At 36.2% G+C, this 230,686-nt stretch carries 197 protein-coding genes, 3 rRNA genes, 1 other RNA gene, 2 pseudogenes, 1 CRISPR repeat array, 4 riboswitches and 1 other annotated feature (1 of these 209 only partly in view); of the genes and pseudogenes, 156 read left to right on the top strand and 47 right to left on the bottom strand.

Annotation, left to right across the window (positions count from 1 at the left end; genetic code table 11):
• The 7 genes from lpdA to NST00_RS12070 form a co-directional block, all read left to right on the top strand.
• On the top strand, positions 1-225 hold the 3' end of the coding sequence (gene lpdA / locus NST00_RS12100; RefSeq protein WP_340710023.1) for a dihydrolipoyl dehydrogenase. The gene continues 1,116 nt to the left of window position 1, outside the view; only the last 225 of its 1,341 coding nucleotides appear in the window; its start codon lies off the left edge, out of view; the stop codon is at positions 223-225.
• 249 nt (positions 226-474) lie between these two features.
• Complete coding sequence (dinG, locus tag NST00_RS12095) at positions 475-3,273, top strand: ATP-dependent DNA helicase DinG (RefSeq protein ID WP_340710022.1); 2,799 nt, start codon at positions 475-477, stop codon at positions 3,271-3,273.
• Positions 3,274-3,313: 40 nt separating this feature from the next.
• Positions 3,314-3,793 (top strand): cell wall elongation regulator TseB-like domain-containing protein, encoded by a 480-nt coding sequence (locus NST00_RS12090; protein WP_016836989.1) that lies wholly within the window; start codon positions 3,314-3,316, stop codon positions 3,791-3,793.
• 15 nt (positions 3,794-3,808) lie between these two features.
• A complete protein-coding gene (locus NST00_RS12085; RefSeq protein ID WP_016836990.1) occupies positions 3,809-5,002 on the top strand; it encodes a pyridoxal phosphate-dependent aminotransferase in 1,194 nt (397 codons plus the stop codon).
• A gap of 67 nt (positions 5,003-5,069) precedes the next feature.
• Positions 5,070-5,789: a DnaD domain-containing protein gene (locus tag NST00_RS12080; protein WP_340710021.1), complete on the top strand. Its 720-nt coding sequence runs from the start codon at positions 5,070-5,072 to the stop codon at positions 5,787-5,789.
• 10 nt (positions 5,790-5,799) lie between these two features.
• Positions 5,800-6,459 (top strand): endonuclease III, encoded by a 660-nt coding sequence (gene nth, locus NST00_RS12075; RefSeq protein WP_016836992.1) that lies wholly within the window; start codon positions 5,800-5,802, stop codon positions 6,457-6,459.
• Entirely contained in the window at positions 6,456-6,809 is a 354-nt protein-coding gene (locus tag NST00_RS12070) for a YpoC family protein (RefSeq protein ID WP_016836993.1), read from the top strand. The genes nth and NST00_RS12070 overlap by 4 nt, the downstream gene beginning before the upstream one ends.
• Before the next feature lie 310 nt (positions 6,810-7,119).
• Here the strand turns inward: NST00_RS12070 and NST00_RS12065 are convergent, their stop codons facing one another.
• The gene (locus NST00_RS12065; RefSeq protein WP_340710020.1) at positions 7,120-9,762 is read right to left on the bottom strand and encodes a PBP1A family penicillin-binding protein; all 2,643 of its coding nucleotides are present in this window, start codon (positions 9,760-9,762) and stop codon (positions 7,120-7,122) included.
• A gap of 24 nt (positions 9,763-9,786) precedes the next feature.
• Positions 9,787-10,404 (bottom strand): Holliday junction resolvase RecU, encoded by a 618-nt coding sequence (recU, locus tag NST00_RS12060; protein ID WP_016836996.1) that lies wholly within the window; start codon positions 10,402-10,404, stop codon positions 9,787-9,789.
• A 161-nt stretch (positions 10,405-10,565) separates the two neighbouring features.
• Here recU and NST00_RS12055 point away from each other — a divergent pair, with 161 nt between their 5' ends.
• The 11 genes from NST00_RS12055 to fabG all read left to right on the top strand — a co-directional run bounded on the left by NST00_RS12055 (position 10,566) and on the right by fabG (position 23,490).
• A complete protein-coding gene (locus tag NST00_RS12055) occupies positions 10,566-10,763 on the top strand; it encodes an endonuclease (RefSeq protein WP_096550842.1) in 198 nt (65 codons plus the stop codon).
• Between the two features lie 34 nt (positions 10,764-10,797).
• On the top strand, positions 10,798-11,175 hold the full coding sequence (locus NST00_RS12050) for a YppE family protein (protein WP_340710019.1): 378 nt from the start codon (positions 10,798-10,800) through the stop codon (positions 11,173-11,175).
• Positions 11,153-13,426 (top strand): DEAD/DEAH box helicase, encoded by a 2,274-nt coding sequence (locus NST00_RS12045; protein WP_168411779.1) that lies wholly within the window; start codon positions 11,153-11,155, stop codon positions 13,424-13,426. Before NST00_RS12050 ends, NST00_RS12045 begins: the two co-directional genes overlap by 23 nt.
• 4 nt (positions 13,427-13,430) lie before the next feature.
• Entirely contained in the window at positions 13,431-14,696 is a 1,266-nt protein-coding gene (locus tag NST00_RS12040) for a ribonuclease H-like domain-containing protein (RefSeq protein WP_016837000.1), read from the top strand.
• 161 nt (positions 14,697-14,857) lie between these two features.
• Positions 14,858-15,154 (top strand): cell division regulator GpsB, encoded by a 297-nt coding sequence (gene gpsB / locus NST00_RS12035; RefSeq protein WP_016837001.1) that lies wholly within the window; start codon positions 14,858-14,860, stop codon positions 15,152-15,154.
• Positions 15,155-15,213: 59 nt separating this feature from the next.
• An RNA gene (gene rnpB / locus NST00_RS12030) (RNase P RNA component class B) lies at positions 15,214-15,606 on the top strand.
• Positions 15,607-15,734: 128 nt separating this feature from the next.
• Positions 15,735-17,486: an EAL domain-containing protein gene (locus NST00_RS12025; RefSeq protein ID WP_340710018.1), complete on the top strand. Its 1,752-nt coding sequence runs from the start codon at positions 15,735-15,737 to the stop codon at positions 17,484-17,486.
• Positions 17,487-18,620 (top strand): THUMP domain-containing class I SAM-dependent RNA methyltransferase, encoded by a 1,134-nt coding sequence (locus NST00_RS12020; RefSeq protein WP_016837003.1) that lies wholly within the window; start codon positions 17,487-17,489, stop codon positions 18,618-18,620. It abuts the gene before it with no gap.
• Between the two features lie 166 nt (positions 18,621-18,786).
• On the top strand, positions 18,787-20,688 hold the full coding sequence (locus NST00_RS12015; RefSeq protein ID WP_340710017.1) for an ATP-dependent DNA helicase: 1,902 nt from the start codon (positions 18,787-18,789) through the stop codon (positions 20,686-20,688).
• A gap of 599 nt (positions 20,689-21,287) precedes the next feature.
• On the top strand, positions 21,288-22,550 hold the full coding sequence (gene ltrA, locus NST00_RS12010; protein WP_340710146.1) for a group II intron reverse transcriptase/maturase: 1,263 nt from the start codon (positions 21,288-21,290) through the stop codon (positions 22,548-22,550).
• A 199-nt stretch (positions 22,551-22,749) separates the two neighbouring features.
• Positions 22,750-23,490 (top strand): 3-oxoacyl-ACP reductase FabG, encoded by a 741-nt coding sequence (gene fabG / locus NST00_RS12005; protein ID WP_096550850.1) that lies wholly within the window; start codon positions 22,750-22,752, stop codon positions 23,488-23,490.
• Between the two features lie 109 nt (positions 23,491-23,599).
• Here fabG and NST00_RS12000 read toward each other — a convergent pair whose 3' ends face one another.
• The 4 genes from NST00_RS12000 to NST00_RS11985 form a co-directional block, all read right to left on the bottom strand.
• Positions 23,600-25,231: a b(o/a)3-type cytochrome-c oxidase subunit 1 gene (locus NST00_RS12000; protein ID WP_026018956.1), complete on the bottom strand. Its 1,632-nt coding sequence runs from the start codon at positions 25,229-25,231 to the stop codon at positions 23,600-23,602.
• A 49-nt stretch (positions 25,232-25,280) separates the two neighbouring features.
• Complete coding sequence (locus NST00_RS11995; RefSeq protein WP_340710016.1) at positions 25,281-25,778, bottom strand: cytochrome c oxidase subunit II; 498 nt, start codon at positions 25,776-25,778, stop codon at positions 25,281-25,283.
• A 22-nt stretch (positions 25,779-25,800) separates the two neighbouring features.
• Positions 25,801-25,929 (bottom strand): hypothetical protein, encoded by a 129-nt coding sequence (locus tag NST00_RS11990; protein ID WP_016837008.1) that lies wholly within the window; start codon positions 25,927-25,929, stop codon positions 25,801-25,803.
• A 233-nt stretch (positions 25,930-26,162) separates the two neighbouring features.
• The gene (locus tag NST00_RS11985) at positions 26,163-26,621 is read right to left on the bottom strand and encodes a chemotaxis protein CheX (protein WP_340710188.1); all 459 of its coding nucleotides are present in this window, start codon (positions 26,619-26,621) and stop codon (positions 26,163-26,165) included.
• 402 nt (positions 26,622-27,023) lie between these two features.
• On the opposite strand from NST00_RS11985, the gene NST00_RS11980 reads away from it, so the two are divergent.
• From NST00_RS11980 to NST00_RS11970, 3 genes are all read left to right on the top strand, one after another.
• Positions 27,024-30,644 (top strand): dynamin family protein, encoded by a 3,621-nt coding sequence (locus NST00_RS11980; RefSeq protein WP_340710015.1) that lies wholly within the window; start codon positions 27,024-27,026, stop codon positions 30,642-30,644.
• Between the two features lie 276 nt (positions 30,645-30,920).
• The gene (locus NST00_RS11975; protein WP_340710014.1) at positions 30,921-31,841 is read left to right on the top strand and encodes a copper amine oxidase N-terminal domain-containing protein; all 921 of its coding nucleotides are present in this window, start codon (positions 30,921-30,923) and stop codon (positions 31,839-31,841) included.
• A 608-nt stretch (positions 31,842-32,449) separates the two neighbouring features.
• Entirely contained in the window at positions 32,450-33,649 is a 1,200-nt protein-coding gene (locus tag NST00_RS11970; protein ID WP_340710013.1) for an NAD(P)-dependent malic enzyme, read from the top strand.
• Positions 33,650-33,799: 150 nt separating this feature from the next.
• Here NST00_RS11970 and NST00_RS11965 read toward each other — a convergent pair whose 3' ends face one another.
• Positions 33,800-34,447 carry a Yip1 family protein gene (locus tag NST00_RS11965; RefSeq protein ID WP_016837012.1) on the bottom strand — a complete coding sequence of 216 codons (648 nt, stop codon included), beginning with the start codon at positions 34,445-34,447 and terminating at the stop codon, positions 33,800-33,802.
• A gap of 164 nt (positions 34,448-34,611) precedes the next feature.
• Positions 34,612-35,985 carry an NADP-specific glutamate dehydrogenase gene (gdhA, locus tag NST00_RS11960; protein ID WP_168411786.1) on the bottom strand — a complete coding sequence of 458 codons (1,374 nt, stop codon included), beginning with the start codon at positions 35,983-35,985 and terminating at the stop codon, positions 34,612-34,614.
• Positions 35,986-36,152: 167 nt separating this feature from the next.
• Between gdhA and NST00_RS11955 the strand changes: the two genes are divergently transcribed.
• The 3 genes from NST00_RS11955 to NST00_RS11945 all read left to right on the top strand — a co-directional run bounded on the left by NST00_RS11955 (position 36,153) and on the right by NST00_RS11945 (position 38,308).
• On the top strand, positions 36,153-36,617 hold the full coding sequence (locus NST00_RS11955; protein ID WP_168411791.1) for a YaiI/YqxD family protein: 465 nt from the start codon (positions 36,153-36,155) through the stop codon (positions 36,615-36,617).
• Complete coding sequence (locus NST00_RS11950; protein WP_445329563.1) at positions 36,610-37,926, top strand: D-serine ammonia-lyase; 1,317 nt, start codon at positions 36,610-36,612, stop codon at positions 37,924-37,926. Before NST00_RS11955 ends, NST00_RS11950 begins: the two co-directional genes overlap by 8 nt.
• A 169-nt stretch (positions 37,927-38,095) precedes the next feature.
• Positions 38,096-38,308 (top strand): hypothetical protein, encoded by a 213-nt coding sequence (locus NST00_RS11945; protein ID WP_016837016.1) that lies wholly within the window; start codon positions 38,096-38,098, stop codon positions 38,306-38,308.
• 110 nt (positions 38,309-38,418) lie between these two features.
• Here NST00_RS11945 and NST00_RS11940 read toward each other — a convergent pair whose 3' ends face one another.
• Positions 38,419-39,246, bottom strand: coding sequence for a squalene/phytoene synthase family protein (locus tag NST00_RS11940; protein WP_016837017.1), 828 nt, complete (start codon positions 39,244-39,246; stop codon positions 38,419-38,421).
• A gap of 225 nt (positions 39,247-39,471) precedes the next feature.
• Here NST00_RS11940 and NST00_RS11935 point away from each other — a divergent pair, with 225 nt between their 5' ends.
• Positions 39,472-40,527: a 3'-5' exonuclease gene (locus NST00_RS11935; protein ID WP_016837018.1), complete on the top strand. Its 1,056-nt coding sequence runs from the start codon at positions 39,472-39,474 to the stop codon at positions 40,525-40,527.
• Between the two features lie 131 nt (positions 40,528-40,658).
• Positions 40,659-41,504, top strand: coding sequence for a type II pantothenate kinase (gene coaW / locus NST00_RS11930; RefSeq protein WP_016837019.1), 846 nt, complete (start codon positions 40,659-40,661; stop codon positions 41,502-41,504).
• A 199-nt stretch (positions 41,505-41,703) separates the two neighbouring features.
• Here coaW and NST00_RS11925 read toward each other — a convergent pair whose 3' ends face one another.
• Positions 41,704-42,093 carry a ribonuclease HI family protein gene (locus tag NST00_RS11925; protein ID WP_016837020.1) on the bottom strand — a complete coding sequence of 130 codons (390 nt, stop codon included), beginning with the start codon at positions 42,091-42,093 and terminating at the stop codon, positions 41,704-41,706.
• Between the two features lie 189 nt (positions 42,094-42,282).
• Here NST00_RS11925 and NST00_RS11920 point away from each other — a divergent pair, with 189 nt between their 5' ends.
• The 15 genes from NST00_RS11920 (at position 42,283) to rbsB (ending at position 57,514) form a co-directional block, all read left to right on the top strand.
• On the top strand, positions 42,283-42,837 hold the full coding sequence (locus NST00_RS11920) for an RNA polymerase sigma factor (RefSeq protein WP_096550856.1): 555 nt from the start codon (positions 42,283-42,285) through the stop codon (positions 42,835-42,837).
• The gene (locus NST00_RS11915) at positions 42,818-44,422 is read left to right on the top strand and encodes a DUF4179 domain-containing protein (protein WP_016837022.1); all 1,605 of its coding nucleotides are present in this window, start codon (positions 42,818-42,820) and stop codon (positions 44,420-44,422) included. The genes NST00_RS11920 and NST00_RS11915 overlap by 20 nt, the downstream gene beginning before the upstream one ends.
• Positions 44,423-44,917: 495 nt before the next feature.
• Positions 44,918-45,061: a hypothetical protein gene (locus tag NST00_RS11910; RefSeq protein ID WP_172597779.1), complete on the top strand. Its 144-nt coding sequence runs from the start codon at positions 44,918-44,920 to the stop codon at positions 45,059-45,061.
• A gap of 333 nt (positions 45,062-45,394) precedes the next feature.
• Positions 45,395-45,586, top strand: a complete 192-nt coding sequence (locus NST00_RS11905) for a zinc-finger domain-containing protein (protein WP_016837023.1) — start codon at positions 45,395-45,397, stop codon at positions 45,584-45,586.
• 326 nt (positions 45,587-45,912) lie between these two features.
• The gene (locus NST00_RS11900; protein ID WP_016837024.1) at positions 45,913-46,587 is read left to right on the top strand and encodes a phosphopantothenoylcysteine decarboxylase domain-containing protein; all 675 of its coding nucleotides are present in this window, start codon (positions 45,913-45,915) and stop codon (positions 46,585-46,587) included.
• A 97-nt stretch (positions 46,588-46,684) separates the two neighbouring features.
• Positions 46,685-47,203 carry a YbaK/EbsC family protein gene (locus NST00_RS11895; protein ID WP_016837025.1) on the top strand — a complete coding sequence of 173 codons (519 nt, stop codon included), beginning with the start codon at positions 46,685-46,687 and terminating at the stop codon, positions 47,201-47,203.
• Positions 47,204-47,215: 12 nt separating this feature from the next.
• Positions 47,216-47,968 carry a VOC family protein gene (locus tag NST00_RS11890; protein ID WP_168412510.1) on the top strand — a complete coding sequence of 251 codons (753 nt, stop codon included), beginning with the start codon at positions 47,216-47,218 and terminating at the stop codon, positions 47,966-47,968.
• Positions 47,969-48,024: 56 nt separating this feature from the next.
• Positions 48,025-49,179 carry a PstS family phosphate ABC transporter substrate-binding protein gene (locus NST00_RS11885; protein ID WP_340710012.1) on the top strand — a complete coding sequence of 385 codons (1,155 nt, stop codon included), beginning with the start codon at positions 48,025-48,027 and terminating at the stop codon, positions 49,177-49,179.
• Positions 49,180-49,837: 658 nt separating this feature from the next.
• Positions 49,838-51,511, top strand: a complete 1,674-nt coding sequence (locus NST00_RS11880) for a formate--tetrahydrofolate ligase (RefSeq protein WP_168412508.1) — start codon at positions 49,838-49,840, stop codon at positions 51,509-51,511.
• A gap of 368 nt (positions 51,512-51,879) precedes the next feature.
• Positions 51,880-52,860 carry a LacI family DNA-binding transcriptional regulator gene (locus tag NST00_RS11875; protein ID WP_026019150.1) on the top strand — a complete coding sequence of 327 codons (981 nt, stop codon included), beginning with the start codon at positions 51,880-51,882 and terminating at the stop codon, positions 52,858-52,860.
• The gene (rbsK, locus tag NST00_RS11870) at positions 52,857-53,738 is read left to right on the top strand and encodes a ribokinase (protein ID WP_016839422.1); all 882 of its coding nucleotides are present in this window, start codon (positions 52,857-52,859) and stop codon (positions 53,736-53,738) included. Before NST00_RS11875 ends, rbsK begins: the two co-directional genes overlap by 4 nt.
• Positions 53,735-54,124: a D-ribose pyranase gene (gene rbsD / locus NST00_RS11865; RefSeq protein ID WP_016839423.1), complete on the top strand. Its 390-nt coding sequence runs from the start codon at positions 53,735-53,737 to the stop codon at positions 54,122-54,124. Before rbsK ends, rbsD begins: the two co-directional genes overlap by 4 nt.
• A gap of 28 nt (positions 54,125-54,152) precedes the next feature.
• Positions 54,153-55,643 carry a sugar ABC transporter ATP-binding protein gene (locus NST00_RS11860; protein WP_168412506.1) on the top strand — a complete coding sequence of 497 codons (1,491 nt, stop codon included), beginning with the start codon at positions 54,153-54,155 and terminating at the stop codon, positions 55,641-55,643.
• Positions 55,636-56,574, top strand: coding sequence for a ribose ABC transporter permease (gene rbsC / locus NST00_RS11855; protein WP_016839425.1), 939 nt, complete (start codon positions 55,636-55,638; stop codon positions 56,572-56,574). The genes NST00_RS11860 and rbsC overlap by 8 nt, the downstream gene beginning before the upstream one ends.
• Before the next feature lie 13 nt (positions 56,575-56,587).
• Positions 56,588-57,514 (top strand): ribose ABC transporter substrate-binding protein RbsB, encoded by a 927-nt coding sequence (gene rbsB / locus NST00_RS11850; protein ID WP_096550864.1) that lies wholly within the window; start codon positions 56,588-56,590, stop codon positions 57,512-57,514.
• Positions 57,515-57,571: 57 nt separating this feature from the next.
• On the opposite strand, the gene NST00_RS11845 is transcribed toward rbsB, so the two are convergent.
• Entirely contained in the window at positions 57,572-57,982 is a 411-nt protein-coding gene (locus tag NST00_RS11845; protein WP_168412505.1) for a DoxX family protein, read from the bottom strand.
• Between the two features lie 406 nt (positions 57,983-58,388).
• Here NST00_RS11845 and NST00_RS11840 point away from each other — a divergent pair, with 406 nt between their 5' ends.
• The 16 genes from NST00_RS11840 (at position 58,389) to NST00_RS11765 (ending at position 75,346) form a co-directional block, all read left to right on the top strand.
• Complete coding sequence (locus tag NST00_RS11840; protein WP_340710011.1) at positions 58,389-59,432, top strand: DmpA family aminopeptidase; 1,044 nt, start codon at positions 58,389-58,391, stop codon at positions 59,430-59,432.
• Between the two features lie 280 nt (positions 59,433-59,712).
• The gene (locus tag NST00_RS11835) at positions 59,713-60,459 is read left to right on the top strand and encodes a M15 family metallopeptidase (protein WP_016839429.1); all 747 of its coding nucleotides are present in this window, start codon (positions 59,713-59,715) and stop codon (positions 60,457-60,459) included.
• On the top strand, positions 60,456-61,250 hold the full coding sequence (locus NST00_RS11830; protein ID WP_016839430.1) for a M55 family metallopeptidase: 795 nt from the start codon (positions 60,456-60,458) through the stop codon (positions 61,248-61,250). The genes NST00_RS11835 and NST00_RS11830 overlap by 4 nt, the downstream gene beginning before the upstream one ends.
• A gap of 20 nt (positions 61,251-61,270) precedes the next feature.
• A complete protein-coding gene (locus NST00_RS11825) occupies positions 61,271-62,344 on the top strand; it encodes a mandelate racemase/muconate lactonizing enzyme family protein (protein WP_340710010.1) in 1,074 nt (357 codons plus the stop codon).
• 19 nt (positions 62,345-62,363) lie between these two features.
• A complete protein-coding gene (locus NST00_RS11820) occupies positions 62,364-64,187 on the top strand; it encodes a peptide ABC transporter substrate-binding protein (protein WP_340710009.1) in 1,824 nt (607 codons plus the stop codon).
• 113 nt (positions 64,188-64,300) lie between these two features.
• The gene (locus NST00_RS11815) at positions 64,301-65,245 is read left to right on the top strand and encodes an ABC transporter permease (protein WP_016839433.1); all 945 of its coding nucleotides are present in this window, start codon (positions 64,301-64,303) and stop codon (positions 65,243-65,245) included.
• Positions 65,245-66,219 carry an ABC transporter permease gene (locus NST00_RS11810; RefSeq protein ID WP_340710008.1) on the top strand — a complete coding sequence of 325 codons (975 nt, stop codon included), beginning with the start codon at positions 65,245-65,247 and terminating at the stop codon, positions 66,217-66,219. Before NST00_RS11815 ends, NST00_RS11810 begins: the two co-directional genes overlap by 1 nt.
• A gap of 11 nt (positions 66,220-66,230) precedes the next feature.
• Positions 66,231-67,283, top strand: coding sequence for an ABC transporter ATP-binding protein (locus NST00_RS11805; protein WP_340710007.1), 1,053 nt, complete (start codon positions 66,231-66,233; stop codon positions 67,281-67,283).
• Positions 67,276-68,223 carry an ATP-binding cassette domain-containing protein gene (locus NST00_RS11800; RefSeq protein WP_340710006.1) on the top strand — a complete coding sequence of 316 codons (948 nt, stop codon included), beginning with the start codon at positions 67,276-67,278 and terminating at the stop codon, positions 68,221-68,223. Before NST00_RS11805 ends, NST00_RS11800 begins: the two co-directional genes overlap by 8 nt.
• Positions 68,220-69,152 carry a S66 peptidase family protein gene (locus NST00_RS11795; RefSeq protein ID WP_096550871.1) on the top strand — a complete coding sequence of 311 codons (933 nt, stop codon included), beginning with the start codon at positions 68,220-68,222 and terminating at the stop codon, positions 69,150-69,152. The genes NST00_RS11800 and NST00_RS11795 overlap by 4 nt, the downstream gene beginning before the upstream one ends.
• 12 nt (positions 69,153-69,164) lie before the next feature.
• Positions 69,165-69,923, top strand: a complete 759-nt coding sequence (locus NST00_RS11790) for a serine hydrolase (RefSeq protein ID WP_340710005.1) — start codon at positions 69,165-69,167, stop codon at positions 69,921-69,923.
• A 12-nt stretch (positions 69,924-69,935) separates the two neighbouring features.
• On the top strand, positions 69,936-70,745 hold the full coding sequence (locus NST00_RS11785; protein WP_016839439.1) for a C40 family peptidase: 810 nt from the start codon (positions 69,936-69,938) through the stop codon (positions 70,743-70,745).
• A gap of 498 nt (positions 70,746-71,243) precedes the next feature.
• Complete coding sequence (locus tag NST00_RS11780) at positions 71,244-72,830, top strand: FMN-binding glutamate synthase family protein (protein ID WP_016839440.1); 1,587 nt, start codon at positions 71,244-71,246, stop codon at positions 72,828-72,830.
• A gap of 230 nt (positions 72,831-73,060) precedes the next feature.
• Positions 73,061-73,654 carry a TetR/AcrR family transcriptional regulator gene (locus tag NST00_RS11775; RefSeq protein ID WP_016839441.1) on the top strand — a complete coding sequence of 198 codons (594 nt, stop codon included), beginning with the start codon at positions 73,061-73,063 and terminating at the stop codon, positions 73,652-73,654.
• A gap of 80 nt (positions 73,655-73,734) precedes the next feature.
• On the top strand, positions 73,735-74,454 hold the full coding sequence (locus NST00_RS11770) for an enoyl-CoA hydratase/isomerase family protein (RefSeq protein WP_016839442.1): 720 nt from the start codon (positions 73,735-73,737) through the stop codon (positions 74,452-74,454).
• A gap of 211 nt (positions 74,455-74,665) precedes the next feature.
• Complete coding sequence (locus tag NST00_RS11765) at positions 74,666-75,346, top strand: Dph6-related ATP pyrophosphatase (protein ID WP_016839443.1); 681 nt, start codon at positions 74,666-74,668, stop codon at positions 75,344-75,346.
• A gap of 310 nt (positions 75,347-75,656) precedes the next feature.
• On the opposite strand, the gene NST00_RS11760 is transcribed toward NST00_RS11765, so the two are convergent.
• Positions 75,657-76,952, bottom strand: a complete 1,296-nt coding sequence (locus tag NST00_RS11760) for an NCS2 family permease (protein ID WP_168412498.1) — start codon at positions 76,950-76,952, stop codon at positions 75,657-75,659.
• Between the two features lie 130 nt (positions 76,953-77,082).
• Positions 77,083-77,183: riboswitch (purine riboswitch) on the bottom strand.
• Between the two features lie 845 nt (positions 77,184-78,028).
• Between NST00_RS11760 and NST00_RS11755 the strand changes: the two genes are divergently transcribed.
• The gene (locus NST00_RS11755; protein ID WP_016839668.1) at positions 78,029-79,600 is read left to right on the top strand and encodes an IS1182 family transposase; all 1,572 of its coding nucleotides are present in this window, start codon (positions 78,029-78,031) and stop codon (positions 79,598-79,600) included.
• 110 nt (positions 79,601-79,710) lie between these two features.
• Here the strand turns inward: NST00_RS11755 and qoxD are convergent, their stop codons facing one another.
• From qoxD to qoxA, 4 genes are read right to left on the bottom strand one after another with little or no spacing between them, the layout of a single operon-like run.
• Positions 79,711-79,992 (bottom strand): cytochrome aa3 quinol oxidase subunit IV, encoded by a 282-nt coding sequence (qoxD, locus tag NST00_RS11750; protein WP_016839144.1) that lies wholly within the window; start codon positions 79,990-79,992, stop codon positions 79,711-79,713.
• 1 nt (position 79,993) lies between these two features.
• The gene (qoxC, locus tag NST00_RS11745; RefSeq protein ID WP_096550877.1) at positions 79,994-80,590 is read right to left on the bottom strand and encodes a cytochrome aa3 quinol oxidase subunit III; all 597 of its coding nucleotides are present in this window, start codon (positions 80,588-80,590) and stop codon (positions 79,994-79,996) included.
• Positions 80,587-82,536 carry a cytochrome aa3 quinol oxidase subunit I gene (gene qoxB / locus NST00_RS11740; protein ID WP_096550878.1) on the bottom strand — a complete coding sequence of 650 codons (1,950 nt, stop codon included), beginning with the start codon at positions 82,534-82,536 and terminating at the stop codon, positions 80,587-80,589. The genes qoxC and qoxB overlap by 4 nt, the downstream gene beginning before the upstream one ends.
• Before the next feature lie 48 nt (positions 82,537-82,584).
• On the bottom strand, positions 82,585-83,475 hold the full coding sequence (qoxA, locus tag NST00_RS11735; RefSeq protein ID WP_168412497.1) for a cytochrome aa3 quinol oxidase subunit II: 891 nt from the start codon (positions 83,473-83,475) through the stop codon (positions 82,585-82,587).
• Positions 83,476-83,884: 409 nt separating this feature from the next.
• On the opposite strand from qoxA, the pseudogene NST00_RS11730 reads away from it, so the two are divergent.
• Positions 83,885-85,773 (top strand): annotated as a pseudogene (locus tag NST00_RS11730) (ABC-F family ATP-binding cassette domain-containing protein).
• A gap of 15 nt (positions 85,774-85,788) precedes the next feature.
• On the top strand, positions 85,789-86,907 hold the full coding sequence (locus NST00_RS11725) for a conserved virulence factor C family protein (protein WP_340710004.1): 1,119 nt from the start codon (positions 85,789-85,791) through the stop codon (positions 86,905-86,907).
• A gap of 208 nt (positions 86,908-87,115) precedes the next feature.
• Here the strand turns inward: NST00_RS11725 and NST00_RS11720 are convergent, their stop codons facing one another.
• A complete protein-coding gene (locus NST00_RS11720; RefSeq protein ID WP_340710003.1) occupies positions 87,116-87,997 on the bottom strand; it encodes a DMT family transporter in 882 nt (293 codons plus the stop codon).
• Positions 87,998-88,250: 253 nt separating this feature from the next.
• On the opposite strand from NST00_RS11720, the gene aspA reads away from it, so the two are divergent.
• Both aspA and NST00_RS11710 read left to right on the top strand, forming a co-directional pair.
• Positions 88,251-89,657, top strand: a complete 1,407-nt coding sequence (aspA, locus tag NST00_RS11715) for an aspartate ammonia-lyase (protein WP_096550882.1) — start codon at positions 88,251-88,253, stop codon at positions 89,655-89,657.
• Positions 89,658-89,854: 197 nt separating this feature from the next.
• A complete protein-coding gene (locus NST00_RS11710; protein ID WP_340710002.1) occupies positions 89,855-91,021 on the top strand; it encodes an IS256 family transposase in 1,167 nt (388 codons plus the stop codon).
• Positions 91,022-91,292: 271 nt separating this feature from the next.
• Here NST00_RS11710 and NST00_RS11705 read toward each other — a convergent pair whose 3' ends face one another.
• The 4 genes from NST00_RS11705 to NST00_RS11690 all read right to left on the bottom strand — a co-directional run bounded on the left by NST00_RS11705 (position 91,293) and on the right by NST00_RS11690 (position 92,858).
• On the bottom strand, positions 91,293-91,511 hold the full coding sequence (locus tag NST00_RS11705) for a hypothetical protein (RefSeq protein WP_340710001.1): 219 nt from the start codon (positions 91,509-91,511) through the stop codon (positions 91,293-91,295).
• A gap of 90 nt (positions 91,512-91,601) precedes the next feature.
• Entirely contained in the window at positions 91,602-91,820 is a 219-nt protein-coding gene (locus tag NST00_RS11700) for a hypothetical protein (RefSeq protein ID WP_340710000.1), read from the bottom strand.
• A 283-nt stretch (positions 91,821-92,103) separates the two neighbouring features.
• Entirely contained in the window at positions 92,104-92,328 is a 225-nt protein-coding gene (locus tag NST00_RS11695; RefSeq protein WP_340709999.1) for a hypothetical protein, read from the bottom strand.
• A gap of 131 nt (positions 92,329-92,459) precedes the next feature.
• On the bottom strand, positions 92,460-92,858 hold the full coding sequence (locus NST00_RS11690; protein ID WP_096550884.1) for a glucosamine 6-phosphate synthetase: 399 nt from the start codon (positions 92,856-92,858) through the stop codon (positions 92,460-92,462).
• A gap of 166 nt (positions 92,859-93,024) precedes the next feature.
• On the opposite strand from NST00_RS11690, the gene NST00_RS11685 reads away from it, so the two are divergent.
• The 24 genes and pseudogenes from NST00_RS11685 (at position 93,025) to NST00_RS11570 (ending at position 127,439) form a co-directional block, all read left to right on the top strand.
• Positions 93,025-95,199 carry a type IA DNA topoisomerase gene (locus tag NST00_RS11685; RefSeq protein WP_340709998.1) on the top strand — a complete coding sequence of 725 codons (2,175 nt, stop codon included), beginning with the start codon at positions 93,025-93,027 and terminating at the stop codon, positions 95,197-95,199.
• A 97-nt stretch (positions 95,200-95,296) separates the two neighbouring features.
• Positions 95,297-96,355 (top strand): hypothetical protein, encoded by a 1,059-nt coding sequence (locus NST00_RS11680; RefSeq protein ID WP_340709997.1) that lies wholly within the window; start codon positions 95,297-95,299, stop codon positions 96,353-96,355.
• Positions 96,356-96,746: 391 nt separating this feature from the next.
• Positions 96,747-98,102 (top strand): aspartate kinase, encoded by a 1,356-nt coding sequence (locus NST00_RS11675; RefSeq protein ID WP_340710185.1) that lies wholly within the window; start codon positions 96,747-96,749, stop codon positions 98,100-98,102.
• A gap of 158 nt (positions 98,103-98,260) precedes the next feature.
• On the top strand, positions 98,261-98,833 hold the full coding sequence (locus tag NST00_RS11670; RefSeq protein ID WP_016839131.1) for a DoxX family protein: 573 nt from the start codon (positions 98,261-98,263) through the stop codon (positions 98,831-98,833).
• A gap of 85 nt (positions 98,834-98,918) precedes the next feature.
• Positions 98,919-99,167: a thymidylate synthase gene (locus tag NST00_RS11665; RefSeq protein ID WP_340709996.1), complete on the top strand. Its 249-nt coding sequence runs from the start codon at positions 98,919-98,921 to the stop codon at positions 99,165-99,167.
• A 179-nt stretch (positions 99,168-99,346) separates the two neighbouring features.
• Positions 99,347-100,927 carry a Na/Pi cotransporter family protein gene (locus NST00_RS11660; RefSeq protein ID WP_340709995.1) on the top strand — a complete coding sequence of 527 codons (1,581 nt, stop codon included), beginning with the start codon at positions 99,347-99,349 and terminating at the stop codon, positions 100,925-100,927.
• A gap of 486 nt (positions 100,928-101,413) precedes the next feature.
• Complete coding sequence (locus NST00_RS11655; RefSeq protein WP_340709994.1) at positions 101,414-102,022, top strand: hypothetical protein; 609 nt, start codon at positions 101,414-101,416, stop codon at positions 102,020-102,022.
• Positions 102,023-102,041: 19 nt separating this feature from the next.
• The gene (locus NST00_RS11650) at positions 102,042-102,560 is read left to right on the top strand and encodes a hypothetical protein (protein WP_340436264.1); all 519 of its coding nucleotides are present in this window, start codon (positions 102,042-102,044) and stop codon (positions 102,558-102,560) included.
• 241 nt (positions 102,561-102,801) lie between these two features.
• Positions 102,802-103,773, top strand: coding sequence for a helix-turn-helix transcriptional regulator (locus NST00_RS11645; RefSeq protein WP_340709993.1), 972 nt, complete (start codon positions 102,802-102,804; stop codon positions 103,771-103,773).
• Positions 103,774-104,162: 389 nt separating this feature from the next.
• Positions 104,163-105,101: a ring-cleaving dioxygenase gene (locus NST00_RS11640; RefSeq protein ID WP_340709992.1), complete on the top strand. Its 939-nt coding sequence runs from the start codon at positions 104,163-104,165 to the stop codon at positions 105,099-105,101.
• Between the two features lie 287 nt (positions 105,102-105,388).
• The gene (locus tag NST00_RS11635) at positions 105,389-105,997 is read left to right on the top strand and encodes an alpha/beta hydrolase (protein ID WP_340709991.1); all 609 of its coding nucleotides are present in this window, start codon (positions 105,389-105,391) and stop codon (positions 105,995-105,997) included.
• 744 nt (positions 105,998-106,741) lie between these two features.
• Entirely contained in the window at positions 106,742-108,256 is a 1,515-nt protein-coding gene (locus NST00_RS11630; RefSeq protein ID WP_340709990.1) for a hypothetical protein, read from the top strand.
• Positions 108,257-108,273: 17 nt separating this feature from the next.
• Positions 108,274-110,247 carry a hypothetical protein gene (locus tag NST00_RS11625; protein WP_340709989.1) on the top strand — a complete coding sequence of 658 codons (1,974 nt, stop codon included), beginning with the start codon at positions 108,274-108,276 and terminating at the stop codon, positions 110,245-110,247.
• Between the two features lie 21 nt (positions 110,248-110,268).
• Entirely contained in the window at positions 110,269-111,204 is a 936-nt protein-coding gene (locus tag NST00_RS11620) for a hypothetical protein (protein WP_340709988.1), read from the top strand.
• A gap of 26 nt (positions 111,205-111,230) precedes the next feature.
• Entirely contained in the window at positions 111,231-116,591 is a 5,361-nt protein-coding gene (locus NST00_RS11615; protein ID WP_340709987.1) for a DEAD/DEAH box helicase, read from the top strand.
• Between the two features lie 606 nt (positions 116,592-117,197).
• Positions 117,198-117,494 (top strand): annotated as a pseudogene (locus tag NST00_RS11610) (hypothetical protein); the annotation flags it as partial.
• A 719-nt stretch (positions 117,495-118,213) separates the two neighbouring features.
• Positions 118,214-120,619, top strand: coding sequence for a CRISPR-associated helicase Cas3' (cas3, locus tag NST00_RS11605; protein ID WP_340709986.1), 2,406 nt, complete (start codon positions 118,214-118,216; stop codon positions 120,617-120,619).
• Between the two features lie 77 nt (positions 120,620-120,696).
• On the top strand, positions 120,697-121,425 hold the full coding sequence (gene cas5c / locus NST00_RS11600) for a type I-C CRISPR-associated protein Cas5c (RefSeq protein ID WP_340710184.1): 729 nt from the start codon (positions 120,697-120,699) through the stop codon (positions 121,423-121,425).
• Positions 121,426-123,330, top strand: coding sequence for a type I-C CRISPR-associated protein Cas8c/Csd1 (gene cas8c / locus NST00_RS11595; RefSeq protein ID WP_340709985.1), 1,905 nt, complete (start codon positions 121,426-121,428; stop codon positions 123,328-123,330).
• Positions 123,327-124,190: a type I-C CRISPR-associated protein Cas7/Csd2 gene (gene cas7c / locus NST00_RS11590; protein ID WP_340709984.1), complete on the top strand. Its 864-nt coding sequence runs from the start codon at positions 123,327-123,329 to the stop codon at positions 124,188-124,190. The genes cas8c and cas7c overlap by 4 nt, the downstream gene beginning before the upstream one ends.
• Positions 124,177-124,833, top strand: coding sequence for a CRISPR-associated protein Cas4 (gene cas4, locus NST00_RS11585; protein ID WP_340709983.1), 657 nt, complete (start codon positions 124,177-124,179; stop codon positions 124,831-124,833). Before cas7c ends, cas4 begins: the two co-directional genes overlap by 14 nt.
• Positions 124,830-125,861, top strand: coding sequence for a type I-C CRISPR-associated endonuclease Cas1c (gene cas1c, locus NST00_RS11580; protein ID WP_340709982.1), 1,032 nt, complete (start codon positions 124,830-124,832; stop codon positions 125,859-125,861). Before cas4 ends, cas1c begins: the two co-directional genes overlap by 4 nt.
• A 10-nt stretch (positions 125,862-125,871) precedes the next feature.
• Complete coding sequence (gene cas2 / locus NST00_RS11575; protein WP_340710183.1) at positions 125,872-126,162, top strand: CRISPR-associated endonuclease Cas2; 291 nt, start codon at positions 125,872-125,874, stop codon at positions 126,160-126,162.
• A 161-nt stretch (positions 126,163-126,323) separates the two neighbouring features.
• Positions 126,324-127,439 (top strand): IS4 family transposase, encoded by a 1,116-nt coding sequence (locus tag NST00_RS11570; RefSeq protein WP_340710181.1) that lies wholly within the window; start codon positions 126,324-126,326, stop codon positions 127,437-127,439.
• 363 nt (positions 127,440-127,802) lie between these two features.
• Positions 127,803-131,076: a CRISPR direct-repeat array (repeat unit 33 nt; unit sequence GTCGCACCTTACATGAGGTGCGTGGATTGAAAT).
• A gap of 795 nt (positions 131,077-131,871) precedes the next feature.
• Here the strand turns inward: NST00_RS11570 and NST00_RS11565 are convergent.
• Complete coding sequence (locus NST00_RS11565) at positions 131,872-133,038, bottom strand: glycosyltransferase (protein ID WP_340709981.1); 1,167 nt, start codon at positions 133,036-133,038, stop codon at positions 131,872-131,874.
• Between the two features lie 164 nt (positions 133,039-133,202).
• Between NST00_RS11565 and wecB the strand changes: the two genes are divergently transcribed.
• Positions 133,203-134,300, top strand: coding sequence for a non-hydrolyzing UDP-N-acetylglucosamine 2-epimerase (gene wecB, locus NST00_RS11560; RefSeq protein ID WP_016839125.1), 1,098 nt, complete (start codon positions 133,203-133,205; stop codon positions 134,298-134,300).
• 166 nt (positions 134,301-134,466) lie between these two features.
• Here the strand turns inward: wecB and NST00_RS11555 are convergent, their stop codons facing one another.
• The gene (locus NST00_RS11555; protein WP_083839549.1) at positions 134,467-134,739 is read right to left on the bottom strand and encodes a Parvovirus coat protein VP1-like protein; all 273 of its coding nucleotides are present in this window, start codon (positions 134,737-134,739) and stop codon (positions 134,467-134,469) included.
• A gap of 326 nt (positions 134,740-135,065) precedes the next feature.
• Between NST00_RS11555 and NST00_RS11550 the strand changes: the two genes are divergently transcribed.
• The 3 genes from NST00_RS11550 (at position 135,066) to NST00_RS11540 (ending at position 137,239) form a co-directional block, all read left to right on the top strand.
• The gene (locus NST00_RS11550; RefSeq protein ID WP_340709980.1) at positions 135,066-135,731 is read left to right on the top strand and encodes a M15 family metallopeptidase; all 666 of its coding nucleotides are present in this window, start codon (positions 135,066-135,068) and stop codon (positions 135,729-135,731) included.
• A gap of 303 nt (positions 135,732-136,034) precedes the next feature.
• Positions 136,035-136,466 (top strand): BrxA/BrxB family bacilliredoxin, encoded by a 432-nt coding sequence (locus NST00_RS11545; protein WP_016839121.1) that lies wholly within the window; start codon positions 136,035-136,037, stop codon positions 136,464-136,466.
• Entirely contained in the window at positions 136,454-137,239 is a 786-nt protein-coding gene (locus NST00_RS11540) for a class I SAM-dependent methyltransferase (RefSeq protein ID WP_340709979.1), read from the top strand. Before NST00_RS11545 ends, NST00_RS11540 begins: the two co-directional genes overlap by 13 nt.
• A gap of 771 nt (positions 137,240-138,010) precedes the next feature.
• Here NST00_RS11540 and NST00_RS11535 read toward each other — a convergent pair.
• Entirely contained in the window at positions 138,011-138,154 is a 144-nt protein-coding gene (locus tag NST00_RS11535; protein ID WP_340709978.1) for a hypothetical protein, read from the bottom strand.
• A 28-nt stretch (positions 138,155-138,182) separates the two neighbouring features.
• Positions 138,183-139,004, bottom strand: coding sequence for an EcsC family protein (locus tag NST00_RS11530; protein WP_016839117.1), 822 nt, complete (start codon positions 139,002-139,004; stop codon positions 138,183-138,185).
• Positions 139,005-139,147: 143 nt separating this feature from the next.
• Here NST00_RS11530 and NST00_RS11525 point away from each other — a divergent pair, with 143 nt between their 5' ends.
• From NST00_RS11525 to NST00_RS11430, 20 genes are all read left to right on the top strand, one after another.
• Positions 139,148-140,119: a 2-hydroxyacid dehydrogenase gene (locus NST00_RS11525; protein ID WP_340709977.1), complete on the top strand. Its 972-nt coding sequence runs from the start codon at positions 139,148-139,150 to the stop codon at positions 140,117-140,119.
• Positions 140,116-141,243 carry a glycerate kinase gene (locus NST00_RS11520; RefSeq protein WP_340709976.1) on the top strand — a complete coding sequence of 376 codons (1,128 nt, stop codon included), beginning with the start codon at positions 140,116-140,118 and terminating at the stop codon, positions 141,241-141,243. The genes NST00_RS11525 and NST00_RS11520 overlap by 4 nt, the downstream gene beginning before the upstream one ends.
• 298 nt (positions 141,244-141,541) lie before the next feature.
• Complete coding sequence (locus tag NST00_RS11515) at positions 141,542-142,150, top strand: YpjP family protein (RefSeq protein ID WP_339288627.1); 609 nt, start codon at positions 141,542-141,544, stop codon at positions 142,148-142,150.
• A 164-nt stretch (positions 142,151-142,314) separates the two neighbouring features.
• Positions 142,315-142,677, top strand: a complete 363-nt coding sequence (locus NST00_RS11510; protein ID WP_016839113.1) for a hypothetical protein — start codon at positions 142,315-142,317, stop codon at positions 142,675-142,677.
• A gap of 372 nt (positions 142,678-143,049) precedes the next feature.
• Positions 143,050-144,006, top strand: coding sequence for a thymidylate synthase (locus NST00_RS11505; RefSeq protein ID WP_016839112.1), 957 nt, complete (start codon positions 143,050-143,052; stop codon positions 144,004-144,006).
• 657 nt (positions 144,007-144,663) lie between these two features.
• Positions 144,664-146,216 (top strand): 16S ribosomal RNA (locus NST00_RS11500).
• 304 nt (positions 146,217-146,520) lie between these two features.
• Positions 146,521-149,447: ribosomal RNA gene (locus NST00_RS11495) — 23S ribosomal RNA — on the top strand.
• A 48-nt stretch (positions 149,448-149,495) separates the two neighbouring features.
• A 5S ribosomal RNA gene (rrf, locus tag NST00_RS11490) occupies positions 149,496-149,611 on the top strand.
• Together the 16S, 23S and 5S rRNA genes form the textbook arrangement of a ribosomal RNA operon.
• Positions 149,612-150,385: 774 nt before the next feature.
• Positions 150,386-150,577, top strand: a complete 192-nt coding sequence (locus NST00_RS11485; protein WP_168412700.1) for a hypothetical protein — start codon at positions 150,386-150,388, stop codon at positions 150,575-150,577.
• 133 nt (positions 150,578-150,710) lie between these two features.
• Positions 150,711-151,187, top strand: a complete 477-nt coding sequence (gene folA / locus NST00_RS11480) for a type 3 dihydrofolate reductase (RefSeq protein WP_016839334.1) — start codon at positions 150,711-150,713, stop codon at positions 151,185-151,187.
• Between the two features lie 683 nt (positions 151,188-151,870).
• Positions 151,871-152,578, top strand: coding sequence for a CoA transferase subunit A (locus NST00_RS11475; protein ID WP_016839336.1), 708 nt, complete (start codon positions 151,871-151,873; stop codon positions 152,576-152,578).
• 1 nt (position 152,579) lies between these two features.
• The gene (locus tag NST00_RS11470) at positions 152,580-153,233 is read left to right on the top strand and encodes a CoA transferase subunit B (RefSeq protein WP_016839337.1); all 654 of its coding nucleotides are present in this window, start codon (positions 152,580-152,582) and stop codon (positions 153,231-153,233) included.
• A 106-nt stretch (positions 153,234-153,339) separates the two neighbouring features.
• On the top strand, positions 153,340-153,957 hold the full coding sequence (locus NST00_RS11465; RefSeq protein ID WP_096550922.1) for a TetR/AcrR family transcriptional regulator: 618 nt from the start codon (positions 153,340-153,342) through the stop codon (positions 153,955-153,957).
• A 54-nt stretch (positions 153,958-154,011) separates the two neighbouring features.
• Complete coding sequence (locus NST00_RS11460) at positions 154,012-155,154, top strand: acyl-CoA dehydrogenase (protein WP_016839339.1); 1,143 nt, start codon at positions 154,012-154,014, stop codon at positions 155,152-155,154.
• Between the two features lie 22 nt (positions 155,155-155,176).
• On the top strand, positions 155,177-156,814 hold the full coding sequence (locus NST00_RS11455) for an AMP-binding protein (protein ID WP_340709975.1): 1,638 nt from the start codon (positions 155,177-155,179) through the stop codon (positions 156,812-156,814).
• Between the two features lie 20 nt (positions 156,815-156,834).
• On the top strand, positions 156,835-158,190 hold the full coding sequence (locus NST00_RS11450; RefSeq protein WP_026019146.1) for an acetyl-CoA carboxylase biotin carboxylase subunit: 1,356 nt from the start codon (positions 156,835-156,837) through the stop codon (positions 158,188-158,190).
• A gap of 100 nt (positions 158,191-158,290) precedes the next feature.
• Complete coding sequence (locus NST00_RS11445; protein ID WP_016839342.1) at positions 158,291-158,503, top strand: acetyl-CoA carboxylase biotin carboxyl carrier protein subunit; 213 nt, start codon at positions 158,291-158,293, stop codon at positions 158,501-158,503.
• Positions 158,504-158,513: 10 nt separating this feature from the next.
• Positions 158,514-159,446, top strand: coding sequence for a hydroxymethylglutaryl-CoA lyase (locus NST00_RS11440; RefSeq protein ID WP_340709974.1), 933 nt, complete (start codon positions 158,514-158,516; stop codon positions 159,444-159,446).
• The gene (locus NST00_RS11435) at positions 159,424-160,206 is read left to right on the top strand and encodes an enoyl-CoA hydratase (protein WP_016839344.1); all 783 of its coding nucleotides are present in this window, start codon (positions 159,424-159,426) and stop codon (positions 160,204-160,206) included. Before NST00_RS11440 ends, NST00_RS11435 begins: the two co-directional genes overlap by 23 nt.
• Before the next feature lie 38 nt (positions 160,207-160,244).
• Positions 160,245-161,783, top strand: a complete 1,539-nt coding sequence (locus tag NST00_RS11430) for an acyl-CoA carboxylase subunit beta (protein WP_016839345.1) — start codon at positions 160,245-160,247, stop codon at positions 161,781-161,783.
• Positions 161,784-162,330: 547 nt separating this feature from the next.
• On the opposite strand, the gene trhA is transcribed toward NST00_RS11430, so the two are convergent.
• Positions 162,331-162,972, bottom strand: coding sequence for a PAQR family membrane homeostasis protein TrhA (gene trhA / locus NST00_RS11425; RefSeq protein ID WP_016839346.1), 642 nt, complete (start codon positions 162,970-162,972; stop codon positions 162,331-162,333).
• A 165-nt stretch (positions 162,973-163,137) separates the two neighbouring features.
• Here trhA and NST00_RS11420 point away from each other — a divergent pair, with 165 nt between their 5' ends.
• From NST00_RS11420 to msrB, 4 genes are all read left to right on the top strand, one after another.
• The gene (locus NST00_RS11420) at positions 163,138-163,980 is read left to right on the top strand and encodes a DegV family protein (protein WP_016839347.1); all 843 of its coding nucleotides are present in this window, start codon (positions 163,138-163,140) and stop codon (positions 163,978-163,980) included.
• A 204-nt stretch (positions 163,981-164,184) separates the two neighbouring features.
• Positions 164,185-164,763, top strand: a complete 579-nt coding sequence (locus tag NST00_RS11415; protein WP_016839348.1) for a YpmS family protein — start codon at positions 164,185-164,187, stop codon at positions 164,761-164,763.
• Positions 164,764-164,774: 11 nt separating this feature from the next.
• The gene (msrA, locus tag NST00_RS11410; protein ID WP_016839349.1) at positions 164,775-165,308 is read left to right on the top strand and encodes a peptide-methionine (S)-S-oxide reductase MsrA; all 534 of its coding nucleotides are present in this window, start codon (positions 164,775-164,777) and stop codon (positions 165,306-165,308) included.
• Positions 165,301-165,732: a peptide-methionine (R)-S-oxide reductase MsrB gene (msrB, locus tag NST00_RS11405; protein WP_016839350.1), complete on the top strand. Its 432-nt coding sequence runs from the start codon at positions 165,301-165,303 to the stop codon at positions 165,730-165,732. Before msrA ends, msrB begins: the two co-directional genes overlap by 8 nt.
• A 74-nt stretch (positions 165,733-165,806) precedes the next feature.
• On the opposite strand, the gene NST00_RS11400 is transcribed toward msrB, so the two are convergent.
• From NST00_RS11400 to NST00_RS11385, 4 genes are all read right to left on the bottom strand, one after another.
• Entirely contained in the window at positions 165,807-166,964 is a 1,158-nt protein-coding gene (locus NST00_RS11400; protein ID WP_016839351.1) for a Ger(x)C family spore germination protein, read from the bottom strand.
• Positions 166,961-168,412, bottom strand: coding sequence for a spore germination protein (locus tag NST00_RS11395; protein ID WP_016839352.1), 1,452 nt, complete (start codon positions 168,410-168,412; stop codon positions 166,961-166,963). The genes NST00_RS11400 and NST00_RS11395 overlap by 4 nt, the downstream gene beginning before the upstream one ends.
• Before the next feature lie 15 nt (positions 168,413-168,427).
• Positions 168,428-169,540 carry an endospore germination permease gene (locus tag NST00_RS11390; RefSeq protein ID WP_016839353.1) on the bottom strand — a complete coding sequence of 371 codons (1,113 nt, stop codon included), beginning with the start codon at positions 169,538-169,540 and terminating at the stop codon, positions 168,428-168,430.
• Between the two features lie 111 nt (positions 169,541-169,651).
• The gene (locus NST00_RS11385; protein WP_016839354.1) at positions 169,652-171,448 is read right to left on the bottom strand and encodes a methyl-accepting chemotaxis protein; all 1,797 of its coding nucleotides are present in this window, start codon (positions 171,446-171,448) and stop codon (positions 169,652-169,654) included.
• Positions 171,449-171,567: 119 nt separating this feature from the next.
• Here NST00_RS11385 and NST00_RS11380 point away from each other — a divergent pair, with 119 nt between their 5' ends.
• The 5 genes from NST00_RS11380 (at position 171,568) to NST00_RS11360 (ending at position 176,426) form a co-directional block, all read left to right on the top strand.
• The gene (locus NST00_RS11380) at positions 171,568-171,795 is read left to right on the top strand and encodes a YozE family protein (RefSeq protein WP_016839355.1); all 228 of its coding nucleotides are present in this window, start codon (positions 171,568-171,570) and stop codon (positions 171,793-171,795) included.
• A 77-nt stretch (positions 171,796-171,872) separates the two neighbouring features.
• Positions 171,873-172,589 (top strand): purine-nucleoside phosphorylase, encoded by a 717-nt coding sequence (deoD, locus tag NST00_RS11375; RefSeq protein ID WP_168412706.1) that lies wholly within the window; start codon positions 171,873-171,875, stop codon positions 172,587-172,589.
• Positions 172,590-172,774: 185 nt separating this feature from the next.
• Positions 172,775-174,250 (top strand): lmo1851 family serine protease, encoded by a 1,476-nt coding sequence (locus NST00_RS11370; protein ID WP_016839357.1) that lies wholly within the window; start codon positions 172,775-172,777, stop codon positions 174,248-174,250.
• A gap of 72 nt (positions 174,251-174,322) precedes the next feature.
• Positions 174,323-175,225, top strand: a complete 903-nt coding sequence (locus tag NST00_RS11365; protein WP_016839358.1) for a CobW family GTP-binding protein — start codon at positions 174,323-174,325, stop codon at positions 175,223-175,225.
• A 229-nt stretch (positions 175,226-175,454) separates the two neighbouring features.
• A complete protein-coding gene (locus NST00_RS11360) occupies positions 175,455-176,426 on the top strand; it encodes a CAP domain-containing protein (RefSeq protein ID WP_445329562.1) in 972 nt (323 codons plus the stop codon).
• A gap of 111 nt (positions 176,427-176,537) precedes the next feature.
• On the opposite strand, the gene NST00_RS11355 is transcribed toward NST00_RS11360, so the two are convergent.
• Positions 176,538-178,109: an IS1182 family transposase gene (locus NST00_RS11355; RefSeq protein WP_016839668.1), complete on the bottom strand. Its 1,572-nt coding sequence runs from the start codon at positions 178,107-178,109 to the stop codon at positions 176,538-176,540.
• 679 nt (positions 178,110-178,788) lie between these two features.
• Here NST00_RS11355 and NST00_RS11350 point away from each other — a divergent pair.
• On the top strand, positions 178,789-179,865 hold the full coding sequence (locus NST00_RS11350; RefSeq protein WP_016839360.1) for an undecaprenyldiphospho-muramoylpentapeptide beta-N-acetylglucosaminyltransferase: 1,077 nt from the start codon (positions 178,789-178,791) through the stop codon (positions 179,863-179,865).
• A gap of 589 nt (positions 179,866-180,454) precedes the next feature.
• Positions 180,455-181,717, top strand: coding sequence for a group II intron reverse transcriptase/maturase (ltrA, locus tag NST00_RS11345; protein ID WP_340710146.1), 1,263 nt, complete (start codon positions 180,455-180,457; stop codon positions 181,715-181,717).
• Between the two features lie 81 nt (positions 181,718-181,798).
• On the opposite strand, the gene NST00_RS11340 is transcribed toward ltrA (NST00_RS11345), so the two are convergent.
• Positions 181,799-182,347, bottom strand: a complete 549-nt coding sequence (locus tag NST00_RS11340) for a GNAT family N-acetyltransferase (RefSeq protein WP_016839204.1) — start codon at positions 182,345-182,347, stop codon at positions 181,799-181,801.
• A gap of 667 nt (positions 182,348-183,014) precedes the next feature.
• Between NST00_RS11340 and NST00_RS11335 the strand changes: the two genes are divergently transcribed.
• The 7 genes from NST00_RS11335 (at position 183,015) to NST00_RS11305 (ending at position 192,282) form a co-directional block, all read left to right on the top strand.
• Complete coding sequence (locus tag NST00_RS11335) at positions 183,015-183,686, top strand: response regulator transcription factor (RefSeq protein WP_016839205.1); 672 nt, start codon at positions 183,015-183,017, stop codon at positions 183,684-183,686.
• Positions 183,683-185,074, top strand: coding sequence for a HAMP domain-containing sensor histidine kinase (locus NST00_RS11330; protein WP_016839206.1), 1,392 nt, complete (start codon positions 183,683-183,685; stop codon positions 185,072-185,074). The genes NST00_RS11335 and NST00_RS11330 overlap by 4 nt, the downstream gene beginning before the upstream one ends.
• A gap of 198 nt (positions 185,075-185,272) precedes the next feature.
• Positions 185,273-188,077 (top strand): 2-oxoglutarate dehydrogenase E1 component, encoded by a 2,805-nt coding sequence (locus NST00_RS11325; protein WP_340709973.1) that lies wholly within the window; start codon positions 185,273-185,275, stop codon positions 188,075-188,077.
• Positions 188,078-188,135: 58 nt separating this feature from the next.
• Positions 188,136-189,383, top strand: coding sequence for a 2-oxoglutarate dehydrogenase complex dihydrolipoyllysine-residue succinyltransferase (gene odhB, locus NST00_RS11320; protein WP_016839208.1), 1,248 nt, complete (start codon positions 188,136-188,138; stop codon positions 189,381-189,383).
• Between the two features lie 134 nt (positions 189,384-189,517).
• Positions 189,518-189,695, top strand: a riboswitch (Lysine riboswitch).
• A 103-nt stretch (positions 189,696-189,798) separates the two neighbouring features.
• Complete coding sequence (locus NST00_RS11315) at positions 189,799-190,662, top strand: transporter substrate-binding domain-containing protein (RefSeq protein ID WP_016839209.1); 864 nt, start codon at positions 189,799-189,801, stop codon at positions 190,660-190,662.
• A 131-nt stretch (positions 190,663-190,793) separates the two neighbouring features.
• Positions 190,794-191,540, top strand: a complete 747-nt coding sequence (locus NST00_RS11310; protein ID WP_016839210.1) for an amino acid ABC transporter permease — start codon at positions 190,794-190,796, stop codon at positions 191,538-191,540.
• 4 nt (positions 191,541-191,544) lie between these two features.
• Positions 191,545-192,282, top strand: coding sequence for an amino acid ABC transporter ATP-binding protein (locus tag NST00_RS11305; RefSeq protein WP_016839211.1), 738 nt, complete (start codon positions 191,545-191,547; stop codon positions 192,280-192,282).
• 159 nt (positions 192,283-192,441) lie between these two features.
• On the opposite strand, the gene NST00_RS11300 is transcribed toward NST00_RS11305, so the two are convergent.
• Positions 192,442-193,200 carry an alpha/beta fold hydrolase gene (locus NST00_RS11300; RefSeq protein ID WP_016839212.1) on the bottom strand — a complete coding sequence of 253 codons (759 nt, stop codon included), beginning with the start codon at positions 193,198-193,200 and terminating at the stop codon, positions 192,442-192,444.
• Between the two features lie 505 nt (positions 193,201-193,705).
• On the opposite strand from NST00_RS11300, the gene NST00_RS11295 reads away from it, so the two are divergent.
• A complete protein-coding gene (locus tag NST00_RS11295) occupies positions 193,706-193,903 on the top strand; it encodes a DUF6501 family protein (protein WP_016839213.1) in 198 nt (65 codons plus the stop codon).
• Between the two features lie 37 nt (positions 193,904-193,940).
• Here the strand turns inward: NST00_RS11295 and NST00_RS11290 are convergent, their stop codons facing one another.
• The 4 genes from NST00_RS11290 to NST00_RS11275 all read right to left on the bottom strand — a co-directional run bounded on the left by NST00_RS11290 (position 193,941) and on the right by NST00_RS11275 (position 197,843).
• Complete coding sequence (locus NST00_RS11290) at positions 193,941-194,993, bottom strand: toxic anion resistance protein (protein WP_016839214.1); 1,053 nt, start codon at positions 194,991-194,993, stop codon at positions 193,941-193,943.
• Positions 194,990-195,649, bottom strand: coding sequence for a 5-bromo-4-chloroindolyl phosphate hydrolysis family protein (locus NST00_RS11285; protein ID WP_340709972.1), 660 nt, complete (start codon positions 195,647-195,649; stop codon positions 194,990-194,992). Before NST00_RS11285 ends, NST00_RS11290 begins: the two co-directional genes overlap by 4 nt.
• A gap of 172 nt (positions 195,650-195,821) precedes the next feature.
• A complete protein-coding gene (locus NST00_RS11280) occupies positions 195,822-196,094 on the bottom strand; it encodes an acylphosphatase (protein WP_340709971.1) in 273 nt (90 codons plus the stop codon).
• 30 nt (positions 196,095-196,124) lie between these two features.
• Positions 196,125-197,843 carry a globin-coupled sensor protein gene (locus tag NST00_RS11275; RefSeq protein WP_168412241.1) on the bottom strand — a complete coding sequence of 573 codons (1,719 nt, stop codon included), beginning with the start codon at positions 197,841-197,843 and terminating at the stop codon, positions 196,125-196,127.
• A gap of 88 nt (positions 197,844-197,931) precedes the next feature.
• Between NST00_RS11275 and NST00_RS11270 the strand changes: the two genes are divergently transcribed.
• The 9 genes from NST00_RS11270 to NST00_RS11230 all read left to right on the top strand — a co-directional run bounded on the left by NST00_RS11270 (position 197,932) and on the right by NST00_RS11230 (position 205,646).
• The gene (locus tag NST00_RS11270; protein WP_016839224.1) at positions 197,932-198,219 is read left to right on the top strand and encodes a DUF1033 family protein; all 288 of its coding nucleotides are present in this window, start codon (positions 197,932-197,934) and stop codon (positions 198,217-198,219) included.
• 253 nt (positions 198,220-198,472) lie between these two features.
• Positions 198,473-198,673, top strand: coding sequence for a cold-shock protein (locus tag NST00_RS11265; RefSeq protein WP_016839225.1), 201 nt, complete (start codon positions 198,473-198,475; stop codon positions 198,671-198,673).
• Positions 198,674-198,952: 279 nt separating this feature from the next.
• Positions 198,953-199,918: a PstS family phosphate ABC transporter substrate-binding protein gene (locus NST00_RS11260; protein WP_016839226.1), complete on the top strand. Its 966-nt coding sequence runs from the start codon at positions 198,953-198,955 to the stop codon at positions 199,916-199,918.
• Positions 199,919-199,988: 70 nt separating this feature from the next.
• Positions 199,989-200,933 (top strand): phosphate ABC transporter permease subunit PstC, encoded by a 945-nt coding sequence (pstC, locus tag NST00_RS11255; protein ID WP_016839227.1) that lies wholly within the window; start codon positions 199,989-199,991, stop codon positions 200,931-200,933.
• A 1-nt stretch (position 200,934) separates the two neighbouring features.
• On the top strand, positions 200,935-201,816 hold the full coding sequence (pstA, locus tag NST00_RS11250; RefSeq protein ID WP_016839228.1) for a phosphate ABC transporter permease PstA: 882 nt from the start codon (positions 200,935-200,937) through the stop codon (positions 201,814-201,816).
• A gap of 12 nt (positions 201,817-201,828) precedes the next feature.
• Positions 201,829-202,674, top strand: a complete 846-nt coding sequence (pstB, locus tag NST00_RS11245) for a phosphate ABC transporter ATP-binding protein PstB (RefSeq protein WP_445329561.1) — start codon at positions 201,829-201,831, stop codon at positions 202,672-202,674.
• Between the two features lie 16 nt (positions 202,675-202,690).
• Complete coding sequence (gene phoU / locus NST00_RS11240; RefSeq protein WP_168412240.1) at positions 202,691-203,353, top strand: phosphate signaling complex protein PhoU; 663 nt, start codon at positions 202,691-202,693, stop codon at positions 203,351-203,353.
• 76 nt (positions 203,354-203,429) lie between these two features.
• Positions 203,430-203,641, top strand: a binding site (T-box leader).
• Positions 203,642-203,703: 62 nt separating this feature from the next.
• Positions 203,704-205,080: an anthranilate synthase component I gene (gene trpE / locus NST00_RS11235; RefSeq protein WP_340709970.1), complete on the top strand. Its 1,377-nt coding sequence runs from the start codon at positions 203,704-203,706 to the stop codon at positions 205,078-205,080.
• The gene (locus NST00_RS11230; RefSeq protein WP_016839233.1) at positions 205,077-205,646 is read left to right on the top strand and encodes an anthranilate synthase component II; all 570 of its coding nucleotides are present in this window, start codon (positions 205,077-205,079) and stop codon (positions 205,644-205,646) included. Before trpE ends, NST00_RS11230 begins: the two co-directional genes overlap by 4 nt.
• 358 nt (positions 205,647-206,004) lie before the next feature.
• Here the strand turns inward: NST00_RS11230 and NST00_RS11225 are convergent, their stop codons facing one another.
• Positions 206,005-206,475: a glutathione peroxidase gene (locus NST00_RS11225; RefSeq protein ID WP_016839234.1), complete on the bottom strand. Its 471-nt coding sequence runs from the start codon at positions 206,473-206,475 to the stop codon at positions 206,005-206,007.
• Positions 206,476-206,496: 21 nt separating this feature from the next.
• Complete coding sequence (locus tag NST00_RS11220) at positions 206,497-207,687, bottom strand: MFS transporter (protein ID WP_340709969.1); 1,191 nt, start codon at positions 207,685-207,687, stop codon at positions 206,497-206,499.
• Between the two features lie 180 nt (positions 207,688-207,867).
• Here NST00_RS11220 and NST00_RS11215 point away from each other — a divergent pair, with 180 nt between their 5' ends.
• Entirely contained in the window at positions 207,868-208,818 is a 951-nt protein-coding gene (locus NST00_RS11215) for a LysR family transcriptional regulator (protein WP_016839236.1), read from the top strand.
• A 4-nt stretch (positions 208,819-208,822) separates the two neighbouring features.
• On the opposite strand, the gene NST00_RS11210 is transcribed toward NST00_RS11215, so the two are convergent.
• Both NST00_RS11210 and NST00_RS11205 read right to left on the bottom strand, forming a co-directional pair.
• The gene (locus NST00_RS11210; RefSeq protein WP_016839237.1) at positions 208,823-209,317 is read right to left on the bottom strand and encodes a hypothetical protein; all 495 of its coding nucleotides are present in this window, start codon (positions 209,315-209,317) and stop codon (positions 208,823-208,825) included.
• Positions 209,314-209,703, bottom strand: coding sequence for a hypothetical protein (locus tag NST00_RS11205; RefSeq protein ID WP_016839238.1), 390 nt, complete (start codon positions 209,701-209,703; stop codon positions 209,314-209,316). The genes NST00_RS11210 and NST00_RS11205 overlap by 4 nt, the downstream gene beginning before the upstream one ends.
• Positions 209,704-209,859: 156 nt before the next feature.
• Between NST00_RS11205 and rpmG the strand changes: the two genes are divergently transcribed.
• From rpmG to NST00_RS11185, 4 genes are all read left to right on the top strand, one after another.
• A complete protein-coding gene (gene rpmG / locus NST00_RS11200; RefSeq protein ID WP_016839239.1) occupies positions 209,860-210,009 on the top strand; it encodes a 50S ribosomal protein L33 in 150 nt (49 codons plus the stop codon).
• A 61-nt stretch (positions 210,010-210,070) separates the two neighbouring features.
• Positions 210,071-210,658 carry a 5-formyltetrahydrofolate cyclo-ligase gene (locus tag NST00_RS11195; protein WP_026019135.1) on the top strand — a complete coding sequence of 196 codons (588 nt, stop codon included), beginning with the start codon at positions 210,071-210,073 and terminating at the stop codon, positions 210,656-210,658.
• Positions 210,655-210,870, top strand: coding sequence for a YqgQ family protein (locus NST00_RS11190; RefSeq protein WP_016839241.1), 216 nt, complete (start codon positions 210,655-210,657; stop codon positions 210,868-210,870). Before NST00_RS11195 ends, NST00_RS11190 begins: the two co-directional genes overlap by 4 nt.
• Positions 210,871-211,194: 324 nt before the next feature.
• Positions 211,195-213,090: an LTA synthase family protein gene (locus NST00_RS11185; protein WP_339288590.1), complete on the top strand. Its 1,896-nt coding sequence runs from the start codon at positions 211,195-211,197 to the stop codon at positions 213,088-213,090.
• 251 nt (positions 213,091-213,341) lie between these two features.
• Here the strand turns inward: NST00_RS11185 and NST00_RS11180 are convergent, their stop codons facing one another.
• Entirely contained in the window at positions 213,342-213,521 is a 180-nt protein-coding gene (locus NST00_RS11180; RefSeq protein WP_016837707.1) for a DUF2759 domain-containing protein, read from the bottom strand.
• A gap of 207 nt (positions 213,522-213,728) precedes the next feature.
• On the opposite strand from NST00_RS11180, the gene NST00_RS11175 reads away from it, so the two are divergent.
• Positions 213,729-214,367 (top strand): MBL fold metallo-hydrolase, encoded by a 639-nt coding sequence (locus tag NST00_RS11175; protein WP_340709968.1) that lies wholly within the window; start codon positions 213,729-213,731, stop codon positions 214,365-214,367.
• 151 nt (positions 214,368-214,518) lie between these two features.
• Here the strand turns inward: NST00_RS11175 and NST00_RS11170 are convergent, their stop codons facing one another.
• Positions 214,519-214,764, bottom strand: a complete 246-nt coding sequence (locus NST00_RS11170; RefSeq protein WP_016837709.1) for a DUF2626 family protein — start codon at positions 214,762-214,764, stop codon at positions 214,519-214,521.
• A gap of 111 nt (positions 214,765-214,875) precedes the next feature.
• Positions 214,876-215,577 (bottom strand): helix-turn-helix transcriptional regulator, encoded by a 702-nt coding sequence (locus NST00_RS11165; RefSeq protein WP_016837711.1) that lies wholly within the window; start codon positions 215,575-215,577, stop codon positions 214,876-214,878.
• Between the two features lie 264 nt (positions 215,578-215,841).
• Here NST00_RS11165 and comGA point away from each other — a divergent pair, with 264 nt between their 5' ends.
• The 10 genes from comGA (at position 215,842) to gcvPB (ending at position 224,408) form a co-directional block, all read left to right on the top strand.
• The gene (comGA, locus tag NST00_RS11160) at positions 215,842-216,873 is read left to right on the top strand and encodes a competence type IV pilus ATPase ComGA (protein WP_016837713.1); all 1,032 of its coding nucleotides are present in this window, start codon (positions 215,842-215,844) and stop codon (positions 216,871-216,873) included.
• The gene (gene comGB, locus NST00_RS11155) at positions 216,846-217,913 is read left to right on the top strand and encodes a competence type IV pilus assembly protein ComGB (RefSeq protein WP_016837715.1); all 1,068 of its coding nucleotides are present in this window, start codon (positions 216,846-216,848) and stop codon (positions 217,911-217,913) included. The genes comGA and comGB overlap by 28 nt, the downstream gene beginning before the upstream one ends.
• A gap of 13 nt (positions 217,914-217,926) precedes the next feature.
• Positions 217,927-218,232: a competence type IV pilus major pilin ComGC gene (gene comGC / locus NST00_RS11150; RefSeq protein ID WP_016837717.1), complete on the top strand. Its 306-nt coding sequence runs from the start codon at positions 217,927-217,929 to the stop codon at positions 218,230-218,232.
• A 15-nt stretch (positions 218,233-218,247) separates the two neighbouring features.
• A complete protein-coding gene (gene comGD / locus NST00_RS11145) occupies positions 218,248-218,673 on the top strand; it encodes a competence type IV pilus minor pilin ComGD (protein ID WP_016837719.1) in 426 nt (141 codons plus the stop codon).
• Positions 218,663-218,974, top strand: coding sequence for a hypothetical protein (locus tag NST00_RS11140; RefSeq protein WP_016837721.1), 312 nt, complete (start codon positions 218,663-218,665; stop codon positions 218,972-218,974). The genes comGD and NST00_RS11140 overlap by 11 nt, the downstream gene beginning before the upstream one ends.
• Positions 218,947-219,396, top strand: a complete 450-nt coding sequence (gene comGF / locus NST00_RS11135; RefSeq protein WP_016837722.1) for a competence type IV pilus minor pilin ComGF — start codon at positions 218,947-218,949, stop codon at positions 219,394-219,396. The genes NST00_RS11140 and comGF overlap by 28 nt, the downstream gene beginning before the upstream one ends.
• A gap of 186 nt (positions 219,397-219,582) precedes the next feature.
• Positions 219,583-220,098, top strand: coding sequence for a shikimate kinase (locus NST00_RS11130; protein WP_016837724.1), 516 nt, complete (start codon positions 219,583-219,585; stop codon positions 220,096-220,098).
• Positions 220,099-220,221: 123 nt separating this feature from the next.
• Positions 220,222-220,312, top strand: a riboswitch (glycine riboswitch).
• Between the two features lie 3 nt (positions 220,313-220,315).
• A riboswitch (glycine riboswitch) is annotated at positions 220,316-220,396 on the top strand.
• 88 nt (positions 220,397-220,484) lie between these two features.
• Positions 220,485-221,585 carry a glycine cleavage system aminomethyltransferase GcvT gene (gene gcvT / locus NST00_RS11125; RefSeq protein ID WP_016837725.1) on the top strand — a complete coding sequence of 367 codons (1,101 nt, stop codon included), beginning with the start codon at positions 220,485-220,487 and terminating at the stop codon, positions 221,583-221,585.
• 20 nt (positions 221,586-221,605) lie between these two features.
• Positions 221,606-222,952, top strand: a complete 1,347-nt coding sequence (gene gcvPA, locus NST00_RS11120; RefSeq protein WP_016837726.1) for an aminomethyl-transferring glycine dehydrogenase subunit GcvPA — start codon at positions 221,606-221,608, stop codon at positions 222,950-222,952.
• Positions 222,945-224,408 (top strand): aminomethyl-transferring glycine dehydrogenase subunit GcvPB, encoded by a 1,464-nt coding sequence (gcvPB, locus tag NST00_RS11115; RefSeq protein ID WP_340709967.1) that lies wholly within the window; start codon positions 222,945-222,947, stop codon positions 224,406-224,408. Before gcvPA ends, gcvPB begins: the two co-directional genes overlap by 8 nt.
• Before the next feature lie 158 nt (positions 224,409-224,566).
• On the opposite strand, the gene NST00_RS11110 is transcribed toward gcvPB, so the two are convergent.
• Positions 224,567-224,953: a rhodanese-like domain-containing protein gene (locus NST00_RS11110; protein WP_016837728.1), complete on the bottom strand. Its 387-nt coding sequence runs from the start codon at positions 224,951-224,953 to the stop codon at positions 224,567-224,569.
• A 157-nt stretch (positions 224,954-225,110) separates the two neighbouring features.
• Here NST00_RS11110 and NST00_RS11105 point away from each other — a divergent pair, with 157 nt between their 5' ends.
• Positions 225,111-225,890 (top strand): lipoate--protein ligase family protein, encoded by a 780-nt coding sequence (locus tag NST00_RS11105; protein WP_340710176.1) that lies wholly within the window; start codon positions 225,111-225,113, stop codon positions 225,888-225,890.
• Between the two features lie 253 nt (positions 225,891-226,143).
• The gene (locus tag NST00_RS11100) at positions 226,144-228,708 is read left to right on the top strand and encodes a vitamin B12-dependent ribonucleotide reductase (RefSeq protein ID WP_016837730.1); all 2,565 of its coding nucleotides are present in this window, start codon (positions 226,144-226,146) and stop codon (positions 228,706-228,708) included.
• A gap of 116 nt (positions 228,709-228,824) precedes the next feature.
• Here NST00_RS11100 and NST00_RS11095 read toward each other — a convergent pair whose 3' ends face one another.
• Both NST00_RS11095 and NST00_RS11090 read right to left on the bottom strand, forming a co-directional pair.
• A complete protein-coding gene (locus NST00_RS11095; protein WP_016837731.1) occupies positions 228,825-229,586 on the bottom strand; it encodes a TSUP family transporter in 762 nt (253 codons plus the stop codon).
• 128 nt (positions 229,587-229,714) lie between these two features.
• Positions 229,715-230,647, bottom strand: coding sequence for a DUF1385 domain-containing protein (locus NST00_RS11090; RefSeq protein ID WP_016837732.1), 933 nt, complete (start codon positions 230,645-230,647; stop codon positions 229,715-229,717).
• Positions 230,648-230,686: the final 39 nt, after the last annotated feature.

The raw sequence follows: 230,686 nt of genomic DNA, 5'->3' as shown, positions 1-230,686 counted from the left end.
GCAGATGGATTCATTAAATTTATTTCAAGCAAAAAGGACAATAGCATTTTAGGAGCATGCGTTGTAGGAGATGGTGCGACGGAAATTCTTAATTCTATGCTTGCAGTAAAAGTGGCTGGTGGAACAGCAGAAGATTTAGCTAAAATCATTTTCCCGCATCCTACAAAAAGCGAGCTTATTGGAGATGCAGCAAGAACAGTATTTTGGAAAGGAATCCATATTTAAAAACATTAACTTAGTGAAAAGGTTTCATATCCTTTTCGCTTTTTTTATGTGGCAAATAAGTGCCATCAAAATTAAGATATATTTTTATTCGAAAATACTCAAAATCCGAAGCGAATTAGCCAAATTAACGATAAGCATTCGTAAAATATGAATTTCGATGAATGTTGTAAAACAAGACCATGCATTCTTATGTTATGATAAAATTCGCTTATAAATTATAAACATATGTAAATGTGAGTTGAGATTCAAATGGAAAATCAAAAATATGTCATTGTCGATTTAGAAACGACCGGTCATTCTCCTAAAGAAGGAGATCGAATGATTCAAATTGCGATGGTCATTATGAAAAATTGGGAAGTGGAAAAAACTTTCACTACCTTTATCCATCCAGGAAGAACGATTCCTTTATTTATACAAGATCTAACAAATATTTCAGACCAAGACGTCAAGGACGCATTACCATTCGAATCATATGCAGAAGAAATATATGAAATATTGCAGGATGCAGTTTTTGTAGCTCATAATGCCGACTTTGATTTATCTTTTTTGCAATCGGAATTTGAACGTGCGGGATTGCCGAGATGGAAAGGGAAGAAAATTGACACTGTTGAACTATCTAAAATACTGTTTCCTATGGCATTAGGCTATAAATTAGCGGATCTTGCCAGCGAATTAAATATTCCGCTCAATAATGCACATCGAGCGGATGATGATGCGATGGCAACGGCTTTATTATTCAAGAAATGTTGGGAAGAAATGTTATCACTTCCCATTCCAACTATTGAACAATTGCATAAACAGTCATTTAAATTAAAATCGAATATTTCCCATTTATTATTCCAAGCATTACAAGTAAAACGGAAAACGATCGAGAACGAATCGGATTATATCTATTATCAACAATTCGCATTAAAGAAAAAGGCGATAAAAAGTGCTGAAAAAGATTTGAAGGGAAGTTACCCAAATTCTACTGAAGAAAAAGTTGAGCTTCTTTCAAAACACTTTCCCAAATTTGAAAAACGCCAAGAGCAATTTCAAATGATGGATGCCATTTGGGAAACTTATCAAGCGAAAAAAGAAATTATGATTGAAGCATCCACAGGGATTGGGAAAACGCTTGGATATTTGTTACCTTCAATTATCTATGCAAAGCAACGAGGAAAGAAAATATGCATTAGTACTTATACGTCATATTTACTTGAACAAATCTTATATAAAGAGATTCCTAAAATTGAAAAGGTTTTAGGAATAAAGGTAAATGTATCTCTACTAAAAGGAATGCAAAATTACATCGATTTAGAGTTATTTGAACAGCTCATTCAACAAGATGGACATTCCTACGATGAAACGTTGACGATTTTGCAAATTATCGTATGGCTATCAAAAACGAATACTGGTGATTTAAGCGAATTGAATCTATCCGGCGGAGGGCAATTATTCGTTGAAAAAATTCGCAAAAAAAATCGCAATCACCAAAATTCTTTTGATTTTTTTGAAAAAGCCATTAAGGAAAGCTTAGAGTCAGATATTATTGTAACGAACCATGCAATGTTGCTAGCTGATTTAGTGCGTATTGAGCCGATTTTCCAATCGATTGACGGATGGATAATTGACGAAGCGCACCAATTTGTACAAGCAGCAATTCAACGTGATCAAATTATGTTTTCTTATGCTCAATGGAAATATCTTTTTGGTCAGATTGGAATTTCTTCTGATTCAGGTCTATTCCAAGCTTTTCGAAAAGCAGCAATACAAACAGGAAGAGTCTCTGAACAACTATTTTTCCAATTAGAAAAGTCTTTTGCAACTACTTTGGAACGTATTGAAAGCGCAATGCAAACACTCGCAATTTCAATACAAAATCAAAAACCACCTTTATTAGATTATAAACAGACGGCATTTTTAAATGATTTATCATTAAATATGCCATTGTTGAAAGATGTTTCGAGAACTTTGCAAAAATGGATTGATTTAGCGGAATATGTTTCAAACCAAGTTCGTCAAGATGTTGAAGAACTCCCAAAGAAAAATAAGCTGCTGTTAGAACGTTGGGATTATTGGATTCGAGAATTAAAAATCAAATTAGCTGAATGGGATGAACTATTTTTTGTAAAAAGCAATCAATTTGCCGTTTGGGTTGAAATAGATAAACGGCATATCCCAGGCAGCCTTCGCATATACAAGAAGCCGATTGAAATAACAGAAACAGTCGATGTATTGTTTAATAATTTAAGGAAAAACGCAGGTGTTATATGGACGTCGGGCACTTTGACCATTCCGAATAATGAGCGATTTATAGCAAAACAATTAGGAATAGCCGACAATGTCCCGATTCTTAAATTGGAAGCTCCCCAAAACTATTACGGTGGAGCGAAAGGTTATATCGTATCCGATATGCCAGATATTCAAGGAGTATCGCAGTCGGATTATATTGAATCGGTTGCAGCGGCTGTAACTCAAATTATTCAAACGATTGAAGGTCGATGTTTTGTTTTATTTACTTCGCAAGATATGCTAAAGAGAACGGTTGAGCTTATTCAAGAAGCAGAATTATTAAATGACTATTTGTTATTTGCACAAGGTGTTACGAGCGGTAGCCGAATGCGGTTATTAAAATCATTCCAAAAATTCCATCGATCTGTATTGTTTGGTACGAACAGTTTTTGGGAAGGGGTCGATGTACCTGGAGAAGATTTGAGTGCTGTCATCATAGTAAGGCTACCTTTTTCTTCCCCTGATGAGCCAACGTTTAAAGCAAAAGCAACGATGTTAACAGAAAAAGGGCAAAACGCTTTTACAGATTTATCTTTACCTGAGGCAATATTACGATTCAAGCAAGGATTCGGGAGACTCATTCGCTCGTCAAAAGATAAAGGAGTGTTCATTGTACTGGATCGACGAATTGAAACGAAATCGTATGGTAAAGAATTTATAAAAGCACTTCCTAACATTAAAATTGAAAAACTCCCTCTACAACATATGGTGAAAGACTTACAACATTGGTATAATAACAAAGGTGAGGAAGGAAAGCAGGTAGACAACAATTGAAAAAAAGAAAAAATTATTCCATAAAATATAAGGTGTTTAAATGAAAAATTGGATTATTTTTATCACAAGTTTTATGTTAATATTAACTATTGGAATATCTGTTTTAGTCTTCTGGAAAGCGTCAAGTCCATTTGTAAAAATAGAGAAGCAGGCTGTGGAGTTAGCAATTTCATCTAATTCCATCAAAGCGGCCACTGATGCTTATGTTTACAATGGAAATAAACCGTATGTCACCGTTTTCGGAGTAGATGAAAAGGGTGAGGAAAAGGCTGTTTTTGTACCGATTACATTAGATGATAAATCGATACAAATCGTTAGCTTAAAAGACGGTATAACAGAAGATGAGGCTAAATCATTTTTAGATGAACAAAATGTTAAACAAGTGCTTCATACAAAATTAGGCTATGAGGAACCAGGCGCTGTTTGGGAAATCGCTTATATCAACAAATCGGATAAACTCAATTACGTCTACATTTTGTTTGAAGATGGACAATGGTGGAAACGCATTTTGAACTTATAGGGGAGAAGATTACAAATGAAAGAATTATTAGCCAATCGTGTAAAAACTTTAACACCATCTACAACTTTAGCAATTACAGCAAAAGCAAAAGAAATGAAAGCGCAAGGCATTGACGTGATTGGTCTTGGAGCTGGTGAACCAGATTTTAACACTCCACAAAACATCATGGATGCAGCCATTGATTCAATGCAACAAGGGTATACAAAGTATACGCCTTCTGGAGGTCTTCCTGCTTTAAAACAAGCGATTATTGAGAAATTTAAACGAGATAATCAATTGGAATATAAACCTAATGAAATCATTGTTGGTGTTGGAGCGAAGCATGTTCTTTACACATTATTCCAAGTGATTTTAAATGAAGGCGATGAAGTTATTATTCCAATTCCATATTGGGTTTCATATCCAGAGCAAGTAAAACTGGCTGGTGGAGTACCAGTTTATATTGAAGCAACAAGTGAACAAAACTACAAAATTACTGCTGAACAGCTAAAAAATGCTATTACGGATAAAACAAAAGCGGTTATTATCAATTCACCAAGCAATCCTACGGGAATGGTTTATACTCGTGAAGAATTGGAAGACATTGCGAAAATAGCATTAGAAAATAATATTCTGATTGTATCAGATGAAATTTACGAAAAACTATTATACAATGGAGCGGAGCACTTCTCTATCGCACAAATTTCCGAAGAAGTGAAAGCTCAAACGATTGTTATTAATGGTGTTTCAAAATCCCATTCAATGACGGGATGGAGAATCGGTTATGCTGCAGGTAATGCAGATATTATTAATGCGATGACAGATTTGGCATCTCATTCAACTTCCAATCCAACAACTGCATCTCAATATGCAGCGATTGAAGCTTACAATGGACCACAAGACTCTGTAGAAGAAATGAGAAAAGCCTTTGAGTCTCGATTAGAAACTATTTATCCAAAATTAAGTGCAATTCCTGGTTTCAAAGTAGTGAAACCTCAAGGTGCCTTTTATTTATTGCCAGATGTCAGCGAGGCAGCTCAAAAAACTGGATTTGCTTCAGTAGATGAATTTGCAAGTGCGTTGTTAACGGAAGCAAACGTAGCGGTAATCCCAGGTTCTGGTTTTGGAGCGCCATCGACAATTCGAATCAGTTACGCAACATCTTTAAACTTAATTGAAGAAGCCATTGAACGAATCGATCGATTTGTAAAAGATAAATGGCAAGAATAAGCAGTTTCGCGATACGTAGCGTCCGTATATTACGGACGCTTACTTCATAATGAAAGGAGTCAAGCATATGAAGGAACAAAATTATCGACTCCGTAACTGGATAGAGCAAAAAAATGTAAGCATCCCAGAACTATTTTTCCGATATTACAAAAGATTGGGGATTTCTGATGATGAAGCATTGCTATTACTGCAACTTATTGCATTCCATTCCGACAACATTGATTTTCCTCCCCCAAGTGCATTAGCGGACAGAATGCATTTTACGGAAAATGAGATTACTGCGAAGTTACAACGATTGCTTCAAAAAGGCTTTATCGAAATCACTCAAGGAATCGACTCAAGCGGCAAAATTTATGAGAAATATTCTATGTTCCCTCTATGGGATAGAATAATAGATTTAATGGAAGCACAATCCATGAAGCAAGAAGAATTCCAAAAGAAAAATGAGGAAGGGGAATTATTCTCCCTTTTTGAACAGGAATTTGGTCGTTTACTATCACCGATTGAGCTTGAAACGATTTCTTTATGGTTAGATCAGGATCATCACCCTCCAAAAATTATACGAGAAGCTTTGAAGGAAGCAGTGCTAGCTGGAAAATTGTCTTTCCGTTACATTGACCGTATTTTATTTGAATGGAAAAAGAAAAATATTCGAACAATCCAGCAAATTGAAAAGCAGCGGGAGCAATTTGCAAAACATAATTCACCTTCCGCCCCTCCGAATCAAAGTACAACAGAAAATCGAAAAAAAGTACCATTTTACAATTGGTTAGATGAAAGAGAATAGGGGAGATAGAATGTTGACAAAAAAACAGTGGGAGCATTGTTTAGAAGTAATCGACGAAATGTTCCCAGATGCCCACTGTGAGCTTGTACACAGCAATGCATTTGAACTAACAATCGCAACTCTTCTATCTGCCCAATGTACTGATCAACTTGTCAATAAAGTGACAAAAAATTTGTTTCAAAAATATAAAACACCAGACGATTATTTATCGGTACCATTGGAGGAGTTGCAGCAAGATATTCGTTCCATTGGGCTTTATCGCAATAAAGCAAAAAATATTCAAAAGTTGTGTGAAAAACTTATAAAAGAATTTAATGGAGAAATTCCAAAAACGAGAGAAGAGTTAACTTCATTACCTGGAGTTGGAAGAAAGACAGCGAATGTTGTGATGTCAGTGGCTTTTGGAATTCCGGCTTTCGCGGTAGATACCCATGTAGAAAGAGTAACAAAACGGCTTGGGCTTTGTCGATGGAAGGACAGCGTGTTAGAAGTAGAAGAAACGCTAATGAAAAAAACACCTAAAGAAAGATGGTCCAAAACCCATCATCAATTAATTTTCTTTGGCCGTTACCATTGCAAGGCACAAAACCCTCAGTGCCATCAATGTCCATTGCTTGACTTATGTCGCGAAGGGCAAAAACGGTTGAAAAAAGGGTTGGTTAAACAATGATACGGGTAAGGAAAGATGCTATACAAAAGGAACAAATCGAGCCTTATTTTGAAGCTTGGGAAAAGTTATCAAAAGAAATTTTTGATGCGCATGACGAACGCAATGGAAAAAAAGCTCAAAGTTTAATGGAGCAAGGCATTGATTTGTTTGAGGAGTTGATTGTCAAAACTTCAGAATCGCAAGTTCAACAGTTCTTGCTCTCTGAAGAATATGAGGCAATGCCATTGAATGGGATGGAGCGTTTTCAATTCATCAAAGGAAGACCCGGACAATACGCATGTTTTGTGCAGTTAGATGAGTTATTTAAAGAATTGAAGAAACGATATGCGCGGTTAAGGGTACAGAAATAATGAATGGAACAATAGTGGCATAGGCGAGTGTAATCGTTTGTGCCACTTTTTTGTGGCGAAATATTAACAAACCAATAGAAGTTGATTATATAGAAAGTGCAAAATTTTATGCTTTTTCTTTTAGCACTTATTCCATATGTAGTATTGTTTATAGTTGCATATCTTTTCTTTAATTTAATTGTTCAAATAAAGAAAAATGTTGACAAGATAGTAGAACAGAATCAACGAATCCTTTCTTTATTGGATGAAATAGAAAAGAAAAGTGACAGGATTAATCCTGTCACTTTGATAAATGAATGATTATTGAATTTTAGTCGTGTTTTGAAGCTTCCCCAGGTGGTGTTGGTCCATTAGGGGGATTTACGACATTGCCTTCTCCTCCTGGTGAGAACCAATCATCAAAATCGTTGTTGTTTCCATTGTTTGGATTGCCATTGTTATTTCCGTTGTTGTTTCCATTATTTCCGTTATTACCATTATTACCATTTGGATTTCCTTGGTTACCGTTGTTTCCGTTATGATTTGGTGGATGGTCAGTTGAAGGTTCCTCAGTATCATCAGGTAATTCAACATCCGGTTCTGTTATTCCACCATCAATAGTAATGGATACAGATGCTGGTGTGCTTCGGTTTTCTCCAATAATTGCAACAACGGTGAAAGTATATGTTTTGCCAGCTTCTATACCTGATATGGAAGCATGTTTATCTGCTGTAATTGTGACGACGGATGATTTGCCATCATCGGATTGCATGGATACTTCATATTGAACATCCGAACCTTCATAGTCTTCCGGAATTGTGTAGTCCCATGTTAAATCAACTACTCCAAATACTTGGTTAACTGCTTGTAAATTAAACGGTGCTCCTATATCCACTTCTTCATATGCATCAGAAACTTCTTTTGGTTCTGTTCCACGTACAAACAGCTCTGTTCTTCGAAGTTCACTAGGTGTATTTTTACTTGCGAGTTTTAACGGTTCTGTACCAACTTCAATTGTTACTTCAACGACTGAATTTGGTTTTGCAAATCGTTTCGTCTCTTTTCCTTGAGAAATTTCCCCCATGATTTTACTAAACAATACTTGTGGAAGGCGGCGTTCATCCCAAGTTGTTATAGGCTCAGAACGTTTTTCGTATCCACTCCAAATAGCAATGGAATAATTCGTTGAATATCCGACAAACCATGAATCTGGCACTGCTGTACTTGGCAGGTTATATTTTCTAAATTCATCGGCACCATAGTTTGTTGTACCAGTTTTCCCGGCGATATCTAATCCTGAAACTCTTGCTGCTGTACCTGTTGCGTTTCTTTTTGAACTTACTACATCACGAAGCATATCTGTAACCATATAAGCTGTATAGTCATTCATCGCCACTACCGGATCAGGTTTGTACGAGATTTTAGAGCCATCTCGGAAAACAATTTCTTTAATGGCATATGGTTTGTTATAAACACCGTTATTACCGAAAGCTGCATATGCCGCAGCGATTTCGATAGGCGATAATTCAATTTTACCGCCACCAATAGCATCTGCTTCTACAATTTCATCTCTTTCAATACCCAATTTTGAAATGAATTCTTTTGCTTGATTTAGCCCAACTTCTTGCAATATTTTTACTGCTGGGATATTTCGAGAAGCATATAACGCTTCCCTAATAGTAATTGGTCCAAAATATTTTCCGTCCCAGTTTCCGAATTGTTTACCATTGGAATACGTATGTGGTTCATCCACAATGGTTTTTCCGGTAGACCATTTGAAATATTCAATGGCAGGACCATATGCGATTAGCGGTTTCATTGTTGAACCAGGAGGTCTTTTTGCGTCGTCAGCGTAGTTATAGCCTCTACCTGCACCATAATTGCGTCCACCGCCAATTGCTCGTAGTGCACCAGATGTTGTATCAACAACTGCCACCCCGGATTGAATCGTTTCTGTCGGGAAATTGCTTGCGTTATTCATGATATTTTCAACGGTAGTTTGTGCTTTTGGATCCAACGTTGTATAAACTTTTATACCTTCAGATAATAGACTTGGATCCCGATCTTCAATTTCATTTAATACAATGTCTAAAAAGGCATCGTATTTTGTGCCGGCAACGCCTTTTCTTTGTTCTTCCGGTAATAAGCGTGAAGCCACATCGATTTTCTTTGCTTCCTCAGCCTCGGCTTCCGTAATTTTTCCGTGTTGAACCATTAAACTTAATACGATATTGCGGCGTTTCTCCGCTCTATCTGGATTTTTAAACGGATTGTAATTGTTTGGGCTTTGTGGCATACCGGCTAATAGGGCAATTTCATCTAGATCTAATTCATTTAATTCTTTGCCAAAGAAGTATTCAGCTCCTGTAGCAAATCCATAAATGTTCCCTGAAATCAAAACTTTATTGAAATACATTTCAAATATTTCTTCTTTGTCATACATGCGTTCTAATTGAATCGATAACCATGCTTCTTGCGCCTTACGTTTTAATGTTTTTTCATTGCTTAAAAAAGAGTTTTTCACTACTTGTTGAGTAATCGTACTTGCTCCTTGTGAACCAAATCCGCCGGTAAAGTTCGCGATTACCGCACCACCTAGACGGAATAAGTCAATTCCAAAATGATCAAAAAATCTTACGTCTTCTGTTGCAAGAATCGCATCAACCATTTCTTGTGGAATCTCGTCATATTCAACATATTTTCGGTTCTCAACACCGATTGTTGCAAAGAGTTCTCCATTCATGTCGTAAAACTCTGCAGAAATCGGATCTTTCAATAATTCTTCATTCAACTCAGGCGCTGAACTTGCGTAATAAAAGAACAATCCTGCTCCAAAAACTAAACCGGCGAAAAAGAGAGTAAAAATGGAGATGATTCCCCATTTCAACCATTTTTTTATAGGTTTTTTATGATTTTTTTGTTGAGATTCTCGTATTTTTCGTATTTCTGTTCGAGAGCGTCTATTTTCACTCAATTCTATCTCCTCGCTTCATGTCTATCATTCTCCATTGGAAATGAGTTTTTTTATAGCATTTATATAATCGATTCTAGGATTATAACCTGGAATGATTTCATAGCTTTTCTCCTCAAAAGTATCGATTGGTATCGATTTTCGTCCTCCGTTTTTCATGTTGCACCACGCATCATATAAAACGGAAAAAGGTAGTAAAAAGTATCGATCCAGTTTAGAAAAACGCACAATGGTAAATGCTATTCCTTGTTGACTAGTTACATTTTTCATGTGGGTGATTTGATGTTCGTGTACATTTTTTAAAGGGAAAGAAGTTTTACTTTCCGTTTCTTTTGCTTCAAAATCAATGTAGTAGCCGTTCCACACCCCATTATAATCTGTAGTAGATGGAGTACGAAAATATGCTTCTCGAATGACTGCCGCACTCCTTTTTGGATACTCTACTTTGACGATTTGGATGGGAACAGGTTTCTTATGAATGATTGCAATTTGTCTACTTAAATAGTACGCATTTGTCTCATTGATTTCATCTTCAAGAGTTTTTCCTCGATTTCCAAAAGAAAAATCTTTGTTCTTTTGAATAGGATTCGCATTTGATGTTGTACTTTTCGGCTTATATGGTTTTCCGTTCGGATATTTGAGCATCCTAAAATCACCCTCTTGAAAATGATATCCAAATCTAGAAATAAGTTTAACATAAAAATTTATCGAAAAAATTGTTCTTTTAGCTAACGATGTCTAGTTTTGGCTAGATGAAAGGTTTTCTCCTATATATATTGAATTAACAAATATAAGGAGGGATTCGTATGAATAAATTTCAATTGCTTATATCTCAATTGGATTGTTTAGATGAAATGATGACCGCCAAACTAGAAAATGAACGAGCTATGATTAATGACTACTTTTTCGGACAAATTGTTTCCACTCATCAAAAAGTAAGCTTAGCAGAAAAGAATGTTCATGTAAAGAATGCTTGTTCCCCTATTGCTAGTGAATTAGAATAGATTTTGATACACTAAGAATAAGAGGGTAATCTCTATGAAACTGCTAGAACTGACGAAATGGTTATTAGATGAGTGTGATGCGTCAAGAAAACGTTTTTTTAAAATGAGAGAACTTGACGCAACACCTCTATTTTTTGAAGAAGTTAAACCGCATTCGGATGATGTACACCAATACCTCATAGACTGGAAAGAACTGGCCATTCAATGGATTGAAGAAACTAAGCCAAAATATGTGCATATACAACAAATTTACAATGTCGTAGAATCGATGGATCAGTTCGTCGTACAATCCTTTTATAAAGAAACGAGCAAAAAAAGATTCCTTCAATCTGTGCATTCGGTACAATATACACTTTCAACATTGTTAAGGTATTTGGAGGAGAAGAACGGTGAAGAAAAAAAGAACGATTGATGAGTTAGTTAGGGAATGGCAAGAAGATGAGGAAATAAAACAAAATATTGCTCATATCGTGACAATGGAAGGTAGAGAAGGGCAGTACGCAGATTTTCCCGAACATCTTCATCCTTCTATAAAAAAAGCGCTACAAGAGCGAGGAATAAAAAAATTATATACGCATCAACGCCAAGCATTTGATTTAGCTCTTGCAGGAAAATCTTTTACTGCAATTACACCAACCGCTTCCGGAAAGTCTCTCTGTTATCATTTGCCCGTATTACAAAAGATTTTAGAAGACCCTTCATCAAGAGCGATTTATTTATTTCCGACAAAAGCGTTGGCACAAGATCAAAAGACAGATTTAAATCACTTGATTGACGCCATGGATGAGGAAATATACAGCTATACTTATGATGGTGATACAGCACCAAATATTCGGCAAAAAGTAAGAAAAGCTGGCCACATTGTAATGACGAATCCCGATATGTTACATTCAGGCATTTTGCCCCACCATACGAAATGGGTCTCGCTTTTTGAAAATTTAAAGTTTATAGTCATCGATGAACTCCATACATATAAAGGTGTTTTTGGCAGTCATGTAGCCCATGTCCTTCGGAGATTGCTTCGCATTTGCCATTTTTACGGCAGCAATCCTGTTTTTATTTGTACATCAGCAACGATCAAAAACCCAAAAGAGTTGGCTGAAAAATTAACAAATACGAAGCATGAATTAATTTCTCAATCAGGTGCACCGGTAGGAAAGAAAACTTTTATTTTCTATAATCCTCCAATTATACATACAACTTTTGGTGTTCGAAAAAGTTCTATATTAGAAGCAAGAGATTTAGCAGCGAAACTATATCAAGCTGGGATTCAAACGATTGTCTTTGCCAAATCCCGTGTCAGCGTCGAAAGGCTCGTTACGTATTTAAAACAGCTAACAAAAAATAAAATTGCAGATGAATCAATTCAAGGCTATCGGGGCGGATATTTACCTTCAGAGCGGCGTCAAATTGAAAAAGGTTTGCGAGATGGCACAATCCAAATTGTTGTAAGTACGAATGCCCTTGAATTAGGTGTCGATATCGGACAGTTACAAGCCTGTATTATGACAGGATATCCAGGAAATATCGCCAGTGCATGGCAACAAGCTGGACGAGCGGGGAGAAGACAAGATTCCGCATTGGTAATATATGTAGCAAATTCTACTGCTCTTGACCAATATGTCGTCAACCACCCGGACTATTTACTGGGCAACGCTCCGGAAGAAGCACTTATTAATCCAGATAATATTTTGATTTTGATGAGTCATTTAAAGTGTGCTTCATTTGAATTACCTTTTTCGACGAATGAAACTTATGGAGAATTTGAAGTTCAAGAGTTGTTAGAGTATTTGCAAGAAGAGGGCGTTCTAGTGAAAACAAATGCTCATTATTATTGGATGAGCGACCGTTTTCCAGCTCATGATGTAAACTTGCGTTCAGCTGCTGGCGAAAATGTCGTCATTATTGACCAAACCATTCCAGCGGGCACGAAAGTAATTGGTGAAATGGATACGTATTCTGCTATGACGTTATTGCATGAAGAAGCGATTTATCTTCATCAAGGAGTTCAATACCAAGTGGAAAAACTCGATTGGGAAGAGAAGAAGGCATATGTTCGTGAAGTCGATGTAAATTACTACACAGACGCCAATTTAGCTGTGGAACTAAAAGTGTTAAGTGAAGATAAATCAGCTATGTATCAGAATGTGACGGTTAGCTACGGAGATGTAAGTTTAGTCGCTATACCTACTATTTTCAAAAAGATTCATATGACAACATTAGATAATATTGGATCCGGAAAGATTCATATACCACCTATGGAGATGCATACAAATGCTACGTGGATTTCCTTTGATTTGCCGGAAAATTGGTCAGAGGAGATGCTGACAGATGCATTAACTGGGGCTGCGTATGCCATCGGATCATTCATCCCGTTGTATATCCAATGCGATCGAAATGATGTCACAGTTGTTCCACAAGTAAAGTCCGTACACAATGAAAAACCGACTTTGTTTATTTATGACAGCTATCCTGGGGGAATCGGTTTAAGTGAGAAAGTATATGATCTTCTCGTACCTATTTTAGAATTAACGATTGAACATGTCTTATCTTGCCCATGTGAATATGGTTGCCCGTCTTGCATCGGTGCACAAGATAATTTATCCGATGGAAAATCGAGAGTATTGAAAATATTAAAGATTTTATTTAATGAAATGATGTGATGGTATGAGTTACGAAAATAAAATAATGCAACTGAAAAAAATGCTTGGAAAGAAGAAAGAACAGCATTCTGAACAACCTTCATATCAAAAACCAGAAAAACCAGCCTATATTTCCAATTGGGAAAAGGCTGGGCTTTCTATCGTAGAAAATGACTTTGGAGTGGTGTTTCATCGACAAGTCCGATATCCATTTACTTATCAGCATGGATGGTATCAACTTCAACAATTTTTTCAGGCAGTAGAGAAGTGGGAACAGACTAATTTTCACCATCCATATGCTATATCCTCAGAGGAAACAGTGTTGTTTTTTGATACAGAAACAACGGGCTTAAAGGGAGTTGGAACTCAAATTTTTCTCATTGGTTTGCTTGGGATTGATGAAGAGGAATTTGTGTTGAATCAATACGTATTAGCTGATCCAGCAAATGAAGCAGCATTATTATTTGAATCAAAGCTATGGCAATGGGGGAATACAATTGTATCATACAACGGGAAAAGTTTTGATTGGCCGCAGCTTGAGATGCGTTGGACCTTTCATAAAAACTTTTTGCCGAAATTACAAACGCCTAGACAAATCGATTTATTACATAGTTCAAAGCGAATCTGGAAAAACCACTTAGAAAAAGTAAAGTTGACGAAAGTGGAAGAAGAAAAATTAGGTTTCAAAAGGGAACATGATATTCCGGGATTTCTTGCTCCGATTATTTATGCAGATGCGGTGAAGAGCGGAAATGCTATCGAACTAATGAAAGTTCTTCAACACAATGAATGGGATATATTATCATTATTGACGCTTTATATTCATTCAACAAATCTTCTTCTTGACCATGCGTTACAAGATGATGCAGTTACATATATAAATATTGGAAAATGGTACGATGATTTAAAGGAACGTCAACAAAGCGAGAAAGTATTATTATCTGTAACAAATCAATTTGATGTAAAAGAATCAGGACTCGCATATTTCTATTTAGCATTTCAACAAAAACGCAATAAACAATTTCTAGAATCAATTGAATCTTTTCAAAAGGCAATACATATAATTGACGAGAGAAAAAAATTGAAAGCTTTTGAACAATTGGCAATGCTCTATGAACATCAAATGAAAGACTATTCAAAAGCATTACAGTATACAATAAAAGGAATAGATTTGCTTCAACAGGCAACATTTTTCAATGAGAATCAAAAGAAAAAACAGCTAGAAACTTGGGATAAACGTTTGCAGCGTATAAAAAAGAAAAATGGGAAATTATTTCATACTTTTGAATAGAAACTTTCATTTCCCAGGTAAGCGCAAATATTGACAAAATCTTTTCGTTCAATGAGTCGAAAATTGCAAAAAATATAATTATAAGATGTTTATTTGTCCTTTTATAACGTTATATGTGATATAATATAGGATACGTATGTATCGATGGAAGGGCGATGTGCATGAAAATAAAATTAAATTCTAAAATGATATTGGAAAAAGAATTTAAAAGACAAATGAAGGGCTACAATGTCGATGAAGTAGACCAATTTTTAGATATTATCATGGAAGATTACGACAATTTCAATAAAATGATTGAAGAATTACAAGCTGAAAACGAACGTTTGAAAAAAGAACTAGAAAATGCGACTAAGAAACAACAGATACCTCAACAAACTTTAGGAAATACGAATTTTGATATTTTAAAACGGTTATCGAATTTAGAGAAACATGTGTTTGGAAGTAAATTGTATGATTGATAAAATCCTCAAGTTGTTTTTGAATTAATTGTCTAGTATAATGATTTTTAGATCATAGTGGTTTCGAGTAATCGCTGCAAACGATTTTCGTTTGTAGAGGAAAGTCCATGCTCACACGGATCTGAGATGACCGTAGTGTTCGTGCTTACCGAAAAAATAAGGTAAGGCAAAGCTTACGCAGCTTTGACGGCGGAAGGAAGACCTAAGTCCTTTTTGGATATGGTTGACACTTCCTGAAAAGTGCCACAGTGACGTAGCTTCATCGGAAACGGTGAAGGTGGAACGCGGTAAACCCCACGAGTGAGAAACCCAAATTATGGTAGGGGCGCTCTCCCGAAGGAAATGAACGGAGGGAGGGACGAGAGAAATACTCTCGTAGATAGATGATTACTACCTGACAGTACGAGGCAATCGCCGTTTGAGTACGCAGGAACAGAACATGGCTTACAGAAATCACTATGATAAGGAAAACAAATACATTTTTAAATGTTCATCGTATGCTTCAATTAAAATTATCGTCATAAGCTCTCCATTAAAGGAGAGCTTTTCTTTATATAATCGATGCGGGGGAGAATGGATAATGGTGGGGAAAAATGAAAATCAATCAATAGATAAACAGATAACCGAGTCAATATCAGCGAAGGTATTAAAAATCATTATGGATAATATTACTGAAGGCGTACTCGTAACGGATGAAACGAAGAGAATTATATTCGTTAACCCAGCCTTTGAATACGTAACTCGCTATCATTTTGATGAGGTTGTTGGAAAAAATCCTACAATCCTCCAATCTGGCATGCATGATCACAGATTTTATCAATCTATGTGGGAATCCATTCATCAACAAGGGATATGGCAAGGAGAAATATGGAATCGAAAAAAAGATGGCGAAATTTATCCTGAGTGGTTAAAAATTAAGGCCATTAAAAATGAACAAGGGGAAATTACAAACTATATCGGGATATTTTCTGATATATCAGAGAAAAAGATTATTGAAGATGAATTAAAAAATAAAATCTTAACCGATACACTTACCAATGTGAATAATCGATATTCTTACTTAGTGAAAATGAATTCTCTTTTGGATTCCAACACTTTGAATAATAAAAAAATGAAAGTACAACATGCTTTGATTTTCATAGACTTAAATCGTTTTAAGCAAGTAAATGATACGTTAGGTCATATAATTGGCGATGCTTTGCTTGTGGAAGTAGCAAACCGCTTAAAAAATTTAGTGAGTGAAAAAGATATAATTGCCCGCCATGGAGGAGATGAATTTATCATCACTTTAGTAAATATTTCTCACCCGAGAGACGCTGCGCACTTTGCAGAAAAAATTATTCGTAAAATAGAGGAACCTTTTTTTATTGATGGTCATGAAATCTATATGTCAACGAGCATTGGCATTAGCCTTTACCCCATTGACGGCCAAACGACAGACGAGCTCATCTATTGTGCAGATAAAGCAATGTATTATGCAAAGCAAAAAGGTGCGAATCATTTCTCCTTTTATTTTGATGAATTAAATGTGAATAAGGCCAAATTATTAATTCTCGATAATGAAATGCGGAAAGGGATAGACAATAAACAATTTACTTTAATGTATCAACCAAAAGTATGTTTAACTACAAATCAAGTAATGGGTTTAGAAGCGCTAATTCGTTGGGAAAATGAAAAATTAGGATATGTTTCGCCAAATGAATTTATTCCATATGCAGAAGAAAGCGGCTTAATTATCCCTTTATCAGAATTAATCATTGATTTAGTATGTAATGATATCAGTTATCTTCATCAATCAGGCTTTCCAAATCTCCAAATCTCAATTAATATTTCCGGGCTTCACTTTCAGCAATATAATTTTTTACAATCAATCCAAACGATATTAGAACGAAATAACATATCAGCAAAAAATTTAGAGTTGGAAGTAACAGAACGAACAATTATGAATAACGATGCGGATACGATTAGAAAATTAGTTCGATTAAAGCAACTTGGTTTTAAAATAGCCATCGATGATTTTGGCACGGGTTATTCATCTCTCAGCTACTTAGTAAGATTTCCGATTGACTTTTTAAAAATTGATAAAAGTTTTATTCAACATATTACCGCTTTTGCTGATAAACAAGCTGTTGTTGATGCAATTATTCAAATGGCTCATCGCTTGAATCTTCAAGTTGTTGCTGAAGGGGTAGAAAGCATTCAACAATGCAACTTATTAAAGAATATGGGTTGTGATTATATTCAAGGATATTATTTTTGTAAGCCTAAACGAATTGATGATATAATAGACTTCTTGAAAATATGGGAAATTGAACATCAAGGATGGATGTAAATGACAAAATTTCAACTAGTAGCAACATCTGCAATGGGATTAGAATCAATTGTTGCAGACGAAGTAAAAGCATTAGGATACGAAACGAAAACAGAAAACGGCAAAATCTATTTTGAAGGTGATGAAAGAGCGATTGCTCGAACAAATCTTTGGCTTCGAGTTGCCGATCGAGTAAAAATCGTTGTTGCACAATTCCCTGCAACGACTTTTGATGAATTATTTGAGAACACAAAAGCCATTGAATGGGAACAATATTTGCCTGTTGATGCAAACTTCCCTGTCAGCGGAAAATCAGTGAAATCAACTTTATATAGTGTACCGGATTGTCAAGCAATCGTAAAAAAAGCGATTGTGGAACGGTTAAAACATGCTTATAAACGTATTGGCTTTTTAGAAGAATCGGGAGCAACTTTTAAAATTGAAGTATCAATTTTGAAAGATTTGGTAACACTGACAATTGATACAAGTGGTGCGGGACTCCACAAAAGAGGATATCGGGTAGGCCAGGGTGATGCACCTTTAAAAGAAACATTGGCTGCCGCTTTGGTAAAAATCTCAAAATGGTCACCTCACAGACCTTTTGTAGATCTTTTTTGCGGATCAGGTACGATTCCAATAGAAGCAGCGATGATTGGCCAAAACATTGCTCCTGGATATAACCGAGAATTCATTTCGGAAGAATGGGATTGGATGAATAAGTCAATTTGGGACGATGCCCGAGTGGAAGTAGAAGACTTAGCAAACTATGATCAGCATCTTGAAATTTTAGGTACAGATATCGACCATCGAATGGTGAAAATTGCACAAGACAATGCAATGGAAGCAGGTTTTAGTGATCTTATTACTTTTAAACAAATGCAAGCAACTGATTTTACGACTACTTTAACAGACGGGGTAATCATCTCGAATCCTCCGTATGGTGAAAGAATTGGTGAGCGTGAGCAAATTGAAAAGGTTATTGTTGAACTAGGTAAAATAATGAAAAATTATCCAACCTGGTCGGTTTATTTGCTGTCTTCAATGGACAATATTGAAGAATTGTACGGCAAAAAAGCAACGAAAAAAAGAAAATTATTTAATGGATTTATTCGTACTGATTTTTATCAATTTTGGGGACAGAAATCCATCAAGTAACAACCTATGAATATCGAATGTTGTTAATTTATGTCGATTTTCTTATAATATAAATATTGTTAGTGATTAGCAAAGATTATGTAGACTTCAATAGGTGTCTTGAATAGTTTCGAGACACTTTTTCTTAATGTCTAAAAAGTAGGCATTCATAAAGGAGATTTGAACAATGAGACCATCATTACCTTTTGAATTATCAAGAGAGAAAAGTTTTTTTGATTCCTTAGGGGATTGGATTGGCGACATTTTTTATGATGTATTACCCGAAAAAGGATTTGAATGTCGGGATGAACAAATTTTTATGAGTTATCAAATAGAGAAAGCATTAAAAGAAAATAACGTTTTGTTTGCGGAAGCGGGTGTTGGAACAGGGAAAACCCTCGCTTATTTATTGCCCGCAATCGCTTACGCTCGTTACAAAGGGAAACCCGCTTTAATTGCATGTGCTGATGAAACATTGATTGATCAGCTTGTGAAAGATGAAGGGGACATCGCAAAAATTGAGAAATATTTAGGATTGAAAATTGATGTAAGGCTTGCGAAATCCCGTGATCAATATTTGTGTTTAAAACGTTTTGAGGAAGCGGAATTGTATGAAGATGATGAATGGATAGATGAGATTGCTTTCAACATTCCAGAAGAAGTGTTTGCTGAAAGTTCAGCTGTACAAATCCCCCTTTATGGTGCAAGAAGCGATTATCCACAAATTAGCGATGAAAATTGGAATAAGGTGAATTACAATTCCATTATGCAGTGTAGTACGTGCGAGAAACGTAATCGTTGTGGTCAGACGCTGCATCGTACGCATTATCGAAAAGCGACTGATTTGATTATTTGCTCGCAAGATTTTTTAATGGAACATTTAGCAACAAAAGAATCTCGTAAAAGAGAAGGGCAATTAACACTTTTACCTGATGTTTCGTTGATTGTATTAGATGAAGGGCATTTATTGGAATATGCAGCTCAAAAAGCGATGACATATAAAGTGCAAAATTATACCATTGTAAAATTGCTAGATCAATTAATGGTAGACGGTATTCGTGAAAGCACGTTATATGCGATGGAAAAATTGCAAGATGACCACGAATTATTTTTTGACCAACTTCGGGAAGATATCGTACCATCCGATGAAGACAGAAAAACAATTCAGAAATCCGAAAAATTATTGGCATTAGGAAAGCAACTAATCGATGATGTAGAAAAATTATTGGAAGAGTTTGTGTTTGAATCAGAAATGTACGTTATTCCGGAATATGAATTGAATATTGTTGAAGAATTTTTAGAAGAGTATGAGGCCGCTTTAAAAATATTTATTTCAAAAAGCGAAGCAGTTGATTGGCTGGAAGATACGGATGGCGAAGAAACGTTAGTCATCATGCCAAGATTAATTACAGAAGTATTAGAAGAGAAGTTATTTTCGAACAATATACCGATTATCTTTTCATCCGCAACATTATCCGTCAATAAAGATTTTTCTTACATTGCTTCCAGTTTGGGTGTGAAAAAGTATCAGCATTTTAGCGTACCTTCTCCTTTTGATTATGATGAAGTTATGAAAATATATTTACATGAATTGAATGAAGATGAGAAAGTGAAGAAAGTAGAAGAGCTGCTAAAACAAAATAAGAAAACATTGGTACTGTTTAAATCTAGACAATCGATGTTGAATTTTAAAAACAAATTACCAATAATGTCACGGTTAACAGTTGGTTTTGAAGGAGATCGAGAATTAACATCCATTATTCAAGATTTCCAAAACGGCACTATTAAAACCCTATGTTCCTATCATTTATGGGAAGGTGTGGACTTGCCAGAAGAGGCATTGACACAAGTTGTTATTTATGAATTACCATTTCCACCAAAAGATCCGCTTTTTGATGCAAAACGAAAATTTGTTGAGAAACCATTTGAAGAAGTAGATTTACCATTTATGTTACTGCGATTGCAACAAGGAATTGGTCGACTCATCCGCACTTCAAAAGATTACGGTGACGTTCACATTTTATTAAATCAAGAAGATAATGCAATACAATCACGTTTTGTTGAAGTATTGCCAGTGAAACCACAATAATGAACGAACAGATATATGCAAAAAGTCTATATAGATTTTTTGCATATTTTTGTGCGCCCGGCATGTACATGAACTATAGGGTGTAAGTCCCGAACCCCGAAGACAGAAGTAGAGGTTAGCCAAGAGCAAGGGTGTCCGTGGTGACGCGGAATCTGAAGGAAGCTGGAGGCAAAACACCGGTCCGAGGAACACGAACCTCATATAAGGCTAGGTATGATTGAGTGAGTTTGCAAAACAAAACAAAGCTCTTTCTGTCGAAGGTCATATCGAGTAGATGAGGCGGATAGATGGTGTGAAAGTGCATGTACTTACCCGGGGAGGTCTGGCGGATAGGTGAAGTACGCTTCATAACCTACTTAGTGATAAGTAGCTGAACCGTCAGAAGTCAGCAGAGGTCATAGTATTAGTTGGTCTAGAACAACTAAGAAGGACCGAACAATTAAGAGAGAATAGCCCTTGGCATTCAGTGAGTCATGATGAAAACAGAAAACGTAGTACCTCACTTGAGGAAGGAAGCGGTGAATCCCGTGGGGGACCTCTTGGAGGGTGGAGTGACCACTGGCATAAAGAGAACAGCTATTCACGGAAGGAGAATAACGATGCTTTTGAATCAAATCCTGTCACGGGAGAACATGCTTCAAGCACTAAAACGTGTAGAACAGAATAAAGGAAGCCACGGAGTAGATATGATGCCCGTACAAAACCTACGACAGCACATAGTCGAAAACTGGCTATCTATTAAGGAGGCAATTCTCAAGGGAACTTATGAACCAATGCCAGTCCGCAGAGTCGAAATCCCGAAACCTGACGGCGGTGTTCGTTTACTAGGAATCCCTACCGTAACAGACCGTTTGATTCAACAAGCAATCGCCCAAGTACTTTCAAAAGTGTATGACCCTACATTCTCTGAAAACAGCTACGGATTTAGACCAAACCGAAGTGCCCATGATGCGGTGAGGAAAGCGAAAGAATATATAAGAGATGGACATCGATGGGTTGTAGATATGGACTTGGAGAAATTCTTTGATAAGGTCAACCATGACAGATTAATGGGTACACTCGCGAAGAGAATCCAAGATAAACCATTACTGAAATTGATTCGTAAGTATTTACAATCGGGAGTCATGATTAATGGTGTGGTGTCAAGCACATTAGAAGGAACTCCACAAGGAGGACCATTAAGTCCGCTACTATCTAACATTGTACTAGATGAACTAGATAAAGAATTGGAAAGAAGAGGACACAAATTCGTTCGATATGCGGATGACTGTAACATTTACGTGAAAAGTAAACGAGCAGGACTTCGCACAATGGCAAGCATTCAACGATTCATTGAAGGAAAACTACGACTGAAAGTAAATGAAAAGAAATCAGCGGTCGACCGTCCATGGAAACGTAAGTTTCTAGGATTTAGCTTTACCTATCATAAAGAGCCAAAGGTTCGTATCGCAAAAGAAAGCCTTAAACGAATGAAGAATAAAGTTCGTGAAATCACATCACGCAAGATGCCCTACCCGATGGAATACCGCATTCAGAAACTGAATCAATATCTAGTGGGATGGAGTGGATATTTTGCGTTAGCAGACACCAAATCTATATTCCTTGAATTAGATAAATGGATTCGTAGAAGACTTCGAATGTGTCTATGGAAGAACTGGAAGAAACCGAAAACAAAGATACGCAACCTTATTCAGCTTGGCGTACCACAATGGCAAGCGTATGAATGGGGAAATACTCGGAAGAGTTATTGGCGTATTTCAAATAGTCCAATATTACACAGAACCCTTGGTAACTCCTATTGGAGAAACCAAGGGTTGGAAAGTCTTGAAGCTCGTTATGAAAACTTGCGTCAATTATCTTAATTGAACCGCCGTATACGGAACCGTACGTACGGTGGTGTGAGAGGACGGGAGTTAATCGCTCCCTCCTACTCGATTTATTTTTAAGAATATAATTTTTTAAAAATTGTTGAAAGTGGTCGTGTCAATGCTGTCTATGTCGATGAATGTCTGTTATTGTAAAAGATGTACGGATTAATCTATTCGAAAAAGGGAGAGAAATATGAGATTAAAAGGAAAAGTTGCCATTATAACAGGAAGTGCAAATGGAATAGGTAAGGCCGCTACCATTAGGTTTTTGGAAGAGGGAGCAAAAGTAGTCATCGCAGATATACAAGCAGAAGAAGGAAAACAATTTGAAAAAGAATTAACTGAGCGAGGTTATGACGTTTTATTTTACCAAGTAAATGTTGCAAAAAAAGAAGAAGTTGAAAAAATGGTTGAAAAAGTGAAGGAACATTATGGCAAGATTGATATTTTAATCAATAATGCAGGTATTACAAGGGACGCGATGCTTGTAAAAATGTCAGAAGAACAATTTGATGAAGTCATCAATGTAAATTTAAAGGGAGTTTTCAATTGTACGCAAGCGGTTTCAAAAGTGATGATTGAACAAGGACATGGAAAGATTATTAATACTTCATCTGTAAGCGGTGTTTATGGGAATGTGGGGCAAACAAATTATGCTGCTGCAAAAGCGGCAATAGTGGGCATGACAAAAACGTGGGCGAAGGAACTTGGAAGAAAGGGTATAAATGTGAACGCTGTCGCTCCAGGATTTACGAAAACAGCAATGGTTGATAAGATGCCAGAGAAAATATTAAATTATATGGAATCGATTACAAGTTTAAAAAGGTTAGGGGAGCCAATCGATATTGCAAACGCTTACTTGTTTTTAGCTTCGGATGAATCAAATTACATCACAGGTCATATTTTACATGTAGATGGTGGAATTATGATGTAAAATTCAAAATACTTATTGAAAAAAAGTTCATAATATTTTAATATTCATAATATGTGCATAAATAACCCTCCCCGTCAATGTGGGGAGGGAATTGTGTTGCATTTTTTTCTTACCATAATCTAAAGCCTTTAGCTCCAAGAGGCGAGTTAGATATAATATCGATGATTGGAATTGTATAAGCGAAGATAATTACTGCAATCATGATGACGCCCCAAAGTTTGAAGTTTTCGATAGCAGCTGGAGTTTTAGCAGCTCCTGGTGCAACTTCTGCAATTGGGAAATCCTCCTCACCTTTAGGAGCAAAGAAACCTACGTAAATTACTAATCCAGTGATTACTAATATTGCGATGAATAGGATTGATCCACCAACCGCTTGAGCAATTTGATAAGAGAGCCATTCAGCCGCTTGTTCTGAACCACCGTAAGTAGAGTAATCAGAACGACGTGGTGCGCCTAATAAACCTGCGATATGCATGGCACTCGACATAATCGTCATACCAATAGCCCATAAAATTCCTGCACAGTTTGCCATGCTATTAGCACGTTTTGTTAAAGTTCTACCATTTAGGTGCGGTATTAACCAGAATGCTGTACCAAAGAATGTTAATGCAACAGCACTAGCTACTGTTAAGTGGAAGTGACCTGTTACCCAAATTGTATTGTGAATCAGTTCGTTCATTTGGTAAGAGGCGTTAACGATACCACCGGCACCGCCAGGAATAAATGCAACCATACCAATGAATGGTAGTAAGAATCTTGAATCATTCCATGGTAATTTTTTGAACCATCCAAATACGCCTTTCGCACCAAGTTCACGTCCTCGCAATTCAAATGTTGCAAACATGGAAAAGGCAGTCATTAATGATGGAACTACGACGAAGAATGTTAATACTGCTTGAATGAACTTCCATAATGGATCAATACCAGGTTCAGTGTATTGGTGGTGAATACCAACTGGTACTGAAAGAATTAAGAACAACATGAATGTTAATTTTGCTAAAGCATCTGAGAAAACTTTACCGCCGATGATTTTAGGAATGATTGTGTACCAAATCATATATGCAGGTAATAACCAGAAATAAACTAATGCGTGACCGAAATACCAGAACAATGTTCTAGAAAGTAGTACGTCAACACGTTCTACTAATCCCATTGACCAAGGGATTAATTGGAATAATACTTCAATTGCTACACCTAATGTAGCGACATACCATAAGAAGTTGTTCACTACAACCATAAAGGATAATAGCGGTGTACTTTGGCCTTTATGTTCTTTCTTCCATTGAACAAAACGCATAATTTGTGCTAAACCTGTAAACCAAGAACCAACAATTACTAATGCTAAACCAAGGTAGAATACCCAGTGGGCTTGTAATGGTGCATAGAATGTGTAAAGAACAGAAGCTTCATTCGTTAGAATCATTGCGGCTGCTGCAACTAATCCAATTGTAGCAATCCAGAAACCAATCCAGCCAATTGTTCGTTGTTTATTTGTAAATGTACCAGAAGTTCGACTAACAGCAGCTGTTTGGAATCCCATAATGAAGAAAGTTGTTAATACAAGTCCGAGTAAAACACCGTGTACTGTTAACACTTGATAGTAATTAAGAAAACTAGGGAGCTGAAGTGTACCAGCACGAACTAATACTTGAAGTAATCCAGCTATACCACCTAATAATACGGCTATAAATGCGATATAGATATATGCTAATGCTAATTTACCATCTCTTCGATCAACCATTTCAAGTTGCTTTTTTAAACTTGTTGATACAGTGCTTTGTACGGTTTCCTTAGTTGTTGTTGTCATTAGGGTCCACCACCTTTAAAGTCGAGTACATTAATGTGTGACCAGTACCACAATACTCGTTACATACGATTGTATATTCTCCAACTTTATCGACAGTTGTAATTTTTTCTGATACATATCCAGGTTCAAGCATCATATTTATGTTTGTTCCTGCAACCTCAAAACCGTGAATAACGTCTTTTGTCGTTGCGATGAAACGAACTTTAGAACCAACAGGTATTTCAAGTTCCATTGGAGTGTAAGCAAACGCTTGTGCAACAAGTACCACTTCATAATCCCAGTCTTTACCTTCTACTTTGTGTATTCCGGGGTTATTGAAAGGAGCGATTTCATCTACTTTTTCGTAGTTGTTTATCGTCCATTTCGAGTTATTTGGATGCGTTCCTCCATGGAATGCGCTTACACCGAGAACAATTAAGAACACGATGAGTGTACCTGTGCCAAATATTAACCACCATTTCTCATACTTGTGTATGTGCATTGTTTTCCCTCCTGCTCAAGTGTTAGAAGCGACCGATGTATAAATCGAATGCAGCGATCCAAAAAATAATAATAATTAGACCTATACCAAAAGTCGCTAAAAGAGTACCTGTTAAATTTTCCTCCGAAGAATTCTTTTTGTGATTTGTCATGTCTCTCCCTCCTATGAAATGAACTCAAATATGATACTTCACGTTCATCATAATAAAAATCAAACTTCCAAGATGTGATAAAAATCACAGTTCAATACTGGAAATGTGAATTTCCTGTGAAAGTCGATGGAAGCAAAAAAATAAAATGTCTCAAAAAAAGAGACATTTTATGCAAAAAAACGTAATATCGTTCTATATTTTTTAATAAATTTTTATGAAAATCTATGTAAAAATTACTTATTATCGATTGTAAGCAAAACCGTCAACATACCTATATCTTCGATGATAGTTGGTAATTTAATGGCGTTATCGATACCGTGAAGAGTCGTCTTGCCGATGAGTATTGTCGGTGGAGTCACGTCAATAAATAGTTGTTTTTCACTTGCCTGAATACTTAAATTTCCAGCAAACATATTCCCGAATTCCCCTGTAAATGATTTCAACATTTCGCCTTCTAAATTCATGCCGAACATTTTCATTCCTATCGCAGAAAAAATAGCGGAATTGCTATCCAGTATTACTCTACCTTTAATATCACCAGTCAAACCGACTAGAACGCCAATTTCTTTATGGGTAAAAGGCTCGGTCAAAAAGGAGGGAGACTGAATGTTGATATTCATTGGGATGATTTGTTTTAATGTGTAGATTGCACCGTTTAAAATCGTTTGTACATGTTTAGAAGTCATAGACATCAATCTTATCGCATCCTTTTGTATTTATTTACCTATTTTAGCAGAAAAAAAACCGAAATTAAGAAGAATTTTGTATATTTATTATTATTTTATTTTTATTATAATAATTGATAAGAATTCTCATCGAAAAAAGGGGTAAAAACGAATGGTTTACGCATTCATTGCTGGGACGATTGCCATATATTATTGGATCGGTACATACATCTTTAAAAATGTAACGAAATAGTGCCAATCAACTTTTTTTAGCGATTGGCACAAATTTTTTGTATTTTCACACATTCTAAATATACTCAATAAAAACTTCATTTTTCTTGTAATCTTTTTGATTTACTAGCGATTTTACTTGAAAAGCATGTTAATATTATAATTGTGACAAAATGAAGGCAAAGGGGTATTTATTCCATGAGTAGTTTTGACGAAAAAATATCACAATTGTTAGAGCAATCCGCAATTCAATACATAATATTTAAGAATAATGAAGATACAGAGCGAATGGAAAAGCTCCACTTATTTGCTAAAAAACTATTACAAAAAGAATATGTCATTGGATTTGCCGGACATTTTTCAGCTGGAAAATCTAGTATGATTAATGCATTATCCGGTGAAGATATTTTAGCTTCTAGCCCGATTCCGACGAGTGCAAACATCGTAAAAGTCCATAAATCAGATGAAGATTTCGCTATTTGTTATATGAAAGACGACAAGCCTGTCAAATTTGAAGCTGGATATGATATAAAAACGGTAAAAGAATTAAGTAAAAATGGCGACCTCGTTACGCAAATCGAAATTGGGCATAAAGATTCAAAGTTGCCTGTCGGTGTCACTGTGATGGATACTCCAGGAGTCGATTCTACAGACGATGCTCACCGTATGAGTACGGAATCAGCATTACATATTGCGGATATTGTTTTTTACACAATGGATTACAACCATGTGCAGTCTGAATTAAACTTCCAATTTACAAAACAATTAATGAAATATAATCCAAATGTGTATTTGATTGTCAACCAGATTGACAAACATAATGAACAAGAACTTTCATTTGAAGAATATAAAGAATCGGTATATAAATCCTTTAAAGCTTGGGGAGTGGAGCCGAAGGGCATCTTTTTCACATCTCTTAAAGATTTCAACCATCCTCACAATGATTTTGAAAAAGTAAAAAACATTGTGATGGATTCAATGGAACACTGGCAAGATCGCCTAGTAGAAACGGCTGAAAACACATTGAAAAAGATGCAAAGTGAACATTTAGCGTTTTTAGAGGAAGAAAAGAATGCACGATTTGAAGAGAATAGTGAAGTTTTATCAACCGATGAATGGGATAACCGTGAAGATCTTTTAGAGCAATATGAAAAATTAAAATTGCAAACAGAACTATTCTCCATTGAAAATTGGGAGGAAAGCTTCAAGGAAAAACGAAATGACTTGCTAGAAAATGCAGCAGTCATACCAGCTGACTTCCGAGAAAAACTGCGTCTATATTTAGAGAGTCAACAAGAAGGATTTAAAGTAGGTGGCTTTTTCACTTCGAAAAAGAAAACTCAAGAGGAAATCCAACGACGCATTAAGGATGTCTATGACCAGTATCAAACCATCTTACAATCGCAAATCATCGGTCATATGAAATCGTTAATGAAACAGTCATTAAAAGATGTTGGAGCATTAACAGATGAAAGGGCTAGCCAAATCGATGCCATCGCTTTTGATGTGCCGTTTACTTTAATTGAAGAATGTGTTCAAAGAAACGCTATTGTTACAGGGGATGCGGTGTTAAACTTTGCTAATCGAGTAAGAGAGGCAACTCGTCGCTACTTTATTCGTGAAACGGATGCGTGGAAAGACAGTCAAATTCCATTATTAAAAGAACTCGGTGAAACATCACAAGCTCCAGTACAGCAAAAATTGAATAATCTAGAAAAGAAAGTAAAAGCAATTCAAAGCATCTCTGAAATGGACGAACGAAAAGAATTTTTAGAAAGACAGCTCGTTCATGCATCAAAAAATACGAGAGATGAAGCGAAAAAACAAAAAGAGCAGTGGGAAAACAAGTTCGAACAAGAGTTAAATGAAGTTCGATTATTTGACCCATCTATGCTGAAACAAGAGCAACAAGAAGAAGTGGTGGTAGAAGAGGTACCACAACAAATGGGTGTATCAATGCAAGGCGATGAAGTAATTGACAATGCTTTGCATACAGCAAATCTTGTAAGACAAGTGGAAGGCTTTGAAGAAGTAGCCGACTTCTTATTGAAAAAAGTTGAAAGGCTACAACATAAAGATTTTACGATTGCCTTATTCGGAGCATTTAGTGCAGGGAAATCAAGTTTCTCAAACGCATTAATGGGCGAAAAAGTATTACCGGTATCCCCAAACCCAACAACAGCGGCCATTAACAAAATACGCCCTGTAGATGAACAGCATCACCATGAAACAGCAGATGTTCAACTCAAAACGAAAGAACAACTACTAGAGGATATTCAATTTGCATATGAAGCGATTGGAATGACGGTCCAATCGTTAGATGAGGCATACAATCGTGCAGATGAAGCATTAAAAGTCGAACTGAAGGATGAGCGCTTAAATGTTCATAAATCCTTTATTCGCGCATATAAAGAAGGTTATCCTACTTACAGCAATCAACTCGGTGAGATTCTTCGTGTAAACCGAGAAGAATTTGAACGGTTTGTTGCGGAAGAAAACCGATCTTGCTTTGTGGATAATATTAATTTCTATTATGATTGTCCACTCACTCGTATGGGTGTGACATTGGTAGATACACCGGGAGCGGATTCAATCAACGCTCGTCATACAGGTGTCGCATTCGAATATATTCGCAATGCCGATGCAATTCTTTTCGTCACGTATTACAACCATGCTTTTGCTAAGGCAGACCGTGAATTTCTAATCCAGTTAGGTCGCGTGAAAGATGCCTTTGAATTGGACAAAATGTTCTTTATCGTTAATGCCATCGATTTAGCGAAAAACCAAGAAGAAGCTGAAGATGTGAAAGCTTATGTTCGCAATGAATTGCAGCGCTTCGGCATTCGTTTCCCTAAATTGTATGGCGTCTCCAGTTTACTTGCGTTGCGTGAGAAGCAAGAGAAGGCGGAATTGGCATCTGGAATGCAAGAGTTTGAACAAGCGTTTTATCGCTTCTTAAATGAAGACTTGGCATCAATTGCGATTCAAGCATTACATGAGGAAGTTGAAAAAACTCATCAACGTTTATCAGATTTAATTGTTCAAACTGAAGAAAACTTAAAACGAAAAGATGAACGATTAGAGGAATTGGCACAGTTAGAAGATTATGTAGAGAAACATTATCGTTCGTTAGGAACAAGCATGATTGAAAGCGATACGAAGCAAGAACTCGATGAACTATTATATTATGTATTGCAAAGAGTTTATTACCGTTATCCAGACTTCTTTAGAGAAAGTTACAATCCATCGACATTTGCAGCGTTGTCGCCACAAGAAGCTTTAAGTGAAGCGTTAAAAGAAACGTTAAGTTCTTTAAAATTTGACTTTGCTCAAGAACTTCGAGTTACGAATTTCCGCATCGCACAATTCATTCAAAAACAAATGAAAGAACGTTTCAAAGAAGAAAGTCGTTCTTTGAAGGAAATGAACCAAAGTTTCTCATTTATTGCTTATGAGTTTGAAGATGCGGAATTATTGGATTTCGATGGTCCGTTTGATGATTTCAATAAATACGCATCCGTAAAATCATATTTCAAAAATACGAAATCTTTCTTTGAAAAGAACGAAAAAGAACATTTGAAACTAGCGTTAGAAGAATTAACGAAACCAGATGCTGAGAAATATTTAGAAGAACAAAAACAACAAGTGATGGATTGGGCGCGGACGTATATTGCGAAGGAAGCTGAACGTTTACGCGAACATATTTATCACCAAGCGATGAATCAAATTCAAACAGAACGCTTATTACTACAAGAAGAAAGCCGATTGGCGACTTGGAAAAATATCTATCAAGAATTGCAAAAAGTGGAAGTCAAATAAAGCGACGGAGTGTCTATTTGAGACGGCTCCCCTTGAGGCTCGACACAAATAATTTGTGGCGAAGGGCTGTGGAAATTTGTTCGACTACAGCAGCGCGGAGAATTTTAACAAATCAATTAGGGAATAGAATGTAAGGGTGTCTAGAAAAGTTCCATTTTCTAGCACCTTTTTTATTTGCAAACTTATGTATGTAGAAATTTTTGTGGAAGTTTGTAACCTTTTCCGTCGTTATTCGACTAATTGAACGAAAACGGAATTATGAAAGGAGAGGTGCATGTGAAAAAGAAATTATCTGCTCTTTGTGCATTCGCTGTGCTAAGTAGCTTCACGCTGATTCCTGATGGAAATGTACAAGCACTTGAAGTAAATGACAATCCGGTTATTGAAGCTAAAGAAGAGTACCAATTAAAATATTTTCAAGTAAGTGGAACAATCAGTAGTATTACTGAAAAAGAAAATGGATCTTTCTTTGCAACTATAGACTCAAAGGAAAATCCATTCGGCTTTTATTTCGATGAAGACACGTTCATTTTCGATAATAGTGGAAACGCGTTAAAGTTGAAGGAAGGCATGCAAATCACAGCCTATGTTGATAGTCTTAAACCAATGATAATGATTTATCCACCTCAATATTCGCCTGATGTAGTCATTGCTCAAACGGATAATCCAGGTACAGTACAGTTGGATCAATTTGATCAAAACTACTTAAATGTCGCAAAAGATTTAATTATTCATTTGAATGAAAAGTCAAATATTATGAATTTATCAGGTGAAAAACTATCAAAAGAAGATGTTATTGATAAAGAAGTATTAATTTTCTATGAAGTTGTGTTAGAAAGCCACCCTGCTCAAACAGTACCTTCTAAAGTAATTGTATTAGAGAGAAATGAGCAATCGGAACAACCATCAGAAATCGAAAAAGCTTATCAAATCGCTGAAAATGATTTCTACATCGTCAACAATGTTAAAATGGTACCTTTACGATTGATTGCTGAGCAACTGGGCTACCGAGTAGACTCTACTGGCGTTGGAGCAATTGTATCAAAAGGCGAAGTTTCATTTACGATTACTAGAGGGACGAAATCTTACATTACAAATGGAACGACGAAACAGTTTGTAGAAGCACCTGCATTGTTAGAGCCTCGTAAAACATACGTGCCGTATGAATTCATTGAGGAACTTGTGGGGAATTTTTAAATAATTAAATTGGGATACCAACCGTTATAAAAAGGGCGCCTGAATAGTCATTTTAGGGCGCTCTTTTTGCTACTGTGACCGAAGTAAATTGGGGATGTCGCTTAGATAGATTACAGCTGACGTCAGCTATCGTATTAGAAAAATTGAGACGAGGCGGCGCAGTTGATGTGATTACAGCAGAAAAAGAATTATAATTTAGAGATTTGAGCCTTACCAAAAAGGGCAAACTTTTTGGTCAGGCTGTTTTTTTAATTATTAAGATGAAAAATTGTGAAAAATATGTGACAACGTCATTTTTTTCTAAATTGAAGTATGTGAAAAATATCATATTTAACTAAGCAAAATAGTCTGTTTTCATTTTCACAAATAAATGCTGATAGTATCAACGTTTGAATTGTGAAAAATGCATTATAAATTATATTAATATAATAAAAATTTAATCAAAAAATTAATAAAAGTTGGTCAAAAAAATCATGAAAGCGCTTTAAAAACTCGGTATTTTCAATGTGTTTTGAGGTTTCGACAAAATATGTTATTGACTTTAATTAAGTAAAGTAATATTATACAAAATACAATATTAAACAATAATGGTTAGGGGATGATAAAGTATGGATTTAATGAAAAAGTCTTTAGAAATGCATAAAGAATTTAAGGGGAAAATGGAAATTGTATCAAAAGTACCTCTTAAAGATAGCTATGATTTAAGTTTGGCTTATTCACCAGGTGTTGCGGCACCTTGCCAAGAAATAGAAAAAAGCCCGATGCGCGTCTATGACTATACAATGAAAGGGAATTTAGTAGCGGTTGTATCTGATGGAACTGCGGTGTTAGGCTTAGGGGATATTGGACCGGAAGCAGCTCTTCCTGTTATGGAAGGAAAGGCGTTGTTATTAAAACGATTTGCAAATGTTGATGCAGTGCCAATTACATTGAACACAAAAGATGTGGATGAAATAGTTAGAACAGTAAAGGCGATTTCACCTACATTTGGCGCTATTAATTTAGAAGATATTGCAGCGCCTCGTTGTTTTGAAATTGAAGAACGATTAAAAGCGGAATGCAATATTCCAATTTTCCATGATGATCAACACGGTACAGCCATCGTTGTTGCAGCGGGATTAGAAAATGCATTGAAGCTTGTTGGAAAACGAAAAGAAGAAGTGAAAATTGTAATTAATGGAGCGGGAGCGGCTGGTATTGCTACATTAAAGCTGTTAGCAAGCATTGGATATAAAAACATTGTTGTTTGTGATTCAAAGGGTATCCTTTATGAAGGGCGTTCAGGAATGAATGCTGTAAAAGAAGAAATTGCGAAAATTACTAACCCTGAAAAGTTGACAGGAACATTGGACGATGCAATGGTAGGGACGGATATCTTTATTGGCGTTTCCATCGCAAATATTTTAACGAAGGAACATATTGATTCCATGAATCAAGATCCAATTGTTTTTGCATTGGCTAATCCAAATCCTGAAATCACTTATGAAAACGCTGAGCGTTGGGGAGTAAGAATCATCGGTACTGGTCGCTCCGATTATCCAAATCAAGTAAATAACGTATTAGCGTTTCCAGGAATCTTTAGAGGGGCATTGGATGTATTTGCGACAGAAATTAACGAAGAAATGAAAATTGCCGCTGTAAATGCCATTGCGTCTCTTGTTGATGAAAATGAGTTAAGAGAAGATTATGTGATTCCAAAACCATTGGATGAAAGAGTTGTTCCTGCTGTTGCAAAAGCAGTGGCAAACGCGGCAATTGAAACGGGCGTATCAAGGCTATATAGTAATCAACAAGCAAAAGTAATTTAGTGTGAATGTTCGTTATCAATTCTTGTATGGTAAACTGAAAGATTGAAAAAATGAAAATCTCTTTTACAATTTGAAAAGAGAAAAAATATGGCTTGGTGGTAGAAAGTAGGGACTGACTGGTTTTTATCTAATACCAAGCCATATCATTGATTACATATAATAGCTAAGTCCCAGTAAGACAATGATGATGCCAATGATAACGCCGATTAGAATAAAAATAATTGCTATGATTATAGCAAATATCAATAGTGTGAAAAAGGCCTTCCAATTAGAAAACTGATGAGCTTCTGCAATTGCTGCAATCGTAATGACAATTGACCATATGGTTGCAATGAATGTGAACAATACTCCAATGATTGCAAATGCACCAAAATCTTCGCTCATATTCATTAAACTATTCGGATCAATCAACATCCAAAGCAAGTAAATGGGAATTAACACAATAAACGGCCATACACTTAGGGAAGAAGCTTTGAATAATTGTGCATAAGTTCCTTTTCCTGAAAACATTTTCCCAATGAGCCAAGTACAAAGAGCTGAAAAAGCGTTGCTAATTAGTCCCACAATAGGCGAAAGAATAATGGTAATTAGAATCATTGCCCAAAGAGGAAAGTTTGGATAAATACCTATATCCATATATCCTGTAAACAAACTTCCAATATAACCAATCGATAAGAGAATAATGACATAAAGCCAACTTTTCTCTTGTATTACATAGCGAGTTGTTTTTTTCGGATGCAACCATATCGTGAAAAAAGGATTAATCTTTTCTTGTTGCGGTGTTTCGAACTCGTTCATCTTAAAACCTCCCAATATTTTCTTTTTTTAGTAAAACATATTTGATTAACGAACTTCAATAGGAAAAAAGATAGCCAATTGAAATATGCAAAATAGCACATTTCAATTGGCTTTATTTTCTATATTGAACCCCATTTGAAATCATTTCTCCCAATAATAGACGATTAATAAACCCCTTCAGCAATCATTCCGTTCGCAACTTTGATAAATCCAGCAATGTTTGCACCAAGCATTAAATTTCCAGGATATCCATATTTTTCAGAGCACTCTTTACTTGTTCTATAGATGTTTTTCATAATGTCATGTAGTTTTTCATCGACTTCATTAAATGACCAGTAAGTGCGGCTTGAGTTTTGTGCCATTTCTAATGCAGAAGTTGCTACACCGCCGGCATTTGCTGCTTTACCAGGTCCGTATAAGACACCATTTTCTAAAAACTCATTGATGGCTTCAGGAGTTGAAGGCATATTTGCTCCCTCCGCAACAACTTTTACGCCGTTACTAATTAAAGTACGAGCAGATTCTCCGTCTATTTCGTTTTGTGTTGCACATGGAAGTGCGATATCACATGGAATTGTCCAAATACCTGTGCAACCTTCCGTATATGTTGCGTTTGGACGATATTCAACATACTTTTTAATTCGTTCACCTTGAACTTCTTTAATTTCTTTAACAATGTTTAAATCAATGCCCTCAGAATCGTAAATATAACCATTTGAATCGGAGCATGCAACAACTTTTGCACCGAAATGTTGGGCTTTTTCGATGGCATAAATAGCAACATTACCTGATCCGGAAACAACAACAGTTTTATCTAAGAATGATTCTTTTTTATCGCGTAGCATTTCTTCTACAAAGTATACTAAACCGTATCCTGTAGCTTCTTTACGAACAAGTGAACCTCCGTAACCTGGCTGTTTACCAGTAAGAACGCCTGCTTCATGCATCGCTTTAATGCGTTTATATTGACCCCATAGATAACCAACTTCGCGTGCACCAACACCGATATCTCCGGCAGGAACATCGACATCTGGACCGATATGACGGTATAATTCAGTCATAAATGCTTGGCAGAAACGCATAATTTCTGCATCTGATTTTCCTTTAGGGTCAAAATCAGAGCCGCCTTTTGCACCGCCAATTGGCAGTCCAGTTAGTGCGTTTTTAAAGATTTGTTCGAAAGCTAAAAATTTCATAATGGATTCGTTTACTGTTGGGTGGAAACGTAAACCACCTTTGTATGGTCCGATAACATTATTAAACTGTACACGGTAACCACGATTTACGTGAACTCGATTTTGATCATCCTGCCAAGTTACACGGAAAGTAATGATACGATCCGGTTCTACAATTCGAGAAAGAATATTATGTTCAATATATTCAGGATGTTGCTCAAAAACAGGTACTAATGTAGAAAATACTTCTTCTACAGCCTGCAAAAATTCCGTTTGATATCCATATTTATTTTTAAGTTGATTATATACAGAATCAATATATTCTTTTGCTTTGGATTGTTTTTTTACATCTGTTGTTGTCATGTTTGTTTCCCTCCTCAAAATCTTATGAGAAAATGTTATTATGATTTTTCAAACAATTCAATCATTAATTTTTGAGTTAGGGAAAATAAAATGTAAAAATAAGGGAAAATAAATTATGTTTATATAATAAAAAATACCAAAAATTAGGTAGGGAGTTGAAGGGTATAATATCCGTGTTTATAGATGCAGATGCCTGTCCAGTCGTTGATATTGCTGTATTTGTTTCATCTCAATACGAGATAAAACCATTCTTATTTTGCGATACTTCTCATCTCATAGAAAGGGAGGGTGCGATAACAATTCAAGTTGCCGAGGGGCGAGATTCTGTTGATTTTGCAATAGTGAATGCGGTTTCAAAATTTGATATTGTTGTTACACAAGACTATGGTTTAGCTGCCATGTGTTTGGCAAAAGGTGCCTTTGTTTTAAATCAAAATGGAAAAGAATTTACAGATGAAAATATTGATCAAATGTTATTTTTTAGGCATGAAAATGCAAAATTTCGCCGTGCTGGTGGAAAAACGAAAGGTCCAAAAAAACGAACAGAGAAAAATAATTTGGACTTTGAAATAAAATTTCGACAAATTTGTGAACGAGCAATGTTATTAAAAAAGGAGAATGATAATGCTTAATTTTCAACGCAAACTTTCGGAAATGGAACAAGTTATTCTAGAGAACATGAAGAAACAGAACACTGTACTATGGTTAAATCCGAATAAAACAGATGAATTACCAGAAAATCATTCCTTTTCATTTCAGGAAGTCATCAACGCAGAAAAACGATTGCAACGGTTTAGCCGATATATTCAAGCAGTGTTTCCGGAAACGAAAAAATTACAAGGAATCATTGAATCGGATTTAATTGAAATACCAAAAATGAAACCATTTATCGAGAAGAATGCTGAAAAGCCGCTGTTAGGTAAACTGTTATTAAAATGTGACCATGAGTTAGCAGTTTCCGGTTCCATTAAAGCGCGAGGCGGAATATATGAAGTGTTAAAATTCGCAGAACAATGCGCCATCGAGAAGGGTTTCATTAAAGAAACGGATGATTATGAAAAGTTTAAGAGTGAAGCGTTTCGCCAATGTTTCAGTCAATATAAAATTGCAGTGGGATCTACTGGAAATTTAGGTCTTAGTATTGGCATAATGGCAGCGAAACTAGGGTTTCAAGTGACAGTACACATGTCCATGGATGCGAAAAAGTGGAAAAAAGATTTACTTCGTGAAAAAGGTGTCAAAGTGATTGAATATGAGTCGGATTATAGCTTAGCGGTGGAGGAAGGAAGAAAACAAGCAGAACATGATCCAATGTGCCACTTTGTGGATGATGAAAATTCCATCGATTTATTTAGTGGTTATGCAGTGAGTGCCCTACGATTGAAGAATCAGCTGGAAGAATTAAATATTCAAGTGGATGAAGAACATCCATTGTTTGTATATTTACCATGTGGAGTTGGTGGTGGACCGGGAGGCGTTGCATATGGTTTAAAAGCCCTATATAAAGAACATGTCCACATTTTCTTTGGTGAGCCGACTCAGTCTCCTTGCATGCTTTTAGGAATGATGACAGGATTGCATGATAAAATTGCTGTCAATGATATTGGATTGACGAATCGAACAGAAGCGGACGGATTAGCAGTTGGTCGAGCTTCCAAGTTTGTTGGGAAGTTGATGGAGCCGATTCTGAGCGGATGTTACACGGTAGATGATGAATTTTTATTTGAGAGTTTAAAAGAAATGATGCAACATGAAGGGATATTTATGGAACCTTCCAGCCATGCAAGCGTATACGGGCCGATACAATTATTGAAGGTAGGAAATGCGTATATAGAAAAATATGAATTAACGAATCGATTACATCAAGCAACTCATATTTTATGGGCGACAGGTGGCAATATGGTGCCGCAAGAACAAAGGGAAGCCTATTTGAATCGATAATAAGTACACTAATTATAATGGTTGAATCAACTAATCTAGCGATTTAAATGTTGAATTGTTAACTGAGTCATTGGCAAAAGAATTGAAGATGATTTAAAAATAGATTCGAAGGTAATAATTGAAGCTACTAATGTAGGTGCTGCGAGTAATTGAAGAAAGGAGGGTGGAAGTGGATAATACAAGATCAAAAATTATTGAGCCAACGATTATTGTAATTTCAATTATTATGATTATCACAGCAATTTTACTTATAATAAACGTTAATTTAAAACATCGAATTGCTGTAGATACAATTAATCAATTTTATGAAAAAGGTGGATTACCAGTTTACTCCGAAAACGCTAATATGACTTTTTCATTTTATTGTGACATGGATAATTAAACAATATCGCTTTTTCCCCCGTTTAGAAACAATTGCATAAAAATATTGAAAGCTTGTCCGAAAAGAGAGAGGGTTTCAATACCTTACTTTTCGGACAAGCTTTATCTTTGTTAATCCACCATCAATTCTTTTACGGTTTCTTCCACTTCGCTGCGGCTCATTTTCTCCTTGCCTTCTTTTAAAGCATTTAATGTTTTATGAGCGAGAGCAAGGGGTAAGCGACAGAACATTAAAATAGAACGTTTTTGGATTGCATCCATATATTGATAAGCTTTTTCTAAATTTTCCTCTGTATAATGGAACAAATCTTCTTTTGTCCAACCTTCAGGGATAAAGCTGACGCCTCGTGTTTCAAAATCTTCCTGTTGGTTTCTTAAAATATTTACCGCTTGCAAACCTCTGCCGTATCCAATGGCTAATTCCCGATCCGTTTTTACTGCACTATCCCATTCCCATAAATCGGAAAGCATGACACCAACAAGTCCGGCTACATAGTATGTATACTCATCTAAATCTTCCTTCGTGCGAACTTGCCAATTTGCTTTTGCCCATTTCGCCATACCGAATGCCATTTCACTTGCAGCATCGCAGACAATTTTTTTCGTTCCTTCAGGTAACAGTAAAATCCAATCATTTAAACGCATCGTTACTTCAGGCATGTATTGTTTATAAGGTTCTAACAGTTGTAAATATTTGTCGTTATTAAAGTTTTCTTCTTTTAATAGTTCGCTTACTTCCATTAATAAGAAATATTTGATTTCATTCGTTACTTCTGGATGTTCATTATCTTCGATTTCATCCAATGCACGCATAATTAAATAGGCATTGGCAACAGCCTTTTTCAAATCTTTTTTTAAAAATGTAATCGGTATATAAAAAGTGCGACTCGTTTCTTTTAATACTCTCATAGCATCTTTTTCAAGCGCTTTCTGATTCATAAGACCAAATTTCCTCCGATCATTAACCTTTCTATTTATCCTACAATAATTTTTCTAAAATGAAAAATAAAACTTCTGAAATTATTATAGACAAAAGGAAAATATTAATTACAATTTATGTTTAACAAACTTTGGCAAGTTTTTTTTACTATTTTACGTGTCATTATTGACTATTTTCGTTACAATGAAATGTGATAGTTTGATAGAAAAAAGGTGAATTCATTCGTGCGAAAGGAAACATATATTTTTTTAGATATTGAGGCAGCCATTGTGCGCGGAAAACAGCACATCATTGAAATAGGGGCAGTGAAATGGTTGCCAAATGATGAAGTTGAATTTTTTTCTGAATTAATTCAACCATATAAATTTAAAAAGCTGAATAGCCGAATCCAAAAGTTAACGGGAATTCAAACGGAAGATTTATTATATGCTCCTTCCTTTAAACAAGTCATTAAACGCTTTATGGAATGGAGCCAAGGAGATACAATTTTCGTTACCTTTGGTGAGTTTGATCGAAAAGTTTTGGAAGAAGAGCTTTTTCGAAATCGAATCCAACGGCATTTTATATATCCCATCGTGGATTTTCAGCAAAAATATATGATTGAAAATCAATTAAAAGTTCAACCAAGTTTAAGTGAATTAATGGAAAAATTTGAAGTGGTTGCTGAACAACATCGTGCTTTGCAAGATGCAAATACCCTTTTTAAAATATTTAAAGCTTCAGGCGGCCATGAAATGATTGAAAAGCAAAAAACGAATCAATTCGCCCTCATGTTAAGTGAAAATCATCATGAAGAAAATGAAGTTGATGTATACTTAACCTATGTAACTGGAGAAGTTTTTCCTTCCCATATTCGTATTCACTCGATTAATTCCTTACATAAATCGTTATCATGCATAAAAACAGAAAAGGAAATTGTTCAAGAAGACGGTACGATTGTTAAATCGGAATATAATGAAATTCTTCCAAATGAGGAATTAGCTCAATTTTTACATACAGTGAGAGATGATTTAGAGAATAAAGTTTTGATAACTCGCTCTGGTTTAAAACAAATTTCTCGCATTTACCGTTTACACCATTGTGTTTTACCAAAAACTGAAGTGATGACGCTGCAACACTTGCTAATGGATGAGGGACTGCTAAGCCGTTTTACAATGAATGGCCAATCCATCGATACATATGAAAAAACAATTTCTAAATTATTATTTCGATATAAACACAAACTAATTGATGAATTTGAAAAAAGAAATTTATTCTCTAATGAGGTAGTAAAAGTTTAATTTTTTAACAAAAATTAATATAATTTTAATATAGTAACCGTTTTTTTGAATAGTGTTAAAATTAGAAAAAATTGCAATCATATGCTTATACAGTTAAAGTGTATAGAGGGAATCTATAAAGGAGAAAGCTTATGCGCAATACAATAGGAATCGATGCAGGAGGCACTTTAACAAAAGTTGCTTACTTGGATGATGAAAATGAATTCCAATTTAAGGTCTTTCCTTCCAAAGATTTAACACTAGTGAAGGAATGGATTGAAGCAAATCCAAACATTGAAGAAATTGGAATTACAGGTGGTCGAACAGAACAGCTATTGGCAAAATTAAAAACAAAAAAATCAATCGATTATGTTGTAGAATTTGATGCAACAATCAAAGGGGTAAAATACTTATTAAAAAAAGAAGGCCATGAAATTCAAAAAAGTATCATAACGAATGTTGGAACAGGCACAAGTATACATTATATGGAAAATGACAAACATGTGCGTGTTGGTGGAACTGGAATTGGCGGAGGTACTTTAACAGGGTTATCAACGATTATTACTGGGCTTTCGGATTTTAATGAAATCACGAAAATTGCAAAGCAAGGTAAAAGGGAATTCATTGATTTATTTGTAAAAGATATTTTTGAAGGGATGAATCCTCCGATAGAAGGCCATTTGACGGCGAGTAATTTTGGAAAAGTCAACATATTAAATCATAACGATTATCCTGTTCCTGATCTATTAGCAACCATTCAAGCGCTAGTTGGTGAAGTCATTACAACTTTAAGCATCCAATATGCAGATACAAAAAATTCTGAAACGATTATATATATTGGATCGACATTGACGAATAATGATCATTTGAAAGAAGTTATTGCAAATTATACGATTTTGAAAAAACACAAGCCAATCTTTTTAAAAGATTGTGGATTTTCAGGAGCGATAGGTGCTCTTTTAAATAAAGTAGAACAAAGAAATATTGCACAATTATAAAAAAGAGCCTGACCAAAAAATGTAAAACTTTTGGTCAGGCTCAAATACATAATGATTGTTTTTTCTTTACTCCTGTAGTGGTCACAATAAATGCCCCGTCTCGTCACATTTATCTCCGACGAAAGCGTTAGCGAGACGCAAAGGTGTAAAACAGAAAAGTGACTTTTCAGGCATCACACTTTTTTAATTATGACGAAAATTACATCCCTTTACGAATAGCTTGTCGCGCTAACAGATCAGCTGCTTTATTTTGTTGTTCTGGAATCCATTTTATAAAAAACAAATCAAACTCATCAGCAAGTTTTAAAGCTTCTTCTAAATAGGGTTTAAATTGTTCGTTTTTTACATATTTCTTTTCCATTGAACTCACGACAATTTTCGAATCGGAACGAACGGATACGAATGACGTTCCTAATTTTTTTGCTTCTTCTAGACCTCGAATTAAAGCGATAAATTCCGCAACATGATTGTTTGATTCGCCTATAAATTCTCCAATTTGTATGGAATGTCCTTCTCCCTTTATAAATAAACCGATTCCGCTTGGACCGGGATTTCCGCTACTAGCACCATCAATATAAACTTCTAACATATTGCCCCCAAGAACTTTTTTTACTATATTATACCGCAATATATCAAAAGCGTGTAAAAACATTCTAATCTGTTAATGGTTTTCAGTAATGAATCTAGGTGGCCACGAAAATAAAAATTTTTTAAATAAAGTGAGATTTTTTCATGATGAATCTCGTTTTACTAAGTGAAGAAAGAAAGGAGGAATAACATGGATGAGGAAATCCGATACGTTCGACAAATTTTAGCAGGAGATAAAAGAGCTTACATACACATTATTAATCGTTATAAAAATCCTTTGTATGCAACGATTTTACGGATGACAAAAAATCCTCAAACGGCAGAAGATTTGCTCCAAGAAGTATTTTTTAAAGTGTATGAACAATTACCAAAATACAATCCGAAAGGTCCATTTAAAAGTTGGCTCTATCGCATTGCCATTAATTACTGTATCGATCAGCTTCGGAAAAAAAGAATTCAAACGGAACAAATTGAAAATACGATTATACGAAGCAACGATACACCAGAAGTAGTCTTATTACAAAATGAAGAGAGTAGAGAACTGGAGAAAATGGTTTCATTATTGCCGGAAGATGAACGAAACATTTTACTTTTACGTTATGCCAACGAATTGAGTTACGCAGAAATTAGTGAAACATTAGGGGTTTCGATAATAGAGGTACGCAATAAATTGTACCGAGCTAAGAAAAAATTACGAAAAAATGCAAAAGAAGGTGGGTATTTATATGGTGTGTCCGAAAGATGATAAGTTATTCGATTATATTGAAGGCATTTTAGAAGACAATGAAAAAGATCTTATGGAACGTCATATACAGTCTTGCCCTTATTGTGAGCAGCAATTAGAACTGCTATTAAAAGAAAATGAACTATTAGAACAAACACTAAAATCTCCAATATTGCCAGATGATTTTGCCGAAAAGATTGTCGATCAGCTGGAACCGCATAAACGCAAAAAAAATCGACCGTTAAAATGGGTGCTGGGTACGGCAGCAAGCGCACTTCTTGCAGGGGGAGTGTTCATGTCGGTGAGTCCGAGTGTTGCAAAACTTGTAGGTGGAATCTTCTCCAGTGAAACGGTGGATGAAGGATTGCGAATGGCAATTGATACTGACATCGCAACACCTGTTAATCTTTCAGCAACAGATGCAGATATAACGCTGCACATTGAGGACTTGATAGCCGATACGTCGCGAATTGCTTTTTCCTATCGGGTAACCAATCAACAAGGTAAAGTATTAAATCCATTTATTGGAGATGCCGATTTATATTCAATCAAAGTATTAGATGAACATCAAAATGAAGTGGAACTTAATTCAATGAGTTGGGGACTTCATGATGACTATGGGATTTATGAAATATCGTTAGTAAATATCGATAACTTTACAAAAGGAACCGTTCGATTGGACATCCATCATCTTGCAGGGAAAGATGGACAATGGCAAATCGATATACCAATTGATTTGACTTCCGCTTATGAACAGCAAAAAGTTGTAGCGTTGAATGAATCTTACGAAGTTGAAGGAGTTAAAATTCATCTGGATAAAGTCAATTACGCTACTTCTACAACAGACATCTATTATCAATTAGAATATACCGAGGAAGTAAAAGAAAGATTAAAACAGCAATTAAAACAAAAAGAGCTACAATTTAATAATGAAATTGTCCAATTCCTATATTTCCCTTCTATTGGCTATCGAATTGAAAACGGAAAAGGGGTAGTGCTAGGTTATGAAAATATTTATTTCTCAAAAGAACGGGGCCATCCTGTTTCCGAAAATATGTTAAGCGGCATGGGACAATGGGATGGAGAGCCTAGTGAACTTGGTCCTTACAAACAAATTGATTCATTCGTTCCAAATAAAAATGCTGAAGAAGAATTATATTTCGTTGTAGATACAATTTATCGACCAAAAATTAGTGAATTCTCAATTACATTTAATCCAAAAGAATTACCTAAAACCTTTGAATATAACGGATATGAATTAACTATTGATTCTGTGCAAGAAAAAACAGATTATTCATTACAGAAATCATGGATGCCAATACAACGTCAAAAAAGTGTTGAAATACAATTATCAGGATTTGCTTTGCAAAAAGCTCCTAACATAGAAAAATGGGCACTAGAAGATGAAAAAGGAAATAAATATACGATTCACCATGGAGGATCAACTTTAGATGAAACGGATCAGCAAGGTCGATTCAAACGAACATTTGAATTGGTTTCTTCCGAGTTAGAAAAGATTCCTGAAGAAATGACGCTCCATATCATTGCTGAAACGGAAGTCATTCCGTTGAAAAACGAAATACGAATTCCATTATTTAAAAATTGAATGAATCATTTAACGTAGAGGAAATCAATGGTTCGTTAAGCAGTAGTTCACCTTTCGAACTGCTGCTTTTTTAGTGCGCCTGGCATGGGTGTAATCTATAGGGTGTAAGTCCCGAACTGTGAAGGCAGAAGTAACAGTTAGCTTAACGCAAGGGTGTCCGTGGTGACGCGGAATCTGAAGGAAGCGAGCGGCAAACTTCCGGTCTGAGGAACACGAACTTCATATAAGGCTAGGTATCATTGGATGAGTTTGCTAAACAAAACAAAGTCCTTTCTGCCAAAGGTGGTACAGAGTAAATGAAGCAGATAGATGGAAGGAAAGATTACATTCTTACCCGGGGAGGTCTGGCGGATATGTGAAGTACGCTTCATAACCTACTTAGTGATAAGTAGCTGAACCGTCAGAAGTCAGCAGAGGTCATAGTATTAGTTGGTTTAGAACTACTAAGAAGGACCGAACAATTAAGAGAGAATAGCCCTTGGCATTCAGTGAGTCATGATGAACACAGAAAACGTAGTACCTCACTTGAGGAAGGAAGCGGTGAATCCCGTGGGAGACCTCTTGGAGGGTGGAGTGACCACTGGCATAAAGAGAACAGCTATTCACGGAAGTTATAAAGACTTGCGTCAATCATCTTAATTGAACCGCCGTATACGGAACCGTACGTACGGTGGTGTGAGAGGACGGGAGTTAATCGCTCCCTCCTACTCGATTAAAGTTGAAGAATTACTGCACAAACGGTGTTTATCCCCTTTATCATAGACTATCGTAAAGACTTGATTATAAAAAATTGTTGAGCAAAAGGTATATCAACTATTGTTCCAAAAGGACAAGCTCAGAAAATGTCACAATAGACATATTCTCAACCGTTTTACAACATAATAAGCTTGTTTCAACTGGAAGAAATGCGCTTTGACAAATAAAAAATGACGATAGTAAAATATAAAAACTAATAAAGGGGGATTGTGATTTGTGGATAAAAGTGCAGTAATTAAAGATATAGATGAATTAATTGATACTTATTGCATAGATTGTCCCATCAAAAGGGATTTAAGACAAATAAGAGGAAAAGCAGGAGCACACCGGTTTTGCATTGAACAGTGCTCTGTTGGCGAACAATTGCAATTTTTGGGTAACGAATTGCTAAAGATGCAGGAAAAATGATGCAATAGAACTTTAGTACCTTTTTGTATTGAATTTTTGATAAAATAATGATAATATTATCAATGTAATATTAATGCTCACGATATATATATCAAATCAGATGTCTTTACACATGAATTGATATATCTTCTGAGGATTAATATATACACGGTTGGTTACCATAGGTTGAGCAGCTCCCTTAATAGGGGCTGCTTTTTTATATTTTCCGAAACTGAAGCTTTTTACATAACTGCTCGTTTTTAAAAATTAGAATTTATTAATGAAAATGGAGTTAAAGTTCAGTAAACTTAATCTATAACGAAAGATAAAAATGATAGGTGATAGCTGTGAAGACATTAGAAGGAAAAAAAGTGCTCATTACAAGCGGAGGAACCCTTGAAAAATGGGATCGGGTTCGCGGACATACGAATCTTTCAAAAGGCACGATGGGCTGTTTTTTAGCTGAAACAGCTTTTTCTATGGGGGCAGAAGTAGTTTATTTACACGGATACTTTGCGAAGCTTCCGAAACATAAAGAATCCATGCGATTAGTAGGTTTTGAAGGAATTGAAGATTTAGGAAATAAAATAAAACATATTTTGCAAAGTGAAAACATTGATATTGTGATTATGGCAGCGGCTGGTTCTGACTGGGTTGTAGACAAAGTTTACGACCAAAACGGTAATTTAATCACGGAAAATGGAAAAATGTCTTCGGATGAACCACCGATTATTCATTTTAAAAAAGCGCCAAAAATCTTAGGGAAAATTAAAGGTTGGGATCCAAAAACGCTTCTTGTCGGGTTTAAACTTGAAGCAACGGAAGATGTAGACTATTTAATTCAACGTGCAAAATTGCGAATGAAAGAATCGAATGCTGACTTTATGGTGGCAAATAGTTCTCAATCATTGTATGGCGATGTTCAGCATTATATTATTTCTCAAACTGGAGATGTCATTGAAGTTCAAGGCAAAGAACAAACGGCAAGAACTTTATTGGAAATACTGTGCGAAAAAGTATAAAATGGAATTTAAACTGAAAGGCTAGTTTCACTAGTCTTTTCTTATATATAATAGGTAATAATTCAAATTTGTTTTATCGGGATTGGAGGATGGGAAAATGTCTTTACAAAGTGTAAAAGAGCATTTACAAAAATTTAACCGTGACCAAGATATTTTAGAGTTTGAACAAAGCAGTGCAACAGTTGAGCAAGCGGCCATCGCTTTAAACGTCATTCCTGCACGGATCGCCAAAACATTATCATTTAAAGATAAAGATGGAAATGCTTTTCTCGTTGTAGCAGCTGGTGATGCAAAAATTGATAATAAAAAATTTAAATCTACATTTGGCGTTAAGGCGAAAATGTTAAGTGCAGAAGAAGTAGAACATTTTACGGGGCATGTCATTGGGGGAGTATGTCCTTTCGGATTAGCTCATGATTTAGATGTTTATTTAGATGTTTCGTTAAAACGTTTTACAACAGTGTTTCCAGCTTGCGGCAGCATCAATTCAGCAATCGAATTAACTTGCGATGAATTGTTTGAATATTCAAATGCGAAAGAGTGGGTGGATGTCGGAAAAGATTGGAACGAAACATTAACGGACATTAGTGAATTTGCAGCAACAAATGAAGTATAGTAGGTGAGAAACATGTATTTACTTGATCATATCGTACATTTTGTGAAAGAGCCGAAAACCATGGTTGAAAAAACGAAAGAAATTGGCCTTCATACAGTAGAAGGCGGAAAACATGAAATGTGGGGAACCTATAATTCGCTCAGTTATTTCGGCCTTTCTTATATTGAATTTATTGGCGTATTTGATGAAACGTTGCTCGAAAAATCTGCTGAAATTCCATATACATTACATGAATCTTATAAAAAACGAAACAAGAAAAATGGTTTTACACGAATTGCCATTCGGACAACGACAATTGAAGAAGATGCAAAAAAACTTCGTGATGCAGGCTATGAAGTGATTGGACCTGATTCATTTTCAAGAATACGCCCAGATGGAAGTGTATTAACTTGGAAATTACTGCATTTTGGCAAAAAAGAGTTGCCTTTTGAATTTCCATTTCTCATTCAATGGGAAGGGTCAGACGAAGAACGATACAATGATTTGGTAAACAATGGAACAATCCAAAAGCATCCTTTAGGAGATTTAACAATTGATGAAATCTCATTCTCCGTTACAGATTTACAGTGGGCAAAAGAATGGGCAAGTTTATTTGAACATGAAATAGTGGAGAGTACAGACTCATACATAAAATTAAAAGCGCCAAATTGTCATTTCAAATTTAATTTAGAGCAAAAGTATGAAATCGTTGAAGTGAAAATTAGCGGTTCGAAAGAAGAAAAGCATGTAACGCTTGAGGACGGGAATTATTTGTTCGTTCGATGAAAATAAAGGAAAACACCTCCTACATGACGAATTAGGTGGTAGGAGGTTTTTTTGTAATGACGAACATTTTTGTGTCAATCATTGTTTTCTTCGTTCTATGTTTTTTTACATTTGGTGTCGTTTTTATGGCATTGTTGATAGGAAACTTCGAATGGATTCCATTCATCATTATTTTTGCAATTTTTCTGTATTTGCTTTTTTTAGCATTTCTATTTCGATATTTCAAAACAAAGAAAAGAATCATTTGGTTTGTCGTTATTTCTTGTGTTGCGATTAGTGCTAGTTCCATTTGGCCGATTTACCAAAAATATGTGGAGAACATTCCAACCGTTTCAGCAGAAGTAAATATTTATGAATACATGCCTTTTGAAGAAAATTCGAAAGTAGTAACTTTAGAAGAAGAAGCAACTCTTCAATTATCCGATTCATTACCAATCATGGATGGTGCAACAGCATTGTATCCGATCTATTCCGCCATTGCACAAGCTACATATCCGAAAAAAGAATACGACCCATATAATAGTGAAGTGATGGTCAATACAACGCCAGAAGCCTACGAAAATTTAATTAATGGTAAAGTGGATATGATTTTTGTCAATGAGCCTTCTCAAAAACAATTGCAGCGAGCAAAAGAAAAGGGAGTCGAACTAAAATTAATACCAATTGGGAAGGAAGCGTTTGTATTTTTCGTCAATCAAAAAAATGAAGTTGATGGGTTAACTTTGCAACAAATTAAAGATATTTATTCCGGTAAAATTACTAACTGGAAAGAGCTTGGTGGTAAAAATGAACCTATTAGGGCATATCAACGCCCAGAAGATAGCGGTTCTCAAACGTCGTTGCAGTCATTAATGGGTGATACGCCTATTATGGATGCACCAAGAGAAAATGTGGCGAGCGGCATGGGAGAAATCATTAGCGAAGTGGCACAATATCGAAATTTCGAAAACGCAATTGGCTATACGTTTCGATATTATTCACAAGAAATGGTCGGCAATAATCAAATTAAACTATTGGCCATTGACGGAGTTTCTCCGACAAAAGAAACGATTCGAAGTGGCGAATATCCTATAACTGGGGAATTTTATATTGTTACTGCAGGTACGGAAAATCCAAATGTCAACAAATTAATTGATTGGGTACTATCTCCTCAAGGACAACAACTAATTGAAAAGGTCGGGTATGTGCCTATAAATAATGTGGATGAATGAATAAATAGTATGACATAAAAGTGGCTGTCATTTTGGACAGAAAAGATCTTGATTATGAGGAAATGAGGCTGTTTGGAAAGTTTCCGACTTTCTAGACAGCCTTTTCTTCAATTTTATGGTGAAATTTTTAGAATGAGAGTTCACAATTCTTTTGAAAGCTCAAGGGCGAATCTTGCTAGAAGAATTGTATAATGATGGATAGGATACGAAAAAAAATGAATGACTATTATTTGCTCGAGTGTGGCTATTATTTATCAAAGATTGACTATTATAATCTTGATTTTGGCTATTATCGTTATTTCAAGGAAATCGTTTATATGTAGTTGGCTATTATGTTAATCAATTTGGCAAATATCCTTGGCCAGTTGACTATTAAATGCTTGAAACTGACTAATATCTTCCATAATTGAAGCAAATTTTTATGGGGTGGCAATTATGTTCACAAATTTGACTATTATTCATCCCAGTATGACTATTATTGCCCGAGCTTTGACTATTATCAGCCCCATTTCTAAAAAGTGAATTTATGTAGTAATAATAAAATCCGTCATTAATTAACAAAGCAGACAAAACAAAAACATTATAAAACAAACACTTGTGTAAATAATAACGTTCATAACGAAGAGTAAACTCAATCTGACTAGAAAGAGGAATTAGTATGACAATTACAAAACCATTAACGGATTTAGACATTGCTTATGGTGCAGCATTAAAACCTATTGCAGAAATTGCAGAACAAGTAAACATTCCAGATGATGCACTTGAACAATATGGACGTTATAAAGGAAAAATCGACCCGAAAAAAATTCCGGGTGAGCCTTATGGTAAAGTTGTACTTGTGACAGCAACCAATCCAACACCTGCCGGAGAAGGAAAATCAACGGTTACTATTGGACTTGCTGATGCCTTAAAACAATTAAATCAAAAGGTCATGGTAGCTCTTCGCGAACCATCGTTAGGTCCCGTATTCGGCATCAAAGGTGGAGCAACAGGTGGCGGCTATGCACAAGTGCTTCCAATGGAAGAAATTAACTTGCATTTTAATGGAGATTTTCACGCGATTACAACAGCGAATAACTTAATTTCTGCAGTAATTGACAATCATATTCATCAAGGAAATCAACTAAACATCGACCCTAGAAGAATTATTTGGAAACGGGTATTGGACATGAACGACCGAGCACTTAGAAAAGTTGTTGTAGGACTAGGAGGTCCAACGCAAGGTGTTCCAAGGGAAGACGGATTTGATATAACAGTTGCCTCTGAAATTATGGCGGTATTTTGTTTAGCAACAAGTATTGAGGATTTGAAAGAACGATTATCCAAGATGTTAATTGGTTACACTTATGATCGTCAACCAGTCTTTGTGCGTGACCTAGGAATTGAGGGGGCATTAACATTAATTTTAAAAGAAGCGTTCAAACCGAACATTGTACAGTCTATTGAAGGAACTCCTGCTCTTGTTCACGGTGGACCTTTTGCGAATATTGCTCATGGATGTAATTCCTTGATTGCTACGCAAACCGCACGGAAATTAGCGGACATCGTCGTGACAGAAGCTGGTTTTGGTGCGGATTTAGGTGCTGAAAAATTTTTGAACATTAAAGCAAGAAAAGGTGAATTCCATCCGGATGCAGTCGTAATTGTGACAACGATTCGCGCATTAAAAATGCATGGCGGAGCAGAAAAAAGCGAGTTAGCGAAAGAAAATATTGAAGCTCTCAGCAACGGAATCCCAAATTTAGCTCGACATATTGAGACAGTAAGAAATTTCGGAATTGAACCGGTTGTTGCTTTGAATCGATTTATAACGGATACGGAGCAAGAAATTCAAACGCTTCTGAATTGGGCGAAATTAAACAATGTCCGCATCGCTAGAACAAATGTATGGGAAGAAGGCGGGAAAGGTGGAATGGATCTAGCCAAACAAGTATTGGAAGTTTTAGACGAACCGAAACAATTTGCTCCGCTTTACGAATTATCCGATTCCATAGAACAGAAAATTACGACGATTGTCCAAAAAGTATATGGCGGGATTGGAGTTGAATTTTCAAATCAAGCGAAAAAGCAATTGAAACAAATTAAGGAAAATGGTTGGGATCAATTACCAATCTGTATGGCAAAAACACAATATTCATTGTCAGACGATCCAACATTAATAGGTCGCCCAATTGGATTTACGATTACTGTAAGAGAAATCATTCCAAAATTAGGAGCAGGATTTTTGGTTTGCATAACGGGCGATATTATGACAATGCCAGGATTGCCCAAAGCACCCGCCGCATTACGTATGGATGTTGATGAAAAAGGGAATGCAATCGGGTTGTTTTAATTGGAAAACGCTTTGCTATTTAGAGATAGCGAAGCGTTTTTTTATAAAACAACAATTTAAGGACGGCAATCATTATATAGACAGGCTGAATGTAAAGTTGAAATCTAAAGAAATCAGTTGAAAACAAAAAGGTTATTCCATATAATTACAAAATGATGAACAATTTGTGAACAATCGATAATGGTATAGCCTATTTAAAAGAAAAATGACATACTATAAAAGATTATTTCAGGTAATATATACACGTAAATTTTTTGGGCGGTAGATTGTGTAACCGATTACACATTAGGAGGTCAAATGTGTAACCGATTACATATTTTTTCATGAAAATGTGTAACCGGTACCACAATGATTCGAAAGGTGATTGTATGGTAACGATTCATGACGTAGCAAAGCGGGCAAATGTATCTGCAGCCACAGTTTCTAGATACATTAATAAGAATGGTTATGTGGGAAAAAAATCTAGAGAAGCAATAGAGCACGCGATTAAAGAATTGAACTTTGTCCCAAACAATGTTGCAAGGACGCTATCCACTAAACAATCCAATATGATTGGACTCATTATTCCGGATATTAAAAACCCATTCTTTCCAGAGCTTGCCCGTGCTGTAGAAGATACCGCCTACAAATATGGATACACTGTTATATTATGTAATTCGGACGAGAATCCTAAAAAAGAACAACATTACTTTAAAGCTCTTACTCAAGAATACGTGGCTGGTGTTATTATCACATCTACTCACTCAGGAAATGGTCAAGAAGCAACTATTCCAATCGTTGCCTTAGACCGGGCTCCGATTATGGACATCCCATCTGTAACGACAAATAATATACTGGGAACAGAAATGGCCGGCCGCTACATGCTAGAGTGTGGTGCTAAAGAGCTGCTTTTTCTAAAAGGTCCTAAGCAACTTATTTCTTCCGAACAGCGTTTGAAAGGTTTCTTAAAGGCTGTTGAAGGAAAAAATATAAAAGTACACATTGTTGAAAGTCCCTATGATTTTAAAGTTGCTGAACATATTACATTCCAATTTTTACAAAAACATTCTACTATTGATGGAATATTTGGCAGTAGCGACGTTTCGGCAATTGGAGCGTTAAAAGCTTGTGAAAAATTGAATAGAAGCGTGCCGAATGATATTCAAATCATTGGTTTTGACGGTATACAGTTAGGAAATTATACAACTCCTAGTTTAACAACTGTTGCCCAAAACATATACAAGCTAGGTGAAACTGCAGCAGAATTATTAATTCAACAAATCGAAGGCAAAAGCATAACTGAGAAAAACATTGTCATTAATCCGGAATTAGTTGTGCGAGAGACGACTCGAAAGGGGTTCTTACAATGATCACGGTGATTGGAAGCATAAATATGGATCTTGTAGTGGAAACTGACACTTTCCCGAAACAGGGAGAAACGGTTCAAGGAAAGCTTTTTACGACGATTCCAGGCGGAAAAGGTGCAAATCAAGCTGTTGCAGCGGCTCGACTTGGAAGTCAAGTTCGCATGATTGGTGCAGTAGGAGACGATAGCTTTGGAATAGAGTTATATAAAAAATTAATGAGTGAAAATATTGATGTTTCAGGCATCGTGAAAACAAATAATTCCACTGGAATAGCAAATATCTTGCTACATAATCGTGATAATCGCATTCTTTTTGTTCCAGGAGCGAATTTTGATTTAAATAAAGAAATTATCGATGCCAATATCCAACTGATTCGAGAAAGCAAACTTGTGATGATGCAGTTGGAAATACCAGCAGAAACGATTGAGTACGTATTCACTATCTGTCAAGAGCATGCTATTCCAGTTTTATTAAATCCAGCACCTGCTGCGAATTTCAAAAAAGAATGGATGAATCAAATTACTTATTTAACGCCAAACGAAACGGAATGTGAATTAATCTTTGGTGCTGATTGGGAAACGGTATTAAAAGAGTATCCAAATAAAGTCATTGTTACTTTAGGTAGTGAAGGTGCGGCTTACTATGATGGATCAAAAATTGTAAGAATCCCTGGATTTAAAACAACTGCTGTTGATACAACAGGAGCTGGGGATACGTTTAATGGCGCATTTGCTCATGCGATTTGCAGTGGAAAATCAATTGATGATGCGGTTGAATTTGCAAACATCGCTGCATCCCTTTCAGTTGAAAAGTTTGGCGCACAAGGCGGCATGCCAACTATAGATGAAGTATTAGCTCGCTTGGGAGGACATGAAGTTTGAAAAAACACGGAATTTTAAATAGAGAATTAGCTGGTCGTTTCGCAAAATTAGGGCATACGGATCAAATCGTTATTGCCGACTGTGGTTTACCAATTCCAGATGATGTACCTTGTATAGATTTATCATATAAGTTGGGAGAGCCGAGTTTTCTTACTATGTTAGAAGTTGTACTTGACGATTTAGTCGTAGAAAGCGCCGTTTTAGCAGAAGAAATTAAAACAAAAAACGCAGAGCTTTCGAAAACATTAACAAACACATTACCGAACATTTCGTATGTTTCACATGAGGAATTTAAGCGATTAACGAAAAATGCGAAGTTCATTATTCGCACTGGTGAAACGACGCCTTATGCCAATGTCATTTTGCAATGCGGTGTGATTTTTTAATAGATTTCTTGAAAAAGTAGGTGATTTCATGATTGAAATGACAGGCATTTCGAAAGCCTTCAATGGCAATGTCGTGTTAAAAGATGTTCGGTTTAACCTTAAAGAAGGTGAAATCCATGCACTAATGGGGGAAAATGGTGCTGGAAAGTCGACATTAATGAAAATTTTAAGTGGCATTTATACGAAGGATGCTGGTGAAATTAAAGTAGATGGTCAACCTGTCAACTTTAAATCTCCTAAAGATGCTGAAAAATACGGAATCGTTGTCATACATCAAGAATTAAACATATTACCTGATTTAACTGTTGCTGAAAATTTATTTTTAGGAAAAGAAAAAACATACGGTCCTTTCGGTATTTTAAAAAACCGAGAAATGGATAGAGAAGCTGAGGAGCTATTATCTAAGTTAGGTTTACACGTGAATCCGAAAACTCGTGCTGGAGATTTGTCTGTCGGAAAACAGCAAATCATTGAAATAGCTAAAGCGATCGCCAGTGACGCGAAGTATATCGTGATGGATGAACCAACTGCTGCCTTAACGGATCGGGAAATAAAAACATTATTTGAAACAATTAATGAACTAAAAGCGAAAGGAATTTCGTTTGTATATATTTCTCACCGTATGGAGGAAATTTTCTCCATTTGTGATCGCATTACCATTTTAAGAGATGGACAATATGTGGGGGAACGAAATATCCCTGAAACGAATTTTGATGAAATTGTTGCCATGATGGTAGGAAGGGAATTGGGCGAACGATTCCCCGAAAGACAATGCGATATAGGAGACATCAAACTGGAAGTCCGAAATTTAACGGTGAAAGGTTTGTTTGAAAATATTTCGTTTAACGTACGAAAAGGTGAAGTGGTTGGTGTTGCCGGATTAATGGGAGCTGGAAGAACGGAAGTAGCTGAAACCATTTTCGGTTATCGAAAAGCACATAGTGGTGACATTTTGATTGATGGTAATAAAGTATCCATTAAATCACCGATTGATGCAATGAAACACAAAATTGGATACGTGACGGAAGACCGTAAAACGAAAGGGTTAGTACTGAATTTTTCCATTCAGGAAAATGTAGCGTTGGCGAACTTAAAGAAAGTTTCCACTTCAGGTGTAGTGAAGAAAGAGAAAGAATTATCCCTCGTCAACCAATACATTGAGCAGTTAAAAATTCGGACATCTAGTCCAAAACAAAGTGCCAAATCATTAAGTGGTGGTAATCAACAAAAAGTGGTTCTTGCTAAATGGCTAGGTACGGAACCTGAAGTATTAATATTAGATGAACCGACTCGCGGTGTCGATATCGGTGCAAAAAAAGAAATTTACCAAATCATTAACGATTTAGCACAAGCAGGTGTAGCGATTTTAATGATTTCATCAGAATTGCCAGAAATCATTGGAATGGCTGATCGCGTTCTTGTTATGCATGAAGGAAAATTAACGGGAGAAGTTTCGAAAGAAGAAATGACGCAAGAAAGAATTATGCATTTTGCAACTGGAGGTGAACAAGTTGTCTAAATCGTCGAAAGAAATAATATCAAAATTAGGGCCATTAATTGGTTTAATTCTTTTAATTATTGTCGTTAGTATATTGAATCCTAGTTTTTTAACCATTTCTAATATCTTCAACGTGTTAAGACAAGTATCAATCAGCGCTATTATTGCATTCGGAATGACCTTTGTTATTCTCACAGGTGGTATAGATTTATCTGTAGGATCAACACTAGCATTAACAGGGGCTGTTGCCGCAAGTTTATTAGCTGGTGGGTTTGACCCAATCCTTTCTATGGGAATTGCTTTAATTCTAGGTCTCATCTTAGGTGCAATAAATGGGGTAATTATTACAAAAGGTAAAGTAGCACCATTTATTGCGACATTAGCAACAATGACTGTTTATCGAGGTTTAACGCTTGTTTATACAAACGGTAAGCCAATTTCAGGTTTAGGTGACCATGCTTCATTCCAATTATTTGGTAAAGGATATTTCTTAGGAATTCCGATTCCAGTTATTACGACATTAATCACTTTTGGTATTCTTTATTTTATTTTGCATAAAACAACATTTGGCCGCCGTGTTTATGCGGTTGGTGGAAATGAAGAAGCTGCGAAATTATCAGGTATAAATGCAGACCGAGTGAAAATTGCAGTTTATGCGATTTCTGGTTTCCTTGCTGCATTATCTGCATTAATTTTAACTTCTCGCCTAAATTCTGCTCAACCAACTGCAGGGCAATCTTATGAGTTAGATGCGATTGCTGCGGTTGTGTTAGGCGGTACAAGCTTAAATGGCGGGAAAGGTTGGATTTTTGGTACGTTAATTGGGGCACTTATTATTGGTGTACTCAATAACGGTATGAACCTCATTGGCGTTTCCTCTTTCTGGCAACAAGTCGTGAAAGGGATCGTAATATTATTAGCAGTTTTACTAGATCGAAAAAAATCTGAATAAGGAGTGGTTAAGAATGAAAAAAATGAAACATCTATTCTTTGTTGTCATTGCAATGTTAGTTTTATCTGCATGTTCCATGAATTCATCTGTGGAACAAAATGATGCTGCAGATGAAGGAACAAAAGAAGGAGCAGTAAAAGTTGGTTTCTCCATTTCTACATTAAATAACCCATTCTTCGTTACACTTAGCGAAGGTGCAAAAGCTGTTAGTGAAGAAAATGGTGTAGAGCTTGTGATTGTAGATGCTCAAGATGATGCTTCTAAACAAGCTTCTGACGTAGAAGACTTAATTCAACAAGGAATTGACTTATTGTTAATCAATCCTGTTGACTCTTCAGCGGTAGGTTCTGCAGTAGAATCTGCAAACGCTGCTGGCATCCCGGTTATTACAGTTGACCGTTCTGCAGATAGCGGTGAAGTGATTTCACATATCGCTTCTGATAACGTAGCTGGTGGTAAACTTGCAGGAGAATATTTACTTGAGCTTGCTGGTGAAGGTGCAAAAGTAGCAATGCTTGAAGGTGTTCCAGGATCATCTGCTGCTCGTGACCGTGGTGCAGGTTTCCTTGAAGCTGTAGAAGGTAAAGTAGATCTTGTTTCTAGTCAAACTGCTAATTTCAACCGTAGTGAAGGTTTATCTGTAATGGAAAATATGCTTCAAGCACATCCTGACATTGAAGCAGTATTCGCACAAAACGATGAAATGGCTTTAGGTGCAATTGAAGCAATTTCAGCAGCTGGTAAAGATATTATTGTAATTGGATTTGACGCTACAGATGATGCTGTGAAGAAAGTTGAAGAAGGCGTAATGGCTGCAACTGTTGCGCAAAAACCAGAGGAAATTGGTAAAATTGCTGTAGAAACAGCTATTAAATATTTAAACGGTGAATCTGTAGAAGAATTCGTACCAGTTGACTTAGAATTAGTTACAAAACAATAATCAATAAAAAGGTAGAACTTAGTAGCATGAATTGCTGCAACGTTCTACCTTTGTTTTTTATCGTACTTTATTCCTTTTTTCTTTTCCTTCTACAATGAAGTTATCAAGAGCAAGAAAACGATTGCTTGCAAAAAGTAAATAAGTAGCCATTGCCATCAAAGCTAAATCCAATTCATAACCTTGGAGGAACCCAACAGCAAATTTCACTGTTGCAATGGCTCCTGCCATCAGAAGAATGAATAAAAAAGCAAATAGACGTATGGAAAAACCAATGACAATGAAAATTCCTCCAATGATTTCAAGACCTGTAACACCATATGCAAAAACTTCTGGGAACGGTAAATTGTAGCTGGCAAATCGGTCTGCTACTGCAGTAATTCCTTCCTGCAATTTTGCTAATCCGTGAACGATGAAAATAACTCCTAGAACAATCCGAAGAATAAAACCTCCAAATTCACTTTTTCTCAATCAAATCTCCTTCCAACTGCTTTTTTACTATCATATTATCGCTCGTCCAAACATAGCACCGTTTCATTCAAATTTTATATCGTTTTATTTTTGCCAATAAAACTACTTGGCAACCTGTTAGCTTTTCGCTTTCAGATTGAATCAACATCTTTTCTAGCAAAATATGTTTAATTTAATTATGAATATAGATTATGACGCTAAATAGATATGAAAATGTTTGCAAAAATGAGAGAAATAAAGAGAAGTTGGTTCTATTTCCTTCAAATTTTTCATATGTTGTAAAATATATTATTTCAACGATCTATTTGATTTTAAATCCAGCTCATGTGCTTTTTGTTTCTTCTAATCTTTTCCAAACCTATCAATTCTATTAAAATACATTATAAAAATCGATGGGGGTTGGAATATGAGGAAAAAGATTCGAGAATTTGGAATCACCATTGGAAGATTGCCAGTAGGAGAAAAAAACTGCATAACCGATGTGGAAGGGGTAAAGGTGGGTCATGTGACGCTGGATTATCCAATAGATGATCAAGGTACATATGCATGTACAGGTGTAACTGCCATATTACCGCATGGCGGTAATTTATTTAAAGAAAAGGTAACTGCAGCTAGCTATGTCCTGAATGGATTTGGAAAAACAACAGGCCTTGTACAAATCAATGAATTAGGTGTCATCGAATCACCGATTATGTTAACCAATACGTTTGGCGTTCCAGCTGTCACTCAAGGCACTTTAGAATATATGTTAGAACAAAATCCTGAGATTGGTATCTCAACAGGAACCATTAATATTGTTGTAGGAGAGTGTAATGATAGTTTTTTAAATTCTATCCGTGCATGTCCTGTCACACCTGAACATGCCATTGAAGCGATTCAAAATGCATCTGATAAAGTAGTGGAGGAAGGAGCTGTTGGAGCGGGAAAAGGAATGATCTGCTTTGGTTATAAAGGAGGAATTGGTTCCTCATCTCGAATTGTAACGGCTGAGAACCAATCCTATACACTTGGATGTTTAGTGTTGAGTAATTTTGGAGAAAGTGTTGAGTTTCGACGTGAGCAATATACAACAAACCAACGTCAAGAGGATTCCACTCTTAAACCGACAGATGGTTCAATCATCATAATACTAGCAACAGATGCACCGTTAAGCAGCCGGCAATTATTGCGCGTAATTAAACGTTGTGGAATTGGACTAGCTAGAACAGGAAGCCATTATTCTCACGGCAGTGGTGATATTGTAATTGGTTTTACGACTGCTCACAAAATTCCACATTTCACTGATTATATTACTGAATCTAGAATCCAACTACGAGAAGATCATCCAATCATGAATCAATTATTTATTGCTGCTGCAGAAACAACGGAAGAAGCAATTTTAAATTCCTTATCCCAAGCTGTTACAACAACTGGAAGAAATGGACATGTCGTTCATTCATTTAATTGGTAAATAAAATGAATTGGTCCTATTTTCCGTAGAGGGAGTAAAGAATACATGTGCTTGCAAAATGCATTTATTATTCAAACCCTAAGTTTTATAAAAATAGCGAACTAATAATAAAATGATATCAATTAATACCATATATATACTTATTTATAATAATTAACCAAATAGGAACTAGAAAAAACAAGGAAAGTATGATATATTTCGTTTGAATACAGAATTATCAAAATATTCTATCATATGGTAATTCATTATGAAAATTTAATAGTATTAACGATTATTTGAGGTGATTTTCATACACGATTTTCTACTTTCACCCATTAAAGATCTTAAAATTCCATCACAAAAATGGAATCCACAAATACTTGAAGTTCAGGAACCACTTATTAAAGTGCAACAAGTACCGAACCGATTATACATCAGACCTATTTATTATGAACTAAACATTCCATCTAGTATTCAATCAATCTATTTACGTAAGGGAGTTTATCTACGAATCAAGAAAGCTTTAGAAATATTGCCTCGTCAGTATAGTTTCATTCTATTTGATGGATTTCGTCCATTTCAGGTTCAGCAATCTCTATTCAATCTGTTTTTAGAAAAAACGAAAATGCAGCATCCTGAGCTGACGGAAGAGGAAATTTTTCAAATCACTTTAAAATATGTTGCGTATCCAAGCATTGAGCCAACACTTACTTCCCCCCATATTACAGGGGGAGCGATTGATTTAACTTTAGGCGATGCGAATGGAAACGAACTAGACTTAGGCACAAAGTTTGATGAAATGAACGAAAAATCAGCAACGAGATATTTTGAAGATCATCCAGAAGAAAATGTTACAGCACTTCAAAATAGAAGAATATTATATAACAGTTTAATCCATGTCGGCTTTACAAATTACGCTGATGAATGGTGGCATTATGATTTCGGAAATATCTCTTGGGCAAGGAGAGTAAATGAACAAGTCGTCCCTTATGGCCCAGTATTAGCAGAACTAGAAAACAATGATGTAAAGGAGTTTCAGTTTATATGAAAGTTTATATTAGTGCAGATTTAGAAGGAGTTGCTGGCTCAACAACTTGGATTGAGACGGAAAAAAATACACCGGATTATGCCCCTTTTCAAAAGCAAATGACAAAAGAAGTTGAAGCCGCAATCGAAGGAGCAATAGCGGGTGGAGCAACTGAAATCGTATTAAAAGATGCCCATGACTCTGCAAGGAATATTGATATTTCAAACTTACCAGTAAATGTGAAAATAATTCGTGGCTGGACAGGGGATCCAATGTGTATGGTTGCTGGATTAGATGAAAGTTTTGATCGCGCCATTTTCATCGGTTATCACAGTAAAGGTGGAAGCCATCGAAATCCATTGGCCCACACATTGGTCGTGAATGCCGATGTGAAAATCAACGGTGAATATGCAAGTGAATTTTTAATTAATGCTTATGCGGCAGCACTACATGGAGTTCCTGTTGCATTTGTCAGTGGAGATGTTGGACTGACAGAGGAAATCAAGGCTGTTAACGAAAATATTGTTACGCTTCCTATCAAAGAGGGAATTGGTGGGGCTACTGTAAGTATTAGCCCTAAATTAGCAATTAGCGAAACAAAGAGATTGGTAGAAGAAGCGATGAAGGTTGATAGAGATTCAATTAAAATAGAGCTTCCAAAGCAATTCAATGTCGAAATTATTTACAGAGATCATACACGTGCATATCGAAATTCTTTTTATCCTGGAGCAAAATTTAAGCCTCATAATACAGTGGAATATGAAACAGATAACTATTTTGACGTTTTACGAATATTGCAGTTTTTAACTTAAATGAATCAAGGTGAGCCAACATGAAAATTACAGACATCAAGTGTTTCGAAGTTGCAGCGCCCCTTATTACACCTTTTAAAACGGCACTTCGAACAGTCGAAAATATTCAAAATATTGGTGTTTACGTTTATACAGATGAGGGAGAAATTGGGATTGGGGAAGCAGCTCCAACGGCTGTCATTACTGGTGAAACGAGAAAATCAATTGTACACGCAATTGAGCGTTACATAAAACCTGCAATAATCGGATTGGAAATCGAAGAAATTGCGTTCATTATGGAACGCCTTGATCAATGCATATATAAAAATACAAGTGCAAAAGCCGCAGTAGATATGGCTATTTATGATTTGTTTGCAAAGCGTTATAATGCTCCTTTATACAAAGTGTTGGGTGGTTATCGTAAAGAGCTTGTAACGGATATCACCATTAGTGCTAATGATGCACAAACGATGGTCAATGACAGCTTGAAAGCAGTGAAACGTGGTTATCAAATTTTAAAAGTGAAAGTTGGGAAAGATCCTGAAAGTGATGCGGAAAGAGTTATCGCTATCCGAAAGGCTGTGGGACCTGACATTCAAATTCGTGTAGACGCCAACCAAGGCTGGTCTCCAAAACAAGCTGTCAGAATAATTCGTAAATTGGAGGATGCAAATGTCAACATCGAATTAGTCGAACAGCCTGTTCACTATGCTGATTTGGAAGGCATGCACTATGTAACAGCTCATACAGAAACAAATATTTTAGCAGATGAAAGCGTTTTTTCAGCAAAAGATGCACTTAAGATTATTCAAATGCGTGCTTGTGATTATATCAATATTAAACTGATGAAAACGGGTGGTATTTATCAGGCACAAAAAATTTCCCATATTGCAGAAGCGAATGGAATTGCATGCATGATTGGTTGCATGTTGGAAACAAAAATTAGCGTAAGCGCTGCGGCTCATTTTGCTGCGTCACAAAAGAACATTACGCTCGTTGATTTAGATGGGCCAAGCTTATGTTTGAAAGATCCTATTTCAGGTGGTCCAACATTCGAAAGCCAATGGATTAGAATGTCGGAGGATCCTGGGTTAGGATTTTCAATAGAAAGTTAGAGAAAAAATGGGGGGTTCTATGAAAAAGTATTTACTGTTTTTGCTCGCTTGTATCGTAATGATGCTAACAGCTTGTAGCGATGATGAAGAAACAAAAGATGAATCTGTATTTCGCACAGTATATTCCGGAGAAGTAAAAACGCTCAACTATTTAAAAACATCTGAAACTAATGAATTTGCAGTTGCTGCAAACTTAGTAGATGGATTAATTGAATATGACAAATACGGCATTGTTCAACCAGGTTTAGCTGAATCGTGGGAAACAAATGAAGATGCTTCAGTATGGACATTTAGACTTCGAAAAGGTGTGAAATGGGTAGACCATGAAGGTAATGAAGTAGCTGAAGTAACTGCAAAAGACTTTGTAGATGGATTACATTATGTGCTCGATGCAAAAAATGAATCATCAACTGCATGGATTGCAACTGTTGTGAAGAACGGCAATGCATTCTATGAAGGAGAAATTACAGATTTTTCTCAAGTTGGGGTAAAAGCTTTAGATGAATATACCCTTGAATATACATTGGAGGGACCAACGCCTTACTTTCTTTCCATGTTGAACTATGTATGTTTCTTCCCGGTATATGGCGAGTTTTTAGCTGAAAAGGGAGACAGCTTTGGTACATCAAAAGAAAACCTTTTATACAATGGTTCTTATATTTTAACTGAGTTTGAACCTCAAAATAAACGTGTATTAACGAAAAATCCGACTTATTGGGATCATGAAAATGTGTTAATTGACAAAATTGAATATAAGTATAACAAAGAAGCAGCTACTGTTGCACCAGAATTATTCTTACGTGGAGAAGTGGACGAAGCGGCAATTCCAACTGCCATTTTAGATGATTGGTTCAAAGATTCAGAGAAAAAAGAATTAATTCGTCAAAGTAGAAGCAACTTCTATTCATATTTCTATGCATTAAACTTTAATCCACAATTTGATGCAGAATATGAACCGGAAAACTGGAAGATTGCAGTAAACAACAAAAACTTCCGTAAATCATTATTCCATGCGCTTGACCGAGTTTCTGCTATGTTGACGGACGAACCATATAATCCTGAATCATTATTAAACAATACGATTACGCCTAAAAACTTTGTTGATATAGATGGTGTTGACTATACACAATTAGAACCATTAGCGAAGTTTACAAATAATGATTCATTTAACCCTGACTTAGCGCTTGAATATAAAGAAAAAGCGATGGCAGAACTTCAAGGTAAAGCGACTTTCCCTGTTAAAGTATTAATGCCATATAACTCTGGAATGCCTGACTGGGCAAACCGCTCTCAAGTTATTGAACAACAAATGGAAAATTTGTTAGGCAAAGATTATATTGACATTATTGTTTATGCTGGCCCTTCAACTGGATTCCTTGGAGAAGTTCGGCGTCCAGGAAAGTTTGCATTTATGGAAGTGAACTGGGGTCCAGACTATGCAGATCCATCCACTTATACAGATCCATTTACAATAGGTGGAACATATAACAAACCAGAATTAGCTGAAGGATATACTGATACGAATGATCAACCGATTTATGAAAATATGGTAAACAAAGCGAAAGCAGCAATTGATTTTGCAGAACGCTATGAATTGTTTGCCGAGGCAGAAGCTTTCTTAATCGAAGAAGCATTCGTTGTTCCTTACAAAGTAGGTGGCACTGGATACGTAGCATCTAAATTAAATCCATTTGATGCACAATATTCACCATTTGGGGTAACAATGGAGAAATTTAAAGGGCAAAAATTGCTAGACAAACCGATGAACAACGAAGAATTTAAAGAAGCGAAAGCGCAATGGGAGAAAGAGCGTGCTGAAGCGCTAGCTAAAGCAAGTCAATAATTCACTATGAATTTATTCAATAAATGAAAAGATTCATAGTCGATCTTTGAAGAAGGAGATGGCTAACTTACATCTCCTTTCTTCTCTTATTTAGGTAAACAAGGGGGGTTCTCATGCTAGGATATATCGTAAAACGGCTGTTACAGTCAGTGGTTACACTATTTGTCATTATTACAGTCGTGTTTTTTTTATTACGCTTATTGCCTGAAGAAGGTTATTTAGGTGCCGCTGCTGATAAAATGACACCCGAACAACAAGAAGTCTATTTAACGAATTTAGGATTGCGTGATCCAATCCTCGTTCAGCTAGGAAACTTTTATTTAGATTTATTGCGTGGCGATTTGGGCAAATCCATTACATATCGTACGGATGTACCCGTTATTGATATTATTGCAGATAAAATCGTGTATTCATTTGCATTTGGAGTCGCAGCTGTTGCCTTATCCATTATCGTGGGCGTTCCATTAGGAATTTTCATGGCTCAATTTAAAGGAAGATGGTTAGATCGGCTTGGGACGGGCTATATTGTGTTCATTGTGGCAGTTCCTTCCATGGTCTATTACTTGCTCATTCAAGTATATATAACGGACTTCTTGAATTTACCTATGTTGTTTAATGAAGACAAGCCCATTACTTGGGTGTTGCCATTAATTTCACTGTCTTTAGGGCCAATCGCTTCTTATGCCATGTGGATGCGACGTTATATGGTCGATGAATTAAACAAAGATTATATTAAACTAGCGCGGGCTAAAGGTGTAAAAGAACGCACCATCATGTTTAGACATGTTATGCGAAATGCTTTTATTCCATTGGCTCAGTATTTGCCAGCAACCATCTTGCTAACTATCACTGGCTCCATTTATATTGAATCTTTATATTCCATACCGGGAATGGGCGGGTTGCTCGTTGACGCCATCCAGCGTCAAGATAATCCAGTCGTTCAAGCTCTTGTATTACTCTTCTCATCTTTAGGGATCATTGGATTATTTTTAGGAGATGTAGCAATGGCCCTTGTTGATCCTCGCATCAAATTCGGCAAAGGGGAGAGTGTTCGCTGATGGGCTTATATTCTGAAGAAATACGCAATATTACGGACAAATCTAGTAAACAATTATTTGAATTTGCGGTAGCAGATGAAAACAATGCAGAAAAAATCGGCTATTCGAATTATTCTTATTGGCGCTCTACTTGGAAGTCTTTTTTAAAAAATAAAGTAGCAGTAAGTTTATTGATTTTAGTTATTGCGATTGTTTTATTTGTTCTGATTCAGCCATATTTACCTAACCAAAAATCGCCAACGGAAATCTACCTGGATCCTGAAACTGGCTACCAAGCCCGCAATGTCCCACCAAACGAGGAATTCTGGTTTGGTACAAACTCCATTGGACAAGATTTATGGTCTCGCATATGGGCAGGAACAAGAACATCGTTATTTATTGGTGTGGTCGTAGCTATTGTTGAGGCGATTATTGGGATTACCATCGGTGCTCTGTGGGGGTATTCAAGGAAATTAGAAGCACCTCTCACTCATACTTATAACGTGATTGAAAATATACCAACGACGATTGTATTGATCTTAATGTCTTTAATATTACGACCAAGTATCACTACGATTATTGTGGCAATGTGTATAACTGGCTGGGTTGAGATGGCAAGATTTATTCGCAACCAAATTGTCATCTTGCGTGACCGTGAATATAACTTGGCATCAAGAACGTTAGGAACGCCAAGCTATCGTATTATTTTAAAAAACTTGTTACCATATTTAATTTCAATCATTATGTTGCGAATGAGTTTAGCTGTTCCTTATGCAATTGGAGCCGAAGTATTTTTAACGTATATCGGTTTAGGGTTGCCTGTAAGTGAGCCATCATTAGGCAACTTAATTAACGAAGGTCGAGTATTAATGATGTCTCCAGATTTAAGATATCAGCTACTATTCCCAAGTATCGTATTAAGTGTGATTACGATTTCTTTCTATATTATAGGTAACTCATTCGCTGATGCGGCTGATCCGAAAAATCACGTATAGGAGGCATTCAAATGGTAGATGAGAAGAACAAAATCTTGTCCATTGAAAATCTAGTCATAAAGTTTACATTGCATGGACGAGAACTGACGGCTATTCGTGATATATCTTTAGATTTATATAAAGGTGAAAGTTTAGCCATCGTAGGAGAATCAGGTTCTGGAAAATCTGTATTAATGAAATCGATCATAGGGCTATTGGATAAAAACGGTTATATTGATCAAGGGAAAATTTTGTATGAAGATTATGACTTAGCGCAATTTAAAACGGAAAATGATTGGTTGAAAATTCGAGGGAAAGAAATTGCGATGGTGACGCAAGACCCTATGACTTCTCTTAATCCGTTAAAAACGATTGGGAAGCAAATTGAGGAAGCGGTCATTTTGCATCAAGGACTAAAGGGAAAATCAGCCTACGAAAAAGTTCTTCAAATAATTCGGGATGTTGGAATAAAAGATGCGGAAAGACGTTACAAACAATATCCTCATGAGTTTTCAGGTGGTATGCGTCAAAGGATTGTGATTGCCATCGCGATTGCATGTAATCCAAAAATATTAATTTGTGATGAACCAACAACAGCTCTTGACGTAACGATTCAAGCACAAATTTTGCAGTTGCTGAAAAATCTCCAAGAAAAATATCAATTGACAACGATTTATATTACCCATGACCTTGGGGTTGTAGCAAAAGTAGCGGATCGCGTTGCGGTGATGTATGCAGGTGACATTATCGAATTTGGGAAAACGGATGAAATCTTTTTCAATGCAAAACATCCTTATACATGGGCATTAATTTCATCACTACCACAATTAGGGGAAAAAGGGAAAGAACTTTATTCCATTAAAGGAACGCCGCCGAATTTATTTAATGAAATTAAAGGAGATGCATTTGCGCCGCGTAATCCATATGCATTGAAAATTGATTTTGTAGAACGCCCTCCATACTTTAAAGTCAGTGATACCCATTATGCCAAAACGTGGCTGCTTCATCCCAATGCCCCAAAAGTAGAGCCTCCCGAAGTGTTGAAAAAATTTTTTGAAGAAGGGAGACAATACGCAAATGGCTAATCGCGAAGTAATACTTGAAGTGAAAAATTTAAATGTGACCTTTGGAAAAGGTAAGAAAAAGTTTGAAGCCATCAAAGATGTCAGCTTTCAAATTTATAAAGGAGAGACATTTGGATTAGTAGGAGAATCTGGTTCAGGAAAAACAACGATTGGCCGTGCGATTATGCGCATTAATGAAGTTACAAGTGGGGAGATATTATTTAAAGGAAGGAAAATCAATGGAAAAATCCCTCGTGATTGGGATCGTGAAATCACACAAAAAATTCAAATGATTTTCCAAGATCCAATGGCTTCTTTAAATGAACGGGCAAAAGTGGACTATATCATTAGTGAAGGCTTAATAAATACTAAAAATTATTCCAGTGAAAAAGAACGACAAGAGAAAATAAGAAATGCTTTGCTACAAGTTGGTCTTTTACCGGAATTTTCCTCAAGGTTTCCTCATGAATTCTCAGGTGGTCAGCGTCAACGAATTGGAATTGCTCGTGCTTTAGTGATGGAACCAGAGTTTATTATTGCAGATGAACCAATCTCAGCTTTAGATGTTTCCATCCGTGCGCAAGTATTGAATTTAATGAAACACCTACAACAACAAAATAATTTAACTTATTTATTCATTGCCCATGATTTATCCATTGTTCGCTTTTTCACAGATCGAACGGCAGTGATTTATAAGGGGAATATTGTGGAATTGGCAGAAACAGAAAAATTGTTTTCCAATCCCATTCACCCTTATACCCGTGCATTAATATCAGCTGTGCCTGAACCAAATCCGTATAAAGAACGTAGTAAAAAGGTGGAAATCTATGACCCTACTCAGCATAACTATGAAACAATGCCGCCTTCTTTTATTGAAATAGAAAAGGGACATTTTGTATTGGCAAACGAAGAAGAAATTGCCCGTTACCGTGAAACGAGAAGAATGGGGGTTAGCATGTGAGAATACCAAAATCGTTAAAAAAGGGTGATACGATTGGGTTGGTTAGTGCGTCCAGTCCAACTCCATCTGAAGTGTTGCCTAGAGCCATCAAAGCAATTGAAGACCTTGGCTTTAACGTCGTTGTAGGCGAAACTTGCAAAGAAAGGCATGGATATTTAGCTGGAAAAGATGACTTACGGGCACAAGAAATCAATGAAATGTTCCGCAATCCTGAAATTGATGGGATTTTTTGCATTCGCGGAGGATATGGTGCCCAAAGAATTTTGCCATTGTTGGATTTAGAGATGATTAAAGAAAACCCAAAAGTTTTTGCTGGGTATAGTGACGTCACAGCGCTTCATATTGTATTCAACCAATTATGTCATTTTGTTACATTCCATTCGCCTATGCCATCTACGGAATTCATTAAAGATGAAATGGACGATTATACGTGGAATTCGTTTTTGACAAGCGTCATGGATACAGAACGCACGGATTATTTTTTAGAAAATGCACCTGGGAATCCCGTGAAAGTATTAGTACCAGGTGAAGCGACTGGTGAATTGGTTGGCGGCAATTTGACATTGGTGGCTTCATCATTAGGAACTCCATATGAAATTGATACGAAAGGAAAAATATTATTTTTAGAAGATATCGATGAATATGAGCGAAGTGTTGATCGAATGCTTACACAATTAAAACTTGCAGGTAAACTGGATGATGCTGCGGGCATTTTGCTGGGAGCTTGGACAAATTGTGGTCCACAAAATCCAGATAAGCCTGAACAAAGTTTACGATTGCACACTATATTTGAAGAAATATTAGTTCCGACAGGTAAACCGATCTTAATGGACATTACATGTGGTCATGTGCTGCCTACGATGACGCTGCCATTAGGCAAGAAGATTTCATTTAATACCGAATTGAGAATGATAAAAGTAATGGGGTAGGTGGCGATTAGGATGGAGCAAATCCGAACCTTGCTAGATGAAGCAGATTGTAAGGTGCATCTTGTTGTGAAAGATTTGAAAACGGATCAATACCTGATTGCTGAAAAGATGGATGAAGTCTTTCCAAGTACGAGTATTATAAAAGTTCCCATTTTATTAGCTGTATTGCATTATGTACAAGAAAATCAATTTTCTTTAACAGATGTAGTAGAAATTTCACCAGAAAATAAAGTGGATTTTAGTGTAATCACGGAGCAAGACTTAACATCCTGTACCATCTATGAGTTGCTATTATGGATGATTATTACGAGCGATAATTCTGCAACAAATGAACTCATTGATTTACTTGGTTTTGAAAAGTTGAACCATTATTTTAAGAAAATCGGTTTGGCTCATACAAACCTGGAACGCAAAATGATGGATTTTGAAAAAATAAATCTTGGGTACGATAATGTGACGACTGCGAGAGATATGGCACATTTATTTTCATTGATTTATCAACAACAATTATTAATAGACGAATTTAATAAAATAGCAATTGATATTTTGTGCAAGCAAAGAGACTATGAACGCTTAAAGAGATATATAGCGGACGTCCGGATTGCCCATAAAACAGGCAGTTTGGATACGGTTTGTCATGATGCAGGAATTGTCTATCATCCAACTATGGACTATTTTATCGGAGTTTTTCTAACGGAATTAAATGATTTTGAATTCGGAAAGCGATTCATCGGCCGCATTTCCAAAATCGTATATGACTATTTCGAATAGGGGGGATACCCTATGAAAGCAGTTGCAAGTGATATGATTGTACCCCTACATAAACACCCGTATTCTACTTCTGAATGTGTTGACGAAGTATTATATGGCATGGTTGTTGAGATACTCGAAGATTGTGGCACTTGGGTACATGTTCAAACCGCCTATCGATATAAGGGGTATTGTTTAAAAGAAAAATTGCTCATCAATGAAGGAAAAGCTGGGCAATGGGATAAAGAAGCAAAACATGTCATCATTCAAAACTTCGCAGATATTTTAGCGGAACCAAAAATTCAAAGCGCGAAAATCGCTACATTAGTGAAGGGATCTTCTATTTCATTAGTGGAAGATTCGAGTTTGAATCCAGAATGGGTTAAAGTAAAATTGGTGAATGGCGAGATTGGTTATAGTCGTTCTTATTGGATACGTGAAAGAATTGTAGAATTGGATTCTGAGGAAGCGTTTCGAGAAAATGTTGTTCAAACTGCATTGAGCTATTTAAAGGCGCCTTATCGTTGGGGAGGAAAATCGCCGCTGGGAATTGATTGTTCTGGATTATGTTCTATGGCATACATGTTGAATGGTGTTTATATTTACCGAGATGCACAAATTGTAGAAGGTTTCCCAATCAAGGAAATACCCTTTGAAAAAATACAAAAAGGCGACTTGCTTTATTTCCCTGGACACATCGCCATGTATATGGGGAATGGACTGTATGTTCACTCCTCGCTTGGAGGAAATGAGGTAAGCATCAATAGTTTAAATGAAAAGGATTCGAACTATCGAAAAGATTTAGCGACTTCTATTACTGCAGTGGGGAGTTTATTTGGATAGGTTGTTTTTCGTGGCAGTCTAGAATTTTGTTTAGACTGCCCTTTAATTTTGGAGATGAAATATTGTAAAGGTTGGCTATATCTTTCATAGTTTGACTTTGCATGATTTTGTAGTAAGGACGGTTTTATTTGTTTGGCTATTAAGAGCATTACTTTGACTATTATCTTACAGATTATGACTAATATGTGCTAGCAATTGACTATTATCTTTTGGAGTTTGACTATTAAAAGCAAAGTTTTGTCAATTATTTAAATATTTGAGGGAACGATTTATTAAGTAGTTTGTAAAATAGATATATTTTCCAAATGTTTAATGTATAGATTTTATTGGCGGATCAGATTCTAGAAGCAGCAGATTTTTAGTCTAAATTCTTTCTGACAGAAATGAAGAAAATAAATCATCGGAATTCTCGCAACTAAAATTGAATAGTTTCCATATGATTGAGAAATCTAAACTATAGGGATTTTTTTCAATTAATATTGTTTGGAGGTATCCATATTGAATCTTGCAGATGTGCTGATTGTAATTGGTTCGGTACTAATAGGCTTCCTTTTATTCATTCTTGTCGTGATTGGATTATATCTATATTTTATTGACCGGACGCAAAAGCAACATCCTGTACTTCGCAATTATCCACTAATTGGGAGAGCCCGTTATTTATTTGAAACGATTGGTCCAGAATTGCGCCAATATTTATTTAACAATGATACTGAGGGTAAGCCATTTTCACGTATCGAATATCAAACTATTGTCAAATCGGCAAAATATAAACGGGATGTAATTGGTTTTGGTTCACTTCGAGATTTTGAAAAACCCGGTTTTTATATTCGCAACTCCATGTTTCCTAAGTTAACAGAAGAATTAAAAATGGACGATGAAAAAGTAAAGACAAAAAGATACCTCTTAGTGAAAGAGCCTTTATTTGGCCAAAGAAAGGAAATATTTGAAGATCATGTTTCAAAGGCATTTTTATTACATGATGAAGATGCAATTGTCATTGGAGAAAAAACGAAACATCCGTTTATTGTGAAAGGGCAAATCGGCATGTCTGCTATGAGTTATGGTTCCTTAGGAGATCATGCCATTACTGCCTTATCAGAGGGGTTAGGATTAGCGAAAGGGACATGGATGAACACTGGGGAAGGAGGGCTTTCGGAATATCATCTAAAAGGTAATGTCGATATTATTATGCAAATCGGCCCTGGTTTGTTTGGTGTGCGAGATAAAGAAGGAAATTTTAATTGGGATGCATTATTGGAAAAAAGTCAGATTCCACAGATTAAGGCATTCGAAATTAAATTAGCTCAAGGTGCGAAAACACGCGGTGGCCATATCGACGCTGAAAAGGTGACAGAGGAAATTGCAAGAATTCGTATGGTGGAGCCGTTTAAAGCAATCGATAGTCCGAACCGATTTAAAGAGTTTAATGATTTCCCTTCATTATTTGAATTTATGGAACAAATTCGAGAAAAAACAGGAAAACCCGTTGGCATGAAGGTAGTTATTGGAAGCCCCGATGAATCAGAAGCTTTAGCAAAAGCGATAAAAGAGACAGGAAAAGGTCCCGATTTCATTACGGTTGATGGTGGGGAAGGTGGAACAGGTGCATCCTTCCAAGAGTTAGCAGATAGTGTCGGATTGCCAATTAAATCCGCCTTGCCATTAGTTCACAGTGCATTAATCAATTACGGTGTACGGAATCAGGTGAAAATCATCGCTTCCGGCAAACTGTTCTCTGCAGACCGGATTGCGATTGCCTTAGCCATGGGAGCGGACCTTGTCAACATCGCACGTGGATTTATGATTACGGTAGGATGCATCCAAGCATTAAAATGCCATTCAAATGCTTGTCCTGTCGGTGTTGCAACGACAGACCCTGATTTGCAAAAAGCTCTTGTCGTTGATGAAAAGAAATATCGTACGGCTAATTATGTCATCACCTTAAGGGAAGGACTTTTCCGTATAGCGGCTGCTTGTGGTCTTGAATCGCCAATCCATTTCAAACCTGAACATGTTGTTTATAAAGATGATAAAGGACGTGTAATTTCATTAGAGGAGATGTATCAATCATTACTAAAAAGTTGATGAATACAAGAAAAAATCGTGGTTATAAATCAATAAGAGGAAATTATGTTCCAATAGTTGAACATAATTCCTCTTTTTTTCAACATTAAAAAAACATTAGGAGTTATAAATTTAACAAAATAAGCATATTGACAATTAGAATGTATTACAAATTTTTTATCTACTTATATTAGCAAATTGACCTAGGCTTCTTCATTTATCAACACTAATGATGAAAACGGGAGATCACGATGCGAAAAGGTGAAAAAACACGACAACGAATCATTGAAAAATCTGCTCAAATCTTTAATGAAAAAGGGTATTACCAAACATCATTGTCAGATATTATGAATGAAACCGGATTGAAAAAAGGGGGAATATATAGGCATTTTAAAGATAAAAATGAATTAATGATTGAAGCCTTCTACTTTGCGGTGAAAAAAGTCAGAAATTTCTATTTAGAGAAAACAACGTTAGAAAGTGATGAATTGACTTTATTAAAAACTTTTTTTGAAGTATTTAAAAATTTAGCAAATGATATTCCGATTGCAGGTGGTTGTCCGATTTTCAATGCATCGATTGAGATGGACTGTCAACAAGATAGCGACATACTACCCCATGCACAAAAAACGATGCTTAGACTAATAGAAATGATTACTGAGATTATCGAATCTGGAAGAATAAAAGGAACTTTTCATTCCGAAATATCTGCAAAAGAGCAAGCTATTTTTTTCATATCTTCGTTGGAAGGAGGATTGGCACTAACCAAGCTTTATAAAGATTCAAAATATTTATTAACTGTTTGCGAAAATTTAGAGAAGTATTTACAGACATTAGTAAACTAATCTCTGCTATGCAGAATTTTTATTTTTTACAAAAAGAGACCGATTGGTTTCTATCAGAAACAACTGAAGGAGGATTGAATATGTATAAAGAAATCTTAGTGGAGAAAAGGGCAGATGGCATAGGGATTATTATCCTGAATCGACCATTAAAAAAGAATGCTATTAACATTACGTTAAGAAGAGAAGTATCAGAATGTCTAAATAAGTGGAAAGAATGTGATGAGATTGGTGTCGTTATTATTACGGGTGCAGGGAATGCATTTTCAAGTGGTTTTGATTTGAAAGAGTTCTCAGACCAAACTTTATTTGATGAAATATATGAATCTTCTGCTAAATATCATAGAGATGTTTGGCATTTTCCTAAACCATTAATTGCTGGGATTAATGGTTTAGCGTATGGCGGAGGATTTGACTTAGCTACTTTATGTGATTTGAGGATCTGTTCAGTTGATGCAACTTTTGCACATCCCGAAATAAAATTTGGAGCTCCTCCTATTTTTACTCCACTTCGCTGGATAGTTGGAGAAGGAATTGCGAAGGATATTTGTTTTACAGGAAGAATAATTGATGCAAAAAAAGCGTATGAAATTGGATTAGTTAATTACCTTGTGGAAAGTGATCAAGTATTAAATAAATGTATTGAAATAGCTAAACAAATTTTAGAATCTCCTGCTGAGACTTTACGATTTACAAAAAGTTTTATGAAAAAACATGCGGAAGAAAGTTTTGAAAGAGCCTTTAGAATTGAACATGATCAAGCATTTAAAGAGGTATTGTTTAAACAGCTTATGAAAAAATGATGAATCAAAAATAAAAGGGAGCGATATTTAAAATTAATGCTCTCTATACAGCCAGTTTCGAATTCAAACTGTTTGTTTCTATATAGCAAATTGTAACTATAGAAGTAGAGCTATTTTACACTTTAATTCGTTTTTTGTTTTTCGAAGCACTGAGTCTATAAAGGGTTTATAATAAATAAGAAAAAACATATATTGAAAGGCTGAAACGATAGTGAATGATTGGCTGGAAAGAGTAAAAAATAAAAAATTTATCGCATCCTTTAGCGGGGGAAAGGATAGTATGCTTGCTTTATATAAAGCGAAGCAAGTAGCAGAACCACTTGGACTAATTGCAATGCTGGATGAAACAGAAGAACATTCCCACTCGCACAGACTGACTCCTGAATTTTTAACTGCGCAAGCTCAAGCTATTGGTTATCCCATTTATTCACGGGGAGCAAGCTGGACAACATATGAACAACATTTCATTGAGCTATTACAAGAGGCGAAGAAAAAAGGTGCGGAAGTCCTCGTGACTGGAGACGTGGACGTAGCATATGAGGGAACATGGCACGAAGATGTCACAAATAAAGTAGGGATCACATTAAGCATGCCCCTTTACCTTAAAAATCATCGTTCGCTAGTTGAAGAATTTATTGATTTAGGCTTTATAGCTATGGTGACAACCGTGAATTTATCACTCGGTATGCGTATAGAAGACTTAGGAAGAATCTTGACTAGAGACTTCTTGGACGAGCTTCAGCAAAGATCTATTGATCCTTGCGGCGAAGGGGGCGAGTTCCATACAACGGTGATCGATGGTCCAATATTTTCAGCCCCTCTTCAAGTTCAACCGTTGGACATTATTACACATGAAAATTATGCATTTTTGCCATTGAAATTAAAAGCGTAATAATGAAAACCTTACATTTAGAAGTGCCTCTCTAAATGTAAGGTTTTGATATTTTTAAAATAAATGGTGTAGAAGTTCTTTTGAAAGCCGTTTTTCATTGTAATCAGCATGAAGGACTACAACGAAAATACTCTTAATACAATAGATAAAGTGTCGATGATGGGATTGCGTGTAAAATACAATTGCCTGTGAAATTTCGCAGTAAAAAATTTCACAGGCACTTTCATTCAGAGGAGGGTTTCTACCAGCATTTTTTTAGACTATTCTATGTAGTGGTTATTACTTTTGACATCACTCATCAATGTGTTTCTTAGATGAAAAACGCAAAATATAAAATAAATAGAATACAAAGTAAATACATCATTGGATGAACTTCTTTAAAACGTTTTTGAGCCATTAAACAAATGGGATAAAGGACAAACCCTAATCCAATACCAATAACTACGCTAGACGTAAGTGGCATCATAATTATTGTTAAAAACGATGGAATTACAATTTCTAACTTTGTCCAATTGATTTTACGGATTTCCATTGCCATTAAGGCACCGACAATAATTAATGCAGCGGATGTCACTTCCGCCGAAATCACACTGACAAGCGGTGAGAAAAACAACGCAACTAGGAAACACGCTGCAATGACGACAGATGTAAAGCCCGTTCTTCCTCCGACAGCAATACCAGCTGACGATTCAACACTTGTGGCAGGAGTTGAAGTTCCTAGAATAGCACCAAATACACCGGCAAGAGAATCAGCAAGCAATCCTTTACCTATATTCGGGATTTTACCATCTTTGACCATGCCAGCTTGGCTTGTTAATCCAATTAAAGCACCAGCCGTATCAAAAAAGGCAACAATTAAAAAGGTAAAGATGACTGTCAACATTTCAGGTGTAAATATTTCATCTAAGTGATTAAACACGACACCAAAAGTTGCTTCAATACTTGGGATACTCCCAATGAATGATGAAGGAACTTCAATTAAGCCGCACATCATACCTATAATGGTTGTTATACACATTCCATAGAATATGCCGCCATTGATTCCACGCACTAATAAAATAATTGTGATAGTAAGTCCAACTATTGCAAGCAGAGTCATCGGTGAAGTCAAATCTCCAATGGAAACAAATGTGTCTTCATTGCTTATAACAATACCACCATTTTTTAAACCGATAAACGTGATGAAGAACCCGATTCCGGAAGCGATGGCGTATTTTAAATCTGATGGAATAATCGTAATAATTTTTTCTCGAACTTTCATTAAACTTAATAACGTAAAAATAATGCCCGCAACAAAAACCCCAGTTAGTGTAATTTTCCAGTCAATCCCCATTCCAATACATACGGAAAAAGTAAAGAAAGAATTCAATCCCATACTGGGAGCTATGGCGATGGGAAAGTTAGCAAGCAGCCCAATAAGTAGTGTACCAATGATGGCAGTAAGAGCTGTTGCAGTGAATACTGCTCCTTGATCCATCCCAGATTGGCTCAAAATAAGCGGATTAACGATTAAAATATAGGCAAGGGATAAGAAAGTCGTAATCCCTGCTAATGTTTCTTGTTTATAGGATGTATTTCGTTCTGTAAATTTAAAAAAGTTTCTCATGATGTACTCTCCTAGTTTTATCAAAGAATATATGAAAGCAAGTTTACAGCTAATAGATTTCCCCAATAAAAAAACTTTGGCGACAATTAGGCCAAAGTTTCTCTACAAAATGGAATAAAAATATTATGTATAATAAGTTTTCATTCCTTGTAGACAAGCTATTTATGGTAGCTGGTAGAAACATTCAAGCCGTATTCTTGAATTTATACAAGGTTTTTATGTTATATTAAAAAGTTTAGAAAAATGATAACAGCTTTCATTTGAATCGTCAATATAAATTAGAATGATTTTTTATAAATAATTAATATAAAATATTTTAAAAAATGAAAAAAGTAAGAATAATAAAACGAAAAGTCATGGATAGGAATATGCATAAGGAGAACAAAGTTTGAGAGCAGTTAAAAAGATGAATTGAAAGTCATTTTAATAAAAGTGTAAACATAAAACAAAAAAAGTTCATAAAATACAATTATTATGTTTGAAGTATAAAAAGTATGGTATTATTTTTTTAAGAAAAAATTTGTCTAAATTGTGAACGGAAAATATACAAAAGGGTATTCACGATTGTTGACAGCAAGGGGGATAGGACCATGTTGAAATATTTTATGAATCTGTTTGCGTTGCTTTTTATTTTGGGTTTGATATTATTTGGAATTAGTTTTGTTTCCAATCTATCAATGTGGTACGGTATTAGTATCGTGAAAGGGAGTTTTTATTTATTACTCATTGGCCTATTTCTTCATTTAATCCAATTTGAATTTCAGTCAAATAATAAAAAAGAGCTTGGGACAAAACCCTAGCTAATAAAAAATCGTCACTTATGATTTTTCATGAAGTGACGATTTTTTATGGAAAACGTTGTTCTCCGTTCCGGCCGACGCTTTCCGCGGGCACGGCTCAAGCCTCCTCGGTACTCGTACCTCGCACCTGCGGGGTCTTGAGGCTCGTGCTGTTCCCGCAGGAGTCGCGGCCTCCACGTCGAACAACTTAACTTTCTTAAATTTATATAAACAAAAAAAGAGGCTCTTTTGATAAAATTAAGTCACCACAACAAAATCTTAGAAAGGAGCCTCTTTATGTTTAAATATTATAACATGAATCAATTAGTTTTACCTATAGATTTAGAAGTTATATTACAAGAAAATGATATTGCCTACCATATTCATCATTTAGTCGAAAGCATTCCAGACGAAGCTTTCGCTCCGTTTTATAAAGAAACTGGTTGTCCATCCTATCATCCCCGAATGATGTTAAAAATTATCTTGTGTGGTTATACGCAATCTGTCTTTTCAGGTCGTCGTATTGAAGATTTAACAAAAGATAGCATTCGGATGATGTGGCTAGCTCAAGGATATGAACCAAGCTATCGTACCATTAATCGTTTTCGTGTACATCCCCAAATGCAAGAATTAATCCGTCAATGTTTTGTACAATTCCGTTGTCAACTTATTGAAGAAAAATTAATAGATGAAAAAGCCGTTTTTATTGATGGTACTAAGATTGAAGCGAACGCAAATAAATTTACATTTGTATGGAAAAAGTCGATCGAAAAGCATCATGCCAATTTAATTAAAAAATCAAATGAAGTCTATGACCGTTTACTTGAAGAACAAGTCTTACCAGCAATTGAACGTGAAAATGAAGAAGAGCTTTCAGTAGAAGAACTAAAAGAAGTAGCATCATCTCTTGAAAAAGTAGTCGATGACTATTCTACAAAAATTGAAGCTTCTGAAGATCCGGTGGAACGAAAACGACTACGTAGTGAAAGGAAAACACCAAAACAGATATTAAAGCAAGTGAATGATTGGATTGCACGCAAAGAAAAGTATCAAAATGATTTGGAGATTCTACAAAACCGTAACAGCTATTCTAAAACGGATCACGATGCGACATTTATGCGAATGAAAGATGACTATATGAAAAATGGACAATTAAAAGCAGGCTACAATATCCAAATCGCAACAGAAAATCAATTTACACTTGCTTATGATGTATTTCCAAATCCAACAGATACGAAAACATTGACACCTTTCTTGGATACGATTGAAGAACGGTATTTTGATTTACCAGAATATATAGTTGCGGATGCTGGATATGGTAGTGAACCGAATTATGATGACATTATGATAAAACGAGAACGAACACCTTTGATTAAATATGGGATGTATGAAAAAGAGCAGAAGAAAAAATACAAGGATGACCCATTTAAACCAAGCAATTGGATATATGATGAAGTAAATGATACCTATATATGTCCGAATCAAAAAACTCTTTCATTTAAATTTGTTTCGACACGTAAGGATTCTTCTGGATTTGTTCGTCAATTTAAAGTGTACGAGTGTGAAGATTGTACAGGTTGTCCAATCCGTCATTTATGTACGAAAGCAAAAGAAAGTACGAATCGAAGATTGCGTATAAATTTGAAATGGGAACAACAAAAAGCATATGTACAACAAAAGCTTTCAGAGCCTGAAACTGCCGAAATCTATCATCAACGTAAAATTGATGTAGAACCAGTTTTTGGATTTCTGAAGGCTATTTTGGGATTCACACGATTTTCCGTTCGAGGAAAATTCAAAGTAAAAATTGAAATGGGAATTGCCCTAATGGCCACAAATTTAAGAAAATATGCACTACGAGGGGTGTAAAACCCTCATGAATTGGATGAAATTGTAAAAGGGTGAGCTGTTTCAAACAACTCACCCCTTATTTTTGAGGTTGAAAAATACTTATGTCCCAACCTCTTTTTCCATGTCCATTACATATCCCAAATTAAAATCAATAATGAACCAATTATTGTAACGACTGCGATAATAATTCCGTAAAGCACATTTGTATAAATCGCTTTACCGTCTTCCGTTTCACCTGCGTGCATAAATAGCACTAATTGCACTGTTGCTTGAACAAAAGCTGTGACAAGTAGGATTGACATTGCTATTGGGAAAGTAAAATCCAGAAAATATACAAGCAGAGCAATAATCGTTAACACTAATGAAAAGATATAGCCGCCGACTTGTTTTGCAGGGAATAATTCTTTCATATTACATCATTCCTTTCAAGTAGATGAAGCTGAAAATGAAAATCCAGACAACATCTAGGAAATGCCAGTAGAGAGAGAAGATAAAGGATTTATTGGCTGTTCGTGCATTTATGCCGTCTTTTGCCACCTGAATGATGATGCTGAGTCCCCAGAACAATCCGAGGGTAACGTGGGCACCATGGGTACCGAGCGTTGTCAAAAGTGCAGCTGTAAATCCGCTTGTTTGATAAGTTGCACCAACATGGTAGTAATGCATAAATTCAAAGATTTCTACTGAAAGGAACCCTAGACCAAGTAATAGGGTAATACCTAAAAATGCTAACATGGCCTTTTTACGTCCGATTCTCATTGCATGAACAGCAAGGCCAATGGTGAAACTACTTGTGAGCAATACAAACGTTTCAATAAGCACTGGTGAAATTTCGAAGATTTCCGGTCCAGTTGGTCCATTTCCTGTTCGATGTTCCATGATGAAGTAGGCTGTAAAAAGTGTTGCAAACAGCATGATTTCCGCACCAAGGAAAATCCAGAAACCTAAAATATTCAATTGGTTTTGGTGTGTACCATATTCAAGAGGCTGCGTGTGATCGATTTTCATGAATTAGCACCTCCATATGTGCTTTCCGTTGCTTTAATTTCTTCCACTGAAATATAGCGTCCATCATCTTTTTCAAAGGAACGAAGCACCATACATGCGAAAATACCGATTAGCGCGATGACTGCAGGAACCCACAATGCAAATACGAAGGAGAATCCAGCGATAAAGAAAATCACACCCATAATAAATGGGACACCACTATTATTTGGCATGTGGATTTTTTCAATGTCACCTTTAAATAATTCATGTCCATTTTTCTTCACATCCCATAATGCTTCACTCGATGCTACATGTGGAGTGCGTGCGAAGTTGTATTCTGGTACTGGGTTGTGCGTTGCCCACTCCAATGTACGAGCGTTCCATGGGTCATCCCCAACATTTCTTGGAGAATTTTTAATACTATATAAAATGTTATAGACGATAATGCAGAAGGCAATTGTCATTAAACCTGCACCGATGAATGCAACAAAGTTTAAAGGACCGAAACCTGTCGCTTCTGAATACGTATACATACGGCGTGCTTGTCCGTCTAAACCTGTAATGTACATTGGGAAGAAGGCAAGGACGAATCCGATTGATAAGAACCAGAAAGCCCATTTACCAATGCGTTCATTTAACATAAAGCCGAACATTTTTGGCCAGTAGTAATGTAAGCCAGCTAACATCGCAAATACGACACCAGGTATGATTGTATTATGGAAGTGAGCGACTAAGAACATTGTATTGTGATATTGATAGTCCGCTGCTGACATCGCAAGCATAACCCCAGTAACCCCACCGATTGTAAATAGTGGAATGAATCCTACTGAGTACAGCATTGGAACAGTAAAGCGAATTTTCCCTTTCCACATCGTAAGCAGCCAGTTAAAGATTTTCACTCCAGTAGGCACCGCAATGGCCATTGTTGAAATGGAGAAGATACTGTTTGTTAAAGCACCTTGACCCATCGTAAAGAAGTGGTGCGTCCAAACTAGGAATGAAAGCAGGGAGATAATCACCATTGATCCTACCATTGATTTATATCCGTAAAGGTTTCGTCCAGAAAAAGTAGAAATAATCTCACTGTAAAGACCAAAGGCTGGTAAGATTAAGATATATACTTCCGGGTGTCCCCAGACCCAGAAGAAGTTTGCCCAAAGCATGTCCATACCGCCATTTGTAGAAGTAAAGAAGTTTGTCGCAAATAAGCGGTCTGTTGTACCCATTAATAACGCAATTGTTAATACTGGGAACGCAAAGATGATAATGACACAAGCCATAAATGTAGCCCATGTAAACATTGGCATTTTCATCAGCGACATTCCTGGAGCACGCATTTTTAAGATCGTAGTAATCATGTTGATACCAGTCATTAAGGATCCAATACCCGAAATCTGAATAGCAATCATATAATAGTTCGTTCCGACAGATTCACTAAATTCCGTTCCAGCAAGCGGGAAGTAAGACGTCCATCCTGCATCTGGTGAACCACCGACAACGAACGAAATATTAAATAACATCGCGCCAAAGAAGAAAAGCCAAAAGCTGATAGCGTTAAGTCTTGGAAAGGCAACGTCACGAGCTCCAATTTGCAATGGAACGACGATGTTCATGAAGGCAAAGATAAAAGGCATTGCCATAAAGATGATCATGACTACACCGTGCGTTGTAAAAATTTCATTATAATGTTGCGCATCCAATAATTGATTTTCCGGCATGGAGAGCTGTGCACGCATCATAATCGCGTCAGCTCCACCACGGAACAACATCAAAATTGCGGAGATTAAATACATAATCCCGATTTTTTTATGGTCCACAGTCGTAAGCCATTCTCGCCACAGGTAACCCCATTTTTTAAAATATGTTAAACCAACGACAATGGCTAGGGAGACAACAACAATCGCTACCATAGATGCATAGATTGCTGGGCTTGGATGCGGCACAGCAAATCGTTCAAAAAATTCCATGGATTTTTCTCCTCTCAAAGTTTATTACGTAAATTACTAGATTTACGTTTATTCGTGTGAATGCTCAGCATGCATTTCGTACTCTGTATGTTCAAGCTCCGTTCCTTCATCTGCACCGTGGTCATGTTCTGGAGGTGGATTGAATCCAAGGTGTGTTCCGGTAAACGTCATTCTTCCAAGATGACCAGGTTCTAATAATTTATCGAAAGTTTCTTCAGTTAATGGTTCAGCATTGGCATGAACTTCTTCCACCCATTCGTCAAATTTTGCTTGATTCATGGCTGTTACAGTAAATGTATTTTCAGCAAAACCTTTACCACTGAAGTTAGCGTTACGTCCCATATATTCTCCTGGTGTATCCGCAGCTAAATGAAGTGTTGTCACCATGTCAGCCATCGCATATTTTTGACCACCTAATTGTGGAATCCAGAAACTTGTAATAGGTCCGTAAGAATAAAGTTTAAACTCAATTGGTCGATTCGTTGGTATATATAAGTAGTTCACCGTTTCAATATCTTGTTCAGGGTAACTAAAGTGCCATTTCCAGTTGGAAGATGAAGCGTAAATGATTAATGGTTCTTGATCTTCATAACCTTGTGGAGTTGCTTCTACAATGTAGTTACTTTTCACAGAAATAAACGAAAGAACGGCCACAATAATGATTGGAATACCAATAAAGAGTCCTTCAATCAAAGGACTACCCTCAATGTGAGGTGGTTCGTAATCTTCCGGTAGTTTCGAAGCTCTATATTTAACAAGCATGTAAACTAATAAAACCATGACAACGATTACAATAAACGCCATAATCCCGATGGAAATCATAATGTCACTTGCTTGACGTGCCGCTTGAGGTCCTTTTGGGTCTAACACTAATAAAGGTTCACAACCTGCGAGGAAGACAAGAAGCATTGAGAGAGATAACAGCAGAGTTCGTTTCATATGGATGTACTCCTTTCAACGTTCAAAAAGAAAATCGATTTTCGATTTCCTTTCAATCACTTTGAGTTAATTCTATATCAAAATAAGAAATTTAACATCGTTTACACTATGGGTATAGTGTAAAATTCACAAAACAGACATGAATTGTTTTAGATTTTGTCGATAATTATCCAAAGCTTAGCCAAATTTTACAATAAATCTGTATTCAGGCATTATAAGTATAATATTATTAAGGTAAAATTATTTTAGAAAAATAATTTTGAGAGCGAAGGTTAAATAAAAATAGAAGAAAATAAATCTTCCGGTGTGGAACATTTTGATAAGATACTGAAGAATGCAAGGAGATAAAAATTTCTATATAATAAATGATAGAATGAGTAGAAGTTTATATTGAAAGAGATGGAATACGATGAGTCATTTAATTGTTTCGAATTTAACAAAAACCGTTGGAGATAAAACACTATTTAAAAACGTTGAATTTACCATTTATGAAGGAGAGCGGGCAGGACTGATTGGGATTAATGGTACTGGGAAGTCAACTTTACTTTCCATTTTAGCTGGCGAACAAGAAGCCGATTCCATCGAAATGGATCATCCAAACAAATATCGAATTGCCTACTTGCCACAAAAACCTGTATTTGAAGAAGGACTTACCGTTCTGCAAGCTGTCTTTTCAGGAACTCTCCCATTTTGCAATTAAATAGAGAGTATGAAGAAGTCGTATCAAAACTCGCCATTCAGCCTGAATCAGAAGCGCTTCAAAACCAATTATTCCAACTGCAGCAGCGAATGGACGCTGAAAAAGCTTGGGATGTTAATGCTCTCGCAAAACAAGCTTTAACGAAACTGGGCATTAATTTGTTTGATGAGCATGTTTCGAATTTATCAGGTGGGCAGCAAAAGCGTGTGGCTTTAGCGAAGGTTTTAATTGAACCGGCGGATCTTTATTTATTGGATGAGCCGACGAACCATCTTGATGCAGAATCAACGGAATGGCTGCAAGAAATGATACTTCGCTTAAAAGGAGCCGTTATTTTTATCACCCATGATCGCTATTTTTTAGATGAAATTGCCACTCATATTTATGAACTCGCGGATCAAACCCTTTATCGCCATAACGGCAACTATGCGGATTTCTTAGAAGCGCGAGCAATTCGGGAAGAAAATAGACAGGCAACGCAAGAAAAATTACGCAATCGTTACCGCAATGAGTTGAAATGGATACGCCGCGGTGCGAAAGCAAGAACGACGAAACAAAAAGCAAGAATTCAGCGCTTTGAAGAATTAGACAAGCAAATTGAACGGCATAAAGAAGAAGCAAAACTTGAACTGTCGCTATCGACTACCCGATTAGGGAAAAAGGTTTTAGAAGGCGTCCATTTATCCAAATCGTTTGGGGAGCGAACGATATTAAAAGACTTTAATTTTCTGATTCAACAAGGGGATCGCATCGGCATTGTTGGTGCTAACGGATATGGAAAATCGACTTTATTAAAGATATTGGCAGGGGAAATTCAGCCAGATGCAGGAGAAGTCATTGTTGGACCTACCGTTAAGATAGCCCATTTTCATCAAATGCTTCCAAAAATGAATGAAAATCAGCGAATGATTGAATATATTCGCGAGGCTTCGAACGACATTACCGACTCGGAAGGGGTTCGTTATTCAGCTGCCCAAATGTTGGAAAGATTTTTATTCCCATTACATACACACGGTACACCGATTGGGAAGTTATCAGGCGGTGAGCGGAAACGACTGCATTTATTAAGATTATTGATGGAACAGCCAAATGTATTGTTATTGGACGAGCCGACAAATGATTTAGATATTGAAACACTTGGAGTATTGGAAGATTTTATTGAACATTTCCCAGGTGTTGTGATTACCATTTCCCACGACCGTTTCTTCTTAGATCGAATTGCGAAAAAATTATGGATTTTAGATGGTAAAGGGAATGTAGAGGAAAGCTTGGATTTATACACAGAATATTTAGCGAAGAAATCCGAAGCTGAAAAGCTGGAGATAAAAGCAGAAAAACAAGAAAAACCAAAGCAAGAGAAGCCAAAAAATGAAAAGAAAAAATTAACTTATAAAGAACAAAAAGAGTGGGAAACAATTGAAGAAACAATTGCACAAGTGGAAGAGGCAATAGCGGAAACGGAAGAACTAATGGCAGGCTGTGGTTCGGATTATGTGAAACTACAAGAATATACAGATAAATTAAACGAACTAAATGCTGAATATGAACGATTGATTGAAAGATGGACGTATTTAGATGGAATTGTGAACGGAAATTAAATGGAGGGAAGAATATTGAAAATAGTAACGATTGAGCCAACACCGAGTCCCAATACAATGAAAGTGGTAGTGGATGAGGAGTTGCCTTTTGGCAAAAGCTTTAATTATACGAAAGAAAATATAGAAGAAGCACCAAGTGAAATCCAAGAAATCTTGAAAATTGAAGGCGTTAAGGGTGTTTATCGCGTATTAGATTTTTTAGCGGTTGAGCGGAATGCAAAACATCAATGGGAAACGATTTTATCCCAAGTTCGCAATGCGCTTGGTGATCAAACAGAAGAGGTGGAACAAAAAGAACAAGTTGCGGATCATTATGGAGAAGTTTTTGTCCACGTTCAAATGTTTAGAGGATTGCCGCTTCAAATTAAAGTGTTTGATTCTTCCGTTGAACATCGGATTTCAACTGGTGAGCGGTTTGTGAATGCGTTTCATCAAATTAAAGTTGACAAGACAGACGAAAACTATATTTTCGAACGTAAGTGGGCAGATTTTGGCATTCGCTATGGAGATAAAGAAGAAATTGCGCAAAGCGTCTTAAAAGAAATTGAAGCAACATATCCAGATGAACGGATTGCCCGCATAGTGGAAGCAGCAAATGCAAAAAAACAAGAAACCGTAAAAAGAAAGAAAATTACGGTGGAAGAGTTTGAGGTGGAGGATTGGAAGGAACGTTTCCAAATGCTAGATCAAATTCCGGATCCGGATTTGGATGATCTTCCATTATTGGAAAAAGCTTTGGAAGATGAACAGATGTCCATTCGGAGACTCGCAACAGTGTATTTGGGCATGATTGAAGATAAGGCAGTTGTGCCGCTTCTTGTTCGTGCATTGAAAGATAAAAGCGCCGCGGTTCGCCGCACTGCAGGAGATTGCATGAGCGATCTTGGATTTGTAGAATTTGAACCGGCCATGATGGAAGCGTTAAAAGATAAAAATAAACTTGTCCGCTGGCGTGCAGCTATGTTTTTATATGAATCTGGAACGGAACGGAGTCTTCCTGCATTAAGGGATGCGGAAAATGATCCGGAATTTGAGGTGAAGCTCCAAGTAAAGATGGCTATTGCACGAATCGAGCAAGGCGAAGAAGCAAAAGGATCCGTCTGGAAGCAAATGATGGAGAGAAATAATAACTGAGTATAAAAGTGGGTAAGTTTTGTGCCCTTTGCAATGTAAAAATGGCTGCCTAACAAGTCGTTACTTTCCAGGCAGCCTTTTATTTATGTGTTTTGATATTTCCAAAATACTTTTCAAGTTAGTGAATTTAATATTCGATAAACAGGGAATGTTTCATATCATCAAAGCGAAACTTAATCGTCAATAAAAAGAAAGAAGAAATTTTTTATTACGCTAACTTCTCCTGTGTATATTTTCTGGGCTTTAATACCGTATATGAGATTCCGCCAAAAATAAACAAAATACCAAGAGTCTGCAAGAGGCTTGGTCTAAAATCAAGAATCACCATATCGAGTAAAATCGCTACAACTGGGTCAAGGAAAGTTAAAACAGAAACAATGATTGTCGGCAATTTACGAATACTGTCAAAGAATAAATAGTAAACAAATCCAGTATGAATAATACCTGTTCCCACTATAAACATTATGTTTGTGCTTGTTAAACCATGAAACACCGAAAAATCGCACATTGGCAACAAAATGAGTATGCCCAAAGCTGTTTGTACAAATGTCGTTGCATAAGGTGATAATCCTTTTAGCGTCTTACTTAAAAACATCGTCAACGCATAGCAAATGGCGGATAACATGGCCCATATAAATCCAGAATTCATAAAAGCTTCAATGGAATGTAAATGTTCCATTCCAACAATAAAAACAGAGCCAACAAAACAGATGATAATGGCAAGAATATTCCCAATCGTAATGTGTTCTTTCAATAATACCGCACCTAACATCACAACGAAAATGGGTGCTAAGTTATAAATAGAAATGGCTACGGAAATGGACATTTCTTCAAATGCCTTAAATAAAAACACCCAATTCAATACGAGGAATATTCCGCAAAATAGAGTTTGTAATACTTCTTTTCGATCCCAAACTTCTGTCTTATGTCCTCCGGTTATCAACCATAGTCCACCTAAAAATAAAGTTGCACAGATACAACGAACAAATACGAGTTCTACAGCAGGAATCCCTGTATTCACTGTAAATAAACCGATGGAACCAAAAATGGCCATACTAATTGACAGTTTAATCATAGCAGATACATTCATTTGACTTCCCTCAAAACTATATTAGTATCCTATAATTTTCTGAAAACTCTGAAATAAAGCAATATAGAATCTATTAAATAACATTTATGTGAATTTGGCAATACTATTACAAAATATTATTAGGAAACAGGGCTCTTTTTATATTTTTCTATGATAGAATAGTGTAGGATTTAATAAAGAAACTCTAATACAAGTTCGACAATGTAAACGTTTGCTTAGAGCTTCGATAGAAAGAAAAGGAGATTGTTTTTATATGAATACCGATGTTCGTATTGAGAAAGACTTTTTAGGAGAAAAGGAGATTCCGAAAGACGCTTATTATGGCGTACAAACAATTCGGGCAACGGAAAATTTTCCAATTACAGGTTATCGTATTCATCCAGAATTAATTAAATCACTAGGGATTGTAAAAAAATCAGCCGCATTAGCAAACATGGAAGTTGGCTTACTCGATAAAGAAGTTGGGCAATATATAGTAAAAGCTGCTGACGAAGTGATTGAAGGAAAATGGAATGATCAATTTATTGTTGACCCAATTCAAGGCGGGGCAGGAACTTCCATTAATATGAATGCAAATGAAGTGATTGCTAACCGCGCATTGGAATTAATGGGAGAGGAAAAAGGAAACTATTCAAAAATTAGTCCAAACTCCCATGTAAATATGTCTCAATCAACAAACGATGCTTTCCCTACTGCAACGCATATTGCTGTGTTAAGTTTATTAAATCAATTAATTGAAACTACAAAATACATGCAACAAGAATTCATGAAAAAAGCAGATGAATTCGCTGGCGTTATTAAAATGGGAAGAACGCACTTGCAAGACGCTGTTCCTATTTTATTAGGACAAGAGTTTGAAGCATACGCTCGTGTAATTGCCCGCGATATTGAACGTATTGCCAATACGAGAAACAATTTATACGACATCAACATGGGTGCAACAGCAGTCGGCACTGGCTTAAATGCAGATCCTGAATATATAAGAATCGTAACAGAGCATTTAGCGAAATTCAGCGGACATCCATTAAGAAGTGCACAACATTTAGTGGACGCAACTCAAAATACAGACTGCTATACAGAAGTTTCTTCTGCATTAAAAGTTTGCATGATCAACATGTCTAAAATTGCCAATGATTTACGCTTAATGGCATCTGGACCACGCGCAGGCTTATCAGAAATCGTTCTTCCTGCTCGACAACCTGGATCTTCTATCATGCCTGGTAAAGTGAATCCTGTTATGCCAGAAGTGATGAACCAAGTGGCATTCCAAGTGTTCGGTAATGATTTAACAATTACATCTGCATCTGAAGCAGGCCAATTTGAATTAAATGTGATGGAACCTGTGTTATTCTTCAATTTAATTCAATCGATTTCGATTATGACAAATGTCTTTAAATCCTTTACAGAAAACTGCTTAAAAGGCATTAAGGCAAATGAAGAACGCATGAAAGAATATGTTGAGAAAAGCATTGGAATCATCACTGCAATTAACCCACATGTAGGTTATGAAACAGCTGCAAAATTAGCACGTGAAGCATATCTTACAGGGGAATCCATCCGTGAACTTTGCATTAAGTATGGCGTATTAACAGAAGAACAGTTAAATGAAATCTTAAATCCATATGAAATGACACATCCGGGAATTGCTGGAAGAAAATAATGCTACTTTTTTGGCGAAGGGTACTATTGAGGTGCTCTTTGCCTTTTATTTTTTGAGTTACAACATGATGAAGTGTAATCGAAATCTGCAATGGATAGAGTCCATATAATTGTGTAAAAAAGAAAAGAGCCATTTTCCTCCTCTTTTGCTACACTGTTTTCAGACCCAATAAAAACAAATAGAAAGAGGATGAAAAAATGACTCTATTAAAGTTTAACCTAAATATGGACCTTTTAAAAGAATCAATTATCAATTCGAATCTTGATTCTGTTATCAAATCAGCGATTGTTTTAATTCTGAATGAATTTATGGAAAAAGAACGAGATGACTATCTTCAAGCTGCTGCTTATGAACGTTCTCCCGAACGTCGTGATTACCGGAATGGCTATTATGAACGTGATTTAATGATGAGTATTGGAAAGATTCAATTAAAGGTTCCAAGAACTCGCAATGGAGAGTTTTCAACTACCGTGTTTGAAAAATATGCACGTTGTGATCAAGCTTTCGTTCTTTCTATGCTTGAGATGGTCGTGAATGGGGTGTCTACTCGAAAAGTAACGAAAATCGTTGAACAGCTTTGTGGAGAAAATGTCTCCAAATCATTCGTATCATCTTTGACAAAACAATTAGATCCAATTGTCAATGAATGGGCCAATCGCCCTCTAAATACTACATACTATCCTTACATCTTTGTCGATGCTATGTATATTAAAGTTCGCGAAGGTCATAGTGTAGTGTCTAAAGCGGCTTATATCGCGACAGCGATTACCGATCAAAATAAACGTGAAATCCTTGGTGTTCATATTGACCACGTTGAAAGTGCGGAGAGTTGGAGTCGTTTCTTCCAGCATCTAAAATCAAGAGGATTACAATCCCCTAAACTTGTGATTTCAGATGCGCATGAAGGGTTACGAAAGGCCATCCAGCGTGAATTTGTCGGGACTTCTTGGCAAAGATGCAATGTTCATTTTAAACGTAATATCATTGACAAGTTACCTAAAAAAGATACTGCTGAATTCCGAACAATGTTGAAACGAATTTTCGAAGCTGTCACGATTGAAGATATGCGTCAATTTAAAGATGAATTGTTTGAAAAGTTTAGTGACCAAGCACGATTTGAAAAAGCATTGAAAATTCTAGATGAAGGTTTCGAAGATACAATTCAATATATGAATTTTCCTGAAAAAATTCGTCCTCATATTCGCAGTACGAATACCCTTGAACGGTTGAATCAAGAGGTTCGTAGAAGAGAAAGAGTGATCCGAATTTTCCCTAATACGCAATCAGCTTTTCGTTTGATTGGCGCTGTCTTAATGGATTACCAAGAAATCTATGATCGACGAAAAAATCTATCAGGTAGATAATCATTCACTATTTTTCACGCGCATCTTCCATTATGGGATGATTCCATATTCGCAAAGAGCTGTCAAAGTGAAAAGAGCCTTTGACAGCCCTTTACGAATATGGATAGAAAACCCCATGGAAGTTGCGGCTAAAAAATGTGGGAGGGGAATGGAATCAAAAACTGCTATATTTGGTTTGATTCCACTTACGCTACTTTAATCGGATTTGGAAACAGTGTATAAGAGTTTTTACACAATTATCGGGACTTGACTAATCATGCAAGGATAATAGTCAAACTCGGCAAGATAATAGCCAATGGAAGAAAAAGTTGCCTCGTCCAATACGATAATAGTCAAAATCAAGAAGATAATAGTCAACCATGCAAGGATAATAGTCAAACTCGGCAAGATAATAGCCAACGGAAGAAAAAGTTGCCTCGCCCGATACGATAATAGTCAAAATCAAGAAGATAATAGTCAACCATGCAAGGATAATAGTCAAACTCGGCAAGATAATAGCCAACGGAAGAAAAAGGTTCCCTGTCCAATACGATAATAGTCAAAATCAAGAAGATAATAGTCAACCATGCAAGGATAATAGTCAAACTCGGCAAGATAATAGCCAACGGAAGAAAAAGATGCCTCGTCCAATACGATAATAGTCAAAATGATGAAGATAATAGTCAACCATGCAAGGATAATAGTCAAACTCGGCAAGATAATAGCCAACGGAAGAAAAAGTTGCCTCGCCCGATACGATAATAGTCAAAATCAAGAAGATAATAGTCAACCATGCAAGGATAATAGTCAAACTCGGCAAGATAATAGCCAACGGAAGAAAAAGGGGCTTAGCGAAATTCCATATTAGTCAAAATCAAGAAGATAATAGTCAATCAATCAAGGATAATAGTCAAACTTGGGAAGATAATAGCCAACGGAAGAAAAAGGTGCTTAGCGAAATTCCATATTAGTCAAAATCAAGAAGATAATAGTCAACCAAGCAAGGATAATAGTCAAACTTGGGAACATAATAGCCATCGGAAGAAAAAGGGGCTTAGCGAAATTCCATATTAGTCAAAATCAAGAAGATAATAGTCAATCAATCAAGGATAATAGTCAAACTCAGCAAGATAATAGCCAATGGAAGAAAAAGATGCCTCGTCCAATACGATAATAGTCAAAATGATGAAGATAATAGTCAACCATGCAAGGATAATAGTCAAACTCGGCAAGATAATAGCCAACGGAAGAAAAAGGGTGCCTCGCCCGATACGATAATAGTCAAAATCAAGAAGATAATAGTCAATGGATGAAAAAGGCATCAGCAAACTCAATATAATCCAAAATTAGGAAGAGAATAGCCAATCGATGAAAATTACCAGCAAATGCTAAGGTGAGCAATTAGTCAATATCCCTAAAATAAAAAACAGAGCGAATTTACTTCATTCGCTCTGATGAATCATTGACTTGATAGAACTTCATTTAAAAACGCATCCCGCTTTTCAGGAGTTTGTTGCTCGCCTTTCAATAACATTGCTCCAACTTTAAAGTCCGATAAATCTTTCTCCACAATAAATTGCAAGTTGATATCCGCCTTTTCTTGTCCATCAACAGGACAAACTCCTTTAAACTCTACAACATGTTGGCGATTGTTCGTTTTAAAATAAATCCACTCTTCATTTTCGCAAGTTTTGTTTAAAGCCTCTTCATAGCTTAACGAAGGGCTGCTACCAAAAATTTGTGTTTTAATATAAGATATATATTCAGCACCATCCGTTGGTTTATACATATACCAAAAAATAAAAAGGATGAGTATAGGTACAATCCATAAAATCGTTCGTTTTGAAACATTTTGCATGGCAATAAACTCCCCCTACCTTTGTAATGACATTATATCAATATCAAATACTATTTTCTATAAAATTTCATATTATACTATTTCTGGTTAACTCAATACATTCTAATCAAAGAAAATAACATTATAATTATAATTAAAACTAGTCAACACAAGGTGATTGTAAAAAATGAAATTAATATTAACAGAAAAACCATCCGTTGCGAAAAATATTGCAGATGCGTTAAACATAAAAACAAAAAAAGAAGGATATTTTGAAGGGAACGGATACATTATTACGTGGGCTTTCGGACACCTACTTGAATTGTATGATGCGAAAGATTATGATCCAAAATTGACGAAATGGAGAATGGAGTACTTTCCTTTCATCCCACAAAAATTTCAATACAAAGTGAAAACAGATCCTAAAAATAAAGAGAAAGAAGACTTTGGGGCAAAAAAGCAGCTGGAAATTATCCAACAGTTAATGAACCGCCCTGACGTGGAAATGATTATTTCTGCCTGCGACTATGATCGGGAAGGGCAACTGATTGGCGATACAATTATATATAATTTGAAAACGAATAAGCCCGTGTATCGAATGTTGCAAAATGAATGGACGAAGGAAGAAGTGTTGAAAGGTCTTAAACAATTAAAACCAAATACGGAAATGAGACCGCTGTTGGATGCAGGAATTAGTCGGCAATGGGCGGATTGGGTGATTGGCATTAATTTGACATCTGTTGCAACGTTAAAATATCAGAAAGGATCAGGCAGTGCTTTAAACATCGGAAGAGTTTTATTACCTACATTAAAAATAATTTATGATCGAGATAAAGAAATCGAACAATTCAAACCTGAAGATTATTTCAAACTCGAAGCGTCCTTTCAAACCCAAAATGGGGATGTGTATAAAGGAACGTATCACGAAAATGGAGAGGAAAAATTTAAGAATAGAGATGAATTAGAAAACATTCAAAAAGCATTAGCGAATCATCAAGAAGCACAAATTTTCGAAAAGACCGTAGAGAAAAAGAAAGAATATCCGCCTTACTTATTCAATTTGACAAACTTGCAAGGGTATATTACGAGCAAATATAAAGGTTGGACTTCCGATAAAGTGCTGAAAGTTGCCCAATCCCTTTATGAAAAGAAATATATTACCTATCCACGTACAGCTAGCGTCGTATTGGAAGAAAGTTTAGTGGATAAAGCAATGAAGGTTCTTCAAATTGTTAAAAAAGGCTTACCTTATGAAGGTGAAATCGTTTTTGCTAAAAAGAAACGTGTATTTGACAACTCAAAGGTCGAAAGCCATAGCGCCATTATCCCGACGTATGTGAAGCCTGCCCGTTTATCGAATGATGAGAAAATCGTTTATGAAGCGATTAAAAATCGTTTTCTAATGCAATTTATGCCTGTGGCTGAACATGAAGAAACAAAAATCGTAACGAAAGTGAACCAAATCAAAGGAGAGTTTATTTCAAAAGGCAGAGTTCAAATTGTAGAAGGGTGGAGAAAAGTAGAACAAATTGAGTCAAAAGATATGATTCTTCCAAATGTAACCCTTCATGAGCTAGTGACAATCAAGGACCATGAACTGACCTCTCATGTTACTAAGCCGCCGAAACATCATACGGAAAAAACGTTATTGAAGGTGATGGAAACGTGCGGAAAAGGGAAGGAAGAAGAGCTGGAAGAAAGCGATGAAATGATGGCGACCATTTTAAGTGGTTTTAGCATCGGCACGCCGGCAACAAGAGCAGAAACAATCAAAAAGTTGAAATCAATTGGTTACATTACAACGAAAAATAAATATCTAATTTGCACAGAGCTAGGGAAGCGAATTGTTGAAACATTCCCAATCAAAGAATTGTTTGATTTAGAGTTTACAGGCCGATTAGAAAAAACGTTATCGGATATTGAAAAACAAAAATTTCAGCGGGAACGATTTTTACAATTTATTTTTGACTTTACGAAAAAAGCTGTACATACAATTCAACAAGATGAAGATGTGATTTTAAATGAAGTGGAGAAAAAGAAGAAAACCTTTGAAGTGTTAGGGAAATGCCCAGTTTGTGGTCATGCGGTCATTGAAGGGCAAAAAGGATTTGGTTGCAGCAATTGGAAAAATGGATGTAAATTTGTCATTTGGAAAAATGATAAATTCCTGGCTTCCATGAAAAAGAAACCGACGAAAACGATGGTGAAGCAGTTGTTGAGAGAAGGGAATGTGTTAGTGAAAGGTCTCACAAGCAAAAAAGGGAATAAGTTTGATGCAATGTTGCGTTATGAAAAAAATCCTGAAGAAGAATATTTCAGTTGGAAGATGGAATTTTCCAACAACATAGAGCGAGGAAAGTAAGGATCTATTTGATGGAATAATCCATTTGAAGCGGAGCTGAATATGATAATAAAAAGAGGAAAGGATTTTCATCATCATAAGGAAACGCTTTGTTCCATTGATGATTGTTGCCATTTTAGTCTATGGATTCTATGCTTTTTGGCCAGTGGCATTGGATGATGAGTGGCAAGCATTATCGCATGTAGAGCATAATCCATCATTCAAAATGCTTATGAATCAAACATCGGACACTAATTTCCTTCCTCAAAATCTTTCTTATATTGAGAGTACTACTCAATCTGTGAATAATGCATTCCCTAATCCCCTCTACGAATTCATGCATTTTACTAGAAATTTCTCGCCCATCACTCTTTTAGAGCATCATGAATGGCACAATCCTACTGAAAAGTCCCAACTAATTTTGATTGCCATCCAATCCCTTTATACCATTGGTTTTTTGTTACTTGTCGGATCGGTGATTTGGTGGAGAATTATACAGAATTATTCCTTCTATGTACGAAAAACATATTTGCAATGGGGATTTGTTTTTCAATGCTTTCATTTTCTCGCATTGATTTCACTTATTTTATTGGAAATGAATATATTAACGGATGGATTCCTTCCTTCCTTACCAAACCAATCATCGATTCAGTATGGCTGGTATCTCTCGCTTATAGTCTCAGTATTAGGGTTATTGTTTTTGTATAAAAATCGATGGTTCGATTTATTGTTTGTACTGATACTTATAGGTTGTAAAATCGAATATCCAGCAGATTTTCGCTCACTTATTTTAGCACTATTTGAAATCCTTCATTTGATTGCGGCTGCGATTTGGTTTACAGGTCTTGCCATTGTTATTTTTTTCTATTCTAAATATAAAACAATGGTAAAAAACTTCATTGCCATTTTCATTGAATATGCTTTTGTTTGCATTGTGATGTTAGTTATTTCCGGTAGTTTGTTAGCGTATAAATATGATTCGCCATTGGATTTATTGTTAAAGCCGTTAGGGCTGTTGCTTTTACTTAAAATCGTACTTGTCGGGTTCGTCACAATTATTTCTCAAAAAATACATTCTACTATGGACGATTTTCATATAAAATGTTGGATGTATGTTCAATTAGTACTTATGGTCATGATTATTATTCTAGTTTCTGTCATTTCGATTTTTAAATGATAAAAAGTTATAAAAATCTATGAATCAACAATAAATTTAGACTAGAAAAATCAAGAAGATAGTATATAATAAAACTACTAAATATTAAGTATTGATAATCGATACTGACACATGATATATAGTAAAATCGTGTGCATCTATTTTTACCGAATAGGTGTGCACGGTTTTCTTTTAAAAAAATTGAAGTTTTTTTATGTTAGGCAACTATGCAGTTTTGTAGTGAATTTCTACATATACTAGGACGAATTAATATAATCGGATTAAATTTTGCAAATATTTTATCTTTTTATTTAATTGGTCTTGACGATTTTTTATAAAATTTGTACACTGAGGAAAGTCAAATGTTTTTATGGAAAATACAATTCTGGATAGTAAGGATTTGATGAAAAAAATGATAGTATGTAAATTTGGTGGTACTTCTGTTGCAAGTGCAGAACAAATCAAAAAAGTGGCAAATATTGTGAAGGCTAATCCAAAAAGAAGAATCGTGACGGTATCTGCTCCAGGGAAACGCTTTGGTGATGATATGAAAGTGACGGATTTGTTAATCGATTTAGCAGAATCAGCTCTTCGGAATGATCAAGTTGAAGAGAAGCTGCAAAATGTGTTAAATCGATATATTGAAATTGCCCAAGGTCTAGGTTTAGACGGAAAAATTTGCGAAGTAATAGAGAAAGATTTACGCGAACGCATTGCATTAAAATTAGAAAAAGAGTTATTCATTGATAATTTAAAAGCAAGTGGAGAAGACAATAACGCGAAATTAGTTGCGGCATATTTCAACTCTATTGGCATGAAGGCGAAATATGTTAGCCCAAAAGAGGGGTTAATTGTAAACGCCCCTCCTGAAAGAACAGTTGCCTTACCAGAGACTTATGAAAACTTAAAAAATCTGGGAAAGAGTGAGGAAATCATTGTCTTCCCTGGATTCTTCGGATATACAAAAGATGGTGTATTGCGTACATTTGATCGCGGTGGTTCCGATATTACAGGTTCCATCTTAGCGGCGGCTGTCAAAGCAGAGCTGTATGAAAACTTCACAGATGTTGATTGCGTTTTTTCTGCAAATCCGAAAGTGGTAAACGATCCTATCGGTATTGAAGAAATTACATTCCGTGAAATGAGAGAGCTTTCTTATGCAGGATTTTCAGTATTCCATGATGAAGCTTTAATTCCTGTATTCAAACTAGGGATTCCTGTGAATATTAAAAACACAAATAATCCTTCTGCTCCTGGTACACGCATTGTTCCATCCCGCAAGCCTAATGGTCGACCGGTCATTGGGATAGCGGCAGATCACGGTTTCTCGACTTTGTACGTCTCTAAATATTTAATGAATCGAGAAATTGGATTTGGCAGAAAACTATTACAAATCATTGAGGAAGAAAACATTTCTTACGATCATACGCCATCTGGAGTGGATGATATTTCAATTATCATTCGTTCCAACCAATTAAATCCTGAAAAAGAAGAACGCATTGTTAAACGAGTGAAAGAAGAACTTCACGCAGATGATGTTTATTTCCGTCACGGATTTTCCATGATTGTCATTGTAGGCGAAGGTATGCGCAATAATACAGGATTAGCAGCCCGTGCAGCTTCAGCTATTTCTAGAACTGGAGCAAATATCGAGATGATTAATCAAGGGTCATCAGAAGTTAGCCTCGTATTTGGTGTATTGCAGCCATATGAAGACCAATGCTTACGCGCATTGTATGAGGAGTTTTTTGCACCTGTAACGATTTAATATAATGAAGATGCAGCAGACAACCTGTTGCATCTTTTTTTTGTATTTATAATTTTTTCAAATTCATGAATTTTCATTATAAAAAGTATTTGTATATAGAAAAAAAGATAGTTCGGAGTAATAAAACACTATATAATAAGTGTGAAAGGAGTGAAACAATGGAAAAAAAGGAATTGATTTTCTATCCGGAAAATCCAGTGACTCAATTTTTATTTAATGACACTCGTTCCGCGGCCATTTGGCTAGTTGTCCGCATTTATGTAGGATGGATTTGGCTCCAATCAGGAATTCATAAAGTATTTGATGATGCTTGGACTGGTAAGAATGCGGGAGCGGCAGTCAGCGGATATTTACAAGGTGCCATCGAAAAAGCATCCACGACGAATGATGTAATGGGATGGTATGCAGCCTTTTTAGAACATATTTGTTTGCCGAATGCGACAATCTTTAGCTATTTAGTTGCGTTTGGGGAAGTGCTTGTTGGGATTGGATTAATAATAGGATTGTTCACAGCCATTGCAGCCTTTTTCGGATCGATGATGAATATTGCCTTCTTATTTGCTGGCACGTTAAGTTCAAATCCACGTCTATTATTACTCAGCATTCTCTTAATGTTAGCTTGGAAAGTAGCAGGTTGGTATGGTTTAGATCGCTGGGTATTATTAAAACTCGGAACTCCTTGGGGAAAAATTGCAAAGCAGAAAGAAGACACAACAGTGTTCAATGCTTAATACATATGGTAAAATATGCTTACATAAATAGACTAAGAAAACGTTGCTTATAAGGCAACGTTTTTTCATGAAAAGGTGAAAGAAGATGAATGTAATATTTGTATTAACATCTACAGGTCAAGAATTATTACAAATGGTCTCCCACGATGTTGCAGGTTTACTTACGGCGGTGAAGGGAGAATATGTAACGTTTCCTTTTGGCAGTTATAAATATGATTTTCATACCCTTGACCACTATTTAGAGGGAAATGAATATCGCCAAGAACTAGTGATTTATTTAAAAGAGGAAGATTCGAGAGAGTCAATGAAACAATTTGTCATTGATGCAGAATAGAAATAATATTTTGTGAAATATAATTTCAAAATGAATACTGCGTCTTGCCCATATCAGATGGTCGAATTTTTATTGATTCTTTCGTCTAATTTTGCGTTCTTCTAGGAACGCAATTTTGTTTTTTTTGTAAAATAATAATATTCCAGTGAATTGCCCTTTCTAGTGAAGGAGGTGGCTTGATGATTAATGCAATAGGTGGAATCGGCATTTTTTTATTAGGAATGTCGATGTTGACAAACGGGTTGAAAGAGATTGCGGGCGAAACGTTGAGAAAATGGTTACATACTTTCACAAAAGGAACGTTTACATCCTTATTAACAGGATTTTTTATGACTGTGCTCGTTCAATCTTCAACCGCAACAACGATTTTAACAGTTGGTTTTGTCAGTGCAGGACTTATTTCTTTTTTTCAGTCGATTGGTATTATCATTGGCGCCAATATTGGAAGTACAAGTACAGGGTGGATTATTTCCCTTTTAGGGTTTAAGATCAGCCTGCAAGCCATGTCATTGCCGATGATTGGTTTAGGGGTATTTGTACAATATGTGGCTCCAAGCGACATCAAGAAATATGGAGGCGTGTTGACCGGTTTCGGCCTTCTATTTCTAGGAATCGATTTGCTCCAAAAAGGGATGGAAACGGCCCAACATTGGATTCGCTTTGAGTCATTGGATACTGAATCCTTTCTGTCCATTTTGTTATTAATTGGAATTGGCATTATTATGACCATTATTATGCAAGCATCTAGTGCAGCGATGGCAACGACGCTTACTGCATTATTTGCTGGAGCGATTGATTTTGAACAGGCTGCTTTTTTAGTCGTTGGTCAAAATATCGGAACGACTGCAACAGCTATTGTGGCTTCGATTGGATCATCCATCGCAGCAAAACGAACAGCGGCAACCCATTTGATGTTTAATGTTGTGACCGCTTTCATTGTGACCATTTTCATTCGCTACATTTTACAATTTGTTGAGGTTTTGACTGTTGCGTTTACCGGTAGCTTTGATGAAACCGTGGGGCTTGCATTATTCCATACGCTGTTTAGTGTATTTGGGGCCATCATTTTCGTTCCATTTACAAAGCAGTTTTCAAAGCTCTTAACGAAAATGTTGCCAGAAAAGGCGAATGCGTTGACTCGAAATCTCGACGATCAATTGGTATCCATTCCATCCGCTGCCTTAGAAGTAGCTTATCAAACATTATTGCAAATGATGAAACATTTAACGGATGCAATGTTAGAATTAATTGAAGCGAAAAAGGGAACGGCTAGCTACGAAAAAAAAGTGCAGGAAGTAGAGGAAACCATTGTGTTACTCCGCAAGTTCCTCAATGACGTGCAATCGGATTCAACGAAACTTCGTAATCAACATGTTGCCATATTGCACGTGTTGGACCATATCAGCCGATTAATTCGCGTATTGCGAGAACAACAAAAGGTAGAAGGAGTTTTTCATCACGAGAAATTGATGAAATGGTGGCATAAAACGTTAGAACAAATCAATCAAAGTTTTGACAGCGAAGAAAAGTTGTTGGAAATGGAGCAAGAGTTGGAGAAAACCGCCCACAAAATTGCAGAAGAAAGACGAGTGCGCAGAAGAAAATATTATGAGCGAACGGCGGTAAGAGAAACAAAATTGGAAGTGGCCATGTCCAACGTTCAGGCGCTTCTGTGGATTGACCGTCTCGTCTACCATTACTGGCGCGCCTTTGCGAGATTGGTGGAATTTAAAAAAGGGACGGAGATAGAAGAGTCTTAAAGTTTTCAAGATGTGGAGTGGGTGTAGAAGGAGGAAAACGCTCAGTAGGTGAAGATGAGCGTTTTTTTTTATGGGCCATATTATCCTAGCAAGGATTGATTGCATTAGCGCGAGCAAGAGGAGGTTGTATCCGCGCGAGTTGAGTTGTTATCTGAGCAAGAAGGAGCTTCATCTGCGCAAGCTACCCCGTTATCCGAACAAGAGTGAACGCTATCCGCACAAGAGGTAAATGTTACAATACCTTCAAAGCAGAAGCGCTATTTTGGGCGCTTTTTTTATGAACTCCACGTTTTAGCACGCTCCCCACAACCAAAATAAAAAATTTTCCCCTTTTCCCAAAAAAAATCTTCCGAAATGACGTAAAAGGCCTTTCAGGAAAGACAGATTCATTTATCATAAAAATCGTTCTTGATTATACGTTAATGACAGGAATCCTTGAAGGTGAAGTCTAATTGAGAATGAAAAATTTTATTACGGAGGTACAACATGAAAAAAATTACATTTGCAGCATTCTTATTAATGATTGCCCTTCTTACGGCTTGTAACGCCAATGAGGAGAGCAAGGCAAACGAGGCAGAGCAACAACAAAAAGAAAGTGAAGGCATCAGTGTTGATAAAGGGTTATTGAATGTGGAAGTGACGTTGCCAGCTAGCTTTTTTGAAGATGGGGACATTGATGCGGCAATCGCTGAAGCCAAAGAGGAAGGCATCGAAGTAACGAAAAACGAAAATGGCTCTGTGACTTACAAAATGTCAAAAGCGAAGCATAAAGAAATGATGGCCGAGATGGAAGACTCTTTGCTTGAATCCATTGAGGAATTGAAAAATGGTGAAGATTTTACATCCATTAAAGATATTCAACATAACAAGAAATTCACTGAATTTACATTAGTGGTGGACAAAGATGCGTTTGAAAACAGTTTTGATGGATTCGCTGTTTTTGGCTTAGGGTTATCAGGCGCCATGTATCAGCTATTTAACGGTGCTGATCCGGAAAACTATAATGTCAAAATTGTAGTGAAAGACGAAGCGACAAACGAAATCATCAACGAAGTGAATTATCCGAAAGATTTAGAGGATTTGGAAACGGAATAAATGCGAGGAGGTACTGACGATGAAAAAATTCTATTATCCTATTGCGATGTTGATGTTACTGCTTTTATTAGCAGCATGTGGTGAAACAACGGAAGAAAATGTGAACGGAAAAGTGGAAAACACAGAAACGGAACAAACAGCGGAAGAAACGAAAGAAGATGAAAAGGCAAACGAGATTAATCAAGTGATTGTGGATAATGAAAATGTGAAAGCGACACTTGTGAAAATTGTGAAGAAAGAAGATCCAATTTGGGGCAAATCCATTGAAGTCATTTTCGATGTTGAAAACAAACGCCAAGATTCTATCGAAGTACAGGCACGCAGCGTTTCCGCAGATGGCCGCATGGTTGATGAAACATTGTTAGTCATGAGCCAAGAAGTAGCTCCGGGCAAATCGGCCACTGCGAAATTAGAAATCCAAGAATTCGAAGGATATGAATTCCCTGAGTTAAAAGAAAACTTCGAAATGACATTGCACATTTTCTCTTGGGATCAAATGGACTACCAAGAAGATCATCCTGTAAAAGTGACGTTTTAATAGATGCCGCGTGATATGCGCGTTATTTAATGAAAACTTTTATAAAGCCAAAATTCGACAATACCTGATGATATTTGTGCCAAAATCGAACATATTCGGATTTTGGCACTTGCTCATTTGTGCGGATTCATAAGATTTTCTTAACTACTTTTTATTGGTGCATAAAAAGAACTAATAATTGTTTTATAATAGGATTAATAATTGATAGAAAAGCGGTGGTTGAATGAAGTATAGACGAATCTTGGCGATTATTGAATATTTATGGAAATATTCTTCCAAACAACATCCGAAGTCGATTGAAGATATTTTGCAATATTTGGAGATGCATCAAATAGAAGTTGGATTAAAAGCGGTTCGAAATGATTTGAAGTTTTTAACTTCAGAGGAATCGTTCATCAAGGTCGAAACTAGCCAAAGCGGAAGAAATCAATTTATACATTATTGGATTGCGGATCGATTTTTTGAAATCCATGAGTTGCGCTATATGATGGATGCCATTTCTTCGGCCCGTTTCATTTCAGAGCAAGAAACGGAGCAAATTATAGGAAAATTAAAAAAGTTCGTATCCGAAAATGAAGCGATCTTATTAGCAAACCAGTTAGTACATACCTTTGCGAAAATTGATAGTCCTTTATTTGCCAAGACGGTTCAAACGATCCACCAGGCTATTGCGGAAAAGAAGGTCATTCAGTTCCAATATGGCCGTTACTCGGTGGAGAAAGAATTTGTGCTATCTGGAAGTCCCAATCCTAAACAATATCTCATCCATCCTTATGGAATCATTTGGAATGAAGAGATGTATTATTTAATTGGCTATAACGTGATGGAGGAGGACATCCATCATTACCGAATCGACCGAATCAGGGATATTCAATTGCTCGAACAGAAATTTGCCGTGCAACCGGGCTTTGATATTAACAAGTATCGCAATCTATTATTTTTCATGTTTGGCGGGGAAGAGTCTTCCATCGAGGTGATTTTTAAAAATGATTTGGCGCCCGCCGTGATTGACCGCTTTGGCCTCAATGCTGACATTAAGAGAGTGGATGATGAACATTTTCGCCTAATCACGAGAGCCATCATCAGTAAAGGGCTTGTGCGTTGGCTGCTTTCATGGGGCGCCGATGCGAAAGTGGTCTATCCGAAGCGGCTGGTGGAAGAGATGGAGGAGGAAGCGGAGAGGTTGTATCTGCAATATCATGGTTTGGGGTGAGTGTTGAGAGGAAGGGATTGTGAAGGGTTTCGTAAATTATTCGCAAGGACAAGTCGCGTATTTTCTATCAATGCGCGGCTGTTTTTATTGGTAAGGAAAGTGCGAAATTTGCGGGAAGAACAGTGGACGTTCACTGGGTTAGCATGATGAAAAATTCTCAAAAAAGCGTTTGGAGTGACGAAAAGGGAATTCCAGGATAAGAAAAATTAATAAACAGGGATTCCCGGAGTTGACCTTCGATTGCAGCCATGATATTATTATCTCGAAATTGAGATAATTTAAATCAAAATTTAAGATAGTTCGGAAAGCTATCTTTATTTTTAGGGAATATATCTTGAATTCGAGATAATAACGTTGTTCATCAAGTATAATCAAAAGGAGCCATTTAAATGAAAAAACACACAGCAGGAATTCATCATATTACGGCAATCGTAGAACATCCACAAGAAAATATCGATTTTTACACAGGTGTTCTTGGATTGCGCCTTGTGAAAAAAACCGTAAACTTCGATGATCCGGGAACGTACCATTTCTATTTTGGGAATGAATGGGGCAAACCGGGCACCATCATCACCTTTTTCCCTTGGCCGGGCGCATATCAGGGACGGATCGGCGATGGACAGGTTGGCGTAACGACCTATGTGGTGCCTGTCGGAGCAATGGAATTTTGGAAAAAGCGATTGGACAAATTCAACATTGCATATACAGAAACGTCGCGATTTGGAGAAACCTATTTGCAATTCAAAGACCCCCATGGATTGCAACTGGAACTGGTTGAGCGGGAAAGCGGGGAAGAGAATAGCTGGACATTTGGCGGCGTCACAAAAGAGGTAGCCATCAAAGGATTTGGCGGTGCAGTCTTGTATTCCAGCCTCCCCGAAGAAACAACAAAAACGCTGATAGATGTGATGGGGCTTGAGGTGGTCGGCCAGGAGGGGGACTACACACGCTTTCAATCGACTGCCGACATCGGAAATATCATCGATTTGAAAATGACGAAAGGAATCCGCGGCATGATGGGGGTTGGAACCGTCCACCATATCGCTTGGCGTGCGAATGACAATGATGACCACCTTGAATGGCAGGAATATGCAATGAATAAAGGCATGTACGTCACAGATGTAAAGGATCGCAACTATTTCAATTCCATCTATTTCCATGAGCCTGGAAAAATATTGTTCGAAATTGCAACAGACCCTCCAGGATTTGCGCTCGACGAGTCTTTTGAAACAATGGGAACCCGGTTGATGCTGCCTCCACAATACGAACCTTTCCGCGACCGTTTAGAAGCGTCATTAATACCGGTCGAAGTTCGTCCGCTGGATTAAAATCACAGGGATGTGAGTTGCTTTTGGACGAACCGCATCGATGAACAGATGAAGACGAGCGTAAATGCATTATGCAGGCCGGTCAAAGATGCCAAAATTGTTGGGACAGTCCGATGATCAGATGGAGATGCCGTGCAGGTTAGCCGCGACAGGACGGAAAGGCCCCGTGTACATTTCGATGGACAGATGGAAACGGGCGAAAATGCATTGTGCAGGTCGGTCAAGATTCACAGGATGCCAAATCGCGGGAACATTTCGATGAAAAATGAAAAGGAGTAATCAAACATATGCGACATATTTTTAAAGAAGGAACCAACCCCGATAAGCCGGTTTTACTGTTGCTGCATGGAACGGGCGGAGATGAGAACTCATTGCTACCGTTAGCGGAAATGATCGATCCGGAAAGTGCTGTGCTGAGCGTGAGGGGAAATGTTTTGGAAAATGGAATGCCTCGCTTTTTCAGACGGTTGGCGGAAGGGGTGTTTGATGAAGAAGATTTGATTTACCGGACTCAGGAATTACATCATTTTTTGGATGACGCTGCGAACGAATATCAATTTGATCGCAACAATATAGTGGCGATTGGCTATTCGAACGGCGCAAATATCGCAGCAAGTCTGTTATTTCTGATGAACGATTCTTTAAAAGGTGCGATTTTACACCACCCAATGGTACCGATACGAGGCATTCCATTGCCAAACTTGACTGGAACCGACGTATTCATTGGAGCTGGAACGAACGATCCCATCTGCCCTCAACAAGAATCGGTGGAACTTCAAGAATTGTTGGAGGGGGCAGGGGCATCTGTGGCGATCCATTGGGAAAGTTACGGACACCAATTGACGATCACAGAGGTTGAAAAAGCGAAAGAGTGGTATGAAAAACATTATTCATAATTGAATTGGAAAATAAGGAAAAGCCGCGTATTGAGTCTGTAGAAGCGCGGTTTTTTTCTTCCATGGTATCCGTACGCATAATGATATTAATTCGTATTTTGTGAAGGGGTATCTAGAGAGTCTCGTAGGGCAATATTTACTTACTAGAATTCAAACTGGAACAAGTATTAAAAACATCAAAATCGTCCTTCCTGAAATATTGTGGTGGTACCTTCATTTTACAGTATAGGACGATTTTTTGTGTACTTTAAAAAAATGAGAGGATTTACAAAAAGTCAGTTATCTTGACTATTTGGACAGCTCCTTCTTACCTCTAGTCAAGTGTTTTTTATTATCTATTTTGTATTTGGCAATTAAAAATGTATTAAATAGCAAATAAGAGTATCCATTTGATTGAATATTAACTCATACACCACGTTACTTGACATGGAGCCTCTGCGGTCATGATTCTACGCAAAAGGGCAAAGCCGTATGGTTTTGCAGGCCAGAGAGCCTACCATAATCACCACTCCATATCAAGTTATAATTATGCAGAAATAGGTGCAAATGCTTAATTGCCAAACTGTACATTTTCTGATTGTCACTAACATCTATCTTTTATATTTGACGAAGGGCTTCTGCTTTTTATAAAACTTTTAATATTTGACACTTTTAAAACAATTTACATTAAAAAATGTTAATATATAAAAAGAACTGGGTATTATTTCATATGCGGATAAATTTATAAGGGGTTTATTGAATAAGATGGAAAGAGCATTTAATCAATTAGGACAACTTGTTCATGCGAAAGATGCGCATAAATATGGAGCGATCTATACTTGTCCTTGTTGTGGAGCAAACGTATTCAAAGCGGAAGGAATAGTGCAATCAGCTCATTTTCGACATGAACGCGGTCAAGGTTCCGAACAATGTGAGCTTTATGTCAAAAGTCTAACTAGTTCTTTTAATCCTAACGATTATTCTACAATGTTAAATCGGCCATTTATCACGTTCGAATCTTCTAGTATGGACTGGAAGCTTTTTATTACATTTCCTTATCTAACACCTTCCCAAGCAGCAGAGTGTGATCTGCACAATTTACATTTTAAAATAAAATGTAATGAAATGAATTCCTTTATTTCATCTGCCCAACTTTGGCCAAATTCAAATGAAAATAAACTTCAAATTATTCCTAAAGAGGGATATAGTTTTTCGTTTGAGAGAAAAGATCACCAAGATTGCTATTATAAGCTTGGGCTCAATTGGCCTGAATATATACGAGGTTTTAAGAATAATGTTTATCTGTTTCAGTTGGTAAATAACAAATTTTGTATGATGGAACCTCGTGAATTATCTATTAATGATACTTTTTATATGATGTCTAGAGAAAGAATTAAATTTCCAAACGAGATACATGTAGAGACGTTAAACAAAAAATATGGGTGGTTTGCTTATAAACTTCAACTACCTTCTTTATTAACAGACGAATTGATTAGATGGTTTCAACAGTTTGGATATCATTTAAAGCCTCCATATTATTACCTAGACATATTAAAACCTTCGACTTTTGGAAGAAAAAATAATGCGTTTTTAATCGAGGACAGAGAATGCATTATACAAATATCTTTTCGTGATTTTACTCAGCAAATATATCATCTGGTTCATATTCAACCAGACTATACAAGCAAGGAGTATCGATTATCAGATAGCTATTTTAAAATAACATTAAACAAAGAAGGATTTCACACCTTTTATATTAAAAATCATGAAGGAAAAATGTTGCATTTGTACTTCGGTGAAAAAATTACGACCTATTTTCCTATTGAGTATGACTCTAGAATTACAATCGATAATCAAAAATTGACACTTTTTAAAGAGAAGAAAATTCGAAAGTCTCGCTCAATAAATGTGCTAAAAGACTCTTTGTTTCCTTACTGGATAAAGGAAAAAAATAAATTTCCAAAAAAACTTGACAATATTAGCAATGATTCACATCAATTCATTGAGAAAATTTTTATTCCTGGGATTTGGACGTTCCATTTTTCTTCAGATGGGAACGACAGTCCTTACGAGATAAATTGGAACAACATTTTATTGGCGTATATGCAATTGGAGCAAAGTAAATCCTATTGGATTTCAAATGCGCAATACGCTAATTTTAAGTCTTTATTGAAAAATATAGACAATAAGGTCTTACAATCAAAATTAGCATATTACTTGAATTTGTATCGAAATCAAGTTCCGATGATTGTGAAGAAATTAATTGAAAAAATAACGTGACGAATAAGGGGGATAGTATGAAAACGATTTTTGGAATAATTGAAAAAGAAAAGAGACCAGATAAAAAGTTTATGTTCATCAAAGTTTTGGCAGAATACGAAAACTATCAACTAACTGAAGTTAAAAACCCAACAATTGATTATCCGAGTGAAGGAGAAGTGATGTGGTCTCCTGTTCCAGATGGAATAAATGTTGGAAAGTTAGGATTTTATACAATAGAGGAAAGAATCGATGATTATGCAAGTAAACCTATATATTCAAAGTATTTAGTTAATCAAGAGATAGTAGATTTAAGATACTATGAAATCGTTAAAATACCATTTTCGCTCGTTCAAAATAAAGAAATAACTTATTTAATTCAAAATGGATTTGATGCACCCCAACAGTTCACATCAGAGATTTTACTGTTAACGACTGATAATTTCTTAATAGGACCTTACCGTCCTAAACAAACAAAAGAACTGAAATGGGTTGCTGATTTTAATGATGATAGGTTGCTCGAGATACGACAAAATAATATGGACATGGTTAAGTATTATGATAAAAATGTAGGTACATTCCGCTATTTTACATCAACTATGTTGCTAGATACTGTTGAAGATTATCTTGATTGCGCCACTAATGAACGAATTATCCGATACGCTCTAAAGACTCTTAAAGATGAGAAGCATGTTCAGGACATTTCAAGAAAAGTAATAAATCAACTATCCGATTTAGTTAGTGAGTTGCCTTCTGAAATTCGTTATGAACGCATTACTCGAGCAATTGAGTTGTTGACTAAATATAAAGTTGAACAGGAAGATATTGCCCACTTTGAACAGGAATTATTGCAATACCCAGCCATTCAAGACAAAATACAAGAACTGTTAGAAGAAAAATTAGTAATCGAAAGGAAAAAAATAGAGAATGAAAATAAAAAAATAATTAATGAGACTCAGCAATTAAGAAGAGAAAAAGAACAGCTATTAGCAACCATTAATAAAATTAAACAACAAATAAGGGAATCAGAAGAAAACTTAAAAAAAGCTGATGAAGCATTAGAACAAAAGCTTAAAGACATGAAGCATAACATTTTTCAGACTTTAACGGATTTAATTCCATTTACAAGTTTGGGACTAAATATCTCTCACAATGACAGCAATTATCGAAATGATTCACAATGGATTGTAAAAGAGACTGCTGAAACAATAATATATGATGATGTTTCTAGTTTAGTAAAATCACTGGTAAAGAATTTATCTATGATTAATATAGAAGAGAAACAAGCACTATTGATTGCAAAAACGACCTTAGGTGCAATTTTATTTAGAAAGCCAATCATATTTAAGGGAAACTTTAGCTTTGAAATCTCGCAAGTAATTGGTTGGACCATTTCGGGTAATGACCATCTGACTATTTTTCCAGATATAAAAAATTTCTCAAATCAAGCTTTAATTTCTAGCTTTTCAAATTATATGAGACTTGACTACATAAAATCGGTTCATTTATGTCAAATTGAAAATTCATCTGCTGAATTATATTTGCCGTCGTTTTTAGACTACTGGAAAGTCTCTATAGAAGAGTCGTTGCCAGAATTAATCCTCATAAGTATTAAAGATTATAATGAATTAACTGACTCATTTATTCAAAAGCTACAATTCGTGCCAATAATAGATACTGATAAAATGATAATTAATTCAGATATTCGAACACTGAGAAAAAATTATAGTTTAATGTTTGGTTCAATCCCTTCACATCCATTTATAGAGGATGTTTTATTGAAAAAGAAATCAAGTGAATTCAGTAATTTCTTAGAAGTGGTACAAGAAGTTATTCCGTTCGCACAACATAGAGATTCGTTTAAAAAGTGGTTTCGCTTATTAGAAGATGAATCTTTAGATGAGGATGTTGTTTCTATATGGGTTGTAAAGGTGTTGCTACAACCATATATCAGTAACGAACAGACGGAGAAAATTTTAGAAGAACTGTATGTTGAAAGTATTGTTGTTTAATAAAGGGATGAGATAAATAAGATGTTTGATGAAAAGTGGAAAAATAAAATGTATCAGTTGAGACAAATAAAATCTCATATTCTTTCGTTAATACATTTTCACGCATTTGAAGACGATAAGATGAAACCCGTTCATTTTCAACGACTTATTCCACCTATCCAAAGGTTGATAAAAAGTGATTTTTTTGGCGACGTTAGAGATTGGATGGGATATGAGTCTAATGAAACAGAAACACAAATATTGCTCGACTGGTTATCGAGTTTAGGGGAAATAGCAAAACTTGCAAATGGGTATTACTTGCCATTACCGTTGCGCACTGTACAACTCCCTGTATCTAAAACTTTGATCTTACTTAGTAACATGGGAGAACCGAAAACTATTTCAAGTTATAACTATTATGGGTGTGGCGGTGGTTATGTAGAAGATGATGATAAACTTCCAATGTTAACAATTTGTGAATGGATGTCATCACTAACTATAAGTGAATTTATACAAATACTAATGTCGGAAGAGCCTATAAAGTTGAACGAAGAGCCAACTGAAATATTTCTGCCACAGAAGAAACGTAAATGGTATCCATTTCATGCAAATATTGTGTCAAACGTAAAGCTATATATTGCTAAGTATACAGTGAAATACGGTGAACCGCTTTATTTTTGGGTAGAAAGAAAAAAACACAACACATATTATTACAAAATACCAATCGATTATTTGGATATCGCAAAATATGCACTAGAAAACAAGGCGAATATTAAAATAACAACAAAATGTACAAGAATTAATGAAGATCTTATGTATGTTCGATTTACAAGAAGACTTACTTCACCTGAGGAAAAGATGTTAATGTTATTTGCTTTTCCGCTTCATCTCATTAGATCATTTGAGTGGATTGTCCCTTTGCAACATCACGGCGATTTTGTTTGGATTTTGAACCGTTTAGGGATTGAAGTAGTTTAAATATCGTGTGAAGGAAGTGGATTTTTATGACGGAATTTACAATTAACTCTGTTTCTGCACGATTGCATCAAAAACTTCGAGAATATATTGAGGCTCAATATCCAATTAGCCATCCCTCTTTATTATTAGAGCGTAGAGAGTTACTAGACTCGCAAGGAATCATTTCAAAAGAACCATATATTGAAGCCACTCCTGTTTATGAGCCAGGACAATCTTATGAATTAATGAATTTACCGAAACATTGTAAAGAAGCGATGACTTATTTTTCGGGGTTGTCTCCGAGCGTAGGTATTTATAAAAGGCCATATGTTCATCAACAGGAAGCATTAGAATCGTTTTTGCAAGACGAACATGATTTAGTTGTAGCTACTGGAACAGGTTCTGGTAAAACGGAATCATTTTTACATCCTATTCTAAATGCGTTAATTGATGAAGGTTTTAATAGAAGAGAACAATTTCAAACGCACGCTGTCCGAGCATTAATATTATATCCCATGAATGCATTAGTTAGTGACCAAATTGCAAGATTGCGTCAACTTTTCGGTGATGAGCGAGTTTCAAAATATTTTAAAGAGCGTTTTGGTCGTCATCCATTATTTGGTATGTATACATCAAGAACCCCTTATCCAGGAGAGCGCACGGAGGAAAAAGATAAATATCAGCTAAAAGAAATTATAAAGTACTATTTAGATATTGAATTAAACCGGCCACAATTGGCAATGGAAATGAAAAAAAGGGGAAAATGGATAGCGAAAAATCTAGATGCATTTAGTTCTGGTAAAAGAGGGGATTGGAAATCTCGATATTTAACTTCTCCTGATGATCGAGAGTTGTTTACTAGACATGAAATGCAAATCACTCCACCGGATATTTTAGTAACAAACTACTCAATGTTGGAGTATATGTTAATGCGTCCTATTGAACGTCCGATATGGGAGAAAACAAAACAGTGGCTTGCAGAAGATGAAAAGAACAAGTTTATCTTAGTACTTGATGAAGCACACATGTATCGTGGAACAAGCGGTGCTGAAGTAGCCTTACTAATAAGAAGATTACAAGCAAGATTAGGAATCACACGTGATAGATTGCATTGCATTTTAACAAGTGCAAGTTTAGGTAAAGAAGATGATGATATATCTGCGATTGAATTTGCAGAACAACTGACTGGAAAGCCGAAAAAACGCTCATTTAAATTAATAAGGGGAACAAGGGAAAAGCGAAAGCCTGGCAGAATTGGAACAGCCGATGAAGCTTATGCGCTTGCTTTATTAAATAGCGAGCAGTTTACAAATCGAATCCATGAATATGATAAGTTGCGCAATAATCTCCAATCTATAGCGAATCGACTTGGGTGGAGGGATGTTCCAGAAGTTATAGATGATTTACCGTCATATTTATATAAAAGCTTAGATGGATTTGGTCCACTCGAACTAGTTATTCAACAAATAAGTGGAAGTGCAAAAAAATTTACCGAAATTGCTAAATTAGTATTCCCAAGTGTAGATGAAGAAATCGCTCAAAAAGCCACTAGTCATTTATTAATGCTTGCAAACGCAGCAAAAGTAAATGGAAGGGTACTATTACCTGTACGTATTCATTTGTTTTTTAAAGGTGTGTCTGGAATTTACGTATGTACAAATCCTAAATGTAATGTAAAAAGAACTGTAGGAAAAGATTCTATATTAGGAAAAATGTACGATTCGCCTAAATTAAAATGTACTTGTCGTGAAGAGGCAAGAATATATGAGTTATTAACTCATAGAAAATGTGGTACAGCTTTTATTAGAGGATATATATCAGAGAAAAATGATAATTATCTATGGGCAGAAAAAGGAAGAGGTATAGTTGGCGAGGAACTGACAGAAGTTCATTTATTAGTGGAACAACCACATACCAAAATAATGGAAGGAGACAATGTTCCACAACCAGTATGGCTTGATATAAAAACTGGATTTCTAACTAAAGAACTACCAATGCATTCCGAAGGTTATCTCAAATTGTATTTACCAAACAAACAAAACAAGAAAGGAAAAATAAAAAAGAAAAATCAAGCTATTACATTCGACCAATGTCCTTGTTGTATGAGAAAAGTACAAGGAACGATTACCGATTTAAAAACAAAAGGGGAACAACCGTTTGCTAACCTAGTTCGCGAACAATTTTTATTACAACCACCAGTGAGATTTGATAAAAAATTACCTAATGATGGTCGGAAGGTACTGTTGTTCTCCGATGGTCGTCAAAAAGCGGCACGCCTTGCTAGAGATATTCCTTATGAGGTTGAACTTGATTCGTTTCGGCAAGCTATTTTATTGGCTGCTCAAAGATTAATCGATCAAGATATAGAGCCAAAACTTAGTGGTGCGTTATATTGTTCTTTATTAGAAATTATGGATGAACATAAATTATACTTCTTTGACGATAAGGATAGAAAATCATTAATGAATCATGTGCAAGTATTTAAAGATAATTTCGATGATGATTATGAAGAGTTAATCGAAGATGGTGATATTGAGTTATTACCTCGTTTTAAAGCCGAGCTTCTTCGTCAGCTTTGTCATCCGTTATATTCTATTTATACAACTGCTACTGGATATTTAGAGCCTGTTAAAAAAGAAATGATGAAAATTGAGAAAAAATTGAAAGATATCCTATCAAAAGAAGATATTTATGTGTTAACAGCTCTGTTTATTCAAGAAATGTTAGATCGAGTAGCAATAGATTCTACAATTAATTTTTATGAGCGTGTAAAGATAAGAGGATTTGGTGGAGACGATTGGGGAGTAAATAAAGGATTTATACCAAAAAAATTAGATAATATTCTTAATCTTTATGTTCAAAGTCAAGAAGAGAAGGATTTAGTCGTGGATGCACTGTTTAGGCTATGTGCTGAATCAGAAATGAAATATTATTTATCTCCTAAAAAGCTTAAATTAATTCCTGGTATTTATGCAAATTGGTACAAATGCAAATCATGTAAAGAAATTAATATGGTTGTATCGAAAAACAAATGTGTGAATTGCTTGTCTGAAAACGTTGAAGTATTAGATGTTAACAGCAAAATTTTAGATTCAGAAAAAGGTTTTTGGCGTTCACCGATAAAACAAATAATCACCAACAATACAAAAATATCTAATTTAACAGTTGAAGAGCATACTGCGCAATTATCTCAAAAAGACCCAAAAGTAGCTATCGCGACAACAGAAGAGTATGAATTACGTTTTCAAGACATTATATTAGACGATTTAGAAGGACCGGTAGATGTTTTAAGTTGCACAACTACAATGGAAGTCGGTGTTGACATTGGGTCATTAACGGCTGTTGGATTGAGAAACGTACCACCTCAAAGAGAAAACTATCAACAGCGTGCGGGACGAGCTGGCCGACGAGGTTCTGCTTTGTCAACGGTAGTGACTTATGCACAAGGGGGACCGCATGATCACTATTATTTTCAGCAACCAGAAAAAATGATAAGCGGTTCAACCCGTAAGCCAATTGTTTATATTGATAATAAGAAAATTGCGAAACGTCATCTAAATGCATTTCTTATTCAAACTTATTTCCATGAAAAAGTATCTGTAACAGGTACAACATCAAGTATTCTTAGTAGTTCATTAGGCGACACAAAATCTTTTTTTGAAGGCGATACACCTTTTAATTACGTGCGGTTTAAAAAATGGTTGGATGATAATATAGTACACGATTTTTGTGATTACCCAATCATATTCGATCTTATTCCTGACGAAGTTGTGTCAGATAACAAGGCTAAAGATAAAAGTATTCTACAGTTGAAAATAGATATTGTAAAAGAAGCGTGTAATGAACTAGTTAGTGAATTAGAAAAGCAGTATGAAAAAGTCAAACATACATTGAAAGTACTTAATGATGAGATGGTAGAAGTAAATCCAAATGATAAATTCCTTGATTTCTTATTTAATCACGGCTTACTTCCGACGTATGCGTTTCCACAAGATTTATGTAGTTTTTACATTGAAGGAAAAGATGAAAGAACTGGAAAAATAATTGTTAAGCACAGACCACAGTTGGAAATAAACAGGGCATTAAGTGAATATGCACCAGGAAGACAAATTGTTGTTGATAAGAAAACATATCGAATTGGAGGAATTTACGTTCCGAATCCACAGGATCCGTTAAAACCCGCCCGAGATTTGATGATTGATAGCCTACCAATTGTAACATATTGTGAATCATGCTTATTTGTTTCTTTAGATTCAATAGAAATGACGAAGTGTGCGGTGTGTGGTGGAGAACTGAAGAAAAGTCCATTGTTACGACCAACAGGTTTTTCGCCTGAAAAGGGGATGGAAGTAAAAGAAGGGGATCGAGACCAAGAATTTACTTATGCAATACCGCCACAACTACCAATCCCTATATCAGAAGAGAAATTAAATTTAAAACCTTATCCACATTCGACACGGCTTCAGTATGCAAATGAAATGAATAAGCAGCTTATAGTAATGAATAAAGGAACAGATAATCAGGAAGGTTTTGAAATCTGTATAGATTGCGGAGCAATCTGGCCAACTGGAGAGAAGGAGAATAAAGCATTACATGATGTACCATATAGGTTAAAAACGCATATCGGTCAAAAAGAAGCTCGCTGTCGAGGAAGCATCAGGAAGGTGTTCCTTGGAAATATATTTAACTCAGATTTATTGTTGTTACGGATGAGTTTTGATGAAAAAATTGACTTCCATCCGGGAAACCGATGGGTTCATGATGGTTTAAAGACGATTGGAGAGGCATTAGTGTTAGCCGCAAGTCGTGTATTAGATATTGATTATAATGAATTGTTAGCAGGGTATCGTATCTTGCCATTGGAACAAAAAGATTCGCAAGGTTTGTATCAAGCCGATGTTTATTTATTTGATACATTATCAGGAGGGGCAGGATACTCACATATTGCAGGGGAAATGCTGCCAGATATTATCGAAACCGCTAGAGGAATTTTGGAATCTTGCGAGAATCATTGTGAGACTTCGTGTTATAAGTGTTTAAGACATTATTCTAATCAATTCTATCATAGTCAGCTAAATCGCTTTGTTGCTCTTGAGTTACTTGATTATGTTGTCAAAGGAGAGCTGAAAAAATTGACATTACAAGAGCAGCAGAAAGTATTAGCCCCTGTTAAACGTATGATGGAAATACACAACGAGAGCTTTGAAGAAGTTGAAATAAATGGTCAATATTTTATCAAAATGAAATCAAAAGGGAATTATTTAATTGGAGCAAAGAATAACATAGAAAAAATTATAGATCATAGTGACAGTAAATCTACCATTATGTATGTCTCTGCTTATGAAATCCTACATGATTTGCCGAATGTATATTTAAGTTATGAGAGAAAACAACAAATATTAGTCTAGGATGATAGTCTGTCGCTGTCCGAAACTTGTCGAAAGATTGATAGGATAAAAAATAAAGGGGAGCCCTCATTGTAAAGGTAAACGGGTTCTCCTTACTTTTTATACTATTGACATAGTACGTTGTAACTGTTTTTCGAATTTAGCAAATGCGCTCTATACATTTAGATTGTTGAAAATGTAGGCAAATGTTTTTTGTTTTATTAACACATTTAGGTGCGATGCTGGTTTATAGCAATTAATATTTGGCTCTTACATTCTTTTGGTGAAAAGTCGAGTTAATTGAGAATGAGAATCTAAAAAATTCTATTTGCACACTGATTTTCTCAATTACTCCCTCCCTATCACCAAGATTGCGTAAGAACCTATTTTTATTTGTAATTGGCTGATTGAAAAACAGTGAGCATTCTTCTAAATAGCATGATGAATAATTCTCAAAAAAGTGTTTGAAATGCCGAAAAGGGAATACCAGATTAAGAAAATCTAGTTAAGATATAACAGTACCAACTGATAAGAGTTATTGAAAGGGGAATACTTCATGCGATTTGACATCCGATTAGACGGCTACATTGTAAACTGTGACAAAGGTTACGATGAATTTATAGATGATTATTGAAAAATTTAATGGAAAAAGGTATTCGCTTTGAAGGCGGAGATAAACTTGGCAAAAAACGATTAATTTTTGTGAAAAACCATCGTCATGCAGAAAGAATTGTGGAATGGTTTTATCATTTATTCCCTGAATACAAGGGCGACTTTGCGCGGGTCATTGATTACAGCGTCAACTATAATCAAGCGTTAATCGATGATTTTTCTGATTGCCATAAATTACCGCAAATTGTCGTATCGGTGGATATGCTCGATACGGGTGTGGATATTCCAGAAGTCGTCAACCTAGTGTTCTTCTCTGTGTAATGTAATAGTTAGATGGCCTTAAACCTCTTAAGTAATAACCTATATCATCATTACATGTAGTTAACTATAATGGTTAGATAATAAAAAAACTCCTTCTATTCAAGGAGTCATTTAAAAAGATGTTTAAATAGAAAGCCTTTTCGATTCTTTTGCTCTAATAAAGCCAACACTTTTTGGTTCTCTTTTAAAATTGGATGGTCCATATATGCGACCGACATAGGTCTTCAGCTTGGATTAGTCGCTGGTTTTTTACGCGGTAATGCCATCATGATTCTCCTCTCAATCAAGAAATATATGAAAAGGCAAAAAAGAACTTACTTTTGCCCTTCTATTCTATGCTCGTTTTGCTAATATTTTTTTAATTTCTTCAAAGGATTGGTCAATCGAAATCGTCATTATTCTTCTATTTGGATTCATAGAGCTTTTCATGCTTTTATTGGATTTTTCGCGATTGTTTAAATCGAAACCGGAGTTGTTTGTTTCTATATCCTTATTATTTATACTATATAAAACAAATATGGGTAGGTAATAAGTGAACAGATGGGAAGGTTTCCCCATCTGTTTTGTTTATTCTATCAAAACCTATATCTTTCGTTATGAAAAAATAAAACAATATCTAATATATCATAAAAAGAAAATTCTGAAATAACCAAATGGACATTTCAGAACAGGAAAAATGGTATATTATGGAGAGGAGGAGGATGATCGTTTTGGAGTTTGTTGCGCATATTCGGCAATCAGATTTAGAGAAACAATTGCTTTCTGAGCATTTAAAAAATGTACAACAAATTGCGGAAAGGATTGGAAAAAAGATTGGGATTCCTCATATCACCGGATTGGCAGGGATGTTTCATGATATGGGGAAATATAGTGATGAATTCTTAGAGTACTTGGAGGAAGCCGTAAATAATCCAGAAAATCCACCAAAAAGGGGAAGCATTGACCATTCAACTGCAGGCGGAAAATATTTAATGGAAAATTTTCACACGAAATATAATTTTTTAATTGAATGTGTAGCAAATGTGATATTTTCCCATCATGGACAACTAAAAGACATGGTAAATGCAGATGGAGAATCTCCTTTCTTAAAAAGGAAAAATAAAGAAGATTTAGAGTATGAAAAAGTAAAACAGAGATTCTTTCAGGAAATGTATTCAGAAGACTACATAAAACAATATGTAAATGAAGCAGCAAAAGAGATTTCCATAATGGCAGATAAAATATTGAAAAAAACTGGAAATAATCAAATGCTGTTCAAAAAAATTATAAGAAAATACATTACTTATCTTACATTATTTACATTTAGCGCACTTTTGGATGCGGACCGCACAGATTCCAGGCAATTTGATGAAAACACGGTTGAAGAACCATTTGAAAGTGAAAAAATTTTTAATCGGTTTGCAGAAAAATTAGAAGAGCATTTAAAAACGTTAGAAAAAAAATCAATACAAAATGAAATCACTTTGCTACGTCAACAAATGTCCAACATGTGTTACGAAAAATCGAAATTACCGACGGGGATTTATACGCTTTCGATTCCTACAGGTGGTGGAAAAACTCTCGCAAGTCTTCGTTTTGCATTAAATCACGCTTTGAAACATTCAAAAGAACGAATTATTTATGTTGTACCTTTCACAACCATCATTGAACAAAATGCCGAAGAAGTTCGCAATATTCTGGATGCTAAAGACTATTTATTAGAACATCATAGTAATGTTATTGAAAATGAGATAGATGATGAACATCTTAATTTTGAAAACTATCAAAACTACAAAAAAATCAAACTAGCAAAAGATAACTGGGATGCTCCAATCATTTTTACAACAATGGTGCAATTTTTAAATACTTTCTATAGTAGGAAATCAAGAAATATCCGAAGGCTTCACAATCTAACCAATAGTATCATCATATTTGATGAAGTGCAATCAGTGCCTGTCAATTGCGTAACACTATTCAATGAAGCTTTAAATTTTCTGAAGGATATTGGAAATTCAACGGTATTACTTTGTACAGCCACTCAACCTGCGTTACAGTATGTGGAAAAAAATATTACCGTAGATGGAGAGTTGATTGATGATTTATCAAGGATTGTGAAAGCTTTTAAACGTACGAACTTGATAAATATGATTAAAGACGGTGGCTGGACGACAGAAGAACTTGCACAATTTGTTAACGAACAATTAAATGAATGCAATAGTGTACTTGTAATTCTTAATACAAAATCCGTTGTAAAAAAACTGTATGATGAATTTTCAAATAGTGAAATAAAAACAGTTCATTTAAGTACTTCTATGTGTCCAAAACACCGCAAACAGAAGATTTATGAGATGAGAAAATGTTTGAAGAATAAGGAAAAAATTGTATGCATTAGTACGCAATTGATTGAAGCTGGTGTCGATGTTAGTTTTGAATGTGTCATTCGATCTTTGGCCGGTTTAGATTCCATTGCACAAGCAGCAGGCCGATGCAATCGGCATGGGGAAGTGGCGAGTAGAGATGTTTATATTATCAATCATAGGGAAGAAGTATTAAATAATTTGCCAACAATCAAGAAAGGCGGATACGAATCTAAAAAGATTTTAAGAGATATTGAAATGGATCCAACGCTTTTTGACGGAGAATTATTGTCTGAAAATGCAATGACGCTTTATTTTAGAAATTTTTATCAAGAATTTAAACCTTATTTGGATTATCCAACGCCGGTAGGAAAAAATATTTATGAAATGTTATTGGGAAACAATTCGGAGTTTCTTGATGAATTTAAAGAAGAACAAGATATCTGGATGCACGCAAGTTTTGAAACAGCTTCTAAATATTTTGAAGTGATTGATTCCAAAACCCATTCAGTTTTGGTTCCATATGATAAAGGTAAAGCATTAATTTCTGAATTATACAGCGCTGGCGGAATTGAAAATGTTACTACATTTTTAAAAGAAGTACAGCAGTATATTGTTAATGTGTTCGACCATGATTTAAATCGGTTAATAAAAAATGGTGTAGTTGAAAAAATAGAATTTAAGAATTACTCATTATTTGTTGCAAAAGAATCTGCATATGATGATCAATACGGTTTAAGTGTGGAAGGAGAGGCAGGTTTATCGCTAATTACAATTTAATAAGATATATTATATTTCAATGTCTAATAAATAGTAGAATAAATTCAAAAAAGATGAGGAGTGAATAAATGAAAAAAATTAATAATCAATTAGAGTTTATAGTATACGGTAAATATGCCTTATTTACAGATCCGTTAATGAAATTAGGAGGAGAAAAATTAACCTATCAAGTACCTACCTATCAAGCATTAAAAGGCATAGTGGAATCAATTTATTGGAAACCAAGTATCATTTGGTATATAGACTCTGTACGTATTATGAAAAGGATTCAAATGGAGTCAAAAGGAGTTAGACCCATTTTATATTACTCTGATAAAAGAAAGAGTAATGAACTTGCATATTACACCTATTTAAAAGATGTGGAATACCAAGTAAAAGCACATTTTGAATTCAACTATAATCGAAAAGATTTAGAAACTGATTTTAATTATCAAAAACATTATAGTATTGCCTTAAGAAGTTTGAAAGCTGGGGGAAGAAGGGATATTTATTTAGGAACAAGAGAATGTCAGGCTTATGTTGAGCCATTTAAATTTGGTGAAGGAAAAGGTGACTATGATGATATTGAGAAAATTGATTTTGGGATAATGGTTCATGGGTTTAATTATCCTGATGAAACTGGAAAAAAAGAGATGGAAGTGCGTCTTTGGAAGCCAATCATGAAGAAAGGAATCATTGATTTTATACATCCTAATAAATGTAAACTTGTTCGTTCATTGCGTGAATTTCAAATGAAGAAATTTATACTAAATGAGAATATACAACCAGTAAATAATTTATTTAATGAACTTGTTGGAGGTGAATAAATGAATTATCTATACGCATTATACGAAACATATAATCTTAACAAAGATTTAGTTGGTGAAAAGGAAATTAAACACCTTCAGGATAAAAATGTTGAATTTACACTATTGCCAATTTCTCATACTACTGAAGTTGCACATATAGAAGTAGTTGTTACAAAAGATGGAGAATTTTATGATGCTCAAGTATTAAACGAAAAAAAAGATATAGTAATACCTTGTAGCGAAGAATCGGCAAGTAGAACGAATAATTATGTCCCACATGCATTACACGATGAACTTAAATATGTTGCGGGAGATTACGTTAAATTTACAGGACAAGAAGATAAATTATTTTGCTATCAAGAATATATTAAACAATTATATGAATGGTGTTCATCACAATATAATCATCCAGATGTAGTTGCTATCTATAATTATTTAAAAAAAGGTAGATTAATAGAAGATTTAGTAAAAACAAAATGTTTGTATATTGATAAAAACAATAGGTTGTTAAGTAAATGGAACAATAAACTTGGAGAAGAAAAACCTTTAATATTTTCTATTGTTAAAGATGGACAGGAAAAAGTTTTTATAAGATTTGATGTACATCATCCTGGTGAGCATCATGTATCTGTATGGGAAAATAAAGAGATATTTGATTTATATGTTCAATATTACAATACAAAATTAAAAGATAAAGATATATGTTATGTAACTGGTGAGAAGTTACCTACCATACATCTTCATCCTAAAAAAATAAGACATTCAAAAGATCAAGCTAAATTAATTTCATCTAATGATAAGAGAGGGTTTACTTTCAGAGGACGCTTTAAGGAAGTTAAAGAAGTATCTGTTATTAGTTATGAAGTTTCTCAAAAAGCTCACAATGCATTGAAGTGGTTAATTAATCGTCAAGGAAAAATAGTTGATGGTAAGGTCTTTTTGATTTGGGGATGGAAAAACATAAATATTCCTCAAGTTACTGAAGATTTATTAGATGAATCTTTCTCAATATTCAAAATACCATTTCATGAGAATAAAAGTGAGTTAATAAATACTAGAAAAGGGCTAGCTCGATTATACAACCAATTACTAGATGGCATAAATAAAAAGACTTTAATAAATGAAGATGATTATATACACATAATGATACTTGATACTGCTACAACAGGACATACAAGACTAGCAGTTTTATATTATAGAAACTTGCATATTAATGATTATTTTTTAAGGCTTAGAAGATGGCATGAAGGATGCAATTGGAAACATAAAAAAAAGGTTGGAGATAATTGGATTGAATATTATGGTTCACCATCTTTCTACACCATTGCAAAATATGCCTATGGGCCAAGGCCTAGTGAAAAATTAATAAAAACTGTTATGGAACGTCTTCTTCCTTGCGTCATCGATGGACGAGCCATTCCAATGGATATAGTTCAAAATGCCATTCAGCGCGCGTCAAATCCTGTAGCGTTTAACGAGGAGTGGGAATGGGAACAAGCATTAAGCGTTGCTTGTTCATTAGTGAAAAAACACTATGAAAAGGAGGAATATTCGGTGGCTTTAGACAGAACAAACACAGATCGGGATTATTTGTTTGGCCGTTTGCTTGCTGTAGCAGATGTGCTTGAAAGAAATGCATTAAGTGAAGCGGATCAAAAACGTGCAACCAATGCTGTTCGTTATATGAATGCATTTGTAAGAGCACCGTTGAGAACTTGGCATACGATTCACCAAAATTTACATCCTTATTTAATGAGGTTAGGTGCGAAAGCAAGAAGGTATACGGACTTGTTCCAAGAAATCAATGACTTGTTTAATCCGAATGACTATAATGATAAACCTTTGTCAGGCAAGTATCTATTAGGTTATTACAGTCAACGTCAAGATTTATATACAAAAAAAGAAGGAGTAGATGAGGAATGACAGTTTTAGATCACAAAATTGATTTTTCGGTAATTTTTTCTGTTGAAAACGCAAATCCTAATGGTGATCCACTAAATGGAAACAGACCACGGCAAAATTTTGATGGCTATGGCGAGGTATCCGATGTATGTATTAAACGAAAAATTCGCAATCGACTTCAAGATATGGGAGAAAGTATTTTTGTACAATCTAGTGATCGTGTAGCAGATGGATGTACTAGTTTAAGAGAACGTGCGGATCATAATGAAAAATTAAAAGAATTAAGCAAAGGAAAAAAAGCGGATCCGGTATTATATGAAAAAGCTGCATGTGAATCATGGTTTGATGTGAGAGCATTTGGACAAGTGTTTGCTTTTAAAGCAGAAAAGAAAGGTGAGGGGGTATCTGTTGGCATACGAGGGCCTGTTTCTATTCATCCAGCAATTAGCATAGATCCTATTAATATTACAAGTATACAAATTACAAAAAGCGTTAACTCAGAACCCGGAGAGAAAAAAGGTTCGGATACAATGGGAATGAAGCACAGGGTTGATTTTGGAGTATATCGATTTAACGGAAGTATAAATGTTCAATTAGCTGAAAAGACAGGATTTACAAAGGAAGATGCGGAAAAATTAAAAGAAGCACTTATTACATTATTCGAGAATGATGCTTCTTCAGCTCGCCCTGAAGGTTCAATGGAAGTCCATAAGGTTTATTGGTGGGAGCATAATTCAAAACTCGGCCAATATTCATCGGCTAAAGTTCATCGTTCATTGGAGATTAAACCGAAATTAGAAAATCCAAAATCTTTTGAAGATTACGAGATTATATTGAATGAACTTGAAGGATTGAAAGTGGATGTATATGACGGAAAATAATGAATCGGATTATTTAATGTTATCAGGTATACAACATTTTCAGTTTTGTCAAAGACAGTGGGCATTGATCCATATAGAACAGCAATGGGAAGAGAATTTAAAAACAATCGAAGGACAGTATATTCATAAAAAAGTTGATCAACCCTTTCTCCGAGAAAAGAGAGGAAACAAATTAATTGTGCGGGCGTTGCCTATACGCTCGCACGAATTAAAAGCAAGCGGTATATGTGATGTTGTAGAATTTATAAAACATCCAAACGGAATTTCATTACAAGGGGAAGAAGGAACATATATTCCAATTCCTATAGAATATAAAAGAGGAAAACCGAAAAAGGGCCAAGAAGATGTAGTTCAGCTTGTTGCCCAAGCCATGTGTTTAGAAGAAATGTTGGTTTGTGAGATTGAAAAAGCTTACATTTACTATCATGAAATCAAATATCGAGTATTAGTAGAAATCACAGAAGCACTTCGAAGTGAAGTTAGAAAAATCTTTAAATTGATGCATCAATATTATCAACAAAGATATACTCCAAAAGTAAAAACAGGTAAATTTTGCAATAGCTGCTCCTTAAAAAATATATGTTTACCAGAAGCTTTAAATAAAGAACCAGTTCGTAAGTATATGGAGAGATATTTGGAATGAAGAAATTATTAAATACACTATATGTCACTACTCCCGATGCTTATCTTTCACTTGATGGAGAAAATGTAGTTGTTTCAAAAGGAGATGCAGAAATAGGGAGAATTCCACTTCATAATTTAGAAAATATTTGTACGATTGGTTGGGCTGGTGCTAGTCCTGCATTAATGTATGCTTGTGCAGAAAGAAATATTTCTTTATGTTTCTTGTCCTCATCTTTTCGATTTCGTGCAAGAGTAATCGGACAAAGTAAAGGTAATGTTGTATTAAGAAAAACTCAGTATCGATTATCAGATAACGAAAAAGAAAGTGCAAAAATTGCAAGAAATTTTATTTTTGCTAAAATTTGTAATCAAAAATGGATTTTAGAGCGCGCAACTCGAAATTATCCAATGCGAATGGATGTACCTGCTTTAAAAGAGTCTTCAAAGTATTTAACAGAAATTATGAAGAGAATCTTGGATACAGAAGATTTGGAATTATTGAGGGGATTAGAAGGAAAAGCGGCTAACCGATATTTTCAACATTTTAATGACTTAATACTTCAACAAAAGGACGACTTTCGATTTCTTAGTAGATCTCGTAGACCTCCAACTGATAATGTCAATGCGCTTCTTTCATTTTCGTATACTCTATTAGCAAATGAAGTTACTTCAGCATTAGAATCTGTAGGGTTCGATGCTTATGTAGGATTTTTGCATCGAGATCGGCCCGGTCGTGCTTCTTTGGTGTTGGATATGATGGAAGAGTTTAGATCTGTAATTGCAGATCGTTTTGTTCTAAACTTAATTAATAAAAAAATCATTTCTTCAAAACATTTTTTGAAAAAGGAAAGCGGAGCAGTATTGTTAACGGATGAGGGAAGAAAAATATTTTTAAAGTCTTGGCAGGAAAGAAAACAAGAACAAATAACTCATCCTCGTTTAAATGAAAAAATTCCTTATGGATTAGTACCTTATGCTCAAGCGTTGCTTTTGGCACGATTTATAAGAGGCGATGCTGAAGAATACGCACCATTCTTATGGAAGTGAGGTAAGCATTTTGTTAGTGTTAGTTACGTATGACGTAAGTACAGATACAAAATCTGGTCAAAGACGACTTAGAAAAGTTGCAAAAAAATGTGAAGCATATGGAATCCGTGTTCAAAACTCAGTATTTGAGTGTATTGTAGACAATGTACAATTTTTTCAATTAAAAAAAGAATTGTCAGAAATTATCGATAAGGAAACTGATAGCTTACGTTTCTATCAGTTAGGTAATAAGTATAAAACAAAAGTAGAGCATATGGGTGCTAAAACTACTTTAAACGTAGAAGATCCACTGATTTTGTAAAACAATTTAAATATTGGTAGTCACTAGTGTTGCATTAATTTAATTTTAATATTAAAAAGACTCACAATCTTCACTTATTTTATTTTGTGAAAAGAAAAAATCCTTTATAATGGATAAGTCAGGTGGTAACCCGTCCAAAACCACTAAAAAGGACCCAACTCATGGACAAGATTACACGAAAAACTTCATTTGGACAATGGTTTTCGCCAATAAATCTTCAATTATTTGAAGAACAGGTGAAAACGATGAAATTAGATTACTATACGAAAAAATTAACGACAGAGTCATTTCTAAAATTACTGCTTTTTGCGCAATTGGAAGAAATCGAAAGTCTCCATGTGCTAAGCGATTGCCTTTTTGATGACCAACTTCAAAAAGGGATCGACCTTAATTCTATTAGTATTTCACAGTTGTCACGGCGATTAAATGGCATAAACCCAGATCTATTTCAAAAGCTTTTTCTTGATTTAGTCGCAAAAATTCATGCCAAAACACAATACACAAAACGGGTCATGCCTTTAAAAATCATTGATTCAAGCACATTGCCACTTAATTTGACCAATCATAAATGGGCGAAGTTTCGCAAAACAAAGGCTGGTGTAAAGCTGCATTTGCGCCTTGTGTTTATGGAAAAGGGGATATCCTATCCTGAAAAAGCTTTGATGACAACGGCAAGAGAACATGACCGTGGACAGCTTGACATCATGGTGGATGACAAGGAATGCATGTATGTGTTTGACCGTGGCTATCTAGACTATGAGCGCTTTGATCGGATGACGGATGACGGCTACTTCTTTCTTTCCAGACTACGGAAAAACGCTGTTATACGGGAAGTTTATGATTTTAAACTACCCGAAGATACGAGTGTTTTGTCGGATCAAATGGTATTGATTGGCACCACTCAAAACCGTGCTGAAAATGACTTTCGCCTTCTAACAGTGATGGATTCAAAAGGAAATGAACGCCATTTAATCACAAATCGTTTTGATTTAAGCGCCGAAGAAATTTCCGAGATGTACCAATCACGATGGGCTATTGAACTGTTTTTTAAATGGATCAAACAACATCTCAGCATCAAAAAATTCTATGGTCAAAGTGAATGGGCGATTCAACATCAAGTATTTATCGCACTTATTGTTTTTTGCCTACATGTTCTGGCACAAATCGAAACAAATAGTACGCGAAAAACCTTACAAATTAGCCGTTATTTAAGGGGTGCATTGTGGAAACCAGCACATATCTGGCTTCGAAAAATTGAAGGAAAAGCCATCCCTTAATAAGTAAATTGTCGTCGTCGCACAGGTCTAATTGTCAATAAATTTCCAAATGGATGGAGTCACCTTTAATTGGGTATTTACCTTTTTGGCTCTAAACAGGAAAAATAATAAAACTGAAAATTACGACAATATTTATGCAACACTAGTGATTGGAAGTGTATGTTGAATTTTTATACTTTATTATAAGTTCAATAAAATAATTTGGTGCTAATATGAAGTGAACATGAAATACCGGGAGGATTAGCACCTAAAAATAAATTTTGTTTTTACTTATATTACCAAATTATAGAACTAAGGGATTAGCGTTAACTTATTTTTTAGTGTTTATTTGCAAAAATTGCTTGTTTATTGCTGTTTTTTGCAGTCGCACCTTACATGAGGTGCGTGGATTGAAATATTATCTAACACTGTTCGATTTTCTTTAATTAAAGTCGCACCTTACATGAGGTGCGTGGATTGAAATAAAAGCTCTTTATAACCATTAACTGTTACCACAGTCGCACCTTACATGAGGTGCGTGGATTGAAATCACGGGGCAGATGCAACACAAGAAGAACTATTTCCGTCGCACCTTACATGAGGTGCGTGGATTGAAATATTGATACAGGAGGATGAATAAACATGGCAGTAATCGTCGCACCTTACATGAGGTGCGTGGATTGAAATGATAACGCTGCTGGCAAAATACAAGCTGCACTCGGGTCGCACCTTACATGAGGTGCGTGGATTGAAATGAAACAGAAGGCGACTTTGTGGAAGAAGTTTTGTGTCGCACCTTACATGAGGTGCGTGGATTGAAATGATATAAGCATAACTTAAATGCAATTTCGAGGTCGTCGCACCTTACATGAGGTGCGTGGATTGAAATGCGGCTATAAAGCGAGTCACAACACATCAAACGAAGTCGCACCTTACATGAGGTGCGTGGATTGAAATCTTCACGACCCGAAAAACAGAAAGTGGTTGTTGAAGTCGCACCTTACATGAGGTGCGTGGATTGAAATCGAAAATCAGATTTTATTTTGGAAATTTACAGCACGTCGCACCTTACATGAGGTGCGTGGATTGAAATAATTCGTAAAGCTGTAAATAATAATCAATGTATAGTCGCACCTTACATGAGGTGCGTGGATTGAAATCGCTTGAATTACCGAATGGTACTCCTATTAAAATGTCGCACCTTACATGAGGTGCGTGGATTGAAATATAGAAGAATTATCAATTTTTACAAAAAAGTAGTTGTCGCACCTTACATGAGGTGCGTGGATTGAAATAGATTTTGCTTTTGTACAAATTTATCGAAACGGAGGTCGCACCTTACATGAGGTGCGTGGATTGAAATAAGCAAAGTATTATAAGAAAACTTGAAGAGCATGTCGCACCTTACATGAGGTGCGTGGATTGAAATCAAATATTAACACCCATATCTCTTAAGTCTTGTACACGTCGCACCTTACATGAGGTGCGTGGATTGAAATAATGGTGCTGTTAAGTTCCCTTTTGTTTGTACGTGTCGCACCTTACATGAGGTGCGTGGATTGAAATTATAAATAAAAATGATTTAACCGACTACCAAATCGGAGTCGCACCTTACATGAGGTGCGTGGATTGAAATACCCAACAGAATACTAATATAACGGTGTAAATCGTCGCACCTTACATGAGGTGCGTGGATTGAAATCAGATCCGATTGCTGTTGATGAATTAAGCAAAGATGTCGCACCTTACATGAGGTGCGTGGATTGAAATACGCCCTCCATGGCTAGGAGAGGAAGATGAACTAGTCGCACCTTACATGAGGTGCGTGGATTGAAATACGCCCTCCATGGCTAGGAGAGGAAGATGAACTAGTCGCACCTTACATGAGGTGCGTGGATTGAAATTTTTGTGGTTAATTCCTAATAATTCCATTTTCATCGTCGCACCTTACATGAGGTGCGTGGATTGAAATCACCGCATCGGTAAAGAAACATCACACCTATATGCGTCGCACCTTACATGAGGTGCGTGGATTGAAATAACGCGATTAAAAGCACTCGAAAAAACAGCGTGTTAGTCGCACCTTACATGAGGTGCGTGGATTGAAATCACAAGGATCATGAAGCAAACGCTTGGAATAGTTGTCGCACCTTACATGAGGTGCGTGGATTGAAATTTTGCCGCGATTGATGTTTCGATTGGATTTTTCAGTCGCACCTTACATGAGGTGCGTGGATTGAAATACCTTCTACCCATTTCCCATTCACCCATTGACCTTGTCGCACCTTACATGAGGTGCGTGGATTGAAATAGAAAAATAGATGGAAGAATGTTTTTTATCGAAGTGTCGCACCTTACATGAGGTGCGTGGATTGAAATATTCGCAAAAGCTTTGGCTACTTTATTATTGAAACTGTCGCACCTTACATGAGGTGCGTGGATTGAAATACAGTATTCAAAATTTTAATAGCTAATTGCTCTAAGTCGCACCTTACATAAGGTGCGTGGATTGAAATATCGAACCATACAGCTTTTAAAAATGACAACGGTGTCGCACCTTACATAAGGTGCGTGGATTGAAATCCTTCTGTCCATCTCAGTAAATTTAGCGAGTTTTGTCGCACCTTACATAAGGTGCGTGGATTGAAATGGTAATACTCTATCTTCTTCTAAATTATACTCATCGTCGCACCTTACATAAGGTGCGTGGATTGAAATGCTTTGTTAATATTATAATAACATAGTCTAGACAGTCGCACCTTACATAAGGTGCGTGGATTGAAATAATGAGTCAGCACTTAAATATCAACTTGAATACTGTCGCACCTTACATAAGGTGCGTGGATTGAAATTCCAAAATGTGTAGACATAAACTCACCCCTTTCTAGTCGCACCTTACATAAGGTGCGTGGATTGAAATCATCATCGGTCCCACGAATAATCGGTTTGTGGTTGTCGCACCTTACATAAGGTGCGTGGATTGAAATAGCTTTTCGTGTGAAATCGATAGTAATTAAACCGTCGCACCTTACATAAGGTGCGTGGATTGAAATAATGAGTCAGCACTTAAATATCAACTTGAATACTGTCGCACCTTACATAAGGTGCGTGGATTGAAATTCCAAAATGTGTAGACATAAACTCACCCCTTTCTAGTCGCACCTTACATAAGGTGCGTGGATTGAAATCATCATCGGTCCCACGAATAATCGGTTTGTGGTTGTCGCACCTTACATAAGGTGCGTGGATTGAAATAGCTTTTCGTGTGAAATCGATAGTAATTAAACCGTCGCACCTTACATAAGGTGCGTGGATTGAAATATACCGGGCACCGTCAATTTTTTCAAATTCAACGTCGCACCTTACATAAGGTGCGTGGATTGAAATAAAGTGTGGACGGTCGATATTGTTTGGCCAATCCCCGTCGCACCTTACATAAGGTGCGTGGATTGAAATGTATACTTGTAAAATTGCATTTGCTGTTTGCACGTGTCGCACCTTACATAAGGTGCGTGGATTGAAATGCAGGAGCGACAAAATTATTTATATCAACAAGGTGTCGCACCTTACATAAGGTGCGTGGATTGAAATACATGGGAAGGTATCGCCTTAAAACTGAATGTCTGTCGCACCTTACATAAGGTGCGTGGATTGAAATTTTAAAGCTCCTTAATATTTATGAACGTCGCACCTTTACATTAGGTCTTTTTTTCATACACTTTAATCACTAACTTTGAAAAAGCTCTCTTTAATAAAATAACGAAACTAATATTGATAAATTTTACTCACCTTATCGTCTATCGATCATTTTCTTCTATAGTCTGGAAAGTGAACAATACAACTGCCTTTAGTTTCTATGATATCCAGGATAAATATAACAATATTGTGAAGAAACGGAATATTCGGGAAGCGATCAATAAGCTTTCGGTTTAAGGAATAAGAACTTTATACAACGCTTGTGATTTTTAAGAAATCTTTTATTGAAGTAAATAAAAACCTTCCACTCAATGAGAAGGGGAATTGGGAGCTTATTTTTTTAGGTTTCTTTGTATTTCGCCCATTTTTTTTCAATTTCATTGTACATGGCTATTTCTTCTTTAATGGAATAGCATCTCTTTCACGTTCGCTCAAGTTACAAGATCTGGATTGGAAATACATTCCATTATTATATCCGCTGAGCTCATCACGGAAAACTTCATCCTCATATATATTTAACAATAGAATCTGTATGTTTTAGTTATAAAAACGAAAATATTGATTTTTCTAAAAATTTGATTTGATGTTAAACTAACCCTATAAGGTTTAGCTGAAATATATGCCTACGAGAAAGGAAAAAGGGAGATCCCAATTCATTCGTGGAAAAATTATTTATATATCATTTTCATTCTTTCGAATGGATTGCTCCCATCAAAAAAATCAGGCTGCATTTAACCAAAGTTGCAGCCTGTTTTTACTATGTTTGTAGACTTTTATAAATTTCAGACAACCGTTCCTCCATCTTTTCCCAACAGATATCTTTCATTGCTTTTCTTGCGTTTTGGCCCATTTGGCTCAGTAATTTTCGATTTTGATATAATCGGTAAAACTGATTATAGTAATCTTCTGCCGTTGGATTTACTTTATCTATCACAATTCCACATTGATATTTTTCGATAAATCTTTTCATGTCAATGGATTGATTCACAACGACAGGAATCCCGTTATTCAAATAACTGAAAAACTTATTCGGCATCGCATATTTCCGATTCGCATTGCTTGTATCGAAATAAATATAGCCCACATGCACCTTGTTTAATTCAGTAGGTAGGTTGTGATAGTCAATCCATTTACAGTTGATGGAAGGATGTTGGGAAATGAGATTCCTTTCCTTCATAGTAGGATGAATTCTTCCGAAAATTTCAAAACTGAAATTTTTCATTGACTTGTTGCAAAGATTCGCAATTTCGATGATTTTTCTAGGATCTCCTTTTTGGTACGTTACGACTCCTTCAAAGGCAATGACAAAAGAGTTTTTATATGTTTTATCCTTCTGCAACTCTTCTTGATAGGAAGGCGTATTATAAATCACTGTAATAGGTACATTTGGGTATCTCTTTTGATAAATTTCTTTAATTGAATCCGATACAGTAATGAGATGATCGACTTCTTTCATCAATAATGTCAAGAATTTGCTATTTGCTTCTAATTCATGTGCATCAAAGATGACCTTGACATTTTTTCCTTTTTTTCTAAGCGTTCTTTTGATTTGTACAGCTTCATACAACGTATGCAATTCGTGGGCATGGTAGATATCAGCATTTGTAGACAAAGCCTTTTCATATAATTTATCAGGAAAATAATTTTGTGTATTCGTTTCTAAAGCTTTAATCATTTTGTTGATATGCGTATAAGTAATTTCCACTATATCATACGTTAAAAACTTAATCCCTTTATATTCGAATGAATCCTTTTTAAAAGCTGGGTCTTTTATCGAACTTCGATTTGGTCCAAAAACAACTCCTCTTGTTTTTCCAGCTACAATGGTTACGTCATAACCTAATTTTTTTAAGCTAATAGCTTCTTTTTCAAAAACATGGACATCTTTAAAAGAATGCTTTCGAATTAACTTGCAAACTTTCATTTAGCATTCCTCCAATATGGATTCGGTTTACTGGTATATGCTATGCAAAATCTCTCAAATGAACCGATACATATTCCTATTTTTTTATAAATTAATAGACAGTAACAATGTTTATCACTAGACATAAAATAGATTACGAACTTTTTATGAAAGGGGGATGTGAGTTGAAGCTGATTACAATCGTTGGTGCACGGCCGCAATTTATTAAAGCTGCCCCTTTTTCGGATGTGTTTCGAAAGCAGCATCATGAAATTATGATTCATACGGGACAACATTATGATCAAAATATGTCTGATATCTTTTTTCAAGAGCTCTCCATTCCAAAACCCGATTATTATTTAGGAGTTGGTTCTGGAAGTCATGGTTTACAGACGGGGAGAATGCTTGAAAAGATTGAACAGATACTGTTGAAAGAGAAGCCTGATGGAGTGCTTGTATATGGAGACACCAATTCGACATTGGCAGGAGCATTAGCTGCCAGCAAATTGCATATCCCGGTCTTTCATGTTGAGGCGGGACTGCGCAGTTATAATAAACGAATGCCAGAAGAACAAAATCGAGTATTGACCGACCATCTATCGGATTTATTGTTATGTCCTACGAAAACAGCTGTGGAAAATTTGAAAAAGGAAGGGATAACAGACGGGGTTCTTTTAACAGGCGATATTATGGTCGATGCTGTTAATCGATTTATGAATATATCAAATAAACGCTATTCAAACAGTAAATGGTTAGAAACATTGAAAGCTGAAAATCCACATATTCCGCTTTTGAAAGAAAAAGAATATTATCTTGCTACGATTCACCGCGCAGAAAACACAGATGATTTAATGAAATTACAAACGATTTTCACTGCTTTAGAAAGGTTGGATAAACCAGTACTCATACCGCTGCATCCAAGAACGCAAAAATTGGTGGAAAAATTAAATATTTCGTTTCGAAACGTAACAATTATTCAACCAGTAGGATATTTGTTAATGCTTTATTTAACAAAAAATGCTTATATGGTGGTGACGGATTCGGGCGGTCTTCAAAAGGAAGCCTATCTTTTAAAAACGCCTTGCACGACGCTAAGGGATCAAACAGAGTGGATTGAAACGTTAGAAAATGGTTGGAATTGTTTATGTCCAATCAATGTTCATTCGATAATGGAAAAGGCGTCCAGAAAATTAGACTGCTTGAATCATGCACAACCTCAAGTATTTGGAGATGGCAATGCAGCGCAGCGCATTTGTCAGGCGATTGTAAATAACTTTGCATAATTAGCGTACTGATTAAAGGTACGCTTTTTCATTAAATTGAAAGAGGCGATTGTAGACATAAAAAAAGACGCTTTTTATAAAAAGGCTGTTTTTTAATATTGCGTGTTCCTAAACTTTTTCAGTATTTAAACGTAAACAGCATATAAAAAACGTCCTTTAGCCCTTACTAGAAAAAGAAGTTACGAATTTTCATGACGTTAGAGAATAGTCTTGCATCCCGTGCCATTCTGCCGTAGTAAGGATGTTTATAAGGTGCTAAACATTGTTGAAACAAATCATCACAATAGCGGCATGGTCCGTACATTGCGTAACAAATATCGTGTTGTAAACAACAAAAGTCGACGGGATTTGTTGGTGCACCCGGTCCAGAACAACCCGGTCCGCAGTAACGATAACCAGGATAGCAGAAACCGAATGGCGATCTACGACGTTGGAACATTTGATATCCCCCATTTCCAATATAACTAGTATATATTTATACTATGGCAAAAATGAAGATTGAGTAGGGCATACATATAGATCTTCCATAACTTTATAAGATTAAGAGGGTAAAAAGTGTCTATCAAATTTAAATGAAAACTTATAAACTCAATTGCAGATAAATAGGAGAAGAGCTGCTCTTTGTAATGGATATGCTAAGGAGCAGCTCTATTTTTTATTTATAAATAATTAATATCGATCGCAATAAAAAACTATAAATTTTAAACTTGCCGGCACTTTTTAGAGAGTTTTGGATATATATAAGTCAGAAGGGTGGTGAATTACATGAGTGTAACAACAGTGATTCGTGATTTGTCTCAACTATTGCCCGTAGCACAAACTGCTTGCAAGTTGCTGTTTCAAGAATGCTATAAAGCGGGGATTCGAGATATTTTTATTACAGAAACTTACCGAACGCAGGAACGACAAAATTATTTATATCAGCAAGGTCGCAGTCGTCCAGGCTCAATAATCACATGGACCTTAAACAGCAGACACACAAGCCGCTTAGCGTGGGATATCGCAGTAGCACCACCTAAAGATCTTTACGATGTGACTACGTTGAATAAAGTTGGCGCCATTGCTCGAAAACTGGGCATTACTTGGGGGGGAGATTGGGTCGGCAGTGTCGATCGTCCTCATTTTGAAGTAACTCCATCTTGGACGATGCCAAAGGGTTATAAATTAGAAGGTACGGTGATTGTGCCAACAACGAGCAAGTTAAAAGTGCAGCTCATTATCGATGAAAAAGATATTGAAAAGGGGGAAGTAGGCGTGTGGGATCCAAAATCACCGACGATGTATTCAGCAGCTGAACAAATGCTGGAACAAGCAGTTAAAGAAGGACTCATTCAACCGTATCACTTAGATGACCTTCGAAATAAAAAAATGACAACTGACCGATTACTCGGTTTATATATTACGATTCAGCAAAGAAGGAATAAAAAGTAGAGCGATGAAGCTTTGATAAATACACTTTATATGAAAAAATGGTGGGTGAACGGGTGAAACACCTGTGTTCATCTATTTTTTTACAGTGAATGGCTACTTAGAAAAGGAAGAATTATGTTCTTCCACTAATCTAGAGGACAACCTTTAATTAAAATCAATTGGTTGTCCTTTCCTGTTTTCCTTGTGTTATTCTCTCAAAAGGTAGGTTTCAATAATTAAAAAATATAAAAGCAACTTTCTGTCAAACTATGCAAAACCTTGATATAATAAGTTTTGTGAAAAAATATGAAAGGGTGCGAAACGATGAACGCTTACGAAGAATACATGCAAGCCATCGTGAAGCCAATGCGTCAAGAATTGGTGGACGTTGGATTTAAAGAATTAACAACAGCAGATGAAGTCAATGAATTTATGGCAACAGCGAAAGGGGTATCGCTTGTTGTGATTAACTCCGTATGTGGTTGTGCGGCTGGAAGTGCACGTCCAGCAGTAAGAGAAGCAATTAAAGAAATTAAACCAGATCACTTAGTGACGGTATTTGCTGGACAAGACCGCGAAGCAACAGCGGCAATGCGTGCATACTTTGAAGATATTCCGCCAAGTTCCCCATCCATTGCTATTTTACGTGATGGACAATTGGAATACTTTATTCCAAGAGAACAAATTGAAGGTTTTTCAGTGGAACAAATCCGTGACCATATTACGGGCGTGTTAAAACAAGCATGCGGAAAGTAATTGTGACGACGGCAGGTAGGCCAGATGAAGAGTCTTTTCAGTTGGCAAAACAAATTAGCGAAGAACTTCATGTTCATTATGTTCCGCGAAAGAAACGTTCTGTTGCGAAAATCGGCAATCTTTATCAAGCCAATGTGATTGTTGCCGGGAAAAATCGGTTCGAGTATTATGCGAAAGGCTCTTCAACGCCTTTCTTTTTTCATCCTGATACGGCTGCTTTTCGTTTGAAGCGGTTAGAGAGAGGGGAAACGGAGCCGTTCATTGAGTCTTGTGGGCTGCAACCTGGCGATTCATTTCTTGACTGTACCTTAGGAATTGGTTCAGATGCGATTATTGCTTCTTTTGCTGTTGGCGAAAGTGGAAAAGTGGTAGGTGTGGAAGTAGATCCTATCATTTCTTATCTTGTCCGGAGAGGATTAAAAGAATATGAAACGACAGACCCAGTGCTAAAACAAGCGATGGAGCGGATTCAGGTTATTCATGCTGAGGCAGTTGAATTTTTAAAGAAGCAGCCAGATAGTTCCTTTGATGTTGTATATCTTGATCCGATGTTTGAGGAAACTATTGAAGAATCAAATAACTTTGAATCGCTAAGAGAAGTCGGCAGCCATCATCCATTAACGGAAGAATGGGTAAAGGAAGCGTATCGTGTGGCGAAAAAGCGGGTGGTGTTAAAAGCTCATTTTCGTTCAACTCATTTTGAAGACTTGGGTTTTGAGCGAAAAGTGCGCTTGACATCGAAATTCCACTACGGGGTATTAGAAAAAAATTAATTGCTGATTACAGCAAGCATATAAAGTATAAAAAGAGCGAATATGGCAAGTTCGCTCTTTTTTATTTTGTAATGATGATTTGGTAGGGTTAATATTTCTACTGGCTGATATTAGTGCGTATAGATTTTAATTTGTGTGGATGAAAATTTGTGCATATGAAGTAGAAACTTGTGCAGATGATGTATTCATTCGTGCGAATGTAGTAGTAACTTGAATGGATGAAGTACTTACTTGTGCGTATTGTATCACATCTTTAAATAGTAACTATTAATGTTCGCTTCTTTGTAGAGGCTTGATAGTATGTTTTTACAAACCATTACTTGCAGCAGTTACACCAATACTCCAAATAATTAATATAAATGAAAATGTTAGGAGAACCTGTTCTATTAACAGCCTTTTTTGTCCTCTAATAAGTTTTTTTAAAAAATCAAAAAGACTTAAGCAAAACACCAGTCCATATAGTGGCATTAAAAAAATACAACTAAAATAAAAAAAGTTAATGCTTCCATTTTCCAACCTCCGCAACACTATTATAATTTTATCAGTAAATAAATTCCAATTATTAAACGATTTGTAAATGTTTATAGTAAAAATATAATTTCTTTCATTTTCACTTTTTAGCTCTTATATTTTCTGATAGAAGAAGATGTACAGTTCCCTTGTACGTATGGGATTTCAATTTGTGCAGATGATGTGTCTGCTAGGTTCCATATTTGCTTGCATCTATCTAACAAGAATTTTCCACATTCCATAGAAAAAGACGCTCGGCCATTATTCTGTTCGAGCGTCTTTTTGTAATTGTTCTATTTTTTGCTTAAACCATTCTTCTACAGTTAAACCACTGGATTGAATTTCCTTTTGTAGTTGTTCAAAGTACAGTTCTGCAACTTTTATTGTAAATATTTTATTTGCCATTTCCTGAACTCCCTTTATTATTTCTCCCCTAAGATAAGTTATAAAACTCTCCAACAGACAATTCTTTTAATCTTTCCTTCACTCTTCTTTTCCGATAAAGCATGTTGCCAGTTTCTGCGATGTTTTCAATCATACCTTTATTGGCGAAAGCTCCGAATAGTATGCCGGCAATCGGTATCGCTTGGAAGAATTTTTTCCAACCAAATTGATCACGGAACGTATAAAACACTTCTTGCCATCCTTTTAATTGCTGGATTACATCCGTAGAGGATTGTTTATCCATTTCCGACAATTCTTTTAAGATGGCTTCCTTTCCAACAATATCTGCATTTGCAAATTGCAAACATTTCACGATAAATATGCGTTCTATTTTATCATTTGGATCATATCCATAAATTATGGCAATTTCCTGAAGGGTTTTCAAGGAAATTCCCAATATCACAGGAATATCGACGACAAGAGTAAATAATCCGCCTACTCCCGTTGAAGCTCCTTGCACCGTTGCAATTGCTGCGCGTTTTTTCGAAAGCTGCTCGGAAATCTTTTTCATCTCTTCAATCGGCAAATTTCGAATCTCTTCTATCGAGTGGATATTTTTAACAGAGGAATGTTGATTGATTCTTTTAATGATAGCTTGTTCACTGACTAAATATTTTCCGCCTGTTTGAATGTAGCTTCCTAATTCATCCACTAATTCAGCAACTTTTTTTTGAATCCATTTTGGTGTCAATTTATCTAAAATTTTAAAGGGGATTCTACCGATTTTTTCCCAAAAAAATAAATCTTTTTGTTCCTTTTCCCATGCTTCAATCTCTTGTAAATAGGCCAATAATTGCTCCTTTGTTTCCAATATTCATTCTCCTATTCGTTTTAACCATGCATTATTTGTAGCGGTTTCCTACTTTATACGAGTTCCTTTTCGAAAAAGTTTCGACAGAAGGATTATTAAAAAAAACCGAGAATATGTATGTATGTAGAAGAGGAGTGGTAGAAATGTTTAAGATTTTTGTGACGAGTAAAATTAGTGATTCAGCATTAAACATATTAAAATCTGTGGGTGAAGTGGAAGTTTGGGAAAAGGAAGAAACGTTGAATGGGCCAGCGTTACTCGAAAAAATAAAAGATCAAGATGCCGTGCTTTCGATGGTCAACAATTTCATTACAGATGACATTTTACAACAAGCATCAAAGTTAAAAGTTATCGGCAATTGCGGTGTTGGCTATAACAATATCGATATTGCTTCTGCGGAAAAACGTGGCATCGTCGTAACAAACACGCCAGATGTTCTAAATGATGCAACGGCAGACCTTACATGGGCACTGATTCTTGGAATAGCAAGAAGAATTGTTGAAGCCGATCATTTCGTTCGGGAAGGGAAGTTTACCGGCTGGCTTCCGCATTTATTTATCGGCAATATGGTATATGGAAAGAAATTAGGCATCATAGGGATGGGGAGAATTGGGTCAGCTGTATGTCAAAGAGCAAAAGGGTTCAATATGAAGGTTTACTATTATAATCGAAATCCGCTGTCGAAAGAAAAGGAACAAGAATACAATGCACAATATGTCGATTTGGAAACGTTGTTAAAAGAGTGCGATTATATCACAATCCATGCACCATTAAATGAAGAATCTTATCATTTGATTGGGCGAGAAGAATTACATCTCATGAAAAAAGATGCTTATTTAATTAATACATCCCGTGGGCCATTAATTGATGAACAAGCGTTATATGAACATTTAAAAGAAGGAAAAATCGCTGGGGCGGCACTCGATGTGTACGAACATGAACCGAAAATTGTGGAAGGGTTGTTGGCGTTAGATAATGTCATCTTGCTTCCTCATATTGGCAGTGCTACATATGAAACGAGAACAAGAATGGTGGAACTCGCTGCGAACAATATTGCCAATGTGTTATCGGGTAAAGAACCGATTACGCCTGTGACGAAAGGTTTGAAAATATGAGAGTTTTAGTTGCACCGGATTCCTTTAAAGGCTCTCTTTCATCAATTGAATTGTGCCAAACAATTCGCCATGGGATGAACAACGTCATGGATGCAGAAGTAATCGAAGTTCCGATTTCTGATGGAGGAGAAGGTTTTTTAGAAAGCATCTGTTCTGTGCATCCATTCCAAGTGGAGTTGGTAAACGTCAAAGATCCGTTGGGGAGAACGATTCAAGGAAAAATGGCGTTTGACTTACAAAAACGAACGGCGTTTATCGAGATGGCAAAAAGTACAGGGTTAACACATGTATCGGAGGATGAACGAAATCCCTATCAATCATTTAGCTACGGGGTAGGAAATTTTATTTTATATGGTTTAGATAAAGGCTGTCGTACCTTTATTATCGGCCTTGGCGGTAGTGCTACGAATGATGCGGGTGTTGGGATGCTTTTGGAATTGGGCGTGTCGTTCAGAGATGTTCACAATAAACCTGTAGAAATTGAATCATTAACGGATATCCAAAAAATTGCTTCACTTGATTTACAAAAGGTTGATCCGAGGCTATTTGAATGTGAATTTATTTTGGCGACGGATGTAAATAATCCTCTTTGTGGAGAGCAGGGGGCGACTTTCGTATTCGGACCGCAAAAAGGCATTGCCAAAGAGCGTTTAAACGAAATTGATGGAATCCTTGAACATTATGGAAAAGTATTAGAAAAAGAATTTCGTAAGGAGATTGTAAGTCGCGAAGGCGTTGGTGCTGCTGGGGGAATTCCTGCATCCTTTTTGGCACTTTTTAAAACGCAAATTAGACAAGGCATTGACATATTAATAGAATATTTACAATTAGATCAGTTGCTTCCTACGGTGGATTTCGTTATAACAGGGGAGGGGAAGCTAGATCATCAAACCCTTAATGGAAAAGTAATCAAAGGAATTTGTGAACTTGCCAATCAGCATCATATCCCGGTTGTGGCGGTTTGCGGAAATATTGAATTATCGAGAAATGAAATAAGAGAATTAGGATTATCCGCGGCTTTCTCAATATGTAAAGGACCGAGTTCGATAGAAGAATCAATGAAAGATGCAAAACAACTTGTGTTGGAACTAGTCGAGAATATCGCAGAGTTGCTGAGAATTTAAGTGTAACTGCACTGCTACTCTATCAAAGATTCATAGCAGTGCTCCTCCTATAAACAAAAAAAGCCACGAGACGCAGCTTTTTTCATGACTTATTTAGAAAAGCAGAATGAAGTTAAGTATCCTAAATAAAGAACAAGACCAATGGCAATAGTAATTGAGGCCATTCCTTATCCCTCCTTAATAGAAAACAATGGTCAATTCCCTAGTAATTTTACTATGAAAACTTAAATAAGGAAACCTTTTTCATAGAAAATCGTAAATAATGATAGTAGATTTGTATAGAAAGCTGGTGAGGTCCTTGAAAAAGTGGTGGCAAAAAGCACTCGTATTTACCGTTGCCTTATTAACATTAGGGTTCATTACGCCTGATCATTCCATTTGGGATGTATTAGAAAATGGACAAGACTCGAATCGAACGCCAAGTTCCGATTATAAAAATGTTGAAGAAGCAAATGAAAGTATTGAAGAATCTTATATAGAAGAAAGTAACGAGTCGATTGAATCAATTGATCCAATTGATTCAATTATTCAACTTGCACGTGAACAATCATACATAAAATTTGGTTCAAAAATTACGCCGGTGATTGAAGATGAATTCGAACAACAGATTTTCCCAAATATAGAAAGAATTATTTCTACTACCTTATCAAATTTGGATGATGAATCAAAACGTTATTTAACAATTTCTGAAAAACCGGGCGGAAATTATTCTGAAAAAATATTTCATATTACGGATGGTATAAGCGGAAAAGACTTACTTCGATTCCATGTTCGTACGGAAAAGCGTCCTCAAGAAGGATATTATTACAACTTCCATTATCATACTCACGAGGATCATTTTGCATCCCATCATACGATTGGGGATATTTACTATTCTAAAAATACTCCACCTAAATGGCTTTCTTAATATCCAATACCACCTAAAAATGGGTGGTATTTTTTTATTTTCAAAAATTGGGGATATATTGTCAAATATATCTTTTTTTCATTTTATATCCAATTTCTTAAAAAATAGGCTAAACAATACTACTATTATACCGATATACTTTTATGTCAAGGAGGTCTTTAGTAGTGTTGTTGAGCAACTTGATTATTAGGATAAATGGCGCTGTTGATGCATTAGATTATGGTACAGCTCGTAGATACATAGAGGAAAACTTTGATACTGTTTATGAAAATAGACATTTGCTTAACAGTAATGCTCGGGAAATTCTTTTATTTGTTCAGCAGAAATTTGAATCGGTGGAACAAACGTTAACAAAAGAAGAATTACATGCTATTACTGTCATTAATACTTATGCAAGTCGATTCGATATTAGCGGATTAAAGATATTTTTAAGAGAAAAAGAACAATTATTATTAAGGGAAAATACACTAAAAAATTTGAATAGCGATGCAAAAATATTGTTATCAAGTATGGGAATGATAAAATGAAATAGTTCCAATGAGGACATTTGGTAAAAGACAAATGGAGAAGCTGATTCGAGTTCATTGAATCAGCTTTTCGTTTTTTTATTGTTAATTTGTAAAGCAAAGGGTTGTTAAGTATATTGTATATAAAATAAGTCCGATACCAATTAAAAAATCTGCATCCATTATAATCCCTCCGATTGAAGATATGTTTAGAAAGTAATTATATGCAACATTTTACAAATCCATTCATTTTTCATTTGAAACCAATCTCTTTTCTTTTATGATATGATAAGAAAAGTTCTTTTTTCGATGACGCAATATTATTTCATAAATTGCTGTAAGTTTGGAAAAATGATTACGAACTAGAATTTTCATAGACGGGAGTGTATTGATATGCGCCATCCTGAGTATGCGTATTTAGATTTATTGCAACATATCTTAGATACGGGAGTGAAAAAAGAAGATCGAACAGGGACAGGAACAATCAGCATTTTTGGTTATCAAATGCGCTTTGATTTAAGCAAAGGTTTTCCATTATTAACTACGAAGCGCGTACCTTTTAAACTGATTGCTAGCGAATTGTTATGGTTTATTAAAGGTGATACAAATATTCGGTATTTACTCGAGCATAATAACCACATTTGGGATGAATGGGCGTTTAAAAAGTGGGTTGAATCAAGTGAGTATAATGGACCGGATATGACCGACTTCGGATTACGTGCAGCAAAGGATGAAGAGTTTGCAAAAGTGTTAGATGAGCAAATGAAAATCTTCCATGAAAAAGTACTAACGGATGATGAATTTTCAAAAAAATATGGTGAGTTAGGTCCGGTATATGGAAAACAATGGAGAAGTTGGCCTAGTGACAACGGTGAAACGATTGACCAATTAAAAAATGTGATTGAGCAAATTAAGCGAAATCCAAATTCCCGCCGATTAATTGTCTCTGCATGGAATCCAGCAGAAGTGGATGAAATGGCGCTACCACCTTGCCATACGTTATTCCAATTTTATGTGGCAGAAGGGAAATTATCATGTCAACTATATCAACGTAGTGCAGACGTGTTTTTAGGTGTGCCGTTTAATATTGCTTCTTATGCATTGTTGACGTATTTAATCGCTCATGAATGCGGACTTGAAGTAGGAGAGTTTATTCATAGCTTTGGCGATACACATATTTATTTAAATCATATAGAACAAGTGAAGGAACAGCTTTCTAGAGAACCGAAAGCCCTCCCGACGCTAAAAATTAATCCTGAGAAAAAATCGGTATTTGATATCGAGTTGGATGACTTGTCGATTGAAGGGTATGACCCACATCCAACCATCAAAGCGCCTGTAGCAGTTTAAGAGTAATAATGTATTTGATTTGATAAAAGCCACAAAAGAATGGAAAACTTCCATTACTTTGTGGCTTTGTTTGCTACAATTAAATATAAGAGAGAGAATTTGAAGGAAATGAGTTACGATCAAGTGTTATACACGATTTAAAGAAAAATCAAAAGGATTGTAATGAAGGTATAAAAAATGAATTGATAACATTAAGGATAATAAGGACTACAGTTAGATTACACAATTATGGATTTTTGATGGAGTAAATAGCTAGACAGTAGATATAAGAGAGAAGAATATTCTTTGTAAAATTAGAATATGATTCTATATTTTATTTACATTCAATGAAAAAATTTTTGAAATTGGGGTTGCATTATTTATATTAATTTGTTACATTATAAATCCAGTCGTTAATCCGACTAAAAAATATCAATAAATGATTTACATGATGAGTTGTAACATAATAATGATAGTTTCCCTTATCTGAATGAATAGCTATTAAAAATATAGTTGATAACAAAAGGGAACTGTGTTATAATATAAAAGTTGTCAAAAAATGACGAAATGAACCTTGAAAACTGAACAACAAAACGTTAATGCAATAAATTATCTAGTTGTTAACCCTCGTTAACAAACTAGATTCGGACATTAAATTTTGAGCAAATCAAATTTTCTTTTATGGAGAGTTTGATCCTGGCTCAGGACGAACGCTGGCGGCGTGCCTAATACATGCAAGTCGAGCGAACCAATTGAAAGCCTAGCTTTCATGAGGTTAGCGGCGGACGGGTGAGTAACACGTGGGTAACCTGCCCTATAGACTGGGATAACTCGCGGAAACGCGTGCTAATACCGGATAACACATCAAAGTGCATGCTTTGATGTTGAAAGATGGTTCTGCTATCACTATAGGATGGGCCCGCGGCGCATTAGCTTGTTGGTGGGGTAACGGCCTACCAAGGCGACGATGCGTAGCCGACCTGAGAGGGTGATCGGCCACACTGGGACTGAGACACGGCCCAGACTCCTACGGGAGGCAGCAGTAGGGAATCTTCCACAATGGGCGAAAGCCTGATGGAGCAACGCCGCGTGAGCGAAGAAGGTCTTCGGATCGTAAAGCTCTGTTGTAAGGGAAGAACAAGTGCAGTAGTAACTGGCTGCACCTTGACGGTACCTTACTAGAAAGCCACGGCTAACTACGTGCCAGCAGCCGCGGTAATACGTAGGTGGCAAGCGTTGTCCGGAATTATTGGGCGTAAAGCGCGCGCAGGCGGTCTCTTAAGTCTGATGTGAAAGCCCCCGGCTTAACCGGGGAGGGTCATTGGAAACTGGGAGACTTGAGTGCAGGAGAGGGAAGCGGAATTCCATGTGTAGCGGTGAAATGCGTAGAGATATGGAGGAACACCAGTGGCGAAGGCGGCTTCCTGGCCTGTAACTGACGCTGAGGCGCGAAAGCGTGGGGAGCAAACAGGATTAGATACCCTGGTAGTCCACGCCGTAAACGATGAGTGCTAAGTGTTAGGGGGTTTCCACCCCTTAGTGCTGCAGCTAACGCATTAAGCACTCCGCCTGGGGAGTACGGTCGCAAGACTGAAACTCAAAGGAATTGACGGGGGCCCGCACAAGCGGTGGAGCATGTGGTTTAATTCGAAGCAACGCGAAGAACCTTACCAGGTCTTGACATCCCGCTGACCGCTATGGAGACATAGCCTTCCCTTCGGGGACAGCGGTGACAGGTGGTGCATGGTTGTCGTCAGCTCGTGTCGTGAGATGTTGGGTTAAGTCCCGCAACGAGCGCAACCCTTGTCCTTAGTTGCCATCATTCAGTTGGGCACTCTAAGGAGACTGCCGTACAAATACGGAGGAAGGTGGGGATGACGTCAAATCATCATGCCCCTTATGACCTGGGCTACACACGTGCTACAATGGACGGTACAAACGGTCGCGAAGTCGCGAGACGGAGCCAATCCGAAAAAACCGTTCTCAGTTCGGATTGCAGGCTGCAACTCGCCTGCATGAAGCCGGAATCGCTAGTAATCGCGGATCAGCATGCCGCGGTGAATACGTTCCCGGGCCTTGTACACACCGCCCGTCACACCACGAGAGTCTGTAACACCCGAAGTCGGTGAGGTAACCCTTTCGGGAGCCAGCCGCCGAAGGTGGGACAGATGATTGGGGTGAAGTCGTAACAAGGTAGCCGTATCGGAAGGTGCGGCTGGATCACCTCCTTTCTAAGGATATTTACGGAAGCATTAGCGTTTTGTGTTCAGTTTTGAAGGTTTATGACCTTCAAAGTTATAGTGTTGTTCTTTGAAAACTGGATAAACGACATTGAAAGCAAGATATTTACTGTAAAGCGTAAACAACTAGGCTAACACGACGTAAATGCGACGTGGATTAAAAGCCGTAAGGGTTGCGAGACGCAAGCAAGACAAGGAAATGAGCGAGTGAGAACCGGAGTGTACTATATGCGTACATGAGGATTCGAACGAGCGAAATTGACGAAGTATTGCGCAGCGTATCGAAAACCGAAAAGGTTAAGTTGTTAAGGGCGCACGGTGGATGCCTTGGCACTAGGAGCCGATGAAGGACGGGACTAACACCGATATGCTTCGGGGAGCTGTAAGTAAGCTTTGATCCGGAGATTTCCGAATGGGGGAACCCACTGTTCGTAATGGAACAGTATCTTAACGTGAATCCATAGCGTTAAGAAGGCACACCCAGGGAACTGAAACATCTAAGTACCTGGAGGAGAAGAAAGAAAAATCGATTCCCTGAGTAGCGGCGAGCGAAACGGGAACAGCCCAAACCAAGAGGCTTGCCTCTTGGGGTTGTAGGACACTCTATACGGAGTTACAAAAGGATGGGTTAGACGAACCGTTCTGGAAAGGACGGCCAGAGAAGGTAAAAGCCCTGTAGTCGAAAATCCATCCTCTCCTGAGTGGATCCTGAGTACGGCGGAACACGTGAAATTCCGTCGGAATCCGGGAGGACCATCTCCCAAGGCTAAATACTCCCTAGTGACCGATAGTGAACCAGTACCGTGAGGGAAAGGTGAAAAGCACCCCGGGAGGGGAGTGAAAGAGAACCTGAAACCGTGTGCCTACAAGTAGTCAGAGCCCGTTAACGGGTGATGGCGTGCCTTTTGTAGAATGAACCGGCGAGTTACGATTACGTGCAAGGTTAAGCAGAAAATGCGGAGCCGCAGCGAAAGCGAGTCTGAATAGGGCGTTTTGAGTACGTGGTCGTAGACCCGAAACCAGGTGATCTACCCATGTCCAGGGTGAAGGTGAGGTAACACTCACTGGAGGCCCGAACCCACGCACGTTGAAAAGTGCGGGGATGAGGTGTGGGTAGCGGAGAAATTCCAATCGAACTTGGAGATAGCTGGTTCTCTCCGAAATAGCTTTAGGGCTAGCCTCGTGTGAAGAATACTGGAGGTAGAGCACTGTTTGGACTAGGGGCCCACCTCGGGTTACCGAATTCAGACAAACTCCGAATGCCAGCTATTTATACACGGGAGTCAGACTACGAGTGATAAGATCCGTGGTCAAAAGGGAAACAGCCCAGACCACCAGCTAAGGTCCCAAAGTAATCGTTAAGTGGAAAAGGATGTGGCGTTGCTTAGACAACCAGGATGTTGGCTTAGAAGCAGCCATCATTTAAAGAGTGCGTAATAGCTCACTGGTCGAGTGACGCTGCGCCGAAAATGTAACGGGGCTAAACGATTCACCGAAGCTGTGGATTCGTGCGTTGCACGAGTGGTAGGAGAGCGTTCTAAGTGCGTCGAAGTCAGACCGGAAGGACTGGTGGAGCGCTTAGAAGTGAGAATGCCGGTATGAGTAGCGAAAGATGGGTGAGAATCCCATCCACCGAATGACTAAGGTTTCCTGAGGAAGGCTCGTCCGCTCAGGGTTAGTCGGGACCTAAGTCGAGGCCGAAAGGCGTAGACGATGGACAACAGGTTGATATTCCTGTACCACCTCCCCGCCGTTTGAGTGATGGGGGGACGCAGGAGGATAGGGAATGCACGCCGTTGGTCGAGCGTGTCCAAGCAGCAAGGCGTGGAAGTAGGCAAATCCGCTTCCTAATACGCTGAGCTGTGATGGGGAGCGCGTTACGCGCGAAGTTCCTGATTTCACACTGCCAAGAAAAGCCTCTAGCGAGGCGGGAGGTGCCCGTACCGCAAACCGACACAGGTAGTCGAGGAGAGAATCCTAAGGTGAGCGAGAGAACTCTCGTTAAGGAACTCGGCAAAATGACCCCGTAACTTCGGGAGAAGGGGTGCTCATTGGGGTGCAAGCCCTGATGAGCCGCAGTGAATAGGCCCAGGCGACTGTTTAGCAAAAACACAGGTCTCTGCAAAACCGTAAGGTGAAGTATAGGGGCTGACGCCTGCCCGGTGCTGGAAGGTTAAGAGGAGGAGTTAGCGCAAGCGAAGCTCCGAATTGAAGCCCCAGTAAACGGCGGCCGTAACTATAACGGTCCTAAGGTAGCGAAATTCCTTGTCGGGTAAGTTCCGACCCGCACGAAAGGCGTAACGATCTGGGCACTGTCTCAACGAGAGACTCGGTGAAATTATAGTACCTGTGAAGATGCAGGTTACCCGCGACAGGACGGAAAGACCCCGTGGAGCTTTACTGTAACCTGATATTGAATTTCGGTGCAACTTGTACAGGATAGGTAGGAGCCGTAGAAGGGGGAGCGCCAGCTTCCCTGGAGGCGCCCTTGGGATACTACCCTGGTTGTACTGAAATTCTAACCCGCAAGCCTGATCGGCTTGGGAGACAGTGTCAGGTGGACAGTTTGACTGGGGCGGTCGCCTCCTAAAAGGTAACGGAGGCGCCCAAAGGTTCCCTCAGAATGGTTGGAAATCATTCGCAGAGTGTAAAGGCATAAGGGAGCTTGACTGCGAGACCTACAAGTCGAGCAGGGTCGAAAGACGGGCTTAGTGATCCGGTGGTTCCGCATGGAAGGGCCATCGCTCAACGGATAAAAGCTACCCCGGGGATAACAGGCTTATCTCCCCCAAGAGTCCACATCGACGGGGAGGTTTGGCACCTCGATGTCGGCTCATCGCATCCTGGGGCTGTAGTCGGTCCCAAGGGTTGGGCTGTTCGCCCATTAAAGCGGTACGCGAGCTGGGTTCAGAACGTCGTGAGACAGTTCGGTCCCTATCCGTCGTGGGCGTAGGAAATTTGAGAGGAGCTGTCCTTAGTACGAGAGGACCGGGATGGACACACCGCTGGTGTACCAGTTGTCTTGCCAAAGGCACCGCTGGGTAGCTATGTGTGGACGGGATAAGTGCTGAAAGCATCTAAGCATGAAGCCCCCCTCAAGATGAGATTTCCCATTGCATAAGCAAGTAAGATCCCTCAAAGACGATGAGGTAGATAGGTCCGAGGTGGAAGCACGGTGACGTGTGGAGCTGACGGATACTAATCGATCGAGGACTTAACCAATCATTTCAATGTCGTTATCCAGTTTTGAGAGAACAACCTCTCATATAGTGAAGTGACGATGGCGAAGAGGTCACACCCGTTCCCATACCGAACACGGAAGTTAAGCTCTTCAGCGCCGATGGTAGTAAGGGGCTTCCCCTTGTGAGAGTAGGACGTCGCTTCGCAAAAAGGCACCACAATAGTGGTGCTTTTTTATTGCAGAAATTGAAGCCCCTTACTACCAAGGACTGAAAGTCCGAACGGCGCGATACAGAAACCACATGCTAAACAAAAGTAAAATAAATATTTGAAGGAGACGAGAAGCACGGGGACCAAGAAGTTCAAGGAAGCGAGGCAGCCCGGAGCGGAGCGTACTATGTACGTGAGCACCGGACTGCCGAAGCTGACACAGAAATTCGCTGGTCAACGTGCTTCGGAGTTAGCGCCGATGGTAGTTAAGGGGTCCCCTTGTGAGAGATAGACGAGCGCTTCGCAAAAAGGCACCACAATAGTGGTGCTTTTTTATTGCAGAAATTGAAGCCCCTTACTACCAAGGACTGAAAGTCCGAACGGCGCGATAGAGAAGTGGCATTTAAAACGAAAGCAAAACAATTATTTGGAGGAGACGAGAAGCACGGGGACCAAGAAGTTCAAGGAAGCGAGGCAGCTCGGAGCGGAGCGTACTATGTACGTGAGCATCGGACCGCTAAAGCTGACGCAGAGATTCGCCGGTCAACGTGCTTCGGAGTCAGCACCGATGGTAGTTGAGGGGTCTTAGGGTGTTGAGAAAAAATATCGCTTGAGACAGTTAATACTTAAAATTTAATATGCATGAAACAATAAAAAACTAAGTTATAATGGAATATATTAGTTATTAATAAAATCTTTTATTGGTATCCGATTGAAAATTTTTAGTTTATCCACAGTGATAAATAATTTAGAATAATAAGGTGATTAACATGAAAAAAACACTTTATCCTGCAATTTTTGCGGCTATTACTGTGTTTTTAGTTAATGTGAACATTGTATATATTAATAATGATTTATCATTAAAAATCAAAATAATAGTAAATATGTTAGCAGCAACAATCGGAGCAATTTTAGGTGCAGTTGTTGTAAAAAGAGAAACAAGAATAGATAAATCAAAATGAATCCTTTCCATGAAACCTTTTGTATAATTAATTTGAACATTATGCAAAAATGACTAGTATGTATGAAGAAATTTTACTGAAAATCATGGAATCAAGGTAAAAATAAAATGAAATTTAAAATAGGAGAGAGAACATGATTTCACTAATTGTAGCACATGACAATAATCGAGTAATTGGATATAAAAATCAAATGCCTTGGCATTTACCTGGGGACTTAAAATATTTTAAAGAAAAAACAATGGGAAAACCAATTATTATGGGGAGAAAAACATTTGAATCTATCGGACGGCCTTTGCCTGGGAGAAGAAATATTGTGATAACTAGAAACAAAGAATATACTCATGAAGGGATTGAAGTGGTTTCAAGTTTCGATGAAGCATTGAAACTTGCGGGTGATGCTCAGGAGATCATGGTTATCGGCGGAGAACAAATCTTTAAACTTGCATTGCCGATTGCAGATCGATTGTATATTACACTTATTAATCATGAATTTAAAGGTGATACATACTTTCCGGCATACGGTGAAGAATGGAAAATCGTTTCATCAAGTGAAGTTTTTAAAGCCGATGAAGGATATACGTTTCAATATTTAGTTTATGAAAAAAAATAACCAGATGATTAAAGGAGCGTCTAAGAATTTGGCGCTCTTTTTGTAATTATGAAATTGTCAATTATCAAAATGGAACTTCAAAAAATCTACTTCTGAATAATATTTAATAATAGTATCTGTTAGTTTTCTAATATACTTTTCGTTTTACGATGTACTTTAACAAGTACATACTCTTTCCTCCACATTTGAGTAATAGCAATGAAACGTTCTCAACTTTTTGAACATAATGTTTTCATCTGCTTATTTCATTCCCTCATTTTCAGGTGTAGTAATATACCAAATAGAAACACCTACAACTTCAATTTTTCCCATTTTTCTATTGCTCCTTTTGGAGTGATATTGTCGATTGAAAAGAGTGGATAAGAAATTTATTGAACAAAATGATTGAAAGAAATATAATAAAAACAATTGAAAACAATCTTAATTTTTTCAAAATTTTCTCCTTCGTGTTTTAATTTTCTTCTTTAGGGTATTAAGGAATTTGATTCATCCATGACGGTGATGGTATGATTTTCACTATTTCATCATACATCATCATTAGTTTTGGAATGGAAACGTTTTTCAGAATATTAATATAATAATTTATTTTTCTAATAAAAATTTAGTATAAAACTATTCTATTACACATATTTTTAAAATATAGATATATTTAGTTGCTAAAAAGATAAAGGAGGACTCACAACATGTCAAAAGTTTTTACATCTTTTGATGAAGCCATCCAAGACTTGAAAGATGGGGATACCATTATCGTTGGTGGATTTGGATTATGTGGCATCCCTGAAAAAGCGATTGAAGCCATTTTAAGAAAGGGAACAAAAAATTTAACGGTTGTCAGCAATAACTGTGGAGTAGATGATTGGGGACTTGGATTGCTGCTTGCTAATAAGCAAATCTCTAAAATCATCGCTTCCTATGTAGGGGAAAATAAAACCTTTGAACAACAATTTTTAAATGGGGAAATTGAAGTTGAATTAACACCTCAAGGTACACTAGCAGAAAGAATTCGTGCTGGAGGTGCCGGTATTCCAGCATTCTATACAGCAACAGGAGTTGGGACACCTATTGCAGAAGGAAAGCCAACAAAAGTATTTGATGGAAAAACGTATATCGAAGAAAGAGCAATCGTGGGTGATTTTGCATTTGTAAAAGCATGGAAAGGCGATAAATTAGGAAACTTAGTTTACCGGAAAACAGCAAGAAACTTTAATCCTTTAGCTGCAATGGCTGGAAAAATTACGATTGCAGAGGTAGAAGAACTGGTTGAAGTAGGGGAATTAGATCCTGATCAAATTCATACGCCTAGCGTCTACGTTCAACGTATTTTAGTTGGCGACCACTACGAAAAACGGATTGAAAGAAAGACAACGCGAAAAAAAGAGGAGGTTTATTAAGATGACTCTCACAACTAGAGAGAAAATTGTGAAACGCGCTGTGAAAGAAATAAAAGATGGCATGAATGTTAATCTTGGTATCGGTATGCCGACGCTTGTCGCCAATGAAATTCCAAGCGATTATCAAGTTTTATTACAATCTGAAAATGGTTTACTTGGTATTGGTCCATATCCGACAGAGGATGAAGTGGATCCGGATTTAATAAATGCAGGTAAAGAAACGGTAACTGCTGTAAAAGGCGCAGCATTTTTTGATAGTGCTGAATCCTTTGCCATGATTCGCGGTGGACATATTGATTTAGCGATTTTAGGTGGAATGGAAGTGTCTGAAAAGGGTGATTTGGCTAACTGGATGATTCCAGGAAAAATGGTAAAAGGAATGGGCGGTGCGATGGATTTAGTGCAAGGGGCGAAACGCGTCGTTGTAATCATGGAGCACTTGTCCAAAAAAGGAGAGCCAAAAGTACGAAAAGAATGTACTTTGCCGCTTACAGGTCAAGGTGTAGTGGACCGTTTAATTACGGAATTAGCTGTATTTGATTTCACGGAAGAAGGAATGGTTTTAATAGAAAAATCAAAGGACATTTCCTTGGAAGAATTAAAGAGCAAAACAGAAGCTGAATATAGCATTTCACCAAATCTTATAGAGTGGTAAAAAATTTTTTGTTGAAATTTATATGTTTTATGTCATAAAATTCTAAGAAAATAAATATATTTCTATTAGCGCTTGGTTCAAACGTGAAACCGAAAGGCGGAAAAAAATGAAAAAATCAGTTAAAGAACGAATTTTAGAAACTTCATTGCACTTATTTCAGGAACATGGTTATCACGGAGTCACGGTAGATAAAATCGTCTTAGAAGCGGGAACATCGAAAGGCGGATTTTATCACAATTATAAGTCAAAAGATGAGTTGCTATATGAAATCCATGATGTATTTATTTCCTATGTGATAGAAAAAGCGGAACTTTCCTACACGGAGAATAAAACGCCGATTTCTAGATTATCCGCCATACTGAATTCATTCATTAAAGTTTTTGACATGTATAAACCGTACATTACAGTTTTTTACGAAGAAAGCGCTTATCTAAATCATGAATTTAAACAAGTTATCAATGAAAAACGAGATCGCTATCGAAAGTTGCTTGAAAAGGTGATTGTTGAAGGCCAAGAAAGTGGAGATTTTCGAAATGAATTGCCAGCCAATATTGTAACAATGGCGATAATCGGCATGATCAATTGGACTTACAAATGGTTTAAGCAAGATGGACCAATGACTATGGAAGAAATTACAGCCATTTTCAAAGATTTAATCCTCCGCTCAATTGTCACAGAGCAAGGATTGGTTGAAGCTAAACAATTAAATCAATTAATAGAATAACCATAGGTCAAAAACAAACCGACTAGTCGGTTTTAAAAATAGGGGGAAATGTTCATGAATTTCGAATTAACAAAAGAACAATTAATGATTCAAGAAATGGTAAGAGATTTTGCAGAAAAAGAAATTAAACCGTATGCAAGAGAACATGATGAAAATTCCACATTCCCAATTGAAACATTTAAGAAAATGGGTGAACTTGGACTACTAGGTATTCCGTTCCCGGAAGAATACGGCGGTTCAGGAGGAGACACGATTTCTTACGCGATTGCGGTTGAAGAAATCGGAAAAGCTTGTGGCGGTACAGGACTAAGTTACGCTGCTGCCATCAGTTTGGGTGCATCTCCTATTTATTATTTCGGAACAGAAGAGCAAAAGCAAAAATGGCTTGTTCCAATGGCGAAAGGAGAAACACTTGGTTCCTTTGGTTTAACAGAACCAAATGCTGGATCTGACGCAGGTGGTACTCAAACGAAAGCTGAACTAGTTGGTGATGAATATATCATCAACGGTGAAAAGCAATGGATTACGAATGCTGGATACGCTAGACAAGTAATTGTAACAGCTGTAACAGGTAAAAGAGAAGATGGAAAGAAAATCATCACATCTCTTATTGTTCCTACTGATGCTCCTGGCGTAAAAATTCGTTGCGATTATGACAAAATGGGTGTTCGTGCATCTAACACTTGTGAGATTGTATTAGAAAATGTTCGTGTACCAAAAGAAAACGTGTTAGGTGATCCGAAACGAGGATTTAGCCAATTCTTACAAACATTAGATGGTGGACGAATTTCCATTGCAGCTCTTTCTGTAGGGATTGCTCAAGCCGCTTATGAAAAAGCGTTGAAATATGCAAAAGAAAGATATCAATTTGGCCAACCGATTTCTAAATTCCAAGCCATTCAGTTTAAATTAGCTGACATGGCAATGGAAATAGAATTAGCTCGCAACATGGTATATAAGGCAGCATGGTTGAAAGACAACAATAAACCATTTGGAAAGGAGGCAGCAATGGCAAAACTTTTCGCATCGGAAATGGGCTTTAGAGTATGTAACCAAGCGATTCAAATTCACGGTGGCTATGGTTACATGAAAGAATACGATGTGGAAAGACATTTACGTGACATTAAATTAATGGAAATTGGTGAAGGAACTTCTGAAGTTCAAAGATTAGTAATATCTAGATTAATAGGTTGCTAAAAAAATTTGAAGGAGGAACTGAATGGCTGATCTTGTTTATAAAACTATTGGTCAATTGTTGGAGGAGCAAGCGGAGAAATATCCAAATAAGGAGGCAGTTGTCTATTCAGACCGAGACTTACGATTAACGTATAAAGAATTTGATGCTTGGTCTGATCAAGTAGCGAAAGCACTCATGGCCCTTGGAATTGAAAAGGGTGATCATATCGCCGTTTGGACAACAAACGTACCAGAGTGGGTAGCATTACAATTTGCTACTGGCAAAATGGGTGCTCCGCTCGTAACGGTCAATACAAATTATCGAACTGCAGAACTTGAATATTTATTAAAGCAATCCGATTCCAAAACGCTCATTTTAATTGAGCAATTTAAAGACCATCGCTTCATTGATACAGTTTACGAAATTTGCCCTGAATTAAAAACTTGTAAACCTGGGGAACTGAAATCAAAACGCTTACCGATGTTGAAAAATGTTATCATCATAAGCGAAAACCAATTCGACGGAGTATACAACTGGAGTGACGTCATTAAACTGGCAGATCAAGTGTCGGATGAAGAATTAGAACAAAGAAAAGCTTCTCTTCACTATGATGATGTCATTAATTTACAGTATACTTCCGGAACAACAGGATTCCCGAAAGGTGTTATGTTAACACATTACAATATCGTAAACAATGCCATTAATATTGCAGAAAGTATGAAGCTGACTAATGAAGATCGCCTATGTATTCCAGTTCCGTTCTTCCACTGTTTCGGATGCGTCATTGGAACATTGGCCATTGTAAGCGTTGGCGGTACGATGGTGCCGATTCAAGAATATAATCCAGTGGAAGTTTTAAAAACGGTGGAGAAAGAAAAATGTACTGCCTTACATGGTGTACCAACGATGTTTATTAGTGAATTGAATTTACCTAATTTTGATGAATTTGATTTATCATCACTACGTACAGGTGTAATGGCTGGTTCCAACTGTCCTGAAGAAGTAATGAAAGCTGTTATTCAAAAAATGAATATGAAAGATATTACGATTTGCTATGGACAGACTGAATCTTCACCAGTAATTACACAAACACGCACAGACGATCCATTTGATTTAAAAGTGGGTACAGTAGGGCGAGCTTTACCGAATGTGGAAGTAAAAATCATTGATCCAACTACTGGTAAAGAAGTGCCGCCTAATACGCAAGGTGAACTTTGTACGCGTGGCTATCACGTGATGAAAGGTTACTATAATAATCCAGATGCCACAAAAGAAGCCATTGATGAAGATAACTGGCTTCACACAGGGGACCTTGCTACAATGGATGAAAACGGCTATGTGCGAATTACAGGCCGTTTGAAAGATATGATTATTCGCGGTGGAGAAAATATTTATCCTCGTGAAATTGAAGAGTTTTTATATAAAAATCCAAAAATTTATGACGTACAAATCGTTGGTGTGCCAGATGAAAAGTATGGAGAAGAAGTGGCTGCATTTATCATCTTAAAGCAAGGTGAAACAGCAACGGAAGATGAAATTCGCGAGTTTTGCAATGGAAAAATTTCTAAACATAAAATTCCTAGATATATCTTCTTCGTAGACCAATATCCAATGACAGCATCAGGAAAAATTCAAAAATATAAGTTGAGAGAACAATTTACTGCAAAACTTGTACACTAGTAGGAAGGAGAAGTATGCCGATGTTTAAGAAAATATTAATTGCAAACCGCGGAGAAATTGCTAGAAGAATTATTCGTACCTGCAAAAAATTGAATATTCGTACAGTAGCGGTCTATTCGGAGGCAGATCGTGAATCCCTATTCGTTCGAGAAGCCGACGAAGCGTATGAAATTGGTAAACCCCCTGTTTCTTTAAGTTATTTAAATATTGAAAAAATAATAGAAGTTGCTAAAAATGCAAATGTCGATGCGATTCATCCTGGTTATGGCTTACTTTCTGAAAATCCGAATTTTGCAAAACGATGTGAAGAAGAAGGCATTGTTTTTATCGGACCGAAACATGACGTAATCGCTGCAATGGGAAGTAAGTTAGAAGCAAGGATTAAAATGAAAGAAGCAGGGGTACCAATTATCGAAGGGGTAGACGTTGCTATTGAAAACGTAGAAGAAGCAGTCAAAATAGCAGATCAAATTGGCTATCCGTTAATGTTAAAAGCTTCTAGCGGCGGCGGTGGCATCGGCATGCAACGAATTAATAATAGCGATGAACTTTCAAAAGCCTTTGAAGGCAATAAAAAGCGAGCACAGTCTTATTTTGGTGACGGCACGATGTATATTGAAAAATACATTGAAAATCCTCACCACGTAGAAGTGCAAATTATCGCCGATGTACATGGAAATGTAGTACCGCTTTTTGAACGAGAATGTTCAATCCAACGTCGAAATCAAAAAGTGATTGAGGAAGCACCATCTCCAACAATTTCAGATGCAACGCGAGAAAAAATGTTAGAAGCAGCTGTTCAGGCAGCGAAGTATATTGGCTATACTAATGCTGGAACTTTTGAGTTTTTAGTAGATGACAAAGAAAATTTCTATTTCTTAGAAATGAATACTCGATTGCAAGTGGAACATCCTGTAACGGAAGAAATTACGGGAATTGACCTTGTAGAACAACAAATTCGGGTTGCAGAAGGGTTGCCGTTGGAGATTTCGAAAGATTCAATCAAGATGAAAGGACATGCGATTGAAGCGCGAATTTATGCCGAAGATCCAGTAACGTTTTATCCTTCACCGGGGACAATTACTTTACTGGAATTGCCTGAAGGGGAAGGAATTCGAAACGATTGTGCTGTTGAATCAGGATCAGCGGTTACGCCATTCTATGACCCGATGATTGGCAAATTGATTTGTTTCGGTGAGACGCGCGAAAAAGCATGTGAACGTTTAGTTGAAGCATTGAAACAATACAAACTAGAAGGAATTAAGACAAATATTCCAATGCTTATTAAAATTGCAAGTCACGAAGAATTTAGAAAAGGTAATATTACTACAAGTTTTGTAGATGAATATTATCTACCTGAATTTCAGGTTAAGTAAGTAAATTTAAGCTGTTCAATGATAATAGCTTTTCTTTCCATCATTGAACAGCTATTCAATATTTTTCATTTAGTTAGTAATAATATTTGGAGGGATTATGATGACAGTAGTAAAAGCAAATATGGCAGGAACAGTTTGGAAAATTGTTGTATCTGAAGGGGAACAAGTACAAGAAGGACAAGATGTTGTAATTTTAGAATCAATGAAAATGGAAATTCCGATTGCTTCTGAAGCAGCAGGAGTTGTGAAAAAAATCTTTGTTCAAGAAGGCGATTTTATTAACGTAGATGATGACATTTTAGAAATCGAATAGGGTGAAAAGGATGCATCTTCCAACGAAAGTGACAATTAAAGAAGTTGGTCCAAGAGATGGATTGCAAAATGAATCCAAGTTCATTGAGACACAAGACAAAGTGGATTGGATCAACTTATTAAGTAAAACAGGATTAGACTATATTGAAGTATCCTCCTTCGTTCATCCGAAGTGGATTCCACAATTAGCTGACAGTGAGCAAGTATTAAAGTCAATCAATCGAGAAAAGGGAGTAACGTATGCTGCCTTAGTTCCGAATATTCGCGGGCTTGAGAGGGCTTTAACTTGCAACGTAAATGAAGTCAGTGTGTTTATGTCCGCTAGTGAAGACCATAATAAAAGCAATATTAATAAAACGATTGATGAGACGTTTCCTGTATTAAAAGAAGTTGTGGATGAAGCGTTAAAAGCAAATGTAAAAGTGCGCGGATACGTTTCAACGGTGATTGCTTGTCCTTATGATGGACCTGTTTCACCAGAACAGGTGTTAAAAGTAGTGGACCGATTAGCGGAAATGGGAGTTTATGAAATTTCATTAGGAGATACAATTGGCGTCGGGGTTCCAACGCAAGTGGAAAGTTTACTTTCTACATTATTAAAACACTTCCCATCAAATCTATTTGCCATGCATTTCCATGATACGAGAGGTACGGCTCTCGCAAATGTAGTGAAATCTTTAGAAATGGGTATTACGACATTCGATAGTTCAACTGGTGGGCTTGGTGGATGTCCATATGCAAAAGGAGCATCAGGAAATGTTTCCACTGAGGATTTATTATACATGCTTTCTGCCATGAACATCGAAACTGGCGTTAATCAAGAAGCACTGATCGAATCAGCATTTTTCATTGAAGAAAAAATTGGTAAGAAATTAGTTTCAAAGCAAATGGAAATTGCAAGAAATGAAAGGAGCGCTAACGTTGACAACGCTCGTACAGTTTAACGAAATCGAAAAGGGCATTGGTCTCATTACGTTAAATAGGCCAGAAGCAGCAAACGCGATGTCCATTCAATTATTGACGGACCTCAATGAATGTTTGGATGAGGTTGCTAAAAATCGAGAAATTCGTGTTGTATTAATTACCGGCAGTGGTGATAAAGCCTTTTGCGCTGGGGCAGACTTAAAAGAGCGCAAAAATATGAACGAACAACAAGTTCGTGAAACAGTAAGACTCATTGGCAGTACGGTCAATCGAGTAGAAGCTCTGCCACAACCAGTCATCGCTGTTTTAAACGGCGTTGCTTTCGGCGGCGGATTGGAATTAGCTCTAGCGTGCGATCTTCGCATTGCCAGCAGTGAGGCAAAAATGGGCTTAACGGAAGTTTCCTTAGGCATTATTCCAGGTGCTGGTGGTACGCAGCGTTTACCTCGTTTAATTGGTCTTGGAAAGGCGAAAGAATTAATTTATACAGCAAGAAGAATTACAGCAAGCGAAGCCCTTGAAATCAATCTCATCAACGAAGTCGTTGAAAAAGAAGATTTACTAAAAAGAGCGACAGAACTGGCTAGAGAAATTGCCAAAAATGCACCGTTATCACTTATTCAAGCAAAGATTGCCATTAATAAAGGGATTGAAGTCGATTTAACAACGGGATTAAAAATCGAAGAACTTGCATATAACGAGTTGCTATACACTGAAGACCGTATGGAAGGTTTAGTAGCATTCCAAGAAAAAAGACAACCTCAATATGTAGGAAGATAACTTAATTTACGCTTTCAGAGCCAAAGGAGGATTCATTCATGGGTGATACGGTAACAAAAAAATCCCACGCAGATTTAATAGAAGAAATTAAAAAAGGTGGACATGAGAAATACCATCAAAAAAATAAAGAGCAAGGGAAATTATTTGTACGCGATCGACTTAAATTGCTTTTTGATGAGGATGTATTAATTGAAGATGGCATATTTGCAAACGTAATGGCGGGAGATTTGCCGGCAGATGGAGTTGTAACTGGGATAGGCAAAATCCATGGACAAACAGTTTGTTTTATGGCCAATGATTCAACGGTAAAAGCAGGATCATGGGGTAAAAGAACAGTTGAAAAAATCTTGCGCATTCAAGAAACTGCTGAGAAACTAGCTTGTCCAATCATTTATTTAGTTGACTCTGCAGGAGCTCGTATTACTGACCAAGTGGAAATGTTCCCAGGAAGAAGAGGAGCGGGGCGCATTTTTTATAACCAAGTAAAGCTATCGGGTAAAGTACCTCAAGTATGTTTATTATTTGGTCCATCTGCAGCAGGTGGCGCCTACATTCCGGCATTCTGTGATGTGGTCATCATGGTGGATGGTAATGCATCCATGTATTTAGGTTCTCCTCGAATGGCTGAAATGGTAATTGGTGAGAAAGTAGATTTAGAAACAATGGGCGGAGCAAAAATGCATTGCTCTGTATCTGGTTGTGGAGACGTTCTTGCAAAGACGGAAGAAGAAGCGATTGAATACGCAAGAAAATATTTAAGCTACTTCCCAAATAATTATCGCGAAAAACCTCCAGTACAAGCACCAAAATTGCCAGCTCAATTCGAAAAAACAATTGAGGAGATCATTCCAAAAAATCAAAACGTACCTTTCAATATGTATGATTTAATTGATCGAATCATTGATGAAGGTTCGTTCTGTGAAGTGAAAAAGCTGTTTGCAGCAGAACTCATTACTGGTTTTGCGCGGATTGATGGACAAGCGGTTGGAATTGTAGCGAACCAACCGAGAGTCAAAGGCGGAGTATTATTCCACGATTCTGCTGATAAAGCGGCTAAATTCATCAACCTATGTGATGCTTTCCATATTCCATTAATCTTCTTGGCGGACGTACCAGGATTTATGATTGGTACTCAAGTGGAAAGACAAGGAATCATTCGCCATGGAGCAAAAATGATTTTTGCGATGAGTGAAGCGACAGTTCCAAAAATTACAATCATTGTGAGAAAAGCATACGGTGCTGGATTATATGCAATGGCAGGTCCTGCTTTTGAACCTGATTGTGTGATTGCATTAACAACAGCGCAAATTGCAGTTATGGGACCTGAAGCGGCAGTGAATGCGGTTTATGCGAATAAGATAGCTCAACTGCCAAAAGAAGAACAACAAGCATTTATTGAAGAAAAACGAAATGAATATCGTGAAGAAATCGATATTTATAAGTTAGCTTCAGAATTAATCGTGGACGATGTCATCGAGCCAAATGAATTGCGTCAAGTATTGACTGCAAGACTTCATGCTTATTCTTCAAAATATCTCGTATTCTCAGAGCGTAAACATGGAGTAAGTCCAGTATGATAATGGAAAAAAGTGCGACTATTTCGCACTTTTTTCTTTTTGATGAATGGCCATTATTTTATTCGAGTTGACTATTTCCATTTAAGTTTGGGTGTATATGCTTAATGCACTTTCTTTAAGTTGAATGGCAATTAAAAGGATTCATTTGGCCAATATTCAATTTGAATTGACTATTATCGGAGCGGCTGTGACTATTATCCGCTTCATAACCATCTCATTTTTATTGGTTGGCTATTAAATGAATCTATTTGGCTAATATCTGATTTAAAATGACTATTATCGAGGCGACTTTGACTATTATCCGTTTCATAACCATCTCATTTTTAATGGTTGGCTATTAAATAGATTTATTTGGCTAATATCTGATTTAAAATGACTATTATCGAGACGACTTTGACTATTATCATAGCGGATTTGGTTAATATCCGCTTCATTGCAGTCTCATTTTAGTTAATTTGCTATTAGATGAATTCATTTGGCCAATATCTGATTTAAAATGACTATTATCGGAGCGGCTTTAACTATTATCCCCCTCATCATCTTTTTGTTACAAATAAACCGCCACACAAACCACCATACACGTACATCCTGCGATGACAAATAAATGCCAAATTGCGTGATTATAAGGAAGTTTTCTCCAAGCATAAAAAATGGAACCTATTGTGAAAAACAATCCTCCGGCAAGAAGTACAATAAAACCTTCTAACTGTAAAAATGCATAGAGCGGTTTAATAGCAAACATAATAAGCCATCCCATTGCCAAATATAATATTAAAGAAAAAGTTTCAAATTGGTGAATAAACAAGCATTTAAACACAATTCCAAACAAGGCAATGGACCAAATAATACATAATAGTACAAGTCCAAGTGTCCCGTTTACAGCAATCAACAAAAACGGAGTATACGTTCCTGCAATTAATACATAGATCGAGGAATGATCGAGAATGGAGAAAAACTTTTTATATTTTTCCGGCATGCTATGTAATAAAGTGGACATACAAAATAACACAATTAACGATGCACCAAAGACGGAGTAGGAAATAATTTGTACGACGCTTTCATTATGCACAGCCAATAATATTAACAAAACACAAGCAGGAATACTTAAAAGTAATCCAATTCCGTGAGTGATGGCATTCCAAAATTCTTCTTTCCAATTTTTGTAATCAATTTGATGGATATTGTTCATCTTATCACTCTCCTAATAATGAATAGGTTACATGAATACATTTCAATACAACACTATCATTTGTCACATATTTCAAATACCCATGAAAGTTATGACAGTTGTCATCTTTACAACCGGGATCATCACTTTATATAATAATTCAAATTAGCTAGAGGAAGTGTGCAAGTGGGAAAGATTCATATTGTGACGGATTCATCAAGTGATATTTCAAAAGAAGAGGCGTTAGAAAAAGATATCCATATTGTTCCTCTGACGGTGCACATTGATGGAAAAACATACGTTGATGGGGTGGAGATTCATCCTGAACCATTTTTAGACATGATGGATCAAGCAAAGGAATTACCGAAAAGTTCACAGCCAGCGCCAGGCCAATTTGCAGAGATTTATGAAAAATTAGGAAAAGATGGCGATGAAATCATTTCAATACACGTTGCTGGCAATTTAAGCGGCACATTAAGCTCAGCTCAACAAGGAGCACAAATCGCCAATGCAAAGGTAACCATATTTGATTCACAATTCATCGCCTCTGCATTAGCAATCCAAGTGCGGGAAGCGGTGCGGATGAGAGAAGTTGGAGCTTCTGTCCATGACATCATCGAAAGGTTGAAAGAAGTTCGCGTTAATACTAAAATGTATATTTATTTAGATACGCTAACGAATCTTGTCAAAGGTGGCCGAATAGGGAAGGGAAAAGCACTATTAGGCTCATTATTGAACATTAAACCTATTGCTATATTAGAACAAGGTGAGTATCTACCTGTTGCCAAAGTAAGAAGTTATAGTCAAGTGGTAAAATATATGTTTAAAGAGTATATAAAACATACTACAGGGAAACAGGTCAAATCGATCTGCATCTCTCATGCAGGTGGGATGGAAAATGTAGGAGCACCGTTAAAAGAACTGATTGAACAATCGGGCTTTTGCGATATTGAAGTAACGGTTACTTCCCCAATCGTTAGTACTCACGCCGGTCGAGGAGCCATTGCATTAGTGTTTTTTGCAGAATAACTAAATATTGGAATCGAAGTGTCAACAACCTGTTCGAAGGGAGTAGACACTTTTTTTATGTTTATAAGCGTATTCTTTTATTAAATTTTCCAATCAACTTATAATAAATATTACAAATGCATGTATATTTAATAGAGTTTGATGCATACTAAAAGATTAGTGCTGATAGAACCATTTGTAAGATTGAATAGGAGTGTCAGATGAATGAATGTTTGGAAAGTCGCCTTTTTTATATTATCAGGTTCCATTGTATTATTATTGGCATTCGTAATTTACTGGGCGACTTCATCTGTGGAAACAGCAATCCCTTCTCCTAAAGAAACATCTCTTAAACCTTCAGATAGTGTCCTATATGTTGAAACGACAGCGGAAGATTTTGAAAAAATGGCCATTAAATATTTAGCGCAAGAATTAAAAAATTCGTCATTACCGGTGGATATAGAGATAAATGATGCCATTCAGATTTCCAGTGAGATTATTGCATTTGGGATTACTGTACCTGTTTCCATGAAATTCGAACCAGTTGTCAATGAACATGGCAATATTCATTTAGTTCAATCAGAAGTGAATGTAGGGAGTTTAAATCTCCCTTCTTCAATGGTATTGAAGTTAATGAATGAAGCCATTGATTTTCCTGAGTGGATGATTATACGACCTGATGCACAAGAAATATTTGTGGATTTATCAAACTTATCGCTTTCTTCTGGTGCAAGGGTGAAAGCAAAAGAAATTGATTTGAAAAATAATCGAATACTATTAGAAATCGTGATTCCAAATGAATAGGAGTGAACAAAATGCCAACGGAACTAGCCACATTTGCTGGAGGATGCTTTTGGTGTTTAGTCAAGCCGTTTGATCAACTAGAAGGGATTGAAAAAGTCGTTTCCGGATATACAGGGGGACATGTGGTAAATCCCACATACCAACAAGTTTGTTCCGGGACAACGGGTCATGTAGAAGCAGTACAAATTACCTTTGATCCAGCAGTTTTTCCATATGAAAAATTAGTGGAGATTTATTGGACATTAATTGATCCGACTGATCCGGGAGGACAATTTTTTGATCGAGGGGAGTCTTATACTACGGCTATTTTTTATCATAATGAAGAGCAGCGAAAAATTGCAGAACAATCTAAAAAGCGTCTAGAAGAGTCGGGAAAGTTTGATAAACCGATTGTCGTAAAAATTCTTCCAGCAAAACCATTTTATCCAGCTGAAGAATATCATCAAGATTATTACAAGAAAAACCCGCAACATTATGAACGGTATTTTATCGGTTCTGGTAGAGCTCAATTTATTAAACAACATTGGGGGGATATGAATGAATAAAGAAGAACGATTGAAACAGTTAACACCAATGCAATATTATGTGACGCAACAAAATGGGACTGAACCGCCTTATCAAAATGAGTATGACCAACATTTTGAAGAGGGGATATATGTTGATATCGTTTCCGGCAAACCGCTATTTAGCTCAAAAGATAAATTTGATGCAGGGTGTGGTTGGCCAAGTTTTGCAAAGCCAATCGACGGGGATGAAATCGTTGAAAAGCTGGATTTATCCCATGGTATGCGCCGGATTGAAGTACGAAGCAAAACGGCAGATTCTCATTTAGGTCATGTATTTCCTGATGGGCCGAGAGCGTTAGGTGGGCTTCGTTATTGCATCAACTCAGCAGCTCTCCGATTCATACCAAAGGAGAAATTAGAAGAGGAAGGTTACGGAGAGTATTTGAAGTTATTTGAAGATTGATCATGCTTTCGTAAAAATGATGATCCGATAAACTAGTACGGATCATCATTTTGTTTACTATGAAAAGTGAAGGGTTAATTGTTATGTTCTGTGTCTAGCGAGTTCTTGTAAAAGGTTCTTCCAGCTTTTAATTTTTTAACCTTTACATTGACTTCTTTAATTGAATCTTCTGTTAAAGGAATGACACCATTTTTCTCAAGTTCATTCCATAATTTAACATTCTTTCTGTAAAGGATTTCAGAAAGGCGGTACACATCTAGATTTTTTTCTAATCCTATCTTATACGTTTGAAGTACTTCATTTTTGATTGCCTGTTCAACAGATTCTCTTAATTCTTTCTCCGTAGTATTTACATTAAAGCTGCTCATGATTGAATTCACTGAAATATCGATTTGAAATCTTACGTTATTTCCGTTTACTATTGGCGTAATTTTTACTTTATGATTTCGATTCGTAAATGTGATGTTGCTTCCTTTCAGATTGGTTGTAATATTACTTGCGATGGTTTCCTTTGATATCCATTGCAATCCATTTGCTTCTTCTTTTATTAAATAGCCGTGAAATTCACTAGGAGTAACAAGTGCTACTCCTTCAATTTGGAAAGAAGAATCATTTCCTTGTTCTGTAATCCAAGATTCCCCAATAGTGATATACGGAATTTTCGCTAAGTAATTGGGTTCATTTAATTGAATTATCAATTTACGGACATTTAATGGTTCGATATAGGAATCTTGTTCATATGAGTTTAGCGGATTGGCTAGTTTCGTCAGTGTAATTGATTTTTTCAACAGGGGTGTTTCGAGAAAAAATTGTTCGATTGGCTGGTCCGTTGCATAAATCCAAGTTTGATAGCGAGTATTCAAATATCTTGTAAATGAATTGAGCACCTCATTTAATTTTCCGTGTATCAACATATCTTCACTAAAAATCATGAAGGTTAAATGACCAAAAAATAATTTTTCATCAACGCTTTTATAGAGATTGGCAAAAGCTTCATTCACCGTTTTTCCTGTACTAAATCCCACTTCTGATTGCATGACGTCTTGATCGATTTGTTCGGATCTTGCCACATTGGCAAAGCTAATGATTTGAATATACACTTGATATTCTTGATTTTTATAATCAATACCCACTCCATGCACATAGAGTATTCGTTCATTTTCCTCCGAATCCCAACAACCTGAAAGTAAGATAAGACTTGCTATCACGAATAAATATTTGAGATATCTCATTTTTTTCCCTCATTACTAGTTCTAGAGTTATCGGTAGTTCTTAACATTTGAGGTCTTTGTTTATAGTGGTTTTTGGATAATCGAATTAAAGATTTTCCTAGGGATGCCCAGCTTAAATCAGCAGCAAAATTTAAATAAGGAACACCAAAAACGCGGATGTTTGCTAAATATAATATGAGCAAATAAATACATAGGAAAAATCCGAACAGACCAAAGAAAGAAGTGATGATAATAAAAATAAATCGAATAATTGAAATAATCGTTAATAACGATTGATTGGCAATGGTAAATGTAGCTACAAAAGATAATGCAATTATAACGAGCATTGCAGGACTTGTAATACCAGCACGGATGGCGGCATCTCCTATAATTAAGCCACCTACAACGCTAATGGTACTACCAATTGCCGTTGGAAACCTCATACCAGCTTCTCGAAACATTTCAAACATTAACAGTAATATGATCATTTCCAAGGCTGCAGGGAAGGGTAATCCTCGATTCGATACGACGACTGTTGCCAGAAGTTGTAAGGGTAATTGATTAGGATGAAAAGTCGTAAGTGCAAGCCAAAAGGCAGGGAGTGAAATACCCATAAAAACCCCAATTAACCGCATTATTCTTTCAAAAGCACCAAATAAAACTGGATATTCAAAATCTTCACCGGTTTTTAATAGAAAAGGAAAGTTTACGGGTGTAATGATGGCATAACTAACGCCATCCACCAGAATGACAAATCGCCCTCTTACTAAAGATTGAATAGCAAAATCAGCTCGTCCTGTATCATTTGTCCATGGCATTAACCATCTTTTACCTTTAAAATGTTCCATTAATGAATCGCCATTTAAAATGATATCGGTGTTAATATTATTAATTTGTTTTTTGATTTCTTTGAGGATTTCCTTATTGGCAATATCATCAATATATAAAATGGCGACCGTTGTTTTCGATCTTTCACCAACAATCGTTTTTTCAACACATAGAGATTTTGTAGGGAGACGTTTTCGAATTAATGCGATATTCGTTGCAATATTTTCGATGAAATTATCGCGTGGACCTTTTACGAGTACTTCCATTTTTGTTTCTTCAGGTTTGCGATTCGGCTTTTTTGCAATATTGCATGAAAGCAATAATTGGTAATCATTTATAAAAAGTATTAACTTTCCTGTAAAGACTTCTGAAGCAATGTCATCGATTTTTTCAATTTTTTTTAAATCAGGTAAGGTCAATGTTAACCATTTGATTTCATTGGAATTGTTTGCTTTTTCTATATGCTTTTCCAATGTTGGTAAAATAAATGAAAATATTAGTTGTTGATCAATCATCTCTTCACAAAAAATGAACGTCAATTTTATCTTTTGAATTTCAAAATGATGAAAGATGACATCTTCAGTTTTTTTAAATAGCTCCTTTAGTGTTAGAAGATTTAGGGAAGAACCATCAAAGTCCACTTGAGATCCCTACTTTCATTTTAAATTTTGCTGTTTGGGGGAAGTGCGGGCCGTTTTTCGATTCGATAACATGCCGACTAGAATTAGTAGAATCGATAATAGAAAAATGAAAACAAATGTAAAGTAGAGAAAATAATAATTATTGATTCTCAAAAATGTTTCATCTTGGATTAGGAATAATGCAAAAGTTAGGATAACAAATGGAGGCATCATGTATAACCAAATTTTCTTATATTGTCCTGTGAAATTTAGTATGTCACAAACGATAAATAATATGATGCCGATACGAATGAATGTTCCTGAGAGCCATTGATAGACAGATAAAAAATCCATATGTTCAATAAATCGACCAAGTGTCACTAATGCCCATTCTTCATAAGCAGGGTAATGTTGTCTAGCAGCTTCTTCAGGTCCAAATTCAACGATGGCACCAATTAATGGTCCAAGGGTTAAACCGGTGAAACAAAAAATAATGATTGCAATGTGATACCATTTCATTGGGTTTTTATAATAATGTTGAATGAAAATGAGCAAAAATAACTCAATAAATCCTGATGCAGCAAAAATCATGGAATGTATGACGGGAGCAATACCATGTTCTAATATAGGAAATAATAATTCATAATTTTTTACTTGAAGATTCGTAAATGATGCGTAAAAGCCAAAGATAATCACAAAAAATAAAATAATTGTATTGACACTCACAATCGTTTGAATATTAGTAGAAATTAATAAGAAACATACAATGATATATAAAAGTATTAATAATGGAATGGGTGTGTTTTCTAAAAAGGTTGAGGACATCCAAAGAATCGTTTCTCTTAAAGTAAATGCAGCAAGGGAATATAAGAAAATAATGAAAATATACAGTATGATTTTCGATGTTTTTTGACCTAATTTTTCAGCAAGCCATACTTTTATGGGTTTTAGTTGTGATTTCTTTTGTATATATAGAATCCATAGTAACCATGGAAATAACGTAATACTCGTAAGAATGACAGATATCCATCCATCGCGTTTAGCGGTTTCTAAAATTGGCGAAAGAATCGTTACATGATTTTTTAAGCCGATAGAGGTTAAACATATAAAAATAACGTGCAAAATACTGATTTTAAATGTATTGTTCACATCTTCATCTCCTACATGATTTCTATCTATGAAAAGTCTAACCAAAAATAAAAAAAATTCGCTATCTACATGGTAAATAGCGAATTTTTTTATTTTTGTTAAAAGTCCATTTTATATTTTGAACTCGCTAACTAGATTTCTTAAATCATCAGCCTGTTTTGCAAGCTCTACCGCGCTAGCATTGATTTCTTCCATCGCAGCAGACCCTTGCATGGCTGCTTGGGCTGATTTTTCCGTTGCAATACTTGTGTTTTGACTGAGAGCATTGACTTCTTGGAAAGATGTTGTCAAGTCATTGACAATTTTTAAAGTAGAACTAATCTTTTCAACCATCGAAATAATAATATTTGTTGTCTTATTTGTTTGAGATAGGATGCCATTTAATACTTCATTTGTTTCATTCGTTACTTCCACACCGCGAGAAATGGATTCTACGCCTTTTGCATTTTGCATGACAATCGTATTAATTTCATCTTGAATAGAATGAACAATTTTTGCCACTTCTTTTGCTGCTTCTTGCGATTGGATGGCGAGTTTCTTCACTTCATTACTTACTACTGCAAAACCTTTTCCATGTTCTCCAGCACGAGCAGCTTCAATTGCTGCATTTAAAGCAAGCAAATCTGTTTGTTCTGCAATAGCTGTTATCGTTGAGATGATGGATGTGATATCTTTTGATTTTTGTCCTAGGGCTTCAACTGTTGAAGTAGTGTTTTTCATCGTGTCTTCAATGAAATGAATGACATTTGTCGAATCTTTTACTGATTGGCTGCCGTTTTGAGCAGCTGATTGCATTTCTTTTGCTGCTTTTTGAACTTCATATGCTTCATCATTTAATTCAACCATTGACTGTTCAAGTGCTTTCATTTTTAATGCAGCTTCATTCATTCGTTCGATTGTCGAGCTGGAATCATTTGCAATATCATGGGTAGAACTTGCAATTTCATCAATTGATTTTGCATTTTCTTCTGCTAATGCCATTAATTCTTGAGAACTAGATGAAACATGCTCAGCTAAGCTGGCCACTTTTTTTACTAATTTTGAAATTGATTCGATTAACAAGTTTGTGGAGTGGGCAATTTCAGCAAATTCATCTTTTGTCGCTACTTTCACCCGTCTCGTTAAATCTCCTCCAGCATGGGCGATATCAAGAATGGAATGATTAATTTTCGCTGTATTGATTCGAATAGAACGGAATAACAGATAACTAAAGAAAACAGCGATAAACAATGAAAATGATGATAGACAGATGAAGGCGATGCGCGAGAATTTTGCAAATTTTTCGATTTCTTTGATCGTTTTTTCGTTTTTGTCTTCTAATAAATGCAACAACTCATCAGCATGTTTTTCGATATTATTTTTAATGGCAGGTCCTTCACTTCTTTCCATTAAACGAACGGCTTGTTCATAACTGTAATATTGTCTTGTTTCAATAATTCCTGTAGATGCGTACAAATATGAGCGAAAAAATTGTTGAATGTAACTGACAAGCTGGAATTCTTCCGGGCGATGTTCAAAGTTTTTGCTAAGTTCGTTGAGTTGATTTTCAATTAATTGCTTTGTTGTATTATATTTATTTAAGTTTCCTTCATCCCCGTAAATGAGAAACGCTTGTTCAAAAATCGTCAAATTCGCAATGTCATTTGCTAATTGATTGATTTCCCTTTGTTCCTTTAAGTTTACTTCTGCAAAATGATTTAAGTTTTGTTGTAGTCTAGTTATGTTAATATAGGATAGAATAAGCATGATAACGATAATTGTAATGAGTATTGCATAGGTCAGTACAATTCGACCACGAATTGTGTGATAGAAACGGCCTTTCGTAGGACTTTTCGTTTGGTGTTTTTTCCCTTTTGCTTGAACTTTTTTTGTGGATTGATTATTCATTTTCTGTACTTTTACGGTCATTTTTGTAAACATCCCCTTTAAAAAATGCTGTTTCCATGTATTGCTATCTTCAAATCTATTCTACTATAAAATGTTAAAAAGTCCTACATAAATTTAACTAGATAGGCGGGAGGTACTGAATGAGTCAAAGTTTTTATCAATTTGTCCTTTCTTATCGTGGAGGAGATCTATCGGATCCAAAAACTCGGTTTGCTGAGAAAATGTTTCAAGATCACAGTTTTCCCAAAATTAGCCGTTCTTTTGAAGAGCTGTCCAGTTACATTGAAACATTAGCAGATGATGATTTATCCACGAATGCTTTTGACGAACTATGGGAAATTTATCGCATGAAAAATGATGGTGAATGAGTAACAAATTATTCATTGCATAATTTTTGAAAAATAAGTATATTTTAGTTTGAAATCATTGAAATGAGGGGAAGCCATTGAGTATTCATATTAATGCGAAACCTGGAGAAATTGCAGATATTGTCTTACTTCCTGGAGATCCGTTACGAGCAAAATATATTGCAGAAAAATTTTTAGAAAACGCGACATGCTATAATGAAGTGCGCAACATGTTTGGATTTACAGGAACGTATAAAGGTCACAGAATTTCTGTGCAAGGAACGGGAATGGGGGTTCCGTCCATTTCTATTTATATTACGGAATTAATGCAAGATTATGGAGTAAAAAAATTAATTCGCGTTGGTACTTGTGGCGCTCTGCAAAAAGATGTAAAAGTGCGGGATGTGATTTTAGCCCAATCCGCTTCCACAGATTCCAAAATGAATGAAATTATTTTTAATGGAATTGACTTTGCGCCTACAGCTAATTTTGATTTGCTATTAAAAGCTTATAACGCTGGATTGAAAGCTGGTTTGAATTTGAAAGTTGGTAATGTTTTTACAGCTGATATGTTTTATTCAGATGAAAATCAAAATGAAAAGTTAGCGCGTTATGGGGTTTTAGCAGTGGAAATGGAGACAGCAGCCCTTTACACATTAGCTGCTAAGTACGGAAGACAAGCCCTTTCCGTATTGACAGTTTCAGATCATATTTTGACAGGCGAAATTACGACTGCAGAAGAAAGGCAAACAACGTTTAATGATATGATTCAAGTGGCGTTAGAAGCTGCAATAGAAAATGAATCAGCCATCTAAAAAATATTTATTAACATTTTGATATAGAATTTAAATATTGGATATTGCTGTCACATATAAATTCAATGAAACTAAAAATATGTTGACTGTCATTAAATATTGACAGTCTTTTTCTTTTCGGAAAAGCTTGAAACTGTTAATATGGAAATATCGTAAAAGAAAGTGTATATGAGAGTGGTGAAACTATGGAAGAACAAAATCAACAAGAGAAAGAAATACAACAAGAACAAGTCAAACCAGCTACGAGATTTATTCGGTTAAAACCATTTACTTTTATTATGATGATGTTTTTAACAATTCTTTTCACATCAGTATTAACGATATTTGCATTAACTTTTGGAGATGAAAAAGTTGTAGAAGTAGCGGTTCCAGTTGAAAGAGAAGAATTTTCACAGCTATACGATGCCTATGATGAACTAAAAGAAAAATATTATACGGAAATAGATGATGAAAAAATTATTCACGGTGCCATTAATGGTATGTTTGACGCACTAGACGATCCATATTCTGATTACATGGAAAAAGAAGAAGCAGAACAATTTAATTCTGATCTTTCATCGAGTTTTCAAGGAATCGGTGCAGAAATTCAAGAACGAAATGGAAATATTGTTGTTGTTTCGCCCATAAAAAATTCACCAGCTGAAAAAGCAGGGCTATTACCTGAAGATATTATATTATCTGTAGATGGACAAAGTTTACAAGGAATGAGTGCTACTGAAGCAGTGCTCTTAATTCGCGGCCAAAAAGGAACTCCTGTCAACTTAACAATCAAGCGGGGAGAATCCGATGAATTAATTGAAATGACAATTATTCGCGATGAAATACCGATTGAAACGGTATATGGTGAAATGGGAGAGGACAAAATAGCTCATATTCAAATTACTTCTTTCAGTGATAAGACTTATGAAGAATTACTGAAGATTCTTGAACAATTTGAAGCAGAAGGTATGAAGAGCATCATATTAGATGTAAGACAAAATCCTGGTGGATATTTAAACGCTGCGATTGAAATTTCAAACTTATTTATTGAAGAAGGTAAACCGATTGTCCAATTACAAGGGCGCAAAGGTGAGCCAGAAGTTGTGTTAAGTGAAGGCGGAAAAAAATATAAATTTCCAATTGTGGTGTTAATAGATAACGGAAGTGCTTCTGCTTCTGAGATACTAGCAGGAGCTTTAAAAGAATCAGCTAATGCTAAAATTGTTGGTTTGAATTCTTTTGGAAAAGGGACTGTTCAAACGGTGACTGAAATGCCAGATGGTTCAAATTTAAAATATACGACGGGCAAATGGTTAACGCCAAAAGGGAACTGGATTCATGAAAAAGGAATCAAACCAGATGTAGAAGTGCCTTATCCTGAATATATGAGTATTGCTTATGTCGATCCTAAAAATGAATTACAAAAAGGCGTTGTATCGAATTATGTAAAAGCGGCGGAACAAATGCTTGATGCCCTTGGATATAGCGTTGGAACTATCGACACTACTTTTGATGCTGCAACAGAAGCGGCAGTACTTCAGTTCCAAAAGGACAAAGGGCTAGAACGTACAGGTAAAATTTCAGGAGATACAACGTACGAATTAATGGATGCATTACGTGAAAAAATTGAAAAAGAAGATCCACACATTTTAAAAGCAAAAGAATTGCTACAAGTTCAATAATGGTTACAATGAAAAGAGCTGCATTCTTAACATTGAATGACAGCTCTTCTCTTATGAATGGAGGAATATCACGTGAAAGACGTATATTTATTTAGCGGATTTTTAGGAAGCGGTAAAACTTCCATGTTGGTGGACGTTTTACGCCAATTGAAAGAAGAAGGCTATAAACCAGCCGTTATTATGAATGAACTTGGGGAAATCCCTTTTGATTCTCAAGCAGTGGATGATGAAGTTCCGTTAAAGGAAATACTTGACAGTTGTATTTGTTGTACTGGTGGAGAGAAAACGGAAGCTCAAATTCAAACATTGCTTTACGAAGCAGATTTTGATGTGCTGATTATTGAGACAACGGGAGCTGCACATCCTGTAGAAGCGTTGGATGCCGTATATTCTCCGTTATTTGCTGAACTGTTAAATATTAAGGGGATTGTCACGGTAGCAGACAGTAAACGATGGTTAGAGCGTGAACAGCTCACTCCACAAGCAAGAAGCCTCTTTTTGGAACAAATTCGCCATGCTCATTTGATTCTTGCCAATAAGAGCGATTTATTAACAGAAGCGGAAAAAGCAAACGTTGTGTTTGAATTGCAAGGACTTAATCCCAATGCGTTTATATTGCAAACAACAAATGGACGAGTTCCTTTGAAATTACTGAAAAACCTGCAAGCTACAGCATTAAAAAAAGAAATAGAACCGGCTCAAATCGGCAGACATTTGCATTTAAGTTCTCGAGTGATTGGATTTCACAAAGGCTTTACTCAAGAAGAATTTGAAGAATGGGTAAGGGGACTTCCGCCGACAGTTTATCGTATAAAAGGTTATGTACCCATTGAAGGAATGCAATATCCGATGTTATTCCAATATGCATATGGTTTAGTTCAATGGATGCCAGAATATATGAATATGCCACCAAAAATTGTGATGATTGGCGAAGATGTACAATCTATATCAGTGATTGGTGAAAAGAAAGAATAGTTAAAGATGTAAAATTCGTAATAAAAATGACTTATTTCTATCATTCTTTCTATTTGTCAATAGATTTTTGTTAGAAATATATTTTATTTCTGTAAAATGCTGTATATTTATTTTTCTGAAAACTCTTTATATCTTTGATTCGAAAATTATTTGGTTTTTCTACCAACAAATGGACCATTTTTTTCAAATTTTCTCCTTTATGATAGAGGACAGAAAGGGGAGAACGATAATGAAAAAATGGTTCATTACTTTTTGCGCATTATTTTTATTTGCAACGGTTATACCTCAAGTAAGTGCAGCTGATTTAGGAGACGGAAAATCTGGACATGTATTCCGAAACGTTCAAGTAATTAAATTTGAAAATAAAAATGGCATCATTGTTAAAACAATTGAAGAATTAGCGTTCACAGAAGTGCCATTAAAAAATGTGCCAGAAACAATTCAACTGGCGAAAAATACAGCAGAAAAAATTATTTCACAGTTGCATAAAGCAACGAAACAACCTAATCAATCTGAAAAACAAGAAAAGCCGGTAGTAAATGAAACAAAACCAACAGTGCCTACACAAAATGAAGGTGTAAATCCTCCAAGTCAAAAGGAACAACATAATCCTTCAACTCCAGTAGAGGAAAATGTAGAAACACCTTCAAATAAAGGGTTAAATAACGAACAGTTAAAACAAATATTGGATCAATATCTAAAAGAATATCAATCAAACTTTAATGGTGAAAAAACTGTCACACCAGCGCCAACAACTCCTAGTCAACCGGTTCAAACACCAGAGGTAAAAGAAGAACCAACAATCTATCAACCTACTAACCAAGTATCTGAATTTGAACGTCAAGTAGTGGAGTTAACGAATGCCGAACGGGCAAAAGCAGGTTTAAAACCGCTTACGATGTATGCGCCATTGATGGCAGTAGCCAAGGCAAAATCTCAAGATATGGCGAATTTAGGGTATTTCTCTCACACAAGCCCAACATACGGTAGCCCATTTGATCAAATGCGCGCGGCAGGCATTCAATATCGTGCTGCAGGTGAAAATATTGCTCAAGGTCAAAGAACTCCTGAACAGGTAGTTAATGCTTGGATGAATTCTCCAGGCCATAGAGCAAACATTTTAAATGCCAATTACACACATATTGGTGTAGGTTTCGTTGAAAATGGATACTACTGGACACAACAATTTATCCAAATGTAACGAAAACGAGTGAAAGAGGTTGGGACATAAGTATTTTTCAACCTCAAAAATAAGGGGTGAGTTGTTTGAAACAGCTCACCCTTTTACAATTTCATCCAATTCATGAGGGTTTTACACCCCTCGTAGTGCATATTTTCTTAAATTTGTGGCCATTAGGGCAATTCCCATTTCAATTTTTACTTTGAATTTTCCTCGAACGGAAAATCGTGTGAATCCCAAAATAGCCTTCAGAAATCCAAAAACTGGTTCTACATCAATTTTACGTTGATGATAGATTTCGGCAGTTTCAGGCTCTGAAAGCTTTTGTTGTACATATGCTTTTTGTTGTTCCCATTTCAAATTTATACGCAATCTTCGATTCGTACTTTCTTTTGCTTTCGTACATAAATGACGGATTGGACAACCTGTACAATCTTCACACTCGTACACTTTAAATTGACGAACAAATCCAGAAGAATCCTTACGTGTCGAAACAAATTTAAATGAAAGAGTTTTTTGATTCGGACATATATAGGTATCATTTACTTCATCATATATCCAATTGCTTGGTTTAAATGGGTCATCCTTGTATTTTTTCTTCTGCTCTTTTTCATACATCCCATATTTAATCAAAGGTGTTCGTTCTCGTTTTATCATAATGTCATCATAATTCGGTTCACTACCATATCCAGCATCCGCAACTATATATTCTGGTAAATCAAAATACCGTTCTTCAATCGTATCCAAGAAAGGTGTCAATGTTTTCGTATCTGTTGGATTTGGAAATACATCATAAGCAAGTGTAAATTGATTTTCTGTTGCGATTTGGATATTGTAGCCTGCTTTTAATTGTCCATTTTTCATATAGTCATCTTTCATTCGCATAAATGTCGCATCGTGATCCGTTTTAGAATAGCTGTTACGGTTTTGTAGAATCTCCAAATCATTTTGATACTTTTCTTTGCGTGCAATCCAATCATTCACTTGCTTTAATATCTGTTTTGGTGTTTTCCTTTCACTACGTAGTCGTTTTCGTTCCACCGGATCTTCAGAAGCTTCAATTTTTGTAGAATAGTCATCGACTACTTTTTCAAGAGATGATGCTACTTCTTTTAGTTCTTCTACTGAAAGCTCTTCTTCATTTTCACGTTCAATTGCTGGTAAGACTTGTTCTTCAAGTAAACGGTCATAGACTTCATTTGATTTTTTAATTAAATTGGCATGATGCTTTTCGATCGACTTTTTCCATACAAATGTAAATTTATTTGCGTTCGCTTCAATCTTAGTACCATCAATAAAAACGGCTTTTTCATCTATTAATTTTTCTTCAATAAGTTGACAACGGAATTGTACAAAACATTGACGGATTAATTCTTGCATTTGGGGATGTACACGAAAACGATTAATGGTACGATAGCTTGGTTCATATCCTTGAGCTAGCCACATCATCCGAATGCTATCTTTTGTTAAATCTTCAATACGACGACCTGAAAAGACAGATTGCGTATAACCACACAAGATAATTTTTAACATCATTCGGGGATGATAGGATGGACAACCAGTTTCTTTATAAAACGGAGCGAAAGCTTCGTCTGGAATGCTTTCGACTAAATGATGAATATGGTAGGCAATATCATTTTCTTGTAATATAACTTCTAAATCTATAGGTAAAACTAATTGATTCATGTTATAATATTTAAACATAAAGAGGCTCCTTTCTAAGATTTTGTTGTGGTGACTTAATTTTATCAAAAGAGCCTCTTTTTTTGTTTATATAAATTTAAGAAAGTTAAGTTGTTCGACGTGGAGGCCGCGACTCCTGCGGGAACAGCACGAGCCTCAAGACCCCGCAGGTGCGAGGTACGAGTACCGAGGAGGCTTGAGCCGTGCCCGCGGAAAGCGTCGGCCGGAACGGAGAACAACGTTTTCCATAAAAAATCGTCACTTCATGAAAAATCATAAGTGACGATTTTTTATTAGCTAGGGTTTTGTCCCAAGCTCTTTTTGAGCTTTTTTCGTATGGAAAAGTTTTAAGAAATAAGTACAGGAGAATTTATCGCATGGGTGAAAGCTTCATTTATGTGGATTGGCTAATAAATGTGAGGGATTGGTCAATATATTGTCGGAATTGGCCAATATGTACCCAAGAATGACCAATATCACATAGAGTAACGCTTCATTTATTGGGATTAGCTAATAAACTACTGAAAGTGCCTAACTCTCCATAACAGAAGCATCATTTTATCCAAATGTGAAATTCCGTTGTTTCTATCGTGTTTTATGATAAAATCAGTGTTGGTGGCTTCATGTACTGCTTTAATGAAGCATAATGTAAACAAGAAGTTTGAACATAACGTAGTTTCATGAGAATAGGAGAATTTTTGTGAGCGAAAAAACAATCGTTTTAACTGGTGGGGGAACTGCTGGTCACGTCTCGTTAAATGAGGCAATCATTCCTTCTCTTCAAGCGGAGGGATACACAGTTCATTACATCGGTTCACATCATGGTATTGAAAAGGAATTAATTACTGATAGTTTTCCTGAAGTTCCTTACCATAGCATTTCAAGTGGTAAATTAAGAAGATATTTTTCATTAAAAAACTTCACAGATCCTTTTAAAGTTTTAGCGGGAATCGGTCAAGCGTTTTCGATTATAAAAAAAGTGAAACCTTCCATTGTTTTTTCTAAAGGTGGATTCGTTTCCGTACCAGTTGTGATTGCAGCAAAATTGTTGAATATTCCAGTAGTCATTCATGAATCGGATGTAACGCCAGGTCTTGCAAATAAATTAGCTCAACCTTTTGCTTCTCATATTTTTACGGTTTTTAAGGAAACATTAAAATATATACCTGCGAATAAAGCAACATGTACCGGTTCTGTTGTTCGGGAACAGCTGTTTAAAGGAAGCAAAATGAGGGGATTAAAACTTTGTCAATTTGAAAGCAAAAAGCCGGTGTTGCTTGTTATGGGTGGTAGTTTAGGTTCCGTCGTGTTAAATGACGCAATCCGAAGCAATCTACCAGAGCTTTTAAAGGACTACAACGTCATTCACCTTTGTGGTAAAGGGAATGTTGATTCATCCTTATTAGAATTAAAAGGATATAAGCAGTTCGAATACGTGACATCGGAATTACCAGATTTAATTAACGCGGCAGATTTCGTTGTATCGCGTGCAGGTTCAAATTCCATCTTTGAATTTTTAGCACTGAAAAAACCAATGTTACTTATTCCGTTATCATCCGCAAAAAGCCGAGGCGATCAAATTTTAAATGCAAAATTATTTAAAAATCAAGGTTTTGCGGAAGTATTGGAAGAAGAAAATTTAACGAAGCAAACATTTTTGGAATCCCTTCAAACATTAATTCAAAATAAAGAATCCATTTTAGAAGCGATGGCGAAAGCGGAAAGACCGAAAACTCCGAAAGAAATGGTAAATTTAATTTTAAAATATGAAAAATAAATAAAAACACCAAATCTCCTTTTTGAGATTTGGTGTTGATTGTGCGCCCGGCATGTACATGAACTATAGGGTGTAAGTCCCGAACCCCGAAGACAGAAGTAGAGGTTAGCCAAGAGCAAGGGTGTCCGTGGTGACGCGGAATCTGAAGGAAGCTGGAGGCAAAACACCGGTCCGAGGAACACGAACCTCATATAAGGCTAGGTATGATTGAGTGAGTTTGCAAAACAAAACAAAGCTCTTTCTGTCGAAGGTCATATCGAGTAGATGAGGCGGATAGATGGTGTGAAAGTGCATGTACTTACCCGGGGAGGTCTGGCGGATAGGTGAAGTACGCTTCATAACCTACTTAGTGATAAGTAGCTGAACCGTCAGAAGTCAGCAGAGGTCATAGTATTAGTTGGTCTAGAACAACTAAGAAGGACCGAACAATTAAGAGAGAATAGCCCTTGGCATTCAGTGAGTCATGATGAAAACAGAAAACGTAGTACCTCACTTGAGGAAGGAAGCGGTGAATCCCGTGGGGGACCTCTTGGAGGGTGGAGTGACCACTGGCATAAAGAGAACAGCTATTCACGGAAGGAGAATAACGATGCTTTTGAATCAAATCCTGTCACGGGAGAACATGCTTCAAGCACTAAAACGTGTAGAACAGAATAAAGGAAGCCACGGAGTAGATATGATGCCCGTACAAAACCTACGACAGCACATAGTCGAAAACTGGCTATCTATTAAGGAGGCAATTCTCAAGGGAACTTATGAACCAATGCCAGTCCGCAGAGTCGAAATCCCGAAACCTGACGGCGGTGTTCGTTTACTAGGAATCCCTACCGTAACAGACCGTTTGATTCAACAAGCAATCGCCCAAGTACTTTCAAAAGTGTATGACCCTACATTCTCTGAAAACAGCTACGGATTTAGACCAAACCGAAGTGCCCATGATGCGGTGAGGAAAGCGAAAGAATATATAAGAGATGGACATCGATGGGTTGTAGATATGGACTTGGAGAAATTCTTTGATAAGGTCAACCATGACAGATTAATGGGTACACTCGCGAAGAGAATCCAAGATAAACCATTACTGAAATTGATTCGTAAGTATTTACAATCGGGAGTCATGATTAATGGTGTGGTGTCAAGCACATTAGAAGGAACTCCACAAGGAGGACCATTAAGTCCGCTACTATCTAACATTGTACTAGATGAACTAGATAAAGAATTGGAAAGAAGAGGACACAAATTCGTTCGATATGCGGATGACTGTAACATTTACGTGAAAAGTAAACGAGCAGGACTTCGCACAATGGCAAGCATTCAACGATTCATTGAAGGAAAACTACGACTGAAAGTAAATGAAAAGAAATCAGCGGTCGACCGTCCATGGAAACGTAAGTTTCTAGGATTTAGCTTTACCTATCATAAAGAGCCAAAGGTTCGTATCGCAAAAGAAAGCCTTAAACGAATGAAGAATAAAGTTCGTGAAATCACATCACGCAAGATGCCCTACCCGATGGAATACCGCATTCAGAAACTGAATCAATATCTAGTGGGATGGAGTGGATATTTTGCGTTAGCAGACACCAAATCTATATTCCTTGAATTAGATAAATGGATTCGTAGAAGACTTCGAATGTGTCTATGGAAGAACTGGAAGAAACCGAAAACAAAGATACGCAACCTTATTCAGCTTGGCGTACCACAATGGCAAGCGTATGAATGGGGAAATACTCGGAAGAGTTATTGGCGTATTTCAAATAGTCCAATATTACACAGAACCCTTGGTAACTCCTATTGGAGAAACCAAGGGTTGGAAAGTCTTGAAGCTCGTTATGAAAACTTGCGTCAATTATCTTAATTGAACCGCCGTATACGGAACCGTACGTACGGTGGTGTGAGAGGACGGGAGTTAATCGCTCCCTCCTACTCGATTCATTTATTAAATTACTTGTTCTTCCGTGTCTTCTTGCTCATGAGCCGTTACTAAATAAAATAAATCTTTTGGAATTTTATATAAATCATATTTTGCTTCGCCAGCATTAATTTCCTCATATAAAGTTGGATGTAATTCATTAGCGGAAATTACATATTGCAACTTTAAGGAGGCACGTTTCGATTTTTCATTTTCTTTCCGAATTCTTAAAAAAACGGTATGGAAATTATATTTGAAAAATATTTCGGATAAGAATTCTTTTTTTGCTATCTGATTGTATCCTTTTCCTTGGAATGGGGCGCCAATCCAAGTGCCTAAAAATCCAGCGCCATCTTCAATATCATACAAACTTATTGTTCCAATGGGTTGACCCCATTCATCAAGAATCGTTCTTGATATCGTTTTGCCTAAAGCCTCTTCTTCAATAATTTGTTTAGTCATAAATAGATATTCCTCTGGGCTCGTCGCTTTATGACGAACATACGGGAAAACCGACGGGTGTATGAGTAATTGATACAATTCATTAGTTTCTAATAAATCTCGATGTTTCAGCATGTAAACGCCTCCTTTTTAGGATAGTTGCAAAAAATTTCCAATAACACGAAGAGCAACGACACCAAAAACCTAAAAGTTTAGACGTTATAAACTATAGACATGCATCCATAGTTTTCCCGTTCTAATATTCTAAAAAAATTTTGACCAGTATATCTTATAATAAATATAATCGTTCTTACAAGATTTTGTTTGAAAAAAACCAGTATTTTCTGTGTAAAGTTTGTGAACGTAATAAGAAATATTTTATAAAAAAACCATCGATGTTTCAATAAATGAAATTGTTAATGGTTAAAATAGATTCATTTAGCATAACATCTCTCAAAATTGAAAACTATAGATGTTTTATTTATATAATACCTAGATTGAATAACTCTAAAACTAGGTAAATTTATCGAAATTTGTATCGATATAGGGCATAAACGTAAAATATGCAGATTAGGGAAAAAAGTTACAAGGATGAAATAACTTTTTCAATCGTAGGGCGATTACAGATTATGAGGAAAATTCGATCCAATTCATTAAAAAAGAGCCACAATTTAAGGTAAACTTAAATTGTGGCTTTCAAAGTTTAAGGATATATTCTTTGTGAAAAAAGTGTTAGGGGTGTCTTGTATTTGGTAATATAACCATTTTTTATAAATTTATACCTTTATGAAAGGTGATTAAAATGAAAAAAATATTGTTAGTGGAAGATGAAAAAAGTATAGCCCGATTTATTGAATTGGAACTTATTCATGAACATTTTGATGTGACAACATGCAGTGATGGCAGAGAAGGCTTACAAAAAGCGCTAAATGAACCTTTCGACTGCATATTGCTTGATGTGATGTTACCTAGTCTCAATGGTGTTGAAGTTTGTCGGCGAATTCGTGCAAATTCCGATGTGCCGATTATTTTATTAACGGCTCGTGATGCGGTTACGGACAGAGTATCAGGATTGGATGCCGGTGCGGATGATTACATTGTTAAGCCTTTTGCGATTGAAGAATTATTAGCTCGAATTCGCTCTGTTTTAAGAAGAGCCAATTGGGGTGAACAACAACGAAAAGTCATTAAAGTAAGAGACCTTGAAATTGATACCGCATCCTATAAAGTAATGTTTGAAGGGAAAAAATTAGATTTAACCAAAACTGAGTATGATTTATTGAAATTGTTGTGTGAAAACAAAAACCGAGTATGTACTCGAGAGTTAATATTAGATAAAGTATGGGGACATAATATGGAAGTGGAAACAAACGTAGTAGATGTTTATATTCGCCATCTACGCTCAAAATTACAGACAGAAAAAGAACCGTATATTGAAACAATTCGTGGCGTTGGGTATGTGGTGAGAGAATGAAAAAAATTAAACAATCAATGTTCCAACTAACATTAAAACAAAAATGGACGTTATCTACTTCACTAGTCATATTTTTTAGTTATGCGACGATTTGTATCATCATCTATTTTGCACTCTATACTTGGCTCATCCATCAAGAGGAATTAAATGCAGTCCGAACTGTTGATGATTTAACGGATTTTTTTCATACCCAAGGCCAATCGATTTCAATCAATGAATTGAAAGACAATACAGGGTTATTGAAGTCAATTGTTCATCAAAATCAAACGGTTCGTCTATATAATATGGATGGTTATGAAGTTTTGAGGATTAATGATTACTCGCCTAGTGCAAACATCAATTATCCGATTGATGAAATACAGAAAACTGTCGTTGAGAAACTATCGCTAGATCATAAAGAAGTCATTGTTGTGAATCGTTTAGTTCAAATCGGATTTTTTCAAGGAATTATTCAATTAATACACCCGCTTGACACGTTTCACTCCATGATGCGTTATGTGTTGACGGTTTTGATAATAGCAGGAATCGGTGCATTGTTCATTGCAGTAACTATGAGTCATTATTTGGTTCATATAATAATGAAGCCATTAAAAGATTTGCGGAATTCCATGACTCGAGTAAAAGAAAAAGGTTTTCAAGAAAATATTCATTTTACTTATCATCATGATGATGAGATTGGTGATTTACTAAAAATTTATCGCTCCATGATGAATGAATTGGAAGTAACTTTTATGCGGCAACAACAATTTGTTTCAGATGCATCTCATGAACTTCGCACACCCATTCAAGCGATTGAAGGACACCTGTCTTTAATTAAGCGATGGGGTAAGGATGATCCACAAGTGTTGGAAGAATCGCTGGATTTGGCAATAGATGAAGTTCAACGCATGAAGAAAATGATTGAGGAATTATTAAGTTTGGCTCGAAATGAAGGAAAAGAAGAAGCTTCCTGTGATATAGAAAAAGTTTTAAATACCGTAATTGAAGAACTTGAAGTTGTTTATTCAAATGCTAAAATGAATGTGGTGTTCGATGGCGAAAAAAGGATGGCACAAATATCAGAGAATGCGTTTGCACAAATTGTAAGAAACATTATCGAAAATGGAATTCGATATAACGAAAATATACCCATTATCCAAATACATGTTCATTATTTTACAGAAAATATTTTTATGACGATACAAGATAATGGTATCGGCATTTCAAGAGAACATTTACCTTTTATATTCGATCGATTTTATCGCGTGGATCGTTCGCGGAGTAATGGAGGTGGAACTGGACTAGGTTTAAGCATCTCAAAAATGTTGGCAAACAAGTATCAAGTTGAAATGGATGTATCGAGTTCAGTAGGAAAGGGCACAACTTTTACATTACGTTTACCTACTTAAAACATTTTTTTAATTCCATTCAAAAAATTTCATCTAAATTTGTGAAAAATAGTTGTATTTTTTATGAAGAGTAGTAAGATTGAAATGGAAAAAAGGTTCTTCTCAAATTGTTATATAAATTTATATTAATAGAAGAATGATTTTTATACTTTCTATTTAAAATGTAATTGCTATTAGCAAAATTTGGAGGTTTTTCTCATGTCGAACAATGTAATTACAACTGGATCTCCTTGGTCAGTATTTTCTGGACCGAACTTAGGGTATGTAATGGAACAATATGAACTGTTCTTACAAAACCCTGACGAAGTTGATTCGGAATTGGCTTCATTATTCCAACAATTTGGTGCTCCAGTACTAGAAGAAACTTCAAGTGGTGCGCAAGTGGCTCAAACAGGAGATTTTAACAAAGTATTGGCAGCTGTAAAATTAGCAGATGCAATACGAGCTTTTGGGCATTATGGAGCGGACGTATACCCACTGAAAGACCGTCCATTAGATTTTTCAAAAATTGAGCCTCAAGCATACGGATTAACGGATGCAGATTTAGCTGAATTACCTGCTTCACTATTCTTAAATAATGTCCCTGCAAACGTTTCCAACGGTAAACAAGCGATTGATTATTTACGTTCACTTTACACTGAAAAAATCGGATTCGAATATGCACATGTAGAAGATCAATCCGAAAGAAATTGGATTCAATCAAAAATTGAATCAGGATTCTTCAAACAAAAACTATCTGCAGATGAGAAAAAAGCCGTATTAGAAAAACTTACTCGCGTTGAAAACTTTGAAAAATTCATTCATAAAACATTCGTTGGTCAAAAAAGATTCTCTATTGAAGGTTTAGATACATTAGTAGTTTTAATTGATGAAATCGTAAAATCCGCAGAAAAAGATCAAATGAAATTTTTACAAATCGGTATGGCGCACCGCGGACGTTTAAATGTATTAACACACATCGTAAACAAGCCATACGCTATGATGTTTGCAGATTTCGCACACGTTCCAAACGATTACTTCTTCCCTGAAGATGGTTCAATTGAAATTACAAAAGGTTGGACTGGTGATGTGAAATATCACATGGGTGCAACTTATCACAAACCATCTGGATTAACGGTAAAACTTGCATATAACCCTTCACACTTAGAAGTAGTTAGCCCTGTTGTAACTGGTTCAACGAGAGCAGCACAAGAAGATACATCTAATCCTGGAGAACCAGTGCAAGATACATCAAAAGCACTAGCGGTTCTTGTTCATGGAGATGCAGCATTTAGCGGTGAAGGAATCGTACAAGAAACATTTAACTATGCTGGAACAAAAGGATTCTCTACTGGCGGATCCATCCACATCATCTCCAATAACATGATTGGATTTACAACAGAATATTACGATTCTCGCTCAACACACTATTCATCTGACGTAGCAAAAGGGTACGGTATTCCTATAGTGCACGTGAATGCAGATGATCCTGAAGCAGTAATTCAAGTAGCAAAATTTGCTTTTGAATATCGTCAAATGTTCGGTAAAGATATTTTAATTGACTTAATTGGTTACCGCAGATTTGGACACAATGAAACTGATGATCCGACTGTAACAAATCCAAAAACATACTTAATTGTTGATAAACATCCTACAGTTCGTGAACTTTATGGTGAACGAGTTGTAAATGAAGGTATTGTAACAAAAGAATTCGTAGAACAGCTAAACCAAGAAATTTATGGCGAAATGCAAAAAAGTTACGATCATGTTAAAGCAGTAGGCGAAGAAAAGGGTCATCATCTCGAAGTGGAAATTCCTGAAGAGGTGAAACAACCTTATCCACAATTAGAAACAGGTGTTTCTGCTGAAGAATTAAAACAAATTAACGAAGAACTGTTAGCATGGCCTGAAAACTTTGAGCCTCAAAACAAATTGGCAAGAATTCTAAAAAGACGTATTGAAGCGCTAGAAACAGGTAAAATTGACTGGGGTCATGCAGAAACATTAGCGTTTGCATCAATTTTACGTGAAGGAAACCCAATTCGTCTGACTGGGCAAGATGCTCAACGTGGTACTTTCTCGCAACGTCATTTAGTACTACATGATAAAAATAACGGTTCTGAATGGACGCCATTACACAATATTTCAGGAGCTAAAGCTTCCTTTAGTGTATTCAATTCTCCATTAACAGAAGCGGCAATCGTAGGTTATGAATATGGTTATAACCTGGAAAATGAGAAAGCATTAACAATTTGGGAAGCACAATTCGGGGACTTCGCAAATATGGCTCAAGTAATGTTTGATAACTTCATTACAGCTGCTCGTTCTAAATGGGGTCTTAAATCTGGATTAGTTCTTTTATTACCAAATGGTATGGAAGGACAGGGTCCAGAACACTCTGCAGCACGCATTGAACGTTACTTGCAATTATGTGCTGAAAATAACTGGATTGTTGCAAACTGTTCAAATGCCGGAAACTACTTCCACTTATTACGTCGACAAGCGAAAATGCTTGGAACTGAAGGAGTGCGTCCATTAGTAGTTGCAACACCAAAATCATTATTGCGTCATCCATTAGCTGCAGCTACATTAGAGCAATTATCTGAAGGAAAATTCGAGGAAGTCATTGAACAACCAGGACTCGGACAAAATCCTAAAAAAGTGGAACGCATTATTTTAGCTTCTGGTAAAGTGACAATTGACTTAGCAGAAGCAATTAAAGACGGTGAAGGATTCGAAAAACTTCACATCCTTCGCATTGAACAATTATATCCATTCCCGATGGAAAAACTTTCTGAAATCATTGCGAGATACCCTAACGCGAAAGAAATTGTTTGGGTACAAGAGGAACCTAGAAACCAAGGTCCTTGGAAATTTGCCTTAGAATACTTATTTGAATTAGCTGAAGGCAAAAAAGTACGTTATGTTGGACGTCCAGAAATGTCTTCTACTTCAGAAGGTGACATGGACTCACATAAAGTTGCTCAAGCTAAAGTAATTAACGACGCTTTAGCAGATTTGTAATCTTGCATAATTTACGTTAAGATTTAACAGTGTTGAGAATTAAAGGAGGATATAAAAAGTGGCTGAAATTAAAGTCCCTGAATTAGCAGAATCGATTACGGAAGGTACAATTGCACAATGGGTGAAAAAAGTTGGAGATCGCGTTGAGAAAGGCGAATTCATTGTTGAATTAGAAACAGATAAAGTAAATGCAGAAATTATTTCTGAAGAAGCAGGAGTATTAACTCAAATTTTAGCTGAAGAAGGCGATACAGTATTAGTTGGCCAAACAATTGCGATCGTTGAGCCTGTTGAAGGTGGAGCTGAACCTACTCCAGCACCTCAAGCAGAACCTGCAAAAGAAGCGGTTAAAGAGGAACAACCACAAGCTCCTCAAGCACAACCAGCACAAGCTGCACCGGTTGTTGAGGAAACATCTAATGAGCGCGTAGTAGCTTCACCAGCTGCACGTAAACTTGCTCGTGAAAAAGGCATTGATTTAGCAGCAATTTCACCAGTAGACCCACAAGGCCGAGTTCGTGTACAAGATGTTGCTGCTCATGCTGCTAAACCAGCACAACCAGTGCAAGCAGCACAACCTGTAGCACCTGCTGTAACTGTAGATGAATCTCGCGTTACAGTTGAAAGAATGAGCCGTCGACGTCAAACAATTGCAAAACGTCTTCTTGAAGTTAAACAAAATACGGCAATGTTAACAACATTCAACGAAATTGACATGACAAATGTAATGGAATTACGTAAACGTAAGCAAGAGCAATTTGTGAATGAGAATGGTATTAAACTTGGATTCATGTCATTCTTCACAAAAGCAGTAGTTGCTGCATTGAAAAAATACCCTTATGTAAATGCACAAATTGTTGGCGATGAAATTCATAAATTTAACATTTATGATATCGGTATTGCGGTATCTACAGAAGAAGGTTTAGTAGTTCCAGTTGTACGTGATGCAGATCGCAAAAACTTCGCTGAAATTGAAAGAGAAATTGCAGAACTTGCTCAAAAAGCACGTGAAAAGAAATTAGCAATTTCTGATTTACAAGGCGGAACATTTACAATTACAAATGGCGGTATCTTTGGTTCATTAGCTTCAACACCGATTATCAATGGTACGCAAGCAGGTATCCTTGGTATGCACTCAATTGTAAACCGTCCAGTAGCTGTAAACGGCCAAGTTGAAATTCGTCCAATGATGTATGTGGCACTTTCATACGATCATCGAATCATTGATGGTAAAGATTCAGTTGGATTCTTAAAAACAGTTAAAGAATTAATCGAAAATCCTGAAGATTTACTTCTAAATTCATAAGAAAATGTATAATATACTCCCCAACTATTTTTGGGGAGTATATTTGGTACTATTAAACTTTTCCTATTTGTTATTGACAAGTAAACACCATTTAGGTTATGCTTCTCTTAACAATTGAATATTCTAGCCTCACTTGGTAGGGTAGAGGCGCGGTATTTATTAGTTTCTCATGGAGCTTGAGCGAGTGAAGAAGTGGGAAAGAAGGAAATATCGCCGAAGTGTAGTTATTTGCTCAGATAACTATGCTGGGGTTACAGTGAATAACTGTAACACTGTCTTACATGTTTATATGTAAGGTGTGCTATTCCAAAGTGGAACTAGAGGTATTAGTCTAACAAATTGATGCGACCTTAAGTTCTTCTTAGGTCGCTTTTTATTTGTGAAGCTAAGCTAAACAGAGACAGGGGGAATTAAGATGAAAAAGAAATTATTGCTACTTTTCATAACCATGATGACGGTTCTCGTTCTTGCAGCATGTGGTTCAGGAAACAAAGAATCAACAGGTGGAGAATCACAAAAAGATTCAGAATCTTCATCCGAGTCAAAAAGTGTATTAAGAGTAGGTATGGAAGCTGCTTATGCACCATTTAACTGGTCTCAAAAAGATGACTCAAATGGAGCAGTTCCTATTGCAGATTCTAAAGAGTTTGCAAACGGTTACGATGTTCAAATCGCAAAACGTATTGCTGAAGGATTAGGGATGGAGCTTCAAATTGTAAAAACTGACTGGGATGGTTTAATTCCATCATTACAATCTGGTGCAATTGATGCAGTTATTGCGGGTATGTCACCTACTCCTGAACGCATGGAAGTAATCGATTTTACAGACAACTATTATACGAGTGATTTCGTAATTGTTGTGAAAAAAGATGGTCCATATGCAAATGCAAAATCGATTCATGATTTTGAAGGGGCTAAAGTAACAGCACAACAAGGTACTACTCACTACAAAGTAATCGATCAAATGACTGGCGTTAATAAACAAGTACCAGCTACAGATTTTGGCCAAATGCGAATCCAATTATCTTCTGGTGCAATTGATGCTTATATTTCAGAACGTCCAGAAGGGATGTCTGCTGAGGCAGCAATTGAAGGATTTACTTACATTGTTCCAGAAGACGGATTTGAGGCTGATGAATCTGATACAGCAATCGCTGTTGGCTTGAAAAAAGGTTCGGACTTAAAAGATAAAATTAACGAAATTTTAGCTGGTATTACGGAAGATGAACGTCATCAAATCATGGAAGAAGCTATTAAAAATCAACCATCACAACAATAGTGTGGTGAAAGGTTGTCTTGAGATTCTCTATAAGACAACCTTTTTCCATTTTCCTTCCCTGTAAAGTTATTTACTGTGCTTAACTTTAATTCTTCTAAGTGCGAACAAAAAAACAATAAGGGGATTTCTTTATGTCTTTCTTAGAAACAGTTTGGAATATTTTTCAGAATAACTGGGATTTGTTTTTGCGAGGAGCATGGATTGCATTAATTCTTGCGATATTAGGTACGATTTTTGGTGCGATTATCGGATTTTTCATCGGGGTTATGCACACGATTCCATTGCAAAAAAAATCCTTTAAAACATATGCATTAAAAACTATTAATTTTATACTAACTTGCTATGTTGAACTATTCCGTGGCACTCCAATGATGGTACAAGCGATGGTTGTGTTCTACGGACTCTATGCCATTGATATTCAATTAAATCGCTTTGTTGCTGGTTTAATTGTTATCAGCTTAAATACAGGTGCTTATATGGCAGAGTATGTGCGAGGTGGAATTGTTTCAATCGATAAAGGACAATACGAGGCCAGTGAAGCGATTGGTATGAATCATTTTCAAACAATGTTCTATATTATCCTTCCTCAAGTAGCTCGAAATATTTTACCAGCGACTGGTAACCAGCTCGTTATGAATATAAAGGACTCTTCTGTACTAAGTGTCATTAGTGTAGTTGAATTATTCTTTACAACGAACTCTGTTGCGGGTAGTACATATCGTTATGCAGAAGCATTCTTAATTGCCTGCGTATTGTACTTCATTATGACATTCACTGTAACTCGTATTCTTCTTTGGTTTGAGAAGAAAATGGATGGACCTGATTCGTACCGAGTGGAGCTTGTGACAGGAAACAAGCCGATAAAGGATGGTGAGTAATGCTATGACAGTGGTCATTGATATCAAACATTTAAATAAAACATTCGGCAATCATGAAGTATTGAAAGATGTCAATTTCCAAGTAAGAAAAGGGGAAGTTGTAACGTTAATTGGAGCTTCAGGATCAGGAAAATCCACATTATTGCGTTGCATTAACTTGCTGGAAACTCCTACAGGCGGTGAGATTATTTTTAATGGAGAAAATATTTTAACGGAAGGTTACAATAAAGAAAAATATCGTACGCACTTAGGTATGGTATTCCAGCAGTTTAACTTATTTAATAACTTGGATGTATTAGGGAATTGTATAGTCGGACAAGTAAAAGTATTGAAACGTTCAAAAGAGGAAGCCATAAACAATGCGATGAAATATTTAACGATTGTTGGAATGGATCGCTATAAGAATGCGCGACCTCGACAACTTTCAGGTGGACAAAAACAGAGGGTTGCAATTGCAAGAGCTTTAGCAATGGATCCAGACGTGATGCTATTTGATGAACCGACTTCTGCCCTTGACCCAGAAATGGTAGGGGAAGTACTAAAGGTTATGCGAGACCTTGCGAAGGCCGGAAATACGATGTTAATTGTTACCCATGAAATGGAATTTGCAAAAGAAGTTTCAGATCGAGTCGTATTTATGGATAAAGGGGTCATTGTTGAAGAAGGGCCTCCTGAACAAGTACTAGTCAACCCAATACACGAAAGAACAAAAGAGTTCTTAAGACGAACATTAAATAAATAAGATGGAACGGGGCTGTCCAGAAAGTCAATCACTTTCTGAACAGCCTTATTTCTTAATAGTTATATTCTCTTGAAAACTTTTCTCCTGCGGTGGTCACATCAAACGCGCCTCCTCGTCGCAAAGGGGGTGTCTCAAAATGACTTGTTAGACGCCCCCTTTTTAACTTACTTTATTTTGAAATTGTTTGATATGTTGAGCAATGGCTAAATTGAATAGTTCTGGTCGCTCGATATTCGACAAATGTCCTGTATTTTCAAAAATAATTAAATTGGAAGACTTAATCATGTAATGCATCAGATAGGCATTTTGAATAGGTACAACTTTATCTTCTAGTGAACCAATAATCAGTGTTGGCACATTAATGGTCAACAAATCATAAAAATAGTTTCTTCCAAAAGCTGATTGAACTGATTTTAAATACGTATCTTCTCGAATGTGAAAAGCATTCTTTGCTAATTCATAAACCTTTTGTTCTTCAGGATTGTATAAACATTTTTTGATGAGCCGTTCATTCAGTTGTTCGAGTGACGATTTTTTTAAAAATCGTTTTGTTTTTTCAAGAGTAATATTCCCAAGCAAAGTAGGAATATAGTAAGTTGTATTACATAAAATGAGTGATTTTACACGCTTTTTAAAACGCTTACATATTTCTAGTGCAACGATTCCACCGAGTGATAAACCAACAAAATGTGCTTTTTCGATATTTAAATAATCTAATACTTCAATTATGTCTTTTGCAAAAAATTCGACATTGATATTTTCCTTTTCTGGAGAGTCACCATGTCCTCTTAATTCGATGATAATTAATCGATATTGTGTAGTCAGTTCCAATTGGGGAGCCCAAGCTTGTATGCGGTTTCCTAATCCATGAATAAAGACTATTTCTTCACCTGTCCCAACATCTAAGTAGTTTAACATCACGATCACCTATTTCATCAGCGTATGTTGAGAAATCACAGGGATGGTTCACTTGATAGTCTTTGCAAATAACAACAAATTTATCAACCAGAATGGAAAATAACGTTTTCATTATTATATGTAAATTGCACAGAAATGTACCGTGACAACTGTACTTATGTTTGGAAAAGTTTCAATAAGGCTTACTGGTGATGGTTGGCGAATATTTTTTAAAAGGAAAGGGAAGAAAAGTTGCTAGTGCTCAAGAAATGGATTTATCTAAAATTCTACTACAACAGATTTAAACCATATTTTTATTAATAAAGAATCATAAATAAGCATACGATAAATTAAGTAAATCGAAATTACCTAATGGACGACAAAATCCATCAGTATTTGTTAAAATGAAATGTGTTAACTGGACAAGAAGTTCATGAGAGATGGTTTTGAAAACTTTCATGTATGTACTTGGCAATTAGATGATATAATTGTAAACGATAGTTTAATGAAGAGAGAGGGTATGATAATGCTACACTTAAAATGGAAGGACGCACCTACTATTCGTACAGTAAAATGTGTGAATACAAATGCGAAAAAATATTTAGTATCTAACGTGTTAACTGTTGGGAAAGAATATGAAGTGAAAAATGAAACAGAAGAATTTATTTTTATAGTTGATAATACTGGAAAAGTAGGCGGGTATTATAAAGAGTACTTCGAATAAATAATAAGCACGAGTGTTTTGTATCACTCGTGCTATTTTACTTGCCATCTATTTCATGGATGGTTTGTTCAATCAATTGTTGTTTTTCGTTCCGGTCGGCTTGAATTTGCAATGTTTCTTCGATTGATTCGATAAGCTGTATTTGCGTTTCTTTCAAATGATCCAGTTCTACATGACTTTCGGTAATGCTCGTCATTTCAGCGCTTTTCATCGCTAACTTCTCTGAAGTATTCATTAAATGATGACTTGTCGCATTTGCACGATGTTGGCGATTGAGGTTGACGAGCATGGAAATTTGAGATTGCCATAAAGGGATTGTTGATAATATAGATGACTGAATTTTTTCAATGAGCATTTCATTGGTTGATTGAATCATGCGAATTTGGGGAGCTGTTTGAATAGCTATTTCCCGCGATATTTGTAAATCATACATTCTTCGATCTAGCCATTCCGCCGCATTTTTCATATCGAGTAACTTTTGCCTCATCATGGGGTTGTCCATATCGTTATAATCCTTTTCCACCATTTGCAACTGCTTTTGAAGGTCAAGTCTTTTCATTTCCAAAGCAGCAATGTACAAATTGATTTCTTGAAAATATTCTTCATTTTTTTCATATAACTTATTTAACATATTGTTATCCGTCAATAAATTCTCTTGAGCTCGTTTTAAATGAATCGTTAGACGGTCGATTTGCTTACTTAAGCGATTGTATTGGGAAACGATTTGTTGAATGGAAGTTTTTCGTTTAAATAGTTTTCTTAAAAATCCTTTATCTTGAATGTTGAATTGATCGAGATTCATTGAATCCAACTGTTCAATTAAGGTCGATAAAATCTCTCGAATTGGTGAAGTATCGTTTCTTTGTACTTGAACTAATAATTGATGGGTAAAATGTTTTAGGGATTTTTGAACTTCTTCACCAAAACGAACAATGGCTTCATAGCAAGTACTATCTAGCTCGCTTGCTAAATATAATGCTTTTGACTGCTCTTCTTCAGTAAGGGTAGGGAATACTTTACTCTCCACAATAGAAAAAGAGCTCTCGTTTGGGAACAGTTCAAAACCTTCTGAGCTCTTTTTCTCCATCATTGATTTTCCCTCCCAAATTCTATTTGCTTTTGTTTTTTTTCATGCTCGAGTTTGACATAATCCAACTCCAATTTTAAATTTTCTAAATCAGATGCAAGAGCAGCTTTTAAGTCATCTTCCATCGAACTTTGTAATTTTTTCATCGCTTTTCGAGCCTCTTCAAGAGCGATATGCACATCAGCATCTTTAATTTGCTGTTGTACTAACGTTGCGTAATTTTTGCTCAATTGCACAGCTGAAGGCAGGTGAGAATAGAAGAAATCTTCAACTGTGTAAAATTTTTGCGGATTTGTTTGAACGATATTGACTATTCTTCTAGACAACTTTGTCATTTCATTTAGTAATTTAAAAGAACGAATGGAACGCACTCGAATATATTGCTGTGTTAATAAATTTATGTGGCTTTTTGCTTGTTTTAATTGGGATTCAATATGATTATATTCTGAACGGGTAAAGCCGAGTGCTTTCGTCTTTTTATATTTTTGAAGAGATTTAATGATATAATTACTAACTATATAAGTTAGAATGGATGCAATCGGTATGATTAATCCATTCAGAAAACTGATATTTAATTGAACAACTAATATGATAAAAACTGTAAAACTAAAGAAAAAATTGAGTAAATGTCGTATGATGAAGTTGCTTACCCCCAGCATATGCGTACCTCCTCGTGTTCTTAGTATAAATACGTTCGGTGGGGAATAAAAGTTTCAAAAACTTATTTGAATTTATCATTTCTCTATTTAAATGATACTACTTTTTTCACATATTTTTAAAGAGAAGGAATGGGGGAAATACAAAAAATTGGACGTTTAAAAAACGTCCAAATTACAGCAATTCAAAATTCAATTTGTCATATCCTTGTATATCATCAAAAATTACAATTGACAAACTTGATTTTAGATTTTCATCTTTCTTAATAAATTGCAAAAATTCATCAATAGATTGATTTTTCCCTTCCACATCGATTTCAAGCTGATCGTTTTCATTTATACGAAAATTCCCTTTTAATCCTAATTCTAACGCCTTCTGTTGAATGAAAAATCGGTTGCCAAATCTTTTTTCAGCGACATTGATCATAATGTGCGCCCTCTTTGCCATCACTCCACCTACAATCAATTAAATTTTCATTTAGCCGTGGGTTTTCAACATATGAATTAAATCATTTAAATAGTGAATGACTTTTTCAGAAGCTTTTTCGATTTCTTGCAAATGGATTTCTGCTTGTTGTCGATTTCCTCTACTTAATTCCAAAATTGCATTTTTTGCAGCAATATGAACTTGCTTATGAACGTACTCTAATTCTTTGAAAGATTCTACATGTTTAAATTTAGCTTGGGTGTCATTTGCATAATACCATTTTCCTAAACGGCAATCTTGGTGGGAGGAAACTTCTTCTGGTGATAATTCTTCAACTCCTAAAATCATGTTATATACCCGCCATTTCCATAATAGATGATCAGTTTTTGATAATTGTAAAAGGGCGGTACTGGATAAGTGAACAGGGTTATTATTGATAATGTCATTTCGGAAACGCATCATTTCTTTACTTAGTGCAAATATACTTTCAGACGTTTGTTTACCTAAGCTATGAATTTGTTCTTGAAGATTGGCCATTTCAGACATACGTTTAGTAATTTCATCAACGGCAGCAGCTTGTTCTTCAGTAATGGAAGCAGTGCTGGCAACATCATGTTTAATACTTTCAATTGCATGTACAATTGAGTTTAATAATGGTAACGACTGTTTTGCCTCTGAAGTAGCTTCTTTAATCTTCTGTGAAGCATCTGCAATGGAATCGGAAACCATATTTGAATATTGTTTAAATGCATCGACATTTTGTGATACTTCATTTAATGCGTTCACTGTTCCTTCAGCTAATTTTCGTACTTCTTGTGCCACAACAGAGAAACCTTTCCCATGTTCACCAGCACGAGCTGCCTCAATAGAAGCGTTAAGTGCTAGTAAATTTGTTTGGTCTGCAATTTCGTTTATTATTGTGACGATACTATCAATTTCGTTCACATAGTTTTGTAATTGATGGAATGATTTAACAATTTGTTGGAACGTATTATCCGTTTGAAAAATATCATTTAACGCTTTTTCAATTGTATTTTTTCCGTCGATAACATTGCTTACTGAATCCGTCGTTTTCTCAGATATTTGCGATGAAGCACGGGCAACTTCTCCAATCGAAGCGGAAACTTGTTCGATTGCTGCGGTGGAATTTTGAATTTCCGTTGTTTGTTGATCAACGCGTTGAATTAAATCTTTCATGTAGATGATTTTCGTATTGGATTCAATTAGCGAAGAAATTTCTGTAATGACATTTTCGATCATTCTTTCTGTTAATACTTCTACCAATAACTCTTGCTCTACATTCATTGCAGCGTTTAATGAGCGCAAATATTCCAATGCTTTATGAGGTTTCATACCAAAGTTATGTAAAATGTGAGTACTAATGTAAAAGGAGAATTGATTAAATAATACGATTAATTTTCCAGTTTCAAAATTATGTATTCTGAATAAGTGAAAAAATTTTATCGCATTTTGTACATACTCATCATTTCGTTCATTAAGAAAAAATTGTTGCAAATATTTTTCAATTTTTTCTTCTGGAATAGGATTTTCGCCTTTCGGTGAAATTTCTTTTAAATAGCGTTGAAAAATATTGCTCATTGTTGGAGTGAAGTTTACAATTTTTTTAAATAATTCTTGTAAATTTTGCTGATCCTTTTTTGTAAAATGATTATATTGTAAGGTTTTTAAAAAACGTCCTGATGCTTCTATATCAGTTCCACGTTCTAATAAATCGTTTAAATGAACTCTTGGTTTAAATGTTAAAACCATACTTAAGTCCTTCCTTTCGATTCAAAAATTACCAAGTTATAGATATTTTAACATATTTTTTATTATGAAAAGAATGGGGTTTTTCAACGTGTATAAAATTATTTATATGAAGGCAGACTTTGAACCTTGGTGGCAATTTGAAGGTTGGGAATCACATATTGTGTCAGAAGAAGTTTTTGATACGAAAGAACAATTTGAAGTTGCAATAAAAGAAACTCTTAATGTGTTTAGAAAAAAATTTGACCATGAGGAGAGCAGGGAAGGAAAGTATTTTGCCTTTTGGTCGGAAGATGAAAAAACTTATTGTGAAGCTTGTGATGATGAATTACAAATTTTTCATGGTATAATTGTGCAACAACTTGAATATAATCAATAATAGTAACAAAATATATCCCGATCCATTGGAGAACGATTTCAAATCTGTATAAAAATCGTTTGACATTTTGTAATATGGTGGTATAATATAAATACAATTGAATTGTAAGGCCGGAAACAAGTGATTCACATATTACAAAGAGTGATCGGTGTTTTTGTCGGTACTCTTCGTAATATGTGAATTTTTTTTATTCTGGTAATAAAAACAATTCCATATTGTAAAAATATTTTTATTTTTTTGGAGGTTTTTTTCAATGAAACAAGGTACAGTAAAATGGTTTAACTCAGAAAAAGGTTTTGGATTCATCGAAGTTGAAGGCGAAAACGACGTATTCGTACACTTCTCAGCTATTCAAGGTGAAGGTTTCAAAACTCTTGATGAAGGTCAAAAAGTGGAATTCGAAGTGGTTGAAGGCAACCGCGGACCTCAAGCTGCTAACGTTGTTAAATTATAATTATAAACGAACTTAAATATGATGAGGCATCCATTTTTGGACGCCTCTTTTTATTTTCGATATGGAAACATCATTTTCTTACAGAGAATGATGTTTTTTTGTTTCTGTTTTTAGTAAAAATTCCTCTTTCTTTTAAATTGCAATCTTAACATTTTCTGCATCCAAAAGTAGTGCAAATTTACAATCTCTTAACAATTCCTTTAAACAAGATCAATATATGAATTTTATAGTGGGAAATGTAGTGAGAATTAAACTATTAAACGATGGAGGAAATTTCAGATGAAAAAGTGGAAGTTTTTAACGATGACTGCAATGGTAAGTTCTGCATTACTACTTGGAGCATGTGGCGGAGAAAAAAATGAAGCTGGCACAAATGCTGGAAATATACCACAACAAGCAGAAAATGGAGAAGCACAATTAGCAGGCTCTGTAACAGGTGATGGTTCTTCAACTGTTGCCCCTATTGTTGAAGCACTTGTAGAAGAATATGCTGCTGTTGAACCAAATGTACAAGTATCTGTTGGGGTATCTGGAACTGGTGGAGGATTTGAAAAATTCATCGCCGGCGAAACGGATTTCTCAAATGCTTCACGAGAAATTAAAGAAGAAGAAGCTCAAGCTTTAAAAGATGCGGGTATTGAATATACAAGATTTGAAATTGCTTATGACGGTATCACTGTCGTAATTAATTCAGATAACGATTGGGCTACGGATTTAACAATTGAACAATTAAAAGAAATTTGGATTGAAGACGGAAAAGTGAAAAAATGGTCTGATCTTGATCCATCTTGGCCAGATGAAGAAATTGTCTACTATGCACCAGGAACAGATTCAGGTACCTTTGACTATTTCGACGAAGTGATTTTGGAAGGTGAAGATTTAGTTCGATCAGCTCAATTGTCTGAAGATGATAACGTAATTGTTCAAGGCGTTGCTTCTGATAAAAACGCGATCGGATTCTTTGGCTATGCTTACTATTTGGAAAATCAAGATAAATTAAAAGCGGTACGCGTGAACGGTATAGAACCATCAAATGAAACAATTGAAAACGGGGAATACACGCCGCTCTCTCGTCCGTTATTTGTATTCGTAAACAATAAAAAAATCATTGAGAATGAATCATTTTACGATTTTATGAAATTCACTTTAGAAAACGCTGGAGACATGGCTGAAGCTGTTGGATATGTGCGTTTACCTGATGATAAGTATAGAGAAGAGCTGAAAACGTTAGAACAATTTAAATAATCCTTTAGATTGTTAGTGTGTGGGGGGCTTTCACCCACACACTTTGCAGGGTTAGAAGGGAGATTATGAAATGGCTCAAAGCATTGAGAAAGAGCAATCAATCCAACAATTGATTGAGAAATCTCGAAATAAAAAGGGCAAAAAAATCATTGAAAAAATAATGCCTATTTTACTCCTATTAGCAGCACTGATTTCTGTTGTTACCACATTAGGCATTGTCTTTACATTAATTTTCGAGACCTTTGAGTTTTTTAGGAGAGTATCAATTGTCGAGTTTTTATTTGGAACAGAATGGTATCCATTTTCAAGTGGCAGTCCATCCTTTGGTGTTTTACCACTCATATTAGGAACATTCAAAGTGACGCTGATTGCAATAGGTGTAGCTGTTCCGATAGGTTTGTCAGTAGCAATTTATTTAAGTGAATATGCTTCTGACAAAACTCGAAAAATCATGAAACCGATTTTGGAAGTATTAGCAGGTGTACCGACCATTGTCTATGGTTTTTTTGCTCTGACGTTTGTCACACCGATATTACAAACTTTGATACCGTCGCTGAAATTATTTAATGCTCTTAGTCCAGGGATCGTAGTGGGAATCATGATTTTACCTAGCATTATCTCTTTATCGGAAGATGCCATGAATTCTGTACCAAATGCTATTCGAGAAGGAGCTCTCGCGCTGGGTGCTACAAAGCTCGAAGTTTCGTTAAAAGTTGTACTTCCTGCAGCGTTATCCGGCATCGTTGCATCCATTGTATTGGGCATTTCTCGGGCTATCGGTGAAACGATGATTGTCTCCCTCGCCGGCGGTGCAACCCCAACTTTTGATTTCAATATCACGGGTTCAATTCAAACGATGACAGCCTATATCGTACAAGTATCTTCTGGTGATGCAGGTTACGGCACAACAATTTACTATTCTATGTATGCCGTTGGATTTACGTTGTTTATATTCACTTTATTGATGAACTTAGTAGCTCAATATATTTCGAAACGCTTCAGGGAGGAATATTGATATGACGAAATACATTGACGATACCGTCGTCATGAAGCGTATGCAGTCTCGATTAAGAAAAAATAAAATTTGGAAAATGATATTCTTCCTTGCTACTTCTTTTGCATTGTTAACCCTCGTTGTATTAATTGTAAGAATAATATGTCAAGGAGCGGGATACATAAATTGGGATTTCTTTAACAATTTCGGTTCGCGTTTTCCTGAAAAAGCTGGAGTAAAAGCGGCATTAATTGGTTCGATTTGTATGATGCTCGTTGTAGCTCCAACTTCCATCATACTTGGGGTGGCAACAGCAATATATTTGGAAGAGTATGCAAAGAATAATAGATTTAATGATTTTATTCGAACAAATATATCCAACTTAGCTGGTGTACCATCAATTGTCTTTGGTTTATTAGGATTAACCATTTTTGTCCGCATGTTTGGTTTAGGAAAAAGTATTCTAGCTGCTGGATTAACGATGAGTTTATTAATTTTACCTGTCATTATTGTAGCTGCACAAGAAGCGATCCGTGCTGTACCAAAAGAACAGCGGGAAGCTTCATATGGTATGGGCGCAACAAAATGGCAAACGATTACTCGAGTTGTATTGCCATCTGCCATACCGGGAATCTTGACGGGTAGCATTTTAGCTTTATCTCGTGCAATTGGAGAAACAGCGCCATTAGTTGTAATCGGAATCCCTGTGATTATCCATTTCTTGCCTACGGGTTTGCTTAGTGAATTTACAGCTTTGCCGATGCAAATTTACGATTGGGCAAAACGCCCGCAAGAAGCATTTCAATATGTTGCTGCAGCGGGAATTATTGTGTTGATGATTGTCCTTGTGCTGATGAATTCGATTGCCGTGTTGATTCGAAATAAATTCCAAAAACGATATTAAGGATGGGTGAAAGTGGTACAAACAATGATTAACAATGAACTGAAACCTTTGCGTGTTGTTGAAAAGCAGTTCAAAGTGAATGAAAATTTCCAGACAAACAGTAAAGCATCCGTTTTCTATGCGAACAATTTTAATCTTTGGTATGGTGAGCACCATGCGTTAAAAGATATTCAATTTAACGTTCAAGAAAATGAAGTGACTGCCATCATCGGGCCTTCAGGATGCGGAAAATCAACTTTTATTAAAGCGTTGAACCGCATGGTGGAACTTGTTCCATCAGTGAAAATAAACGGAGAAATTTTATACCGTGGTCGCAATATTTTTGCTGCTGATTATGCAGTAGAGGAATTGCGTACAAAAGTTGGGATGGTGTTTCAAAAGCCAAACCCTTTCCCGAAATCCATATATGATAACGTTGCTTATGGTCCGAGAATTCATGGCATTAAAAATAAAAAAATACTAGATGAAATTGTAGAAAGGTCATTGAGAGGTGCAGCGATTTGGGATGAAGTGAAAGATCGTCTTCATCACAATGCTTATGGTTTATCAGGAGGACAACAACAACGTATTTGTATTGCACGGTGTCTAGCGATAGAACCAGATGTCATTTTAATGGACGAACCAACATCTGCCCTTGATCCAATTTCTACATTAAAAGTTGAGGACCTCATTCAGGACTTAAAAAAGAATTACTCCATTATTATTGTGACACACAATATGCAACAAGCGGCCCGGATTTCAGACAAAACAGCCTTTTTCTTAAATGGAGAAGTAGTGGAATTTGACATCACAGATCGAATATTCTCAACACCACGTGATCAGCGTACAGAAGATTATATTTCAGGGCGTTTCGGCTAATAGGAGTGATGGGTGTGTGAGTATTCGAGAAAGATTGGACAAAGAATTGGAATCTGTGCAACAAGCATTTTTAACTTTGTGCGATAAAAGTATTCATCAATTTGAATTATCGTTTCAAGCATTTATTGAAAAAGATATGGAATTAGCAAAACGAATAATAGAAGAAGATGTGGAAATGAACAAGATGGAAGAAGAGATTCATAATAAAGTAGTGCTCCTTCTGACCAAACAACAACCAATTGTTGCAACAGATCTTCGTCGTCTTATCGTTTTATTAAAAGCTGCTTCAGATATGGAACGGGTTGGAGATTATGCAGTGAACATATCAAAGGAAGCCATTCGCATTGGGGAGAAACAGTTTATTACGTCAGTAGAGTTAATGGAAGATATGTGCTATAAAACGATATCGATGCTTCGGCAAGTCGTTAATGCATTTGTGGAAGAAAATGTCCAAAATGCAAAAGAAATTGCTGAAATGGATGATCAAATCGATGAAATGTATGGTAATATGATTGCACATTTAATGAAACTTTCTGCCATTAGCCCTGAAAGTGTTTCGCAAATCACGTATTTATCTTTTGTATGTCGATTTATTGAGCGGTGTGCGGATTTGGCAACGAATATGGCAGAATATATCCTCTATTTGAAAAAAGGCCTTTACTTAGATTTAAACCGTTAATGTAGTATTCTAACCTTTTCAAAAGGGTTTTTATTGAATAATGAAAAAATTTATAATAAAATTATTTCAAACAAATACGGAAGCGATGATGAAAAAGAGTAGTATTATGGATTGGCTAAGAGAGCTAGCGGTTGGTGCGAGCTAGTGCAAGACATAATACGAATGGGTTTTCTAGCTCTAGCATTGAAAGTTTAGTAGGTGCTAGCGTATCGTTTACGTTACAAACTTTGAGTGGACATAAGTCTTCTTATGTCAATAAAGGTGGTACCACGGCTCCCCGTCCTTTAATTTTAGGGGAGTTTTTTTATTTTGATAGCTTAGTTTAGTTGAGTTGAGAGGAGAAGGTAGAGATGACAGTAAATTATGTAATGAAAACTTTACAGGGAGATATGATGACCCCTATTTCTGTTTTCCTTAGTGTCTCAGGAAAAAATAAAGTATTATTTGAATCTGCTGCGAAACATGAGGAAAGCGGAAGATATTCCTTTATTGCCTATGATCCGATTGCAGAATTAATTGGCAATAAAGAGAGTTACTTGTTTAGGAAAGAAGGGGGGGAGGAAAAGAGGGAAGGTTCGGTCTTTCAAAAGTTGAGAGATATAATCCCTATTTCCAATGAACCACTCCCTTTTTCCTTCTTTGGAGGAGCAATTGGTTATTTTAGCTATGATACGGCTTTTTATTCTGAAAACATCGGACCTGTCTTACCAGATGAGTTGAATATGCCAGATGTGCATCTTCTGTTTTATAATCGTTTTATTGTCATCGATCATTTACTACAAAAAGTATCGATCGTGGCCATTGATTTATTCCAAGAAGGTAAAACAAGAGAGGAAATGGATGAATACATCCATCAGATTGAAGAACAATTGAAAAATGGTACTACGCTTATTGAAGTAGAAAAAAGTGCAGTTGAATTTCGTCCATCCATTGACCAAGAAACATTTGTGAAAATGGTAGAAAAAGCGAAAAAATATATTGAATGTGGTGACATTTTTCAAGTTGTATTATCTCAACGTTTTTCGTCAGATTTTAAAGGAAATCCTTTTTCTTTATACCGCAGTCTGCGTACTTCGAATCCATCACCATACATGTTCTGTTTAGAGTTTGATGATTATACAATTTTGGGTACTTCCCCAGAAAGTTTAGTAAAAATCACCGATGGATTCATTAAGACGAATCCGATTGCTGGAACGAAACCTCGTGGAAAAACAAAGGAAGATGATCGAAAATTAGAGGAACTTCTTCTAAGTGATGAGAAAGAACTTGCGGAACATCGCATGCTCGTTGATTTAGGTCGAAACGATTTGGGGAGGGTTTCGAAGGTCGGTACAGTGAACGTTTCAAAATATATGAAAATAGAAAAGTATAAATATGTAATGCATATTGTTTCCGAAGTAATCGGTGAAAAAAGAGATGATGTTCATGTAGTGGATGTCATTACTAGTTGCTTGCCTGCTGGAACGGTTTCCGGAGCTCCGAAAATTCGCGCCATGCAAATTATCAATGAACTGGAACAACAAAAAAGAGGGGTTTACGCAGGGGCAATTGGTTATATTTCAATCAATGGCAATTTAGACTTGGCAATTGCGATACGTACGATGATCGTAAAAGACGAAAAAGCATATGTGCAAGCTGGGGCAGGAATCGTGTATGATTCCATTCCGCAATCTGAATATGAAGAGACACTGAATAAAATGAAGGCTTTGTTGGAGGTAGAGCGATGATATTACTAATTGATCATTACGATTCATTCACATACAATTTATATCAACAAATTGCCTCGCTCGGAAAAGAAGTGAAGGTTATTCGCTACGATGACATCACGATTGACGAAATTCGTGATATGCAACCTGAAGCGATTGTATTATCGCCAGGACCTGGAAGACCTGATGATATTCCTCAAACGGTCAATCTTGTAAAAGAACTGTACACGGAGTTTCCAATCCTTGGTGTTTGTTTAGGGCATCAAATTATCGGTGCCGCATTTGGCGGTGAGATTGTGCAAGCAAACCGCATCATGCATGGAAAAACGTCGCTATTAAACTATGAACGAAAGGGATTGTTCAAAGAGTGTTTTAATGATGTAGAAGTGATGCGTTATCATTCATTAGTCATTGAACCTACGACATTAAGTAAAGACTTTGAGGTAATTGCAACGTCAAAAGATGATGGAGAAATTATGGCTATTCAACATAAACAGCTACCTATCTATGGCGTACAATTCCATCCTGAGTCAATCGGTACACCAAGCGGAAATCATATCGTCAAGGCGTTTTTAGCGAATGCATAGTAAAAAGGCTTTCTAGAATGTATAACGTTCTAGAAAGCCTGTTATTTTATTGAAGATAATTGTCCTAATAGATGGTTATTAGTCAAACTTCAATTCATATTAGTCAATCTGAGGAGGATAATAGTCAAAATTGTGACAGTTATAGCCAATTATCAAGAAAATTGATTGAAAGATAATAGCCAAAGTTTAGTAAATAATAGCCAAACTCAATAGGATAAATGGCCAAATTTGTCAATGAGCTGAACATGCTGATATAAAGAAGTGATAATTTCCAAAGTCAAGCAAAAAATAGTCAATACCAATAGGATAATGGTCAATCTGCACTTTATAATAGCCATTCCAGAAATATAAAGCGTTATTATAAATATTTCTCAATCTCTTTCTCAAATTTGGATGGTTTATCCATCGGGGCAAAACGAGCGACTACTTCACCGTTTCGATCCACTAAAAATTTCGTAAAATTCCACTTTACTTTCGAACCGAGAACGCCTTTTGTATTACGGGTTAAAAATTTAAATAAAGGGTGTGCCTCTTCTCCGTTAACCGCTACAATTTCATGGATTGGGAATGTCACCCCGTAATTGATTCGACATGCTTCTTCCGCATCTTTTGCAGAGTCTAATTCTTGTTTAAACTGATTGGAGGGGAATCCTAAAACGACAAACCCACGATCTTTATATTTTTGATAAATTTTTTCTAGTTCATCAAATTGTGGAGCAAAACCGCAATTAGATGCAGTGTTCACAATTAACATTACTTGTCCTTTATAGCGGCTTAATGGATATGTTTCTCCCTTAGCAGTTGTTACTTCGATATCGTAAAATTCCATGAGAGCTCCTCACTTTCACTATTAATTCTCAGTTCTTCTACTGCTTAAATTCAGTATAACAGCTAATAGGAGAGAAGTAATGATAAACGCACTGATGAATGCGATTACCCCGTTCCATCCGAAACTAGCCCAAAAGAATCCACCTGTTGTTCCACCAACACTTGAACCAAAATAGTAGGCAAATAAGTAAAGGGAAGAGGCTTGAGCTTTATTGCTTTTTGCCCGGCTGCTTACCCAAGAACTTGCGATGGAATGTGACCCGAAAAAGCCGAAAGTAAATACAACAATCCCAAGTATTTTAATTATTAAATTGACGGGAAGTGTTAATAAAGCTCCCGATAACATAATCATAATCCCGACTAACAGCACCTTTTGACGCCCAAACCGATCCGATAAACTACCAAACCAAGCAGAGCTAAAAGTTCCAACTAAATAAACTATAAAAATCCAGCCAACGATAGTTGTACTTAGGTTGTAAGGTTCATCTAGCAATTTATAACTAATATAGTTATATAAAGTGACAAATCCCCCCATTAATGTGAATGCAATTCCGAACAAGCAGACTAAACCTGGATCTTTTAAATGGGAAAATAGTGATTTCGTCAAGGAAGCTAATTGTAAAGGTCTTGGTTCAAAATGTTGAGATGCCGGCAATGCCCATATGAAAAAGAAGCTCACAATTAAACTTAAAATACCAAGAAAAAGCATTCCTACTTGCCACGAAAATAAATCTGTTACCGTTCCCATGATAATCCGCCCGCTAAGGCCACCAACGGAATTTCCGCTTATATATAGTCCCATTGCAATACCTAGACTAGAAGGATCCATTTCTTCTCCTAAATAGGCCATCGCAATGGCAGGAATTCCCGCAAAAACAATGCCTTGTATGACTCTCAATAACAATAAAATTTCAAAAGAAGGAGAGAATGCTAGCACAATTGTTATGAACGATGCTGCAAAGATGGAAAAGGTCATTAATCGCTTTCGTCCCCAAGCTTCCGATAATGATCCAAATAAAATTAAACTAAAGGATAGGGCGACAGTAGAAGCTGATAATGATAAACTGGCTACAGCAGGTGAAACATGGAATTCTTCAGAAAATTGCGGAAATAAAGGTTGCGTAATGTATAAGTTTGCAAAAATAATAAATCCTGCTGCAAACAATGCTAAATTCGTTAATGTAAATTCTCGAGTTCCTTTTTGGATATACACTGTTCTTCGCCTCTTTTAATTTTGACATTTTTTTGAACAATCAATTTACCGATAATTATAATGGTGATTTTCTAAAATAGTAATTTCATAGTTTTTATTTCACTAATAACTTTGAGTTATAAGTAGATGATTCTTTAAAATATGCCATTTCATTGTGACATCTTTAGGACATGCTATAATTTGGATAAAGAATATGAAGGAGAAGGGGACAATCAATTGGATATCAATGCACTCATTTATTTTCAAACTGTTGCAAAATATGAAAATATGTCGCGAGCAGCAGAAATTTTACATATTAGCCAGCCTGCCCTCAGCAAATCGATTGCTATGCTGGAAGAGTATTTAGGAGTTGAACTTTTCGATCGAAATGGCCGCTCCATCAAATTAAACCGATACGGGAAATTCTTCCTAGAACGAACGAATCTGATTTTAAAAGAAATCGAACGGGCAAAAGAAGATTTAACCAACCTTGTGACACCTGATGTTGGTGAAGTCTCATTAGGATTTATGCATACGTTGGGGCTAGAAGTTATTCCATCCTTAATGATGAAAGCGAAAAAGCGATTTCCTCATATGCGTTTTCAATTAACGCAAAGCAATTCTAGTGTCATTATGAAAAAATTGGAAACGGGAGAGCTTGATATTTGTTTAGTATCTTCTCTTGAAACTAGTAAAGACGTCCATTGGGAAAAATTATGGGAAGAGGAGTTATTTTTAATTGTTCCGAAACAACATCCATTAAAAAATCGGAAAAAAGTCAAGCTTGCTGAATTTGCAATGGAGCCTTTCATTTCTATCAAAAAAGGAAATTCATTGAGGAAATATGTTGATGAGATTTTTAAACGAGAAGGGTTTCAATTAAATGTTGCTTTTGAAGGGGAAGAAGTACATACCATTGCCGGGCTTGTGGAGAGCGGCTTAGGAGTTTCGTTAATTCCACATATTAAAGGGCTAGACCAATATAATGTACACATCATACAAGTAGATGCTAAAGACTGCAAAAGGGAAATTGGACTAAGCTATTTAAAAAATCGTTATATGAGTGGAGCAGTAAAGCAATTTATTGAATATGTTCGAGAGTTTTTTATTAATAAAACCCAAACAGAATCATCTTCCATCCGTTTGGGTTGATGAATTAAGAATTTTGTTTGCCTGTAATTAAATTAGCAATTTCTTCAATGGTCATCGTGGAATTGACTTTAAATTGCCCTTTTTGAATTGAGCGGGCATATTCCGGTTGTGCTAAAAATAACTCCATTTCAACCGCATTTTTAATAACGCCCATATCTTCCAATTTTTTTGAAACTTCATAAGGTGTTAGGCCGGAATAAATATATAGAATGCCTTCTACTACATTCTCCTGTTGTGTCGATGTAGTCGTTTCAGAAGGCTCATTATTTACCTCGGGTTCATCTTGCGTTTCGGTTGAATTGGAAGATGATTGATTTTCAAGTTCTTGTAATTGTTGTTTTGCTAATTTTAATTGGGATTCTAGCTGTGCAATTTTTTCTTCGTAATTAGCAATTTCCTTTGACTCTGATTCTGTATGAGAGAAACGATCCATCCCTGTATAAAGGATGCCGATGACTAAACAAGCAAGGCCAAACCCACGAACAGTCGATCTTTTCATGATTGACCTCCGTGATTAAGAATATGTAGAACTTGTTCTTCAGATAATGTTGACATTTTGCTGATTTCACTAATTGGGTATCCTTGCTTATTTAATTCGATGACTTGTCGAACTAAAATTTGATTGACCGGCTTATTCGGTTGTTTGGGTACATTTTCTGATTTAGTTGTAATAGGTTTTGTCGCCGGCTTTACTTTAAAAGAAGGCTCGAGTAATAATTCTTCTTCGATCACTTTTAATCTTCTTTTAATTCCGTTTGTTTCTTGATAAAATTGCAGAGACAATTCTTCAACATCTCGTTCTAATTTTTTTGATGTATCTTTTAGGAAAAAAGATGCAATAATACAAATAATGCCGATGATGATTAGTAACGTTGATAGTTCCACAATCGCTCCTCCGAATTTTACATTTTTGAATTATTTTAACATAAGGATTTTAATTAATAAATGATGCTAGATTTTTTTTCAATTTATGTTATAATGACTTAGTCGTATAAATCATGCTTATATATAAATTCATGATAGAGAGTGGGAGGGTTAATAATGCGCGTAAACATTACATTAGCTTGCACAGAATGTGGAGAACGTAATTATATTTCTACAAAAAATAAACGTAACAATCCAGAACGTCTAGAACTAAAAAAATATTGCTCTCGCGAGAAGAAAGTCACTCTTCACCGTGAAACGAAGTAATGATTTTGCCAAAACCAATTCCGGTTTTGGCTTTTTACTTATACGCAAAGGATTGATTGAAATGAACAAAAAAGAATGGCGAAATACTATTAAATCCTCTTTAAACGAAATGTCCAATGATCAATATCATTTACTTTCAGAAATGATAAAAAAGCGCTTATTCAATGAACCCATCCTAGAACAATGCCATACGATTGCGTTGACTATTTCAAGACAGCCTGAAGTGGATACTTATGAAATTATTAAGGCATGTTGGCAACTTGGTAAGCGGGTAGCTGTTCCAAAATGCAATCCAAAAACACGAACAATGGATTTTTATAATATCACTAGCTTTTCCCAGCTGGAAACGGTATATATGGATTTACAAGAACCTATACCAGAAAAAACAACATATGTATCTCCTGAAGAAATTGATTTAATGATTGTACCAGGGATTGTATTTGATCAGCTTGGATATCGAATTGGTTACGGAGGCGGTTATTACGACCGGTATTTAACGAATTATAACGGGCATAAGATATCACTAGCTTTTCATTTACAAATTGTCGAAGAATTGCCAAAAGAATCTCATGATATTCCAGTTGATTTCATTATTACTGAAAAAGCTCTCATACATTGTGCCAACAATCGAAAGGAGATAGCTGAATGAAAACGATACTCGATATTCGCAACATATTGAAGCAATATGGTTCGTTTATTTATACAGGAGATCGCTTAGGGGATTTGATGATGATGGAAGATGAAATTCGCGAATTATATAAGTCGCAAGTTATAGATCCAAAAGAATTCCAATCGGCTCTATTGATAATTCGAAACGAAATAAAAAAAGAAGAAGAGAGAAAAATGAAATTAAATAACTAATATAGCCAATAAAAGAAAAAAATAATGATTGAATCAATTGTTAAAAAGGTGTAGACTTGTTAAGTCATTTTCATAAGAACAGTGGAGAAGCCACTGTTTTATTTTTGGGAACCTTTTTGTAAAAAAGACGTAAATATTTTTGGGGGTTTGTAAAGGGAAGGTAATATATAATTTTTATAACCTAATTTCTTTTAATTTTTTCGTAGTGCAATTCATTGAATAATGGCAAGAAAAAGATTAAGATATTATTTGCCTTCTTCTAAACATATGAAGTATATGTGCGAATGTTGTGACTTTGAATACGTAAGAAGAGGAGGATGCAAGATGAAGTCATGGAAATGGCCTAAACATACGATTTTAATAGTAGCCATTATCGCAACTTGGATTAAGACTGCAATCGTCTATCGAACCAGCTTTGAATTCGATTTAGAAAATGGAATGCAAGAGTTCATTTTATTTATAAATCCTCTTAGCTTTTTACTTTTTGCTTACGGAATATCTTTATTTTTCAAAACAGAAAAGGCGCGGAATCGTTGGATTGTCATTACAAGTATGGTGTTAAGTATTGTACTTTATACAAATGTTGCTTTCTATCGATTCTTCAACGATTTTATTACGCTTCCTGTATTATTCCAAACAAGCAATTTCGGAGAATTAGGAACGTCTGTAGCTGAAATACTTAATTTTAAGGATCTTTTATACTTTATTGATGTATTTGTTATTTTGTTGGCAATTAAATACTTACCAAAAATGGAGACATTATATAGCGTTCGAAAAGAAGTTCGTCGCGCATATTTTGTCCTATCATTAGCTGTGTTATTTTTAAATTTAGGTCTTTCTGAAACAGAACGGCCACAGCTTTTAACTCGTAGTTTTGACCGCGAATTACTAGTAAAAAATATTGGAACTTATAATTATCATTTATATGATATTTACATTCAATCAAAATCTTCCGCTCAACGTGCTCTTGCCGATGGGAGCGAACTAGTAGAAGTCAATAACTATGTTCAAGCAAACCAAGCAGCCATTAATGAAGACATGTTTGGTAAATATCAAGGTCGAAATTTGATTGTCATTCAACTGGAATCATTGCAAAGTTTTGTCTTGCAAAATGACATGAATGGATACGAAGTTACACCATTCTTGAATTCCTTAATTCACGATAAAGATACGTATTACTTTAATAATTTCTATCATCAAACAGGACTTGGCAAAACAAGTGATGCTGAATTCTTATTGGAAAATTCACTGTTTGGTTTAGACCGTGGTGCTGTATTCTTTACGCATAGTGGAAATACGTTTAATTCGATGGCTGAAAAGCTAGGGAAAAATGGATATTTTACAAGTGTCATGCACGCAAACAATAAATCTTTCTGGAATCGTGATATGACATATCAATCATTAAAAATGCAAAAATTCTATGATATTGATAGCTATGATGTAAACGAAGATAATTCTGTAAACTGGGGATTAAAAGACATTCCATTCTTTGAACAATCAGCGGAAATTATGACTGAAATGCCGCAACCGTTCTATACAAGAATAATTACATTAACAAACCATTTCCCATTCACATTGGATGAAGAAGATAAAATGATTCCTGAGTACAACTCTAATTCAGGTACGTTAAACCGTTATTTCCAAACTGTGCGATACATGGATGAGGCGGTCAAATTATTCTTTGAACATTTAAAAGAAAAAGGATTGTATGAGAATTCCATTATTGTTATGTACGGAGATCACTATGGAATTTCTGAAAACCATAATAAAGCGATGGCTATGTACTTAGAAAAAGAAGAAATTACGCCATACGATAGCGCATTGTTGCAGTCAGTGCCGTTATTCATTCACGTTCCGGGATCTGGTGACGGGCAAATCATCGAAAAAGTTGGAGGTCAAATTGACTTAAGACCAACCATTTTACACTTGTTGGGAATTGACACTTCCAATGATATGCAATTAGGTGCAGACTTGTTCTCTGATGAACACGAAGACTTTGTCATCTTCCGTGATGGACGCTTTGTGACGGATCAGTATGTATTTGCGGATCAAACATGCTTCGATCGTGCAACAGGAGAGAAGGTGGATATTCAAGGATGTGCACCTTATATTGAAAGAGCTCAAAAAGAGCTTGGATATTCAGATAAAATCATCAATGGTGACTTATTGCGCTTCTATGATGAAGAAACGGGAAATTTAATATCTGAAGTGGTTAAATAATTTTTGATAAAGTGACCGTTTTAAACGGTCACTTTCGACTGTGGTGCATGCTTAGCTACAGAGTAATGGCAAAGAGGATAGTGGAGACTTATTTCTGCTTCTGTAGCAGAAAAGAGTTATAAGAGCTATGATTATAGAATGTGAGGGTTTCTAGAAAGCTTTGATTTTCTAGAAACCCTTTTTTCCATTTAAAAAATTTATTTAAATAAAAAACGAGATGCGGCAATGCACCTCGTTTTTTATTCCTTTCATTAGTGATGTACTGGTGGATAGCCTTGGTATAATACAGTCATGATGACAAACCAACCAAACACTACTCCAGATGCTAATCCAAAAATAATTGCTAAAACGTTTTTGTCTTTGATTGCGCGGAATGCCGCAACTAATGAAAGAATTGCAATTAAACCGAAAATAACCATTAATAAGTTCATGAAAAATATTACACTCCTTTCGACATCCAAAGAGTATGTCGGTAAAACAATATTCCTTCTCTATTTTATAGCAATGGTCATAAAATGTCGAGTTTTAAAAGTGACGTTTATATGAACAACGAATGATTCGTTTAAAAGTTAAGAATGAATTGGTTGGCAATGTTCATTTTTTCCAAACCATAGTATAATACGCTAGAGGTGATTAGATTGTTGGATGTTAAAACATTAAGTGTCGGTCCAATGCAAGCAAATTGCTATATAGTGAGCAACCAATCAAAAGAATGCATCATTTTTGACCCAGGTGAAGAAGGAAATAGAATCATTTCTACAATTCAATCTCAACAGCTGAAACCACTAGCCATCTTTTTAACTCATGCTCATTTTGACCATATAGGTGCTGTCGATGAATTAAGACAGGCTTTTCATATTCCTGTTTATATTCATAAAGAAGAAGAGGACTGGTTAATGGACCCAAATAAAAATGGTTCAGGAAAATATGTGGATCTTCCAACGTACCGTCTGCAACCGGCGGATTATATCATCGAAAAAGAGCAGACTTTTGTTGTAGGAGGCATGAAATTTCATGCGGTATTTACGCCAGGGCATTCCCCTGGAAGCATTTCATATATTTTCGAAGACGATGGGTTTGCAATTGTAGGCGATACGCTGTTTCAAGGAAGCATCGGTCGAACAGATTTAATTGGTGGATCACTGGAAGTGTTATTAAAATCCATTCATGAGAAGCTGCTTGTGCTGCCTGATGATTTTATTATTTATCCGGGACATGGAGGCTATACAACACCAGCTCATGAAATGGATACGAATCCATTTTTACATGGCTTTTAACTTAATAAGAGGGTGTCTAGAAAGTCGAGAACTTTCCAGGCACCCTTGCTTGCTTTTTCCTCCTGTGATAGTCGAAACAAACTTCCACTATCCTCGTCGCAAAAAGGGCCGCCTCAAAATGACTTTTGAGACAGCCCCATTTCCTGATTTATTAGTGTCCAAGTCCACCCGGTACGTGGATAAACGTTGTGTAATAAGTAAAACCAGCAAAGAATATTGTCAAATAAGCTCCGAAAATGTACATGTACATGCGTTCTGAAAGGTTTAAGAAGCCTAATAATAAGAATAATACAGAATTACCTACGAATAATAGCGAAACCTCGATCATATGACCAAGATAGAACATTACGGCAAAAATACCTGTCCAGAATGCTAAAACTTTATACATATTAGCCATGTCGAATCCCTCCTTTTGTACGACACAATAATCTCAATGTTTATTATAAATGATAATTGACAATATTGTAAACTGATACTTCGATAGATTTGTGACAATCAAGTGTATCTTTTACAGAGCAACATTTGGCACACATATTTCATATTTACAAAAATCGCAATCATGAACCATACTTTCAAATTGAACAAATTCATTTTTTTCAAATAGTGTGTCGATTTGACCTTGTAAGTATGATTTATGTAGTTCACATACTATATCGCTATGTTCTTTTATTTGACTTCTATATGGACAGTTAAAAATCGTTAGCGTAATTTTCTTTCCTTCAGCAGTATCTACAATTTTTGGAATATAGCCAACTAGTAGAGCAGCTTCAGATAAGATTTCTAATTTTTCTTCAAAGCTAAGAGGTTTAGTTATCTTTGATAATCTTTTTTGAATTTCTTTTAAGCCATCTTGATAACTAATTTTTTTCGCTGTCTTCAATGCATCTTGTCCCAACTCACACACAAGTTGAAGTGCCCATTTAACGAGATGTTTTTCATCTCGTTTTGGGAAAGTCAACTCAACCCCTTGTTCAGATACTTGATAAATTCGACCAGGTCTTCCACCTTTACCTGATTTTAAAAAATCAGCAGTGATGAGATGGATCTCCGATAATTTCGTTAAATGCAATCTTGCCACATTTGGATGTATATTAAATTTATCTGCAATATCTTGTACAGTAAATGCTTTTTTTTGTTGCAACATGTATTCATATATTTGAAAACGAGTTTCATCCGCTAAAGTACTCGTAATTTTTAATGGATGCAACATGCTGTTATCCCACCTTCAGTAATATTTATGCTACTTCAATTTTAGCTTTATTATTAATAAAATGATAGTGAAAATACGTGGTGATTATTGGGGATTAGCAAAATATTCAAAATTTGTAATAAAATCTGCCATAAACTTTTCAAAAATAAAGTTTCAACAGAAAAAAGGGGTCAAATAAAAATTTTAAGAAAAAGCCTTTTCCAAATATAAACTTCGTCTTATACTATTGCTAAATTCAGCGGTCACGAATTTAGGGAAGTGGTGATGCGTTTGAAAGTGGAGTCCGTTATTGAAACAAAATCAACTCAATTATTGTTAAAAGCTTTACATTTCGGTGCTAGTGATATTTTAATTGAGCCAACTCCAAACCATTACACCATTCAGTTTCGCAAATATGGAAAATTATTTCCTGCGGGTCATTTCCCTATTGAATTAGGGGATCGAATGATTTCCTTTTTCAAATATAAATCTTCTTTAGATATTAGTGAAAAGCGAAAGCCGCAAAGCGGTTCATTTGAAGAAATGTTTTCCAATCGTTTGTATGCCTTCCGAGTCTCTACTTTACCTTCCGTATATAAAAGAGAAAGCCTCGTTATCCGTTTGTTTTTACAAAATGCCTCATATCCGATTGCTTCATTATGTTACGATCGCCATTCATCAGAAAAATTATTAAGATTGATTTCCAATCGACAAGGATTGATATTATTTTGTGGCGCCACAGGATCGGGCAAAACTACGACATTATATTCATTAGCAAAATATTGCAGTGACACATTAGGGCGACATGTAATTTCTCTCGAAGATCCAGTGGAAAGCAGCCAGTCGTATATGCTTCAAATTCAAGTAAATGAGCTTGCAGGTATTACATATGCAGCTGGTTTAAAAGCAATTTTAAGACATTCGCCCGATGTCATTATGATTGGTGAAATCAGGGATGAAGAGACTGCAGAAATCGCCATGCGTGCTGCATTATCCGGTCATTTGGTGCTATCAACTATACATGCAAAAGATTCGGTGAATTGTCTATATCGTTTAATGGATTTAAATGTTTCCATAGAAGAAATTCGGCAAGCTTTGATTGCAATTATTGCCCAATGTTTAATTCAGTTACATGATAGCGATAGCAGGAAAGCAATTTATGAAATTTTGTCGGAAGATATTTTACAAGAAGCAATTATAAATACAGCGCAAGGAATTGAATATCACTTGCCAGTTGAGGAAACATTGGAATTCCAAAAAGCTGCAATTGAAGAATTGGGGGATTTGTCGTGCTACAGCAAATCAGCGAAAGAATGAATTTCCCCATTCAAAGAAATTATAAGGAGAAAGTTCGGGATGTTCCATCGCTCCTAAATAGGACAAGCATATTACTGAAAGAAGGATATACATTTTCAGATGCCTTATTTATGTTACTTCCTTATCACGTTAAAGAATTGGAAAAGTGGAATGCTTTATTACAACAACAGTTCAATAACGGTTCATCGGCAGTGGATATTTTACAACAACTTTCAATTCCAAAACATTTTTTATTATTGATAGCTATTGCAGAAGAAAAAGGGGATTTAGCTGAATCATTGCACCACGTAAGTAAGCAAATAAAATTTCAAGAAGATACGCAGCGGAAAATTGTGAAGTTGCTAATGTATCCCGCTTTCTTGATGATTTTATTAACAATGGTTTTTATATTGTTTCGAAGTTATTTTTTACCAAACATAGAGCAACTCGTGATTTCGAATCATTCAGAAAAGGTCAATAGTATAAACTTCGCTGTTGTATTGCTTCATATACCAGATTTTCTCATACTCCTCTTCATTATTTCGTTATTCTTGATATTTATTTCAATTCATTCCATTCGAAAAAAAGAGATCGCTCATCAACTAAACATCATTATGAAAATCCCTATAGTGAAGTATGTTTATCAAGTGAATTTAACAAGACAATTCTCTCATTTGCTTGGAAGTTTATTAGTATCAGGTATATCACTTCAACAAGCATTGTCTATTTTAGAACAACAACAAATAAGTCGCCACTTATCATATATCACAGCACTATTGAAACAAAGGGTGAAGTTCGGTGATTCATTGTCAGAGGCTGTGAAGATACTTCAACTGTTTATGCCGAAGTTTGATGAATTGATTCAACACGGTGAAAAAAATGGATACTTAGGCCGGGAAATGCTCATATTCAGCGAATTGCTAAATGAGAGGATCCAATCGACCATCAAATTTTGCTTGGCAAGCATTCAACCTCTTTTCTTTATTTTGATTGCGATATGCATTGTTGCAGCGTATTTAAGTATACTGTTGCCGATGTATGACTTAGTCGAAATCATGTAATAGAGGTGAAATCATGAAAAATCAAAAGGGTTTTACGTTAATTGAGATGTTAATTGTGCTATTTATTATATCTATCTTAATATTAGTAACTGTTCCAAACGTAACGAAACATCGGAATACGATTGATGATAAAGGTTGTGAAGCATATATCCGCATGATACAAGGGCAGGTAGAATCATACAAAATTGAATACAAAACCATCCCTACATTAGATCAATTAGTAAACAAGGGATACTTAAGAGAGGGGATGGATAAATGTCCGAATGGCAAGGGATTTACCATTGAGACGGATGGAACTGTGACATTAACCAATCAATAAAGGAGCATAGAGCAATTGAAAGAACAGGGGTATACGCTATTAGAAATATTATTCGTTTTAATGATTGTCGTATTGGTTGGTATGTTAGGGACAACCTTTTCTTTTAAAATGACAGAAAAAATGGTTGTGGAACAGTTTTTCCACCAATTTACATTGGACATTCAAATGGCACAAATGTTGGCCTTGGAAAAGCAAAGGAGCTGTTTTGTTTCTTTTGTAAATCAAGATACTTATAGAATATACCATCAACTAGATGAAGTGATTTTAGAGAGAAAACTACCGGAAATCATTGAGTTTGATCAGTATAGTAATTTATTAACTCTTCGAATTGATCCAGATGGAAATGTAAAAAATTTTGGGAAATTCACTTTTTACACTCCTTTCGGACAAAAACATATTGTCATTAATATCAATAAAGGACGAATTCGTTATGTGGAATGAAAAGGGGACTTCCATGTTAGAATCGTTGCTAACGCTTATGATTATTATAGTAGCCATAAGTTTTATTCCGTTCATTTTTCAACTTCAGCATTCTCTATACAATCAATCGTTGGAATTACATGCATCCCAAGTGGCCTATGAAGCAGTTATTATTGCTAAAAATACCGGTATTTTCGAAGGGAAAAAATGGATCGACAACGTAGAATATGCTTGGTATTTTCAAACAGATGCGGTTTGTGTACGATTTAACAATTTAGATGGGGTACGATACAAATGCATCAATGGCGATGGCGAATTGTAAGAAGTGGAAATGGATTTACATTTATCGAGGCGCTGTTTCAATTGGTGATTTTTTCGTTACTCGCTCAAGTAATTTTTATTTTTTATCTATTAATTCAACAATGGCACGACACGATTGTGGCAGAAGAACAAATTAAATGGGAAATCTTTATTCATGATTTACAACAATATTTACTTGATGCAGAGGATATTTATATAATGAATAATTCATTATATATCATAGACTCTTCCACAAAAACGATAAAAATAAACAAGATTACAGATGTGATTCGTTTGCAAATCAATGATCAAGGTTATGTGCCACTATTAATTGGTATTCGACATGCCGAGTTTTCCCTTTCAGACAATATTGTAACGATAAAAGTAGAATTCTTGAATGGTATTGTAAAGGAGAGAGCGTTACTTGTACAATATCATAAATAACGAAAAAGGCATAATATTTCCCGTTGCGATTGTCTTTTTGTTTTTTCTTATCACTGTTGTAATTTTTTACAGTTCAACCTACTTAACTCAATTTTCTATTATAAATTCATTGGAAAACATAAACATTCGTGCTACGATAAATTTACTTGGAGAAACCGCAGAGTTTTAGTAGAAAGGTGTCTAATTATGCGAAAGATTTACTTAGTAGGGTTTATGGGGTGCGGAAAAAGTGTAGTCGGACGCCAATTAAGCTATGCCCTACGATTGCCCTTTTATGATATGGATAAAGAAATCGTCAGACAACAAGGCATGTCGATTCCAGAAATTTTTGAAAAGTTTGGAGAAGAATATTTTAGAAATTTAGAAACTGAATTTTTAAAAAACTTTCGTGACGAAGCTTGCATTATTGCGACTGGTGGCGGCGTTGCAATGAGACAAGAAAATCGACAAATTATGAGACGGACAGGTTTAATCTTTTTTCTTGATGCATCATTTGAAGACATTTATAAAAGAATAAAAAATGATAAAAATCGACCAATTGCACAACGTTCGACTAAAAAAGAACTGGAACGACTATATTATTATAGAAGAAAATTTTATAAAAGAGCCGCTCACATCCGTGTCCTTACAAAAGATCGAACAATTCGCCAAGTGGTAAATTATATTGCTTTTCAAGTGAATCGACTAAAAGGCGAATGTTAAGGTGTTGATGTTTAAAAATGTTCGTTTTTTTAAGGAATTTTAAAAAATGATTGCCTTCTATTACGTTCAATGTTAGGATATAGGCAAAGATGTCTGTTTGTTGAAAAATTTCATATGGTGCGGATGATTGTGCGGGGAGAGAACGTTTTTACGTCGCCGAAGGAGCAAGTAGTAGAACTATGAATCTCTCAGGCAAAAAGACTCGTACGGGACGCAACTCTGGAGAGTGCTGAATAACAGCCACCCAAGGGGAAAGCCTATTTTATAATAGGTGTAACTTTCAGGTGCAAGGACAGAGAATTCCTTTAAAAAGGGGATTTTCTGTCCTTTTTGCCTAGTTTAAAGATATTGGTAGTAAATTGTTAATTAATGAGGGAGGTTTCACGATGGGAGAATTAAAGAGAACACCATTATTTGATGAATATGCGAAATATGGTGCAAAAACGATTGATTTTGGTGGATGGGAATTACCTGTTCAATTTTCATCAATAAAGGATGAACATGAAGCTGTAAGAAATCGTGCTGGACTTTTCGATGTATCCCATATGGGAGAAATTTTTGTAAAAGGGAAAGATGTTCTCGGCTATCTTCAAAAATTATTGTCCAATGACATTTCAAAAATTCCAGTTGGCGGCGCACAATATAATGTGATGTGCTATGAAAATGGTGGGGTTGTAGATGATTTAATCGTCTATAATCTTGGCGATGACCAATACTTGCTTGTTGTCAATGCGGCAAATATTGAAAAAGACTTTGAATGGATGAAAAAGCATGCAGAAGGCGATGTAACGATTATAAATCAATCAGATGAATATGCCTTAATTGCACTTCAAGGACCTCTATCAGAAAAAATCTTGCAAACATTAACAGATGTGAACTTATCTGAATTAAAACCATTCCAATTTAAAGCATCTGTTCAAGTTAGTGGTTATTCTGTATTGTTATCACGCAGCGGATATACAGGTGAAGACGGCTTCGAATTATACGGGGAGCCAAATTCAATTGTAGCATTGTGGAATAAACTATTAGAAGCAGGAAAAGAAGATGGATTGATACCATGCGGCCTTGGAGCACGTGATACGTTGCGTTTTGAAGCATGCTTACCGCTTTATGGACAAGAATTATCAGAAAATATTTCTCCATTAGAAGCAGGCATCGGCTTTGCAGTAAAACTTCAAAAAGATGCGGATTTCATCGGTAAAGAAGCTCTTAAAAACCAAAAAGAACAAGGGCTTTCAAGAAAACTGGTTGGTATTGAAATGATTGATAAAGGGATTCCTCGCCATGGCTATAAAGTATTTAAAGGCGACACTGAAATTGGAGAAGTTACAACTGGTACACAAATCCCTAGTACGAAACGTAATTTAGGACTTGCTTTATTAGATATTCAATATACTGAAATTGGTACAGAAGTGGAAGTAGAAATACGCAATAAAAAGGTAAAAGCACATGTTGTGCCGAAGCCATTTTATAAACGTGAAAAATAAAAATTAATGGAGGTCAAACAATGAAGCATCGTTATCTTCCAATAACGGAACAAGACAAACAAGAAATGCTCTCTACCATTGGAGTAGAAAGCATTGATGAATTATTTGCGGATATTCCTGAAGAGGTGCGTTTTAAAGGGCTTTATAATATTAAAGAAGCAGCATCTGAATCTGCGCTATTAAAAGAACTAAAAGCTTTAGCAGATAAAAATATCAACACTGAAACAGCTGTTTCATTCTTAGGTGCAGGTGTATACAATCACTACAAACCTGTTATTGTGGACCATGTTATTTCTCGGTCTGAATTCTATACTGCTTATACACCATATCAACCGGAAATTTCACAAGGTGAACTACAAGCTATTTTTGAATTCCAAACAATGATTGCCGAATTAACAGGTATGGATTTAGCAAACTCTTCCATGTATGATGGCGGAACATCGCTTGCAGAAGCAGGGATGCTTGCTGCTGGCTCAACAAGACGTAAAAAATTGTTAGTATCTGAAGCAATCCATCCTGAATATCGTACTGTTGTAGAAACTTATGCATATGGCCAATCAATCGAAGTAGTAAATGTGCCAATGAAAGATGGAGTAACAGATATTGAAGCATTAAAAGGTATGATTGATCAAGATACTGCGGCTGTTATGGTTCAGTATCCTAACTTCTTTGGTCAAATTGAAGACTTGAAAACAATGGGTGAGCTAGTACATGAAGCAAAAGGATTATTCATTGTTTCTGCAAACCCATTAGCATTAGGTGTGTTAACGCCTCCTGGAAAACTTGGAGCTGACATTACTGTAGGGGATGCACAACCATTTGGTATTCCTGAAAGTTTTGGAGGACCACACTGCGGTTATTTTGCTACGACTTCAAAATTAATGCGTAAAGTGCCTGGCCGTTTAGTAGGACAAACAGTAGACCAAGACGGACGTCGCGGTTTCGTATTAACATTACAAGCTCGCGAACAACATATTCGCCGTGAAAAAGCAACTTCTAACATTTGTTCGAACCAAGCATTGCTTGCTCTTGCTGCATCCGTTACTATGACAGCTTTAGGTAAACGCGGTATTCAAGAAATGGCAAAGCAAAACATCGTGAAAACTCGTTATGCAAAAACAGCGTTTGAGCAAGCTGGATTTACAGTTCCATTCCAAGGTGCTCACTTCAACGAAATCGTTGTAAAAGTAAACAAACCAGTGAGTGAATTAAACAAAAGATTATTAGAAAAAGGCATTATCGGTGGTTATGATTTAGGCCGCGATTATCCTGAACTTGAAAACCATGTACTTATTGCCGTTACAGAATTGCGTACGAAAGAAGAGATTGATCAATTAGTGCAAGAAATGGGGGCTTACAATGCATAACGAAAATCAACCGCTCATTTTTGAATTATCGAAGGAAGGGCGCATCGGCTACAGCTTGCCAGAATTAGATGTGCCAGAGGTAGAATTATCAGAATTAATTCCACAAGAATATTTGCGTGAAGAACCTGCTGAATTACCGGAAGTTTCAGAATTGGATATTATGCGCCACTATACAGCATTATCTCGCCGCAATCATGGCGTAGATTCTGGATTCTATCCACTAGGTTCTTGTACGATGAAATACAATCCAAAAATTAATGAAGAAGTCGCCCGCTTCTCTGGATTCGCAAATATTCACCCGTTACAAGACGAGCCAACAGTTCAAGGTGCAATGGAATTAATGTATGAACTTCAAACAGCTTTAAAAGAAATTACAGGTATGGATGAAGTTACATTACAACCTGCTGCGGGTGCACATGGAGAATGGACAGCATTAATGATGATTCGTGCTTTCCATGAAGCAAATGGGGAAGGTCACCGTAATAAAGTAATCGTTCCAGACTCTGCACACGGAACAAACCCAGCTAGTGCTACTGTTGCTGGATTTGATACAATTACAGTAAAATCGGATGAAAATGGTTTAGTTGATTTGGAAGATTTACGTCGAGTAGTTGGGAAAGATACAGCGGCACTTATGCTGACAAACCCAAATACGCTCGGGCTATTTGAAGAGCACATCATTGAAATTGCGGATATCGTGCATAGCGTGGGCGGGAAAGTATATTACGATGGAGCAAACTTAAATGCTATTATGTCAAAAGTACGCCCAGGCGATATGGGATTTGACTGTGTACACTTGAATTTACACAAAACATTCACAGGTCCACACGGCGGTGGAGGTCCTGGTTCTGGCCCTGTAGGGGTAAAAGCAGATTTAATTCCATTCTTGCCGAAACCAGTATTAGTGAAAAAAGAAGATGGCACGTTCCATTTTGATTATGATCGTCCACAATCCATTGGCCGTGTAAAACCATTCTACGGAAACTTCGGCATCAATGTACGTGCTTATACGTATATTCGTTCAATGGGACCTGAAGGATTAAAATTAGTAACAGAATATGCAGTATTAAATGCGAACTACATGATGCGTAAACTACAACCTTACTTTGACCTTCCTTATGATCGTCATTGTAAACACGAATTTGTATTATCTGGACGTCGTCAGAAAAAACTTGGTGTTCGCACATTAGATATTGCGAAACGACTACTTGATTTCGGTTATCATCCACCAACAATTTACTTCCCATTAAATGTGGAAGAGGGAATGATGATTGAGCCTACAGAAACAGAATCGAAAGAAACATTAGATGCGTTCTGTGATGCACTGATCCAAATCGCAAAAGAAGCGGAAGAGAATCCGTCTATTGTACAAGAAGCACCACATACAACTGTTGTGAGTCGATTAGATGAAACTCAAGCTGCTAGAAATCCAATTTTGCGTTATCAAAAACAATAGCGTTCAAAATAAAAATATCCATGAGTGCATCTCATGGATATTTTTTACTACTTTTAAACAAGCTATTTAAAAGATGATATATGACATGAGTAAAATATCATAAATATTGTTGGCGTAATCATGTCATTTCTTTAAATATAGGAATTTCAACAGGTAAACTAATTTTTTGTTTTAATTTTACCAGTCCAAGTTTTGAAACCGCCTTGAAGTTGATACAATTGATTGTAACCTTTTTTCTTTAAGAAAAGAGCTGCCCTAGAACTTCTTGTCATATTTTGACAATATAAATATACAGGAAGATCTGGACGAATTTCTTTGTAACGTTGACGCAATTGAGAAAAAGGAATATTACGTGCACCTAAAATGTGACCAGAATCAAATTCTTTTGTTTCTCGAACATCGATTAATTGAGCTTTTCGATATCCTTTAATAAATTCTTCTTGCGTCAAATTAGTAACAGATTTTTTTAAACGGAATGAACTTACTAAAACATAGATAATGATAAGTCCTAGGATTGTTGCAATCGTATATAATACTGTCGCCACTTCTAAAATTCTCCTTTCTATTTACATAGAACATTATAAATAAGAAATTGGCATTCGTCCATTCAGTTTGATACAATAAAAAAGTTGTGAGGAGGAAAACAAGTTGAAAACGAAATGGTATTTCATTAATTCAGGACCATGCAGTCCTTCTTATAATATGGCATTAGACGAGGCATTACTCGATTTTCATAGTAGAGGCGAAATTCCACCAGTCATTCGATTTTACGAGTGGAATCCGCCAACCCTTTCTATTGGATATTTCCAAAGAGCACATCGAGACATTGATTTTGATGCTTTAAAAGCGCAAAATATTGGCTTTGTTCGGAGACCTACTGGTGGAAGAGCAGTTCTTCATGACAGCGAATTGACATATAGCATCATCGTTACAGAACAATACCCAAATATGCCTGAAACGGTTACAGAAGCTTATCGTTTTTTAAGCGAAGGCTTGTTAAAAGGGTTCCACAATTTAGGATTAGATGCATATTTCAGCATCCCTGATACGGAGGAAAAACAAGAAGCATTGAAAAAACCAAAAAGTGCAGTTTGTTTTGATGCTCCAAGCTGGTATGAACTCGTTGTAGAAGGAAAGAAAGTTGCTGGAAGTGCGCAAACTAGACAAAAGGGTGTCGTTTTACAGCACGGTGCGATTTTATTGGATCTCGATGAGGACAAGCTGTTGTCTCTGTTCAAATTCCCTTCCGAAGAGGCAAAAGAGCGGATGCGAAAACAATTGCCGGAAAGAGCAGTTGCAATTAACCGTTTAACAACACGACGCATCACTATTGAGGAATGCATTCATGCATTCAAAAAAGGATTTGAAGAAGCTTTACAAATTGAACTTGTTCCATATGAATTAACAGAAGAACAAAAGGAATATGTGAGAAAATTAGAAGAAGAAAAATATGCAAATGATGAATGGAATTTCAGAAAGTAATTAAAAATTATAGTTCAAAAATTGTGACTAAAATTTAATATTCAGCTCCAAACTTAGAAATTTCTAAGATTCATAGAAATTATTATTTGTCAACCCCTTGAATCGATTCTAGTTATGAGGTAATCTTTTCTAAGTAGCAGAACGAAACAATATATTGTATGTTCATTTTACTAGACATACAATATATTGTGTTTTATTGTTTATATATGGGAAATGATAGATAAATTATATATGTGCTAAGGGAGGCTGGCAGATGGTAATGGTAGATTCTTATACGACCATCCTCATTGATCAACTAAACAAAGATATTGAACAATTTCCACAAGTTCATTCAATTACTCCAGATATGCATGTAACGCATAAAGGTGTATCGAGATTAGTCATGATTGACCGATACTCATTCAAGGATACGGAAAAGAAAACATTAAAACCTGGAGATTTTGTTGTATTAACAATTAAAGAAGATCCAAAGTTTCCAGCTCGAGGATTAGGTTATATCCAATCAATTGATTGGAATGCTAATAAAGCAGAAGTATTAATTGAAGAAGAATACAGAAATGTACTAGATGATCCAAAAGAACAAGAAACAGGTATCATCGTTCGTTCTCTAGATGTTATTGAAAAGCCTCTAGAAATTTTTTATGAACAAATTGCGAAACGAAATGCAACAGGCTTATCGTCTGTTGAACAAACAGAAGAAAAACGCAATGAATGGTTCCAAAAATTTTACGAGCAATTAGCTTCTTTAAAGTTCGTGCCGGCTGGACGAGTTCTATACGGTGCAGGTTCAGGAACGCAAGTCACATACTTCAACTGCTATGTAATGCCTTTCGTTCCGGATAGCCGAGAAGGTATTAGTGAACATCGCAAAAAGGTAATGGAAATTATGAGCCGCGGAGGCGGTGTTGGTACAAATGGTTCAACACTAAGACCTCGCAATACGCTTGCAAGAGGAGTAAATGGGAAATCAAGCGGTTCTGTATCATGGCTTGATGATATTGCGAAACTTACACATCTTGTCGAACAAGGTGGTTCGCGTCGGGGAGCACAAATGATCATGCTCGCTGATTGGCATCCAGATATTGTTGAATTTATCATTTCCAAAATGCAAAATCCTCGCATTTTGCGCTATTTAATTGAAAATATGGAAGATGAATCAATCGTTCGCCATGCGAAAGAAAAATTAAAATTCAAACCATTAACGCCGCTTGAAGAAGCGATGTATCAAGGAATCCTAAACTATAAAAACATCCCTGGTTTAGGAGGATTTAGCGAAGCAATTATTAAAGAGGCGGAAACAAAGCTTCGCGATGGCGGAACGTACACTGTGCATAATCCAGACTTTTTAACAGGTGCCAATATCTCTGTTACTATTACAAATGAATTTATGGAAGCGGTTGAAAAAGACGAAGAATACCCACTTCGATTCCCAGATGTAGAAAACTATACGCCGGAAGAAATGGCAATTTACAATGAGAAATGGCACAAAATTGGTGACGTGCGCGAGTGGGAAGCTCTCGGTTACGGAGTGCGCACTTATCGCAAAATTAAAGCACGAGAACTTTGGAAATTAATTAATATATGTGCAACTTATGCTGCAGAACCAGGTATTTTCTTCATTGATAATGCGAATGAAATGACAAATGCCCGCGCTTATGGCCAAAAAGTTGTTGCGACAAACCCTTGTGGTGAGCAACCGCTTGCACCGTATTCAGTATGTAACTTAGCAGCAGTGAATTTAGCTCAATTTGCATTGAAAGATGAAAAAACAGTGGACTTTGAGGCATTAAAAGAAACAGTTCGCGTTGGCGTTCGCATGCAAGATAATGTCATTGATGCAACTCCGTATTTCCTTGAAGAAAACCGTAGACAAGCTCTAGGTGAGCGACGTATCGGTCTTGGAGTAATGGGCTTAGCTGATCTACTAATTTACTGCGAAAAAGAATATGGTTCAGAAGAAGGAAACAAGCTTGTCGATCAAGTTTTCGAAACGATTGCGACAACTGCTTACGAAACGTCCATTGAACTAGCAAAAGAACGTGGCAGCTTCCCATTCTTAGTAGGTGAAACAGAAGAGGAAACGAAACGCTTACGTGAAGCATTCATTAATACTGGTTACATGAAACGCATGCCAGAACATATTCGTCAAGGGGTACTTGAATATGGTATCCGAAATTCCCATCTGTTAACTGTTGCTCCAACTGGTTCAACAGGTACTATGGTGGGAGTTGCAACTGGTTTAGAACCTTATTTCTCTTTCACATATTATCGTTCTGGTCGCCTAGGAAAATTCATCGAAGTAAAAGCAGAAATTGTTCAAGAATACTTAGAAAAGCATCCTGAAGTAAGTGAACATCACTTACCTCACTGGTTTGTAACAGCGATGGATTTGACGCCAGAAGCTCACGCAGATGTTCAATGTATTATTCAACGTTGGGTAGATTCATCTATCTCTAAAACGGTAAATGCACCGAAAGGATACACGGTGGAACAAGTAGAAAAAGTTTATGAACGTTTATATAGAGGTGGAGCAAAAGGTGGAACGGTTTACGTTGACGGTAGTCGTGATTCGCAAGTGTTAACATTAAAAGCGGAAATGACGCAAGAAGAGCAGTTAACATTTGAAGAATTGCAGGATGAGCCTGTTGAAAAGCCAGTCGTATTGGTAGAAACAATTGCTCCGCTTCAACAAACAAACGTGAATATCGGTTCCGAAGTAGGAGATACATGCCCAGTTTGCCGCCAAGGAACAGTAGAAGAAATTGGTGGATGTAACACATGTACCGTATGTGGTGCCCAACTAAAATGTGGTTTATAATTTATGACAAAGTCATACTGTAAAAAGTGTGTGAACAATAAAAAATAAAGAAAAAGCCTGACCAATAATGGTCAGGCTTAAATATTTTCTAATTTGCGAAAATCAGCAAACGATCATTAGAAAAAATAATCATAGCTATTTTTCGCTAGTAAAATTAATGTCGTGACGATAAATAGAATACGAACAACAGTTGTTCCTTGTTTTAATGCAAACTTTGTTCCTACATAGGCACCACATATCATGGAAATCCCCATGATTATTCCATAGATGAACAATACTTCCCCGAGTATGAAAAACATCACTAATGCTGCAAGATTACTAGTAAAGTTTAATAATTTTGCATTTCCTGATGCTTGTAAAAAATCAAAACCCATCATTAAAAATACAAAAATGATAAAAGAACCTGTTCCTGGACCAAAAAAACCATCATAAAATCCGATGGCGAGTAAAGAACAAAGGAAAACGATTTTTCGTTTCCACGTCAATTCTTTTTTCTTTTCAATTTGCCCCCAGTCTTTTTTTATTACTGTGTAAATGAAAACTAGAAGCAGCATGATAATCACAAGGGGTTTTAAAATTGCTGGATCCAATAAATGAACGGTCCAGGCACCAAGCATGGAAAAGATAAAAACGAAAGGAACAATTGGCCCTAACAGTTTCATATCTACTTTACCAGCTTTTAGGAAAGTTAAGGTGCTTGTTAAATTTCCCATCGTTGCTGCTAATTTATTCGTTGCGATGGCACTAGCTGGTGGGAGTCCAACAAACATCAGTGCTGGTACGGTTATTAAACCTCCTCCACCTACAATGGCATTTAAAAAAGCTCCTAAAAAACCAAAAAATATAAGAAGTATTACGGTTATGACATCAATTTCCATTTCTCTATCCCCTATATTTTTTTATAAAAGTAATGTTACCGAATTGGTAGGGGAGAGTAAATATTTTGGTTTTTTTGGTATAAAAAAAGACGTTCCAGCAATCATATGCTGTGACGTCTTTTCATTGATTAGTCGTGATTCAATTGGGCGATGATTTCTGGATTGTTTTCGATTTCATGTAGCTTCTTAAAGGAAGCAATTGAAACTTCTACCATGTCATCATCCGGTTCTTTTGTTGTTAATAACTGCAACCATAATCCTGGATATCCTAAATAGCATAATACTGGAATATCTCTTAAAGAATTAGTAAATTGCAATACTTCATAGGAAACGCCTAATACGACAGGGATTAATAAGATACGAATCAGCACACGGAACCATAATGGATCAACGGGGAAGAATAAGTAAATGAACATCCCGACAATGACCGTAAATAAAATGAAGCTTGAACCACAACGGTAATGTAATCTTGATTGTTTTTGCACATTTTCAACTGTTAATTCAAGTCCGTTTTCGTAACAATTAATGACCTTATGTTCGGCTCCATGGTATTGAAAAACTCGACGAATGATAGGCGTTAACGAGATGAAATATAAATAAATCAGAAGCAAAATTAGTTTAATGCCAGTTTCCAAAAAGATTTGTGGATATTTACCGGAAACCCATGGAGAAAATAATTCGGCAATAAAAACGGGAACTAAAGTAAAGACAAATTTACCAAATAAAAAAGAAAGAATCCCGACAATTGCAACGCCGAATATCATTTCTAGCTTTGATAATTCCTGGCCATCTTCCTCTTCGCCGGGCGTCACATCGTAACGATCACTAGAAAATTGTAAATGTTTCGAACCGATTCCAGCGGATTCAATAATGGCTATATTTCCTCGGATGAAAGGAATTTTTTTAAGCTTTTGCATCCAAGGCTTTTTAGGTTTTTTCGCATAGTAATATTCAATGGATTGATCGTTTCGGCGAATTGCGGAAACGGTATGTTCTTTTCCTCCGAACATGACACCTTCAAGTAGCGCCTGTCCTCCATAAATAGGTGTTTGATTGCCCACAGCTGACACCACTCTCTAACAATATTTCTTTCTATCAAC

The organism is Ureibacillus sp. FSL K6-0165 (assembly GCF_038004285.1).
GTDB classification, from domain to species: Bacteria; Bacillota; Bacilli; order Bacillales_A; family Planococcaceae; genus Ureibacillus; species Ureibacillus thermosphaericus.
Note: the sequence above shows the minus strand (reverse complement) of the source record. Positions and strands in the feature narration are given on the sequence as shown.

Bases quoted from the DNA above. Each gene is read 5' to 3' on its own strand.
- dinG (WP_340710022.1), top strand. From the start codon at position 475: ATGGAAAATCAAAAATATGTCATTGTCGATTTAGAAACGACCGGTCAT.
- NST00_RS12090 (WP_016836989.1), top strand. From the start codon at position 3,314: ATGAAAAATTGGATTATTTTTATCACAAGTTTTATGTTAATATTAACT.
- NST00_RS12085 (WP_016836990.1), top strand. From the start codon at position 3,809: ATGAAAGAATTATTAGCCAATCGTGTAAAAACTTTAACACCATCTACA.
- NST00_RS12080 (WP_340710021.1), top strand. From the start codon at position 5,070: ATGAAGGAACAAAATTATCGACTCCGTAACTGGATAGAGCAAAAAAAT.
- nth (WP_016836992.1), top strand. From the start codon at position 5,800: ATGTTGACAAAAAAACAGTGGGAGCATTGTTTAGAAGTAATCGACGAA.
- NST00_RS12070 (WP_016836993.1), top strand. From the start codon at position 6,456: ATGATACGGGTAAGGAAAGATGCTATACAAAAGGAACAAATCGAGCCT.
- recU (WP_016836996.1), bottom strand. From the start codon at position 10,404: ATGCTCAAATATCCGAACGGAAAACCATATAAGCCGAAAAGTACAACA.
- NST00_RS12055 (WP_096550842.1), top strand. From the start codon at position 10,566: ATGAATAAATTTCAATTGCTTATATCTCAATTGGATTGTTTAGATGAA.
- NST00_RS12050 (WP_340710019.1), top strand. From the start codon at position 10,798: ATGAAACTGCTAGAACTGACGAAATGGTTATTAGATGAGTGTGATGCG.
- NST00_RS12040 (WP_016837000.1), top strand. From the start codon at position 13,431: ATGAGTTACGAAAATAAAATAATGCAACTGAAAAAAATGCTTGGAAAG.
- gpsB (WP_016837001.1), top strand. From the start codon at position 14,858: ATGAAAATAAAATTAAATTCTAAAATGATATTGGAAAAAGAATTTAAA.
- NST00_RS12025 (WP_340710018.1), top strand. From the start codon at position 15,735: ATGGTGGGGAAAAATGAAAATCAATCAATAGATAAACAGATAACCGAG.
- NST00_RS12020 (WP_016837003.1), top strand. From the start codon at position 17,487: ATGACAAAATTTCAACTAGTAGCAACATCTGCAATGGGATTAGAATCA.
- NST00_RS12015 (WP_340710017.1), top strand. From the start codon at position 18,787: ATGAGACCATCATTACCTTTTGAATTATCAAGAGAGAAAAGTTTTTTT.
- ltrA (WP_340710146.1), top strand. From the start codon at position 21,288: ATGCTTTTGAATCAAATCCTGTCACGGGAGAACATGCTTCAAGCACTA.
- fabG (WP_096550850.1), top strand. From the start codon at position 22,750: ATGAGATTAAAAGGAAAAGTTGCCATTATAACAGGAAGTGCAAATGGA.
- NST00_RS12000 (WP_026018956.1), bottom strand. From the start codon at position 25,231: ATGGTTGATCGAAGAGATGGTAAATTAGCATTAGCATATATCTATATC.
- NST00_RS11995 (WP_340710016.1), bottom strand. From the start codon at position 25,778: ATGCACATACACAAGTATGAGAAATGGTGGTTAATATTTGGCACAGGT.
- NST00_RS11990 (WP_016837008.1), bottom strand. From the start codon at position 25,929: ATGACAAATCACAAAAAGAATTCTTCGGAGGAAAATTTAACAGGTACT.
- NST00_RS11985 (WP_340710188.1), bottom strand. From the start codon at position 26,621: ATGTCTATGACTTCTAAACATGTACAAACGATTTTAAACGGTGCAATC.
- NST00_RS11980 (WP_340710015.1), top strand. From the start codon at position 27,024: ATGAGTAGTTTTGACGAAAAAATATCACAATTGTTAGAGCAATCCGCA.
- NST00_RS11970 (WP_340710013.1), top strand. From the start codon at position 32,450: ATGGATTTAATGAAAAAGTCTTTAGAAATGCATAAAGAATTTAAGGGG.
- NST00_RS11965 (WP_016837012.1), bottom strand. From the start codon at position 34,447: ATGAACGAGTTCGAAACACCGCAACAAGAAAAGATTAATCCTTTTTTC.
- gdhA (WP_168411786.1), bottom strand. From the start codon at position 35,985: ATGACAACAACAGATGTAAAAAAACAATCCAAAGCAAAAGAATATATT.
- NST00_RS11950 (WP_445329563.1), top strand. From the start codon at position 36,610: ATGCTTAATTTTCAACGCAAACTTTCGGAAATGGAACAAGTTATTCTA.
- NST00_RS11940 (WP_016837017.1), bottom strand. From the start codon at position 39,246: ATGAATCAGAAAGCGCTTGAAAAAGATGCTATGAGAGTATTAAAAGAA.
- coaW (WP_016837019.1), top strand. From the start codon at position 40,659: ATGCGCAATACAATAGGAATCGATGCAGGAGGCACTTTAACAAAAGTT.
- NST00_RS11925 (WP_016837020.1), bottom strand. From the start codon at position 42,093: ATGTTAGAAGTTTATATTGATGGTGCTAGTAGCGGAAATCCCGGTCCA.
- NST00_RS11920 (WP_096550856.1), top strand. From the start codon at position 42,283: ATGGATGAGGAAATCCGATACGTTCGACAAATTTTAGCAGGAGATAAA.
- NST00_RS11915 (WP_016837022.1), top strand. From the start codon at position 42,818: ATGGTGTGTCCGAAAGATGATAAGTTATTCGATTATATTGAAGGCATT.
- NST00_RS11910 (WP_172597779.1), top strand. From the start codon at position 44,918: ATGATGAACACAGAAAACGTAGTACCTCACTTGAGGAAGGAAGCGGTG.
- NST00_RS11895 (WP_016837025.1), top strand. From the start codon at position 46,685: ATGTCTTTACAAAGTGTAAAAGAGCATTTACAAAAATTTAACCGTGAC.
- NST00_RS11890 (WP_168412510.1), top strand. From the start codon at position 47,216: ATGTATTTACTTGATCATATCGTACATTTTGTGAAAGAGCCGAAAACC.
- NST00_RS11885 (WP_340710012.1), top strand. From the start codon at position 48,025: ATGACGAACATTTTTGTGTCAATCATTGTTTTCTTCGTTCTATGTTTT.
- NST00_RS11880 (WP_168412508.1), top strand. From the start codon at position 49,838: ATGACAATTACAAAACCATTAACGGATTTAGACATTGCTTATGGTGCA.
- NST00_RS11875 (WP_026019150.1), top strand. From the start codon at position 51,880: ATGGTAACGATTCATGACGTAGCAAAGCGGGCAAATGTATCTGCAGCC.
- rbsK (WP_016839422.1), top strand. From the start codon at position 52,857: ATGATCACGGTGATTGGAAGCATAAATATGGATCTTGTAGTGGAAACT.
- NST00_RS11860 (WP_168412506.1), top strand. From the start codon at position 54,153: ATGATTGAAATGACAGGCATTTCGAAAGCCTTCAATGGCAATGTCGTG.
- rbsB (WP_096550864.1), top strand. From the start codon at position 56,588: ATGAAAAAAATGAAACATCTATTCTTTGTTGTCATTGCAATGTTAGTT.
- NST00_RS11840 (WP_340710011.1), top strand. From the start codon at position 58,389: ATGAGGAAAAAGATTCGAGAATTTGGAATCACCATTGGAAGATTGCCA.
- NST00_RS11830 (WP_016839430.1), top strand. From the start codon at position 60,456: ATGAAAGTTTATATTAGTGCAGATTTAGAAGGAGTTGCTGGCTCAACA.
- NST00_RS11825 (WP_340710010.1), top strand. From the start codon at position 61,271: ATGAAAATTACAGACATCAAGTGTTTCGAAGTTGCAGCGCCCCTTATT.
- NST00_RS11820 (WP_340710009.1), top strand. From the start codon at position 62,364: ATGAAAAAGTATTTACTGTTTTTGCTCGCTTGTATCGTAATGATGCTA.
- NST00_RS11815 (WP_016839433.1), top strand. From the start codon at position 64,301: ATGCTAGGATATATCGTAAAACGGCTGTTACAGTCAGTGGTTACACTA.
- NST00_RS11810 (WP_340710008.1), top strand. From the start codon at position 65,245: ATGGGCTTATATTCTGAAGAAATACGCAATATTACGGACAAATCTAGT.
- NST00_RS11805 (WP_340710007.1), top strand. From the start codon at position 66,231: ATGGTAGATGAGAAGAACAAAATCTTGTCCATTGAAAATCTAGTCATA.
- NST00_RS11800 (WP_340710006.1), top strand. From the start codon at position 67,276: ATGGCTAATCGCGAAGTAATACTTGAAGTGAAAAATTTAAATGTGACC.
- NST00_RS11790 (WP_340710005.1), top strand. From the start codon at position 69,165: ATGGAGCAAATCCGAACCTTGCTAGATGAAGCAGATTGTAAGGTGCAT.
- NST00_RS11785 (WP_016839439.1), top strand. From the start codon at position 69,936: ATGAAAGCAGTTGCAAGTGATATGATTGTACCCCTACATAAACACCCG.
- NST00_RS11775 (WP_016839441.1), top strand. From the start codon at position 73,061: ATGCGAAAAGGTGAAAAAACACGACAACGAATCATTGAAAAATCTGCT.
- NST00_RS11770 (WP_016839442.1), top strand. From the start codon at position 73,735: ATGTATAAAGAAATCTTAGTGGAGAAAAGGGCAGATGGCATAGGGATT.
- NST00_RS11760 (WP_168412498.1), bottom strand. From the start codon at position 76,952: ATGAGAAACTTTTTTAAATTTACAGAACGAAATACATCCTATAAACAA.
- NST00_RS11755 (WP_016839668.1), top strand. From the start codon at position 78,029: ATGTTTAAATATTATAACATGAATCAATTAGTTTTACCTATAGATTTA.
- qoxD (WP_016839144.1), bottom strand. From the start codon at position 79,992: ATGAAAGAATTATTCCCTGCAAAACAAGTCGGCGGCTATATCTTTTCA.
- qoxC (WP_096550877.1), bottom strand. From the start codon at position 80,590: ATGAAAATCGATCACACGCAGCCTCTTGAATATGGTACACACCAAAAC.
- qoxB (WP_096550878.1), bottom strand. From the start codon at position 82,536: ATGGAATTTTTTGAACGATTTGCTGTGCCGCATCCAAGCCCAGCAATC.
- qoxA (WP_168412497.1), bottom strand. From the start codon at position 83,475: ATGAAACGAACTCTGCTGTTATCTCTCTCAATGCTTCTTGTCTTCCTC.
- NST00_RS11720 (WP_340710003.1), bottom strand. From the start codon at position 87,997: ATGAATGTATCTGCTATGATTAAACTGTCAATTAGTATGGCCATTTTT.
- aspA (WP_096550882.1), top strand. From the start codon at position 88,251: ATGAATACCGATGTTCGTATTGAGAAAGACTTTTTAGGAGAAAAGGAG.
- NST00_RS11710 (WP_340710002.1), top strand. From the start codon at position 89,855: ATGACTCTATTAAAGTTTAACCTAAATATGGACCTTTTAAAAGAATCA.
- NST00_RS11690 (WP_096550884.1), bottom strand. From the start codon at position 92,858: ATGCAAAATGTTTCAAAACGAACGATTTTATGGATTGTACCTATACTC.
- NST00_RS11685 (WP_340709998.1), top strand. From the start codon at position 93,025: ATGAAATTAATATTAACAGAAAAACCATCCGTTGCGAAAAATATTGCA.
- NST00_RS11675 (WP_340710185.1), top strand. From the start codon at position 96,747: ATGATAGTATGTAAATTTGGTGGTACTTCTGTTGCAAGTGCAGAACAA.
- NST00_RS11670 (WP_016839131.1), top strand. From the start codon at position 98,261: ATGGAAAAAAAGGAATTGATTTTCTATCCGGAAAATCCAGTGACTCAA.
- NST00_RS11665 (WP_340709996.1), top strand. From the start codon at position 98,919: ATGAATGTAATATTTGTATTAACATCTACAGGTCAAGAATTATTACAA.
- NST00_RS11660 (WP_340709995.1), top strand. From the start codon at position 99,347: ATGATTAATGCAATAGGTGGAATCGGCATTTTTTTATTAGGAATGTCG.
- NST00_RS11655 (WP_340709994.1), top strand. From the start codon at position 101,414: ATGAAAAAAATTACATTTGCAGCATTCTTATTAATGATTGCCCTTCTT.
- NST00_RS11650 (WP_340436264.1), top strand. From the start codon at position 102,042: ATGAAAAAATTCTATTATCCTATTGCGATGTTGATGTTACTGCTTTTA.
- NST00_RS11640 (WP_340709992.1), top strand. From the start codon at position 104,163: ATGAAAAAACACACAGCAGGAATTCATCATATTACGGCAATCGTAGAA.
- NST00_RS11635 (WP_340709991.1), top strand. From the start codon at position 105,389: ATGCGACATATTTTTAAAGAAGGAACCAACCCCGATAAGCCGGTTTTA.
- NST00_RS11630 (WP_340709990.1), top strand. From the start codon at position 106,742: ATGGAAAGAGCATTTAATCAATTAGGACAACTTGTTCATGCGAAAGAT.
- NST00_RS11625 (WP_340709989.1), top strand. From the start codon at position 108,274: ATGAAAACGATTTTTGGAATAATTGAAAAAGAAAAGAGACCAGATAAA.
- NST00_RS11620 (WP_340709988.1), top strand. From the start codon at position 110,269: ATGTTTGATGAAAAGTGGAAAAATAAAATGTATCAGTTGAGACAAATA.
- NST00_RS11615 (WP_340709987.1), top strand. From the start codon at position 111,231: ATGACGGAATTTACAATTAACTCTGTTTCTGCACGATTGCATCAAAAA.
- cas8c (WP_340709985.1), top strand. From the start codon at position 121,426: ATGAATTATCTATACGCATTATACGAAACATATAATCTTAACAAAGAT.
- cas7c (WP_340709984.1), top strand. From the start codon at position 123,327: ATGACAGTTTTAGATCACAAAATTGATTTTTCGGTAATTTTTTCTGTT.
- cas4 (WP_340709983.1), top strand. From the start codon at position 124,177: ATGACGGAAAATAATGAATCGGATTATTTAATGTTATCAGGTATACAA.
- cas1c (WP_340709982.1), top strand. From the start codon at position 124,830: ATGAAGAAATTATTAAATACACTATATGTCACTACTCCCGATGCTTAT.
- NST00_RS11570 (WP_340710181.1), top strand. From the start codon at position 126,324: ATGGACAAGATTACACGAAAAACTTCATTTGGACAATGGTTTTCGCCA.
- NST00_RS11565 (WP_340709981.1), bottom strand. From the start codon at position 133,038: ATGAAAGTTTGCAAGTTAATTCGAAAGCATTCTTTTAAAGATGTCCAT.
- NST00_RS11555 (WP_083839549.1), bottom strand. From the start codon at position 134,739: ATGTTCCAACGTCGTAGATCGCCATTCGGTTTCTGCTATCCTGGTTAT.
- NST00_RS11550 (WP_340709980.1), top strand. From the start codon at position 135,066: ATGAGTGTAACAACAGTGATTCGTGATTTGTCTCAACTATTGCCCGTA.
- NST00_RS11545 (WP_016839121.1), top strand. From the start codon at position 136,035: ATGAACGCTTACGAAGAATACATGCAAGCCATCGTGAAGCCAATGCGT.
- NST00_RS11540 (WP_340709979.1), top strand. From the start codon at position 136,454: ATGCGGAAAGTAATTGTGACGACGGCAGGTAGGCCAGATGAAGAGTCT.
- NST00_RS11535 (WP_340709978.1), bottom strand. From the start codon at position 138,154: ATGGCAAATAAAATATTTACAATAAAAGTTGCAGAACTGTACTTTGAA.
- NST00_RS11525 (WP_340709977.1), top strand. From the start codon at position 139,148: ATGTTTAAGATTTTTGTGACGAGTAAAATTAGTGATTCAGCATTAAAC.
- NST00_RS11520 (WP_340709976.1), top strand. From the start codon at position 140,116: ATGAGAGTTTTAGTTGCACCGGATTCCTTTAAAGGCTCTCTTTCATCA.
- NST00_RS11505 (WP_016839112.1), top strand. From the start codon at position 143,050: ATGCGCCATCCTGAGTATGCGTATTTAGATTTATTGCAACATATCTTA.
- NST00_RS11485 (WP_168412700.1), top strand. From the start codon at position 150,386: ATGAAAAAAACACTTTATCCTGCAATTTTTGCGGCTATTACTGTGTTT.
- folA (WP_016839334.1), top strand. From the start codon at position 150,711: ATGATTTCACTAATTGTAGCACATGACAATAATCGAGTAATTGGATAT.
- NST00_RS11475 (WP_016839336.1), top strand. From the start codon at position 151,871: ATGTCAAAAGTTTTTACATCTTTTGATGAAGCCATCCAAGACTTGAAA.
- NST00_RS11470 (WP_016839337.1), top strand. From the start codon at position 152,580: ATGACTCTCACAACTAGAGAGAAAATTGTGAAACGCGCTGTGAAAGAA.
- NST00_RS11465 (WP_096550922.1), top strand. From the start codon at position 153,340: ATGAAAAAATCAGTTAAAGAACGAATTTTAGAAACTTCATTGCACTTA.
- NST00_RS11460 (WP_016839339.1), top strand. From the start codon at position 154,012: ATGAATTTCGAATTAACAAAAGAACAATTAATGATTCAAGAAATGGTA.
- NST00_RS11455 (WP_340709975.1), top strand. From the start codon at position 155,177: ATGGCTGATCTTGTTTATAAAACTATTGGTCAATTGTTGGAGGAGCAA.
- NST00_RS11450 (WP_026019146.1), top strand. From the start codon at position 156,835: ATGTTTAAGAAAATATTAATTGCAAACCGCGGAGAAATTGCTAGAAGA.
- NST00_RS11445 (WP_016839342.1), top strand. From the start codon at position 158,291: ATGACAGTAGTAAAAGCAAATATGGCAGGAACAGTTTGGAAAATTGTT.
- NST00_RS11440 (WP_340709974.1), top strand. From the start codon at position 158,514: ATGCATCTTCCAACGAAAGTGACAATTAAAGAAGTTGGTCCAAGAGAT.
- NST00_RS11430 (WP_016839345.1), top strand. From the start codon at position 160,245: ATGGGTGATACGGTAACAAAAAAATCCCACGCAGATTTAATAGAAGAA.
- trhA (WP_016839346.1), bottom strand. From the start codon at position 162,972: ATGAACAATATCCATCAAATTGATTACAAAAATTGGAAAGAAGAATTT.
- NST00_RS11415 (WP_016839348.1), top strand. From the start codon at position 164,185: ATGAATGTTTGGAAAGTCGCCTTTTTTATATTATCAGGTTCCATTGTA.
- msrA (WP_016839349.1), top strand. From the start codon at position 164,775: ATGCCAACGGAACTAGCCACATTTGCTGGAGGATGCTTTTGGTGTTTA.
- msrB (WP_016839350.1), top strand. From the start codon at position 165,301: ATGAATAAAGAAGAACGATTGAAACAGTTAACACCAATGCAATATTAT.
- NST00_RS11400 (WP_016839351.1), bottom strand. From the start codon at position 166,964: ATGAGATATCTCAAATATTTATTCGTGATAGCAAGTCTTATCTTACTT.
- NST00_RS11385 (WP_016839354.1), bottom strand. From the start codon at position 171,448: ATGACCGTAAAAGTACAGAAAATGAATAATCAATCCACAAAAAAAGTT.
- NST00_RS11380 (WP_016839355.1), top strand. From the start codon at position 171,568: ATGAGTCAAAGTTTTTATCAATTTGTCCTTTCTTATCGTGGAGGAGAT.
- NST00_RS11370 (WP_016839357.1), top strand. From the start codon at position 172,775: ATGGAAGAACAAAATCAACAAGAGAAAGAAATACAACAAGAACAAGTC.
- NST00_RS11360 (WP_445329562.1), top strand. From the start codon at position 175,455: ATGAAAAAATGGTTCATTACTTTTTGCGCATTATTTTTATTTGCAACG.
- NST00_RS11355 (WP_016839668.1), bottom strand. From the start codon at position 178,109: ATGTTTAAATATTATAACATGAATCAATTAGTTTTACCTATAGATTTA.
- ltrA (WP_340710146.1), top strand. From the start codon at position 180,455: ATGCTTTTGAATCAAATCCTGTCACGGGAGAACATGCTTCAAGCACTA.
- NST00_RS11340 (WP_016839204.1), bottom strand. From the start codon at position 182,347: ATGCTGAAACATCGAGATTTATTAGAAACTAATGAATTGTATCAATTA.
- NST00_RS11335 (WP_016839205.1), top strand. From the start codon at position 183,015: ATGAAAAAAATATTGTTAGTGGAAGATGAAAAAAGTATAGCCCGATTT.
- NST00_RS11330 (WP_016839206.1), top strand. From the start codon at position 183,683: ATGAAAAAAATTAAACAATCAATGTTCCAACTAACATTAAAACAAAAA.
- NST00_RS11325 (WP_340709973.1), top strand. From the start codon at position 185,273: ATGTCGAACAATGTAATTACAACTGGATCTCCTTGGTCAGTATTTTCT.
- NST00_RS11315 (WP_016839209.1), top strand. From the start codon at position 189,799: ATGAAAAAGAAATTATTGCTACTTTTCATAACCATGATGACGGTTCTC.
- NST00_RS11310 (WP_016839210.1), top strand. From the start codon at position 190,794: ATGTCTTTCTTAGAAACAGTTTGGAATATTTTTCAGAATAACTGGGAT.
- NST00_RS11305 (WP_016839211.1), top strand. From the start codon at position 191,545: ATGACAGTGGTCATTGATATCAAACATTTAAATAAAACATTCGGCAAT.
- NST00_RS11300 (WP_016839212.1), bottom strand. From the start codon at position 193,200: ATGTTAAACTACTTAGATGTTGGGACAGGTGAAGAAATAGTCTTTATT.
- NST00_RS11295 (WP_016839213.1), top strand. From the start codon at position 193,706: ATGCTACACTTAAAATGGAAGGACGCACCTACTATTCGTACAGTAAAA.
- NST00_RS11290 (WP_016839214.1), bottom strand. From the start codon at position 194,993: ATGATGGAGAAAAAGAGCTCAGAAGGTTTTGAACTGTTCCCAAACGAG.
- NST00_RS11285 (WP_340709972.1), bottom strand. From the start codon at position 195,649: ATGCTGGGGGTAAGCAACTTCATCATACGACATTTACTCAATTTTTTC.
- NST00_RS11280 (WP_340709971.1), bottom strand. From the start codon at position 196,094: ATGGCAAAGAGGGCGCACATTATGATCAATGTCGCTGAAAAAAGATTT.
- NST00_RS11275 (WP_168412241.1), bottom strand. From the start codon at position 197,843: ATGGTTTTAACATTTAAACCAAGAGTTCATTTAAACGATTTATTAGAA.
- NST00_RS11265 (WP_016839225.1), top strand. From the start codon at position 198,473: ATGAAACAAGGTACAGTAAAATGGTTTAACTCAGAAAAAGGTTTTGGA.
- NST00_RS11260 (WP_016839226.1), top strand. From the start codon at position 198,953: ATGAAAAAGTGGAAGTTTTTAACGATGACTGCAATGGTAAGTTCTGCA.
- pstC (WP_016839227.1), top strand. From the start codon at position 199,989: ATGGCTCAAAGCATTGAGAAAGAGCAATCAATCCAACAATTGATTGAG.
- pstA (WP_016839228.1), top strand. From the start codon at position 200,935: ATGACGAAATACATTGACGATACCGTCGTCATGAAGCGTATGCAGTCT.
- trpE (WP_340709970.1), top strand. From the start codon at position 203,704: ATGACAGTAAATTATGTAATGAAAACTTTACAGGGAGATATGATGACC.
- NST00_RS11230 (WP_016839233.1), top strand. From the start codon at position 205,077: ATGATATTACTAATTGATCATTACGATTCATTCACATACAATTTATAT.
- NST00_RS11225 (WP_016839234.1), bottom strand. From the start codon at position 206,475: ATGGAATTTTACGATATCGAAGTAACAACTGCTAAGGGAGAAACATAT.
- NST00_RS11210 (WP_016839237.1), bottom strand. From the start codon at position 209,317: ATGAAAAGATCGACTGTTCGTGGGTTTGGCCTTGCTTGTTTAGTCATC.
- rpmG (WP_016839239.1), top strand. From the start codon at position 209,860: ATGCGCGTAAACATTACATTAGCTTGCACAGAATGTGGAGAACGTAAT.
- NST00_RS11195 (WP_026019135.1), top strand. From the start codon at position 210,071: ATGAACAAAAAAGAATGGCGAAATACTATTAAATCCTCTTTAAACGAA.
- NST00_RS11190 (WP_016839241.1), top strand. From the start codon at position 210,655: ATGAAAACGATACTCGATATTCGCAACATATTGAAGCAATATGGTTCG.
- NST00_RS11185 (WP_339288590.1), top strand. From the start codon at position 211,195: ATGAAGTCATGGAAATGGCCTAAACATACGATTTTAATAGTAGCCATT.
- NST00_RS11180 (WP_016837707.1), bottom strand. From the start codon at position 213,521: ATGAACTTATTAATGGTTATTTTCGGTTTAATTGCAATTCTTTCATTA.
- NST00_RS11170 (WP_016837709.1), bottom strand. From the start codon at position 214,764: ATGGCTAATATGTATAAAGTTTTAGCATTCTGGACAGGTATTTTTGCC.
- NST00_RS11165 (WP_016837711.1), bottom strand. From the start codon at position 215,577: ATGTTGCATCCATTAAAAATTACGAGTACTTTAGCGGATGAAACTCGT.
- comGA (WP_016837713.1), top strand. From the start codon at position 215,842: ATGCGTTTGAAAGTGGAGTCCGTTATTGAAACAAAATCAACTCAATTA.
- comGC (WP_016837717.1), top strand. From the start codon at position 217,927: ATGAAAAATCAAAAGGGTTTTACGTTAATTGAGATGTTAATTGTGCTA.
- NST00_RS11140 (WP_016837721.1), top strand. From the start codon at position 218,663: ATGTGGAATGAAAAGGGGACTTCCATGTTAGAATCGTTGCTAACGCTT.
- comGF (WP_016837722.1), top strand. From the start codon at position 218,947: ATGCATCAATGGCGATGGCGAATTGTAAGAAGTGGAAATGGATTTACA.
- NST00_RS11130 (WP_016837724.1), top strand. From the start codon at position 219,583: ATGCGAAAGATTTACTTAGTAGGGTTTATGGGGTGCGGAAAAAGTGTA.
- gcvT (WP_016837725.1), top strand. From the start codon at position 220,485: ATGGGAGAATTAAAGAGAACACCATTATTTGATGAATATGCGAAATAT.
- gcvPA (WP_016837726.1), top strand. From the start codon at position 221,606: ATGAAGCATCGTTATCTTCCAATAACGGAACAAGACAAACAAGAAATG.
- gcvPB (WP_340709967.1), top strand. From the start codon at position 222,945: ATGCATAACGAAAATCAACCGCTCATTTTTGAATTATCGAAGGAAGGG.
- NST00_RS11105 (WP_340710176.1), top strand. From the start codon at position 225,111: ATGGCATTAGACGAGGCATTACTCGATTTTCATAGTAGAGGCGAAATT.
- NST00_RS11100 (WP_016837730.1), top strand. From the start codon at position 226,144: ATGGTAATGGTAGATTCTTATACGACCATCCTCATTGATCAACTAAAC.
- NST00_RS11095 (WP_016837731.1), bottom strand. From the start codon at position 229,586: ATGGAAATTGATGTCATAACCGTAATACTTCTTATATTTTTTGGTTTT.